Origin of the sequence: Agrococcus jenensis, from assembly GCF_003752465.1 — a bacterium.
In the GTDB taxonomy this organism is placed as follows: Bacteria; Actinomycetota; Actinomycetes; order Actinomycetales; family Microbacteriaceae; genus Agrococcus; species Agrococcus jenensis.
This window is the reverse complement of the sequence record NZ_RKHJ01000001.1, coordinates 1-222,341: the sequence shown is the minus strand read 5'-3', so window position 1 is coordinate 222,341 and position 222,341 is coordinate 1. Positions and strand designations below refer to the sequence as shown.

225 protein-coding genes, 3 tRNA genes and 1 riboswitch (1 of these 229 running past the window's edge) are annotated in these 222,341 nt (G+C 72.6%); of the genes, 139 read left to right on the top strand and 89 right to left on the bottom strand.

Going from position 1 to position 222,341, the window contains the following annotated elements; translation table 11 throughout:
* Both EDD26_RS01130 and EDD26_RS01125 read left to right on the top strand, forming a co-directional pair.
* Positions 1-1,071, top strand: the 3' portion of a protein-coding gene (locus EDD26_RS01130; RefSeq protein ID WP_123696030.1) for a methyltransferase domain-containing protein. Its footprint begins 51 nt before the window's first position; the window shows 1,071 of its 1,122 coding nt (coding positions 52-1,122); the start codon falls outside the window, past its left edge; its stop codon occupies positions 1,069-1,071.
* A gap of 53 nt (positions 1,072-1,124) precedes the next feature.
* On the top strand, positions 1,125-2,399 hold the full coding sequence (locus EDD26_RS01125; RefSeq protein WP_123696029.1) for an APC family permease: 1,275 nt from the start codon (positions 1,125-1,127) through the stop codon (positions 2,397-2,399).
* Between the two features lie 49 nt (positions 2,400-2,448).
* Here the strand turns inward: EDD26_RS01125 and EDD26_RS01120 are convergent, their stop codons facing one another.
* Entirely contained in the window at positions 2,449-3,834 is a 1,386-nt protein-coding gene (locus tag EDD26_RS01120; protein ID WP_123696028.1) for a cation:dicarboxylate symporter family transporter, read from the bottom strand.
* Between the two features lie 122 nt (positions 3,835-3,956).
* Here EDD26_RS01120 and EDD26_RS01115 point away from each other — a divergent pair, with 122 nt between their 5' ends.
* Both EDD26_RS01115 and EDD26_RS01110 read left to right on the top strand, forming a co-directional pair.
* Positions 3,957-5,600, top strand: coding sequence for a sensor histidine kinase (locus EDD26_RS01115; protein WP_123696027.1), 1,644 nt, complete (start codon positions 3,957-3,959; stop codon positions 5,598-5,600).
* On the top strand, positions 5,597-6,280 hold the full coding sequence (locus tag EDD26_RS01110) for a response regulator (RefSeq protein WP_123696026.1): 684 nt from the start codon (positions 5,597-5,599) through the stop codon (positions 6,278-6,280). Before EDD26_RS01115 ends, EDD26_RS01110 begins: the two co-directional genes overlap by 4 nt.
* 12 nt (positions 6,281-6,292) lie before the next feature.
* Here EDD26_RS01110 and gndA read toward each other — a convergent pair whose 3' ends face one another.
* Positions 6,293-7,771 (bottom strand): NADP-dependent phosphogluconate dehydrogenase, encoded by a 1,479-nt coding sequence (gene gndA, locus EDD26_RS01105; RefSeq protein ID WP_425453384.1) that lies wholly within the window; start codon positions 7,769-7,771, stop codon positions 6,293-6,295.
* 133 nt (positions 7,772-7,904) lie between these two features.
* Here gndA and EDD26_RS01100 point away from each other — a divergent pair, with 133 nt between their 5' ends.
* From EDD26_RS01100 to EDD26_RS01090, 3 genes are read left to right on the top strand one after another with little or no spacing between them, the layout of a single operon-like run.
* Entirely contained in the window at positions 7,905-8,471 is a 567-nt protein-coding gene (locus tag EDD26_RS01100) for a dihydrofolate reductase family protein (RefSeq protein WP_123696025.1), read from the top strand.
* 54 nt (positions 8,472-8,525) lie between these two features.
* Complete coding sequence (locus EDD26_RS01095; RefSeq protein WP_123696024.1) at positions 8,526-9,404, top strand: SMP-30/gluconolactonase/LRE family protein; 879 nt, start codon at positions 8,526-8,528, stop codon at positions 9,402-9,404.
* 49 nt (positions 9,405-9,453) lie between these two features.
* Positions 9,454-10,413 (top strand): TIGR03557 family F420-dependent LLM class oxidoreductase, encoded by a 960-nt coding sequence (locus EDD26_RS01090; protein ID WP_123696023.1) that lies wholly within the window; start codon positions 9,454-9,456, stop codon positions 10,411-10,413.
* Here the strand turns inward: EDD26_RS01090 and EDD26_RS01085 are convergent.
* On the bottom strand, positions 10,410-11,333 hold the full coding sequence (locus EDD26_RS01085) for an NAD(P)-dependent oxidoreductase (RefSeq protein WP_123696022.1): 924 nt from the start codon (positions 11,331-11,333) through the stop codon (positions 10,410-10,412). The two genes, EDD26_RS01090 and EDD26_RS01085, sit on opposite strands and share 4 nt — an antisense overlap.
* A gap of 112 nt (positions 11,334-11,445) precedes the next feature.
* On the opposite strand from EDD26_RS01085, the gene EDD26_RS01080 reads away from it, so the two are divergent.
* The 16 genes from EDD26_RS01080 to EDD26_RS01005 all read left to right on the top strand — a co-directional run bounded on the left by EDD26_RS01080 (position 11,446) and on the right by EDD26_RS01005 (position 28,674).
* Positions 11,446-12,264 carry an IclR family transcriptional regulator gene (locus EDD26_RS01080; RefSeq protein ID WP_123696021.1) on the top strand — a complete coding sequence of 273 codons (819 nt, stop codon included), beginning with the start codon at positions 11,446-11,448 and terminating at the stop codon, positions 12,262-12,264.
* 99 nt (positions 12,265-12,363) lie between these two features.
* Positions 12,364-13,791 carry an MFS transporter gene (locus tag EDD26_RS01075; RefSeq protein WP_123696020.1) on the top strand — a complete coding sequence of 476 codons (1,428 nt, stop codon included), beginning with the start codon at positions 12,364-12,366 and terminating at the stop codon, positions 13,789-13,791.
* Positions 13,791-14,555, top strand: coding sequence for a fumarylacetoacetate hydrolase family protein (locus EDD26_RS01070; RefSeq protein ID WP_123696019.1), 765 nt, complete (start codon positions 13,791-13,793; stop codon positions 14,553-14,555). The genes EDD26_RS01075 and EDD26_RS01070 overlap by 1 nt, the downstream gene beginning before the upstream one ends.
* A 72-nt stretch (positions 14,556-14,627) precedes the next feature.
* Complete coding sequence (locus tag EDD26_RS01065) at positions 14,628-15,683, top strand: D-2-hydroxyacid dehydrogenase (protein ID WP_123696018.1); 1,056 nt, start codon at positions 14,628-14,630, stop codon at positions 15,681-15,683.
* The gene (locus EDD26_RS01060) at positions 15,683-16,459 is read left to right on the top strand and encodes an SDR family oxidoreductase (RefSeq protein WP_123696017.1); all 777 of its coding nucleotides are present in this window, start codon (positions 15,683-15,685) and stop codon (positions 16,457-16,459) included. Before EDD26_RS01065 ends, EDD26_RS01060 begins: the two co-directional genes overlap by 1 nt.
* 20 nt (positions 16,460-16,479) lie before the next feature.
* Positions 16,480-17,538, top strand: coding sequence for a zinc-binding dehydrogenase (locus EDD26_RS01055; protein WP_245989695.1), 1,059 nt, complete (start codon positions 16,480-16,482; stop codon positions 17,536-17,538).
* Positions 17,535-18,119 carry a gluconokinase gene (locus EDD26_RS01050; protein ID WP_123696015.1) on the top strand — a complete coding sequence of 195 codons (585 nt, stop codon included), beginning with the start codon at positions 17,535-17,537 and terminating at the stop codon, positions 18,117-18,119. The genes EDD26_RS01055 and EDD26_RS01050 overlap by 4 nt, the downstream gene beginning before the upstream one ends.
* Positions 18,120-18,202: 83 nt before the next feature.
* A complete protein-coding gene (locus tag EDD26_RS01045) occupies positions 18,203-19,612 on the top strand; it encodes a GntP family permease (protein ID WP_123696014.1) in 1,410 nt (469 codons plus the stop codon).
* Positions 19,613-19,810: 198 nt separating this feature from the next.
* Positions 19,811-20,452: a 50S ribosomal protein L25/general stress protein Ctc gene (locus tag EDD26_RS01040; RefSeq protein ID WP_123696013.1), complete on the top strand. Its 642-nt coding sequence runs from the start codon at positions 19,811-19,813 to the stop codon at positions 20,450-20,452.
* Between the two features lie 18 nt (positions 20,453-20,470).
* A complete protein-coding gene (pth, locus tag EDD26_RS01035) occupies positions 20,471-21,049 on the top strand; it encodes an aminoacyl-tRNA hydrolase (RefSeq protein WP_123696012.1) in 579 nt (192 codons plus the stop codon).
* Between the two features lie 50 nt (positions 21,050-21,099).
* A complete protein-coding gene (locus EDD26_RS01030) occupies positions 21,100-21,579 on the top strand; it encodes a hypothetical protein (RefSeq protein WP_148058662.1) in 480 nt (159 codons plus the stop codon).
* A 46-nt stretch (positions 21,580-21,625) separates the two neighbouring features.
* On the top strand, positions 21,626-25,180 hold the full coding sequence (gene mfd / locus EDD26_RS01025; RefSeq protein ID WP_245989694.1) for a transcription-repair coupling factor: 3,555 nt from the start codon (positions 21,626-21,628) through the stop codon (positions 25,178-25,180).
* Complete coding sequence (locus EDD26_RS01020; protein WP_245989692.1) at positions 25,177-25,830, top strand: MazG family protein; 654 nt, start codon at positions 25,177-25,179, stop codon at positions 25,828-25,830. Before mfd ends, EDD26_RS01020 begins: the two co-directional genes overlap by 4 nt.
* Complete coding sequence (locus EDD26_RS01015; protein ID WP_123696010.1) at positions 25,827-26,471, top strand: hypothetical protein; 645 nt, start codon at positions 25,827-25,829, stop codon at positions 26,469-26,471. Before EDD26_RS01020 ends, EDD26_RS01015 begins: the two co-directional genes overlap by 4 nt.
* 101 nt (positions 26,472-26,572) lie before the next feature.
* Positions 26,573-27,283, top strand: coding sequence for a DUF1775 domain-containing protein (locus tag EDD26_RS01010; RefSeq protein WP_123696009.1), 711 nt, complete (start codon positions 26,573-26,575; stop codon positions 27,281-27,283).
* Positions 27,280-28,674, top strand: a complete 1,395-nt coding sequence (locus EDD26_RS01005; RefSeq protein WP_123696008.1) for a PepSY-associated TM helix domain-containing protein — start codon at positions 27,280-27,282, stop codon at positions 28,672-28,674. The genes EDD26_RS01010 and EDD26_RS01005 overlap by 4 nt, the downstream gene beginning before the upstream one ends.
* Positions 28,675-28,704: 30 nt before the next feature.
* Here EDD26_RS01005 and EDD26_RS01000 read toward each other — a convergent pair whose 3' ends face one another.
* Complete coding sequence (locus EDD26_RS01000) at positions 28,705-29,652, bottom strand: NAD(P)-dependent alcohol dehydrogenase (protein WP_123696007.1); 948 nt, start codon at positions 29,650-29,652, stop codon at positions 28,705-28,707.
* 80 nt (positions 29,653-29,732) lie between these two features.
* On the opposite strand from EDD26_RS01000, the gene EDD26_RS00995 reads away from it, so the two are divergent.
* Positions 29,733-30,425, top strand: a complete 693-nt coding sequence (locus EDD26_RS00995) for a TetR/AcrR family transcriptional regulator C-terminal domain-containing protein (RefSeq protein WP_211333803.1) — start codon at positions 29,733-29,735, stop codon at positions 30,423-30,425.
* On the opposite strand, the gene EDD26_RS00990 is transcribed toward EDD26_RS00995, so the two are convergent.
* Positions 30,332-31,051, bottom strand: coding sequence for a Pr6Pr family membrane protein (locus EDD26_RS00990; RefSeq protein WP_123696005.1), 720 nt, complete (start codon positions 31,049-31,051; stop codon positions 30,332-30,334). The two genes, EDD26_RS00995 and EDD26_RS00990, sit on opposite strands and share 94 nt — an antisense overlap.
* Positions 31,052-31,132: 81 nt before the next feature.
* On the opposite strand from EDD26_RS00990, the gene EDD26_RS00985 reads away from it, so the two are divergent.
* From EDD26_RS00985 to EDD26_RS00945, 9 genes are all read left to right on the top strand, one after another.
* Positions 31,133-32,353: a histidine--tRNA ligase gene (locus tag EDD26_RS00985; RefSeq protein WP_170165480.1), complete on the top strand. Its 1,221-nt coding sequence runs from the start codon at positions 31,133-31,135 to the stop codon at positions 32,351-32,353.
* Between the two features lie 81 nt (positions 32,354-32,434).
* Positions 32,435-33,715: a phosphopyruvate hydratase gene (gene eno / locus EDD26_RS00980; RefSeq protein WP_123696004.1), complete on the top strand. Its 1,281-nt coding sequence runs from the start codon at positions 32,435-32,437 to the stop codon at positions 33,713-33,715.
* Between the two features lie 83 nt (positions 33,716-33,798).
* Positions 33,799-34,251: a septum formation initiator family protein gene (locus EDD26_RS00975; RefSeq protein WP_170165479.1), complete on the top strand. Its 453-nt coding sequence runs from the start codon at positions 33,799-33,801 to the stop codon at positions 34,249-34,251.
* A gap of 38 nt (positions 34,252-34,289) precedes the next feature.
* Positions 34,290-34,823, top strand: a complete 534-nt coding sequence (locus EDD26_RS00970; protein WP_123698370.1) for a DUF501 domain-containing protein — start codon at positions 34,290-34,292, stop codon at positions 34,821-34,823.
* A 43-nt stretch (positions 34,824-34,866) separates the two neighbouring features.
* Positions 34,867-36,201: an NAD(P)/FAD-dependent oxidoreductase gene (locus EDD26_RS00965; protein WP_123696002.1), complete on the top strand. Its 1,335-nt coding sequence runs from the start codon at positions 34,867-34,869 to the stop codon at positions 36,199-36,201.
* Between the two features lie 104 nt (positions 36,202-36,305).
* A complete protein-coding gene (locus EDD26_RS00960) occupies positions 36,306-36,902 on the top strand; it encodes a TetR/AcrR family transcriptional regulator (protein ID WP_123696001.1) in 597 nt (198 codons plus the stop codon).
* Between the two features lies 1 nt (position 36,903).
* The gene (locus EDD26_RS00955; protein WP_342769278.1) at positions 36,904-38,112 is read left to right on the top strand and encodes an alanine racemase; all 1,209 of its coding nucleotides are present in this window, start codon (positions 36,904-36,906) and stop codon (positions 38,110-38,112) included.
* A 16-nt stretch (positions 38,113-38,128) separates the two neighbouring features.
* Positions 38,129-39,421, top strand: coding sequence for a D-arabinono-1,4-lactone oxidase (locus tag EDD26_RS00950; RefSeq protein WP_245989690.1), 1,293 nt, complete (start codon positions 38,129-38,131; stop codon positions 39,419-39,421).
* Positions 39,422-39,456: 35 nt separating this feature from the next.
* Positions 39,457-40,005, top strand: a complete 549-nt coding sequence (locus tag EDD26_RS00945) for a LemA family protein (protein WP_170165478.1) — start codon at positions 39,457-39,459, stop codon at positions 40,003-40,005.
* A 288-nt stretch (positions 40,006-40,293) separates the two neighbouring features.
* On the opposite strand, the gene EDD26_RS00935 is transcribed toward EDD26_RS00945, so the two are convergent.
* Positions 40,294-41,526, bottom strand: coding sequence for a winged helix-turn-helix domain-containing protein (locus tag EDD26_RS00935; RefSeq protein WP_123695998.1), 1,233 nt, complete (start codon positions 41,524-41,526; stop codon positions 40,294-40,296).
* 68 nt (positions 41,527-41,594) lie between these two features.
* On the opposite strand from EDD26_RS00935, the gene EDD26_RS00930 reads away from it, so the two are divergent.
* Both EDD26_RS00930 and ilvA read left to right on the top strand, forming a co-directional pair.
* A complete protein-coding gene (locus EDD26_RS00930) occupies positions 41,595-42,794 on the top strand; it encodes an AI-2E family transporter (protein WP_245989689.1) in 1,200 nt (399 codons plus the stop codon).
* 131 nt (positions 42,795-42,925) lie between these two features.
* Complete coding sequence (gene ilvA, locus EDD26_RS00925; protein ID WP_123698366.1) at positions 42,926-44,176, top strand: threonine ammonia-lyase; 1,251 nt, start codon at positions 42,926-42,928, stop codon at positions 44,174-44,176.
* Between the two features lie 58 nt (positions 44,177-44,234).
* Here ilvA and greA read toward each other — a convergent pair whose 3' ends face one another.
* Positions 44,235-44,723 carry a transcription elongation factor GreA gene (greA, locus tag EDD26_RS00920; protein WP_123695997.1) on the bottom strand — a complete coding sequence of 163 codons (489 nt, stop codon included), beginning with the start codon at positions 44,721-44,723 and terminating at the stop codon, positions 44,235-44,237.
* Positions 44,724-44,765: 42 nt separating this feature from the next.
* Entirely contained in the window at positions 44,766-45,170 is a 405-nt protein-coding gene (locus tag EDD26_RS00915) for a DUF4307 domain-containing protein (RefSeq protein ID WP_123695996.1), read from the bottom strand.
* 87 nt (positions 45,171-45,257) lie between these two features.
* Between EDD26_RS00915 and mca the strand changes: the two genes are divergently transcribed.
* The 4 genes from mca to EDD26_RS00900 all read left to right on the top strand — a co-directional run bounded on the left by mca (position 45,258) and on the right by EDD26_RS00900 (position 48,077).
* Complete coding sequence (mca, locus tag EDD26_RS00910; RefSeq protein ID WP_245989688.1) at positions 45,258-46,112, top strand: mycothiol conjugate amidase Mca; 855 nt, start codon at positions 45,258-45,260, stop codon at positions 46,110-46,112.
* Positions 46,112-46,408 carry a hypothetical protein gene (locus tag EDD26_RS00905; RefSeq protein WP_123695995.1) on the top strand — a complete coding sequence of 99 codons (297 nt, stop codon included), beginning with the start codon at positions 46,112-46,114 and terminating at the stop codon, positions 46,406-46,408. Before mca ends, EDD26_RS00905 begins: the two co-directional genes overlap by 1 nt.
* 554 nt (positions 46,409-46,962) lie before the next feature.
* Complete coding sequence (locus EDD26_RS14505; protein WP_148058661.1) at positions 46,963-47,223, top strand: hypothetical protein; 261 nt, start codon at positions 46,963-46,965, stop codon at positions 47,221-47,223.
* 38 nt (positions 47,224-47,261) lie between these two features.
* Positions 47,262-48,077, top strand: coding sequence for a DNA adenine methylase (locus EDD26_RS00900; RefSeq protein ID WP_123695994.1), 816 nt, complete (start codon positions 47,262-47,264; stop codon positions 48,075-48,077).
* Positions 48,078-48,079: 2 nt separating this feature from the next.
* On the opposite strand, the gene EDD26_RS00895 is transcribed toward EDD26_RS00900, so the two are convergent.
* The 3 genes from EDD26_RS00895 to EDD26_RS00885 form a co-directional block, all read right to left on the bottom strand.
* A complete protein-coding gene (locus EDD26_RS00895; protein ID WP_123695993.1) occupies positions 48,080-48,901 on the bottom strand; it encodes a hypothetical protein in 822 nt (273 codons plus the stop codon).
* 776 nt (positions 48,902-49,677) lie between these two features.
* The gene (locus tag EDD26_RS00890) at positions 49,678-50,205 is read right to left on the bottom strand and encodes a Pycsar system effector family protein (RefSeq protein WP_148058660.1); all 528 of its coding nucleotides are present in this window, start codon (positions 50,203-50,205) and stop codon (positions 49,678-49,680) included.
* Positions 50,190-50,894, bottom strand: a complete 705-nt coding sequence (locus EDD26_RS00885) for an adenylate/guanylate cyclase domain-containing protein (RefSeq protein WP_123695991.1) — start codon at positions 50,892-50,894, stop codon at positions 50,190-50,192. Before EDD26_RS00885 ends, EDD26_RS00890 begins: the two co-directional genes overlap by 16 nt.
* 359 nt (positions 50,895-51,253) lie before the next feature.
* Here EDD26_RS00885 and EDD26_RS00880 point away from each other — a divergent pair, with 359 nt between their 5' ends.
* Together EDD26_RS00880 and EDD26_RS00875 are read left to right on the top strand one after the other, a co-directional pair.
* The gene (locus EDD26_RS00880; RefSeq protein WP_123695990.1) at positions 51,254-51,640 is read left to right on the top strand and encodes a MinD/ParA family ATP-binding protein; all 387 of its coding nucleotides are present in this window, start codon (positions 51,254-51,256) and stop codon (positions 51,638-51,640) included.
* Positions 51,641-51,677: 37 nt separating this feature from the next.
* A complete protein-coding gene (locus tag EDD26_RS00875) occupies positions 51,678-53,186 on the top strand; it encodes a sensor histidine kinase (RefSeq protein WP_123695989.1) in 1,509 nt (502 codons plus the stop codon).
* A gap of 76 nt (positions 53,187-53,262) precedes the next feature.
* Here the strand turns inward: EDD26_RS00875 and EDD26_RS00870 are convergent, their stop codons facing one another.
* Entirely contained in the window at positions 53,263-53,511 is a 249-nt protein-coding gene (locus EDD26_RS00870; protein WP_021010012.1) for a WhiB family transcriptional regulator, read from the bottom strand.
* Between the two features lie 139 nt (positions 53,512-53,650).
* On the opposite strand from EDD26_RS00870, the gene EDD26_RS00865 reads away from it, so the two are divergent.
* Positions 53,651-54,049 (top strand): hypothetical protein, encoded by a 399-nt coding sequence (locus tag EDD26_RS00865; RefSeq protein WP_123695988.1) that lies wholly within the window; start codon positions 53,651-53,653, stop codon positions 54,047-54,049.
* A 6-nt stretch (positions 54,050-54,055) separates the two neighbouring features.
* Here the strand turns inward: EDD26_RS00865 and bcp are convergent, their stop codons facing one another.
* Complete coding sequence (bcp, locus tag EDD26_RS00860) at positions 54,056-54,535, bottom strand: thioredoxin-dependent thiol peroxidase (protein WP_123695987.1); 480 nt, start codon at positions 54,533-54,535, stop codon at positions 54,056-54,058.
* Positions 54,536-54,632: 97 nt separating this feature from the next.
* On the opposite strand from bcp, the gene EDD26_RS00855 reads away from it, so the two are divergent.
* Positions 54,633-54,705 (top strand) — tRNA-Lys (locus EDD26_RS00855).
* A 77-nt stretch (positions 54,706-54,782) separates the two neighbouring features.
* Here the strand turns inward: EDD26_RS00855 and EDD26_RS00850 are convergent.
* From EDD26_RS00850 to EDD26_RS00840, 3 genes are all read right to left on the bottom strand, one after another.
* A complete protein-coding gene (locus EDD26_RS00850; protein ID WP_123695986.1) occupies positions 54,783-55,460 on the bottom strand; it encodes an SDR family oxidoreductase in 678 nt (225 codons plus the stop codon).
* Between the two features lie 38 nt (positions 55,461-55,498).
* On the bottom strand, positions 55,499-56,488 hold the full coding sequence (locus EDD26_RS00845; RefSeq protein ID WP_123695985.1) for an alpha/beta hydrolase: 990 nt from the start codon (positions 56,486-56,488) through the stop codon (positions 55,499-55,501).
* A gap of 76 nt (positions 56,489-56,564) precedes the next feature.
* On the bottom strand, positions 56,565-57,473 hold the full coding sequence (locus EDD26_RS00840; protein ID WP_123695984.1) for a helix-turn-helix transcriptional regulator: 909 nt from the start codon (positions 57,471-57,473) through the stop codon (positions 56,565-56,567).
* Between the two features lie 101 nt (positions 57,474-57,574).
* On the opposite strand from EDD26_RS00840, the gene EDD26_RS00835 reads away from it, so the two are divergent.
* From EDD26_RS00835 to EDD26_RS00805, 7 genes are all read left to right on the top strand, one after another.
* Positions 57,575-58,825 (top strand): multidrug effflux MFS transporter, encoded by a 1,251-nt coding sequence (locus EDD26_RS00835; protein ID WP_123695983.1) that lies wholly within the window; start codon positions 57,575-57,577, stop codon positions 58,823-58,825.
* Positions 58,818-59,300, top strand: coding sequence for a zinc-binding dehydrogenase (locus tag EDD26_RS15030; protein ID WP_123695982.1), 483 nt, complete (start codon positions 58,818-58,820; stop codon positions 59,298-59,300). Before EDD26_RS00835 ends, EDD26_RS15030 begins: the two co-directional genes overlap by 8 nt.
* A gap of 212 nt (positions 59,301-59,512) precedes the next feature.
* Positions 59,513-59,878: a cyclophilin-like fold protein gene (locus EDD26_RS00825; protein WP_123695981.1), complete on the top strand. Its 366-nt coding sequence runs from the start codon at positions 59,513-59,515 to the stop codon at positions 59,876-59,878.
* 19 nt (positions 59,879-59,897) lie between these two features.
* Positions 59,898-60,296, top strand: a complete 399-nt coding sequence (locus EDD26_RS00820; protein WP_123695980.1) for a (R)-mandelonitrile lyase — start codon at positions 59,898-59,900, stop codon at positions 60,294-60,296.
* Between the two features lie 48 nt (positions 60,297-60,344).
* A complete protein-coding gene (locus tag EDD26_RS00815) occupies positions 60,345-61,379 on the top strand; it encodes a zinc-binding dehydrogenase (RefSeq protein ID WP_211333802.1) in 1,035 nt (344 codons plus the stop codon).
* A 223-nt stretch (positions 61,380-61,602) separates the two neighbouring features.
* Entirely contained in the window at positions 61,603-62,490 is an 888-nt protein-coding gene (locus tag EDD26_RS00810) for an aldo/keto reductase (protein WP_123695979.1), read from the top strand.
* Between the two features lie 108 nt (positions 62,491-62,598).
* Positions 62,599-63,624: an NADPH:quinone reductase gene (locus EDD26_RS00805; RefSeq protein WP_123695978.1), complete on the top strand. Its 1,026-nt coding sequence runs from the start codon at positions 62,599-62,601 to the stop codon at positions 63,622-63,624.
* Between the two features lie 25 nt (positions 63,625-63,649).
* On the opposite strand, the gene EDD26_RS00800 is transcribed toward EDD26_RS00805, so the two are convergent.
* The 5 genes from EDD26_RS00800 to EDD26_RS14575 form a co-directional block, all read right to left on the bottom strand.
* The gene (locus EDD26_RS00800) at positions 63,650-64,102 is read right to left on the bottom strand and encodes a hypothetical protein (RefSeq protein WP_148058659.1); all 453 of its coding nucleotides are present in this window, start codon (positions 64,100-64,102) and stop codon (positions 63,650-63,652) included.
* 58 nt (positions 64,103-64,160) lie between these two features.
* Complete coding sequence (locus tag EDD26_RS00795) at positions 64,161-64,406, bottom strand: hypothetical protein (protein ID WP_123695976.1); 246 nt, start codon at positions 64,404-64,406, stop codon at positions 64,161-64,163.
* Between the two features lie 75 nt (positions 64,407-64,481).
* The gene (locus EDD26_RS00790; RefSeq protein ID WP_123695975.1) at positions 64,482-65,705 is read right to left on the bottom strand and encodes a pyridoxal phosphate-dependent aminotransferase; all 1,224 of its coding nucleotides are present in this window, start codon (positions 65,703-65,705) and stop codon (positions 64,482-64,484) included.
* 68 nt (positions 65,706-65,773) lie between these two features.
* Positions 65,774-66,637, bottom strand: a complete 864-nt coding sequence (locus EDD26_RS00785) for a PfkB family carbohydrate kinase (protein ID WP_170165477.1) — start codon at positions 66,635-66,637, stop codon at positions 65,774-65,776.
* Positions 66,634-66,858, bottom strand: coding sequence for a hypothetical protein (locus EDD26_RS14575; protein WP_170165468.1), 225 nt, complete (start codon positions 66,856-66,858; stop codon positions 66,634-66,636). The genes EDD26_RS00785 and EDD26_RS14575 overlap by 4 nt, the downstream gene beginning before the upstream one ends.
* 121 nt (positions 66,859-66,979) lie before the next feature.
* Here EDD26_RS14575 and EDD26_RS00780 point away from each other — a divergent pair, with 121 nt between their 5' ends.
* The 5 genes from EDD26_RS00780 to EDD26_RS00760 all read left to right on the top strand — a co-directional run bounded on the left by EDD26_RS00780 (position 66,980) and on the right by EDD26_RS00760 (position 74,748).
* Positions 66,980-67,567, top strand: coding sequence for a TetR/AcrR family transcriptional regulator (locus EDD26_RS00780; RefSeq protein WP_123695973.1), 588 nt, complete (start codon positions 66,980-66,982; stop codon positions 67,565-67,567).
* Complete coding sequence (locus tag EDD26_RS00775; RefSeq protein ID WP_123695972.1) at positions 67,567-70,500, top strand: MMPL family transporter; 2,934 nt, start codon at positions 67,567-67,569, stop codon at positions 70,498-70,500. Before EDD26_RS00780 ends, EDD26_RS00775 begins: the two co-directional genes overlap by 1 nt.
* Complete coding sequence (locus tag EDD26_RS00770; RefSeq protein ID WP_123695971.1) at positions 70,497-72,551, top strand: hypothetical protein; 2,055 nt, start codon at positions 70,497-70,499, stop codon at positions 72,549-72,551. Before EDD26_RS00775 ends, EDD26_RS00770 begins: the two co-directional genes overlap by 4 nt.
* A 195-nt stretch (positions 72,552-72,746) precedes the next feature.
* Positions 72,747-73,202: a hypothetical protein gene (locus EDD26_RS00765; protein WP_123695970.1), complete on the top strand. Its 456-nt coding sequence runs from the start codon at positions 72,747-72,749 to the stop codon at positions 73,200-73,202.
* A 94-nt stretch (positions 73,203-73,296) separates the two neighbouring features.
* Positions 73,297-74,748 (top strand): multicopper oxidase family protein, encoded by a 1,452-nt coding sequence (locus EDD26_RS00760; RefSeq protein ID WP_245989687.1) that lies wholly within the window; start codon positions 73,297-73,299, stop codon positions 74,746-74,748.
* 70 nt (positions 74,749-74,818) lie between these two features.
* Here the strand turns inward: EDD26_RS00760 and EDD26_RS00755 are convergent, their stop codons facing one another.
* The gene (locus EDD26_RS00755) at positions 74,819-75,649 is read right to left on the bottom strand and encodes a sugar phosphate isomerase/epimerase family protein (protein ID WP_123695969.1); all 831 of its coding nucleotides are present in this window, start codon (positions 75,647-75,649) and stop codon (positions 74,819-74,821) included.
* A 103-nt stretch (positions 75,650-75,752) separates the two neighbouring features.
* Here EDD26_RS00755 and ilvD point away from each other — a divergent pair, with 103 nt between their 5' ends.
* The 8 genes from ilvD to EDD26_RS00715 all read left to right on the top strand — a co-directional run bounded on the left by ilvD (position 75,753) and on the right by EDD26_RS00715 (position 84,311).
* Entirely contained in the window at positions 75,753-77,450 is a 1,698-nt protein-coding gene (ilvD, locus tag EDD26_RS00750; RefSeq protein WP_123695968.1) for a dihydroxy-acid dehydratase, read from the top strand.
* Between the two features lie 32 nt (positions 77,451-77,482).
* Positions 77,483-79,270, top strand: a complete 1,788-nt coding sequence (locus EDD26_RS00745; RefSeq protein ID WP_123695967.1) for an acetolactate synthase large subunit — start codon at positions 77,483-77,485, stop codon at positions 79,268-79,270.
* Positions 79,270-79,788, top strand: coding sequence for an acetolactate synthase small subunit (ilvN, locus tag EDD26_RS00740; protein ID WP_123695966.1), 519 nt, complete (start codon positions 79,270-79,272; stop codon positions 79,786-79,788). Before EDD26_RS00745 ends, ilvN begins: the two co-directional genes overlap by 1 nt.
* 33 nt (positions 79,789-79,821) lie before the next feature.
* Positions 79,822-80,847 carry a ketol-acid reductoisomerase gene (ilvC, locus tag EDD26_RS00735; protein ID WP_123695965.1) on the top strand — a complete coding sequence of 342 codons (1,026 nt, stop codon included), beginning with the start codon at positions 79,822-79,824 and terminating at the stop codon, positions 80,845-80,847.
* 106 nt (positions 80,848-80,953) lie between these two features.
* Positions 80,954-82,429, top strand: coding sequence for an FAD-dependent oxidoreductase (locus EDD26_RS00730; RefSeq protein ID WP_123695964.1), 1,476 nt, complete (start codon positions 80,954-80,956; stop codon positions 82,427-82,429).
* 70 nt (positions 82,430-82,499) lie between these two features.
* The gene (locus tag EDD26_RS00725) at positions 82,500-83,489 is read left to right on the top strand and encodes a DUF2332 domain-containing protein (RefSeq protein ID WP_123698362.1); all 990 of its coding nucleotides are present in this window, start codon (positions 82,500-82,502) and stop codon (positions 83,487-83,489) included.
* Positions 83,490-83,553: 64 nt separating this feature from the next.
* Positions 83,554-83,946 (top strand): hypothetical protein, encoded by a 393-nt coding sequence (locus tag EDD26_RS00720; RefSeq protein WP_123695963.1) that lies wholly within the window; start codon positions 83,554-83,556, stop codon positions 83,944-83,946.
* The gene (locus tag EDD26_RS00715; protein WP_123695962.1) at positions 83,943-84,311 is read left to right on the top strand and encodes a hypothetical protein; all 369 of its coding nucleotides are present in this window, start codon (positions 83,943-83,945) and stop codon (positions 84,309-84,311) included. The genes EDD26_RS00720 and EDD26_RS00715 overlap by 4 nt, the downstream gene beginning before the upstream one ends.
* A 117-nt stretch (positions 84,312-84,428) precedes the next feature.
* On the opposite strand, the gene EDD26_RS00710 is transcribed toward EDD26_RS00715, so the two are convergent.
* Positions 84,429-84,824, bottom strand: coding sequence for a DoxX family protein (locus EDD26_RS00710; protein WP_123695961.1), 396 nt, complete (start codon positions 84,822-84,824; stop codon positions 84,429-84,431).
* A gap of 217 nt (positions 84,825-85,041) precedes the next feature.
* Between EDD26_RS00710 and serA the strand changes: the two genes are divergently transcribed.
* Positions 85,042-86,634 carry a phosphoglycerate dehydrogenase gene (serA, locus tag EDD26_RS00705; RefSeq protein WP_123695960.1) on the top strand — a complete coding sequence of 531 codons (1,593 nt, stop codon included), beginning with the start codon at positions 85,042-85,044 and terminating at the stop codon, positions 86,632-86,634.
* 4 nt (positions 86,635-86,638) lie between these two features.
* On the opposite strand, the gene EDD26_RS00700 is transcribed toward serA, so the two are convergent.
* Both EDD26_RS00700 and EDD26_RS00695 read right to left on the bottom strand, forming a co-directional pair.
* Positions 86,639-87,463, bottom strand: a complete 825-nt coding sequence (locus EDD26_RS00700) for a hypothetical protein (RefSeq protein ID WP_123695959.1) — start codon at positions 87,461-87,463, stop codon at positions 86,639-86,641.
* 41 nt (positions 87,464-87,504) lie between these two features.
* Complete coding sequence (locus tag EDD26_RS00695) at positions 87,505-88,218, bottom strand: hypothetical protein (RefSeq protein ID WP_123695958.1); 714 nt, start codon at positions 88,216-88,218, stop codon at positions 87,505-87,507.
* Between the two features lie 96 nt (positions 88,219-88,314).
* Here EDD26_RS00695 and EDD26_RS00690 point away from each other — a divergent pair, with 96 nt between their 5' ends.
* On the top strand, positions 88,315-89,040 hold the full coding sequence (locus tag EDD26_RS00690; protein WP_123695957.1) for an alpha/beta fold hydrolase: 726 nt from the start codon (positions 88,315-88,317) through the stop codon (positions 89,038-89,040).
* Between the two features lie 21 nt (positions 89,041-89,061).
* On the opposite strand, the gene EDD26_RS00685 is transcribed toward EDD26_RS00690, so the two are convergent.
* Both EDD26_RS00685 and EDD26_RS00680 read right to left on the bottom strand, forming a co-directional pair.
* Complete coding sequence (locus EDD26_RS00685; protein ID WP_123695956.1) at positions 89,062-90,231, bottom strand: sensor histidine kinase; 1,170 nt, start codon at positions 90,229-90,231, stop codon at positions 89,062-89,064.
* A gap of 73 nt (positions 90,232-90,304) precedes the next feature.
* A complete protein-coding gene (locus EDD26_RS00680; RefSeq protein ID WP_170165476.1) occupies positions 90,305-90,844 on the bottom strand; it encodes a TetR/AcrR family transcriptional regulator in 540 nt (179 codons plus the stop codon).
* Between the two features lie 94 nt (positions 90,845-90,938).
* On the opposite strand from EDD26_RS00680, the gene EDD26_RS00675 reads away from it, so the two are divergent.
* On the top strand, positions 90,939-92,462 hold the full coding sequence (locus tag EDD26_RS00675) for an MFS transporter (RefSeq protein WP_123695955.1): 1,524 nt from the start codon (positions 90,939-90,941) through the stop codon (positions 92,460-92,462).
* 72 nt (positions 92,463-92,534) lie between these two features.
* Here the strand turns inward: EDD26_RS00675 and EDD26_RS00670 are convergent, their stop codons facing one another.
* Positions 92,535-92,792 (bottom strand): DUF6458 family protein, encoded by a 258-nt coding sequence (locus EDD26_RS00670; RefSeq protein ID WP_123695954.1) that lies wholly within the window; start codon positions 92,790-92,792, stop codon positions 92,535-92,537.
* Positions 92,793-92,964: 172 nt separating this feature from the next.
* Here EDD26_RS00670 and EDD26_RS00665 point away from each other — a divergent pair, with 172 nt between their 5' ends.
* The 5 genes from EDD26_RS00665 to EDD26_RS00645 all read left to right on the top strand — a co-directional run bounded on the left by EDD26_RS00665 (position 92,965) and on the right by EDD26_RS00645 (position 97,370).
* On the top strand, positions 92,965-94,023 hold the full coding sequence (locus EDD26_RS00665; RefSeq protein ID WP_123695953.1) for a 3-isopropylmalate dehydrogenase: 1,059 nt from the start codon (positions 92,965-92,967) through the stop codon (positions 94,021-94,023).
* Complete coding sequence (locus tag EDD26_RS00660) at positions 94,020-95,108, top strand: branched-chain amino acid aminotransferase (protein WP_123695952.1); 1,089 nt, start codon at positions 94,020-94,022, stop codon at positions 95,106-95,108. Before EDD26_RS00665 ends, EDD26_RS00660 begins: the two co-directional genes overlap by 4 nt.
* Positions 95,108-95,890 carry a fumarylacetoacetate hydrolase family protein gene (locus tag EDD26_RS00655; protein ID WP_123695951.1) on the top strand — a complete coding sequence of 261 codons (783 nt, stop codon included), beginning with the start codon at positions 95,108-95,110 and terminating at the stop codon, positions 95,888-95,890. Before EDD26_RS00660 ends, EDD26_RS00655 begins: the two co-directional genes overlap by 1 nt.
* Positions 95,891-96,047: 157 nt before the next feature.
* A complete protein-coding gene (locus EDD26_RS00650) occupies positions 96,048-96,776 on the top strand; it encodes a DUF937 domain-containing protein (RefSeq protein WP_123695950.1) in 729 nt (242 codons plus the stop codon).
* 267 nt (positions 96,777-97,043) lie between these two features.
* Entirely contained in the window at positions 97,044-97,370 is a 327-nt protein-coding gene (locus tag EDD26_RS00645; protein ID WP_123695949.1) for a helix-turn-helix transcriptional regulator, read from the top strand.
* On the opposite strand, the gene EDD26_RS00640 is transcribed toward EDD26_RS00645, so the two are convergent.
* Positions 97,339-98,034 (bottom strand): permease prefix domain 1-containing protein, encoded by a 696-nt coding sequence (locus EDD26_RS00640; protein WP_123695948.1) that lies wholly within the window; start codon positions 98,032-98,034, stop codon positions 97,339-97,341. The two genes, EDD26_RS00645 and EDD26_RS00640, sit on opposite strands and share 32 nt — an antisense overlap.
* A gap of 36 nt (positions 98,035-98,070) precedes the next feature.
* Between EDD26_RS00640 and gltX the strand changes: the two genes are divergently transcribed.
* From gltX to EDD26_RS00625, 3 genes are read left to right on the top strand one after another with little or no spacing between them, the layout of a single operon-like run.
* On the top strand, positions 98,071-99,561 hold the full coding sequence (gene gltX / locus EDD26_RS00635) for a glutamate--tRNA ligase (RefSeq protein WP_245989686.1): 1,491 nt from the start codon (positions 98,071-98,073) through the stop codon (positions 99,559-99,561).
* The gene (locus EDD26_RS00630) at positions 99,561-100,472 is read left to right on the top strand and encodes an NAD(P)/FAD-dependent oxidoreductase (RefSeq protein WP_123695946.1); all 912 of its coding nucleotides are present in this window, start codon (positions 99,561-99,563) and stop codon (positions 100,470-100,472) included. Before gltX ends, EDD26_RS00630 begins: the two co-directional genes overlap by 1 nt.
* A 14-nt stretch (positions 100,473-100,486) precedes the next feature.
* Positions 100,487-101,257, top strand: coding sequence for an ABC transporter permease (locus EDD26_RS00625; protein WP_245989685.1), 771 nt, complete (start codon positions 100,487-100,489; stop codon positions 101,255-101,257).
* 110 nt (positions 101,258-101,367) lie between these two features.
* On the opposite strand, the gene EDD26_RS00620 is transcribed toward EDD26_RS00625, so the two are convergent.
* Positions 101,368-101,922, bottom strand: coding sequence for a DUF4287 domain-containing protein (locus tag EDD26_RS00620; RefSeq protein WP_123695945.1), 555 nt, complete (start codon positions 101,920-101,922; stop codon positions 101,368-101,370).
* A gap of 212 nt (positions 101,923-102,134) precedes the next feature.
* Between EDD26_RS00620 and EDD26_RS00615 the strand changes: the two genes are divergently transcribed.
* The 3 genes from EDD26_RS00615 to EDD26_RS00605 all read left to right on the top strand — a co-directional run bounded on the left by EDD26_RS00615 (position 102,135) and on the right by EDD26_RS00605 (position 103,072).
* Positions 102,135-102,206 (top strand) — tRNA-Gln (locus EDD26_RS00615).
* A gap of 144 nt (positions 102,207-102,350) precedes the next feature.
* Positions 102,351-102,764, top strand: a complete 414-nt coding sequence (locus EDD26_RS00610; RefSeq protein ID WP_211333801.1) for a hypothetical protein — start codon at positions 102,351-102,353, stop codon at positions 102,762-102,764.
* A gap of 71 nt (positions 102,765-102,835) precedes the next feature.
* The gene (locus tag EDD26_RS00605) at positions 102,836-103,072 is read left to right on the top strand and encodes a hypothetical protein (protein WP_123695944.1); all 237 of its coding nucleotides are present in this window, start codon (positions 102,836-102,838) and stop codon (positions 103,070-103,072) included.
* A gap of 21 nt (positions 103,073-103,093) precedes the next feature.
* On the opposite strand, the gene EDD26_RS00600 is transcribed toward EDD26_RS00605, so the two are convergent.
* The 3 genes from EDD26_RS00600 to EDD26_RS00590 form a co-directional block, all read right to left on the bottom strand.
* A complete protein-coding gene (locus EDD26_RS00600; RefSeq protein WP_123698359.1) occupies positions 103,094-103,693 on the bottom strand; it encodes a TetR/AcrR family transcriptional regulator in 600 nt (199 codons plus the stop codon).
* A gap of 77 nt (positions 103,694-103,770) precedes the next feature.
* Positions 103,771-104,625, bottom strand: a complete 855-nt coding sequence (locus EDD26_RS00595; RefSeq protein WP_123695943.1) for an alpha/beta fold hydrolase — start codon at positions 104,623-104,625, stop codon at positions 103,771-103,773.
* A complete protein-coding gene (locus EDD26_RS00590; RefSeq protein WP_123695942.1) occupies positions 104,622-105,653 on the bottom strand; it encodes an NADP-dependent oxidoreductase in 1,032 nt (343 codons plus the stop codon). Before EDD26_RS00590 ends, EDD26_RS00595 begins: the two co-directional genes overlap by 4 nt.
* Before the next feature lie 108 nt (positions 105,654-105,761).
* On the opposite strand from EDD26_RS00590, the gene EDD26_RS00585 reads away from it, so the two are divergent.
* Both EDD26_RS00585 and EDD26_RS00580 read left to right on the top strand, forming a co-directional pair.
* A complete protein-coding gene (locus EDD26_RS00585) occupies positions 105,762-106,160 on the top strand; it encodes a DUF1304 domain-containing protein (protein ID WP_123695941.1) in 399 nt (132 codons plus the stop codon).
* On the top strand, positions 106,160-106,558 hold the full coding sequence (locus EDD26_RS00580) for a DoxX family protein (RefSeq protein ID WP_123695940.1): 399 nt from the start codon (positions 106,160-106,162) through the stop codon (positions 106,556-106,558). Before EDD26_RS00585 ends, EDD26_RS00580 begins: the two co-directional genes overlap by 1 nt.
* 94 nt (positions 106,559-106,652) lie before the next feature.
* Here the strand turns inward: EDD26_RS00580 and EDD26_RS00575 are convergent, their stop codons facing one another.
* The 9 genes from EDD26_RS00575 to EDD26_RS00535 all read right to left on the bottom strand — a co-directional run bounded on the left by EDD26_RS00575 (position 106,653) and on the right by EDD26_RS00535 (position 115,995).
* A complete protein-coding gene (locus tag EDD26_RS00575) occupies positions 106,653-107,921 on the bottom strand; it encodes a YihY/virulence factor BrkB family protein (protein WP_211333800.1) in 1,269 nt (422 codons plus the stop codon).
* Between the two features lie 77 nt (positions 107,922-107,998).
* The gene (locus tag EDD26_RS00570; protein WP_123698357.1) at positions 107,999-108,538 is read right to left on the bottom strand and encodes a TetR/AcrR family transcriptional regulator; all 540 of its coding nucleotides are present in this window, start codon (positions 108,536-108,538) and stop codon (positions 107,999-108,001) included.
* Positions 108,531-109,358, bottom strand: a complete 828-nt coding sequence (locus EDD26_RS00565; RefSeq protein WP_123695939.1) for an alpha/beta fold hydrolase — start codon at positions 109,356-109,358, stop codon at positions 108,531-108,533. The genes EDD26_RS00570 and EDD26_RS00565 overlap by 8 nt, the downstream gene beginning before the upstream one ends.
* A gap of 119 nt (positions 109,359-109,477) precedes the next feature.
* Positions 109,478-110,275 carry an HpcH/HpaI aldolase family protein gene (locus tag EDD26_RS00560; protein WP_245989683.1) on the bottom strand — a complete coding sequence of 266 codons (798 nt, stop codon included), beginning with the start codon at positions 110,273-110,275 and terminating at the stop codon, positions 109,478-109,480.
* Positions 110,272-111,099 carry a 2-keto-4-pentenoate hydratase gene (locus EDD26_RS00555; protein ID WP_123695938.1) on the bottom strand — a complete coding sequence of 276 codons (828 nt, stop codon included), beginning with the start codon at positions 111,097-111,099 and terminating at the stop codon, positions 110,272-110,274. Before EDD26_RS00555 ends, EDD26_RS00560 begins: the two co-directional genes overlap by 4 nt.
* On the bottom strand, positions 111,096-112,205 hold the full coding sequence (hpaD, locus tag EDD26_RS00550; protein ID WP_123695937.1) for a 3,4-dihydroxyphenylacetate 2,3-dioxygenase: 1,110 nt from the start codon (positions 112,203-112,205) through the stop codon (positions 111,096-111,098). Before hpaD ends, EDD26_RS00555 begins: the two co-directional genes overlap by 4 nt.
* A gap of 24 nt (positions 112,206-112,229) precedes the next feature.
* On the bottom strand, positions 112,230-113,723 hold the full coding sequence (hpaE, locus tag EDD26_RS00545; RefSeq protein ID WP_123695936.1) for a 5-carboxymethyl-2-hydroxymuconate semialdehyde dehydrogenase: 1,494 nt from the start codon (positions 113,721-113,723) through the stop codon (positions 112,230-112,232).
* Positions 113,724-113,782: 59 nt separating this feature from the next.
* Positions 113,783-114,484, bottom strand: a complete 702-nt coding sequence (locus tag EDD26_RS00540) for a GntR family transcriptional regulator (protein ID WP_245989682.1) — start codon at positions 114,482-114,484, stop codon at positions 113,783-113,785.
* Positions 114,481-115,995 (bottom strand): fumarylacetoacetate hydrolase family protein, encoded by a 1,515-nt coding sequence (locus EDD26_RS00535; protein WP_123695935.1) that lies wholly within the window; start codon positions 115,993-115,995, stop codon positions 114,481-114,483. The genes EDD26_RS00540 and EDD26_RS00535 overlap by 4 nt, the downstream gene beginning before the upstream one ends.
* A gap of 182 nt (positions 115,996-116,177) precedes the next feature.
* Between EDD26_RS00535 and EDD26_RS00530 the strand changes: the two genes are divergently transcribed.
* Positions 116,178-117,593, top strand: coding sequence for an MFS transporter (locus EDD26_RS00530; RefSeq protein WP_245989680.1), 1,416 nt, complete (start codon positions 116,178-116,180; stop codon positions 117,591-117,593).
* Between the two features lie 78 nt (positions 117,594-117,671).
* Here EDD26_RS00530 and EDD26_RS00525 read toward each other — a convergent pair whose 3' ends face one another.
* Together EDD26_RS00525 and EDD26_RS00520 are read right to left on the bottom strand one after the other, a co-directional pair.
* Positions 117,672-118,073 (bottom strand): HtaA domain-containing protein, encoded by a 402-nt coding sequence (locus tag EDD26_RS00525; protein ID WP_123695933.1) that lies wholly within the window; start codon positions 118,071-118,073, stop codon positions 117,672-117,674.
* On the bottom strand, positions 118,070-118,993 hold the full coding sequence (locus EDD26_RS00520) for a LysR family transcriptional regulator (protein ID WP_123695932.1): 924 nt from the start codon (positions 118,991-118,993) through the stop codon (positions 118,070-118,072). Before EDD26_RS00520 ends, EDD26_RS00525 begins: the two co-directional genes overlap by 4 nt.
* A gap of 111 nt (positions 118,994-119,104) precedes the next feature.
* Between EDD26_RS00520 and EDD26_RS00515 the strand changes: the two genes are divergently transcribed.
* Both EDD26_RS00515 and EDD26_RS00510 read left to right on the top strand, forming a co-directional pair.
* Positions 119,105-122,077 (top strand): cytochrome P450, encoded by a 2,973-nt coding sequence (locus tag EDD26_RS00515; protein WP_123695931.1) that lies wholly within the window; start codon positions 119,105-119,107, stop codon positions 122,075-122,077.
* A gap of 238 nt (positions 122,078-122,315) precedes the next feature.
* Positions 122,316-123,719, top strand: coding sequence for an aldehyde dehydrogenase family protein (locus EDD26_RS00510; protein WP_123695930.1), 1,404 nt, complete (start codon positions 122,316-122,318; stop codon positions 123,717-123,719).
* A 51-nt stretch (positions 123,720-123,770) separates the two neighbouring features.
* On the opposite strand, the gene EDD26_RS00505 is transcribed toward EDD26_RS00510, so the two are convergent.
* Entirely contained in the window at positions 123,771-125,834 is a 2,064-nt protein-coding gene (locus EDD26_RS00505; RefSeq protein WP_123695929.1) for a primary-amine oxidase, read from the bottom strand.
* A gap of 62 nt (positions 125,835-125,896) precedes the next feature.
* A complete protein-coding gene (locus EDD26_RS00500) occupies positions 125,897-126,904 on the bottom strand; it encodes an AraC-like ligand-binding domain-containing protein (protein ID WP_123695928.1) in 1,008 nt (335 codons plus the stop codon).
* Positions 126,905-127,049: 145 nt separating this feature from the next.
* Here EDD26_RS00500 and EDD26_RS00495 point away from each other — a divergent pair, with 145 nt between their 5' ends.
* The gene (locus EDD26_RS00495) at positions 127,050-128,555 is read left to right on the top strand and encodes an APC family permease (protein WP_123695927.1); all 1,506 of its coding nucleotides are present in this window, start codon (positions 127,050-127,052) and stop codon (positions 128,553-128,555) included.
* Positions 128,556-128,609: 54 nt separating this feature from the next.
* Here the strand turns inward: EDD26_RS00495 and EDD26_RS00490 are convergent, their stop codons facing one another.
* The 3 genes from EDD26_RS00490 to EDD26_RS00480 all read right to left on the bottom strand — a co-directional run bounded on the left by EDD26_RS00490 (position 128,610) and on the right by EDD26_RS00480 (position 130,621).
* The gene (locus tag EDD26_RS00490) at positions 128,610-129,362 is read right to left on the bottom strand and encodes a sulfite exporter TauE/SafE family protein (RefSeq protein WP_123695926.1); all 753 of its coding nucleotides are present in this window, start codon (positions 129,360-129,362) and stop codon (positions 128,610-128,612) included.
* Positions 129,363-129,364: 2 nt separating this feature from the next.
* Positions 129,365-130,096, bottom strand: a complete 732-nt coding sequence (locus EDD26_RS00485; RefSeq protein ID WP_123695925.1) for an IclR family transcriptional regulator — start codon at positions 130,094-130,096, stop codon at positions 129,365-129,367.
* 75 nt (positions 130,097-130,171) lie between these two features.
* A complete protein-coding gene (locus EDD26_RS00480; RefSeq protein WP_123695924.1) occupies positions 130,172-130,621 on the bottom strand; it encodes a helix-turn-helix domain-containing protein in 450 nt (149 codons plus the stop codon).
* 28 nt (positions 130,622-130,649) lie between these two features.
* Between EDD26_RS00480 and EDD26_RS00475 the strand changes: the two genes are divergently transcribed.
* Positions 130,650-131,579 carry an NAD(P)/FAD-dependent oxidoreductase gene (locus EDD26_RS00475; protein ID WP_123695923.1) on the top strand — a complete coding sequence of 310 codons (930 nt, stop codon included), beginning with the start codon at positions 130,650-130,652 and terminating at the stop codon, positions 131,577-131,579.
* A 53-nt stretch (positions 131,580-131,632) separates the two neighbouring features.
* Here EDD26_RS00475 and EDD26_RS00470 read toward each other — a convergent pair whose 3' ends face one another.
* Positions 131,633-132,394 carry a sulfite exporter TauE/SafE family protein gene (locus EDD26_RS00470; RefSeq protein ID WP_123695922.1) on the bottom strand — a complete coding sequence of 254 codons (762 nt, stop codon included), beginning with the start codon at positions 132,392-132,394 and terminating at the stop codon, positions 131,633-131,635.
* 31 nt (positions 132,395-132,425) lie between these two features.
* Positions 132,426-133,058, bottom strand: a complete 633-nt coding sequence (locus EDD26_RS00465; RefSeq protein ID WP_123698354.1) for an MBL fold metallo-hydrolase — start codon at positions 133,056-133,058, stop codon at positions 132,426-132,428.
* 73 nt (positions 133,059-133,131) lie between these two features.
* On the opposite strand from EDD26_RS00465, the gene EDD26_RS00460 reads away from it, so the two are divergent.
* Both EDD26_RS00460 and EDD26_RS00455 read left to right on the top strand, forming a co-directional pair.
* Positions 133,132-134,022: a diacylglycerol/lipid kinase family protein gene (locus EDD26_RS00460; protein WP_170165475.1), complete on the top strand. Its 891-nt coding sequence runs from the start codon at positions 133,132-133,134 to the stop codon at positions 134,020-134,022.
* Positions 134,023-134,266: 244 nt separating this feature from the next.
* Positions 134,267-134,339, top strand: a tRNA-Glu gene (locus EDD26_RS00455).
* A 144-nt stretch (positions 134,340-134,483) separates the two neighbouring features.
* Here the strand turns inward: EDD26_RS00455 and EDD26_RS00450 are convergent.
* Complete coding sequence (locus EDD26_RS00450) at positions 134,484-135,527, bottom strand: DUF3644 domain-containing protein (RefSeq protein ID WP_148058658.1); 1,044 nt, start codon at positions 135,525-135,527, stop codon at positions 134,484-134,486.
* 175 nt (positions 135,528-135,702) lie between these two features.
* On the opposite strand from EDD26_RS00450, the gene EDD26_RS00445 reads away from it, so the two are divergent.
* Complete coding sequence (locus EDD26_RS00445) at positions 135,703-136,383, top strand: DCL family protein (protein WP_123695919.1); 681 nt, start codon at positions 135,703-135,705, stop codon at positions 136,381-136,383.
* A gap of 174 nt (positions 136,384-136,557) precedes the next feature.
* Here the strand turns inward: EDD26_RS00445 and EDD26_RS00440 are convergent, their stop codons facing one another.
* Entirely contained in the window at positions 136,558-138,450 is a 1,893-nt protein-coding gene (locus EDD26_RS00440) for an FAD-binding monooxygenase (protein ID WP_123695918.1), read from the bottom strand.
* Between the two features lie 201 nt (positions 138,451-138,651).
* Between EDD26_RS00440 and EDD26_RS00435 the strand changes: the two genes are divergently transcribed.
* Positions 138,652-139,104, top strand: a complete 453-nt coding sequence (locus tag EDD26_RS00435; protein WP_123695917.1) for a TFIIB-type zinc ribbon-containing protein — start codon at positions 138,652-138,654, stop codon at positions 139,102-139,104.
* Between the two features lie 13 nt (positions 139,105-139,117).
* On the opposite strand, the gene EDD26_RS00430 is transcribed toward EDD26_RS00435, so the two are convergent.
* Complete coding sequence (locus EDD26_RS00430) at positions 139,118-140,104, bottom strand: malate dehydrogenase (RefSeq protein ID WP_123695916.1); 987 nt, start codon at positions 140,102-140,104, stop codon at positions 139,118-139,120.
* 61 nt (positions 140,105-140,165) lie between these two features.
* On the bottom strand, positions 140,166-141,182 hold the full coding sequence (locus EDD26_RS00425) for a magnesium and cobalt transport protein CorA (RefSeq protein ID WP_123695915.1): 1,017 nt from the start codon (positions 141,180-141,182) through the stop codon (positions 140,166-140,168).
* 137 nt (positions 141,183-141,319) lie between these two features.
* Here EDD26_RS00425 and leuC point away from each other — a divergent pair, with 137 nt between their 5' ends.
* Genes leuC through EDD26_RS00390 form a run of 7 tightly spaced genes read left to right on the top strand, consistent with a single transcriptional unit; the run spans position 141,320 to position 148,179 of the window.
* Entirely contained in the window at positions 141,320-142,777 is a 1,458-nt protein-coding gene (leuC, locus tag EDD26_RS00420; protein WP_123695914.1) for a 3-isopropylmalate dehydratase large subunit, read from the top strand.
* A gap of 1 nt (position 142,778) precedes the next feature.
* Complete coding sequence (gene leuD, locus EDD26_RS00415) at positions 142,779-143,387, top strand: 3-isopropylmalate dehydratase small subunit (RefSeq protein ID WP_123695913.1); 609 nt, start codon at positions 142,779-142,781, stop codon at positions 143,385-143,387.
* Positions 143,388-143,428: 41 nt separating this feature from the next.
* Positions 143,429-144,745, top strand: coding sequence for a UDP-N-acetylglucosamine 1-carboxyvinyltransferase (murA, locus tag EDD26_RS00410; protein ID WP_123698353.1), 1,317 nt, complete (start codon positions 143,429-143,431; stop codon positions 144,743-144,745).
* Entirely contained in the window at positions 144,745-145,521 is a 777-nt protein-coding gene (locus EDD26_RS00405; protein ID WP_123695912.1) for a lysophospholipid acyltransferase family protein, read from the top strand. Before murA ends, EDD26_RS00405 begins: the two co-directional genes overlap by 1 nt.
* Entirely contained in the window at positions 145,514-146,512 is a 999-nt protein-coding gene (locus tag EDD26_RS00400; RefSeq protein ID WP_245989678.1) for an NAD(P)H-dependent glycerol-3-phosphate dehydrogenase, read from the top strand. Before EDD26_RS00405 ends, EDD26_RS00400 begins: the two co-directional genes overlap by 8 nt.
* Positions 146,513-146,516: 4 nt before the next feature.
* Entirely contained in the window at positions 146,517-147,623 is a 1,107-nt protein-coding gene (locus EDD26_RS00395; RefSeq protein ID WP_123695911.1) for a D-alanine--D-alanine ligase family protein, read from the top strand.
* Between the two features lie 4 nt (positions 147,624-147,627).
* Positions 147,628-148,179 (top strand): DUF488 domain-containing protein, encoded by a 552-nt coding sequence (locus EDD26_RS00390; RefSeq protein WP_123695910.1) that lies wholly within the window; start codon positions 147,628-147,630, stop codon positions 148,177-148,179.
* On the opposite strand, the gene EDD26_RS00385 is transcribed toward EDD26_RS00390, so the two are convergent.
* The 3 genes from EDD26_RS00385 to EDD26_RS00375 form a co-directional block, all read right to left on the bottom strand.
* Positions 148,154-149,101, bottom strand: a complete 948-nt coding sequence (locus tag EDD26_RS00385) for a DMT family transporter (protein ID WP_123695909.1) — start codon at positions 149,099-149,101, stop codon at positions 148,154-148,156. The two genes, EDD26_RS00390 and EDD26_RS00385, sit on opposite strands and share 26 nt — an antisense overlap.
* 107 nt (positions 149,102-149,208) lie before the next feature.
* Entirely contained in the window at positions 149,209-150,000 is a 792-nt protein-coding gene (locus EDD26_RS00380; protein ID WP_123695908.1) for an alpha/beta fold hydrolase, read from the bottom strand.
* Positions 149,997-150,518 (bottom strand): PadR family transcriptional regulator, encoded by a 522-nt coding sequence (locus EDD26_RS00375; RefSeq protein ID WP_123695907.1) that lies wholly within the window; start codon positions 150,516-150,518, stop codon positions 149,997-149,999. Before EDD26_RS00375 ends, EDD26_RS00380 begins: the two co-directional genes overlap by 4 nt.
* Before the next feature lie 86 nt (positions 150,519-150,604).
* On the opposite strand from EDD26_RS00375, the gene EDD26_RS00370 reads away from it, so the two are divergent.
* A complete protein-coding gene (locus EDD26_RS00370) occupies positions 150,605-151,186 on the top strand; it encodes a DinB family protein (protein ID WP_123695906.1) in 582 nt (193 codons plus the stop codon).
* 21 nt (positions 151,187-151,207) lie between these two features.
* On the opposite strand, the gene EDD26_RS00365 is transcribed toward EDD26_RS00370, so the two are convergent.
* The 4 genes from EDD26_RS00365 to EDD26_RS00350 all read right to left on the bottom strand — a co-directional run bounded on the left by EDD26_RS00365 (position 151,208) and on the right by EDD26_RS00350 (position 153,481).
* Positions 151,208-151,393, bottom strand: a complete 186-nt coding sequence (locus EDD26_RS00365) for a hypothetical protein (RefSeq protein ID WP_123695905.1) — start codon at positions 151,391-151,393, stop codon at positions 151,208-151,210.
* Positions 151,394-151,510: 117 nt separating this feature from the next.
* On the bottom strand, positions 151,511-152,575 hold the full coding sequence (locus tag EDD26_RS00360; protein ID WP_123695904.1) for a Glu/Leu/Phe/Val dehydrogenase dimerization domain-containing protein: 1,065 nt from the start codon (positions 152,573-152,575) through the stop codon (positions 151,511-151,513).
* Between the two features lie 205 nt (positions 152,576-152,780).
* A complete protein-coding gene (locus tag EDD26_RS00355) occupies positions 152,781-153,026 on the bottom strand; it encodes an acylphosphatase (RefSeq protein ID WP_342769277.1) in 246 nt (81 codons plus the stop codon).
* Positions 153,027-153,055: 29 nt separating this feature from the next.
* Positions 153,056-153,481 (bottom strand): hypothetical protein, encoded by a 426-nt coding sequence (locus EDD26_RS00350; RefSeq protein ID WP_123695903.1) that lies wholly within the window; start codon positions 153,479-153,481, stop codon positions 153,056-153,058.
* Positions 153,482-153,619: 138 nt separating this feature from the next.
* On the opposite strand from EDD26_RS00350, the gene EDD26_RS00345 reads away from it, so the two are divergent.
* From EDD26_RS00345 to EDD26_RS00330, 4 genes are all read left to right on the top strand, one after another.
* Entirely contained in the window at positions 153,620-154,021 is a 402-nt protein-coding gene (locus EDD26_RS00345; RefSeq protein ID WP_245989676.1) for a VOC family protein, read from the top strand.
* A 42-nt stretch (positions 154,022-154,063) separates the two neighbouring features.
* Positions 154,064-155,137 (top strand): redox-regulated ATPase YchF, encoded by a 1,074-nt coding sequence (gene ychF / locus EDD26_RS00340; RefSeq protein WP_123695901.1) that lies wholly within the window; start codon positions 154,064-154,066, stop codon positions 155,135-155,137.
* Positions 155,138-155,176: 39 nt separating this feature from the next.
* The gene (locus tag EDD26_RS00335; RefSeq protein ID WP_123695900.1) at positions 155,177-155,665 is read left to right on the top strand and encodes an SOUL family heme-binding protein; all 489 of its coding nucleotides are present in this window, start codon (positions 155,177-155,179) and stop codon (positions 155,663-155,665) included.
* A 150-nt stretch (positions 155,666-155,815) separates the two neighbouring features.
* Positions 155,816-156,550: a hypothetical protein gene (locus tag EDD26_RS00330; RefSeq protein ID WP_148058657.1), complete on the top strand. Its 735-nt coding sequence runs from the start codon at positions 155,816-155,818 to the stop codon at positions 156,548-156,550.
* A 98-nt stretch (positions 156,551-156,648) separates the two neighbouring features.
* On the opposite strand, the gene EDD26_RS00325 is transcribed toward EDD26_RS00330, so the two are convergent.
* From EDD26_RS00325 to EDD26_RS00315, 3 genes are all read right to left on the bottom strand, one after another.
* Complete coding sequence (locus EDD26_RS00325; RefSeq protein WP_123695898.1) at positions 156,649-156,843, bottom strand: hypothetical protein; 195 nt, start codon at positions 156,841-156,843, stop codon at positions 156,649-156,651.
* Between the two features lie 131 nt (positions 156,844-156,974).
* Positions 156,975-157,709, bottom strand: a complete 735-nt coding sequence (locus EDD26_RS00320; RefSeq protein ID WP_123695897.1) for an SDR family NAD(P)-dependent oxidoreductase — start codon at positions 157,707-157,709, stop codon at positions 156,975-156,977.
* A 10-nt stretch (positions 157,710-157,719) separates the two neighbouring features.
* The gene (locus EDD26_RS00315) at positions 157,720-157,995 is read right to left on the bottom strand and encodes a hypothetical protein (RefSeq protein WP_123695896.1); all 276 of its coding nucleotides are present in this window, start codon (positions 157,993-157,995) and stop codon (positions 157,720-157,722) included.
* Positions 157,996-158,073: 78 nt separating this feature from the next.
* On the opposite strand from EDD26_RS00315, the gene EDD26_RS00310 reads away from it, so the two are divergent.
* Entirely contained in the window at positions 158,074-158,727 is a 654-nt protein-coding gene (locus EDD26_RS00310; protein ID WP_123695895.1) for a TetR/AcrR family transcriptional regulator, read from the top strand.
* Here the strand turns inward: EDD26_RS00310 and EDD26_RS00305 are convergent.
* Entirely contained in the window at positions 158,679-159,275 is a 597-nt protein-coding gene (locus EDD26_RS00305) for a hypothetical protein (RefSeq protein WP_123695894.1), read from the bottom strand. The two genes, EDD26_RS00310 and EDD26_RS00305, sit on opposite strands and share 49 nt — an antisense overlap.
* Before the next feature lie 384 nt (positions 159,276-159,659).
* On the opposite strand from EDD26_RS00305, the gene EDD26_RS14570 reads away from it, so the two are divergent.
* From EDD26_RS14570 to EDD26_RS00280, 5 genes are all read left to right on the top strand, one after another.
* Positions 159,660-159,827 carry a hypothetical protein gene (locus EDD26_RS14570; RefSeq protein ID WP_170165474.1) on the top strand — a complete coding sequence of 56 codons (168 nt, stop codon included), beginning with the start codon at positions 159,660-159,662 and terminating at the stop codon, positions 159,825-159,827.
* 60 nt (positions 159,828-159,887) lie between these two features.
* Positions 159,888-160,400, top strand: coding sequence for a hypothetical protein (locus EDD26_RS00295; protein WP_123695892.1), 513 nt, complete (start codon positions 159,888-159,890; stop codon positions 160,398-160,400).
* 79 nt (positions 160,401-160,479) lie between these two features.
* Positions 160,480-161,205, top strand: a complete 726-nt coding sequence (locus tag EDD26_RS00290) for a competence/damage-inducible protein A (protein WP_123695891.1) — start codon at positions 160,480-160,482, stop codon at positions 161,203-161,205.
* A 45-nt stretch (positions 161,206-161,250) separates the two neighbouring features.
* Positions 161,251-163,848, top strand: a complete 2,598-nt coding sequence (locus EDD26_RS00285; protein WP_123695890.1) for an excinuclease ABC subunit UvrA — start codon at positions 161,251-161,253, stop codon at positions 163,846-163,848.
* A 94-nt stretch (positions 163,849-163,942) separates the two neighbouring features.
* Entirely contained in the window at positions 163,943-165,199 is a 1,257-nt protein-coding gene (locus EDD26_RS00280; RefSeq protein ID WP_245989674.1) for a flavin monoamine oxidase family protein, read from the top strand.
* A 37-nt stretch (positions 165,200-165,236) separates the two neighbouring features.
* Here EDD26_RS00280 and EDD26_RS00275 read toward each other — a convergent pair whose 3' ends face one another.
* Positions 165,237-165,470: a TraR/DksA family transcriptional regulator gene (locus EDD26_RS00275; RefSeq protein WP_170165473.1), complete on the bottom strand. Its 234-nt coding sequence runs from the start codon at positions 165,468-165,470 to the stop codon at positions 165,237-165,239.
* 234 nt (positions 165,471-165,704) lie between these two features.
* Between EDD26_RS00275 and EDD26_RS00270 the strand changes: the two genes are divergently transcribed.
* On the top strand, positions 165,705-165,941 hold the full coding sequence (locus tag EDD26_RS00270; RefSeq protein WP_123695887.1) for a hypothetical protein: 237 nt from the start codon (positions 165,705-165,707) through the stop codon (positions 165,939-165,941).
* A gap of 22 nt (positions 165,942-165,963) precedes the next feature.
* Here EDD26_RS00270 and EDD26_RS00265 read toward each other — a convergent pair whose 3' ends face one another.
* Entirely contained in the window at positions 165,964-166,206 is a 243-nt protein-coding gene (locus EDD26_RS00265; protein ID WP_123695886.1) for a hypothetical protein, read from the bottom strand.
* A 155-nt stretch (positions 166,207-166,361) separates the two neighbouring features.
* Here EDD26_RS00265 and EDD26_RS00260 point away from each other — a divergent pair, with 155 nt between their 5' ends.
* Positions 166,362-168,026: an ABC-F family ATP-binding cassette domain-containing protein gene (locus EDD26_RS00260; protein WP_123695885.1), complete on the top strand. Its 1,665-nt coding sequence runs from the start codon at positions 166,362-166,364 to the stop codon at positions 168,024-168,026.
* Positions 168,027-168,057: 31 nt separating this feature from the next.
* Here EDD26_RS00260 and EDD26_RS14785 read toward each other — a convergent pair whose 3' ends face one another.
* From EDD26_RS14785 to EDD26_RS00245, 4 genes are all read right to left on the bottom strand, one after another.
* Complete coding sequence (locus EDD26_RS14785; RefSeq protein WP_211333799.1) at positions 168,058-168,507, bottom strand: Lrp/AsnC family transcriptional regulator; 450 nt, start codon at positions 168,505-168,507, stop codon at positions 168,058-168,060.
* Positions 168,504-169,844: an aspartate aminotransferase family protein gene (locus EDD26_RS14780; RefSeq protein ID WP_211333798.1), complete on the bottom strand. Its 1,341-nt coding sequence runs from the start codon at positions 169,842-169,844 to the stop codon at positions 168,504-168,506. Before EDD26_RS14780 ends, EDD26_RS14785 begins: the two co-directional genes overlap by 4 nt.
* Before the next feature lie 81 nt (positions 169,845-169,925).
* Entirely contained in the window at positions 169,926-170,342 is a 417-nt protein-coding gene (locus EDD26_RS00250) for a universal stress protein (RefSeq protein WP_123695884.1), read from the bottom strand.
* Positions 170,339-171,910, bottom strand: coding sequence for an APC family permease (locus tag EDD26_RS00245; protein ID WP_123695883.1), 1,572 nt, complete (start codon positions 171,908-171,910; stop codon positions 170,339-170,341). Before EDD26_RS00245 ends, EDD26_RS00250 begins: the two co-directional genes overlap by 4 nt.
* A gap of 182 nt (positions 171,911-172,092) precedes the next feature.
* Between EDD26_RS00245 and EDD26_RS00240 the strand changes: the two genes are divergently transcribed.
* Positions 172,093-173,331 (top strand): saccharopine dehydrogenase family protein, encoded by a 1,239-nt coding sequence (locus EDD26_RS00240; RefSeq protein WP_123695882.1) that lies wholly within the window; start codon positions 172,093-172,095, stop codon positions 173,329-173,331.
* A gap of 14 nt (positions 173,332-173,345) precedes the next feature.
* On the opposite strand, the gene EDD26_RS00235 is transcribed toward EDD26_RS00240, so the two are convergent.
* Complete coding sequence (locus EDD26_RS00235) at positions 173,346-173,585, bottom strand: hypothetical protein (RefSeq protein ID WP_123695881.1); 240 nt, start codon at positions 173,583-173,585, stop codon at positions 173,346-173,348.
* A 17-nt stretch (positions 173,586-173,602) separates the two neighbouring features.
* Positions 173,603-173,962, bottom strand: coding sequence for a nuclear transport factor 2 family protein (locus EDD26_RS00230; RefSeq protein WP_123695880.1), 360 nt, complete (start codon positions 173,960-173,962; stop codon positions 173,603-173,605).
* Between the two features lie 105 nt (positions 173,963-174,067).
* On the opposite strand from EDD26_RS00230, the gene EDD26_RS00225 reads away from it, so the two are divergent.
* Positions 174,068-174,334, top strand: coding sequence for a DUF3072 domain-containing protein (locus EDD26_RS00225; RefSeq protein ID WP_123695879.1), 267 nt, complete (start codon positions 174,068-174,070; stop codon positions 174,332-174,334).
* A gap of 76 nt (positions 174,335-174,410) precedes the next feature.
* Here the strand turns inward: EDD26_RS00225 and EDD26_RS00220 are convergent, their stop codons facing one another.
* Together EDD26_RS00220 and EDD26_RS00215 are read right to left on the bottom strand one after the other, a co-directional pair.
* Positions 174,411-175,016, bottom strand: coding sequence for a dihydrofolate reductase family protein (locus EDD26_RS00220; protein ID WP_123695878.1), 606 nt, complete (start codon positions 175,014-175,016; stop codon positions 174,411-174,413).
* A 68-nt stretch (positions 175,017-175,084) separates the two neighbouring features.
* Positions 175,085-175,864, bottom strand: a complete 780-nt coding sequence (locus EDD26_RS00215) for an alpha/beta fold hydrolase (protein ID WP_123695877.1) — start codon at positions 175,862-175,864, stop codon at positions 175,085-175,087.
* A 46-nt stretch (positions 175,865-175,910) separates the two neighbouring features.
* On the opposite strand from EDD26_RS00215, the gene EDD26_RS15020 reads away from it, so the two are divergent.
* The 6 genes from EDD26_RS15020 to EDD26_RS00185 all read left to right on the top strand — a co-directional run bounded on the left by EDD26_RS15020 (position 175,911) and on the right by EDD26_RS00185 (position 182,655).
* Positions 175,911-177,677, top strand: coding sequence for a GNAT family N-acetyltransferase (locus EDD26_RS15020; protein ID WP_123695876.1), 1,767 nt, complete (start codon positions 175,911-175,913; stop codon positions 177,675-177,677).
* Between the two features lie 117 nt (positions 177,678-177,794).
* Positions 177,795-178,736 carry a MetQ/NlpA family ABC transporter substrate-binding protein gene (locus tag EDD26_RS00205; RefSeq protein WP_123695875.1) on the top strand — a complete coding sequence of 314 codons (942 nt, stop codon included), beginning with the start codon at positions 177,795-177,797 and terminating at the stop codon, positions 178,734-178,736.
* 42 nt (positions 178,737-178,778) lie between these two features.
* The gene (locus EDD26_RS00200) at positions 178,779-179,798 is read left to right on the top strand and encodes a methionine ABC transporter ATP-binding protein (RefSeq protein WP_123695874.1); all 1,020 of its coding nucleotides are present in this window, start codon (positions 178,779-178,781) and stop codon (positions 179,796-179,798) included.
* Positions 179,795-180,457, top strand: coding sequence for a methionine ABC transporter permease (locus EDD26_RS00195; RefSeq protein WP_342769276.1), 663 nt, complete (start codon positions 179,795-179,797; stop codon positions 180,455-180,457). The genes EDD26_RS00200 and EDD26_RS00195 overlap by 4 nt, the downstream gene beginning before the upstream one ends.
* Positions 180,458-181,450 carry an FAD-dependent oxidoreductase gene (locus EDD26_RS00190; RefSeq protein WP_123695873.1) on the top strand — a complete coding sequence of 331 codons (993 nt, stop codon included), beginning with the start codon at positions 180,458-180,460 and terminating at the stop codon, positions 181,448-181,450.
* A 14-nt stretch (positions 181,451-181,464) separates the two neighbouring features.
* A complete protein-coding gene (locus EDD26_RS00185; RefSeq protein ID WP_123695872.1) occupies positions 181,465-182,655 on the top strand; it encodes an aminotransferase-like domain-containing protein in 1,191 nt (396 codons plus the stop codon).
* Positions 182,656-182,661: 6 nt separating this feature from the next.
* On the opposite strand, the gene thpR is transcribed toward EDD26_RS00185, so the two are convergent.
* The gene (gene thpR, locus EDD26_RS00180; protein WP_123695871.1) at positions 182,662-183,210 is read right to left on the bottom strand and encodes an RNA 2',3'-cyclic phosphodiesterase; all 549 of its coding nucleotides are present in this window, start codon (positions 183,208-183,210) and stop codon (positions 182,662-182,664) included.
* 98 nt (positions 183,211-183,308) lie between these two features.
* Between thpR and EDD26_RS00175 the strand changes: the two genes are divergently transcribed.
* Complete coding sequence (locus EDD26_RS00175; RefSeq protein WP_123695870.1) at positions 183,309-183,515, top strand: hypervirulence associated TUDOR domain-containing protein; 207 nt, start codon at positions 183,309-183,311, stop codon at positions 183,513-183,515.
* Position 183,516: 1 nt separating this feature from the next.
* On the top strand, positions 183,517-183,972 hold the full coding sequence (locus tag EDD26_RS00170; RefSeq protein WP_123695869.1) for a YdeI/OmpD-associated family protein: 456 nt from the start codon (positions 183,517-183,519) through the stop codon (positions 183,970-183,972).
* Between the two features lie 30 nt (positions 183,973-184,002).
* Here EDD26_RS00170 and EDD26_RS00165 read toward each other — a convergent pair whose 3' ends face one another.
* Entirely contained in the window at positions 184,003-184,590 is a 588-nt protein-coding gene (locus tag EDD26_RS00165; RefSeq protein ID WP_123695868.1) for a GNAT family N-acetyltransferase, read from the bottom strand.
* Positions 184,591-184,694: 104 nt separating this feature from the next.
* Between EDD26_RS00165 and EDD26_RS00160 the strand changes: the two genes are divergently transcribed.
* Positions 184,695-185,411, top strand: a complete 717-nt coding sequence (locus EDD26_RS00160) for a ZIP family metal transporter (protein WP_123695867.1) — start codon at positions 184,695-184,697, stop codon at positions 185,409-185,411.
* A gap of 30 nt (positions 185,412-185,441) precedes the next feature.
* Here EDD26_RS00160 and EDD26_RS00155 read toward each other — a convergent pair whose 3' ends face one another.
* A complete protein-coding gene (locus EDD26_RS00155; RefSeq protein ID WP_123695866.1) occupies positions 185,442-185,753 on the bottom strand; it encodes a biopolymer transporter Tol in 312 nt (103 codons plus the stop codon).
* A 6-nt stretch (positions 185,754-185,759) separates the two neighbouring features.
* Positions 185,760-186,182, bottom strand: a complete 423-nt coding sequence (locus tag EDD26_RS00150) for an Hsp20/alpha crystallin family protein (protein ID WP_170165472.1) — start codon at positions 186,180-186,182, stop codon at positions 185,760-185,762.
* 90 nt (positions 186,183-186,272) lie between these two features.
* On the opposite strand from EDD26_RS00150, the gene EDD26_RS00145 reads away from it, so the two are divergent.
* The 4 genes from EDD26_RS00145 to EDD26_RS00130 all read left to right on the top strand — a co-directional run bounded on the left by EDD26_RS00145 (position 186,273) and on the right by EDD26_RS00130 (position 191,384).
* Positions 186,273-186,725 carry an SRPBCC family protein gene (locus EDD26_RS00145; RefSeq protein WP_123695864.1) on the top strand — a complete coding sequence of 151 codons (453 nt, stop codon included), beginning with the start codon at positions 186,273-186,275 and terminating at the stop codon, positions 186,723-186,725.
* Positions 186,726-186,831: 106 nt separating this feature from the next.
* Positions 186,832-188,292, top strand: coding sequence for an HNH endonuclease signature motif containing protein (locus EDD26_RS00140; protein WP_148058656.1), 1,461 nt, complete (start codon positions 186,832-186,834; stop codon positions 188,290-188,292).
* Positions 188,293-188,529: 237 nt separating this feature from the next.
* The gene (locus EDD26_RS00135) at positions 188,530-190,614 is read left to right on the top strand and encodes a DEAD/DEAH box helicase (RefSeq protein WP_425453382.1); all 2,085 of its coding nucleotides are present in this window, start codon (positions 188,530-188,532) and stop codon (positions 190,612-190,614) included.
* Between the two features lie 14 nt (positions 190,615-190,628).
* The gene (locus EDD26_RS00130) at positions 190,629-191,384 is read left to right on the top strand and encodes a class I SAM-dependent methyltransferase (protein WP_123695862.1); all 756 of its coding nucleotides are present in this window, start codon (positions 190,629-190,631) and stop codon (positions 191,382-191,384) included.
* An 18-nt stretch (positions 191,385-191,402) separates the two neighbouring features.
* Here EDD26_RS00130 and EDD26_RS00125 read toward each other — a convergent pair whose 3' ends face one another.
* From EDD26_RS00125 to EDD26_RS00105, 5 genes are all read right to left on the bottom strand, one after another.
* Positions 191,403-192,062 carry a DsbA family oxidoreductase gene (locus EDD26_RS00125; RefSeq protein ID WP_123698347.1) on the bottom strand — a complete coding sequence of 220 codons (660 nt, stop codon included), beginning with the start codon at positions 192,060-192,062 and terminating at the stop codon, positions 191,403-191,405.
* 163 nt (positions 192,063-192,225) lie between these two features.
* Entirely contained in the window at positions 192,226-193,953 is a 1,728-nt protein-coding gene (locus EDD26_RS00120) for an AIPR family protein (RefSeq protein WP_123695861.1), read from the bottom strand.
* A gap of 171 nt (positions 193,954-194,124) precedes the next feature.
* Entirely contained in the window at positions 194,125-194,565 is a 441-nt protein-coding gene (locus EDD26_RS00115; RefSeq protein ID WP_123695860.1) for a hypothetical protein, read from the bottom strand.
* The gene (locus tag EDD26_RS00110) at positions 194,562-195,191 is read right to left on the bottom strand and encodes a CDP-alcohol phosphatidyltransferase family protein (RefSeq protein WP_123695859.1); all 630 of its coding nucleotides are present in this window, start codon (positions 195,189-195,191) and stop codon (positions 194,562-194,564) included. Before EDD26_RS00110 ends, EDD26_RS00115 begins: the two co-directional genes overlap by 4 nt.
* A gap of 23 nt (positions 195,192-195,214) precedes the next feature.
* Positions 195,215-196,255 (bottom strand): FUSC family protein, encoded by a 1,041-nt coding sequence (locus EDD26_RS00105; protein WP_123695858.1) that lies wholly within the window; start codon positions 196,253-196,255, stop codon positions 195,215-195,217.
* 148 nt (positions 196,256-196,403) lie between these two features.
* Between EDD26_RS00105 and EDD26_RS00100 the strand changes: the two genes are divergently transcribed.
* From EDD26_RS00100 to EDD26_RS00090, 3 genes are all read left to right on the top strand, one after another.
* Positions 196,404-196,811, top strand: a complete 408-nt coding sequence (locus EDD26_RS00100) for a VOC family protein (RefSeq protein WP_123695857.1) — start codon at positions 196,404-196,406, stop codon at positions 196,809-196,811.
* Positions 196,812-196,903: 92 nt separating this feature from the next.
* Positions 196,904-198,412 (top strand): MDR family MFS transporter, encoded by a 1,509-nt coding sequence (locus EDD26_RS00095; protein ID WP_170165471.1) that lies wholly within the window; start codon positions 196,904-196,906, stop codon positions 198,410-198,412.
* Between the two features lie 18 nt (positions 198,413-198,430).
* Entirely contained in the window at positions 198,431-199,123 is a 693-nt protein-coding gene (locus EDD26_RS00090) for a hypothetical protein (protein ID WP_123695855.1), read from the top strand.
* Here the strand turns inward: EDD26_RS00090 and EDD26_RS00085 are convergent.
* From EDD26_RS00085 to EDD26_RS00075, 3 genes are read right to left on the bottom strand one after another with little or no spacing between them, the layout of a single operon-like run.
* Positions 199,112-200,245, bottom strand: a complete 1,134-nt coding sequence (locus tag EDD26_RS00085) for an LOG family protein (RefSeq protein WP_123695854.1) — start codon at positions 200,243-200,245, stop codon at positions 199,112-199,114. The genes EDD26_RS00090 and EDD26_RS00085 overlap by 12 nt on opposite strands.
* A gap of 10 nt (positions 200,246-200,255) precedes the next feature.
* Complete coding sequence (locus tag EDD26_RS00080; RefSeq protein WP_123695853.1) at positions 200,256-203,258, bottom strand: AAA family ATPase; 3,003 nt, start codon at positions 203,256-203,258, stop codon at positions 200,256-200,258.
* Entirely contained in the window at positions 203,255-204,409 is a 1,155-nt protein-coding gene (locus EDD26_RS00075; RefSeq protein WP_123698346.1) for an exonuclease SbcCD subunit D, read from the bottom strand. Before EDD26_RS00075 ends, EDD26_RS00080 begins: the two co-directional genes overlap by 4 nt.
* A gap of 100 nt (positions 204,410-204,509) precedes the next feature.
* On the opposite strand from EDD26_RS00075, the gene EDD26_RS00070 reads away from it, so the two are divergent.
* The 10 genes from EDD26_RS00070 (at position 204,510) to EDD26_RS00025 (ending at position 216,949) form a co-directional block, all read left to right on the top strand.
* Complete coding sequence (locus EDD26_RS00070) at positions 204,510-207,353, top strand: Na+/H+ antiporter subunit A (RefSeq protein ID WP_123695852.1); 2,844 nt, start codon at positions 204,510-204,512, stop codon at positions 207,351-207,353.
* Positions 207,350-207,832 carry a Na(+)/H(+) antiporter subunit C gene (locus EDD26_RS00065; RefSeq protein WP_123695851.1) on the top strand — a complete coding sequence of 161 codons (483 nt, stop codon included), beginning with the start codon at positions 207,350-207,352 and terminating at the stop codon, positions 207,830-207,832. Before EDD26_RS00070 ends, EDD26_RS00065 begins: the two co-directional genes overlap by 4 nt.
* Positions 207,832-209,340 carry a Na+/H+ antiporter subunit D gene (locus EDD26_RS00060; RefSeq protein WP_123695850.1) on the top strand — a complete coding sequence of 503 codons (1,509 nt, stop codon included), beginning with the start codon at positions 207,832-207,834 and terminating at the stop codon, positions 209,338-209,340. The genes EDD26_RS00065 and EDD26_RS00060 overlap by 1 nt, the downstream gene beginning before the upstream one ends.
* Complete coding sequence (locus EDD26_RS00055; protein ID WP_123695849.1) at positions 209,337-209,927, top strand: Na+/H+ antiporter subunit E; 591 nt, start codon at positions 209,337-209,339, stop codon at positions 209,925-209,927. The genes EDD26_RS00060 and EDD26_RS00055 overlap by 4 nt, the downstream gene beginning before the upstream one ends.
* Positions 209,927-210,226, top strand: a complete 300-nt coding sequence (locus EDD26_RS00050; protein ID WP_123695848.1) for an MrpF/PhaF family protein — start codon at positions 209,927-209,929, stop codon at positions 210,224-210,226. Before EDD26_RS00055 ends, EDD26_RS00050 begins: the two co-directional genes overlap by 1 nt.
* A complete protein-coding gene (gene mnhG / locus EDD26_RS00045; RefSeq protein WP_123695847.1) occupies positions 210,223-210,603 on the top strand; it encodes a monovalent cation/H(+) antiporter subunit G in 381 nt (126 codons plus the stop codon). Before EDD26_RS00050 ends, mnhG begins: the two co-directional genes overlap by 4 nt.
* Before the next feature lie 32 nt (positions 210,604-210,635).
* Positions 210,636-210,722: riboswitch (glycine riboswitch) on the top strand.
* Positions 210,723-210,787: 65 nt separating this feature from the next.
* Positions 210,788-211,933, top strand: coding sequence for a glycine cleavage system aminomethyltransferase GcvT (gcvT, locus tag EDD26_RS00040; protein ID WP_123695846.1), 1,146 nt, complete (start codon positions 210,788-210,790; stop codon positions 211,931-211,933).
* A complete protein-coding gene (gcvH, locus tag EDD26_RS00035; protein ID WP_123695845.1) occupies positions 211,930-212,289 on the top strand; it encodes a glycine cleavage system protein GcvH in 360 nt (119 codons plus the stop codon). The genes gcvT and gcvH overlap by 4 nt, the downstream gene beginning before the upstream one ends.
* Positions 212,289-215,147 carry an aminomethyl-transferring glycine dehydrogenase gene (gene gcvP / locus EDD26_RS00030; RefSeq protein WP_123695844.1) on the top strand — a complete coding sequence of 953 codons (2,859 nt, stop codon included), beginning with the start codon at positions 212,289-212,291 and terminating at the stop codon, positions 215,145-215,147. The genes gcvH and gcvP overlap by 1 nt, the downstream gene beginning before the upstream one ends.
* A complete protein-coding gene (locus tag EDD26_RS00025; RefSeq protein ID WP_123695843.1) occupies positions 215,147-216,949 on the top strand; it encodes an ABC transporter substrate-binding protein in 1,803 nt (600 codons plus the stop codon). Before gcvP ends, EDD26_RS00025 begins: the two co-directional genes overlap by 1 nt.
* A gap of 3 nt (positions 216,950-216,952) precedes the next feature.
* Here EDD26_RS00025 and EDD26_RS00020 read toward each other — a convergent pair whose 3' ends face one another.
* The gene (locus EDD26_RS00020; protein WP_123695842.1) at positions 216,953-217,762 is read right to left on the bottom strand and encodes a CPBP family intramembrane glutamic endopeptidase; all 810 of its coding nucleotides are present in this window, start codon (positions 217,760-217,762) and stop codon (positions 216,953-216,955) included.
* 161 nt (positions 217,763-217,923) lie between these two features.
* On the opposite strand from EDD26_RS00020, the gene EDD26_RS00015 reads away from it, so the two are divergent.
* The 3 genes from EDD26_RS00015 to EDD26_RS00005 form a co-directional block, all read left to right on the top strand.
* The gene (locus EDD26_RS00015; protein WP_245989672.1) at positions 217,924-219,738 is read left to right on the top strand and encodes an ABC transporter family substrate-binding protein; all 1,815 of its coding nucleotides are present in this window, start codon (positions 217,924-217,926) and stop codon (positions 219,736-219,738) included.
* Positions 219,739-219,885: 147 nt separating this feature from the next.
* Positions 219,886-221,427, top strand: a complete 1,542-nt coding sequence (locus tag EDD26_RS00010; protein WP_123695841.1) for an ABC transporter permease — start codon at positions 219,886-219,888, stop codon at positions 221,425-221,427.
* Positions 221,424-222,341, top strand: a 918-nt coding sequence (locus EDD26_RS00005; RefSeq protein WP_245989670.1) for an ABC transporter permease, incomplete at its 3' end; no start/stop codon positions are given. The genes EDD26_RS00010 and EDD26_RS00005, both read left to right, overlap by 4 nt.

The following is a 222,341-nucleotide window of genomic DNA, read 5'->3' as shown; positions in this document are numbered from 1 at the left end:
CGCTCGTGCTCGCTGCTCGACGTCGCCTACGACCTGCAGCTCGCCGAGCAGCAGGCGGGCGTCGAGGCGGCGCTGCCGCCGATGGCGTGGGATGTGCCGCACGCGAGCCCCGTTGGCGGCTTCCGGAACAAGGCCAAGATGGCCGTCGCGGGCACGGTCGACGCGCCGACGCTCGGCATCCTCGCCGCGGACGGCTCCGGCATCGACCTGCGGGCGTGCCCGCTGCACGAGCAGCCGATCGTCGACGCGATGCCGGCGCTCGAGGCGCTCGTGCGCGCGGCGCGGCTCACGCCCTACGACGTGCCGAGCCGGCGCGGCGAGCTCAAGCACCTCATCCTCACCTCGTCGCCCGACGGCGAGCTCGCGCTGCGACTCGTGCTGCGCTCGAGCGAGTCCCTGCCGCGCATCCGCAAGCACCTCGCCGTGCTCGACGGCCTGCCGCTCACGAGCGTCTCGGCCAACCTGCAGCCCGAGCACAAGGCGGTGCTCGAGGGCGACGAGGAGGTGCTGCTCGCGGGCTCCGGCGTGCTGCGGATGCGCGTGAACGGCATCGGGCTGCGGCTGCGGCCCCGCAGCTTCTTCCAGACGAACACGTCGGTCGCCGCGGCGCTCTACCGGCAGGCGACCGCCTGGATCGACGACGCCGATCCCGCGAGCGTGCTCGACCTCTACTGCGGGGTCGGCGGCTTCGCGCTGCACGCCGCGCGGCCCGGCCGCCGCGTCGCTGGCGTCGAGGTGACGGCGGAGGCGATCGACGCCGCGCGCGAGACCGCGGCCGAGCTCGGTGCCGACGCGGTCTTCGCGGTGGGCGACGCGACCGGCGTCGACCTCGAGGGTGCCGAGGCGCCGGAGCTCGTGGTGGTGAACCCGCCGCGGCGCGGCATCGGCGAGCTCGCCGCCCGGCTCGAGCGGAGCGCGGTGCGTCGGGTGCTCTACTCGAGCTGCAACCCGGCGAGCCTCGCGCGCGACCTCGCGACGATGCCGAGCCTCCGGCCCGTCCGCGGCCGGGTCTTCGACATGTTCCCGCACACCGCGCACGCCGAGGTGCTCGTCGAGCTCGAGCGCGCCTGACCGCGCCGCGGCCCCGCACCGGCCGTTCACCGGGCGCCGGTAGCGTCGGCGCCATGACCCAGCTCGCGAGGCGCCTCGGCGTGCCTGGCGCGATCGCCATCGGCCTCGGCGCGATGATCGGCGCCGGGCTCTTCTCGGTGTGGGCGCCCGCCGCGGCGCTCGCGGGACCGCTGCTGCCCGCGGCGCTCGGGCTCGCGGGGGCGATCGCGGTGCTCAACGCGCTCTCGACCGCGCAGCTCGCGATGGAGCATCCGGTCTCGGGCGGCGCCTACGCCTACGGCCGCGCAGAGGTGGGGGAGCGGGTCGGCTTCGCCGCGGGCTGGATGTTCCTCACCGGCAAGACCGCGTCGGCAGCGGCGATCGCCGTGATCGCCGGGCAGCACCTGTGGCCCGAGCACGCCGCCGCCGTCGCGGCCGTCGCGGTCGCGGCGCTCGCCGCGCTCAACATGCTCGGCGTGCGGGTGACCGCGTGGACGTCGGCGGCGATCGTCGCGATCGTGCTGGTCGTCGTGCTCGCAGCGCTCGGATGGTCGGCGGCCGGCGGTGCGACCGCGCTCACGGCGCCCAGCGGCCCGACCGACGACGTCGGGTCCATCGGCGGCGTCGGCGGGGTCCCGTTCGGGCTCCCGGCGCCCGCGGGCCCGCTGGCGGTGCTGCAGGCCGCGGGGCTGCTGTTCTTCGCCTTCGCCGGCTACGCGCGGATGGCGACGCTCGGCGAGGAGGCGCGCGACCCGCGCCGCACCCTGCCGATCGCGATCGTCGTCGGGCTCGGCGTCGTGCTCGTGCTCTACGCGCTCGTCGCGTGGGCGACCACCGCGCGGCTCGGCGCGCTGCTGCCGGCGTCGGTGACGCCGGTCGCCGACCTCGTGGCGCAGCCCGCGCTGCACGCGGCGGTGCTCGGTGCCGGCGCGCTCGCGTGCCTCGGCTCGCTCATGGGGATCCTCGCCGGGCTGAGCCGCACGGGGCTCGCGATGGCGCGCGAGGGCGACCTGCCGGGCCGGCTCTCGTGGATCGCGCCGCGCACCCGCACGCCGGTCGTGGCCGAGGCGTCCGTCGCGGCGGCGGCGATCGTGGGCGCGCTGCTGCTGCCGGCGGGCAGCCTCGTCGCCGTCTCGTCGACGTGCGTGCTGACGTACTACGCGATCGCGCACGTCGCGGCGATCCGGATGCGGCGGCGCGGGGCGCGGCAGTGGCTGCCTGCCGCGCTGCCGTGGGCCGGCGTCGCCGCGTGCGGCCTCGTCGTCGTGACGCTGCCCTGGCCCGGCGTCGTCGCGGCCGCCGCCTGGCTCGCCGTCGGGCTCGGCGCCCGCGAGCTCCTGCGGCGCTGACGCCGACGGCCCGCGCCTGGGCGCGGGCCGTCGGTCGGTCTCGGGCGGGTCAGCGGCGCTCGACCGGCTCGAGCTCGCGCGGGTCTTCGTCGGCTGCGCCGGCCTCGTTGGCACCGTGCTCGTCGGCGAGCATCGTGCGCTCGTCGAACGGCCGCTCGCCCGCCAGCACGGCGCGCACCTGCTCCATGTCGATCTGCTTCGTCCAGGTGCCGATGAGCAGCGTCGCGACCGCGTTGCCGGTGAAGTTCGTCAGCGCGCGCGCCTCCGACATGAACCGGTCGATGCCGACGATCACGCCGACGCCGTCGACGAGGTCGGGGCGGTAGGTCTGCAGGCCGCCGGCGAGGGTCGCGAGCCCTGCGCCGGTGACGCCGGCCGCGCCCTTCGAGGCGATGATCATGAAGACGAGCAGGCCGATCTGCTCCGGGATCGACATCGGCATGCCCATCGCGGTGGAGATGAAGAGCGACGCCATCGTCAGGTAGATCGCGGTGCCGTCGAGGTTGAAGGAGTAGCCGGTGGGCACCGTGATGCCGACGACGGGCTTCGAGACCCCGGCGTGCTCCATCTTGGCGATGAGGCGCGGCAGCGCCGACTCCGACGACGAGGTGCCGACGATGAGCAGGTACTCGCGTCCCAGGTACTGCATGAGCCGGAAGATGTTCACGCCGGTGACGACCCGCAGCAGCGTGCCGAGCACGATGACGATGAAGAGCACGCAGGTGGCGTAGAACCCGAGCATGAGCGTCGCGAGCGCCACCACGGCGCCCCACCCGGTCGAGCCGACCACGCCCGCGATGGCGCCGAAGGCACCGATCGGCGCGACCCACAGGATCATCGTCAGCACGCGGAAGACGAGCGCCTGGAAGTGCTTCACGACCGAGAGGATCGGCTTGCCGCGCTCGCCCATCGCCTGCACGGCGAAGCCGACGAGCAGCGCCACGAACAGCGTCTGCAGCACCGACTCGCCCGTGAGGGGCGACAGCAGCGTCGTCGGGATGATGCCGAGCAGGAAGTCGGTCGTGGTCTCCGCCTCGCCCTCCGTTTCGTAGCTCGCGCCCGCGATGTTGAGGCCCTCGCCGGGGTGCACGAAGTTGCCGACGACGAGGCCGATGGCGAGCGCGAACGTCGACATGATGAGGAAGTAGACGAGCGCGAGCCCGCCGACCTTGCCGACGGTCGCGGCCTTCGCGATCGAGCCGATGCCGACCACGATCGTGCAGAAGATGACCGGCGCGATCATCATCTTGATGAGGGCGACGAAGCCCTTGCCGATCGGCGCGAGCGCCTCGCCGGTCTCGGGCGAGACGAGCCCCACGATGACGCCGAGGACCACGGCGACGATCACCGAGATGTAGAGCCAGTGGGTCTTGTCGAGCCTGCGGAGCCGTGCTCCGAACGTGCGGTCGTCCGCGGTGCTGGGCGTCGTTGCCATGCTGTGCTCCTCGCATCGGGCGCCGCCCCTGCGCGACGCCTCCGAGCAGTCAGCCTGCGCCCGGCGGCGCTCGCCACCCGTGTTTCGTGCATAGTGTTCACAGCGCGAGCGGGAGGGGTGCGATGCGGGGATGGTGGCGCTCGGCGAGCATCGCGACCCGCGTCTTCGCGCAGACCGCCGCGATCCTCGTGCTCGCCGCCGCCGTGGCCTTCGCGCTGCTCGCCGTCGACGCGCGGCAGGAGCGCGAGCGGGAGGCGGCGCTCGCGAGCCAGGAGCTCGCGCTCGCGATGGCGGCCACCCCGACCGTGCGGCAGGCGGTCACGGAGGCCTTCGACCGCTATCCGGCCGACCGGGGCGCGGCGATCGCCGCGGCGACGGGCGCGATGCAGCACTACGTCGAGGACGTGCGGATGGCGACGCGGCTCGACTTCGTCACCGTGATGCATCCGGACGGCACGCGCTACACGCATCCCGACCTCGCCGAGATCGGCCGCGAGTTCCTCGGCACGACCGCTCCCGCGCTCGCCGGCTCGACGTTCACCGAGGTCTTCGAGGGCACGCTCGGGCCATCGGTGCGGGCCGTGACGCCCGTGCTCGACGACGGCCGCGTGGTCGGCCTCGTGGCGGCCGGCGTCACGATCGAGCGCGTGGGCTCGCTCGTCGTCGTGCGGCTGCTCGCCGTCGGCGGGCTGCTCGTCGCGACGCTCGCCGTCGCGGCGCTCGCGGCGTGGCTGCTCGCCCGCCGGCTCGACCGCGCGACCGGCGGGCACGGTCCGGAGCAGCTCGCGCGCCTCTTCGCGGCCCACGAGGCGGCGCTGCACGCGGTCGACGACGGGCTCGTGCTCGTGGAGTCGGGTGCCGTGGTGCTCGCGAACGACCGCGCTCGCGCGATGCTCGGCCTCGGCGAGCTCGCGACGCCGATCCCGCCCGACGCGCCGCTGCCCGCGGGCGTGCGCGCCGTCCTCGACGGCGACGGCGGCCAGGTGCTCGTCGGCGGGCGCTGGCTCGTCGTCGCGCGGCACGAGACGGCGCGCGCGGGCACGACGACGCTCACGATCCGCGACCGCACCGAGCTCCAGCGCATGACGGGCGAGCTCGACGCGGTGCGCACGCTCGCGAGCGCGCTGCGGGCCCAGACCCACGAGTTCGGCAACCGGATGCACACGGTCGCGACGCTCATCGAGCTCGACGAGCCGCGCCGGGCGCTCGAGGTCGCGACGGCGGGCCGCGACCTGGGGCAGCGCCTCGCCGACCGCGTGGTCGGCGACGACGAGGAGCCGGTGATCGCGGCGCTGCTGCTCGGCAAGGCCGCGCAGGCCCACGAGCGGGGCGTCGAGATGCACGTCGAGACCCACCTCGCGCCCGGCACGCACGGCATCGACCCGGTCGACTTCGTCACCGTGCTCGGCAACCTCGTCGACAACGCGATCGACGCGGCCGCCGAGCGCGCCGCGCGCGCGACGTCGGGCGATCGCGACGCGTGGGTGGAGGTCTACCTCGACGAGGACGCCGGCGCGATCGTGCTGCAGGTGAGCGACAGCGGTGCTGGGCTCGCGCCCGAGCAGCACAAGCGCGCGTTCGCGCCGGGCTGGTCGACGAAGCCGGCCGGCGCGCACGGCCGCGGCTTCGGCCTCAGCATCGTGCGCGAGACGGTCGAGCGGCTCGGCGGATCCATCGAGATCGGGGCCGGCGAGGCGGGCGAGACGACCGCTGCGGCGGGCGCCGTCGTCACGGTGCTGCTGCCGCGACCGGGGGCGGCGCCGTGATCCGGGTGCTCATCGTCGAGGACGAGCGCGGCACCGCGGCGGCGCACGTCGCCTACGTGCAGCGCTGCGAGGGCTTCGAGGTCGCGGGCGTCGCGCACTCGGCGGCGGCCGCGCTGCAGGCGATGCGCGAGGCGGCCGCCGCGGGCGTGCCGATGCAGCTCGTGCTGCTCGACATGCAGCTGCCCGACGGGCACGGCCTCGACGTCTGCCGGCGGATGCGCGCCGAGGGCCACCTCGTCGACGTCATCGCCGTCACCGCCGAGCGCGGGCTCGAGACGGTGCGCGACGCCATCGCGGTCGGCGTCGTGCAGTACCTCATCAAGCCGTTCGCGTTCGCCGCGCTCGCGGAGCGCCTGCAGCGGTACCGCGACTACCGCGAGCGCGTGGACGGCACCGGCCGCATCACCCAGCAGGAGGTCGACCGCGCGATCGCGGCGCTGCGCACGACGAACGCGCCCGGCCTCGCGAAGGGGCTCTCGGGCGACACCCTCGACGCGGTCGCCGCGCTGCTCGCCGACGGCGCCGCGCGCTCCGCCACCGAGGTGGCCGCGGCGCTCGGGCTCTCGCGCGTCACCGCGCGCCGCTACCTCGAGCACCTCGCGGCGAGCGGCGACGTCGAGCGCAGCCCGCGCTACGGCGCGAAGGGCCGGCCGGAGCTCGAGTACTCGCGGCCGGCCTGACGCACCGACGCCTCAGTGCGTGTCGACCGCCTCGACCTCGGTGCGGTCGCCGGACCACTGGGTGTGGAAGGTGCCCTGCTTGTCGACGCGGCGGTAGGTGTGCGCGCCGAAGAAGTCGCGCTGCCCCTGCACGAGCGCGGCGGGCAGGCGGTCGGCGCGCAGGCCGTCGTAGTAGGCGAGGCTCGACGAGAACGCCGGCGAGGGGATGCCCGCCTGCGCCGCGGCGATGACGACGCGGCGCCATGCCTCGTGGGTCTGGCCCATGATCTCGCGGAAGTACGGGGCGAGGATGAGCGCGGGCAGCTCGGGCGTCGTCGCGTAGGCCTCGGTGATGTCGTTGAGGAAGCGCGCGCGGATGATGCAGCCCGCGCGCCAGATGCGGGCGACCTCGCCCTTCTGGATGTCCCAGCCGTGCTCCTCGGCGGCGGCGACGATCTCGTCGAAGCCCTGCGAGTAGGCGACGATCTTCGACGCGAACAGCGCCTTCCGCACGTCCTCGACGAACGCGTCCGCGTCGTCGACGAGCCACTCGTCCGAGGGGCCGGGGAGGTCGGAGGCGGCGGCGCGCTGGTCGAGCTTCGACGACAGCGAGCGGGCGAAGACGGCCTCCGCGATGCCCGAGACCGGCACGCCCAGGTCGAGGGCGGTCTGCACGGTCCAGGCGCCGGTGCCCTTCGCGCCGGCGGCGTCGAGGATCACGTCGACGAGCGGCTGGCCCGTCTCGGCGTCGACCTGTCGCAGCACCTCCGCGGTGATCTCGATGAGGTACGACTCGAGCTCGCCCCGGTTCCACTCCTCGAAGACCTCCGCGATCTCGGCGGGCGACTTGCCCGTGCCGCGGCGGATGAGGTCGTAGGCCTCGGCGATGAGCTGCATGTCGGCGTACTCGATGCCGTTGTGGACCATCTTCACGAAGTGGCCGGCGCCGTCGGTGCCGACGTGCGTCACGCACGGCTCGCCCTCGGCGACCGCGGCGATGCCGGTGAGGATCGGGCCGAGCGTCTCGTACGACTCCGCGGTGCCGCCGGGCATGAGCGACGGGCCGTTGAGCGCGCCCTCCTCGCCGCCGGAGATGCCGCAGCCGACGAAGTGGATGCCCGTCTCGCGCACGGCAGCCTCGCGGCGGATGGTGTCGGTGAAGAGCGCGTTGCCCCCGTCGACGATGATGTCGCCCGGCTCGAACACCGACACGAGCTCGTCGATGACCGCGTCGGTCGGACGTCCGGCCTTCACCATGATGATGGCGGTGCGCGGCTGCTGGAGCGAGTCGGCGAGCTCCTGCATCGTCGCGGCCTTCACGAAGCCCGCCTCCGGGTGCGCGGCGATGAGGTCGTCGGTCTTCGCCGTCGTGCGGTTGTAGACGGCGACGGTGTTGCCCTCGCGGGACGCGAGGTTGCGGGCGAGGTTCGAACCCATCACGGCGAGGCCGACGACGGCGATGTTGGCAGTGGTCACGGAGGTCCTCCTGGACGGCTCGGGGGTCTGAGGCAAGGCTACCCAGCAGCGGATGCGCCGCCGCGGGCGGTGAGGCCTGCGGCCTTGACAGGGCTCGGCATCCGCCGCACGATCGAGCTGAGCCCGTCGATGGCCCGTCGATGGGCCCGCCGAGGCGAGGAGCACCGCGATGACCGCCACCTACACGTTCGACGTCTTCACGAGCGTCGACGGCTACGGCTCCCACCACGGCGACTGGGGCGGCTACTGGGGCAAGCAGGGCCCGGAGCTGCTCGAGCACCGCGAGGCGCTCTTCGCCACGCCGCAGCGGATGGTCTTCGGCGCGAACACCTACCGCGACTTCGTCGCGATGGTGCCGGACGGCACGTGGGAGGAGGACGCCTGGGTGTCGCGCATGCGCCGGATGCCGCTCACGGTGGTCTCGTCGACGCTCGAGGAGCCGCTCGACTGGCAGGACGCGACGATCGCCCGCGGCGATGTGCTCGAGGAGGTGGCGCGGCTCAAGGAGGCGTCGGACGTGCCGCTGCGCTCGCACGGCAGCCTGCGGCTGAACCGGGCGCTCATGGCCGCAGGGCTCGTCGACGTCGTGCAGCTCACGGTCTTCCCCGTGGTCACGGGCCGCACCGGCGACGGCCGCATCTTCGAGGGCGCCGACGACTTCGACCTCGAGCTGCTCGGATCGCGCACGCTCGACGGGCGCGCGCTCGAGCTCACCTACCGGCCGACCCGCCACTGACCCGGCGGAGCCCCTCGCAGGCGCCGCGCAGGCGCGGGTGCTTGCATCGGCGGCATGCACGCAGACGGCTCCGACCACGACCTGCTCGCGCCCGGCGCGACCCTCGAGCGGATGGCGACGGGCGCCTCGTGGAGCGAGGGCCCGCTCTGGCTGCCGGACGAGCGCGTGCTGCGCTGGAGCGACATCCACGGCGACCGCATCCTCGAGGTCGACGAGGCCGGCACCATGCGCGAGCACCGCGTGGGCGTCGAGTTCACGAACGGCCGCGGGCTCTGGCTCGGCGGGGTGGCGCAGTGCTCGCACGGCCGGCGGGCGATCGAGCTGGAGGTCGACGGCGAGGTCACGGTGCTCGTCGACCGCTTCGAGGGGCGGCGGCTGAACTCGCCGAACGACCTCGCGGTGCACCCCGACGGCTCCATCTGGTTCACCGACCCGCCCTACGGCATCGAGAAGCCCGAGGAGGGCCACCCGGGGGAGCGCGAGTACGGCGGATCGTTCGTCTTCCGCTGGAGCGCCGACGCCGGGCTCCGCGCGGTGATCACCGACATGGCGCGCCCGAACGGCATCGCCTTCAGCCCCGACCTGGCGACACTCTACGTCACCGAGTCGGGCGGCGAGGACGAGACGGCGGAGGCCAGCACGATCCGCGCCTACCGGCTCGAGGGCGAGGGCGCCGAGGTGCGCGCGGTCGACGGGCGCCGGCTGTTCGCGATGGACGCGGGCACCCCCGACGGCATCGCGATCGACGCGGAGGGGCGCATCTGGTCGTCGAGCGCGGACGGCGTGCACATCATCACCCCGGCGGGGGAGCGCATCGGGCACGTGCCGGTGCCCGAGACGGTCGCGAACCTGTGCTTCGGCGACGACGGCTGGCTGTGGATCGCGGCGACGACGAGCGTCTACCGGATCCGCACGGCGACCCTCGCCGCCTGACCGTCGCGTCCCCCACCGGGCATCCAGGTGGGGCTCCTACCGTCGACGCATGCAGATCGGATACAAGCTCTTCGCCGAGGACGTCGCACCCAAGGAGCTCATCCGGCGAGCGGTCGAGGCCGAGCGCGCCGGCTTCGACTTCGTCGAGATCAGCGACCACTTCCACCCCTGGCTGCCCGAGCACCAGCACTCGTCGTTCGCGTGGGCGATCCTGTCGGCGATCGCGGCGAAGACCGAGACGCTGCGGCTCGCGACCGGCGTCACCTGCCCGTCGATCCGCTACCACCCGGCGATCATCGCCCAGGCGGCGGCGACGCTCCAGATCATCTCGGACGGCCGCTTCACGCTCGGCGTCGGCGCGGGGGAGCGGCTCAGCGAGCGCATCGTCGGGCAGGGCTGGCCGGAGGTCGGCGATCGGCACCGGCGCTTCCGGGAGGCGCTCGAGATCATCCGGCTGCTCTGGTCGGGCGGCACGCACTCCTACCGCGGCGACTTCCTGACGCTCCAGGACGCGCGCGTCTACGACCTGCCGGAGACGCTGCCCGAGATCGTCGTCGCGGCCGGCGGCCCGCAGGCCGCCGCGCTCGCCGCCGAGCTCGGCGACGGCCTGTTCTCGACCGACCCCGATGCGTCGCTCATCGAGGCGTGGACGGCTGCGGGCGGCGACGGGCCGCGCTACTGCGAGGTGCCCACCGCGTTCGCACCCGACGCGCGCGCGGGCGCGGAGGCCGCGCACGAGCGGTTCCGGTTCGGACCGCTCGGGTGGAAGGTGCTCGCCGAGCTGCCCGACCCGACCGCGTTCGACCAGGCGACCCAGTCGATCCGCGTCGAGGACATGGAGGAGGCGTTCGCGTGCGGCCCCGACGTGGAGCGGCACGTCGAGGTGTTCTCGGAGTTCCGCGATGCGGGCTTCGACCACCTCGTGCTCATGGACGCGAGCACCGACCCCGACGCCTTCATGGGCTTCTTCCAGGACGAGCTGGGGCCGCGCCTGCGCCAGTCGGCCTAGCGCTCGGCGACCACGCGGCGGCTGACGGCGATGTCGCGGTCGCCGTAGCCGCGCGCGACGATCTCGTCGAAGAACGCCCGCAGCGCGGGGAGCAGGGCCGGGCTCGTGCCGGTCGCCTCGGCGATGTCGGCCGCGAAGCCGAGGTCCTTGATCATGTAGCGGGCGATCCCCGACGGCGAGTCGTCGCCGCGCACGAGCTTGTCGCGTCGGCTCTCGAGCAGGTTCGAGCCCGCGTAGCCGCCGCCGAGCAGCGTCCAGAGCGCGTCGAGGTCGAGCCCCGACCGGTCGGCGAGCACGGTCGCCTCGCCGAGGGCGGTGATCGTCGCCGCGACGACCAGCTGGTTGCAGGCCTTCGCCACCTCGCCGGCGCCGAGCGGGCCGAGGTGCACCGGCCGGCCGCAGGGCGCGAGCAGGGCCGCTGCGCGCTCGGCGTCCTCGGCGCTGCCGCCGAGCATGATCGAGAGCGACCCGGCCTCTGCGCCGTCCACGCCGCCCGACACGGGGCAGTCGACCACGCGCACGCGCCCCTGCGTCTCCGTCGCGAGCCGCTCCGCGAGCGCCCGCACCGCAGGAGCCGAGGAGGTCGAGCCGATGAGCAGCAGCAGCTCGCCGTCGCCGAGCCCTGCGAGCAGGCCGTCCGGTCCGTCGAGCGCCTGCTCGAGCTCGGGCAGGTCGGGCAGCATCGAGAGCACGGCACCGGCTCCCGCGGCGAGCTCGCGCGGCGTCGCCGCCCACGAGGCGCCGGCCTCGACGAGCGCGGGCCGGGGGGAGCGGCCGGTGATCCGCACGCGGCTCCCGCTGCCGAGCAGGCGACGCACCATGGGCTCGCCCATCGCGCCGAGCCCGATGACGCCGATCGCGCCGGCCCGGTCGTCGGAAGGTGCTGCGTCGGCTGCTGCGCCGGAGACTGCGGTGTCCATGCGCTCAGGCTACGGCCGCGAGTGCGCTCTGGCCAGCATGTCGGACACTGTCCACCGATGTGGATGCGCCCTAGGGTGGACGGCGACGACCTCGACCGCGAAGGAGCGGACCATGGCCCAGCACGCAGCGACGCAGCCGCACGACGGCGCGACGGAGCGCACCGACCGCGACCCGGCGCCCGCGGTCTCGCGCGCCCTCCGCATCCTCACCTCGCTCGCCGACGCCGAGGGGGTGCCGATGACGCTCAGCGACATCGCCAGGGCGCTCGGCATCGCCAAGTCGTCGACCGCGAACCTGTGCGCGGCGCTCGAGGAGGGCGGCATGGTCGAGCGCGAGGCGGGCGGCTACCGCCTCGGTCGCCGCACGGCGGAGCTCGGCGGCGCGTTCGCGCAGCAGTTCAACCAGGTGCGCGAGTTCTACCGCGTCGTCGCGGCCTCGCCCGCGCTGCACCGCGAGGTCGTGCAGATCGCCATGCTCGACGGCGTCGACGCGCTCTACCTCGCGCGCCACGAGGGGCGCTCGCCCTACCGGCTCGGGACGCCGCTCGGCTCGCGGCTGCCCGCACCGCTCAGCGCGACCGGGGTGGCGCTGCTCGCCCGCCTCGAGGATGACGAGGTGCGCGCGCTCCTCGCACCCGCGGAGCCCTTCCCGCGGCTGACGGCCACGAGCATCACGACGGTCGACGAGCTGCTGCCCATGCTGCGCGAGGCGCGCGAGCAGGGCTTCGCGGTCGACCGCGGCGGCTCGTTCGGCGGCATCACCGGCGTCGCGGTCGCGCTCGACCCGTGGGCGCCCGCGGATCCGCCGCTCGCGATGGGCGCGGCGCTGCCCGCCGAGCACGCCGACGAGGCGCGGGTGGGGGAGGTCGGGGCGGCGCTGCGGGACGCGGTCGCCGCGCTCTCCAACCCGCTCCGCGGGCCAGTCGCCTAGCCTCGGTCGCTCGCTGTTCAAAGGGTTGTACGGCGTTCAGCCCAGTGGTACGCTCGCCTCTGCAACGACGCATTGCACGACTGTCGAAGGAGATGGACCGTGACCGAGACCACCGCGCAGCAGGACCCCACGCCGCAGCGCCCCGCACACACCGACGATCCGGAGTACGCAGCCAACCTGCGCCGGGCGACGCTCGCCTCGAGCGTCGGCAGCGCCCTCGAGTACTTCGACTTCGCCCTCTACGGCCTGTCGTCCGCGCTCATCTTCAACACGCTCTTCTTCAGCGACCTCGACCCGGCGATGGGCGTCGTCGCGGCGTTCGCCTCGTTCGGCGTCGGCTTCGCCGCCCGGCCGCTCGGCGGCCTCTTCTTCGGCACGATCGGCGACCGCATCGGCCGCAAGTGGGTGCTCGTCGTCACGATCCTGCTCATGGGCGGCGCGACGACGCTCATCGGGCTGCTGCCGACCTACGAGCAGATCGGCATCTGGGCCCCCGTGCTGCTGACGGTGCTGCGCCTCGCGCAGGGCTTCGGCGCTGGCGCCGAGCAGGCCGGCGCGACCGTGCTGATGGCGGAGTACTCGCCGGTGCGCCGCCGCGGCTTCTTCTCGTCGCTGCCCTTCATCGGCATCCAGCTCGGCACGCTGCTCGCCGCCGTCGTCTTCACCTTCCTCTCGTCGCTGCCGGAGGACGTCTTCCTCGGCTGGGCCTGGCGCGTGCCGTTCCTGCTGTCGTTCGTGCTCATCCTCGTCGCGCTCTTCATCCGGATGCGCCTCCGCGAGACGCCGACGTTCGTCGAGCTCGAGAAGCACGAGCAGGTGGCCGAGCGCCCGATCCGCGAGATCTTCACGAAGGGGTTCCCGGGCGTCGTGGTCGGCATCGGTCTGCGGATGGCCGAGAACGGCGGCTCCTACATGTTCCAGAACCTCGCGCTCGCCTTCGTCGCCGGCACGTTCATCGCCAACCCGGTCGACCGCGGCGTCGCCACCTGGGGCGTCACGATCGGCTCGCTCATCGGCATGGGCACGATCCCGCTCACCGGCCACCTCTCGGACCGCTTCGGCCGCCGCGCGGTGTACCGCTTCGGCGCCGTCTTCATGCTGCTCTACGCGTTCCCCGCGTGGTGGCTGCTGTCGCAGGGCGACCCGGCGACGGTCGTGGTCGTCATCGCGCTCGGCATCGGCATCGCCGTGAACACCATGCTCGGCCCGCAGTGCGCGATGCTGCCCGAGATGTTCGGCAACCGGCACCGCTACCTGGGCGTCGCGATGGCGCGCGAGATCTCGGCCGTGCTGGGCGGCGGGCTCGCGGGCGTGCTGGGCGCCTACCTGCTCGCCACGTCCGGCGGCAACTGGCTGCTGCCGGCGATCTACATGGCCACGCTCGCGCTCATCTCGACCGCATCGACGTTCCTCGTGCCCGAGACGCGCGGTCGCGACCTGCTGCGCCTCGAGGATGCCGTGAACGTCTCGACCGACGAGGGGCACGACCGCGACGCGGACCTGCCCGTCGCGACGGCCGCCCGCTGATGCGCATCGCCCGCATCGCCGTCGACGGCCGCGCGCTGCACGTCCGCGCGGACGGCGACGGCTGGGTGCCGATCGACGACCCGTACGCCGCGCTCGCCGCGGGCACGCCGGTCGTCGACGCGGGGGAGCGCGTCGACGGTCGCGACGCGACGCTCCTGGCGCCGGCCGTGCCGACCGTGCTCGTCGGCATCGCGCAGAACCGCGGGGCCGACCCGGAGCCGCCGCTGCCGGTGCAGGCGTGGCTGAAGAGCCCGCGCGGCGTCGTGCCGCACGGCGCAGCCGTGCGCGTGCGCCGCGATGCCGGCCGCGTCGTCGCGGAGGCCGAGGTCGCGGTCGTCATCGGCCGCGACACGGGCGACCCCACCGAGACGCTCGTCACGGCGGCGAACGCGCAGGAGTTCGTGCTCGGCGTCACCGCGGTGAACGACCTCTCCTACCCGGACCGCGCCGTGCTCGACGTGCGCAACTTCGAGTCGAAGGGCGGCGACGGCTCGACGCCGCTCGGCCCCTGGATCGACACCGAGGCCCCGATCGACGACCTCGTCCTGCGGCTCGAGGTCGACGGCGAGGTCGTGCGCGACACGAGCGCGCAGGCCATGCCCGTGCCCGTGCGCGAGTCGATCGCGTACGTCGCCGGCTGGCTGCGGCTCGGGCCCGGCGACGTGATCATGGCCGGCGCGCCGCGCTCGAACCACGAGGTGGCCGCGGGCTCCACGGTCTCGGTCGTGGTCGGCGGGCTCCGGCTCGAGACGCCCCTGCGCTGAGCGCACTGCGCCGCACACCGCGCGCCGCACTCCGCGCGCCGCATCGATAGCCTTGCAACGAAGGAGACAGCCATGCCCGGTCCCACCCTGAAGGTCGCCGTCGCGGTGAGCATCGACGACGCGAGCGCCGACCGCATCCGCGAGCTCGAGCCGCGCGTCGAGCTGCTGCGCGACCCCTCGCTCACGCGCCCCTGGCGCTGGACGGGCGACTGGGAGGGCGACCCCTCGTGGGAGCGCACCCCCGAGCAGCAGGAGGCGTTCGAGGCGATGCTCGACTCGGCGGACGCCCTCTTCGGGCTCCCGGACGTGTCGCCGCAGGCGCTCGCCCGCACTGTCCGCGCGAACCCGCGGCTGCGGTGGCTGCACACGACCGCGGCCGGCGGGGGCGGCCAGGTGCGGAACGCGCAGCTGACCGACGACGAGCTCGAGCGCGTCGTCGTCTCCACGAGCGCGGGCATGCACGCCACGACCCTCGCCGAGTGGGCCGTCTTCGGCGTGCTCGCGGGGGCGAAGGGCCTGCGCCGGCTCGAGGCGGACCAGGCGTCGCGCACGTGGGGCGACGGCCGGCGGCTCATGCGGCACGTCAGCGAGATGACGGTGCTCGTCGTCGGGCTCGGCGGCATCGGCGCCGTCGTCGCCGAGCGCTTCTCGGCGCTCGGGGCGACCGTGTGGGGCACGACGCGCTCCGGCGAGCCCGTGGAGCACGTCGATCGCCTCGTGCCGATCGACGAGCTCGTCGAGGCCGCGGGGCAGGTCGACGCGATCGTCGCGACGCTGCCCGGCACGGCGCACACGACCGGCCTCATCGGCGCCGACGTGCTCGGCGCCGTGCGCGACGACACGATCCTCGTCAACGTAGGTCGCGGCACCGTCGTCGACGAGGACGCGCTGCTCGACGCCCTCGACGCCGGCCGCATCGGCTTCGCCGCGCTCGACGTCACCGCGGTCGAGCCGCTCCCGACCGAGTCGCGCCTGTGGGAGCACCCGAGCGTGCTGCTCAGCCCGCACACCGCCGCCCTCTCGGTGCAGGAGCCGCGCCGCATCGCCGAGCTCTTCGCGGCCAACGCGACCCGCCTCCTCGACGGCGAGCCCATGCAGAACGTGATGTCGACCAAGGAGTTCTACTGATGCCCGCAGGCCCCGCGCTCTTCGACCTCACCGGGCGCACCGCCCTCGTCACCGGCTCGAGCCAGGGCATCGGCCGCGCGCTCGTCGAGGGCCTCGCGCAGGCCGGCGCGACCGTCGTGGTGCACGGCCGCGACCGCGCGAAGGCGGAGCGCGCGGCGGCCGAGATCGGCGCGGCGACGGGCCGCGAGGCGCACGTCGCGATCTTCGACGTCACCGATGCCGAGGCGGTCGACGCCGGGATCGCCGACGTCGAGGCGCGGCTCGGCACCCCCGACATCCTCGTGAACAACGCGGGCATCCAGCGCCGCAACCCGATCGCGGACTTCACCGACGCCGACTGGCACGACCTCGTCGCCACGAACCTCACGAGCGCCTTCCTGCTGTCCAGGCGCGTCGCGCGCGGCATGATCGCCCGCGGCTCCGGCCGGATCGTCTCGATCGGCAGCGTGCAGTCGCAGCTCGCGAGGCCCTCGATCGCGCCCTACAGCGCGACGAAGGGCGCGATCGTCATGCTCACGAAGGGCCTCTGCGCCGACCTCGCGCCGCACGGCATCAGCGTCAACGCGCTCGCGCCCGGCTACTTCGCCACCGAGCTCACGCAGAAGCTCGTCGACGACGCGGAGTTCTCGGCGTGGGTCGCGCAGCGCACGCCCGCCGGCCGCTGGGGGAGGGTCGAGGACCTCGTCGGCACGCTCGTGTTCCTCTCGAGCGACGCGAGCGCCTTCGTGAACGGCCAGACCATCTACGTCGACGGCGGCATGACCGCGGTCGTCTAGGCAATCGAGAGCGGGACATGATGACCGACAACCTGGGCCTCGTGGCCCACGCCAAGGACGACGTGCGCGTCGACGCGCTGCCGGAGCCCGCACCGGGTGCGGACGAGGCGGTCGTCGAGATCGCCTACGGCGGCATCTGCGGCTCCGACCTGCACTACTGGCTGCACGGCGCGGCCGGCCAGTCGATCCTGCGCGAGCCGATGCTGCTGGGCCACGAGATCGTCGGCACCGTGCTGACCGCGGCCGCCGACGGCACCGGGCCCGCGGCGGGTGCGCGCGTCGCGGTGCATCCCGCGACCCCGATCGACGACGGCTCGACGCCGTTCCCGGCCGACCGCCCGAACCTCAGCCCCGCGGGCACCTACCTCGGCTCCGCGGCGCGGATGCCGCACACCGCAGGCGCCTTCGCGCGCCGGGTGGCGCTGCCCGCGCGCATGCTCCGCGCGATCCCCGACGGCCTCGACCTGCGCCTCGCCGCGCTCGCCGAGCCGGCCGCCGTCGCGTGGCACGGCGTGGGCCAGGCGGGCGACGTCGCGGGCCGCCGCGTGCTCGTGATCGGCACCGGCCCGATCGGCGCGCTCGCGATCGCGGTCGCGCGCCACCACGGCGCCGCAGAGGTGGTCGCGACCGACCTGCACGAGCATCCTCGCGCGCTCGCCGAGCGGCTCGGCGCCCGCGCCCTCGACGCGACGGATGCCGATGCGATCGCCGGCGTGCACGCCGACGTCGTCATCGAGTCGTCCGGCACCGTCCCCGGCCTCGCCGCCGCGATCAGCGGCGCGCGGCGCGGCGGCACCGTCGTGATGCTCGGGCTGCAGCGCGCGGGCGACATCGCCGTGCCGATGGCGAGCGCCATCACGCGCGAGCTGACGCTCGTGGGCTCCTTCCGGTTCAACGACGAGATCGACGACGTGCTGGGCGCCCTCGCCGACGGCTCCCTCGACGCGGCCGCGGTCATCAGCCACGAGCTGCCGATCGAGGACGGGCTCGAGGCGCTCGCCGTCGCGCGCGACGCATCCGTATCCTCGAAGGTGCTGCTGACGTTCGCAGCCACGACGGACACAGGAGCGGTGCGATGAGCGAGACGCGATACCCGCCCATGATCATCATGGGCGTGCAGGGGTCGGGGAAGTCGACGATCGGGAAGGCGCTCGCCGAGCGCCTGAACATCGACTTCATCGACGGGGACGACCTCCACCCCAAGGCGAACAAGGACAAGATGGCCGGCGGCACGCCCCTCACCGACGAGGACCGCGTGCCGTGGCTCAAGACGATCGGGCAGACGATCGCCGACGGCCGCGCCGACGGCCGCATCACGATCGTCGCGTGCTCGGCGCTCAAGCGCTGGTACCGCGAGCTGCTGCGCGCGAGCGACCAGGACCTCGTCTTCGTGCACCTGCGCGGCGAGCGCGACCTCGTCGCCGAGCGGCTCGCGCACCGCGACCACGAGTACATGCCGACGACGCTCCTCGAGAGCCAGCTCGAGACGCTCGAGCCGCTCGCCGACTGGGAGCGCGGCATCGTCATCTCGATCGAGCAGCGGCCCGAGGCGATCGTCGACGAGGTCACCCGCATCCTCACCGGCCGGGCAGCGGGCCGCGCCGTCGAGCCCCGTCCCGGCGCGACGGTCACCGGCGCGATCGACACGCAGCCCGCCTGATCGCTCCCTGATCGCGCCCTGATCCCCTCGGCCGCCGCCGGCGGTCACGCACCCACGCACACGCACACAGGAGACACGACCCGATGGAAGATCTCGTCCTCAACTGGGACCTCGGCACCGGAGGGCTCCTGCTGCTGGCAGCCGCGTCCATCGCGCTGCTGCTCGTCCTCATCATGGCCTTCAAGATCCACGCCTTCCTGGCGCTGATGATCACGAGCCTGCTGACGGCCGTCGCCGCCGGCATCCCGTTCGACCGGCTCATCGCCGCCATCCAGTTCGGCTTCAACCCGACCCTGGGCAGCGTCATGCTGCTCGTCGCGCTCGGCGCGATGCTCGGCCGCATGATCGAGACGTCGGGCGGCGCGCGCGTGCTGACCGACAAGCTCATCGGCCGATTCGGCGAGCAGCGCGCCGGCATGGCCGTCGGCGTCGCGAGCCTGCTCATGGGCTTCCCGATCTTCTTCGACGCGGGCCTCGTCGTCATGATGCCGATCATCTACGCCGTCTCCCGCAGGCTCGGCGGCTCGCTGCTGTCGGTCGCGTTCCCCGCGGCCCTCGCCTTCAGCTCGATGCACATCTTCGTGCCGCCGCACCCCGGCCCCGTGAGCGCCTCCGCGATCCTGGGCGCCGACGTCGGCCTCGTGCTCATCCTCGGGCTCGTCGTCGCGCTGCCCGTCTGGTACATCGTCGGCGTGCTCTTCGGCGGCTACGTCGGCCGCAAGTACGACGTGGGCGTGCCCTCGATCCTCGACGGCACCTCCGAGCAGCACGACGAGATGGAGTCGAACCCCTCGTTCGGCAAGATCGTCTTCCTGCTCGTGCTGCCGCTCGTGCTCATCCTGCTCAACACGGGCCTCAACATGTACGCCGCGACCACGGCCGACCCCGACGCGTTCAAGGCCGAGCCCGTCGTCGCGCTGCTGCGCACGCTCGGCGAGACGCCCATCGCGCTGCTCATCACCGTGATCGTGTCGTTCTGGCTGCTCGGCTGGGGCATGGGCAAGAAGGGCTCGCTGATCGAGAAGGTCGCCGACAGCGCGCTCGGCCCCATCTGCTCCGTCGTGCTCGTCACGGGCGCGGGCGGCATGTTCGGCGGCGTGCTCCGCGTCACCGGCATCGGCGACGCGATCGCCGAGTCGCTGAACTCGGTCGGCATGCCCGTCATCGTGGCGGCGTTCCTCATCTCGCTCATCGTGCGCATCGCGCAGGGCTCGGCGACCGTGGCGCTCACGACCGCCGCGTCGCTCATGGCCGGCGTGGTCGTCGAGGGCGGCTTCAACCCGGTCGAGACCGCCGCGATCGTGCTCGCCACGGCTGCCGGCTCGGTGGGCTTCAGCCACGTGAACGACTCGGGCTTCTGGCTCGTCAGCAAGTTCTTCGGGCTCGACGTCAAGACCACGCTGAAGACCTGGACGGTCGCGCAGGGCCTCATGGCCATCGTCGGCTTCATCCTCGCCTACGCGATCTACCTGCTGGGCGGCGTGTTCGGCTGATCCGGTGCACGGGAGCGGAGGTCCGGAAGGACCTCCGCTTTCGCCGTTCCCGGGGCGTGCTGTAGAGTCGGAGGCTGAACTTCGGCGAGGGGTGCGGACGCATCCGTGATCGACGCAGTGGCAGCAGCGGACCCAGTCCTCACGCTTCGCGCGTTCGAGTCGACCATCGACGGGCCGCGGCCCACAAGGAGCACTTCCATGACTGACGGCAGCAAGCTGGTCACCGAGATCCGCACGGCATTCGGCAAGGGCGCGGCGCGCAAGCTGCGCGCCCTCGGCAAGGTCCCCGCCGTGCTCTACGGCCACGGCACCGAGCCCCAGCACCTCACGCTCGATGCGCACGACGTCTTCATGCTCGTGCGTCGCTCGAACGCCATCTTCGACCTCGAGATCGAGGGCGGCTCGCAGCTCGCGCTCGTGAAGGACATCCAGCGCAACCCGGTGCTGCAGGGCGCACAGGCGATCGAGCACCTCGACCTCATCATCGTCCAGCGCGGCGAGAAGGTCGTCGTCGACGTGCCCGTGCACGTCGAGGGCGAGTCGGCCCCCGGCACGATCACGAACCTCGAGCTCACGAGCGTCTCGATCGAGGTCGAGGCGCTGCACATCCCGAACAACCTCGTCGTCTCGATCGAGGGCCTCGAGGAGGGCGCGCACATCCTGGCCGGCGGCATCGAGCTGCCCAAGGGCTCGACGCTCCTCACCGACCCCGAGGCGCTCGTCGTCGGCATCATGGTGCCCGCGGCGCCGCAGCTCGAGGACGAGGACGCCGCACCGGCCGAGGGCGACGTCGTCGAGAGCGGCGAGGCCTCCGAGGAGACGGACGAGTCCGCGGAGTAGTCGGACCCCTCGCGTCCCATGGCGCAGACGTGGCTCGTGGTCGGGCTCGGGAATCCCGGGCCCGACTACGCGCGCACGCGCCACAACATCGGGCAGCTCGCGCTGGCCGAGGTGGAGCGCCGCGCCGGCGCGACGCCCAAGCGGCACGGCCGCGCTGACGCGCTCGTCGCCGAGTCGCGCATCATCGGCGGTCCCAAGGTCGTGACGGCCTTCCCGACGAGCTGGATGAACCGCTCCGGCGGCCCGGTCGCGAAGCTCATGGACTGGTACGGCGTCGACCCCGAGCACGTGATCGTGCTGCACGACGAGCTCGACCTGCCGCTCGGCACCGTGCGCCTCAAGCAGGGCGGCGGGCACGGCGGCCACAACGGGATGCGCGACATCATCGCCGCGCGCGGCGGCGACGTGCTGCGCGTCCGGCTGGGCGTCGGACGCCCGCCCGGCAGGCAGGATCCCGCCGACTTCGTGCTGAAGCCCTTCGCGAAGGCCGAGCAGGACGAGGCCGACCTGCTCGTGCAGCTGGGCGCGGACGCCGTCGAGCGGATCATCGCCGACGGCTTCGCCGAGGCGCAGCAGCGCATCCACGCCCCGAGCTGACCGGCGCGGCTCGCCGCTAGCATGGAGAGTCGATCCGGAGGAGAGGGACTGTGCGCAGAGACGCCCCGCTAGTCGCCGCTGTCGTGCTGACGGTCGGGCTCGCGCTCGCCGGCTGCGCGAGCGGCACGCCCGAGGAGGACGCCGCTCCCGAGGGCCCGAACGGCTACACGCTCTCGGCGACCTTCGACGACGGGTCGATGCTCTGGTGGGACGGCGGCGACGAGTCCGGCCTGACCGACCTGATCCTCGAGGACGAGGGTGGCCGCATGTTCGCCTCGTGCCTCGGCCGCGGTCCGCTGCTGTGCGTCGGCGGCACCGACGAGGCCCGCGGCGCACTCGTGATCGGCCCGGCCGGCGCCGAGCGCGCGGTCATGCACTGGTACGGCACGGACGTCGAGCTCGTGCGCGGCGAGCAGACCCCCGACGACGCCCCGCCGGTGTTCGCGGGCGTGATGCCGCCCGTCGGCGCCGAGGGCTCGTACAGCGTCGAGGTGTTCGACGCCGCGGGCGCCGTGGTCATGACGCAGTGACGCGGGCGCAGTCAGCGAGACAGGCCCAGTCAGTGAGACAGGCGCAGTGAGCCTCCGGCCCCTCCTCGAGCTCCTCGAGCGCAGCGCGCTCGCCCCGGTCGTCGAGGCGAGCCGCGGTGGTGCGCTCACCGGCATCGAGTCGATGCGCGCGCCCGTCGTGGCGTCGATCGCGAGCGCCCACGACCGACCGCTGCTCGTCATCACCGCGACGCGCCGCGAGGCGGATGCGGTGCGCGACGACCTCTCCGCCTGGCTCCCCGAGGCGCAGGTGCTCGACCTGCCCGCATGGGAGACGCTCCCGCACGAGCGGCTCAGCCCCTCCGCCGAGACGGTCGGCCGCCGCGGCGCGACGCTCCGCGCCGTCGCCGAGCGGCAGCCGGGCACGCCGATGGTCATCGTCGCCTCCGTGCGCGCGGCCCTGCAGCCGGTCGCCGACAACCTGCTCTCCGTCGACCCGGTCGAGCTCGTCGCCGGGGCGCGCGGCATCGACCTCGCCGCCCTGTCGCGCCGGCTCGTCGACCTCGCCTACGCGCGGGTCGACATGGTGACGCGGCGCGGCGAGTTCGCCGTGCGCGGCGGCATCGTCGACGTGTTCGCGCCCGCCGAGGACTACCCCGTGCGCATCGAGCTGTTCGGCGACGAGGTCGACCAGATGCGCTGGTTCCACGTGGCCGACCAGCGCTCGGACGCCGAGCCGATCGACCGCGTCGTGCTGCCGCCGAGCCGCGAGATGCTGCTGACGGAGGCGGTGCGCAGCCGGGCGCGCCAGCTCGCCCCCGAGTTCCCCGGCATCCAGCAGATGCTCGAGCGCATCGGCGAGGGCATCCCGGTCGAGGGCATGGAGTCGCTCGCGCCCGCGCTGCTGCCGCGGCTCGTGCCCATCACGCACTACCTGCCCGACGCGGGCGTCGTCGTGCTCGGCCCCGAGCGCATCCGCGACCGCGTCGCAAGCCTCAACGAGACGAACCACGAGTTCCTCGAGGCGGCGTGGAGCGCGGCGACCGCTGGCGGCGAGGCCCCGGTCGACCTCGCGGGCGGCTTCCTCAGCCTCGACGAGCTGCGCGACGCGGTGCGCGCGCCCTGGTGGACGTTCTCGACCCTGCAGGCCGACGACTCGGTGACCGCGGTCGAGGGGCAGCCGGTGCCGAGCTTCGCCGGCCGCGCCGACGGCGCGGTCGACCACCTCCGCGAGCGCGCCCAGGCGGGCTGGCGCGTCGTCGTCACCGCCGCCGGGCACGGCCTCGTCACGCGCGCGGCGCAGGTGCTCGGCGAGCACGAGGTGGCGGCGCGCGAGGTCGAGGCGCTGCCGCCGCAGCTCGAGCCGGGCATCGTGCACGTGACGCAGGCGTCGATCGAGCACGGCTTCTCGCTGCCGGACGAGCGCATCGAGCTCGTGAGCGAGGCCGAGTTCTTCGGCCGCGCCGTGGGCGTCGACTCGCGCCAGTCGCGCCGGCTCGCGACCCGGCGCCGGAGCGTCGTCGACCCGCTGCAGCTCAAGCCCGGCGACCACGTCGTGCACGAGACGCACGGCGTCGGCCGCTTCGTCGAGCTCACCCAGCGCACCGTGTCGACCGGCGGGCGGAACCCGGTGAAGACCACCCGCGAGTACCTCGTGATCGAGTACGCGCCGTCGAAGCGCGGGCACCCCGGCGATCGGCTGTCGGTGCCGACCGACCAGCTCGACCAGCTCAACCGCTACGTGGGCGGCGAGGCGCCGCAGCTGTCGAAGATGGGCGGCAGCGACTGGCAGCAGTCGAAGGCGAAGGCGCGCAAGGCCGTGCGCGAGATCGCGGTCGAGCTCGTGCAGCTCTACTCGGCGCGGATGGCGTCGAAGGGCCGCGCGTTCGGCCCCGACACGCCCTGGCAGCGCGAGCTCGAGGATGCGTTCCCCTACGCCGAGACCCCCGACCAGCTCACCACGATCGATGAGGTCAAGCGCGACATGGAGCGCGAGGTGCCGATGGACCGGCTGCTCTCGGGCGACGTCGGCTACGGCAAGACCGAGGTCGCCGTGCGCGCGGCGTTCAAGGCCGTGCAGGACGGCGCGCAGGTCGCGGTGCTCGTGCCGACCACGCTGCTCGTGCGGCAGCACTTCGAGACCTTCGCGGCCCGCTTCGCGGGCTTCCCCGTGCACGTGCGCGCGCTCAGCCGGTTCCAGACCGACAAGGAGCACCGCGAGACCATGGCGGGGCTCGCCGACGGCACGGTCGACGTCGTGATCGGCACCCACCGGCTGCTCTCCGAGTCCGTCCGCTTCAAGGAGCTCGGCCTCGTCATCATCGACGAGGAGCAGCGCTTCGGCGTCGAGCACAAGGAGAAGCTCAAGGCGCTGAAGACGAACGTCGACGTGCTGGCGATGTCGGCGACGCCCATCCCGCGCACGCTCGAGATGGCGGTCACCGGCATCCGCGAGATGTCGACGCTCGCGACGCCGCCCGAGGCCCGCCACCCGGTCCTCACCTTCGTCGGCGCGTACAACGACCAGCAGGTGGCCGCCGCCATCCGGCGCGAGCTGCTGCGCGAGGGGCAGGTGTTCTTCGTGCACAACCGCGTCTCGTCGATCAACCGCGTCGCGGCGCACCTCGCGGAGCTCGTGCCGGAGGCGCGCATCGGCGTCGCGCACGGCAAGATGCCCGAGACCGCCCTCGAGCGCGTGATCGTCGACTTCTGGGAGAAGCAGTACGACGTGCTCGTCTCGACGACGATCGTCGAGACCGGCCTCGACATCCCCAACGCGAACACGCTCATCCTCGACCACGCCGAGCGCTACGGGCTCAGCCAGCTGCACCAGCTGCGCGGCCGCGTCGGCCGCGGCCGCGAGCGCGCGTACGCGTACTTCCTCTACGACCCGGATGCGCCGCTCTCCGAGCTCGCGCACGACCGGCTCGAGACGATCGCGGTGCACAACGAGCTCGGCGCCGGCATGCAGGTGGCGCTCAAGGACCTCGAGATCCGCGGCGCTGGCAACCTGCTCGGCGGCGAGCAGTCCGGGCACATCGCGGGCGTCGGCTTCGACCTCTACCTGCGGATGGTGGGGGAGGCCGTGGCGCTGTTCCGCGGCGAGGAGGACGAGGGGCCGCGCGAGCTGCGGCTCGAGCTGCCCGTCGACGCGGTGATCCCCGAGGAGTACGTCGACGCCGAGCGGCTGCGCCTCGAGGCGTACCAGAAGCTCTCGGCGGCTGCGTCGTCGCGCGACGACGAGGCCATCGACCACGTGCTCGACGAGCTGCGGGACCGCTACGGCGAGCCGCCCGCGCAGGTGAGCGCGCTCATCGCCATGGCGCGGCTGCGGCGCAAGGCGCAGCGCGCGCAGCTCTCCGAGGTCATCACCGTCGGGCCGAACCTGCGGATCGGTCCCGCCGACCTCGCCGAGTCGGTGCAGCTGCGCCTCCGCCGCATGTACCCGGACGCGAAGCTCAACGCCCAGGCGAAGACGATCGTCGTGCCGATCCCCACCGCGGGCGGCGGGCGGCTCGCGGGCACGCAGGCGCAGCCGCTGCCCGACGCCGAGCTCATCGCCTGGGTCGATGCCCTGCTGACGGCCATCTTCCCGCCGCCCAAGGAGCCGGCCGTCGACGCATCCGCCGAGGGGGCGGCGTGAGCGCCCTCGACGAGCTCGTCGAGGTGATGGCGCGGCTGCGCGGTCCGGGCGGCTGCCCGTGGGACGCGGAGCAGACGCACGCGTCGCTCGTGCCGTACGCGATCGAGGAGGCGCACGAGCTCGCCGAGGCGGTGGAGGCCAGGGAGGCGGGCGACGGCGACGACGCGCACCTCCAGGAGGAGCTCGGTGACGTGCTGCTGCAGGTGGTCTTCCACGCCGACATCGCGCGCGCTGAGGGCCGCTTCGACGTGGACGACGTCGCGCGGACGCTCATCGAGAAGCTGCGCCGCCGGCACCCGCACGTGTTCGCCGACCTCGCGGTCGACGGCGTCGCCGACGTGGTGGCGAACTGGGACGCGATCAAGCGCGAGGAGAAGCCGGAGCGGGGGAGCGCGCTCGACGGCATCCCCGTGAGCCTGCCGGCGCTCGCCCGTGCTGAGAAGACGATGAGCCGGGCGAAGCGCGCGGGCCTGCCGCTGCCCGAGGCGGCGGCCGTCGACGTCGGCGACGACGAGGCGGCGCTCGGCGAGGCCCTGCTCGCGCTCGTCCGCTCGGCGAGCGATCGCGGGCTCGACGCCGAGCGCGCCCTGCGCACCGCGACGCGGGCGCTCGAGCAGCGGCTGCGCGCCGAGGAGGCCGACGCGACGTGACGGCCGAGGGGGAGACGACCGCGCCGGAGGACCGCCTCTCCCTGCGTCGACTCGCCCTGCGTCGCCGCGCGTTCGCGTCGTCGCTCGTCGTCGCGGCCGCGACCACGGTCATCACCGGCTGCGCCCACGCCGTCGGCGGCGGCGTCGCGCCCGACGCGCTGCTGCTGCTCGCGGCCTTCGTGACGACCCTGCTCGTGCTCGCGCCGGTGCTCGGCGCACGGGGCTCGGCGCCCCGTCGCGTCGTCGCCGTCACGATCGCCCAGCTGCTGCAGCACGGCGTCTACTCGCTGCCGCGGCCGTCGGCGTCCGCGCATGCCGGCCCCGCCGCAGGACACCACGACACCGGGCTTCACGACGCAGCGCTCGGCCCGATCCTCGTCGAGCACGCGCACGCCGCGATGCCGCTCGCGCACGTGGCAGCAGGCGTCATCACCCTCTGGCTGCTGCGCGCGGTGCCGCGCGCCGTCGCCGCCGTGCTCGAGGCGATGTCGCTGCGGCTCGCCGCGGCCGCGCTCGCCTGGACGCCGCCGCGCGTGCGGCGCGCCGCATCCGTCTCCGCCGTCAGCCCCGCGCACCGCGCGGCCCTCGACGTGCTCCGCAGCGCCCTCGTCCGGCGCGGACCGCCGGCGCTCGCCGTCTGAACCCATCCGCGCGCCCACGGGCCGCGAACCCCTTCGGCGACCGCGCGTGCGGCGCCGCTCAGACGACCGCGCGCCAGCGCCCTTCAGCACCAGGAGCACCCATGACCACCACCCGTCCCCGCACCCGCCGCTCGCGCGCCGTCGCAGGCCTCGGCGCCGGCATCGCCGCCACCGCGCTCGTCGTGCTCGGCCCCGCCGCGGCCGCGAGCGCCCACGTGCACGTCACGCCCTCGAGCACCGAGGCCGGCGCCACGAGCGAGCTCGCCTTCACCTTCAGCCACGGCTGTGACGGCTCGCCCACCACGGGCGTCGTCGTCACGATCCCCGACGGGGTCTCGGCGGTGACCCTGATCGCCAACCCCGGGTGGGATGTCGCCCTCGACGTCGCGGACGGCCGCGTCGTGCGGTTCACCGCTGACGAGCCGATGCCCGACGGCGTCCGCGAGACCCTCGAGCTCGAGGTGACGCTCCCCGAGGATGCCGCCGACGGCACGGTGCTCGCCTTCCCGGCGCTGCAGTCGTGCGAGGTCGGCGAGAGCGACTGGAGCAGCGACGACCAGGCGTCGGAGACGCCGGCGCCGATCCTCACCATCGGCGAGGCCGCCGAGGCGCACGGCCACGGCGCGGCAGCTGGCGGCACCGAAGCGGCCGGTGCCGAGCACGCCGAGCACGAGGCCGAGGCCGCCGCGGCACCCGCGGCGGATGGTGGCTCCGGCGCGACGCTGCCCGTCGCGATCGCGGCCCTCGTCGCCGCTGCCGTCGCGGCCGTGCTCAGCGCGATCGCGCTGCGGCGCCAGCGAGCGACCCGATGACCGCGACGCTCGAGCGGGCGGCGGAGGCCCCCGCGGGACGGCAGCCGTGGCTCTCGCCGCTGCTGCGCCGCCTGCACTGGCTGGCCGGCGTGCTCGTCGGCCCCTTCATCCTGGTGGCGGCGCTCTCGGGCGCGGCGTACGCGCTCGCGCCCTCGGTCGAGCAGGTGCTCTACCGCGACGCGCTCACGGCACCGGCCGAGGGCGACCAGCTGCCGCTCGCCGAGCAGGTGCGCGTGGCGCAGGCCGCGGCCGGCGACGGCGCATCGCTGTCGGCGCTCCGGCCGGCGCCCGAGCCGGGCGCGACGACCCGCGTGCTCTTCGCCGACCCGTCGCTCGTCGAGAGCGAGAGCCGCGCGATCTTCGTCGACCCGGTGAGCGGCGAGGTGCGCGGCGACCTGACGGTCTACGGCACGAGCGGGTCGCTGCCGCTGCGCACCGCGATCGACCACTTCCACCGCGGCCTCGGCCTCGGCGATGTCGGCAGGCTCTACTCGGAGCTCGCCGCGAGCTGGCTCGGCATCGTCGTGCTCGCGGGTGTGGGGCTGTGGATCGGGCAGTGGGTCGCGCTGCGCCGCCGCGGGCGCTCCGCGCGCGAGCTCGTGCGCCCGGAGCGCGGCGCGACCGGCGCCCGGCGCCTGCGCTCCTGGCACGCGTCGCTCGGCATCTGGCTCGCGCTCGGCGCGCTCTTCCTCTCTGCCACCGGAATCACCTGGTCGCAGCTCGCCGGGGCGAACGTGACCGGGCTGCGCGCCGCGCTCGGCTGGTCGACGCCGTCGGTCTCGACCGCCCTCGGCGACGAGGCGTCCGGCGCCGCCGCGCACGGCGACCACGGCGCGGCGGCCGCTGCCGCCGAGGTCGACCCCGCCCTGTTCGACGACGTGCTCGCCGTCGCCCGCACCGAGAACGTCGACGTCGGGCTCATCGAGCTGCGGCCGCCGGTCGACGACCGGAGCGCCTGGGTCGTGCAGGAGATCCAGCGCTCCTTCCCGACGCAGGTCGACGCGGTCGCCGTCGACGGCGCGACGCTCGAGGTCGTCGACCGCGTCGACTTCGCGGACTTCGGGCTCATCCCCAAGCTTGCGCGATGGGGCATCGACCTCCACATGGGGTCGATGTTCGGGCTGGCGAACCAGCTCGTGCTGGCAGCGCTCGCGCTCGGGATCGCGGCGATCGTCGCGCTCGGCATGCGGATGTGGTGGCGGCGCGGGCCGTACAGCCGGCCGGGGGCGGCGCCGGAGGCCGGTGCGCTCGCCCGGGCGCCGTGGTGGGGCGTGGCCGCGGTGATCGTCGTCGGCTCTGCGATCGGCCTGCTGCTGCCGCTCGTCGGCTGGACGCTCGTCGCGTTCGTCGTCGTCGACGCGGTGCTCGTGGCGGTGCGCTCGCGCGCGTGATGCCGCGGCCGGGGTCGAGCGGGATCGCGGCTACGGGCGGATGACCACGTTGCCGACCTTGCGGCCCGAGTCGGCGATCTCGTAGGCGCGGGCGATCTCGGCCATCGGCAGCGACTCCTGGACGACCGGGTCGAGCTCGCCGCTCGCGACGAGCCCGAGCAGGCGCGACGCGTGCTCGGGCTTGGCGGTGGCGACCCCTGCCGTGACCTGCCCGCGGGCGGTGATCGTCTGCCCGAGCGTGGCGAGCACGAGCAGGAGGGAGCCGCCGTCGGCGAGCAGCCCGCGGCCCGCCGGGGTGGAGAGCGCACCGACGGTGTCGACCACGACGTCGAAGCGCTCAGCGATCCGGTCGACGGGGGTCGTCGTGTAGTCGATGACGACCTCCGCGCCGAGGCGCCGCACGAGCTCGGCGTTGCGCCCGCTCGTGACGCCCGTCACGCGTGCGCCGGCGAGCCGCGCGACCTGCACCGCGCTCGAGCCGACCGCGCCGGACCCGCCGACGAGGAGCACCGACTGGCCGGCGCGCAGGTGGGCGACGTCGAGCAGGAAGTGCATGGCCGTGCAGCCTCCGAAGAGCACGGCCGCGGCCGCGTCGTGCGAGACGCCTGCGGGCTTCGGCACCAGCCGGTCGGCGCGCACCGCGACGAGCTCGCCGTGCGCGCCGGGCCGGCCAGAGGCCATGCCCGCGACCTCGTCGCCGACCGCGAGCGCCGGGACGCCCTCGCCCACCGATGCCACTGTCCCGGACAACGCCATGCCGAGCACGCGCCGCCGCGGTCCGCGCAGCCCGATGGCGAGCCGCGCGGGCAGGGCGAAGCCGCGCGGGAAGCGCCCGGAGCGCATCCGCGCGTCGCCCGACGTGACGGCGGCCGACGCGACGCGCACGACCACCTCACCGGGACGCGCCACCGGATCGGCGACCTCTGCCACCCGAGCGACGGTCGGCGGACCGTATCGCTCGACGACGACTGCGCGCATGCTGTGCTCCTTACAGATGTAAGCCTTGTGTTGCGGAGCGTATCCTTACAGTCGTAAGTGCGCAAGGGATGGGAGGCACCGTGCCGAGCTCGACGGATTCGCGGGCCGCGGCGTCGCGGCCTCAACTCACCGCCGACCGGGTCGTGGAGGCGGCTGCGGCGGTCGCCGACCGCGAGGGGCTGCACGGCGTGAGCATGCGCCGCGTGGGCGGAGAGCTGGGGGTGGAAGCGATGTCGCTGTACCACCACGTCGCGGGCAAGGACGCGCTGCTCGACGCGCTCGCGGACTGGCTCATGGTCCGGGTGGAGCGGCCGTCGCCCGACGGGCCGTGGCGCGAGGCCATCGCCGCGCGGTGCCGCTCGCTCCGCGCCGTGATGCGCGACCACCCGTGGGGGCCGGCGCTCGTCGAGTCGCGCCGCGCGCCCGGGATGACGCTCCTCGGGCACCTCGAGGCGGTGCTCGAGTGCCTGCACCGCGGCGGCTTCCCCGTGCAGCTCGCGGCGCACGCGTTCTCGGTGCTCGATGCCTACGTCTACGGGTTCGTCTCGACCGAGCGGAGCCTGCCGTTCGAGCCGGGCGGCGGCGTCGACGACCTCGCGGCCGAGCTGGCGCTGCCCGCCGACGTGTTCCCCCGGATGGTCGAGCTCATCGAGCAGGCGATCGTCGGGCGCTCGTACGACTACGCGGACGAGTTCGAGTACGGCCTCGAGCTCGTGCTCGACGGGCTCGAGGCGAGGCTCGGCGAGGGACCGGCCGAGTCCGTCGCCCGGTAGCGCAGCCGGCCGATGACGGCCACGAGCATGATGCCGATCAGGAAGGCGAGCAGCACCTGGCCGGTCGGGCCGACGAGCCCCGCCCAGCCGCCGTGCTCGCCCGGGTCGAGGAACGGGTACGGGAACCAGCCGTCCACGAGGCCGCCGCGCAGCCACGCCGCCACGAGGTAGGCGACCGGGTAGGCCATCCACCATGCCGCGCGCGAGACGCGGATGCGGCGGGCGGTGGGCACGAGCAGCCAGTCGAGCCCCACCATCCACGGCACGAAGCGGTGCTGGGCGGCGTTCGTGAAGTCGACCGTCCACGACCACACCTCGTCGGGCTTTGCGAGCAGCACGGCGTAGACGATGCCCGCGAGCACGATGTAGGCCGTGATCGCGCCGCGCACGTGGTCGAACCAGCGAGGCCGGTGCTCCTCGCGGGTGCCGAGCATCCACAGCATCAGCACGATCACGAGGATGTTGGCCTGCACCGTGAAGTAGGCGAAGTGCTCGGTCGGCGGCTCGCCCGACCGCACCATGTTGACGATGTTCCAGCCCTCGGCGAGCAGCGCGCCGAGCAGGATCACCACCCGCCAGGCGACCACCGGGACCGCGCGGTCGTGCAGGGGCCAACGGGGTCGCATGCCGCCATGATGGCACGCACCGGGCGGCAGGCGGATGCCGTGCGGCGGCAGCCGTGCAGCGCGTGCGGGAGAATGGTCGGCATGGCAACCCAGGTGCACCCGGCGCGCGGCATGCGCGACTTCCTGCCCGTCGAGAAGCGGCGCCGCGAGCGCGTGCTCCGCGTCATCCGGGACGCCTACGAGGACCACGGCTTCGAGGAGATCGAGACGCCGGTGGTCGAGGACGCCGCCCGGCTGCACGCCGGGCTCGGCGGCGACAACGAGAAGCTCGCCTTCGCCGTCATGCGCCGCGGCCTCTCCGTCGACGACCTGCGCGCCGCCGAGGCGCCGCTCGAGCTCGCCGACCTCGGGCTGCGGTTCGACCTCACCGTGCCGCTCGCCCGCTTCATCGCGACGAACCGCGCGGCCCTCCCGCCCGTCTTCCGCGCGATCCAGATCGCGCCCGTGTGGCGCGCCGAGCGCCCGCAGCGAGGCCGCTTCCGCCAGTTCGTGCAGTGCGACATCGACATCGCGGGGGAGCCGGGCATCGCCGCGGAGCTCGAGCTGCTCGCGGCGACGGGGGATGCGCTCACGCGCCTCGGGATCCCCGACGCGTTCATCCGCATCAACGACCGCCGCATCCTCGCGGCGGCGCTCGAGCACGCGGGCATCGCCGAGGAGCAGCGCGAGGGCGCGCTCATCACGGTCGACAAGCTCGACAAGATCGGCCGCGAGGGCGTCGCGGAGGAGCTGGGCGGCCGCGGCATCGACGGCGCGCGGCTGCTCGCCACGCTCGACGCGATCCGAGATGGCCAGCCGCTCGACGGCTTCGACGTCAGCGTGCTCGACGGCGTGCGCGAGCTGCTCGACGCGAACGTCGGCATCCGGCTCGACTTCGACCCGACGCTCGTGCGCGGCATGGGCTACTACACCGGCCCGATCTTCGAGATCGCGCACCCCGACCTGCCCTACTCGATCGGCGGCGGCGGACGCTACGACGGCATGGTGGGCCGCTTCCTCGGCCAGGAGCTGCCGGCCGTCGGCATCTCGCTCGGCTTCGAGCGGCTCGTCGAGCTCGTCGCGCTGCCCGACGACGGCGTCCGCGAGGCGGTCGCGCTGCTCGTCGACAAGGCGGTGGAGCCGGCCGCGGCGCTCGCGATCAAGCGCGACCTGGTCGCGGCGGGCCAGACCGTGCGGATGCAGCGGCGCACGAAGAACGTGACGGGCCTGCTCGAGCAGCTCGCCGCATCCGGCGCCACCCACTTCGCGTTCGTGCGACCCGGCGACGCCGCGGCGACCATCGAGGTCAAGCCCATCTCCTGAGCCCTCGGCTCCACGGTGCCGACTAGGCTCGACAGCGGCCATCCACTGCGACCGCCGTCCACTGCGAAACAAGGAGCACTTGTGGCACTCATCGACACCCTGCAGGCTCGCGAGATCCTCGACTCGCGCGGCAACCCGACCGTCGAGGTCGAGGTCCTGCTCTCCGACGGCTCGGTCGGCCGGGCCGCCGTGCCCAGCGGCGCCTCGACCGGCGCCTTCGAGGCCTTCGAGCTGCGCGACGGCGACAGCGCCCGCTACCTCGGCAAGGGCGTCGAGCAGGCCGTCGACGCCGTCAACGAGGAGATCGCGGAGGCCATCGAGGGTCTCTCCGCCGACGACCAGCGCATCGTCGACTCCACGCTCGTCGAGCTCGACGGCAGCGACAACAAGAAGAACCTCGGCGCGAACGCCATCCTCGGCGTCTCGCTCGCCGTCGCGAAGGCGGCCGCCGACTCGGCCAAGCTGCCGCTCTTCCGGTACCTGGGCGGCCCGAACGCCTTCCTGCTGCCCGTGCCGATGATGAACGTCATCAACGGCGGCGCGCACGCCGACACCGGCGTCGACATCCAGGAGTTCATGGTGCTGCCGATCGGCGCCGAGACCTTCCGCGAGGGCCTGCGCTGGGGCGCCGAGACCTACCACGCGCTCAAGAGCATCCTCAAGGAGCAGGGCCTCTCGACCGGCCTCGGCGACGAGGGCGGCTTCGCGCCCGACCTGGCGAGCAACCGCCTCGCGCTCGACCTGCTCGTGCAGGCGATCGAGAAGGCGGGCTTCACGCCCGGCAGCGACATCGCGCTCGGCCTCGACGTCGCGGCATCCGAGTTCTTCGAGAACGGCGTGTACCGCTTCGAGGGCCAGGACCGCTCGAGCGCCGACATGACCGACTACTTCACCGACCTCGTCGACTCGTACCCGCTCGTGTCGATCGAGGACCCGATGAACGAGGAGGACTGGGAGGGCTGGGCCGCCCTCACGGAGCGCCTCGACGAGCGCGTGCAGATCGTCGGCGACGACCTGTTCGTGACCAACCCCGAGCGCCTCATCGAGGGCATCGAGCGCGGCGCGGCGAACGCGCTGCTCGTGAAGGTCAACCAGATCGGCACGCTCTCCGAGACCTTCGACGCGATCCGCATCGCGACGCAGGCGGGCTACTCGTCGGTGCTCTCGCACCGCTCTGGCGAGACCGAGGACACCACGATCGCCGACATCGCGGTCGCCGTGAACGCCGGCCAGATCAAGACCGGTGCGCCGGCCCGCAGCGAGCGCGTCGCGAAGTACAACCAGCTGCTCCGCATCGAGGAGGACCTGGGCGAGGCCGCCGAGTACGCCGGCGCCGCCGCGTTCCCGCGCTTCGAGGGCTGACGCCGCCGCACAGGATCAGCGCAGCCTCGCCGCCCCAGGCGGTTCGGGCGCTGCAGGAGGGCACTCGCCGATATCCTCGGTGGGTGCCCTCCTCCCGTGATGCCTCCGGCCAGCTGCGCGTGTCGTGGCTGCTGCTCGTGGTCGTCGGCCTCGTGGTGGCGGGCTTCGTCGTGCTCGCGCCGACGATCGGCCTGCTGCTCGAGCAGCGCCGCGACATCGCGGCCCTCGAGGCGCAGGTCGCCGCGCAGCAGGCCAACGTCGAGGCGCTGCAGAGCGACCAGGCGCGCTGGGACGACCCCGCCTACATCGAGGCGCAGGCGCGCGACCGGCTCTTCTTCGTCTACCCCGGCGAGACGAGCTTCGTGGTGCTCGACGACCGCGCGGCGCTCGACGCCGCATCCGTCGAGGTGCCCTCCGCGACGCTCGAGGAGCCTGCGGGCGACTGGGCGTCGGCGGCGGCGAGCTCGTTCCTCATCGCTGGCCTGACGGACGAGGGGCCGTCGTCGTTCGTCGGCGTCGCGCCCGATCCCCAGTGACCGCGCCGCAGACCGATCCGACCGCTCTGGAGATCCCCATGCTCGACCCCGCGACCGACCGCGACCTCGAGATCATGGCGGCCCAGCTCGGCAGGACGATGCGCGGTGTGCTCGGCATCGGCGCGCGCTGCGCGTGCGGCGCGCCCACGGTCGTCGTGACGAGCCCGCGGCTGCCCGACGGCACGCCCTTCCCGACCTTCTACTACCTCACGCATCCCGCCGCCGCGGCCGCCGCATCCAGGCTCGAGGCGGACGGCACGATGGCGGCCCTGCAGGAGCGGCTCGACGACCCGGCGGTGGCGGATGCGTACGCCGCGGCCCACGCCGCCTACCTCGCCGACCGCGAGCCGCATGGCCACGTCGAGGAGATCGCCGGCATCAGCGCCGGCGGCATGCCGACGCGCGTGAAGTGCCTGCACGCCGTCATCGCGCACGCGCTCGCCGCGGGACCGGGCGTCAACCTGATCGGCGACGAGGCGCTCGCGCTCGCCGACTGGTCGCCCGAGGTCTGCGCGTGCCAGCCGGACGCCCGCGGATCGGCCGACCGCGAAGCGCACGCCGAGCCGCGATAGACTCGACGCACATCCACATCTGATATCGGGGAAGAAGCGCGCTTTGACCAAGATCCTCATCGTCGGCGGCGGCTACGCCGGCCTGTACACCGCTCGCGGTCTCGAGCGACAGCTCGGCGCCGCGGAGGCAGAGATCACCATCGTCGATCCGCTGCCCTACATGACGTACCTCCCGTTCCTGCCGGAGGTGGCCGCCGGCTCGATCGAGCCCCGCCACGCCGTCGTCTCGCTGCGCCGCCACCTGTCGCGCACGCGCGTCATCCAGGCGAGCGTCACCTTCGTCGACCACGCCGCCAAGGTCGCCACGATCCAGCCCGAGCTCGGCGAGGCCTCGACGCTCGAGTACGACGTGATCGTCATGACCGCCGGCTCCGTCTCGCGCACCTTCCCGATCGCGGGCGTCGCCGACGAGGCGATCGGCATGAAGACGATCGAGGAGGCCGCCGCCGTGCGCGACCGCCTGATCGGCAACTTCGCGCGCGCCGCCGCGCTGCCGCTCGGCCCCGAGCGCGACCGCCTGCTGACGACCGTCGTCGTGGGCGGCGGCTTCGCCGGCATCGAGACGATCGCCGAGCTCCGCGACTTCGCGACGCACCTGCTGTCGCGCTTCCCCGAGATCACGTTCGACGAGGTGCGCTTCCACCTGGTCGAGGCGATGGGCCGGATCATGCCCGAGGTCAGCGCGACGACGGCCGACTGGGTGGTCGAGGACCTGCGCAAGCGCGGCGTCGACGTGCACCTCGAGACGCAGTTGCAGAGCGCCCAGGACGGCGTCTGCGAGCTCTCGACCGGCGACCGCTTCGGCTCCGACCTCATCATCTGGACCGCCGGCGTCATGGCGAACCCGGTCGTGCGCAAGACCGACCTGCCGCTCGACGACCGCGGTCGCATCACGGCCCTCGCGACCCTGCAGGTCGCGAAGGATGGCGTGGTCGTGCCCGGCGCGTGGACCGCCGGCGACGTCTCGGCCGTGCCCGACAAGTCGAAGACCCCTGGCCCCGGCGGCTTCTGCGTGCCGAACGCGCAGCACGCCGTCCGCCAGGCGAAGCTGCTCTCGAAGAACATCGTCGCGGTGCTCCGCGACGAGGCGCCTCGCGAGTACATCCACGACAACCTCGGCGCCGTCGCGGGCCTCGGCATCGGCAACGGCGTCTTCCAGAGCGGCAAGATCGCGATCAAGGGCCCGCTCGCCTGGCTCGCGCACCGCGGCTACCACGTCATGGCGATGCCGATGTGGGAGCGCAAGCTGCGCGTCTTCGGCGGCTGGTGGAACAACTTCTGGCTCGGCCGCGACATCGTCGAGCTCTCGGCGCGCGAGCAGCCGCGCGTCGCGTTCGAGACGTTCGCCTCGCGTCCCAAGCCGAAGGTCGACGCCTAGCCCGTCCCCGACGCATCACGACAGCGCCGCGTCCCCCCGGGGGCGCGGCGCTGTCGTACTGTGTACTCGGACGATCGTCCAAGTAGCGGGGCGACGGAGGCGATGTGGCACGGAAGTCGGCGGTCGAGCGCCGCGGGGAGCTCATCGAGGCGGGCCTGCAGGTCATCGCGCGCGAGGGGATGCACGGGGCGACCGTGCGCGCCGTCGTCGCGGAGGCCGGCGTGCCGCTCGCGACCTTCCACTACATCTTCTCGTCGCGCGACGAGATGATCGGCGAGGCGTACGCCTACGTCGCGCTGCGGCCGGGGGAGGACCCGACCGCGATCGTGCCCGATGGCGCCCCGCTCGACGAGGCCGTCCAGGCGGTGATGACGCTCTGGTTCGACCGCTTCATCGAGCATCCCGAGTACGAGCTCGCGATCATGGAGATCATGGCGTACTGCAGTCGCACGCCGGCGCTCGCGCACCTGCCCGGGGAGGTGCAGGAGCGGTACCTCGAGGTGCTCGTCGCCGCGATCGACACGCTGCGGTCCCGCTACCGGCTCGCCGGCGGGATGGGCGCCCGCGAGCTCGCCGAGCTCGTGCTCCACATGACCGATGGCCTCACCTACGCCTGGCTGCGCACGCGCGACACCGACGCATCCCGACGCGTCATCCAGGCCGCGGTGCCGGTGCTCGTGACCGCGCTCGGAACGGCCTGACGTGCGCCTCGACGAGGCGCCGCCGTGGAGCCCCGCGGGGCACTGGCAGCGCATGGATGCCGCCACGGCGGAGCTCGACGGACCGTTCGCCGCGCTCTCGCTCGAGGCTCTCGCGCACAACGCCCGATCGATGCTGACACGCGCGGCGGGGACGCGGCTGCGGGTGGCGACGAAGTCGGTGCGGAGCCGCCCGGTGCTCGAGGCCGTGCTGCGCATGCCCGGCTTCCACGGCGTCCTCGCGGCGACGCTGCCCGAGGGGCTGTGGCTCTCGGCGACGATCGACGACGTCCTCGTCGGCTACCCGACGGTCGACCGGGCGGCGCTGCGCGCCCTCGCCGCCGACGAGCGCGCGCTCGCCAGCGTGACGCTCATGATCGACAGCGTCGAGCACCTCGACCGCATCGACGCGGCGGCTCCCGGCCATCCGCCGATCCGCATCGCGCTCGAGCTCGACGTGTCGTTCGAGCTCGGCCCGATGCGGGCGGGCGTACGGCGCTCGCCCGTGCGCACCCCCGAGCGGCTCGCCGCGCTCGCCGCTGCGGTCGTCGAGCGACCGGGCTTCGAGCTCGTCGGGCTGATGGCCTACGAGGCGCAGGTCGCCGGCGTGCAGGACGCGCGGCGGCGAGGGCTCGCGCCGCCCGCGCTGCTCCGCTCGATGCAGCGGAGGTCGGTCGCCGAGCTGCGCGAGCGGCGGGCGGCCGCCGTGGCCGCGGTGCGCTCGCTCGCACCGCTCGCGTTCGTGAACGGCGGTGGCACCGGCTCGATCGAGCTGACGGCCGCCGACCCGTCCGTGACCGAGATCGGCGCCGGCAGCGGCCTGTTCGGTCCCCACCTCTTCGACGGCTACCGACGGTTCTCGCCCGCCCCGGCGCTCGCCTTCGCGCTGCCCGTCGTGCGACGGCCCGGCGCCGGCTGCGTGACGCTGCTCGGCGGCGGCTGGATCGCGTCCGGCCCGCACGGTCCCGACCGCCAGCCGGTGATCGCCTGGCCCGAGGGGCTGCGCATCGACCCGCAGGAGGGCGCCGGCGAGGTGCAGACGCCCGTGCTCGGCGCCGCCGCCGACCGGCTCGTGCTCGGCGACCGCGTCTGGCTGCGGCACGCGAAGGCGGGGGAGCCGTGCGAGCGCACCGAGGCGCTGCACCTCGTGTCCGGTGATCGGGTGGTCGACAGCATCCCCACGTATCGTGGGGAGGGCAGGAAGCTGCTGTGACCTGAAGGAGCGATGCGTGACGTGGAAGAACTGGGCGCGCACCCAGTCGGCCGAGCCGCGCGAGGTGCACGCCCCCGTCACGGTCGAGGATGTCCGTCGCGCCGTGGAGCGCGTGCGCGACCGCGGCGGCACGATCCGCCCCGTCGGCAGCGGACACTCCTTCTCGGGCGCAGCGCGCCCTGACGACGCGCAGCTCACGACCGACGGGCTCGCCGGGCTGCTGCGCGTCGACGAGGAGCGGGGTCGCGCGACGTTCCTGGCCGGCACGAGGATCCACGAGGTGCCCGCCCTGCTGGCGCCGACCGGGCTCGCGATGGACTGCCTCGGCGACATCGACACCCAGACGCTCGCGGGCGCGATCTCGACCGGCACGCACGGCACGGGGCTGCGGCACGCGTCGATCGGCGCGACCGTGGTCGCCGCGACGCTCGTCACGGGCCGCGGCGAGCTGCTGCGCGTGAGCGAGACCGAGCGGCCGGAGCTGCTGCCGGCCGTGCGGCTCGGGCTCGGCGCGCTCGGGGTGCTCGTCGACGTCACGCTGCAGTGCGTGCCGGCCTTCGCGCTCGAGGCGGTCGAGACCACGGCGCCGCTCGACGCGGTGCTCGACGACTGGATGGGCCTCAACGAGCGCACCGACCACTTCGAGCTGTACTGGTTCGCGGCGACCCGCGTGGCCGCGACGAAGTCGAACACGCGCGTCACCGGGCCGCTGCGGCCGCGGTCGCCGGTGGCCAGGTTCCTCGACGAGCGCGTGCTCACGGTGGGCGGTCATCGCGCGCTGCTCGGCGCCGCGGCGCTCGTGCCGGCGCTCGCGCCGGCCGTGAACGAGCTCTCGGCGCGCGCGATGCCGCGCGGCACCTTCACCGAGCCCAGCCACGACGTGTTCACGGCGCCGCGCGCCGTGCGCTTCCGCGAGCTCGAGTACGGGCTGCCGGTCGAGGCCGTGCCGGAGGCGCTGGGCGAGATCGACCGCGCGCTGCGGCGGGCCGACCTCGTGCTCACGTTCCCGTTCGAGGCGCGCACGAGCGCCCCGGACGACGCCCATCTCTCGACCGCGCACGGCCGGGACACCGGCTACATCGCGGCGCACCGCTGGTGGCGGGAGGATCCCCGGCCGCTCTTCTCGCTCGTCGAGCCGATCCTGCTCGCGCACGACGGCCGACCGCACTGGGGCAAGCTGCACTCGTTGCGCGCCGCCGAGCTGGCGGAGCGGTTCCCCGGCTTCGCCGACTTCGCCGCGGCGCGCGACGAGCTCGACCCGGACCGCACCTTCTCGAGCAGCTGGACCCGGCGGGTGCTGGGCGACTGACCGGTCGCCGAGCAGGCTCGCCTACGATGGGAGCCATGGAGCTGCTCGACGTCATCCTGATCGCCGCCGGTGCCTTCGTCGTCCTGGGCCTCGCCGCAGGCATCTGGTTCGTCACCGCGATGACCGGGATGCGCCGGCTGAGCGCGACGGTCGACGAGCGGTGGGACGCGCTCGCCGCGACGCTCGAGCGGCGTCGCACCGTCGCCGCCCCGCTGCTCGCGACGGCGCCCGGACCGCAGCAGCAGCAGGCGGCGCAGGCCTTCGCGTCGCTCGACGCCGCCTCCCAGCCGCAGTCGAAGGCCGAGGCGGAGGCGGAGGTGCAGCGGGTGCTGCGCCCGCTCGTGCAGGCCGCCGGGTCGCAGCCGCTGGGCTCGGATGCCGCAGAGGCCCGCACCGCGCTCGCCGCCCTCGACGACGAGGCGCAGGCGCGCCGTCGCGACTACAACACCGGTGCGCGCGAGCTCAATGCGAAGGGCCGCCGGTACCCGAGCTCGATGTGGGCGAGCACCTTCGGCGTGCCTCGCGAGTTCTTCGAGGTCGACCAGGCCGGCGCGGTCGCCGAGCCGCCCCGCATCCAGTTCTGACGGCTGCCTCCTGCCGGTCGAGCCGGTCCGCGCGCGCAGCGCGCTGACCGAGTCGAGACCATCGCGACGGTCGCGCCCGCTGGACCGAGGGTGGTCTCGACGCGCGCGGCCGCCGGGGCGGCCGTGCGGCTCGACCAGCAGCGCCCGCCTCCTGCGGGTCGAGCCGGTCCGCGCGCGCAGCGCGCTGACCGAGTCGAGACCATCGCGACGGTCGCGCCCGCTGGACCGGGGGTGGTCTCGATTCGCGCGGCCGCCGGGGCGGCCGTGCGGCTCGACCGGCAGCGCTGATCAGCCGGTTCCTGCGTCGAGCGCCCCCGCCACCTCCGCCGCCCACGTCCCCGCCCCCGCGACCTCGACCCGCTCGAGCCCCTGCCACGCCGCCGCCTCGCGCAGCACCGGCTCGAGCCGCGCCGCGAGCTCGCCGGCCCTGTGCTCGAGCCCCGGCTCGATCGTCGCGTGCTGCACGCGCAGCACGCGGGCTTTCCGGTCGCTCTTGAGGTCGACGCGACCGACGAGCTCGTCGTCGACGAGCACCGGCAGCACGTAGTAGCCGTGCGCGCGCTGCGCCGCGGGCGTGTAGATGCTGATCCGGTAGGAGAAGCCGAACATGCGCTCCGCGCGCGGCCGGTGCCAGACGAGCGGATCGAACGGCGAGAGCAGCGCCGTCGCGCGCACCCGTCGCGGCCGCCGCGCGCCCGCCCAGACCCACGCGGGCCGGCCCCAGCCGTCGACGGCGACCGGCTCGAGGCTGCCCTCGTCGACGAGGTCGGCGACCGCGGCCTGCGCATCCTTCACCGGCAGCCGGTGGTAGTCCGCGAGGTCGTCGAGCGCGGCGACGCCGAATGCCTGCGCCGCGCGCGCGACGAGCACGCGCTGCGCGTCGGCCCGGTCGACCTCCGCGCGGGCCGCGTCGGGCAGCGCCTGATCGGCGACCGCGTACTGGCGCTCGAACCTTGAGCGGCCCACCGTCACGAGCTCGCCCCGCTGGAAGAGCACCGCCGTGGCCCAGTAGGCGTCGGACTTGTTCCACCAGCCGCCCGGCAGCCGCTCGTGCGCGGGATGCTCCATGTCGCTCGGGCGCATCGGGCCGCGCTCGGCGAACTCGGCCAGCACGCCGTCGACGATCGCCGCGTGCTGCGCCGCCCACTGCTCGCTGCCGCCGCGCATCGGCTGGCGACGCTTCCAGCCCCACAGCGGCCAGTCGTCGACGGCGATGACGGCGGCCTCGTGCGCCACGTACTCGGTGTAGCCGCCCAGGCGCTGCCTCGGGCGATCGTGGTGCAGCAGCCGGTCCAGGGTCGCGCGGTCGTAGGGCCCGACGCGCGACAGCAGCGGCAGGTAGTGGCTGCGCTCGAAGACGTTGACGGAGTCGAGCTGCAGCAGCCCGAGCCGCTCGATCGTGCGCTCGAGCGTGCGGACCCCGGTGCGCCCCCGCTCGCCGGGCACGGCACCGTCGAGGCCGCTGGCCGCGATCGCGATCCTGCGCGCCTGCGCCGCGGTCATCCTCGCTGGTGCTGCCATGCCCGGAGCCTAGCCGCGGCCTCCGACGCATGCGCACGGGGCCCAGCGCCGCACCGTACGATCGGCAGATGCTGTTCGGTCGAACCCCGGATCAGGCCCGGCCCCCCGGCCGACCCGACCCCGCCACGCCCCGCGGCGTCGCGACGCCTCGCGGCGACGCGACCCCGCTCGGCGACGCGCTGCCGCGAGGCATGCGCATCGCCGGCGCCTGGTCGTGGCGCATCGTGGTCATCGCGGCGGCCGCGGCGATCGGCATCTGGCTCGTCATGCAGTTCTCGCTCATCGTCATCCCCGTGCTCGTCGCAGCGCTGCTCACCGCCCTGCTGCAGCCGCTCGTCGACGTGCTCGTGCGCCACCGCTGGCCCCGCGGCCTCGCGGTCGCGGTGGCCATCGTCGGCCTCATCGTGCTGGTCTCCGGTCTCGGCTGGCTCGTCGTCTCGCAGATGCGCAGCGAGTACCCCGAGCTGCAGGCGCGCGCCGTCGCCTTCTGGGGCGATGCGCAGGGCTGGCTGCTCTCGCTGCCGTTCGGGATCACCCAGGAGGATGTGAACGAGTTCGGCACGAACATCCTCGGCACGCTCCGCGACGACATCTCGTCGGTGCTGTCGAGTGCGCTCACGGTCGGCTCGTCGGTGGGCCACTTCCTCGCGGGCATGCTGCTCGCGATCTTCGCGCTCATCTTCATCCTCGCCGACGGCCGGGGCATCTGGCGCTGGGTCGTCGGCCTGCTGCCGCGCCCTGCGCGCCGCCCCACGGATGGCGCCGGTCGCGCCGGCTGGGTGACGCTCGGCAACTTCGTGCGCGTGCAGGTCGTCGTCGCGGCGATCGACGCGATCGGCATCGGCCTCGGCGCGTTCATCCTCGGGCTGTTCCACGAGGGCGGCATGCCGCTCGTGCTCCCGATCGCGATCCTCGTGTTCCTCGGATCGTTCATCCCGATCATCGGTGCCGTCGCCACCGGCGCGATCGCGGTGCTCGTCGCCCTCATCGCGCTCGGGCCGATCCCGGCGGTCATCATGGTCGGCATCGTGCTGCTCGTGCAGCAGGTCGAGAGCCACATCCTGCAGCCGATCATCATGGGCACGGCCGTCAAGGTGCACCCCCTCGCGGTCGTCGTGGCGGTCGCCGCCGGATCGACGATCGGCGGCATCGCGGGCGCCCTCTTCGCCGTGCCGACGGTCGCCTTCCTCAACGTGTTCGTCAAGACGATCGCGTCGGGGTCATGGCGCACGAACCCCGACCCGTCGGTGCAGGAGGTGGTCCGATGATCGACCGAGCCGTGCCCGACCCGGTGCTCGCCGAGCCCGTGGTGCCCGATTCGACCGGCCTGGCGGCGCCGACCGGCCTGACGGAGCCGACCGGCCTGACGGAGCCGACCGGCCCGACCGAGCCGGCCGTCATGACCGAGTCCGCCGCCTCGGGGCAGCCCCTGCCGGGACCGACGCTCGCCGACTTCGAGGCGGCGCGCGAGCGGCTGCACGGCATCGTGCAGGAGACGCCGATGGAGCGCTCGCGCTACCTGAGCGGCATGCTCGGCGCCGAGGTGCTGCTCAAGTGCGAGAACCTGCAGCGCACCGGTGCGTACAAGATCCGCGGCGCCTACAACATGCTCTCCCTACTCGACGACGACCAGCGCGCTCGCGGCGTGGTCGCCGCCTCCGCCGGCAACCACGCGCAGGGCGTGGCGTTCTCGGCCACCGAGCTCGGCATCCGGTCGACGATCTTCATGCCCGTCGGCGTCGCGCTGCCCAAGCTGCAGGCGACGCGCGACTACGGCGCGGCGGTCGAGCTGCGCGGCGCGGACTTCCAGACGGCCCTCGCCGCGGCGATCGAGCACGTCGAGCGCACCGGCGCCACGTTCGTGCCGCCCTACGACCACGCCGACATCATCGCCGGGCAGGGCACGGTCGGGCTCGAGATCCTCGAGCAGGTGCCCGATGTCGCCACGATCGTCGTGCCGCTCGGCGGCGGCGGGCTCGCGGCCGGCGTCGCGTCGGCGGTGCGCCAGCGCACGGCGCTCGACGGCCGCCGCGTGCGGATCGTGGGCGTGCAGGCCGAGCGGGCCGCGTCGTTCGTCGACTCGCTCGCCGCGGGGGAGCCCACCACGATCGTGACGCGCCCGACGATCGCCGACGGCATCGCCGTCGCGCGGCCGGGCACGCTGCCGTTCGAGATCGTCCGCGAGGCGGTCGACGAGATCGTCACGGTCTCCGACGACGACATCGCCCGCGCGATGATCGTGCTGCTCGAGCGCGCCAAGCTCGTCGTCGAGCCGTCGGGCGCGGTGACGACGGCCGCGATCATGACCGGCCTCGTCACGTCCGACGGGCCGACGGTCGCGGTGCTCTCGGGCGGCAACATCGACCCGCTCTTCATGGAGCGCGTCATCGCCCGCGGCCTCGCGGCCTCGCAGCGCTACCTGAAGGTGCGGATGGCGCTGCCGGACCGGCCGGGCCAGCTCGCCATCATCGCCCAGATCGTCTCGGACGAGCAGGCCAACGTCGTCGAGGTGCTGCACACGCAGCACGACGCCTGGACGTCGATCACCGACGTCTCGATCGACATCTCGGTCACCACGCGCGGACCGGAGCACGCGCAGCGCGTGCTCGAGGCGCTCCGCCGTGCCGGCTACGAGCCGCAGGTGCTCTAGCGCGACCCGCGCGGACGACGAAGGGCCCCGCGATCTCGCGGGGCCCTTCGTCTGCGGTCTAGCCGCGGTAGGTCTGGACGTCCTTGATCTCGACGTCGATCGTCACACCCGTGGGGGTCTGGTACGTGGTGGTCGCACCGATCTTCAGGCCCATGATGGCCGCGCCGAGCGGGCTCGCCTCGCTGTAGACGTCGAGGTCGTCGCCGGCCTCCTGGATCTCGCGGTTGCCGACCAGGAAGGTCGTCTCATCCCCGGCGATCGTCGCCGTGACGACGGTGCCGGCCTCGACCACGCCGGACGCCTGCGGTGCGTCGCCGACCTTGGCGGTGCGCAGCAGCTGCACGAGCTGGCTGATCCGGGCCTCGATCTGGGCCTGATCGTCCTTCGCGGCGTGGTAGCCGCCGTTCTCCTTGAGATCACCCTCGTCGCGGGCCTCCTCGATGCGCTTCGCGATCTCGGCGCGCACCGGCCCCTGCAGGTGCTCCAGCTCGCCCTGCAGGCGGTCGTGCGCCTCCTGGGTCAGCCAGGTCTCCGTGGTGCCGTTCATGTCTCTCCCGATATGCAGAGAACCGGCCCCGCGTGGGCCGGCTCACTCAGCATCGTATGTCACCCAGCACTCCGAGACCAATCCGTTGCTCGCGCGCTCGCTCGTGCGCACCTCGACCCGGTGGCTGGTGGTGTGGGTGTCGGCCGGCGGCAGGTCGAGCTCGACCCAGCCGACGATGCCGAAGGCGCTGTTGAGCGCCTCGACCGCGCAGCGCACGGGTGTGCCGGCGTCGACCGAGACCTCGAAGGTCACGACGGCCGTCGCGTCGTCCTCGACGACGTAGCCGATGTTGCGCGACTGCAGCTGCGTCGACGCGGGATCGGTGCCCACCCACCAGACCCACGCGACCGCGACGAGCATGATGCTGACGCCGACGATCCAGCCGAGCGTCCGCTCTCGCTGCGTGCGGGCGCGCGTGCGTCCGTAGCGAGCGTCGAGGTCGGTCATCAGGGCCTGTCGTGGGAGGATGGGGGCCTGTCCAGTCTAGTCGTCGTGCCGTCCGGCGCGGCTCGTGCGGGCAGGGAAGGAGAGGCCGTGCGACGCCTGCTCGCCGTGCATGCGCACCCCGATGACGAGTCGAGCAAGGGCGCCGGGACGCTCGCGCGCTACGCCGCCGAGGGCGCCCAGGTCACCGTCGTCTCCTGCACCGGCGGCGAGAGCGGCAGCGTGCTCAACGAGGGCTTCGAGCGGAAGCACCGCGCCGAGCGCGACATGACCGGGCTCCGTCGCGTCGAGATGGAGCAGGCGCGCGCCGCGCTCGGCGTCGACCACGTGTGGCTCGGCTACGTCGACTCCGGCCTGCCGGACGAGGGGGAGCCGCTGCGCGAGCTGTCGTTCGCGACGCTGCCGCTCGAGATCACCGGGCGCCCGCTCGTGCGGCTCATCCGCCGGCTGCGGCCGCAGGTGGTCGTCACCTACGACGAGACCGGCGGCTATCCGCACCCGGACCACATCCGCTGCCACGAGGTGACGATGTGGGCCGTTGAGCACGCGGCGGCTGGGCTCCCGGAGCTGGGCGAGCCGTGGGAGGTGCAGAAGGTGTACTTCGACCGCAGCATGAGCGGCGCGCGGCTGCGCGCCCTGCTCTCGGCGGTCGAGGCCGTCACGCCCGACGACGACCGGCTCCCGTTCATGCGCGAGTGGGCCGAGCGGCTCGGCGAGCGCGGCGAGACGATGACGACGCGCGTCGACGTGGGACCGCACCTGGCCGCGCGCGACAGCGCGCTCCGCGCGCACGCGAGCCAGGTCGAGCCGGACTCGCGCTTCTTCTTCTGGCCGCACGAGCTGCTGCTCGGCACGTGGCCGACCGACGACTACGAGCTGGCGCGGTCGCGCGCGACGCACGCCGTGCCGGAGGACGACCTGTTCGCGGGCGTCGAGGAGGACTGATGGACATCCTGCGCACGCAGCCGCTGCCGTTCGACGCGAACCAGGTCACGCCGGGCGTCGTCGGGTTCGCCGCGACGGTGCTCGTCGCGGTCGCGGTGATGCTGCTCATGTGGGACTTCAACCGCCGGGTGCGCCGCATCAACGACCGCGCGCACATCAAGGAGCGGATCGAGGCCGAGCTGGCGGAGCGCGAGGCGCAGGAGGCGGCAGCGGGTAGAGCGGCAGCGGGCGACGCGGCGACAGGCGCCTCGCCTGCGCCGTCGTCGCCGGACACGGCATCCGACGACGCACCGTAGCGCGGCGCGTTGCCGGGATGGGCATGATGATCGGCAGCACGCCAAGCGCGACGACCGCGAGCAGCGCGGACGGGGGTTGGGCCGCCGGCTCTGGGGCACCGAGTCGCCGCCTCCCCGCGACGGCGAGGGCGACTCTGTGCGGCAAATCGCAGAGCCCTGACGGCCGCGGCGGTTTTGCTGCGGCAGCGAGTGGCCGCGTCCCGGCGCTTTCCGGAGGCGCCTCAATCAATCGGCGGAGCGATCTCATCGACCTCCCGCGTGCTGTGCCCTCGCTTCGGGAGGCGGCGCTCGTGCTCTTCGTTACAGTCACGCCAGTATGAAGTTGCTACTGGATGTCCAGATGCCCAGTCCTCAAGGCGAGTGGTGAGGTATCCGCACAGCAGCAGGACCGCGCCGGCCACCACGCGCGTAGTGATGTCCTTCCAGAACGACTCCTGCCCGGGCCGCGATCGAACGATCTCGAGCTTCGGTCCGCTCACATAAGTAGGGGTGAAGGCGCGTGACCCAGGTCGTAGTGCGGTAACATGCGGGTCGCATCCGATGAAGGAGCCATCATGAGCGACCCCGTGCCGGTCTCTGATCTGCCGTTCATCACCAGTCTCTCGGAACTGAGCAAAGAAGACCGCGAGAGATTCGGGCTCTACCTCCCGAGCGGGCACCGGAACGCTTATCGCGTCGAGCGGATGAAAGGTCACGGCGGTAGCCGAACTGATCCCAGTTGGGATAGGACGGCTAATCAACACACCTGCTGCAATAGCCGGGTTTACTGGCGGCATAAGGTCGCATGTCCGCTGCTTGAACTGAATGGCGAGTAGTCGCGTGCGCTTCGCCTCGCGTCCGGTAGACTGTCTCTATGGCAGTTGATAACTTGGTGGATCTATTCGGCTCCGAACTGGTTCCCCAGCGAGCTGCTGCACTCCGGTATCCGGGTGCGAAATGGTCTATTGCTCCGCGAATCGTGCAAGAGTTTGATGACCACTATCACTATGTGGAGCCCTTCTTTGGTTCGGGTGCGGTGTTCTTCTCGAAGACGGCCAGCGGGCACGAGCTAATCAACGACCTCAACGGCCTCGCCACCAATATGTTCCGGGTGCTGCGGGATCGGACCGACGACCTCTGTTGGGCACTGGAGGCAACGCCCTGGGCGCGGGAGGAGTATGACCAGTCGCACCTCGTCACCGGTGATGAGCTAGAAGACGCTCGGCGCTTCGTGGTCCGTTGCTGGCAGGCACACGCGAGCGACCTCGCCAAGAAGACGGGCTGGAAGAACCGCGGCCGAAGCCAGCGCGCCGGGGGCATGAGCGTGCGCTGGCAGAAGGTGCCTGAGCAACTTCGGTTCGTCGCGATGCGCCTACAAGACGCGGAGATTGAGAACCGGCCAGCGCTAGAAGTGATCCGGCGCTTCAACTCACATGACGTGCTTATCTATGCCGACCCGCCATACCTTCCGAGCACCCGTACGCAAAAGATGTATGCCGAGGAGATGACGGAGCAGGAGCACATCGAGCTCCTTGAAGCGCTACTTGCGCATACCGGGCCGGTGGTTCTTTCGGGGTACGCCAACGAACTGTACTCATCGATGCTCGCCAGCTGGCGAGTCGTTGAGCTTACGCCTCCAAAGGTGGAGAAGGGTGCTGCGCGCACCGAAGTGCTCTACGTCAAGCGGTAGGTCTAGTCGACCTCTGGCTGGTTAGATGCCTCAGGTAGGCTCCTCGGCCAAAGGTGACCGAAGTATTCAATCGCACGAGAGCGCAGGGAAACAGGTTGTGCTTCTTCCAGTGTAAATGACTGGGACGACCATTCGCCCCAAGACAGAGGCGGGTAGTACTTCAACTGTCCGCCGCTGTCCGCGAACCACTGCCACAGCCGGTGCTCTCCGCCGCGTTCGTAGATGTAGCCATCGAGTCGCTTGCCGACCGCTTCCCAGCGGACGTGCCGAGCGGGATCGGCAGTCCTGAGATCAAGCGGGAAGACCTTGAGGGAGAACACCCTCCAATCTTTATCGTGGTCGAGAATCGCATAGCGGCTTCCAGCAAGATCCACTTCTCCTGCGACCGCTTCGTGCCATGACATCACCGTGTCGACCAACGTGATGCCGGCCGCCTTCGGATCGAGACGCCACTCGATGCCGCGGTCCGCAAGAGCCGCATGGAACTTCGCCGCGCTGTTGGAGAGCTCCATAAATGAGCTCTCGTTCTTCGCAGGCTGTAGCGCAGCCATCTTGCACGAGATGCCGTAGGGCAGACCGTCATGCGTTGGCACCCACACGTCGAAGATTCCCTTGTCCTCGCGGGCGTATCCGTACGTGACCGCTGCAGCGGCGCGCTCGAAATCGCGGAAGCCCGGCATCGATCTGCCGTCCTTCAAAATCATCTGTCCGGAACCGTCACGGAAGGTGCTCAGCATTAAGCGCAGCGCTTCAAGCTCGTCGGCATCTAACGGGCGATCGCGAAGCGGGTAGCCGTTATTGGTCCGCCCGTGATAATCGTGCATGCATCGCCCTGCTAATCGACCTCGACAAAGACGTCGCCAGGCTAGCAGTAGTGAGGGTCGTTCAAGTTGCGGCAGCGGCGGCGGCAATCGGCCGTGTCTGGCGTTCGCGTGCGCGACTCTAGTCTCGGGCCATGACCGAACACCAGATCGCGATCTCTGCCCTCTACGCGGAATGGTTTGCAGCTGTCGGCACGGCGGGCGCGCTCTTCCTTCGAGTGGCGATCCTCGCGCGAGACCGTCAACAAGCTCGGCGTGCTAGTGCGGACGTTCTAGTCACGTGGTGCGCGGTCACTATGACGATCGACGAGAACGAAGAGAAGTGGGCCGTCGTCGTGCACGCGTACCACGCAGGTGACCGACCGATCCCCTTTGCGATGATCGTGCCTCGTCCTGGCTTCTCCCTCGGTCGACTGGGAGACCTGCTCTCCGACAAGCCTCTGGCACCGGGGCATCGATCGAGAAGGAGGTCGCCATTCACAGCGAACCGGACGGCGTACCGCTCTGGCTCGCGTTCCAGGACGGTCGGTCACAGCAGTGGGTCCGAGATTTCGAGAAGCATGAGTACATCTCTCAGTGGACGGTGAAGAAGCTCGCGCATGTCTTCAGCCACGACCCGGCTCTGTCGAAGCATCTGCTGTTCTCTCGCAGCGAGAACTCGGCTTAGAAGGCACTCCCTCTCGCATGAAGGATCAGTGTCCCCGCTCTCGGGCTTGGCTCACACGCTACATCGCAGCGATAGCCACCGAGCGAAAGCTCGAACACAGCGTCAAACGAATCTAGATGCGAGAGACGGCCACCGACGCGAGTAGGAGGGCTCCTCCGGCGAGGCCCAGCCAGATCGACCAGGCCACACGACGGTGCTTCTTCCAGGCGATGTCGGCCATCACGACGACCTGCTGTGCCAACTGGTCGACGAGGTCCGAGCGCTTCAGTTCGCGCGCCAGTCGCTCTGGTTTCCAGAGGCGGGCATGTCCGAAGAAGATGAAGTTCGACTTCGCCTCTTCACCCAGCTTCCTGCCGCGCAACTGCGGAGCGACGACCGCCGCTGCGAACACGGCGCCGGCGAGGACGAGCACAGCGCTTGCACCGAGCAGGGTGTACTCGAGCCCGCTCTTCATGTCCTCGAGCAAGACCACCACCGCGCCGAGGAGGGCAGCCTGAACCGTCAGGGCGAACGCCGCCTTGGCGTCTACCTTGCCAGTCCACTCCATCTGCGCTGCGTGAAGTCGCCAGGCATTCTCGTACCGCTGCGAGGGCTCGTCGTCCGTACTGCGCTTGTGTCGCAACATCAGACGCTCCACCATGCGCCGCTGCCCCACACCCGCACGTGGTTGCCGCCGACGTCGTAGTTCCAGTCGGCGACTGACCAGATGCTCTGGCCCTCAAAGGCGAGGAACTCCTCGCTCAGCGCCTCCTTCACGGTGTCTGTGATGAAGAGAGCCTTTGAAGGGCTGCGGATGTCGCTGAGCTTCGCTGCCACGTTCGGAGCCGCGCCTATGCTGATGAGGTCGTTGTTGTTGCGAATCCCTCCGCGGATGATGAGTGCCTCGCCGGAGTCGATGCCGACGCCGTGAGCGATGGGAGGGAAGACCTCGGGATCGGTGTAGTGCTTCTTGATCGCTTCGGGGATCACCTTCTCGACGGCCCAGTTGATGGACATGGCAGCGCGCACGGCGCGGTCCTCCTTGTCCAGCCCCATGAAGATCGCCATGACCCGGTCGCCGTCGAAGCTCCGGATCTCACCGCCGTTGTGCCTCAGGATGCGGGTCGACGTGTTCACGTAAGACTTGATCACCTTCGCCGCAGCCTCCTTCGTGAGGCTGTTGGCGATCCTCCCCGAGCCAGCGAGGTCCGCGTAGAGGTAGGTCGCGTCGATGAGCTTCCCGCCGTTCTCCAGCGGCACGTCGTCCGTCTCTGGGACCTTGAGCCCCTTCGTCACAGCAATGTCGCCGGCAAAAATCTTGTCGATGGACGTCTCGACTGACGGGTACATGGCTCTCCTTCGGCGGGCACGCGACGTTCAAAGCGAGCGTACGGCGCACTTCTGTCGGCGCGTTCATAACACATGACGAGCAACGGGAATCGCCCTAACGACTGGGACACGGCGGCAACGTGCGCCAGCTCGGCCGGTAGAACCGCATCTACACATCTCGTGCCTCTACCCGAACGCCTTCGGAAGAAGCGACGCAGGCGAGATGCAATATCGGTAGTCCGAAGCCGGGACTGGGCCGAGACGACCGTCGTCGCCGTGGGGCGAGCCTCGAGCGCGACGAGGAGATCTCGAGCGACCTGTTCGCGCCGCGCCCCCACGCCGCGACGATCGCGGCCCTCGAGGCGGCCGATGACGTCGTCGTGGTCGCGGGCGGCGACCCCGTCGGGGTGGCGCGGCTCGTGGGGGCGCTGCCCGAGCTCCGCGAGCTCGCCCCGCAGGCGCGGCTGCGCATCGTGGTGAACAAGGTGCGGCAGGGTGCGACGGGCGTCGCGCCCGAGCGGGCGGTGCATGAGACGCTACGGCGGCTCGCGCAGGTCACGCCGGAGGCGTGCTGGCCCTTCGACGGGCGGGCGGCCGACGCCGCGCTGCTCGAGGGCCGGCCGCTGCTCGACGTCGCGGGCCGGTCGCGGCTGCGGCGGCGCGTGCAGGAGCTCGCCGTCTCGCTGCTGCCGCAGCCGGCGCCGAGCAGGGCGTCGCTGCGCGCGGCCGAGCGGCCGCGCCGCAGCTGGCGGGCGGCGCTCCGCTGAGCACCTGCCGCCAAGGGGCCCGCGGTAGGCTGACCCGGTGACGAGCCTGACGTCGATCGCCGAGCGCTACGGACTCCTGCGGTCGCAGGACGTCCTGTGGTTGCACCGCCTCGTGGCCGACTTCCAGCTGCTGGCCGACCTCGCGATCGGCGACATCGTGCTCTGGCTGCCGACGGGCGACGACGACGGCTACATCGCCGTCCAGCACGCGCGGCCCGCCGGCGCGGCGACCCTCTTCTACCGCGACATCGTGGGCCAGCCGGTGCGCAACTCGTGGCGCGAGCAGGTCGGCCGCGCCTATGAGGAGGGCGTCTCGCTCGACGCGGACTCGCCCGAGTGGGGCGTCGAGACCGACGCGAAGGTCAAGGCGTTCCCGGTGCGGCGGCGCGAGGCCGAGCCGTCCACCGCGCTCGTGGAGCGCCCGATCGCCGTCATCACCCGGCACGCCAACCACGCCGATACCCGCAGCGCCGGCAGGCAGGAGCGCACCTTCCGGGAGTGCGCGGGGGAGCTGTTCCGGATGATCGCCGACGGCGACTTCCCGGATCAGGCGGCCCCGAGCGGTCCGCGCCGCGGCGCGGCCCGCGCATCCGACGGCCTCATCCGCCTCGACCAGGCGGGCATGGTCACCTTCGCGAGCCCCAACGCGCTGTCGGCCTTCACCCGGCTCGGCTTCCGCGGCGAGCTCGAGGGGGAGTCGCTCGCCGAGATCACGACCGAGCTCATCGACGACTCGCACGAGGTCGACGAGGCGCTGCCGCTCGTCGTCACGGGGCGCGCGCCGTGGCGCACCGACATCGAGACGCGGTCGGTGACGCTGTCGCTGCGCGCGGTGCCGCTGCGGAGCCGCGCGACGCGGCTCGGAGCGATCGTGCTCGTGCGCGACGTCACCGACATGCGCATGCAGGAGCAGACGCTCATCACCAAGGACGCGACGATCCGCGAGATCCACCACCGCGTCAAGAACAACCTCCAGACGGTGGCCGCGCTGCTGCGGATCCAGTCGCGCCGCACGAAGAGCGTCGAGGCGCGCACCGCGCTGCAGGACGCCGAGCGGCGCGTCTCGTCGATCGCCGTCGTGCACGACACGCTCTCGGAGGGGCTGAGCCAGTCGGTCGACTTCGATGCGGTCTTCGACCGGTCGATGAAGCTCACCTCGGAGCTCGCCTCGATCCACGGCGCCCAGGTCCGCACCGAGCGGGTGGGCTCGTTCGGCGTGCTGCCGAGCGGCTACGCGACGCCGCTCGCGCTCGCGCTCACCGAGCTCGTCACGAACGCCGTCGAGCACGGGCTCGTCGGCAGGCAGGACGGGCTCGTGCGCATCACCGCCGATCGCGCCGACGGCTGGCTCACGGTGCAGGTGTGCGACAACGGCGCGGGGCTCCCGCCAGGGCGCGTCGGCTCGGGCCTCGGCACGCAGATCGTCAAGACGCTCGTGACCGGCGAGCTCTCGGGCACGATCGACTGGGGCGCGCGTGCCGTCGAGGGCACCGAGGTGACCGTGAAGGTGCCGATCTCGTACATCCGCGAGGACGACGAGCCCTAGGCGATCCGGCCCATCCGGCCGGACACGCAGAAGCGGGGCCGCCTTCCGGCGACCCCGCTCGAATGCGTGGTGCTGCTCAGCCTGCGCGGCGGGCGCGCGCGGCGCGACGCTTGAGCGCGCGGCGCTCGTCCTCCGAGAGGCCGCCCCACACGCCGGAGTCCTGGCTGGTCTCGAGTGCGTACTGCAGGCACATCTCGGTCACCGGGCACGTCGCGCAGACGGCCTTCGCCTTCTCGATCTGCTCGAGCGCTGGTCCGGTGTTGCCCACCGGGAAGAACAGCTCGGGGTCCACCGTGAGGCAGGCAGCGTCATCACGCCAATCCATACATGTGCTCCTTGTACATTGGAGGGGGGAGGTCGCGCTTCGCGAGTCAGTCGCGGCGCGGAAGTCTTCGGGCGCTGCAGCACTGCTTGCCCAAGGTCCTATGGTTTCACAGCGCCCCCAGAGAGGCAAGGGTTTCTTCGTGAGCGAACTCTCCGAGGGGCGTCCGAGGACGGCCACGTGGGTCGGCGCGATCCTGCTCGTGGAGGCGCTCGGCATGCTCGCCGTCGCCATCTGGCTCGCCATCGCAGCGCTGGGCGATCCGCTCGACCACATCGCCGGCGGGCTCTTCCTCGCCGTGCTCGCCGCGGGCTCCGCGGCCTTCCTCATGGCTGCCGGTCGCGCCATGCTCGACGGCCGCGCGTGGTCGCGGAGCGCCACGATCGTCTGGCAGGTGCTGCAGCTCGGCGTCGCCCTCGGCACCTACGACGGCGGCGAGGGCCCCGTGCCGCTCGCGCTCGTGCTCGCCGGGCTCTCGATCGCGGGGCTCGCGCTCGTGCTGCGCGCCAGCGTCACCGGTTGGCTGCGCCGCGAGGCTTGAGCCGCCTCAGGCGCTGAAGGCGAGCCGCTTGTCGAGCATCTCCAGGTGGCCCTTCGCCCGGGTGTTGTAGAACGCGTGGGTGATGACGCCGTCCTCGTCGAGCACGAAGGTCGAGCGGCGCACGCCCTCGACGATGCGGCCGTAGCTGTTCTTCTCACCGAACGTGCCCCACGCGCGGTGCACGGTCAGGTCGGCGTCGCTCAGCAGCGGGAACGACAGCGCGTCGAGGTCGCTCGCGCGCGCCAGCTTCTCGACGCTGTCGCGCGAGATGCCGAGCACTGCGTAGCCGTGACGGCCCAGGTCGGGCTGGGCGTCGCGGAAGTCGCAGGCCTGCTGCTTGCACGCGGAGGTGAGCGCCTCCGGGTAGAAGTAGACGATCACCCGCCGACCGCGCAGCGAGGCGAGCGACACGGGCTCGCCGTGCTGGTCGGGGAGGGTGAAGTCGGGTGCGGGCATGCCGGGCTCGAGGTGCGTCATCGGCTCCATCCAACCAGCGTCTGCGGGCTCCATCCGACCGATCTCGGTCCCGGCTCGCGTCAAGCGCCAGGGTCGTGCTACGCTTGATCCTCGGTGGAGACACCTTGCACCTCTAGCTCAATTGGCAGAGCAGTTGACTCTTAATCAATCGGTTCCCGGTTCGAGTCCGGGGGGGTGTACGAAGAAGAGCCCCTGGTCGGTGAGGAATTACCGGCCAGGGGCTCTTGTCGTTGCTGCGCGAGTGCCGTGCTGCTGCTCAGCGCGAGATCGGTCGCGGGCCGGTGGACCGGGCGACCTGTGCCACCGCCTCGGCGATGGGCGTGGGGCCGGCGGTCACCTCGACGATGACCCGCGTGAGCTCAGAGCTGTGCAGCGCCTCGACGATGAAGTGCACGAGGTCCTCGCGTCGGACGTCCGTCTCCCGCAGCGCGAGGCCTGCGCTGACGCGGCCGTCGCCGGCGCCGGGGAGCAGATGGCCCGGGCGCACGATCAACCAGTCGAGGTCGGTGCGGGTCAGCACCACCTCTGCTCCGCGCTTGACGCGGATGTAGTGCTCGAAGTCCTCGCCGAGCCCGCGACCCCGCTCCGAGTCCGCGAAGGCCGAGATGAGCAGGAACTGCGGCACGCCCGCGAGCGAGGCCGCCTCGGCGGCCCGTTCGACCCCCTTGCCGTCGATCAGCGTCGTCATGTCGGTCCCGGTGCCGTGGGCGCCTGCGGAGAAGACGACCGCATCGTGTCCGGCCATCAGGCTGGCGAGCGCGTCGGCACCGTGCTCGATCAGATCACCGAGGGCTGGGATGCCGCCGGCATCCTCGATCGCGTCGTGCTGCTGTGCGTCGCGGTGCATGCCGGTGGCGATGTCCCCGTTGGCGCGCAGCGCGGTGGCGAGACGGCGGCCGATGTCGCCGGCGCCTCCGATGATGAAGACCTTCATGATTCCTCTTCTCTCTCGTGGCGGGCGCGCGTCGCCGCTCAGCGCAGGTGGGTCGCGAAGAACGACTCGAGCTCGGAGAACGGGATGAGATCGGTGCGGTCGTACAGGTCGATGTGGCGCGCTCCCGGGACGACGATGAGCTCCTTCGGTCCGGTCGCCTGAGCGTGGACGTCGTCGCTGAACCACCGGGAGTGGGCCTCGTCTCCGGTGATCAGCATGATCGGCCGCGGCTCGATGTCGGAGACGTGACGCAGGGGGCCGAAGCTGATGTGCGACTGGCCGCTCGTGATCGTGAAGCCGCCGATGGACCGGGGGTGGCGGCCGCGCTCCTCGACGTAGTACTCGAAGAACTCGCGGGTGATGGGATCGGGCCCCTCTTCCGGCATCTCGGCCGGGAATGTCGGCAGGAGCGCGGGCGCCCCCGCGTCGACGTCGGCCCAGCGCTGCTGCGCGAGGTCGTCGAGCGTCTGCGCGCGGTCCTCGTCGGTGCCGCTGTGCTGCCATCCGTCCCGGTGCACGCCGCTGATGTCGTACATCGCCGACGTCGCGACGGCCCTGATGCGCGGGTCGACGGAGGCGGCGCTGAACGCGAAGCCGCCGCTGCCGCAGATCCCGATCGCGCCGATCCGCTCGCGATCGACGTAGGAGAGCGTGCCGAGGAAGTCGACACCTGCGCTGAAGTCCTCGGCGAACAGCTCCGGCGAGGTGATGTGGCGCGGCTCACCGCTGCTCTCGCCGTTGTACGAGGGGTCGAACGCGACGGCGACGAAGCCCCGCTGCGCGAGCTCGTTGGCGTAGACGCCGGGGCCCTGCTCCTTCACGCCGCCGTGCGGGGGCCCGATGACGATCGCCGCGTGGGCCACGGACTCGTCCAGGTCGGCCGCCCGGTACAGGTCTGCGGCGATCTCGATGCCGTAGCGATTGGTGAAGCGCACGGGCGTGCGGGTGACATCGGGGGAGAGGGCGAAGGTGTAGCCGTCGTGCTGCGGGTTCATGAGGATGCTTGCCTGCAAGGGATTCGTGGACATGCATCCAGTGAACGACGGCGAGGGGGACCGGGCGAGGCCCTGGCGGGGGGTGCACTGGCAGAGCACCCCTGGTCGGCTACCGCGGCGGCTCGACGGGCGCAGCGGCATCCCCGGTGAACGTCGTCGCGGTCCGATGCTCCGCCGCCCACGAGGCCAGCAGGCTCAGCCGCTCTGCGGACGCCGACCCCGGCTCGGCGGTGTAGATCATCATGACGTTCCCGGTCTCGGCGGTGATCGCCAGCTCCTCGTACGCCAGCAGCAGCTCACCCACGACGGGGTGGTGGAACCGCTTGGTGCCGGCACCGTGCGTGCGCACGTCGTGTGCCGCCCACAGCGACCGGAACGTGTCGCTGCGCGTGGAGAGCTCTCCGACGAGGTCCTGCATCGCCGTGTCGTGCGGGTCGCGACCCGCATCGGCTCGCATGATGGCGACGCACATGTGCGCGAACAGGTCCCAATCCGGGTAGAACTCGTGGGCGACGGGGTCGAGGAACTGGAACCGGGCGAGGTTCGGCATCCGGCCGCTGTCGCCGATGACGGGGGCGTAGAAGGCGCGGCCGAGGGCGTTGGTGGCGAGGATGTTCTGGCGCGGGTCGCGGACGACCGCGATGCCTTCGGTGATCGACGCCAGCGCCCAGGAGAGGCTCGGACGAGGGGCCGCGGGGCTGCTGACCCGCCGCCTGCTGCGGCCGCTGGTCGGGATGCCGTCGGCGGCGCGGGCGAGGTCGAGCAGGTGGGCTCGCTCGGTGTCGTCCAGCTGCAGCGCGCTCGCGACCGCATCGAGGACCGCCGCAGAGGCTCCGGCGATGGCGCCGCGCTCGAGCTTGGCGTAGTACTCGACGCTCACGCCGGCCAGGGCCGCCACCTCGCTGCGCCGCAGCCCGGCGACCCGTCGGTTGCCGCCCGCCGTGAGTCCAGCGGCGCCCGGCGTGATCCGGGCGCGCCGGGTCATCAGGAACTCCCGGACCTCTGCTCGATTGTCCATGTGCATCAGGCTAGGCGTGGCGCTCGAGCACAGGGGTGCCCTGTCCGTGCACCTCTCGGCAGGGCCTCCCGCGATGCTGACGGGGCCTGGACGCTGGAAGCATGCCTTCCACCGACTGCGCCGCCCCGACGCTCGCCCGACGCCTGCTGCCTGCGCTGCTGCTGCTGCTGACCGTGTTCGGCCCGATCTCGATGGACCTGTACCTGCCAGCGCTGCCAGCGCTGACATCCGAGCTGGGGGCCGTCACCTCTGTGGCCCAGCTGACCGTGACGGCGTGCCTGATCGGCCTCGCTGCCGGCCAGCTCATCGCGGGGCCGCTGACGGACCGCCTGGGTCGCCGACGCATCCTGCTCGTCGGGATCGTCGCGTACGTCGTCACCTCCGCGCTGTGCGCCGTGAGCCCCTCGATCGAGCTCCTCATCGCCGCGCGGCTCGTGCAAGGTCTCGCGGGCGGCGTCGGCATCGTCATCGCGACGGCCGCGGGGCGAGACGTCTTCTCCGGCAGGGCGCTGATCCGCTTCTACGGGCGGCTCACCGTCGTGGGCGGGTTCGCCGCGATCGTCGGCCCGCTGCTCGGCGGCCTGCTCAGCACCATCACCGACTGGCGCGGCCTGTTCGCGTTCCTGGCCGTGATCGGAGCGCTCCTCCTCGTCGTCGCGCTCCTGGGCTTCGGCGAGACCCTGCCGGTCGAGCAGCGCACCGCGGGCGGATTCGCCGAGACCCTGCGCAGCTATCGGACGCTGCTGACCGATCGCGTCTTCCTCGGTGCGGTGCTCAACCAGGGCTTCCTCTACGCCGCGCTCTTCGCCTACCTCGCCGGCTCGACCTTCGTGCTGCAGGACATCTACGGGCTCTCGCCCCAGTGGTACGCCGCTGCGTTCGGGCTGAACTCCGCCGGTCACATGGTGGCCGGCTCCCTGGCCGGCCGCGCGGCCGAGCGGTGGAGCATCCTCGGCACCCTCGCGCTCGGCGTGGGCGTGACCGGAGTCGGTGCCCTCGGCCTGCTCGCCGCGGGCCTGACCGCCATGCCGCTCTGGGTGGTCATCCTCGCGCTCTTCCTCCTGTCCAGCGGCGTCGCGCTCTCGGCGGCTCCCGCGACCACGCTCGCGCTGGCCGAGTACCCGCACATGGCAGGCACCGCGTCATCCCTCCTCGGCATGGTCCGGTTCGGCTTCGGCGGCGTCGCCGCTCCGCTGGTGGGAGTGGCGGGCGCGTTCAGCATCATGCCCCTGGGCATCGTGACCGTCGTCTGCGTCGTGCTCTCAGCAGCGGCAGCGCTGCTCCTCGCTCCTCGCCGCTTCGATAGGGCGCGCTCGACGAGCGCAGCGCCTTCCGAGCCCGCCCGTGTCTGAGCGGGCAGCGACCCGCGGTAGCGACGCGAGCGCGGCGGCAGTTGCGCTCGACGCCCTCGAGCTGAGCGCCGGCGCCACCCTGCTCATCACCGGCGCGGCTTCCGCCGTCGGCAGGGCCGCCGTCTCGCTCGCCGTCCGCAACGGGCTCGAGGTCTTCGTGGTGGCGGGCGCTCATGACCACGACCTACTGGCAGCGCTCGGCGCGACGCGATTCGTGTCGAGCGCAGGGGACCCCGCCGCGACCCTTCGTGGTGTCCGTCCATCGGGCGTCGACGCCGTGCTCGACGCTGCCGGCATGCGGTGCGCGATCCTGCCCGCCGTCCGGAGCGGCGGACGCATCGCTGGCCCCCACGGGTGGCGCCCGCGGCTCGAGCGGGGCATCCGGGCCGTGTCCGGCCACGTCGCGCCCAGCGAGGGACGCCCTGGGGGTACACCCCTCGCCAGGGACTCCCGCCCGGCTCCCGACGCGACTTGACTCGGATGTGCTCGGCCGACCGGATCGAGCGGGAAGGGATCGCGATGGACTCGCCTCGTGGACGCGCCGCCGGCGCCGCTCTTCCTGCGCTGCTGCTGTGCGTCCTCGTGCTCACCGGTTGCGTCGCTGGCGATGCGACACCCGACCCGTCCCCGACGGGGCCGGCACCGACCGGTGCACCACCATCCACCGCCACCGCGACAGGAGAGCCGATGCGCACATCCGACGGAACGCCCATCACGCTGACGATCGGGGATCGCGTCATCGGCGGCACGCTGCACGAGAACCCGGCGGCGAGCGCGCTCGCGCAGCAGCTGCCCCTCACGCTGACGTTCGAGGACTTCAACGCGGTCGAGAAGATCGCCACGCTCCCGTCGCCGCTGCCGATGACCGGCATGCCAGCGGGGGCGGACCCCGAGATCGGTGACATCGGGTTCTGGGCACCCGGAGGTGACCTCGTCCTCTACTACGGCGAGGTCGGCTACTGGAACGGCATCGCCCGGCTCGGCACCTTCGACGACGTCGCCGCCATCCAGGCGCAGACCGGAACGTTCACCGTCACCATCGCGATCGACTGACGAGCAGAGAGGCGCCACCATGCACATCCTCCCCAGCACCCCCACGGTGAAGAACCCACCCGAGTGGTTCACTGGCGACGTCTGGCTCGACCAGGTCGTCACGCCGCAGGACGACGGCCAGCGCATGAGCGCCGGGCTCGTCCGCTTCGCGCCGAGCGCGCGCACCGCCTGGCACTCGCACCCGCTCGGGCAGACGCTCCGCATCGTCGAGGGCATCGCGCTCGTCCAGGCACGCGGCGCGGACGTGGTCGAGGTCCATGCGGGTCAGACCATCTACACCCCGCCCGGCGAGGAGCACTGGCACGGTGCCGCACCGGACAGCTTCATGACGCACCTCGCGCTCTGGGAGACCCCGGAGGGCGAGGAGAGCGCGGACTGGGGTCCTCACGTCACCGACGCCGAGTACCAGAGCCGCTGACCCACCACCCGTTCCGCCTCCTCGGAGGCACGAGAGAGAGGAACGCTCATGCGAGCGACCGTGATGTACGACGCCGGCGATGTCCGCGTCGAGGAAGTCCCCGACCCCGTCCTGCAGGCGCCCACCGACGCGATCATCCGCGTGACGTACGCGTGCGTGTGCGGCTCCGACCTCCACCCCTACCACGACCTCGAGGCGACCCCCGAGGGTCGACGCATGGGCCACGAGGCGATCGGGGTCGTCGAGCAGGTCGGGAGCGACGTGACGACGCTCTCGATCGGCGACACCGTGATCGTGCCGTTCGCCTGGTCCGACAACACGTGCGCCTTCTGCCGCGACGGCATCACGACCTCGTGCGTGCACGGCGGATTCTTCGACGGCGCGTCGTCCGCGACGCAGGCCGAGAAGCTGCTCGTGCCGCAGGCCGACGGCACCGCCGTGGTGATCCCTGCAGGGACGGACGAGTCGCTCATGCCCTCGCTGCTGACCCTCTCCGACGTGTACCTCACCGGCCACCACGCCGCGCACAAGGGCGGCGTCGAGCCCGGCAAGACGGTCGCGGTGATCGGCGACGGCGCGGTCGGCCTCTCGGCCGTGCTCGCAGCGAAGCAGCTGGGTGCCGAGACGATCATCGTGATGGGCCGTCACGAGTCCCGCACCGACCTGGGGCGGGAGTTCGGTGCCACGCACGTCGTCGCCGAGCGTGGTGAGGAGGGCATCGCCAAGGTGCTCGAGCTCACCGGTGGTGAGGGCGTGCACGTCGTCCTCGAGGCGGTCGGGCACATGCCCGCATACGAGCAGGCCTACGGCATCGTCCGCCCCGGCGGGGTGATCTCGCGCGTCGGCGTGCCCCAGTACGAGGACGCACCGGTTGGGTTCACCTCGCTGTTCGGCAAGAACGCGACGCTCACCGGCGGTCCGGCCACGGTCCGCGCATACATCGAGGCCGCGCTGCCCCAGGTCCTCGACGGCACGATCGACCCCGGCAGGGTGTTCGATCGCGAGCTGCCCCTCGCCGAGATCGCGGAGGCCTACCGCCTCATGGACGCTCGGGAAGCGCTCAAGGTCCTCATCCGCCCGTAGCCGCCACACACGGCCCGGATCATCGCGGCTGCGATGGTCCGGGCCGACGCGGTCGCCGATCGAGACGACCACGGGCTCCGCTTGAAGGGGGTCTGCCAAGCCCCTGATCACGCCACCCTTCCGAGCCGGCGCGGCGAGGGGTTGGCTGGGTATCAGACCGGCATCCCCAGGTCGGCGCACGACGACCCGCGCGCGACGCGCACCCCTAGACCACGGAGGAACGATGACCGACCCCATCCTGCTCAACAACGGCGTCCCGATGCCACCCATCGGCCTCGGGGTGTTCCAGAGCGACCCCGGCGAGACCGCGCAGGCAGTCGAGACCGCGCTTGCCGCCGGCTACCGCCACATCGACACCGCGGCCGGGTACGGCAACGAGCGCGAGGTCGGCGAGGGCATCCGCCGCAGCGGCCTCGACCGCGAGCAGGTCTTCATCGAGACGAAGGTCTGGGTGAGCGACTACGGCTACGAAGAGACGATCCACGCGTTCGAGAAGAGCGCCACGAAGCTGGGCGTCGAGCAGATCGATCTGCTGATCCTGCATCAGCCGATGCCCCAGCACTTCGATCGCACGGTCGAGGCATACCGCGCGCTCGAGCAGCTGCTGGCCGACGGCCGCGTCCGCGCGATCGGCGTCAGCAACTTCATGCCGCACCACCTGGACGGGCTCGGCGAGCGCTCCTCGATCGTGCCGGCCGTCAACCAGGTGGAGCTGCACCCCTACTTCACGCAGCCCGCGGTGCGGGCCGCCGACGCGCGCCTCGGCGTCCTCACGCAGGCATGGTCGCCCATCGGGGGCATCACGTTCTATCCGGGCTGGGGCGAGGGCCGCAAGAGCGTGCTCGACGACGAGACGATCGCCGCCATCGCGGCCGAGCACGGACGCACGCGCGCGCAGGTGATGCTCCGCTGGCATCTGCAGCAGGGACGCTCCGTCATCCCCAAGTCGACGAACCCGGAGCGCATCGCCGAGAACTTCGACGTCTTCGGCTTCGAGCTCGACGAGGAGCAGCTGCGGGCGATCGACGCACTCGACCGCGGCGTGCGCGGCGGTCCTGACCCCGACGAGGTCGACCCGTCGACGTGGGGTCTCGAGATCCCGGAGGCCTAGCTGGCGACGGGCGGCGCCGAGCAATCGGAGCCGCCCGCGGCAGTGCCATCCCGCGGCCCCCGGCCGCGTGCGCGGAATATCCGCCACCGCGACCCGCTTGGACCCAGCATGCGAGCCATCAGCTACTCCCGGTCCGGTCCCTCGTCGGTGCTCCAGCTCACCGACCGCGAGCCGGGCACGCCCGGCCCCGACGAGGTGCGGGTCCGCATCGCCGTCTCGGGCGTCAACCCGACGGACTGGAAGGCCCGCGCGGGCAATCGGCCCCTCGAGCTCGACGAGATCGTCCCGAACCAGGATGGCGCCGGCATCGTCGACGCCGTCGGCTCTGACGTCGAGGATCTGCAGGTCGGCGACCGCGTCTGGCTCTTCCTCGCCGCGCATCAGCGCCCGACCGGGACGGCGCAGGAGCTCACCGTCGTGCCGGCGAGCCGCGTCGTCCGCCTGCCCGACGGCATCGGCTTCGACGTCGCCGCGAGCCTCGGCGTGCCGGCGATGACCGCGCACCGCGCGCTCACCGTGCACGAGCTCGGCCCGTCGCGCCTCACACCCGGCGCCCTCGTCGGCCGCGTGGTGCTCGTGCAGGGCGGAGCGGGCGCCGTCGGGCACGCGGCGATCCAGCTGGCGGTCTGGGCCGGCGCCACCGTGATCGCCACGGTCAGCAGCGACGAGAAGGCGGCGCTCGCTCGTGCAGCGGGCGCCCACCACGTGCTGCAGTACCCGGCCGACGACCTCGCACGCGAGGTGCTCGCCATCGCTCCCGGCGGCATCGACCACGTCGTCGAGGTCGCCCCTGCGCAGAACGCCGCGCTCGACGTCGCGGTGCTCGCCAACCACGGCAGCATCGCCTACTATGCCAACAACAACGGTGACGAGTTCACCGCTCCGATCATGGCGAGCTTCGCGAAGAACGCCCGCTGGCAGGGGCTGCTGCTCTACACCGTCGGGCCCGAGGCGCTCGCCGTGGCTGCGGAGGACATCACGGCCGCGCTCGAGGCCGGCGCGCTGCCCGTCGGCGCGGACGCCGGGCTGCCCCTGACGTGGTTCCCGCTCGAGGACACCGCAGCCGCGCACGATGCCGTCGAGCAGGGCGTCACCGGGAAGGTGCTCATCCACGTCGCGGACGACCTGCGCTGAGGCGCCCCGGCGGGCGCCGAGGCGATCAGCGCGGGCAGTCGCAGCCCGACTGACCGAGCAGCTGGCGCTGCTCGGTGTAGCTCTGCAGCACCGCAGCCCGCACGGGCGCCGGCGTCCGGTAGAGCCATCGCACGCGCAGCGCGACGCCGAGCCGCAGCAGGCTGCTGCCCCAGAAGAGGTCGACGACGATCGCGAGCAGGCCGAGGAGGCCGACGACGGACGTGAGCGAGGGCACGAACGTGCCGTTCATCACGCGCGTCACGAACAGGCTGATCGCCAGCGCGGCGCCCGCGCCGAGCAGGATGCCGACCCACCGCGGCCGCGCACGGCGGGCGGCGTCGGCGAGCTCGAGCGCCGCGAGCCGCTCGGTCCTGTCGGCGACCTCGTGCGCGAGCTCGTGCTCCAGGCGCTCCTCGGCGGCGAGCCGGCCGATGCGCGCGGCCTTCTGCACCTGCGACTCGTAGAGCGCTTCACTCACTGCGGACTCCGATCTGGATGCGGCCCGGACCACCGTAGCCGTCGCAGGTGTCCGGCTGTCAGAGGATGCGCTCCCACGTGCCGTCGAGCAGCATCAGCACGATCGGCTCGCCGTGCTCGTCGCGGACCGCCAGCCGCACGTAGGTGAGCGCCTCCATCGCGACGACGCGGTCGAGCTGCACGCCCGGGTCCGCTGCCCACGAGCGCAGGCTCGTGTGGTCGGTCGCGACGGCGGCGAGCTCGAGCAGGATGCGAGCGATGTCCTCTTCCGCGAAGACGGAGCGCTCGGCCGAGTCGTAGTCCACGTTCGAAGAATAGTGGGGTACAAACGTTCGGTCACAATCGGCGCGGTCGGCGCGTCATCGCCGCCCGCGGCCACACTACTGGCGGTAGGAGGCCAGGAAGCTGCCGATGCGCTGCACCGCGTCGTCGAGATCCCGCTTCCACGGCAGCGTCACGATCCGGAAGTGGTCGTTCGTCGGCCAGTTGAAGCCCGTGCCGTGGGTGACGAGGATCTTCTCCTGCCGCAGCAGGTCGAGCGCGAACTGCGCGTCGTCGTGGATCTCGTGCACCTCCGGGTCGAGGCGCGGGAACGCGTAGAGCGCGCCCTTCGGCGTCACGACGCTCACGCCCGGGATGCGGTTCAGCCCCTGCACCGCGGCGTCGCGCTGCTCGAGCAGGCGGCCGCCGGGCAGGATGAGGTCCTCGATCGACTGGTGGCCGCCGAGCGCGACCTGGATGCCGTACTGCGCCGGCACGTTCGGGCACAGGCGCGTCGATGCCAGCAGCGTGAGGCCCTCGAGGAAGCCCTTCGCGTGCTCCTTCGGGCCCGTGATCGCGAGCCACGCGGCGCGGAACCCTGCCGCGCGGTACGTCTTCGAGAGGCCGTTGTAGGTCAGCACGAGGAGGTCGGGCGCGAGCGTGGCGATCGAGGTGTGCTCCGCGCCGTCGTAGAGGATCCGGTCGTAGATCTCGTCGGCGAGCAGCAGCAGCGAGTGCTTGCGCGCGAGGTCGACGATGCCCTGCAGCACCTCGCGCGAGTAGACCGCGCCGGTCGGGTTGTTGGGGTTGATGACGACGAGCGCCTTCGTGCGCGGCGTGATCTTCGCCTCGATGTCGGCGAGGTCGGGCGCCCAGTCGGTGTCCTCGTCGCACAGGTAGTGGATGGGCGTGCCGCCGCCGAGCGACGTCATGGCCGTCCAGAGCGGGTAGTCGGGAGCGGGGATGAGCACCTCGTCGCCCGCGTCGAGCAGCGCCTGCATCGTCATGGTGATGAGCTCGGAGACGCCGTTGCCGAGGTAGACGTCGTCGACGGTGAGCCGCGGGAAGTCGTCGACGTCCTCGTAGCGGGTCACGACCGCGCGGCGGGCGGAGAGGATGCCCTTCGAGTCCGAGTACCCCTCGGCGAGCGGCAGGTTCGCGATCATGTCCTGCACGATCGTGTCGGGCGTCTCGAAGCCGAACGGCGCGGGGTTGCCGATGTTGAGCTTGAGGATGCGGTGCCCCTCGGCCTCGAGCCGCGCGGCCTCGGCGGCCACCGGGCCGCGGATCTCGTAGAGGACGTGCTTGAGCTTCGAGGACTGATCGAGGGACTTGAGCGCCATTGCACCATGCTAGGCGGGCGCCCGCGGGCCACTCGGCCGAGCGTGGCCCGCTCCGGGCGGATCGCCGCTCAGGCGGGCAGCTGCAGCAGCCCGCCGGCCGAGCGCGTCGTCGCCGCGGCGACGGCCATCGCCCGCTCGAGCGGCCCGGCCCATCCGCGCGCGCGGCCGCCCTCGAGCACCGAGGCCGCGAGCGAGGCGAGCACGCTGTCGCCGGCGCCGATGGTGTCGACGATCGGCGCGTCGAGCTGCGGCACGGATGCGTCGACCCGGCCGCCGTCGGTGAAGAGCGTCGCGCCCGCCGCGCCGCGGGTGACCGCGACCGCGCCGGCGCCCGCGGCGACCAGCCTCGCCGCGGTCGCATCGGCATCCGCGCCGTAGACGAGCTCGGCGTCCTCGTCGCTCAGCTTCACGAGCAGCGCGCGCGAGGCGAGCAGGTCGAGGCCCGCGGCGAAGCGCTCGACGGCGCCGGGCGCCCGCAGGTAGGCGGGGCGCGCGTTGGGGTCGAGCATGAGCCGCTCGCGGGAGCGGGGGAGCGCGGCGAGCGGAGCGACCTGCGCCTCGAGCTCGAGCGCGAGGCACGAGACGAGCACGAGCGGCGCGGCCTCGAGGGCGTCCTCGTGGCCGTCCAGCTCGACGAAGCGGCTCGTGCCCGCCTCGTTGAAGTCGTAGCGCATCGTGCCGCCGTCGCGCACCGCCGTCGCGACCGCGGTGCCGCGGGGAGCCGCGGTCGCGACGAGCTCGACGCCGTGCGCGGCGCAGTGCGCGCGCACCTGGGCGCCGGGCGCATCGTCGCCGACCATCGCGATGAGGCGGGCGGGCACGCCGAGCCGGGCGAGCCCGACGGCGACGTTGAGCGCCGCGCCGCCGACGATCGAGGCGCCGTCGACCTCGTCGACGAGCGCGTCGCCGATGACGACGACGCGATCGCTCACTTGCCCTTCGCCGCCTTCTTCAGCTTGCGCTCGAGCTCGTCCTGGCGGATGCCGTCCTCGCGTTGCGCGACCGCGCCGACCGCGAGCGCGACGCCGATGATCCAGCTGGCCCAGAGCAGGCCGAGCCGCCAGTCGCGCGGGCCCTGCCGCGTCGCCTTGACCACCGGCAGTGCGCTCGTGAGCGAGCCGATGACACCCATGTTGAACAGGTACTTGCGCATTGTGCCTCCTCGTCGCGATCAACCTACCGGCGGCGACTGGACGGCGCCTCCCGCAGCGCGCGACCGCGCATCCTGACCGATCGGTCGACTTCTGACCGATCGGTCAGTATGCTGATCCCTCGTGACCACTCGCGACACCCTCGTCCAGGCCGCGCTCGAGCGCTTCGCCCGGTACGGCTACCTCGGCAGCTCGATCCAGCAGATCGCGGCGGACGTCGGCACCTCGAAGTCGTCGGTGCTCTACCACTTCGACTCGAAGGAGGCGCTGCTCGAGGCCGCGATGGCACCGGCGCTCGACGCGCTGACGCAGATCATCGACTCGCTGCCGGGCCTGCGCGACGACAAGGTCGCCGCGGCCCCCGCGCTCGTGACCGGCTTCGTCGACACGCTGCTGCAGCACAGCGCCGCCGTCGCGATCTTCATCAGCCAGCGCGGCGCGCTGCAGGATGTGCCCGTCATCCAGCGGGGCAACGAGCTCGTCGACGCCATCGCCGGCACGCTGATCGCCGAGGCGCCGTCGACGCGCGCGCTCACGCGGCTCTCGATCGGCCTCGCCGGCGTCGCGTTCATCCTCGGTGAGGCGCTGCAGGACACGCGCGACCATCCGGACCCGGCCGAGATGCGTGAGGTGCTGATCGAGACGCTGCTCGAGCTCTGCCTGCCCGCCGCCGCGTGCACGCCCGCGGCGCTGCAGGAGGTGGACGCCTGATGGCCACCTGGCTCTCCCGCGTCGGCGCCGCCTCCATGCGCCGCGCCTGGCTCGTGATCGTCGCCTGGGCCGCGATCCTCGGCGGCGTGCTGGGCGGCGCCCTCGCGCTCGGTCCGAACATGCAGGAGTCGTTCGCGATTCCCGGCACCGAGTCGCAGGAGGCGCTCGACCACCTCGGCAGCGTGTTCCCGCAGGTCGCGGGCTCGAGCGTGCAGGTCGTCTACCGCGCGCCCGACGGCGAATCGGTCGAGCAGCACCGGGACGCCATCGAGCAGCAGGCGACCGACATCGACGCGATCGACGACGTCGCGAGCGTCGTGCAGCCCTGGAGCGAGTTCGCCGCCGAGCAGATCTCCGACGACGACCGCTTCGCCTACACGCAGGTGCAGTTCGAGCCGCAGGGCTCCGGCAGCACGCCCGCGGGGCTCGACGCGCTCGTCGCCACCGCGGATGCGGCCCGCGCCGACGGCCTGACGGTCGAGTTCGGCGGCCAGGCGTTCCAGGCCACGAGCGTGCCGATCTCGTGGGTCGAGGGGCTCGGCGTCATCTTCGCCGGCGTCGTGCTGTTCGTGACCTTCTGGTCGTTCCTCGCCGCCGGCCTGCCGCTGCTGACCGCGCTCATCGGCGTCGGCATCACGATGGGCGGCGTGCTCGGCGCATCGGCGCTCGTCACGGTCTCGAACTCGGCGCCGCTCATGGCGCTCATGATCGGGCTCGCCGTCGGCATCGACTATGCGCTCTTCATCCTCTCGAAGCACCGCACGCAGCTCGCGCGCGGCATGGGGGTCGTCGAGTCGGGCTCGCTCGCGGTCGGCACCGCCGGCACCGCCGTCGTCTTCGCCGGGCTCACGGTCGTGATCGCGCTCGTCGGGCTCCTCATCGTCGGCATCCCGTTCCTGTCGGTCATGGGCATCGGCGCCGCGGCGTCGGTCGCGATCGCCGTCGCGGCCGCTGCGACGCTGCTGCCCGCGATCATGGCGCTGCTCGGCGAGCGTCTGCGGCCGAAGCCCGGCAGCCGCGCCGCCCGGCTCGCCGAGCGCGACGTCGACACGGCGCCGACGCTCGGGATGCGATGGGTCACCGGCATCACGAAGCGCCCCGTGCTGGCCATCGTCGGCGTGCTCGCCATCATCGGCGTCGCCGCCGTGCCGGCCGCGAGCCTCGAGCTCGCGCTGCCCGACAACGGCCGCGAGGCGCGCGGCAGCACGCAGCGCATGGCCTACGACATGCTGCAGGAGGGCTTCGGCGAGGGCACGACCGGCCCGCTCGTCGTGATGGCCGAAATCACGCAGGTGACCGACATCCTCGGGGTCCTCGATCGTCTCTCCGCCGACCTCGAGCAGATCCCGGGCGTCGACCGCATCGGCAGCGCCTTCCCCGACGAGACGGCCGACACCGCGATCATCCAGGTGATCGCCGAGACCGGCCCCACCGACCACGCCACGGCCGAGCTCGTGCGCGCCATCCGCGCGGCCGCCCCCGAGATCGAGGCCGAGCACGACACCCCGATCGCCGTCACCGGTGCGACCGCCGTGCAGATCGACGTGTCGCAGCGCCTGCAGGATGCGCTGCTGCCGTTCGGCATCGTCGTCGTCACGCTCGCGGTCGTGCTGCTGCTGCTCGTCTTCCGCTCGATCCTCGTGCCGATCACCGCCGCGATCGGCTTCGTGCTCTCGGTGCTCGCCGCCTTCGGCACCGTCGTCGCGGTGATGCAGTGGGGCTGGGGCGCCGAGCTGCTGCACGTCGAGCCGGGACCGATCCTGTCGTTCATGCCGGTGCTGCTCATGGCGGTGCTGTTCGGCCTCGCGATGGACTACCAGGTGTTCCTCGTCTCGGGCATGCGCGAGGCGCACGCCCACGGCCACAGCGCCGTGAGTGCCGTGCGGCACGGCTTCGCGGCCAACGCGCGCGTCGTGACGGCCGCGGCGCTCATCATGTTCCTCGTCTTCTTCGCCTTCGTGCCGGAGGGCATGGCGATGATCAAGGCCATCGCGCTCGGCCTCGCGGTCGGCGTCGCGGTCGACGCCTTCCTCGTGCGCATGACCCTCATCCCGGCGGTCATGACGCTGCTGGGCGAGCGCGCCTGGTGGCTGCCGCGCGGGCTCGACCGCGCGATGCCCGACATGGACGTCGAGGGCGAGAGCCTCGGGCGGCACCGCGTGGCGCTCGCCTGGGCGGCGGATGCCGGCGGCCACCTCGCGCTCGACCGGCTGCGGCCGGCGATCGACCACGAGCCCGGCGCCGCGTCCTGGACCGTCACCGCGCCGCGCGGCGCGGTCGTGCGGCTCGACGCGGCGTTCGCCGACCGGCAGCGGCTCGTCCACGCGCTGCTCGGCGACATCCCGGCCCGCGGGAGCGCGCACCTCGGCGGTGCTGCCCTCCCCGGCGACGTCGGCGCGCTCCGCGCCCGGATCGGGCTCGTCGACCTCGACCTCGTCGGCGTCGGCGAGCGCGGGGAGACCGCGCTCGAGGCGGCGCGGGGCGCGCTCGCGCTCCGCTCGCCGTTCGCGGCGGCGCCCGTGCTGGACCGCCGCGCCGCGGCGCTCGTCGCGCGCGCGGGCACGGCAGCCGGCACCCCGATCGACCCGGCCGCGCCGCTCTCGCGGCTCGCGCCGATCGAGCGCGCCGCGGTGCTGCTCGCGATCGCGCTGGAGCGCGGCCCGAGCCTGCTCTGGATCGACGCCGCGAGCGCTGCCCCCGCAGGCGCCGCCGGCGTCGCCGCGCGGCTCGCGGGCGCCGACGTGACGATCGTCACGAGCGAGCCGTCGCCCGAGGCGCACGGCCGGGCCGCCGTCGACCTCGCACCCGCGGACGCCGCCGAGGAGGACGCGCACGACGCGGCCGCGGCCGACGCACACGACACGGATCCCGCCGGGGATGCGCCCACCCAGGCGCTCGCGACGGCCGCAGCAGACACGGGAGCAGACCGATGACCACCGCGCTCAGGAAGGCCGTCGCGCTGACGGCTGCCGCCGCCACACCCTTCGCCATCGCGGCCTTCGCCGCCTGGTCGATGGGCCCGGCCGCAGACGGCGACCGGGACGTGCCCGCCGCGGTCGTGAACCTCGACGAGCTGCTCACCACCACCGCGGCCGACGGCACCGAGACCACGATGTTCGCCGGCCGCCAGGTCGTCACCGATCTCGTGGCCGACGACGCCGACGGCTTCGACTTCCGCATCCTGAACGAGGAGGATGCGGCGGCGGCGCTCGCGGACGGCACCGTGCACGCGGTGGTCACGATCCCGGCCGACTTCTCGCGCCGCGTCACGAGCCTGCAGGGCGACGACCCGCAGCAGGCGGGCGTGCGCATCGTCACGGATGCGTCGGCCGACGGCCTCGCGACGAGCCTCGCGAGCGAGACCGGCGAGTCGATCGTCGCCTCCTTCGGCGACCGCGTGACGACCGGCTTCATCTCCGGCATCTACGGCGGCATGGGCACGCTCGCCGAGCAGCTCGGCACGGCCGCCGACGGCGCGGACGCCCTGGGTGCGGGCTCCACGGAGCTCGCGACCGGGCTCGACGAGCTCGCGGGCGGCATCGACCAGCTCGCCGACGGCGCGGGCGGCGCGCAGGACGGCGCGGCGCAGCTCGCGACCGGCGCCGACCAGCTCGCCGACGGCCTCGGCACCGCCGCGGGCGGCATCTCGGGGCTCGCGGACGGCAGCGCGGCGCTCAGCAGCGGCGTGGCCGACTACACCGCGGGCGTCGACCGCTTCGCCGGCGGCGTGCAGCAGGCGGCCGCGCAGCTCGACGCGGGGCTCGCAGGCGCCGCGGAGGCGGGCGGCATCGGCCGGCTCGAGTCGTCGCTCGACGCCTCGTCAGGCGCAGCGGCGCAGCTCGTGCAGCTGCTCGAGGCCGACCCCACCGACCCGGCCGCGCTCGAGGTCGCGCGGCAGCTCGCGGGCGGGCTCGGCCAGCTGAGCCAGCAGGACATCGGCGCCCAGCTCACCGAGGGGCTGAGCCAGGTGACCGCACCGCTGTCGCAGCTCTCGACCGGCGCGACGGCGATCGTCAGCGCGGGCCCGCAGGTGCGCGACGGCGCCGCGCAGCTCGCGGCAGGCGCGTCGCAGCTCGACGCCGGCTTCGGCGCATCCGTCACCGGCGCCCGGCAGCTCGCCGACGGCACGGGCGAGCTCGGCGACGGCCTCGGCGAGCTCGAATCCGGCGCGGTGCAGCTCGCGGCGGGCGCCCGCTCGGCCGAGTCCGGCGCGACGCAGCTCGGCGACGGCGCGACCGAGCTGGGCGACGGGCTCCGCGAGGGCGTCGCGGCGCTGCCGCAGCTGAGCGACGACGAGCTCGACGACCTGTCGGCGGTGGCCACGAACCCGGTCGGGTTCGACCTCGACGAGCAGCGCGCCCTCCCGAGCGGCGAGGCGCGCATCGCGTCGCTCGCGGTGCCGATCGGGCTCTGGCTCGGCGCGCTCGTCCTCGTGCTCGTGCTGGCCCGGTCGGCTCGCCGCATCGCGGCCTCCGCCGAGTCCGACGGCCGGGTGCTCGCGACCATGCTCATCCGCTCGTCGTGGGTGGTCGCGCTGCAGGCCGTCCTCGCCACGGTCGTGGTGCACGCGATCGGCGGCGTCGCGTGGTCGTCGGCACCGCTGACGCTCGCGGTGACGCTGCTGTTCGGCGCCGTGGCGACGCTGCTGCACCTCGCGCTCGTCGCGTGGCTCGGCGCCGGCGGCGGCATCGTGTCGGTGGTGCTGCTCGGCCTGCAGGCGGTCGCGGCCGGCGGCATCGTGCCGCGCGACGTGCTCGGGCAGGGGTTCGAGGCCGTCGCGCCGGTGCTGCCGATGACGCCGGCGGTCGATGCGCTCGTCGCCATCGCGGCCGGCACCGGCGGCGCCGGCGGCCCGGTGGCCATGCTCGTGCTGTGGCTCGGCGTCGGCCTGCTCGCCGCGTACCTCGCGCTCCGCGGCGCGCGGCGACGGGCGACGGGGGAGCGCATCCGCGCCCTCGAGACCCTCGCGCCGGCGCCGGCGTAGCGCGGCTGCGCCGATGGGTGCGCCGGCCGCGAGAGGCCGGCGCACAGGCACTTGACAGGAAACGGACTGCGGAGTTCGATAACGGTGTCCGCGAAACCGCGCGCGCCCGTCGGCAGCCTGTGCCGGCATCGCCCGCCTCGGCGCATCCGCCGGGCGATCGGCACCGCATCCCACCGATTCCGACGAAGGAGTCCCGTGCGCACCACCTACCGCGTCCTCGCCTACCTCATCTGCGCGCTCGTCGCGCTGCAGGCCGCCTCGCATGCCTGGGCATCCGCCGGCATCGCGCTCTTCCTCGCGGAGGGCGGCACCGTCGACTTCGCCGCCGAGGGCCCGCCGCCGTTCCCGGAGGCGCTCGGCCTCATGATCCACGGCATGAACGGCATGTACGCGATCCCGATCGTCGCGCTCGCGCTGCTCGTCGTGGCGTTCCTCGCGAAGATCCCCGGCGGGGTGATGCGCGCCGCGATCGTGCTCGTGCTCGTCGTGCTGCAGGTGACGCTGGGGCTGCTCGGCCACGAGCTCACCGCGCTCGCGTTCCTGCACGGCGTGAACGCGATCGCGCTGTTCGGCGTCGCCTTCTGGGCGGGCATGCGCGCCGGCGGACGCCACGCCGGCGTCCAGGCGCGGTCCACCGTCGGTGTCGCCTGACCCCGAGCCCTCGCAGCGCCGCGCGCGGCACCGCCCCGGTGCTGGCTCAGGCCGGCCGAGCCACCCGGACCGGCCGGCGCGTCGCCTCGCCCGGGTGCTCGGCATCCTCGTCGCGGCGGCGCTCGTGGTCGCTGTCGGCGCCGCCTGGTGGTCGAGCCTGCGCCCCGACACCTACTCGGCGATGGCGATGGGCGTCGCCGACCCCGGTGGCGGTCCGGCCGTCGCGGGGGAGGGCGGCCACGGCCACGGGCCGGGCGCGGCAGCAGCGCTCGATCTGACGACCCTCGTCGCCGACCCCGCGCGCGCCGCAGACGTGCGCGTCGAGCTCGTCGCGCGCGCAGCGCGCATCGCGCTGCCCGGCGGCGAGCAGGTCGACGCGTTCACGCTCAACGGGTCGACGCCCGGGCCGGAGATCCGGGCGCGGCAGGGGCAGCTCGTCGAGGTGGTGCTCCGCAACGAGTCGGTCGCCGCCGGCACGACGCTGCACTGGCACGGCGTCGACGTGCCCGCGGCGATGGACGGCGTCGCCGGCGTGACGCAGGACGCGGTGCCGCCCGGCGGCAGCTTCACGTACCGCTTCGTCGCCGAGGACGCGGGCAGCTACTGGTACCACGCGCACCAGGTGTCGCACGCGCAGGTGCTCGGCGGGCTCTTCGGCGCGCTCGTCGTCGACCCGGCCGAGCCGACCGCCCACGACGTCGACGTCGTGGCGCTGCTGCACACCTACCCGGGCACCTCGCGCACGATCGACGGCGTCTCCGGCGACATCGCGCGCGAGGCCGAGCCGGGCGCGGTGGTGCGGGTGCGCGTGGTGAACACCGACAACGCGCCGACGGTCGTCTGGGTCACGGGCGCAGGCTTCCGCCTGCTCGCGATCGACGGCACCGACGTGCACGAGCCGACCGACGTCGAGGGGCGCAAGGTCGCCGTCACGGCCGGCGGCCGCGTCGACCTCGAGGTGCGGGTGCCGAGCGGCGGCGCGCGCGTGCAGGCGCCGGGCGTCTCGCTCGCGCTCGGGGCGGCCGCGCCCGCCGCGGCCGCAGCGCCCGCCGAGGTGCTCGACCCGCTCTCCTACGGCTCACCCGCGCCACTCCGTTTCGACCCGGCCGCGGCCGACCGCGCGTTCGCCTACGACATCGGCCGCTTCCCGGGGTTCCTGAACGGGGTCCCCGGCATCTGGTGGACGATCAACGGGCGGATGGGCGGCGACGTCCCGGCGTACCACGTGGCGGAGGGCGACGTCGTGACCATGCGCATCACGAACGGCAGCGGCGAGGTGCACCCGATGCACCTGCACGGGCACCACGTCGTCGTGCTGGCGCGCGACGGCGTGCCCGCATCCGGCAGCCCCTGGTGGGTCGACTCGCTCGACGTCGGGCACGGCGAGACGTACGAGATCGCGTTCGTCGCCGACAACCCGGGCATCTGGATGGACCACTGCCACACGCTGCCGCACGCCGTCGAGGGGCTCATGACGCATGTCATGTACGAGGGCGTCTCGACCCCGTTCCTGCTCGGCGGCGGCTCGGGCAACGCCCCCGAGTAGCCTGCCCTGCCGGTCGAGCCGCTCCGTGCGCGCAGCGCGCTGAGCGAGTCGAGACCACCGACCGCTCCCGCTAGGGCCGTGCCTCCGCGTCGGCGCCCTCATCGGCCACCGCGTTCTGCCCCAGGTGCTCGCGCGCGAACTCGAGCGTCTCGACGAGCAGCCGCAGCCGGTCGCGCTCCGAGCGCGCGTGCCGGGTCTTGATCTCGGCGATGACCTGTCCGGTCCACTGCTTCGCGGCGAGCATCTGCAGCACCTCGGCGACCGGCTCGTTGCCGTGGCCGGGGATGAGGTGCTCGTCGAAGACCTTGTCCTCGTCGGCGGCGACGCCGTCCGTGAGGTGCAGGTGGCGCAGCCGGTCGCCGAGGTCGAGCGCGAGCTCCATCGAGTCGCGCCGCGCGAGCGCGCAGTGCGAGAAGTCGAGGGTCGCGTGGTCGACGTCCATCTCGCTCGGGTCGATGCCGGGCAGGTACGCCTGGCGGTCCGCCCCGCCCATCGACCACGGGAACATGTTCTCGACCGCGACCTCGACGCCGTGCTTCTGCTCGGTCTGCCGCACCGCATCCGTGAAGGTGCTCGCGTACTTGCCCTGCCACCGGAAGGGCGGATGCACCACCACGGTGGGCGCGCCGACCGACACCGCGAGCGCGGCGGAGCGGTCGAGCTTCACGAACGGATCGCGCCCCCAGACGAAGGTCGTGAGCAGCACGACCGGCGCGTGGATCGCCATGATCGGCTGCTGGTAGCGCTCCGAGAGCTCGAGCAGCTTCTCGGGGCTGCGGGTCTTGGCATCGGTGGTCACCATGACCTCGACGCCGTCGTATCCCGCTTCGTGCGCGAGCCGGAAGCCGTCCTCGACCCCCTTGGGGAAGACGGAGATCGTGCTGAGGCCGACCTGGATCATGCCGACGACGCTAGCCCCTCCAGCCTGGAGGACGCGCATCCGCGCGTCGGTCCGCCGGACGGCGCGCCCGATCTGACATGTCCGTGCGGCGTAGGATCGGCCTATGCCAGAGATCGACATCAAACCGCGTTCGCGCGCCGTGACGGACGGCGTCGAGGCCACCACGAGCCGCGGGATGCTGCGCGCGGTCGGGATGGGCGACGGCGACTGGGAGAAGCCCCAGATCGGCATCGCGAGCTCGTGGAACGAGATCACCCCCTGCAACCTCTCGCTCGACCGCCTCGCGCGCTCGTCGAAGGAGGGCGTGCACGCCGGCGGCGGCTACCCGCTGCAGTTCGGCACGATCTCGGTCTCGGACGGCATCTCGATGGGCCACGAGGGCATGCACTTCTCGCTCGTCAGCCGCGAGGTCATCGCCGACAGCGTCGAGACGGTCGTCATGGCGGAGCGCCTCGACGGCACCGTGCTGCTCGCCGGCTGCGACAAGTCGCTCCCCGGCATGCTCATGGCCGCGGCGCGCCTCGACCTGGCGAGCGTCTTCGTCTATGCCGGCTCGATCGCGCCCGGCTTCGCGAAGCTCGAGGACGGCACGATCCCGCAGTCGATGACGATCATCGACTCGTTCGAGGCCGTCGGCGCCTTCAAGGCCGGCAAGATCTCGGCCGAGGACCTGCACCGCATCGAGTGCGGCTTCGCGCCCGGCGAGGGCGCGTGCGGCGGCATGTACACCGCCAACACGATGGCGTGCGTCGCGGAGGCGCTCGGGATGAGCCTGCCCGGCTCGTCGACGCCGCTGTCGGCCGACCGTCGCCGCGACTTCTACGCGCGCCGCTCGGGCGAGGCGGTCGTCGAGCTGCTGCGCCGCGGCATCACCGCGCGCGACATCCTCACGAAGGAGGCGTTCGAGAACGCCATCACCGTGGCGATGGTGCTCGGCGGCTCGACGAACGCGGTGCTGCACCTGCTCGCGATCGCCCACGAGGCCGAGGTCGAGCTCACGCTCGAGGACTTCCGCCGCATCGGGCAGCGCTCGCCGCACCTCGCCGACGTGAAGCCGTTCGGCGCCTACGTCGCGCAGGACTTCGACCGCGTCGGCGGCATGCCGGTGGTCATGAAGGCGCTGCTCGACGCGGGCCTGCTGCACGGCGACGCGCTCACGGTCACCGGCAGGACGGTCGCCGAGAACCTCGCCGAGCTCGACCCGGCCCCGATCGACGGCACCGTGGTGCGCGCGCTCGACGACCCCATCCACGCCACCGGCGGCCTCACGATCCTCGACGGCACGCTCGCGCCCGAGGGCGCGGTCGTGAAGACGGCCGGCTTCGACGCAGAGGTCTTCGAGGGCCCCGCGCGCGTCTTCGACCGCGAGCGCGCCGCGATGGACGCCCTCACGAACGGCGAGGTGCAGGCCGGCGACGTGGTGGTCATCCGCTACGAGGGGCCCAAGGGCGGGCCCGGGATGCGCGAGATGCTGGCCATCACCGCTGCCATCAAGGGAGCGGGCCTCGGCAAGGATGTATTGTTGTTGACAGACGGCAGATTCTCAGGCGGCACAACCGGCCTGTGCATCGGCCACATCGCCCCTGAGGCGGTCGACTCCGGTCCGATCGCCTTCGTGCGCGACGGAGACCGCATCAGGGTCGACATCGCCGCTCGCTCGCTTGACCTGATCGTCGACGAGGCAGAGCTCGCCTCCCGGCGTGAGGGCTGGGAGCCGCTGCCCCCGCGCTACACGCGCGGAGTCCTCGCCAAGTACGCACGCCTCGTGCGGTCGGCCGCCACCGGCGCCGTCACAGGCTGACGCACGTCTTCGAGAGACGAGCCAGGAGAGCCATGTCCATCGCACCAAGGCCTGCCGCCCCGCGCGGCGCCGAGCCGCCGATCCTCACCGGATCCGGCGCCGTCCTCCGATCGCTCGAGCTGCTCGGCGTCGAGGACGTCTTCGGCATCCCGGGCGGCGCCATCATCCCGTTCTACGACGAGCTCATGCAGCAGTCGGCGATCCGCCACATCCTCGTGCGCCACGAGCAGGGCGGCGGCCACGCCGCCGAGGGCTACGCGGCCGCGACCGGCCGCGTCGGCGTCTGCATCGCGACGAGCGGCCCCGGCGCCACCAACCTCGTCACCGCGATCGCCGACGCCTACATGGACTCGGTGCCGATGGTCGCGATCACGGGCCAGGTGTTCAGCCACCTGATCGGCACGGATGCCTTCCAGGAGGCCGACATCACCGGCATCGTGATGCCGATCACGAAGCACTCCTTCCAGGTGTCCCGCGCCGAGGACGTCCCGGCCGTCATGCGCGCCGCCTTCCACATCGCCTCCACCGGCCGTCCCGGCCCGGTGCTCGTCGACGTGACGAAGGATGCGCAGCAGCAGTCGGCCCCGTTCGTCTGGCCCGACACGGTCGACCTGCCCGGCTACCGCCCGGTGACGAAGGCGCACGGCAAGCAGGTCGCCGCGGCGGCCGCGATGCTCGCCGACGCCGAGCGCCCGCTGCTGTACGTGGGCGGCGGCGTCATCCGCGCGCACGCGTCGGCCGAGCTGCTCGAGTTCGCCGAGTCGACCGGCGCGCCGGTCGTGACGACGCTCATGGCGCGCGGCGCGTTCCCCGACTCGCACCCGCAGCACCTCGGCATGCCCGGCATGCACGGCTCGGTGCCCGCGGTGCTCGCCTTCCAGGAGTGCGACCTCATCCTGGCGCTCGGCGCCCGCTTCGACGACCGCGTGACCGGCAAGGTCAACGAGTTCGCGCCGAACGCGAAGGTCATCCACGTCGACGTCGACCCGGCCGAGATCTCGAAGATCCGCACCGCCGACATCCCGATCGTGGGCGACGTGCGCGACGTGCTGAGCGACCTGTCGATCGCCTTCCAGGAGCTCGCCTCGAGCCGCCGCACCGACCTCACCGACTGGTGGGAGCGGCTGCAGGGCCTGCAGGAGCGCTTCCCGCTCGGCTTCACCGAGCCGAGCGACGGCAAGCTCTCCCCGCAGTTCGTGATCAAGCGCATCGGCGAGCTGACCGGTCCGGAGGGCATCTACGCCTCCGGCGTCGGCCAGCACCAGATGTGGGCGGCGCAGTTCATCAAGTACGAGCGCCCCAACTCGTGGCTCAACTCCGGCGGCGCCGGCACGATGGGCTACGGCGTGCCCGCGGCGATGGGCGCGAAGGTCGCGGAGCCCGACCGCGTGGTCTGGGCGATCGACGGCGACGGCTGCTTCCAGATGACCAATCAGGAGCTCGCCACCTGCACGCTCAACGACATCCCGATCAAGGTCGCGGTGATCAACAACTCGTCGCTCGGCATGGTGCGGCAGTGGCAGAGCCTGTTCTACGAGGGCCGTCACTCGTTCACCGACCTCGAGACCGGCGACGACGCGAAGATGATCCCCGACTTCGTGAAGCTCGGGGAGGCCTACGGCTGCCTCGCGATCCGCGTCACGAAGCCCGAGGAGATCGACCCGGCGATCAAGCTCGCGCTCGAGACGAACGACCGCCCGGTCGTCATCGACTTCATCGTGTCGAAGGACGCGATGGTCTGGCCGATGGTGCCGCAGGGCGTCTCGAACTCCTTCGTGCAGTACGCCAAGGAGCACAGCCCGGTGTGGGAGGAGGAGTGATGAGCACGCACGTCCTGTCGCTCCTGGTCGAGGACAAGCCCGGCCTGCTGACCCGCGTCGCGGCGCTCTTCGCGCGCCGTGGCTTCAACATCGAGTCGCTCGCGGTGGGCAAGACCGAGGTGCCCGGCCTCAGCCGCATCACCGTCGTCGTCGACGTCGAGGACCTGCCGCTCGAGCAGGTCACGAAGCAGCTGAACAAGCTCATCAACGTCGTGAAGATCGTCGAGCTCGAGCCGAGCCAGTCCGTGCAGCGCGAGCACCTGCTCGTCAAGGTGCGGGTCGACAACTCGACGCGCTCGCAGATCCTCGAGGCCGCGACGCTCTTCCGCGCCCGGGTCGTCGACGTCACGACCGACGCGCTCGTCATCGAGGTGACCGGCGACTCCGCGAAGTGCCAGGCGCTGCTGCGACTGCTCGAGCCGTACGGCATCAAGGAGATCGCGCAGTCGGGCCTGCTGGCCATCGGCCGCGGCGGCAAGTCCATCAGCGAGCGCGTCCTCAAGTCCGACGCGCGCTGACCACCCGTTCTGAACCACAAGCAAGGAGACACCATGACTGAGGTCATCTACGACGACGGTGCCGACCTCGGCATCATCCAGGGCAAGAAGGTCGCCGTCATCGGCTACGGCTCGCAGGGGCACGCGCACGCGCAGAACCTGCGCGACTCGGGCGTCGAGGTCCGCGTCGGCCTGCAGCCGGAGTCGAAGAGCCGCGCGAAGGCGGCCGAGGCCGGCTTCGAGGTGGGCACGCCCGCAGAGGTCGCCGAGTGGGCGGACGTCGTCGTCCTGCTCGCGCCCGACCAGCACCAGCGCCACATCTACAACGACGAGATCGCGTCGTCGATGGGCGAGGGCAAGACGCTCCTCTTCAGCCACGGCTTCAACATCCGCTTCGGCTACATCGAGGCGCCCGAGGGCGTCGACGTCGTGCTCGTCGCGCCCAAGGGCCCGGGCCACACCGTGCGCCGCGAGTTCCAGGCCGGCCGCGGCGTGCCCGTGATCGTCGCCGTCGAGAAGGATGCGTCCGGCTCGGCATGGCAGACGGCGTGGTCGTACTCGAAGGCGATCGGCGGCCTCCGCGCAGGCGGCATCACCACCACCTTCACCGAGGAGACCGAGACCGACCTCTTCGGCGAGCAGGCCGTGCTCTGCGGCGGCGTCTCGCAGCTCGTCCAGTACGGCTTCGAGACCCTCACCGAGGCCGGCTACCAGCCCGAGATCGCCTACTTCGAGGTGCTCCACGAGCTGAAGCTCATCGTCGACCTCATGTGGGAGGGCGGCATCGCCAAGCAGCGCTGGTCGGTCTCCGACACCGCCGAGTACGGCGACTACGTCTCGGGCCCGCGCGTCATCGACCCGCGCGTCAAGGAGAACATGCAGGCGGTGCTCAAGGACATCCAGACGGGTGCCTTCGCCGAGCGCTTCATCGGCGACCAGGACGCCGGCGGCCCCGAGTTCAAGGAGCTGCGGGCCAAGGCTGAGGGCCACCCGATCGAGGCGACCGGCAAGAAGCTGCGCAGCCTGTTCGCGTGGGAGCAGCCCGACGCCGACTACGTCGACGGCAGCGCACAGCGCTGATCGACCTCTGCGCTGGTTGAGGGTTTGCGTCCGAGTTGCTGGCAACTCGGACGCAAACCCTCCACTCGTCTTGTGCGGGAGCCGTCCGCCGCGTTGAGTGGGGGACATGACCTCGCTCTGGCACGCCACCGGCCCCTCCGTCCAGCTCGATGCCCCCGGCCGCCGCGACAGCTTCGACGTCGTCGTGGTCGGCGCGGGCATCACGGGCCTCACCACGGCGGTGCTGCTCGCCCGCGGCGGCGCGCACGTGGTCGTGCTCGAGGCGCGCGAGGTGGGCGCGGCCGCGACGGGCAGCACCACCGCGAAGCTGAGCGTGCTGCAGGGCGACCGCCTGCACCGCATCCTCGAGCTCGCCCGCCGCGACGCGGCCAGGGCCTTCGTGGAGGGGTCGATCGAGGGCATGCGGCAGCTGCGCGCGCTGCTCGCCGACACCGACGCCGTGCAATCCCGGCCCGCCGTCTCCTACGCGAACGGCGAGGAGGGCGCCGAGTCGCTCGAGCGCGAGCTGCTCGCGGCGGCTGAGCTCGGCCTCCCCGTCGAGCGCGGCGGCGCCGAGTCGCTGCCGTTCGAGACCGCCGGCGCGATCCAGCTCGCCGATCAGGCGCAGCTCGAGCCGATGGCGATGCTCGCGGCCCTCGCGGCGGAGCTCCGCGCGCACGGCGGAACGATCGTGCGCGCATCCGTGCGCACCGTGCGCGTCGTCGGCCGCGGCGTCGAGCTCGACACGGATGCCGGTGCCTGGTCGGGCGGCGTCGCGGTGCTCGCGACCGGTGCCCCCGTGCCCGCTCGCGGCACGGCTTCGATGCTCACGGCCCACCGCTCCTACGCGGCGGCGTACCGCACCTCGAGCCCGCTCCCGGCCGTCATGGCGCTGAGCGTCGACGCCCCGAGCCGCTCGCTGCGCACCGCGACGGTCGGCGGCGAGGAGCTGCTCGTCGCGGGCGGCCGCGGCCATGCCGTCGGCCGCCACTCCGATCCGCGCCGGCTGGTCGCAGAGCTCGACGACTGGGTGCGGGCCCACTGGCCTGACGCGCAGCGCACGCACGTGTGGAGCGCCCAGGACTACCGCACGCCGGACCGGCTGCCCTGGATCTCGGCGCGACCCGGCTCGCGGGGGCGCGTGCTGCTCGCGACCGGCTTCGACAAGTGGGGCATGAGCTCCGGCGCCATGGCGGCGATCGCGCTGAGCGCGCGGATCGGCGGCGAGGAGCCGAGCTGGGCACGCACGCTGCGGCGACGTGGCACGACGCCGCGCGCGGCCGGTCGGCTCGCGGGCGGCGTGGCGGCGACGGCGCGCGCCGACGCCGTGGCCTTCGCACGCACCCTGCGCCCAGCCAAGGCGCCCGCCGAGGGGGAGGGCGTGCTCGGCCGCGTCGGGCTGCGCGCGGTCGGCACGTCGACCGTCGACGGTCAGACCCGGCAGGTGTCCGCGCGCTGCCCGCACGTCGGCGCGCTCGTGCAGTGGAACGCGCAGGAGCGCAGCTGGGACTGCACCGCCCACGGGTCGCGCTTCGCCGCCGACGGGTCGCGCCTCGAGGGACCGGCTGCGTGCCCGCTGCAGGAGCTGCGGCGCGCGGGCTGATCGCTCCACGCCGCGTCGCCGCAGCAGCGCGACCGCGCGCGGACGGGCTCCGACTGGCAAGGTGGATGCCGTGCACGACGTCACCGAGGATCGCTCCGTCGCCCGCTCCTTCGAGCGCTGGGCGGCGGTCGAGGCGGAGGGCCGGTCGCCCCGCTACGCGGAGTGGGCGCGCGGGGTCGCCGCGGATCCGTGGCTCTGCGCGGCACTCGCCGACCTCGAGCACGTGAAGCGGCAGCCCAACCTGCTGTTCGCCGCCGCGCGCTTCGAGGGCGTGCCGGTCGCGCCGTGGACCGACGTGCGCGACATGATCGCGGGCGCCTGGACGAGCATCCGGTCGACGATGCTCGCCCGCATGACGCAGACGAACGAGGCACGGCGGATGGCGACGCTGCTGCCCGCCATCGCGCACCTCCGCGGTCCGATCGCGCTCGTCGAGGTGGGCGCATCGGCGGGGCTGTGCCTGTACCCGGACCGCTGGCGCTACCGCTTCGGGGCCGGCAAGTACGTCGGCGACGCGAGCCTGCCGCTGCTCGAGACGCAGGCGTCGCCGTCGACGCCGCTGCCGGAGCGGCTGCCGTCCATCGCCTGGCGCGGCGGGCTCGACCTGCAGCCGCTCGATCCGGCGGAGCCTGACACCCGGGCGTGGCTCGAGGCGCTCGTCTGGCCGGATGCGACCGGTGGGGTCGACGGCGCCCGCGTCGACCGCCTGCGCACAGCGATCGCGATCGCCCGTCGCGAGCGCGCGGACCTGCGTCGCGGCGACCTCACGACCGACACCTGCGCGCTCGTCGCGGAGGCCGGGCAGCACGCGCCGACCGTCGTCGTCTGGCACTCGGCGGTGCTCGCCTACGTCCCTGCGTTCGAGCGCGCGGGCTTCGCCGACCTCATGGGCGAGCTGCCGGTGACGTGGGTCGCGAACGAGGGTGCGACGCTCGAGATCGGGCCGCCGGCGCCGTGGGCGGGACCGGGTGACTTCGTGCTCCGCCGCGACGCCGAGCCGATCGCGATCACCGACCCGCACGGGGCGTCCGTCACCTGGATCGACGACATCGCGACGTAGGCGCCCGCGTGGGGCCGGGCGCCGCGGTGCGGCCGGCAGGAGCCGGGCGGCTAGGCTCGATCGGGTGAGCCGCGACGAGGATGCCCTCCACTGGGAGGGCGACGAGGAGCTCGATCACCCGACCGCGGACGCGACCGAGCAGCCTCCGGCGGCCACGGCATCCGTCGCCGTCGACGAGCCCGCCGCCCGCTCCCGCGGTGCGCTGCGCTGGCTGATGCTCGCCCTCGCGCTCGCCGCCACGGCCGGCTGGGTCGTCATCATCGTCGCGAACCCGGTCGAGCAGCCGAGCCTGCTCGGGCTCGCGATGTACCAGCTCGGCGAGCTGCTGGCGGCGATCGCGCCGCTGCTGTGGTGGTTCCTGGTCGACCGGCTCGCGACCGCGCGCCGCGCCCCGCTGTGGCTCGCGGGCCTGGTCGTGACGGCGCCCTGGCCTCTCGTCGCGGGGGTGCTCGCATGAGCGCCGACATCGAGGCCGGCGCCGAGCGCCAGCCGCGCGAGGAGCGTCCCGCCGACGCCTGGATCATCGCCACGCTGTTCGCGCTCGCGTTCGGCTACGACACCGTCGAGGCAGTCACCAACCTGCAGCAGCTGCCGCTGCTCTACCTCGGCGCCGGCATCCAGGCGTCCACGCCGTGGTGGCTGCTGGTCGCGCTGGTCGCGCTGCCCGCCGTGCTGTTCGTGGCGGCGCTGTGGATCGGTCGGCGGATGCGGCTGGTCGCGAAGGCGGGCGTCCTGCTCGCCGCGCTCGCGGTGAGCGCGCAGCTCAGCCTGCTGGCGGAGCAGCTCGCGAGGCAGATCGCGCTCGCGGCGCTCGTCGGCTGACCGCCGGTCGCCCCACGGCGGGTGGTCACGACACGCCGCATCGGGCGCTCGGGGTGGTCACGACACGCCGCGGGAGGGCACGCGGTCACGGCGTGTCGTGACCACCCTGCGCATCCGTCAGATGACGCTGACGAGCAGCAGCAGCCCGAGCACCGCCTGGCCGATCGCTCGCGGCACGAGCGGCACCGCGACCGCGCCGAAGCGCTCCGGCTGCCGTGCCGCCTGCGCGTTCGCGGGGAAGACCGCGATCAGCAGCGCGATGAGCCCCAGGGCGGCGGCGAAGCGCACCGGCCACCAGGGGGTGAGCAGGCCGAGGCCGCCGAGGATCTCGGCGACGCCGGAGATGACGACGAGCGTCGCCGCCCAGCGCCGCTCGGGGCCGGCGAGCGGTGCGGGCACCATCGCGGCCATCGTGCGCTTGACGCGCGGCACGAAGTGGGCCGCGCCCATCCCGAGGAAGACGGCGGCGAGGATGATGCGCAGCACGAGCTGCGCGATTGCGAAGGCGTCCATCGCCTCCATCCTCCCGCACGCCGTGCGGCCTCGGGACCCGCTCCACCGTCCGGGACCCGGTGGACCGGGTCCCGGAGGGTCGTACGGGTCCCCGGTGGCTCGGCGGTCCCGTGTTGCCCTGCGTGACGCCTGGGCCGAGGTCGGCACGCGACGCTCGGTACGCTGGGGGCGGCACGACGAGGTGCTGCCACCCCACCGCACCGCGCAAGGAGTCCCCATGTCGAAGCCCGTCGTCCTGATCGCCGAGGAGCTCTCGGCCGCGACCGTCGACGCCCTCGGGCCCGACTTCGACATCCGCCAGGTCGACGGCACGGATCGGGAGGCGCTCTTCGCCGCCCTCGCCGACGCATCCGCCGTGCTCGTCCGCAGCGCGACGCAGCTCGACGCCGAGGCGATCGCGCACGCGCCGCAGCTCAAGGTGATCGCCCGCGCCGGCGTCGGCCTCGACAACGTCGAGATCCCCGCCGCCACCGCCGCGGGGGTCATGGTCGTCAACGCGCCGACCTCGAACATCGTCTCGGCCGCCGAGCTCGCCATCGCGCACCTGCTCGGCCTCGCCCGGCACATCCCGGCCGCCGACGCCTCGCTGAAGCGCGGCGAGTGGAAGCGCAGCGCCTACACGGGCGTCGAGCTCTACGAGAAGACCGTCGGCATCGTGGGCCTCGGCCGCATCGGCGTGCTCGTCGCCGAGCGCCTCGCCGCCTTCGGCACGAAGCTCATCGCGTTCGACCCGTTCGTCAGCCCGGCCCGCGCCGCGCAGCTCGGCGTCGAGCTGCGCTCGCTCGACGAGCTGATGGCCGAGAGCGACTTCATCACCATCCACATCCCGCGCACGCCCGAGACGGTCGGCCTGATCGGCGAGGCGCAGTTCGCGCTCGCGAAGCCCTCGCTCCGCATCGTCAACGCCTCGCGCGGCGGCATCATCGATGAAGCGGCGCTCGCGATCGCCCTCCGCGAGGGCCGCATCGCCGGCGCCGGCATCGACGTGTTCGTCTCCGAGCCGCCGAAGGACGACGCGCTCACGAGCGCCCCGAACATCCAGGTCACGCCCCACCTCGGCGCATCGACCGACGAGGCGCAGGAGAAGGCTGGCGTCGCCGTCGCCCGCTCCGTGCGGCTCGCGCTCTCCGGCGACCTCGTGCCGGATGCCGTGAACGTCGCCGGCGGGATCATCGACGAGTACGTGCGCCCCGGCATCCCGCTCGCCGAGCGGCTCGGCCAGTTCGTCGCCGGCCTCGCGGCCGGCCCGGTCGAGGCGGTCGACGTCGCGGTGCACGGCGAGCTCGCCGGCTACGACGTCAAGGTGCTGCGCCTCGCGGCGCTCAAGGGCTTCTTCTCGTCGATCGTGAGCGAGCAGGTGACCTTCGTGAACGCGCCGGTCATCGCGGAGTCGCGCGGCGTGACGAGCGCGCTCACCGCCGACGAGCGCAGCGAGGAGTACCGCAACGTCGTCGAGGTCGTCGCCGCGACGAGCGACGGCCGCCGGGTGAGCGTCGAGGGCACCCTCACGGGCCCGAAGCAGGTCGAGAAGATCGTCGGCGTCAACGGCCAGTCTGTCGAGGTGCCGATGGCCGACCACTTCGTCGTCATGGAGTACGTCGACCGACCCGGGATCGTGGCCGCCTACGGCGCCGCGTTCGGCGAGGCGCAGATCAACATCGCCGGCATGCAGATCGCCCGCACGTCCGCGGGCGGCGACGCGCTCTCGATCATCACGATCGACCAGGCGGCACCTGAGGAGCTCGTCGAGCAGGTGGGCAGCGCGATCGAGGCGACCACGATCCGTCAGATCGGCATCCGCGCGCTCTAGGCGCCTACCGCCGCTCGATGATGAGCGGGTCGCCGGTCGCCGCGCCGGCCAGCGGCGTGTCGCTGTCGCAGCCGCGGGCGTCCTGCTCTCCAGGCAGGCAGACGTCCATGGTCGACAGGATCGCCTCGAAGACCTGCCGAGCGTTCCCGTAGCCGGGGGCCGGCCACGCGGGCGGTCGTCCCGAGGCCACCACCGTCATGCGCTGCCCGTGCGCGCCGCCGGTGAAGATGGCTTGGGGGAACTTGTCCGGCAGCAGCAGGCCGGGGTGGCAGAAGCCCCGCCCGTTGCACAGCGGCACCCTCGAACCGGGGTCCCCGTCGCAGGGCAGGGCCGGTCGGCGGCAGTAGTCGTCGACCCACCGGTGCACCCCGGCGAGCGACTCGCCGCCGGCGTATGGCGCTGTCCACGCGACCACCCAGAAGTTGCGGTCGGCGGAGAGGAAGACGTCGTACGCCGGGCTCTCCCAGTTCCCGGCGTCCACCTCGATCGCCCAGCTGCGGACGGCCTGGACGACGCTCCAGTCGGGCGGGTGGCCGATACCGAATCCGTGCTGCTCGGAGACGTAGGTGGTCCAGCCGGTCGAGTCCAACCGCGCGTCGTCCGGCGGGTTGGACGGGGGAGTCGCGGGCTGGGACGGCGCAGCGGTGACGGACGGAGCAGCGGCGTCGGACGGCACTGGGTCGTCAGACGCCACTGCGTCGTCGGACGGAGCGCTCGAGACGACCGGCCGTGCGGAGTCGAGCGCGGGCTCCGTCGGGGTCGGCGGAGGTGCGGTGCATCCGGCCGCCAGCACGACGGCGAGCAGCGCGACGGATCTCGGCCAGCTCATGGATGTCTCCTCTCGGTCGGGCACGACCTGCGTCGGCGGCTCTACGCCAGCGGCCGCACGTCCATCGTCGAGAGGAACGCGGCGAGCAGGTCGCGCGCGCTGCCGTTCCTGTCGGACGACCAGTCGGCGGGCCGCCAGACGGCGACGACGGTCATCCGGTCGGCGTCCGGACCGCCGACGAAGAAGGCCTGCACGTCGGTGTTGAAGGGCACCAGCAGGCCCGGATGGCAGGCGCGGCGGTCGCTGCAGAGCCGCACCGCGCGCTCGCCGATCGTCGCGCAGTCGCTGTTGCCGCTCTCGTGGCACAGCTGCTGCGCCCATCGCTCGACCGCGAGCAGCGACGCCTCACCGCGGAACGGCACGGCCCATGCGCTGACCCGCACGTCGCCGTCCGGCGACCAGAAGGACTCGTGCGCGATGCTGTCCCAGTCCGCCGCGTCGACCTCCATGGTCCAGGCCCTTTGCGACGGCTCGAGCCGCCAGCCCGGCGGGTGGCCGATGCGGAAGCCGTAGCGGGTCGACACGTAGGCCGGCCAGCTGCTCGCGCCGGCAGACGCGGACGGGGCGGACGGCGCAGGGTCGACACGGGGCGTGGGGCCCGCGGACGGCGTCGCATCCACGGACGGCAGCGGGGTCGCGGCGGCCGACTCGGCCGGTGGCGGATCCGACGGCGTCGGCGAGGGCGGGGGAGCCGTGCACCCGGTCAGCACCGAGAGCAGCACGGCCAGCACGACCACGGATCTCGGCCAGGCCATGACGACCCCCTCAGACGCCCGCAGGATACGCCCGCGGTGGCCGACGGGACAGCCCCCACTGGCGCGGTGTCAGCGCGCCGGGCTAGCGTCGCGGGCATGGACTCCACCACACCCGTCCGCATCGTGCTCGTCCCCGGCTTCTGGCTCGGTGCCTGGGCGTGGGACGAGGTCGCCGAGCTGCTGCGCGGGCAGGGCGACGAGGTCGTCGCGCTCACGCTCCCGGGGCTCGAGCCCGACCACTCGGCCCGCGGCGAGGTCTCGCTCGACGACCACGTCGCCGCCATCGAGGCAGCGCTCGAGGGCGACCGGCCCGTGCTGCTCGTCGCGCACAGCGGCGCGGCAATCCCGGCGACCGTCGCGATCGACCGGCACGTCGACCGCATCGCCGGGACCGTCTGGGTCGACACGGCGCCGGTCGTCGACGGCGCTGCGATGGATGCGTCGTTCGAAGGCGACGCGATGCCGCTCGACGCCGCGTGGGACGACGAGATGGAGCAGGGCTCGATGCGCGACCTCACCCCGGCGCAGCTCGACGAGTTCCGCAGCAGAGCGGTGCCGGAGCCCGGTGGCGTGGTGCGCGAGGCGGTCTCGCTCACCGACGACCGACGGCTCGACGTGCCCGCCACGATCGTCTGCACCGCGTTCTCGGCGGCCGAGTACCGCGCCTATGCCGAGCAGGGCATGTCGTTCCTCGCTGGCCTGCTCGAGCACCGGGCGCTCACGCTCGTCGACCTGCCGACCGGCCACTGGCCGATGTGGTCGAAGCCGGTGGAGCTCGCCGCGATCATCGACGTCGCAGCCCGCGCCGCCGCGCAGCGCTGAGCCGGGTCGACGCCGACCGGGTCACTGCTGCGGCAGCACCACCCAGACGCTCGCGCCGCCGAGCTCGGCGTCGTCGATGCCGATGCGCCCGCCGTGCGCCTCGACGATCCTGCGGCACGTCGAGAGGCCGATCCCGAGCCCTTCGACGTCGGCGCCCTCGCCGCGCTCGAGCAGGCCGAAGACCCGCTCGCGCTGCTCGGCAGGCACGCCCGGGCCGTCGTCGTCGACCGTGATGCGCCAGCCGGCGGTGAGCTCGTGCGCGCGCACCTCGATGGTGGGCTGCGCACCGCCCGCGGCGCTGAACTTGAGCGCGTTGGCGAGCAGGTTCTGCATGAGCGCGCGCAGCTGCGTCGCGTCGCCGCTGATGCGGGGCAGCTCGCCGACGTCGATCGTCGCCCCGGACGCGCGGATGGGGGCGTCGAGGTCGTCCACCACGTCGTGCAGCAGCGAGCCGAGGTCGATGGCGCTCCGGCGCGGCCTGCCGCCGACGCGCGCGAAGTCCAGCAGGTCGGCGACGAGGTCGCCCATGCGGCCGGCCGCGCCGTTCGCGCGCTCGAGCGCCTCGGCGACGAGCACCGCGTCGGCGGACTCCAGGCCGTCGGAGGCGAGCTCGAGGAAGCCGACGAGCGCGGTGAGCGGGTTGCGCAGGTCGTGGCTGACCTGGCCGGCGAAGTGCGCGAGCTGCTCGTTCGAGCGGCCGAGCTCGCGCGTGATGCGCCGCAGCTCGAGCACGTCGATCACCTGTCGGGCGAGCAGCGCGAGCGCGCGGCTGTCCTGCTCGCTGAGCTCGCGCACCTCCTCGTCGAAGACGCAGAGCGTGCCGATCGGCACGCCGGCCGGGGTGATGAGCGGGCTCGAGGCGTAGAAGCGCACGTCGGCGATCTCGCCGGTGACGAACGGGTTGTCGCGGAAGCGGTCGTCGACGCGGGCATCCGGCACGACGACGTGGCCCGGATGGCGGAACACGACCGCGCACATCGAGTCCTCGCGCGCGCAGACGTTCGGCTCGAAGCCGACCGCGGCGATCTGGTGCTGGCTGCGGTCGTCGATGATGTTGATGACCGCGGTCGAGACGCCGCAGATCGATGCCGCGAGCTGCACGAGGCCCTCGAGGTCGGGCTCCGGCGGCTGCCCCACCACCCGATACTCGGCGATCGCCTCACGGCGGGTGATGTCGTCGGCAGTGCGCACGCACGATCCTCTCCTGCAGCGCGATGGCCGCCCCTGGTGTGCTCAGGGTACCGAGCGCTGCGGCCGCCGCCGCTCAGGCGCCGAGCCGTCGGGCGACGCGCACGAGCAGCTCGATCTCCTCGCCGGCGCGCGTCGGTTCGACCGCGCCGAGCGCCGAGCGGAAGTAGACGCCGTCGGCGAGCAGCACGACGGTCAGCGCGAGCTCCTCGTCGCCGAGCCGCTCGGCGATCGCGGCGACGTACTCGTCGTCGAGCCGCTGCAGCGCAGCGCGGGCGGCGGCGCCGGCGGGGGACTGGGCGATGCGCACGAGCGCGACGGTCGCCCGGTCGAGGCTGCTGTCGGCGGCGACCGAGGTGCGCAGGAAGGTCGCGACGATGTCGTCGGCGCCGCGCAGCGCCTCGACGTCCGCCGCGCCGAGCTCGCGGAAGCGCTCGATGAGCCCCGCCTCGAGCGCGGCCTTCGAGCCGAAGTGGTAGAGCAGCCCGCCCTTCGAGACGCCGCCGCGCTGCGCGACGGCCTGCACGGTGGCCGCCCGCTCGCCCTCGTCGATGAGGATCGCGACGTAGGCGTCGAGCAGCTGCTCTCGGACGGTGCCGGATGCGTCGCGGGCCATGCGGCGAGCATACCCTTGCCCACAAACCGTCCAGACGGTACAGTAAGATGGTCGGCGCCCATCCGCGCGCCGGCGAACCGGACGGAGAGCGATCATGGACATCCAGCAGCGGGCGATCGGCCAGGCGAGCGAGCAGCGAGCCGGTCGTCGCGAGTGGGCGGCGCTCGTCGTGCTCATGCTCCCGGTGCTGCTGATCGCGATCGACAACACCGTGCTGGGCTTCGCCCTGCCGCAGATCGCGCTCGAGCTCGAGCCCACCGCGGCGCAGCAGCTGTGGATCGTCGACGCCTACTCGCTCGTGCTCGCGGGCCTGCTGGTCGCGATGGGCGGCATCGGCGACCGCTTCGGCCGCCGCCGGATGCTGCTCATCGGCGCGACCGGCTTCGCGCTCGTCTCGGTGCTCGCCGCCTTCGCGCCCACCGCCCCCGCGCTCATCGCGGCCCGCGCGGCGCTCGGCTTCTTCGGCGCCATGCTCATGCCGTCGACGCTCTCGCTCATCCGGTCGACGTTCCCGCACCGCGGCGACCGACGGCTTGCGATCGCCGTCTGGGCGACCGCCTTCTCGGTCGGCAGCGCGCTCGGCCCGACGGTCGGTGGTCTGCTGCTCGAGCACTTCGCGTGGGGCTCGGTGTTCCTCATGGCGGTGCCGGTGCTGCTGCCGCTGCTCGTGCTCGCGCCGCTGCTCGTGCGCGAGAGCCGCGACCCGAACCCGGGCAGGCTCGATCCGATCGGCATCGTGCTGTCGATCGTCGCGCTCGGGGCCCTGGCCGCCGGCATCAAGCACGTCGCCGTCGACGGGCTCGACCTCATCGCCGTCGGCATGGCGGTCGTGGCGGTCGTGGCCGGCTGGCTGTTCGTGCGGCGGATGCGGTCGTCGGCCGCACCGATGCTCGACATCGACCTGCTGCGCATCCCGGCGTTCTCGGGCGCCATCGCGATCAACCTGCTGAGCGTCATGGCGCTGGTGGGCGCGCTCTTCTTCCTCACGCAGCACCTCCAGCTCGTCGAGGGGCTCTCGACGCTCGACGCCGCGCTGCTGCTCGTGCCCGGCACGATCGCGATGGTCGGCACGGGCCTCGGCGTGGTCGTGCTCGTGCGGCACATGCCCGCGCACCGCGTGGTCGCGCTCGGGCTCGCGAGCTCGACGGCGGGCTACCTCGTCGTGGCGCTGAGCGGCGACGCGCTGTCGCCGCTGCTCGTGGCGGTCGCCTACGGCCTGCTGGGCGCGGGCGTCGGCGCCGCGGAGACCCTGTCCAACGAGATCGTCGTCAGCACGGCGCCGCCGGAGCGCGCGGGCGCGGCGAGCGCGGTCTCGGAGACCGCCTACGAGCTCGGCGCGGTGCTCGGCACGGCCGTGCTCGGCGGCGTCGTGAGCGCCGTCTACCGCTCGTCGCTCGTCATCCCGGAGGGGGTCGGGGCCGCCGACGGCGCCGCCGCCCGGGAGACCCTGGCCGGTGCGCTCGACGTGGCCGACCGCCTCCCCGTGCCGCTCGGCGATGCGCTCGCGCAGGCCGCGATGACGGCGTTCGACGACGGCGCGCTCGCGACGGCCCTCACCGGTGCGGCGCTCATGGCGATCGCGATCGTGGTCGCGCTGCGCACGCTGCGGAAGGCCTGACCGGAGCGCTCGACGAGAGAGGAGGGGTGCCGCCTCACGGCAGCACCCCTCCTCTCGTGTGTCGGACGGTCGTCAGATGACGTCGTCGCGGCGCTCGGTGCGCTCGACGCGCGTGCCGGAGGCCGGGTCGACGCTCGAGCGCGAGACCTGCGACGTCCGCCCCGAGCGGGCGGCCATGATGATGCCGATGAGGGTGACGAGGGCGCCGGCGCCCAGCAGGATGTAGCCGATCAGGGCCCAGTTGGCGCCTTCGACCTGCCACAGGGCGGGGACCGCCCAGGCGATGATCGCGCCGACGGCCATGAGGAAGATGCCGAAGCCGATGCTCAAGGTGCTCTCCGTTCGTTGCGGACGCCAGGGACCAGGCGGCCTGTGGGGCGAATGTACTGCGCCCAGGCTGGGACGCGGGTGCGAACATCGGCGCGGCTAGGCTGGAGCGCGCGGCCCGCGCGGATGCGGCGCTGCCGATCGACGCGCACACGGTGCGCCCCAGGGAGGAAGAGTGCAGCAGCTGCGCCTCGCGGTCATCGCAGGAGACGGCATCGGCCCCGAGGTCACCCTCGAGGCCAGGCGGGCCATGCGCGCCGCCCTCGACGGGGTCGAGCTCGTCGAGACGGAGTACGCGCTCGGCGCGGCGCACTACCTCGAGACCGGCGAGATCCTCGACGACGCGACGCTCGAGCAGCTCCGGCACCACGACGCGATCCTGCTCGGCGCGGTCGGCGGCGACCCCGCGGACGCTCGCCTCGCCGGCGGCATCATCGAGCGCGGCCTGCTGCTGCGGCTGCGCTTCGCCTTCGACCACCACGTCAACCTGCGGCCCACCCGCCTGCACCCGAAGCTCGCGAGCCCGCTGCGCGACCCGGGCGACATCGACTTCGTGGTCGTGCGCGAGGGCACCGAGGGCCCCTACGTCGGCAACGGCGGATCGCTGCGCACCGGCACGCCGCACGAGATCGCGAACGAGACGAGCGTCAACACCGCCTTCGGCGTGGAGCGCGTGGTGCGCTTCGCGTTCGAGCTCGCCGAGCAGCGCGACCGCAGGCTCACGCTCGTGCACAAGAAGAACGTGCTCGTGCACGCCGGTGGCCTCTGGCAGCGCATCGTCGACGCCGTCGCGGCCGAGCACCCGGACGTCGCGGTCGACTACCTGCACGTCGACGCGGCGACGATCTTCCTCGTCGACCGGCCGAGCCGCTTCGACGTGATCGTCACCGACAACCTGTTCGGCGACATCCTCACCGACCTCGCCGGTGCCGTCGGCGGCGGCATCGGCATGGCCGCATCCGGCAACCTCAACCCCTCGGGCGAGTTCCCGAGCATGTTCGAGCCCGTGCACGGCTCCGCGCCCGACATCGCAGGCCGCGCGATCGCCGACCCGACGGCCGCGATCCTCTCGGCGGCGCTGCTGCTCGAGCACTCCGGCCATCCTGACGCCGGCCGGCGCATCCGCGACGCGGTCGACGCCGACGTCGACGCCCGCGGCGGCGCGAGCCGCGCAACCCATGAGGTCGGCGACGCCATCGTCGACCGCATCCGCACCTCGAAGGAGCAGGCATGACACTCGAGTTCACCCTCACGCGGAACGCGGAGCCGGTCGCCGACGACGTCCGCGCCGGCGTGCTCGCCGAGCCGGGCTTCGGCAAGCACTTCACCGACCACATGGTGTCGATCGACTGGACCGCCGACGGCGGCTGGCACGACGCCCGCATCGAGCCCTACGGCCCGCTGCAGATGGACCCCGCCTCGGCCGTGCTGCACTACGGCCAGGAGATCTTCGAGGGGATGAAGGCCTACCGCCGCGACGACGGCTCGGTCTGGACGTTCCGCCCCGACCAGAACGCGAAGCGCTTGCAGCGCTCGGCCGCCCGGCTCGCGCTGCCGCAGCTGCCAGAGGAGCTCTTCCTCGAGGCCATCCGCCGGCTCGTCGAGGTCGACGAGGCGTGGGTGCCCGACGGCGGCGAGGACTCGCTCTACCTCCGGCCGTTCATGATCGCCAACGAGGTCTTCCTCGGCGTCCGAGCGGCGCAGACCGTGCGGTTCATGGTCATCGCGAGCCCCGCGGGCCCGTACTTCGCAGGCGGTGTGAAGCCCGTCTCGATCTGGCTCTCGCGCGAGTACAACCGCGCCGGCAAGGGCGGCACGGGCGCTGCCAAGTGCGGCGGCAACTACGCCGCGAGCCTCCTGCCGACGCAGCTCGCGGTCGCCAACGGCTGCGCGCAGGTGCTCTTCCTCAACGAGGAGGGCACCGACCTCGAGGAGCTCGGCGGCATGAACGTCGTGCTCGTGAAGGCCGACGGCACGCTCATCACGCCCGACTCCGACACGATCCTCGACGGCGTCACGCGCAACTCGCTGCTGCAGCTCGCGGCGGATGAGGGGCACGCGGTCGAGCGCCGTCCCGTCACGCTCGCCGAGTGGCGCGACGGGGTCGCGGACGGCACGATCACCGAGGCGTTCGCGTGCGGCACGGCCGCGGTGCTCACGCCGATCGCGGCGCTCCGCAGCCCCGACGAGACGATCGGTGACCCGGACGCGCCCGCGGGCCCGGTCGCGCTCGCGCTCCGCAAGGCGCTCACCGACATCCAGTACGGCCGCGCGGAGGACCCGCACGGCTGGATGGTCCAGCTGACGGGCGCCCGCTGATGCGCGTCGCACGCTTCGCCCACGGCGAGCGGATCGGCTACGGCGTCGTCGACGAGGACGCCCTGGTCGTGCTCACGGGCGACCCGATCGTCGCCGGCTTCGACACGACGGGGGAGCGGATCCCGCTCGGCGAGGCACGGCTGCTCGCCCCCGTCATCCCGCGCTCGAAGGTCGTCGCGGTCGGCCGCAACTACGCGAAGCACGCCGCGGAGCTGGGCAACGAGGTGCCCACGGAGCCGCTCGTGTTCCTCAAGCCGAACACGTCGGTGATCGGCCCCGGCGACGCCATCGTGATGCCGCCGGAGTCGCAGGACGTGCACTTCGAGGGCGAGATCGCGATCGTCATCGGCCGCGTCGCGCGCCGGCTGACGAAGGCGAACGCGCTGCACGCGGTCTTCGGCGTCACCGTGGCGAACGACGTCACGGCTCGGGACCTGCAGCGGCGCGAGCAGCAGTGGGCGCGTGCGAAGGGCTTCGACACGTTCTGCCCGCTCGGCCCGGCGATCGAGACGGAGCCTGACTGGAACGACCTGCGCCTCATCACCCGGGTCGACGGAGAGGTGCGGCAGGACGGCGTCTCGAGCGACTGGATCTTCGACGCGCCGACGGTGCTCGAGTGGATCACCGCGGCCATGACCCTGCTGCCGGGCGACGTCGTGCTGATGGGGACGCCCGAGGGCGTCGGCCCGCTCGCCGCGGGCCAGACGGTCGAGGTCGAGGTGCCGGGCGTCGGCACGCTGCGCAACCCCGTCGTCGCGCAGTCGGTCGCCACCCCCGCCTAGCCCCCTGATCGCCGAGCTTCCCCGAACTCCGGGTTTCCGGCCCGAGAACTCGGCATTCGGGGAAGCTCGACGTCGCGCGCCCGGTCCGGGTCTCAGGGTCGGTGCCTAGCATCGGGCCCAAGGGCGACGTCGGTCGCCCAGGACTCGAGGAGGAGCCATGTCGGAGATCCAGCAGCTGCTCGGCCGCATGCCGATCCAGCAGATCGCGCAGCAGGCCGGTGTCGGCGAGGACGAGGCGCGGCAGGCGATCGAGGCGATCGTGCCCGCGCTCGTCGGCGGGATGCAGGCGAACGCCCACGACCCCGCGGGCGCGCGATCGCTCGCCGGTGCACTGGGCGCGCACGCCGGGCACCTCGATGCGCGGCTCGCGGGCAGCGTCGACACCGCCGACGGCGAGAAGATCGTGCGGAACGTCTTCGGCGACAACGCCGACCAGATCGCCAGGGCGGCGGGCGGCGGCTCCGCGCTCGGCGGCATCATCCAGAAGGTGCTGCCGATCGTCGCGCCGATGGTGCTCGCCTGGATCGCGAACCGCTTCTTCGGCCGAGACAGGCGGGCACCGCAGCAGCCCTCGCCCGCCGAGCAGCAGGGCGGCAACTTCGACTCGCCGTTCGGCAACTTCGACTCGCCGTTCGGCAAGGGCTCCGCGGGCGCCGAGCAGCCCGTGCGGGTGCCGCAGGGCCAGCCGCAGGGTCCGGCCTCCGGTCAGCCGCAGGGCCAGGCGCAGCAGCAGGACGGCTTCGGGCTCGACGACCTGCTGGGCGGGATCCTCGGCGGTGGCTCGGCGACGCAGCAAGGCGGCCAGCAGGGCGGCCAGCAGGGCGGCGGCCCGCTCGGCCCGCTCGGCGACATCCTCGGCGGCCTGCTCGGCGGCGGTCGCCGCTGACCCGATCGGTCACTCCCGGCCCTGCGCGCACCTCGATTGGCCCCTTCCGGCCCCGCGCGGACCTCGATTGGCCACTCGCGGCGGCGCTGACCTCCGATTGGTCGCGAGTGGCTGCCGCGCGGGTCGCCGGGCAGCCAGGAGCGACCAATCGACGCGACCGATCGAGGATCTAACGACGAGATGGCGACGTCATGCATCGACGTTACGCTGGACCATGCCGGGTGGAGCCTGCCTGCATATGCAGGCTGGCTCCCGTAGAGTGACCGCATGGCTTCTCCCGATGCGCTCCGCGGCCACGTCGACGCGATGCTGCTCAGCGTGCTCGCCGAGGGACCGGTGCACGGCTACGGCGCGATCGAGCGCATCCGGCACCGCTCGGATGGCGCGCTCGACTTCCCGAGCGGCACCGTCTACCCCGCGCTCAAGCGGCTTGAGCGCCGCGGCCTCATCGAGGGGGAGTGGGCGTCCGAGGGGCGCTCGAAGCGCGTCTACCGGCTGACGACCGCGGGCACCGCCGCGCTCGCGACCGAGCGCGACGACTGGGCGGCGACCTCGACGGTCATCACGCGCGTGCTCGGGCAGGCGCAGGCGTAGTTGCCCCGAGCCGCACGGCAGCGAAGCGCACGAGCAGCACGCCGGCGCCCGCACCGACGGCAGTGCCGAGCACGACCGTGAGGACGACGAGGGCTGCGGCGATCGCGGCACCCGCGGGCGGCACCGGCAGCGCGACGGCGAGCGCGATCGCGCCGCCGACGAGCACGACCGCCAGCACGAGCTGCAGGGCGGCGACGGCGACGAGCGCGGGCATCGAGCCGGCGCGGCGGATCGCGACCGCGCCCACGGTCGCGGCGATCGCGACGAGCGGCGCCACGACGTCGAGCGCGCGCGAGACGGGCAGCATCCACGCCACGTCGAGCGGCACCCGGAAGCCCGGCAGCGCGGCGATCGCGGTCATGCCCACGACCCACGCGACCACGAGCACGGCGACGATGCCCGCGGACGCGGGGGAGTAGCGGCGGCCCACGTCGGCGAGCAGCTCTCGTGAGAGCTCGGCGGCGATCGGCGCCGGATCGCCGAACTCCGCCACGACGGCGCATGCGGCGGAGCGCTCCGGCACGCCGGCCGCTGTCCGTGCCGCGACGGCCTCCCGCAGATCGCCCTCGATCTCGCGCACGACGTCGCGACGGCGGCGCCCGGAGGCGACGACGGCGCGCTCGAGCGATCCGACCAGGTCGGCGATGGGATCGGCGGCGGGCATCGCGTCGATCCTCCCACGCCTAGGATGGGGACCATCATGAGCGTCCCCTTCTCGACCGCCACGGGCGGCGACGTCGTCGTCCGCTTCTGCCCCTCGCCCACGGGCACGCCGCACGTCGGCCTGATCCGCACGGCGCTGTTCAACTGGGCGTACGCGCGGCACCACGGCGGCAAGCTCGTCTTCCGCATCGAGGACACCGACACGGCGCGCGACAGCCAGGAGTCGTACGACCAGCTGCTCGAGGCGATGCGCTGGCTCGGCATCGACTGGGACGAGGGTGTCGAGACCGGTGGCCCCCACGAGCCGTACCGCCAGTCGCAGCGCGGCGAGATCTACGCCGAGCTCATCGAGCGGCTGCGCGAGGCCGGCCACCTCTACGAGTCGTTCGCGACCGCCGAGGAGATCGAGGCGCGCAACCGCGAGCAGGGCCGCGACCCCCGCCAGGGCTACGACAACTTCGAGCGCGACCTGACCGAGGCGCAGCGCGAGGCGCTCCGCGCCGAGGGCCGGCAGCCGAGCCTGCGCCTGCGCGTGCCCGACGAGGACCTCTCGTTCGACGACCTCGTGCGCGGCGAGATCACGTTCCCGGCAGGCTCGTTCTCCGACTTCGTGGTCGTGCGCCCGAACGGCGCCCCGCTCTACACGTTCGTGAACCCGGTCGACGATGCGCTCATGGGCGTCACGCACGTGCTGCGCGGCGAGGACCTGCTGTCGTCGACGCCGCGCCAGATCGCGCTCTACCGCGCGCTCGCCGACGTCGGCGTCGCGACGGCGATCCCGCGCTTCGGTCACCTGCCCTACGTGATGGGTGACGGCAACCGCAAGCTCTCGAAGCGCGACCCGCAGTCGAACCTGTTCCTGCTGCGCGAGGCCGGCTTCATCCCCGAGGGCCTCCTCAACTACCTGTCGCTGCTCGGCTGGTCGATCGCGCCCGACCGCGACGTCTTCTCGCGCGACGAGCTCATCGCGGCCTTCGACGTGGCGAACGTCAACCCGAACCCGTCGCGCTTCGACCCGAAGAAGGCGGAGTCGATCAACGGCGACCACGTGCGCCGGCTGCCGGCCGACGAGTTCGCCGCGCGCCTCGAGCCCTACCTCGGCCGGGTCTTCGGCGGCCCGCCGAGCGACGAGGAGCGGGCGCTCCTCGCCAAGGCGGCCCCGCTCGTGCAGGAGCGCATGCAGCTGCTCGGCCAGGCCGAGGACATGCTGGGCTTCCTCTTCCTCGACACCGAGGACATCCACCACGACGCGGATGCGGTGGCCGGCCTCAGCGACGACGCGCACGCCGCGCTCGAGGCGTCGCGGCGCGCGCTCGACGAGCTGGAGACCTTCGACACCGCGAGCATCGAGCAGGTGCTGCGCGAGGTGCTCGTCGAGGGCCTCGGCATCAAGCCGCGCTTCGCGTTCACGCCGCTGCGCGTGGCCGTGACGGGCCGCCGGATCTCGCCGCCGCTGTTCGAGTCGATGGAGCTGCTCGGCCGCGAGGCCGTGCTCGCGCGCATCGAGCGGCTGGCCGCGAGCGTCTGATGGACGTCGACGTCGTCGTCATCGGCGCCGGACCCGCTGGCCTCGCTGCATCGCTCAACCTCGCGCGCCAGCAGCGCACGGTGGCGCTCGTCGATTCGAACCGCCCGCGGCACGCCGCGACGCTGCAGTCGCACGGCTTCATCACGCGCGACGGCATCTCGCCGCTCGAGATGCGCTCGCTCGGCCGCGAGGAGGTGCTGCGCTACCCGACGGTGACGCACGAGCGCACCCTCGTGCGGCAGATCGTCGCCGTCGACGACGGCTTCGCCGTGCAGGCCGAGCAGCCCGGCTCCCGCGCCGAGAGCGAGACGCGCGCCCCGGCGGTGCTCATCGCCACCGGGCTCTCCGAGACGCTGCCCGCCTCGAAGCACGTGCGCCCCTGGTACGGCACGAGCCTGCACTCCTGCATGGACTGCGACGGCTACGACAAGCGCGGCCAGGCGCTCGCCCTCATCGGCGAGACGCCTGACCTCGTCGAGCGCGCCATGGTCATCCGCCGCCACACCCACGACCTCGCCGTCTTCACGAACGGCTCGGATGCGGTCGACGACGCCGGCGCGACCCGGCTCGCCGAGCACGGGGTGACCCTCGTCCGCACGCCGATCGCCGCGATCGAGGGCGATCGGAGCGGCATGCAGGCGATCGTCCTCGACGACGGCGAGCGCAGCATCCGCACCGGCGGCTTCGTGCGCCCGTGGTGGCACCCGCAGCTCGAGTTCGCCGAGTCGCTCGGCCTCGAGCGCGACGACGACGGGCTCGTGGTCGTCGACCGGTCGCAGCGCGCCTCCGTCGAGGGCATCTACGCCGCCGGCGACATCACGCCCGGCTACCGGCAGCTCGCGGTCGCCGCGGGCGCGGGCACGATCGCCGCCTCGGTCATCAACCGCGACCTCATCGCCCGCGAACGCTGACGCGGGCGACGGCGGTGGACCTCGGCGCGCTCGACCTCGCATCCTGGCTGCGCACGGGGGTCGCCCTGGTGCTCCTCGCTGCCATCGCCTACGTCGGGCAGCGCATGTTCCGCGTCGAGGCGCCGCGTGAGGCCGTCGTCGCGATCCTGCGCGCCATCGTGCAGCTCGCCCTGCTCAGCATCGTCCTGACCGGGATCATCCAAGACGTGCGCTGGGTCGCGCTCGGGCTCGTGGGGATGCTCGTCGCGGCGATCGTCACAGCAGCGCGCCGCAGCGGCGGGAGGGCTGCCGAGGTCCTGCTGCTCGCCACGGCGATCACCGCTGGCCCGCTCGTCGTGATGCTCGTGGTCTTCGGCACGGCCGCGATCGAGCTCACGCCGCAGTACCTGCTCGCGGTCGGCGGCATCGTCATCGGCAATGCGATGACGATGGGCATCCTCGTGCAGCGGGTGCTGCATGCCTCGATCCGCGATCACTGGTCCGAGGTGGAGGGCTGGCTCGCGCTCGGCGCGACACCGCGGCGCTCGATCGCGCCGCTCGCGCGCGAGGCGGTGCGCACCGCGCTGCTGCCCATCATCGACACGACGCGGACGACGGGCATCGTCGTGCTGCCCGGCGCGTTCGTCGGGGCGGTGTTCGCCGGACTCTCGCCCATCGAGGCCGGCAGGTTCCAGCTCATCGTGCTGGCCGGCATCGTCGCGGCCGGCGTCGTGACCGGCTCGATCCTCGCCTTCACGGCGCACCGCACCCCCGCGCAGGCCCCGCCCCGCACGCTCGTCGAGTAGCACGGCGGCGCCAGCCGCCGCGCCCACACGCTCGTCGAGTAGCACGGCGGCGCCAGTCGCCGCGCCCACACGCTCGTCGAGGAGCACGGCGGCGCCGACCCAGCCCCGCCTCACGCCAGCGCGTACGCGGCCCGCAGCCATCCCAGCAGCTCGTCGTCGACCTCGTCGACCGACGCCAAGTCAACGCGGTGCGTGCACATGCCACCCGCGACCTGCAGCCGCCCGCTCGCGGGCGCATCCGCCAGGTTCAGTCCGACCCGCACGCGCTTCGCGCTCGCGGCCTCCACGACCGCGAACTGCTTCCGCCGCCGCAGCGACACGCTCGTCTTCTTCGGCGCGACCTCGACGTCGTCGCCGAGCGCCGTCGCGGCCGCGACGAGCCTGTCGAGGATGGGCCGCAGCGCCGCTTTGCCACCCGCGTACTGCGCGTCGACGAGGTCATCGGCCGTCATGGGCCCCGCGTCCCGCGCGCGGTGGCGCAGCGCGACGAGGTTCGCGAAGCCGTGGCTCATGCCGTGCTCGCCCTTCAGCAGCGCCATGATCTCGCCGTGCTTCGTCGGGGAGGGACTCGTGCCGTCGAGCACCGCGAACCACTCGTCCAGGCTCCTGCCGGTCTTCGCCGGCATGTTGTCGATCATCGTCTGCGTCGCGGCATCCACGTCCATGTGCGTGACGGTAGTCCCGCGCGGCGGTGCGCGGTCGCACGAGATCGACGGGTGCGACGGCGTCTCCGGTACCGATCTGCGGATCGCGCGGGCTCGCATTCGCAGATCGGTACCGGAACGTCGGACACCCCTCGGCGTCGGCCACGATTGGCGCGCTGGCGCGGGAGCCGCTATGCTCGACTCTTGGCTCGCTCGCTCCGGTGCGCGACCATTGGGGTATGGTGTAATTGGCAACACGGAGGTTTCTGGTACCTTTGTTCTTGGTTCGAGTCCAGGTACCCCAGCACTAGAGCATCGAAGAAGCCCCCGCGACGCGGGGGCTTTCGTCGTTCCTGGAGGCCGTTCGACACGCCTCTCGACACACCTCTCGACATGGCGAGCGCGTCGCGGCATCGTGGTCTGTCCCCCAAGAGGTCGAGGAGGACACCATGGCGGACGAGACGGACACCACGAGCGGCGCGGGCCCGGATGGCGGACACATCCGCACCGGTCCAGAGGCGTCGGACTCCCTCAAGTACTCGCAGGAGGTCACGTCGCCCGACGACGAGCCGGAGCGCGACGGCCGCAGCCTCGCGACCACGAGCCACGACGTGATCCGCGAGTGGGCAGAGGCCCGGGACGCGACACCGGCGACCGTCGACGGCACCGAGCACGACGGGCACCTCGGCGTGCTGCGGTTCGACTTCGGCGGCGACTCGGACCGGCTGCGCCACGTGGAGTGGGAGGAGTGGTTCGAGACCTTCGACGAGCGGCGACTCAACTTCATCTACCAGGAGACCCGCTCCGACGGCTCGGAGTCGAACTTCTTCCGGCTCGACAACCCGGAGCGCGAGGACGGTTGACCGCTCTCCGGTCTCCCGGGCGCATCGACCGCGCCGTGGCATGATGCCGAGAGCGAGACGGGAGCACGACGATGGGCACGTTCTTCGACAGCACCTGGTGGCTGGTGCCGCTCGGCCTCATGGTGCTCTGGGCGGCGACCTGCGTGTGGGCGGTCGGGAAGCTGCTCAGCATGGACGTCGCGCTCATCACCAAGGTGATCTGGGCGGTCGCGATCCTCGCGTTCCCGATCGCCGGCCTGATCGCGTTCCTGCTGCTCGCCGACCGCACGCCGCAGATGGAGCGCGAGCTGGGCATCCGTCGCTACTGATCGCTCCGGGCCACCGCGCGGTCAGTCGCCGAGGAGTGTGGCGAGCTGCGCCCGGATGTCGCCCACGACGTCGTCGACCGTGGCCTCCGGTGATCGCGGTGCTGCCATGGCGACGAGCATGACCGCCGACGCGATGCGCGCGCGGGCGCTCGCGGTCGCGTCGTCGGCGCGCCCCCCGCGTCGCAGCACCGCCGCGATGGCCGACTCCGTCTCGCCGGCGATGCGGAGCGCCTCGCGGCGGTTGGGCTCCTCCGGATCGCCGAAGACCATCTCGCGCAGGTACGTCCGGCCGTTCTCGACCTGCGTCCGGTTGCACGCGACGACCTCGCGCACGACCGCGAGCACGGCGTCGAGCTCGTCCTCGATCGCTGCCGCCCGACGGACCCCGCGCTCGACCGCGCGCGCGTACGCGGCGTTCTGCACGAGCATGAGCAGCTCGCCCTTCGACCGCACGTAGAGGAACAGCGTGCCGCTGCCGATGTCGGCCCGCTCCGCGATCTGCTGCGTCGTCACCTCGTCGGCGCCTCGCTCCGCGAACAGCGCGCTCGCCGCGTCGACGATGCGCTCCAGCTTCTGCTGCTTGTTGCGCTCACGCCGCCCGGGCGGGGGAGTGACGGCGATGGTGGCCTCCGGAGTCGTGATGATCGGTCCGTCCTCGAGCGTAGCCACGATCCGGGTGCGGGGAGCGCGAGGCGCGGTCAGGGTGCGAGGAACGCCGCCACTCGGGGCGCGAAGTCCTCGTGGTGCTGGAAGATGCCGCCGTGGCCGGCGTCGGGGTAGATGACGAGCTCCGAGCCCCGGATGCGCCGGTGCAGGTCCTCCGAGAGCACGCTCGGCACCATCCGGTCCTGGTCGCCGTTGGCGATCAGCGTTGGCAGGGTGAGCATCGACAGGTCGGCGGGCGCCGAGCGGCCGAACCGGCGGATGGCCCAGAGCTGCGTCTGGAAGGAGCGCAGCGAGATGGGCGCGTCGCGATCGGCGGTGCGCTCCTCGAGGCGCTGCAGGAACGCGCGCGCGGCGCGTCGGCCCGCGGGGTTGCGCCGGAAGAAGAGGAACTCCTTCACGTCGGAGTGGGTGAGCGCCGCCCTCATGAGGTCGAGGTAGGTGACGGCGACGACGCGCGCCATGCCGGCGCCGCCGCGCGGCCCGGTGCCGGCCAGCACGAGCCTGCGGACGAGCGCGGGATGGGCGAGCACGAGGTCCTGAGCGATCATGCCGCCCATCGAGAACCCGACGACGTCGACGGTGTCGAAGCCGAGCGCCCGGATGACGTCCGCGGCGTCGGCGGCCGCCGCCTCGATCGTGCGGGGTGTGCGACCGGTGGATGCGCCGACGCCGGGCTGGTCGAAGGCGATGACGTGACGGCGCTGGGCGATCGCGTCGACGATCCGGGGATCCCAGTTGTCGAGCGTCGCGGCGAGGTGCGTCAGCAGGATGACGGGCACGTCGCCCTTCGGCCCGAGCTCGCGGTAGGCGACGTCGATGCCGTCGACGCGGATCGAGCGCGTCGGGGCGAGCGCGTAGGACGAGGGCGACGGTGCGCTGGCGGTCACGCGACACTCCGTCCGGTGCGGTGCTGCCGGGCCTCATCGAGGGTGACGACGATCTTGCCGGTGGTGCCGCCACGGGTGAGCGACGCGAGGGCGTCCGGCGTCGCGTCGAACGGCAGCACGCGGCCGACGACCGGGCGGATCGCGCCCGCGTCGACGAGCTCGCTGATGCGGGCGAGCTGCTCGCCGCTCGCGTGCATGAAGAGGAACTCGTAGCGGACGCCGAGCCGTCGGGCTCGCCGCCGGACGCGGAGGGAGAGAGCGGCGATGGCGACGCGGAGGAGTCGCGGCAGGCCGTGCTCCCTCGCGAAGGCGGGGTCGGGCGGGCCGGCGATGCCGATCGCCGTGCCGCCCGGGCGCAGCACGCGCAGCGAGCGCTCCAGGTTCTCGCCCCCGAGGCTGTCGAGCACGAGGTCGTAGTCGCCCGGCAGCTCGGCGAAGTCCTCGGTGCGGTAGTCGATCACGACGTCGGCGCCGAGCGAGCGCAGCAGCTCGGTGTCGCGTGCGCTCGCGGTCGTCACGACGGTCGCGCCGAGGTGCTTCGCGAGCTGGATCGCGATCGTGCCGACGCCGCCGGCGCCCGCGTGGATGAGCACTCGCTGCCCGGCGCCGAGCCGTCCGCGCTCGACGAGCGCCTGCCAGGCCGTGAGCGCCACGAGCGGCAGCGAGCCCGCTTCCGCCATCGTGATCGACGCTGGCACGTGGGCGAGCTCGCGCTCGTCCACCGCGATGCGCTCCGCGAGCGTGCCCATCCGCATCGGGTCCGGCCGGCCGTACACCGCGTCACCGACGGCGAAGCCGCCTACGGCCTCGCCCACGGCGACGACGGTGCCTGCCACGTCGTTGCCGAGCACGAGCGGGAATCGGTGGGGGAGGATCCGCGCGAACTCGCCCTCCCGGATCTTCTCGTCGAGCTGGTTGAGACCGACCGCGCTGACCGCGACGAGCACGTCGCGCGATCCGACGACGGGCTCGGGCATGTCGATGCGCTCGAGCGGCTGGCGGTAGGCGGTGATCGCGAAGGCGTCCATGGGGTGCTCCCGATCGGCGAGAGGTCGATTCGCCGAGTGGACTCAATTCTGACTGCACTCAGTAACGAAGTCAAGGCGGTCGCGCTGGCGCGCCCTAGACTGCGGCGCATGGACCTCGCCGTCATCGCCTGCATCGCCGCCGCGCTCGCCGCGGCCGTCCACGGCTACATCTTCGTGCTCGAGACGCTGCGGTGGGAGGAGCCGGGCACGCGCCGCGTCTTCGGCACGAGCGAGCAGCAGGCCGCGCAGTCCAAGCAGCTCGCCGCCAACCAGGGCGTCTACAACCTGCTGCTCGGCGTGGCCGCGCTCGCGGGCGTCGTGATCATCGTCGCCGGAGCGCGCGGCGCCGGGCTCGCGGTGCTGCTCGCCGCGACCGGCATCATGCTCGCCGCAGCGCTCTACCTCGTGATGTCCGACCGCACGAAGGCCCGCGCCGCGGTGGTGCAGGGCTTCTTCCCGGCCATCGCCGTGATCACGGGGCTCGTCGCGCTCGGGCAGGCCGCCTGATGGCGCTCCGAGGCGCAGCCCGGCTCGTGCTCGGTGGCGCGCTGGTGTTCGCCGGCATCAGCCACCTGACCTTCGCGCGCCGCGACTTCCGAGCGCAGGTGCCCGAGACGGTCGTCGAGCTCGCGCCCCTCGACGAGGACGGCATCGTGCTGGCGTCGGGTGTCGTGGAGATCGCGCTCGGCACCGCGATCGCGATCGCGCCCGCCGGCATCCGCCCGCTCGTCGGCACGGCGGCCGCGGCGTTCTTCGGCGCCGTCTTCCCCGGCAACATCGCGCAGTGGCTGCATCACCGCGACGCGTTCGGCCTCGACACCGACGAGCGCCGCTTCGGCCGCCTCTTCTTCCAGCCCGTGCTCATCGCCTGGGCGCTGTGGTCGACGCGGCCGCCCAGCCGCTGACCTCCACGCGGGACGAGAGAAGGACCCGACCCCGGCTGCTGGACCCCAGATCTGGGGTCCAGCAGCCGGTACCGGGTCCGTGCGGAGGCGAGCCTCAGTCGCGGTCGCGTCGCGGGAAGATGCCGAGGAACCGGCGGGACGACGAGGCACGGCGCTCCGGCTCGCGAACCGCGGCCCTCGTGCGCGGGCGCTCGTCCGACCGCTGCCCCTGGCGCGAGCCGCGGTCGTCGCGCGAGTCGGAGCTCGAGTCGTTCCCGAGCTCGCCGGTGCCGTCGTCGTGCTGCTCGCGGATCTCGCGGCCCTCGGCCTCGAGCTTGTCGCGCGCCTCCGCCTTCTTCTCGACCTTCTTCGTGCCGCGCGGCGGCAGCTGGATCGCCGACTCCGCCTCGATGCCCGCCTGCAGCTGCCGGGCGCGCTCGACCTCCGCATCCACCTCGGCGCCGAGCAGCAGCACGATGTTGAAGATCCAGAGCGCGAACAGCAGCGCCATCACGGTGCCGATCGCGCCGTACGAGCTGTAGCCCGAGCCGAACGTGAAGTAGAGCCCCAGGGCAACCGACGCGATCGCGATGCCGATGATGGCGACGATCGAGCCGATGCTGACCCAGGTGAACTTCGGCTGCTGCAGGTTGGGTGCGAGGTAGTAGAGCAGGGCGATCATCGCGATCACGAGCGCGAGGATCACGGGCCACTTCACCCACGCCCAGATCGGCAGGAAGGTCTGCGTCATGAAGGCGAGGAAGCCACCGAGGCCGAGCGGCTCGGCGATCGGGCCGAGCACACCCGTCACGAGCGCGTCGTTGATGGCGAGCGACACGAGGATGACGACGACGCCCACGAGCAGCGCGACCGTGATGAGCAGCATCGTCGCGGTCTGCTTGATGAAGCCGCGGCCCTCCTCGATGCCGTAGATGATGTTCATGCAGCGCGAGAACGACTTGACGTAGGCGGATGCCGACCACACAGCGGTCGCGATACCGATGATGAGGGCGATGACGCCGCCGGCCGCTGAGTCCGTCATCGTCTCGACGAGGTTGACGACGAGATCCTGGAAGTCCTCAGGCACCTGCCGCACGGCCTCGTCGAGGATGCCGGTCACCGTCGACGCGTTGTTGGCCAGCACGAGCGAGATGATCGAGAAGACCGCGAGCAGGCCCGGCGCGAGCGAGAGCACCATGTAGTAGGTGAGCATCGCGGCGAGATCCGTGCCGCCATCGCTGCCGAACTCCTTCAGCGCGCGCTTGAGCGCGTACTTCCAGCTCGAGCCCTCGAGCTTCTGCGGGGCGTCGGGCTTCTCGTCGTGATCGGGCTCTGGCGCGTCCGCTGCGTCGAGCGTGGCGTCGATGGGGTCTCTGCTCGACACGGTGTGTCCTCTCGCCGGGTTCCTGTGATGGCGCAGAACTGTACCCCAGTCACCTGCGCGGTATGCCCGGGAAGGCGTCAGGCGCCGACGACCCGGTCGACGAGCCGGTCGAAGGATGCGTCGACCTCGGCGGGCAGGCCGAAGCCGCCCGCGGCCTCGAGGGTGGCGAAGCCGTGCGCGACCGCGCGGAGGCCGCGCAGCGCGTGCACCGCGTCATCGCCGTCGAGGTGGTCGACCGCCCGCTCGGCGATCGCCATGACGCGGGTGCCGGCCGCTTCGAGCGCCGGATGCCCGACGGGCCGGGCGGGGAGCGCGCGGTAGCGGGCCGGGTGCCGCACCGCGAACGAGCGGTACGCGTGCAGGAACGCCCGTGCGGCATCCGCCCCGGTCGTCTCGCCGACCGCCTCGCCGATCGCGGCGCCGAGGTCGTCGGTGATGCGCGCGCCGACGAGCGCCTCCAGCTCGGGCAGCCCCGCGACGTGCTTGTACAGCGACGGCGGCTTCACGCCCGCGCGCGCGGCGACCGCGCCGAGCGAGAGCGGCGCGCCACCGGTGGCATCGAGCTCGGCGAGCGCGAGGTCGACGAGGGCGGCGGGGCTGAGCCCCGCCCTAGGCACGGGCCACCGGCCACCCGACGCGGTGCGCGAGCGCAAGCACGGCCGCCGCCGTCTCCGCGGGCCGCTCGGCGTGCGGGTAGTGCCCCGCGCCCTCGATCATCGTGACCTCGCCGCGCGTGGCGTCGGCGTACACCTTCGCTTCGGCCGCGGGGTCCGAGAAGTCGGGATCGGCGCTGCCCATCACGACCGCCACCGGCGCGGTCTGGCTGCCGCGCGCGTCGATCGCGTCCTTCGTGGTGCCGGTGCCCATGGCGACGAGCGCGTCGGTGCCGTGCGGGCGGCGGAGCGCGGCCACGATGCGGCGGCGGTGCGCGCCGAGGTCGGCGGGCGGCGCCTTGTGCAGCGAGCGGTAGAACAGCGACCAGAGCACGGGGGAGTGGGTCACGAGCGATGTCACCGTGCGCATGAACGCCGACACCCGAGGGGTCGTCGCCCAGGGCGCGATCGCCACCGCGCCGACGATCGAGCTCGGCGCCAGCTGCGTCGCGAGCAGCGCGCTGTCCGGCGTGAAGGAGTGCCCGACGACGATCGCCGGGCCGCCGAGCCGCTCGACGAGGGCGGCGGCGGCGCGCGCGATCTGCGCCTGCCCAACGGGCGTGGGGGAGATGCCCGAGTCGCCGTGGCCGGGCAGGTCGAGCGTCGCGACGCGGAAGCCCTCTGCGACGAGCAGCGGCACGAGGAACCGGTAGGCGCTGCGCAGGTCGCCCATACCCGGCAGGAGGACGATGAGCGGCGCGTCGAGGGTGCTGTCGGGCGTGACGAGGTCGTAGGCGAGCGAGACGCCGTCGAGCTCGAGCGAGGCGGATGCGGTGGTGGTCATGCGCTCAGGCTAATGCTATTAGCCAACGAGCACAAGAGCGGGGTGACGTCGAACTTCCCCGAACTCCGGGGTCTCGGGCCGAGAACCCGGCGTTCGGGGAAGTTCGCGGTTGCTACGGCTCAGTAGGCGTCGGTCGCGGCGTCGGTGCGCTTCAGCCGCGCCACCGCCGCCTCCGAGCCGCGCGCCATGAGCGTCACGTCGGCCGCCACGAACACGAACGCCGCGCCGCGCGCGAGGCAGCGGTCGGCGTCGGCCTCGGCGAAGGTGTTCACGCCGACCGGCGTGCCGGCGGAGCGCACCGCTGCGATCGTCGCGTCGACCGCGGCGACGACCGTCGGCTCCGACGGCCTCCCGGGGAAGCCCATCGAGCCCGCGAGGTCGGCGGGGCCGATGAAGACGGCGTCGACGCCGTCGACCGCCGCGATCTCGGCCGCGTTCGCGACCCCCTCGGCCGTCTCGATCTGCACGGTCACCGACACGTGCGCATCCGCGTCCTGCACGTAGCCGGCGATCCGGCCCCAGCGCGACGAGCGCGCGAGCGCCGAGCCGATGCCGCGGGCGCCCTCGCGCTCGCCGTCACCGCCCGGGTAGCGGGCGGCGCGCACGGCGGCCACCGCATCCGCCGCCGTCGACACCATCGGCACGAGCACGTTCACGGCGCCGAGGTCGAGCACCTGCTTGATCGTCACGGGGTCGTTCCACGGCACCCGCACGATCGTGGTCACGGGATACGCGGCCGCGGCCTGCAGGATCGGCAGCATCTCGCTGATCGAGATCGGCCCGTGCTCGCCGTCGACGAGCAGCAGGTCGGCGCCGGAGCCGGCCATGATCTCGGCGGCGACGGCGCTGCCGGATGCGTTCCACAGGCCCACGAGCGGCGCATCGGCCGCGGCGAGCACATCGCGGAAGGTGCTCACCGGAACGTCACCTCGATCGAGCCCATGTCCTGGAAGTGCGTCGTGACGACGTCGCCGGGCTGCACCCACACCGGTCGCGTGAACGATCCGGCGAGGATGAGCTCGCCCGCCTCGAGGCGGTCGCCGTGCTGCGCGAGCTTGCCCGCGAGCCAGGCGACCCCGTGCGCGGGGTTGCCGAGCACACCGCCCGAGACGCCCGTCTCGATGATCTCGCCGTTCACGAGGCAGTGCGCCCCGATCCACGCGAGGTTGCGGTCGCGCGGGCCGATCTCGACGTCGCCGACGACGATCGCGCCGAGCGCCGCGTTGTCGCTGATGGTGTCGACGATCGTGCGGCCCTCGAGCTCGATGTGCGAGTCGAGGATCTCGAGCGCCGGCACGACGACCTCGGTCGCGTCGAGCACCTGCTCGACGGTCAGTCCCTGCCCCTCGAGCGGCGAGCGCAGCACGAAGGCCAGCTCGACCTCGACGCGCACGTTCGACCACTGCGCGTGCTCGACCGTGGCACCTGAGGGGTATGCCTGATCGGCGAAGATCACGCCGTAGTCGGGCTCGGTGATGCCGGTCGCGAACTGCATCGCCTTGCTCGTCAGCCCGATCTTGCGGCCCACGAGGCGTGCGCCGGCCTCCTCGCGACGCGCGCGCCAGATGCGCTGCACGGCGTAGGAGTCCTCGATCGTCGCCTGCGGGAACCGCGCCGAGATCTTCTCGATCGTGCCGCGTGACCGGGTGGCCTCGGCGAGCTCGTCGGCGACCCGCGCCACCGTCGCGTCGTCGAGGCCCCGGCCGGGGCCGCCGGGGGTCGCCGCGGGTCCCGTCGTCACAGCTGGGTGCCGATCTTGAAGCCCTTCGACGCCTCGCCCCGGTAGGTGCCGTCGTCGTCGCCCACGCGCGTGTACGAGAAGCCGTCGGCGCCGATCGTCACCTCCATCTCGCTGGAGTCGGTGCGCTCGACGACCTCGACGACGTTGCCGTCGAGGTCGAGCACCGGCGAGGCCTCGGTGTACCAGGAGGGCACGACGGGGTTGCCCCACCAGTCGCGGCGCTGGTTGTCGTGCACGTCCCACGTGATGACGGGGTTGTCCGGGTCGCCGGTCCAGTAGTCCTGCGTGTAGATCTCGATGCGGTGCCCGTCGGGATCGGTGATGTAGAGGTAGAACGCGTTCGAGACGCCGTGGCGGCCCGGTCCGCGCTCGATGTGGTCCGACATCCGGAGCGCGCCGAGCTTGTCGCAGATCTGGATGATGTTGTGCTTCTCGTGCGTCGAGAACGCGATGTGGTGCATGCGCGGGCCGTTGCCGCCGGTGAGCGCCGTGTCGTGCACGGTGCCCTTGCGCTGCATCCACGCCGCGTAGGTGACGCCCTGGTCGTCCTGGATGTCCTCCGTGACGCGGAAGCCGAGGTCCTCGAGGTACTTCCGGCCGCGCGGCACGTCGGGGGTGACCTGGTTGAAGTGGTCGAGGCGCACGAGCTCGCCCGCCGAGATCAGGTCGTAGCGCTGGTGCAGGCGCTCGGCGTGCTCGGTCGCGTAGAAGAACTCGTAGGGGAAGCCCAGCGGGTCCTCGACGCGCACGCTGTCGCCGAAGCCCTTCTGGAAGCCGCCAGCACGACGCTCGGTGCGGCAGCCGAGCTCCCGGTAGTAGGCCTCGGCGCGATCGACGTCCTCAGGGGTGCGCACGCGGTAGGCGAAGGCGGCGACGGCCGCGACCGGGCCCTTCCGCAGCACGAGGTTGTGGTGGATGAACTCTTCGAACGATCGCAGGTAGATCGCCTCGTCGTCCTCCTCGGTCACGTGCAGCCCCAGCACGTCGACGTAGAAGGCGCGGCTCGCGGCCAGGTCGGTGACGACGAGGTCCATCGCCGCGCAGCGGATGATGTCGGGCGCGGGGACGCTGGGCTTCGTGATCTCGGGCGTGGGGGTCGCGTTCATGGTGCTGCTCCTTCGCAGTTCGGGTCAGGCGGATGCGCCGAAGCGGGTGGTGTGGACGTCGCCGAGCGTGATGTGCACGGCCTGCTGGTCGCTGTAGAAGTCGAGCGAGCGGTAGCCGCCCTCGTGGCCGAGGCCGGAGGCCTTCACGCCGCCGAACGGGCTGCGGAGGTCGCGCACGTTGTGGCTGTTGAGCCACACCATGCCGGCCTCGACGTTCTGCGAGAACAGGTGCGCGCGCTTGAGGTTGTTCGTCCAGATGTAGGCGGCGAGCCCGTACTTCGTGTTGTTCGCGAGCTCGAGCGCCTCCTCGTCGGTGTCGAACGGCGTGATCGCGACGACCGGGCCGAAGATCTCCTCCTGGAAGATCCGGGCATCCGGCGCGACGTCGGCGAACACCGTGGGGGCGACGTAGTTGCCCTCGGGGAAGCCCTCCGGGCGGCCGCCGCCGGCGAGCAGGCGGCCCTCGCCCTTGCCGATCTCGACGTAGGACATCACCTTGTCGAAGTGCTCGGGGTGCACGAGCGCGCCCACCTCGGTCTTCGGGTCGCCGGGGTCGCCGACCACGATCTTCTTGGCGCGCTCGGCGTAGCGCTCGAGGAACTCCTCGTAGACGGAGCGCTCGACGAGGATGCGGCTGCCGGCGGTGCAGCGCTCGCCGTTCAGCGAGAAGACGCCGAAGAGCGTCGAGTCGATCGCGGCGTCGAGGTCGGCGTCGGCGAAGACGACGGCGGGGCTCTTGCCGCCGAGCTCCATCGACAGCGCCTTGAGGTGCGGCGCCGAGTTGCCGAAGATCAGCTTGCCGGTGCTGCTCTCGCCGGTGAACGAGATGAGCGGCACGTCGGGGTGCTTGACGAGCGCGTCGCCGGCGGTCTCGCCGAAGCCGTTGACGAGGTTGAAGACGCCGCGCGGCAGCTCGGCCTCCTCGAAGATGCCGGCCCAGAGCGAGGCCGACAGCGGCGTGAACTCGGCGGGCTTGAGCACGACCGTGCAGCCGGAGGCGAGCGCGGGGCCCAGCTTCCACGACTCGAGCATGAACGGCGTGTTCCAGGGCGTGATGAGGCCGGCGACGCCCTTCGGCTTGCGGTTGACGTAGTTCACCTGCGTGCCCGGCACCTTGTAGGTGTCGTCGCGCCCGGCCACGATGAGGTCGGCGAAGAAGCGGAAGTTCTCGGCCGCGCGCTGCGCCTGGCCGCGCGCCTGCGTGATCGGCAGACCGGAGTCCCACGACTCGAATTGCGCGAGCTCCTGGTCGCGCGACTCGACGATGTCGGCGATGCGGCTGAGGATGCGGGCGCGCTCCCGGTTCTTCATGCGCGGCCACGGGCCCTCGTGGAACGCCCGGGTCGCGGCGGCGACGGCCAGGTCGATGTCGGCCTGCTTGCCCGACGCGGCGACGGTGTAGTCCTGGTTCGTGACGGGGTTGAGCACGCCGAACGTGTCACCGTCGACCGAGCCGACGCGCTCGCCGTCGATGTAGTGGGGGATCAGGTCGGGGATGCCTGCGGGCTGGGTGGCCATGATGGCTCCGTTTCTGTCGGTTCGGGGCGCGCCGATGGGCGGCGGAGGGGATGGGGAGGTCAGGGAGCGGCGGGGCGCTTGCGGTGCAGGAAGGCGTCGGGCGTCGCGAGCCGGTGCGCGCGCACGGCGAGCTCGATGGAGCGCGGGTCGGCGCCCTCCTCGATGAGGGCGAGGATCGCGTCGTGCTCGTCGACGGACGAGATCGCGCGGCTCGGCACGAAGGAGAACGTCGACTGGCGCAGCCGCGCGAGCCGCTTCCAGCCGTTGTCGATGACGTCGCCGAGCACCTCGTTGTGGCAGACATCCGTCAGCCGCCGGTGGAACGCCTCGTTGAGCGCGGTGAACTGCACGGGGTCGAAGGCGGCGAGGCTCTCGCGCATCTGCGCGTTGATCGCCCGCGCCTCGTCGACGTCCGACTTCGAGTAGAGGCCCGCGGCGAGCATGACCGCTGCGCCCTCGACGAAGGAGAGCGTCTCCATCGTGTCGTGGTACTCGAGCTCGTCGATCTCGGCCACGCGGGCGCCGATGTTGCGCTCGAACGTGATCATGCCCTCGGCCTCGAGCCGGCGGATGGCCTCGCGCACGGGCACGACGCTCATGTCGAGCTCGCGGCCGATCGCGTCGAGCACGAGCCGGTAGCCGGGGGAGTAGGTGCCGTCGACGATGCGGTCGTGGAGCAGGTCATAGGCGCGCTGCGACTTCGAGGGCGCGATGGCGCCGTCCCCGGCGATCGCCGCGGTCTTCGCGCGACGGCCGCTCACGCGTCCCCCGCGTCGGCGATCGACGCCTCGTACCTGGCGCGCCACTCGGCGTTCATCGGGAAGAGGCCGTCGACAGGGTGGCCGGCGTCGACCTGGGCCGCGATGAACTCCTCCTCGCGCTCCTGCTGCATCGCCTCGTCGACGAGCTCGCGCGCGATGCCCGGCGGGATGACGAGCACGCCGTCGCCGTCGCCGACGACGATGTCGCCGGGCTGCACGGTGGCGCCGCCGCAGGCGATCGTCTCGTCGAAGGACCACGGCACGTGCAGTCGCCCGAGCACGGCGGGATGGCCGCCCGCGTGATAGGTCGGCACGCCGATCTCGGTCACGACGTCGAGGTCGCGCACCCCGCCGTCGGTGATGAGGCCTGCTGCGCCGAGGTGGCGGGCGCGGAGGGCCAGGATGTCGCCGAGCGTGCCGGAGCGGTTGTCGCCGCGCGCCTCGATGACGACGACCTCGCCCGGCTGCAGCGAGTCGAACAGCCGCTTCTGCGCGTTGTAGCCACCGCCGTGGGTCTTGAAGAGGTCCTCGCGGTTCGGCACGTAGCGCAGCGTGCGGGCGGTGCCGACGAGGCGCTTGCCCGGCTGAGTCGTGCGGAGGCCGTCGATCGAGACGTTGTTGAGGCCGCGCTTCCGCAGCCCCGACGAGAGGGTCGCGAGCGCGACCTGCGAGAGCTGCGCGCGCAGCTCGTCGTCGAGCACGGGTGCGGCGGGCGCCTGGAACTCGGCGATCGGGCGACCGGATGCGTCGGCCCACTGCTCGGGGGTCGGCTTCGGCTGCGCGGAGTACGGCGGCAGCTGATGCTCGCCCACCCGCAGGGTGGTCACGAGCCTGCCGGTCGCGAGCTGCTCGCCGTCGAGCGCGGTCGCGGTGACCTCGACCTCGACGCGCTGGCCGGGGAAGAAGGTCGAGGCGTCGGCGGGCGTGCCGGTGAGGATGACGTCGCCCGGCTCGAGGGTGATGAGCTGCGAGAGGTCGCTGACGATCTGCGGCAGCGAGAAGATGAGCGTCGAGGTGGAGTCGGCCTGGACGAGCTCGCCGTCGAGCCAGGTGCGCACCTCGATGGCCGCCGGGTCGAGCCGCTCGGCGGGCAGCAGCACGGGGCCGATCGGCGTCATGCCGTCGCCGCCCTTCGAGCGCAGGTTCGCGCCCTTGTCGACCCAGCGGAGGTCGAAGACGCCCAGGTCGTTGGCCGCGGTGACGGCGGCGACGTGCGACCAGGCATCCGCCTCGTCGACGCGGCGCGCGTGCCGGCCGATGACGATGGCGATCTCGCCCTCGAAGCCGAAGATCGCGGTGCCCGCCGGCACCTCGGCCTCGCCGCCGGTGGAGAGCGACGTCGCGGGCTTCAGGAAGAAGCCGGGGGCCTCGGGGGTACGGCCCTTCTGCGCGGCGCGGGCGGCGTAGCCGATGTGCATCGCGAAGACCTTGCCAGGCTTGGAGCCGAGCAGCGCCCAGGCGGCCTCGGCGGCAGGGGGAGCGCCCGCTGGGCGGTGCGACGATGCATCCATGAGGGCATCGTATACGATTCCGTATCGGCCGTGCAAGGCTCCGTTCGGACGTCCGGCTGGCGCTCGCGGAGGCAGCAGCGGGCGCGATGGCACGGGCCTTGCCGTCGTGCACGAAATCGTATATGTTCGCCACAGATCCCGGCTGGACCCCACCTGGCCATCTCACTGACAAAGGAGTCAGCGTGTCTCAGAGCACGACTCACGGCATCACCTCCACCAAGGAGCGCAACAAGGTCCTCGCGGCCGTCGTCGTCGGCACCACCATCGAGTGGTACGACTTCTTCATCTACGCCTTCATGGCGAACCTCGTCTTCGCGCAGCTGTTCTTCCAGCCCGCCGGCGAGGGCATGATGCAGATCCTGTCGCTCATCACCATCGGCATCTCGTTCCTGTTCCGCCCGCTCGGCGCGTTCCTCGCCGGCCACTTCGGCGACAAGATCGGCCGCCGCCCGATGCTCGTGCTCACGCTGCTCCTCATGGGCATCGCGACCACGCTCGTCGGCGCGCTGCCGACGTTCGAGCAGGCAGGGTTCCTCGCCCCGGTGCTGCTCATCCTGCTCCGCATCCTGCAGGGCATCTCCGCCGGTGGTGAGTGGGGCGGCGCCGTGCTCATGGCCATCGAGCACGCGCCCCAGGGCCGTCGCGGCCTCTACGGCTCGTTCGTCCAGGCAGGCGTGCCGCTCGGCATGCTGCTCGCGACGAGCATCCTCGCGGGCATCCGCGCCGCCTTCCCGGGCGACGCGTTCCTCGAGGTCGGCTGGCGCATCCCGTTCTTCGTCTCGATCCTGCTCGTCGTGGTCGGCTACGTCGTCCGCCGCTCGGTCGACGAGTCGCCGGTCTTCCAGGAGATCAAGCAGACGGCGCAGCAGGAGTCGGCGCCGATCGTCCAGGTCTTCCGCAAGTACGGCCTCATCGTGCTCTTCGCCGCGATGGTCTTCATGGCCAACAACGCGACCGGCTACATGACGACCGGTGGCTACGTGCAGGGCCTCGCCTCCCGCCCCGTCGACGGCACCCCGCCCGGGCTCGGCTTCGACCCGGTGGGCGTGCAGCTCGCGACCTTCGCCGGCTCGCTGTCGTGGCTCGTGTTCACGTTCGTCGCGGGTGCGCTCTCCGACCGCATCGGCCGCAAGCGCCTCTACATCACGGGCTGGATCGTGCTCGCCGTGACGATCGTGCCGCTGTTCGTCCTCGTGGAGCAGGGCGTGTGGGGCGTCGCGCTCGGCACCATCCTGCTCGGCGCCGGCCTCGGCCTCACCTACGGCGCGCAGGCCGCCTGGTACGCCGAGTCCTTCCCGGCCGGCGTGCGCTACTCGGGCGTCTCCATCGCCTACGCGATCGGCGCGATCATCGGTGGCGCCTTCGCGCCGACGATCGCCCAGGCGCTCCTGCAGGCGACCGGCTCGACGTGGTCGATCGTCGGCTACCTGCTCGCGACCGTGGTCGTCTCGCTCATCGGCACGCTGCTGATGAAGGACCGCACCGGCATCCCGCTCTCGATCGAGTTCGAGCGCTCGGGCCGCTGGGAGTCGTGGCAGAAGGGCGACGAGTTCGTCGAGCTCTCCGACGTCGACCGCGCGGCGCACGCCGCCAAGTAGGCGCATCCGACGGGGGTCCCGCTGCGGCGGGGCCCCCGTTCGCGTGCGCGGGCGGCTCGATGGCTGCGGCGCGGCCGGTCAGTCCGCGATCACCGGGTCGTCGATCGCGGTGCCGAGCGCGTACGGCCCGAAGAAGAGGTCGGCGCCGTCCTGCGTCAGCGCGGTGCCGCTCGCGCGCCGGCCGTCGAACGCGGCGATCGTGGCGAAGGCGAGCCGGCTCGACGGGTCGTCGGGATCGGCGATCTCGAGCAGCCAGCCGCCGTCGGCCTCCACGATGGCGGGGTCGGCGATCGTCACGCGCAGCATGCCGCCGTGCCCCATGAGCAGGACCGCGCCGCGGAACGCGAGCCCACCGACGCCCTCGAAGCGGATGCCCTCGTCGGTCGTGGTGGCGCCGTCCGTGGCCTCGACCGAGCCGTCCGGCATCCGACGCACGTACGCGAGCAGCGAGGCCTTGATGCCCCATTCCAGCGTCGTCATCGCGGCTGTGGCCAGCGCAGCGAGCGTGCGAAGCGGATGAGCTCCTGCACGCGCTCGGTCGGCGCCGGTGCGGTCGGCCAGATGACGTCGATCCCGACGGGCGGCACCGCCGGGGTGATCTCGAGCATGGCGACAGGGTAGCCCTCGTAGCTCGCGCGGTTCGCGGGCCGCTGCACGAGGATGCCGTAGCCGAGCCCGCGCCCCACGAGCGCCCGCACCGCCTCGTAGCTCTGCACGCGGTGGCGCACGCGCGGCACGAGCCCCTGCGCGGCGAAGAGCGACATGGTGTGCTCGCTCGAGGGCGGGGCGTCGAGCAGGATCAGGTCGCGCTCGACGAGCTGCTCGAGCCGCACGGTCTCCTCCGCGGCGAGCGGATCGTCGGCCGCGAGCACGGCGTGCGCCGGCAGCTCGAAGAGCCGCGCCCTGCTGGGCTGCCCGGGCACGAGCGTGTCGTAGACGAACGCGACGTCGACCTGCCCCGACTCGAGCCTGCCCTGCAGCCGGTCGTGCGTGGCCTCCACGATCTCGAGCTCGACGCGCGGATGCGCGCTGCCGAACCCCTGCAGGATCGGCGGCAGCACCGTCGGCGCGAGGGTGGGGTAGCAGCCGATCGTGATGGGCCCGACGAGCTCGCCCGCCGCGCCGTGCAGCGAGCTCTCGAGCTCGCGCGCCGACGTGAGCAGCTCCCGCGCGCGGGCGACGACATCCACGCCGGTGCTCGTCAGGGTCAGCCCCCGCGCGCGGCGCCGCACCATCAGGCGCGCGCCGAGCGAGCGCTCGAGCTCGGTGAGCGCCTCCGAGACCGCAGACGGCGAGGCGTGCACGCGCGCGGCGGCGCCGGCCACGGTGCCCTCGTCGGCCGCGGCGACGAGGAACGACAGCTGCCGCAGCGTGAAGGGCGGCGAGTCGAAGGCATGCATGTTCGGTCCATCCGACGTTGAACGGACGATCAATCCGCTTTTCCAACAGTAGCCGCGCGGGCAGACTCGAGACGAGCACCGATCGGGCTGCTCCGACCACGAGGACGTGTCATGCCGAGCAAGGAAGCTCCCGTCGCCGATTGGGTGACCATCCCGGACCTGTACCGCGATCCGTTCCCCATCTACGAGCGCCTGCGCGCCGAGGGCGGTGTGCACTGGGTGCCGGCCGTCGGCCGCTACCTCATCACCTCGTACGCGGCGGTGCACGAGACAGAGCTCGACCAGTCCGTCTTCTCCGCGAACGAGCAGGGCTCGCTGCAGATCCGCGCCATGGGGCACTCGATGCTGCGGCGCGACGACCCCGAGCACTACCTCGAGCGCAAGGCCTGGCAGCCGACCCTGCGCCCCGGCGTCGTGAAGCGCCACTGGCAGCGGGTGTTCGAGCGCACGGCCGAGCAGTACCTCGACGAGATGGTCGCGAAGGCGCAGCGGGGTGGCGATGCCGACCTCATCTGGGACTTCGCCGCGCCGTTCGCCGCCGAGAGCCTGCGGCAGATCCTCGGCCTCCACAGCGCCAGCCAGCAGGATCTGCAGCGCTGGTCGCAGACGCTGATCGACGCGACCGGCAACTACGCCGACGACCCCGAGGTGTGGGCGAAGGGCAAGCGCTCGTTCGACGAGGTCGACGCGGTGCTCGACGAGATGCTGCCGTGGCACGCGGCCAACCCCAACGAGTCGCTGCTGTCGCAGCTGCTGCGCATCCCGGACTACGAGATGCCGATGGAGCGCATCCGCGCGAACGTGAAGATGACGATCGGGGGCGGGCTCAACGAGCCTCGCGACGTGCTGGGCGTCGCGGCGTGGGGGCTGCTCGCGCACCCCGAGCAGCGCCGCGCCGTCGAGGCCGACCCGAGCCTCTGGCAGGCGGCGTTCGACGAGACGCTGCGCTGGATCGCTCCGATCGGGCTCTACTCCCGGCAGACGACGCGCGACGTGGAGCTGACCGGCGTGCGCCTGCCGGCGGGTGCCCGACTGGGCATCTGCATCCTGTCCGCGAACCGCGACGAGCGCGTCTGGGACGACGCATCCGCGTTCGACATCCGTCGGGAGGTCAAGCCGCACCTCGCGTTCAGCAAGGGCGTGCACGTCTGCCTCGGCGCGTGGGTCGCGCGCTCGGAGGTCGCCGACGTCGCGCTGCCGATGCTGTTCGAGCGGCTGCGAGGGCTGGAGCTCGTGCCCGAGAAGCCGGCCGAGATCGGCGGATGGGTCTTCCGCGGCATGCTGCGGCTGCCGGTGCGCTGGGCCTCGGTCGCACCCCGCACGGCGGCAGCCCCCGGTGCCCCGGCGGGCGCAGGGCAGGCCGTCGCACCGCGCATCGCCGTCGTCGGCTCCGGCCCCGCCGGCTGCTTCACGGCACAGGCGCTGCGGCGCCGGTTCCCGAGCGCCGAGCTCGACGTGCTCGACGCGCTCCCCGTGCCCTACGGGCTCGTCCGCTCGGGCGTCGCCGCCGATCACGCCGGCACGAAGTCGGTGACGGCGCAGTTCGACCGCCTGTTCCTGCGCGAGGGCGTGCGGTTCCGCGGCAACCTGCGGCTCGGCACCGACGTCTCGCTCGACGCGCTGCGCGGCGCGTACGACGCCGTCGTGCTCGCGACCGGCATGCACGCCGATCGTGGGCTCGGCATCCCGGGCGCCGCGCTCGACGGCGTGCACGGCGCGGGCCGCATCACCCGGCTGCTCAACGCCCATCCCGACGAGGGGGATGCGCCGTCGCTCGGCGAGCGGGTGGTGGTCGTGGGGCACGGCAACGTCGCGATGGACCTGGTGCGGCTGCTCGCTCGCGACGCCGACGGGCTCGAGGGCACCGACGTCGACGACGAGGCGCATGCGCGGCTCGCGGCGGGGGTGCGGACGATCCACGTCGTCGGGCGCAGCGGGCCGACCACGGCGAAGTTCGACCCGGTCATGGTGCGCGAGCTCGCGGGCCTCCCTGGCGTCGCGCACCGCGTGCACGGCGCGGCGCTCGAGGCGCTCGCGGAGGGCAAGGATGCCCGTGCAGATGCGGTGCGCGCGCTCTCGGCAGCGTCGGCGGAGGCTGCGCGCGTCGAGGTGCACTGGTGGTTCGGCCTCGCGCCTGCCAGGGTCGAGGGCGACGGCCGCGTCGAGCGAGCGGTCTTCGCCAGCGCCGACGGCGAGGTTTCCCTGCTGGCCGACGCGGTGGTGACGGCCGTCGGGTTCGAGGCGGACGCCGACTCGCCGACCGTGCCGGGATCGCATCCGGACGGGCGCGTCGAGCCGGGCCTCTACACGGCGGGATGGCTGCGGCGCGGACCGCGCGGCACGATCCCCGACCAGCGGACGGATGCGCGCGAGCTCGCGCGCACGATCGCCGATGACATCGACTCGGGCGCCGTCGCGCTCGGTGCGCCGGGGCTCGCGGCGACGCCGGGCGAGGTCGGCTTCGACGGCTGGCGCCGCATCGACGTGCTCGAGCGGCTCGGCGCGGCCCCCGGGCGGGAGCGCGTCAAGCTCAAGGCCGTCGAGCGGATGCTCGCTGCCGCCGCCGACGCTGGCATCCCGCTGCCCGAGGTCGCGGGGGAGGCCGTGGGCTCCGGCGGCGGGCTGCCCGTCACCGTGCTCTTCGGCACCGAGTCGGGCGGCGCGGAGCTCGTCGCCGACGAGCTGCGCCGGGCGCTCGCGGATCGCGCGTCGGTCGAGGTGCGCGACCTCGCCGAGACCGATCCGTCAGGTCTCGACGCGTCGCGCCTGCACCTCGTGGTGTGCTCGACGTACGGCGACGGCGAGGTGCCGACGGCGGCGCGCGCGTTCCTCCGCGCGCTCGAGGAGCAGCGGCCCGACCTCGCAGGTCTGCGCTACGGCGTCTTCGGCATGGGCGATCGCAGCTACGCGAAGACCTACTCGCGCGGCAGCGAGCTCGTCGACGAGGCGCTCGCGGCGCGGGGCGCGCAGCGCGTCGGCGAGTACGGCCGGCACGACGCGGGCGGGCCGGTGCTGGCCACCGAGGCGGCGCGCGATTGGGCCGACGGCGTGCTGTCGGTCGCGGGCGCCGCAGTCGGGGTCTGAGCCGCCGGGACGACGTCGAGCTGGCGAGGCCGCCGGGTGGTCACGACACGCCGCACCGGACGGCGCGGCACGGCGTGTCGTGACCACCCGGGACATCCGCGGCGGCGTGTCGTGACCACCCCGGTGACGGCCCTCCACGCGTGCGCGGGTCGGCAACCGTCGTGCACCGACGACATGTCGCTGCGCGATGCGCCGATGCGACGATGGCGCCGTCCCGTTCGATGGAGAAGAGGAACGCATGGAGACCTACGAGAGCCTGCTGGCAGCGGTCAGCGTGGAGCACGGCACGCCGGTGATCGACCCGGCGACGGGGCAGGCGTTCGCGCACGCCCCGCGCGCGACGCTCGACGACCTCGAGCAGGCCATCCAGGCCGCGCGCGCAGCGCAGCCCGAGTGGGCCGCCCGCACCGACGAGGAGCGCCGCGCCGCGCTCTCCGCCGCGGCCGACGAGGTCGAGGCGAGCGCCGAGGCGCTCGCGCAGCTCATCGCTCGTGAGCAGGGCAAGCCGCTGAGCGGCCCCGGCGCGCGCTTCGAGGTGGGCGCGGTCGTCGGCTGGCTGCGCGCCACGATCGCCACGCCGCTCGAGCCCGAGGTCGTCGTCGACGACGGGCAGGCGAAGGCGACCGTCTACTACCGCCCGATCGGCCTCGTCGGTGCGATCGGCCCGTGGAACTGGCCCGCGATGATCGCGACCTGGCAGTTCGCGCCGGCGCTGCGGATGGGCAACGGCGTCGTCATGAAGCCGAGCGAGTACACGCCGCTCAGCGTGCTCGCCACCGCGCACCTCGTGAACCGCCACCTGCCCGAGGGCCTCTTCACCGTGCTCGCGGGCGACCGCGAGCTGGGCGAGGCGATCGGCAGCCACCCCGCGTTCGGCAAGGTCACGTTCACGGGCTCGGCCCGCACGGGGCAGGCGATCATGCGCGCATCCGCCGACAACCTGACGCGGCTCACGCTCGAGCTGGGCGGCAACGACCCCGGGATCGTGCTGCCCGACGTCGACCCGAAGGCGATCGCCGAGGGGCTTTTCTGGGGCGCCTTCATCAACACCGGCCAGACGTGCGCGGCGCTCAAGCGCCTCTACGTGCACGAGGACGTGTACGACGACGTCGTGCAGGAGCTCGCGGCCATCGCCGGCGCGATGCCCATGGGTCCGGGCACCGACGAGCAGAACGTGCTCGGCCCGCTCACGACCGAGCAGCAGTTCGGCGTCGTCGACCGGCTCGTCGAGGACGCGAAGGCGCGCGGCGGCCGGGTCGTGCTCGGCGGTGATCCCGACCGGGATGCGGCCGGCTGGTTCTACCCCGCGACGCTCATCGACGGCCTCGACGACGACGCCGACCTGGTGCGCGAGGAGCAGTTCGGGCCGGCGCTGCCGATCCTCAAGTACGCCGACGTCGACGACGCGATCGAGCGCGCGAACCGCGGCGACGCGGGGCTCGGCGCGAGCGTGTGGTCGTCCGACCCCGAGCGCGCCCGCCAGGTCGCGGCGCGCATCCAGGCGGGCTCCGTCTGGATCAACTCGCACGGCACCATCCACCCGATGGCCCCGTTCGGCGGCGTGAAGGGCTCCGGCTACGGCCTCGAGTTCGGCGTCGAGGGCCTCAAGGCGATGGGCGTGCCGCAGGTCATCCACGGCTGACGGGCAGCACGACGAAGGGCCCCCGCGGTGCGGGGGCCCTTCGTCGTGCCATCAGCGGATGGCGACGTGCTCCTCGCCGTCGTGGCCGTGGTGCCCCTCGTGGCCGCCGCGCTCGTCGCCGCCGCCCTCGTGGCTGGCCCCGTGGCCGTGCTCGTGGCCGCCGTGGTCGTGCGCGCACTCGTCCATCGCATCCGGCACGTCGAGCGCCGGATTGCGGTCGAGGAACCCGTAGGGCTTCACCCAGAAGCCCGTGAGGTCGACGGGCATGATCGGCCAGTCCTCCGGCCGGGGGATGTGGGTCAGGCCGAAGGCGTGCCAGACGACGAGGTCGGCGCCGTCGACGTCGCCGCCGGCCGCGACCGACGCCGGCAGCCCCGCGCCGCCCGCGTGCTGGTTCGGGTAGCGACCGGCCGGGTAGAGGTCGTCGTCCTGCTGCGACGTCACCCAGAGGTGCTTCGTCGCGAAGGCCGCGCGGGCCGCGACCGTCGAGCCCGGGTCCGCCATGAGCGTCGCCCGCGCCTCGGGGATGAGCTGGTACTCGGTGGGCCGGCCGACGGCGTTCGTGCGGCTCGACGACCCGATGTGCCACGTGCGGCCGAGCGACCCGTCGCCCGAGACGCCCGACGCCTCGCGGACGCGATCGCGCCGGTGCCCGAAGGCGTTGCCCCACGGGTTCGCGTCGCCCATCGGGATCCGCACGAGGTCGACCTGGTCGACGTAGTTGTCGGTGCCGTCGATGTCGAAGTCGAGCCGCGCGCAGAAGATGTGCTGGTGGATCGGCGCGTAGAGCGCCGGCGCGATCTCGGTCGCGTGCGGCAGGTCGAGCCCGGGCAGATCGGCGCCGCAGAAGACGATGCCGGTCGCCTTCGCCTCGAACTGGATCGACCCGTCGAGGTAGAGGTACCAGAAGAAGCCGTAGTCGTAGTTGCCGACGGTCGCGAAGTACGAGATGACGAGCCGGCGCGAGCGGCGCCCGTGCACGGTCTCGCCGTCGAGCTCGCGGTGCTTCCAGAGGATGCCCGCGTCCTCCTCGTGCATGCAGACGGCGCGGGGGATGGTGATCGCCTCACCGGTGTCGGCCGCGAGGTGCGCGTCGAAGTAGTGGATGGCGCCGAGGCAGTCGCAGCCGAGCGACAGCGCGTTCGCGTTCTTGCCCAGGTTGTACTCGCCGGCGTCGAAGTAGCTGATCCAGCGTCGCGTCTCCGTCGTGTCGCCGTAGGGCACCACCATCTCCGGCACGCTCGCGCGGTGCAGCACCGGGCGCAGCTCGTCGCCGTCCTGCCAGCCGAGCTGGTGGAGCACGAGGCCCTCGCGCATCGAGAAGCCGACCCGGAACCGCCACTGCTCCCAGACCACTTCCGACCCGTCGACCGAGAAGCTCGGGCCCTCCGGCATCGTGATCTCGAGCGGCTTGAGCGACGTGCGCCGCTCGCCGACCGACGCGTCGTCGTAGTTCGCGTCGAGCACCGGCAGCGGCACCTGGCGCTCGTCGACGAGCTTCACGACCCGCTGACCCGTGACGTCGACCATGAGCACGAGGCCCTCGACCGGGAACGACCACGGGTTGTCGCCCTCGTTCGGCGGCATGAAGGTGAGCGAGCGCATCATGCGCTTGCCGACCTCATCGACCTCGCCGAACTGGCCGGGGGCGAGCGGCACGACGAGCGCGCGATCCAGGTCGTGCAGGCCGCGCGCCTCCATCGCCCGCCGCCAGCCGGCATCCGCCTTCACGATCGCGTCGACGAGCTCGTACTCCTCGAACAGGTAGGGCGGCTGGCCGTAGGGGTGCTCGGCGGTCGGCAGCACCTCGACCGACTCGACGCGGTCGTCGTCGAGCGCGACCACCGCCTCCCGCACGCGGCCGGTGGCGGTGTCGAGCAGCGTCGAGAGCACGCGGCGGCCGAGCGGCGCACCGGGGCGCCATGCGGCGACCGCCGGCTTCGGCGGGTCGAGCAGCACCTGGAGCGGGAAGCGCGTGTCGGGCAGCAGCTCGCCCGCGGCGTCGAGCGCAGCGCGCACGCGGTCGATCTCGCTGGGCGTCAGGCCGTCGAGCGGATGCGTCGCCTCGAGCACGTGCGAGTCACGGGCGCCGTGGGTGTGGGTGGCGTCGGGCATGGGACCTCCTCGTCCAGCGTGCTCCTCACGCTAGGCGCGGCCGCGGTCCCGGCGGTTGCCCCTCAGCGCAGGCTGCTTGCGAGGCGATGCTCGTCGGTGGGCGCGGGCGCCGACGCGGGCTCGAGCGAGGTCGACGCGCGGTACTCGCTCGGGCTCTGCCCGAAGGTGGTGCGGAAGAGGCGCGAGAAGTGGGCGGGGTTGACGAGGCCCCAGCGCGCGGCGATGCGGGCGATCGGCTGGTCGGCGATCGAGGCGTCGGCGAGGTCGCGGCGGATGTGCTCGAGCCGGCGCTCGCGGATCCAGCCGGCGACGGTGATGCCGTGCTCGGCGAAGACGGCGTGCAGGTGCCGGGTGGAGATGAAGTGGGCCGCGGCGATCGCGGCGGGGGAGAGCGATGGGTCGTCGAGCATGCGGTCGATCGTGGCGAGCAGCTCGTGGAGCAGCTGCCGACGGGGGTCGCGCTGCACGCCCTGCTGCAGCTGCGTCGATACGAGCGTCATGAGCAGGTCGAGGCCCGTGCGCGCGAGGCGCTGACCGTTCGCGCCCGGCAGCTCCGAGAGGCTGTGGGCCAGCCCGACGAGGAACGGGTTGACGACGCGGCCGAGCGGCGACTCGAGCGCGAAGGCCGTCGCGGTGACGGCCGCGAGCTCGTCGCGGGGGATGTCGAGGTAGCCGTGCGGGAAGGTGAAGACGAGGAGGCTCGTGGATCCGTCGAATCGCAGCGCGTAGGGGCGCGAGGTGTCGTAGATGGCGAGGTCGCCGGCGTGCAGGAGCGCGACGCGGCCGTCCTGCTCGATGAGCTCCTCGCCCTCGAGCTGCAGGCTCACCTTGATGAGGTCGGACGGGCTGCGGCGCACGAGCTTCGGCGTGCGCGCGACGACGCTCGGTGCGTGCTCGATGCGGAACACCGACACCTCGCCGACGTCGATCCGGCTGCTGCGGGCCCAGAAGGGCGCGTCGCCGAGCGGGTGCACGTCGAGCGGCACGAAGCTCGTCGCCACCTCGCGGCGCCACGCCGCGATGCCGTGGGTCGGACCCTCGAGCGGTGGGAAGTCGAAGTTGCCTGCCACCGTGCCTCCTGCCTCCGCGCCGGTGCGGTCGTCGCCAGGATAGCCGCCGCGGCGATCGTGCGCGGTGCGTCAAGCCGGGGGCCCTCGATCGCTACGGGCGAGGACGAGCATCGGATGCAACATCGGTGACAGCAAGGGAGCTGCCATGGCCATCGCATCTCAGGAGACCGGCGCGACGGAGCGCTCGCGCACCGCCCTCGGCGGCGGCGTCGGGCGCCTCGGCGTGCCCGCGATCGTCTTCATGATCATCGCGGCGTCCGCGCCGCTCACGGTCGTCGCGGGCGGCGTGACGACGAACTACGCGGTCTCCGGCATCACCGGTGTGCCGCTCGGCATGCTGCTGCTCGCCGCGGGGCTGCTCATCTACGCGGCGGGCTACGTCGCGATGAGCCGGCACGTGCGCAACGCGGGCGCCTTCTACGCGTACATCGCCCGTGGCCTCGGCCCGGAGGCGGGGGTCGGCAGCGCCTGGACGGCGCTCGTGGCCTACAACGCCATGCAGATCGGCATCTACGGCATGCTCGGCTTCGCGACCTCGAGCTTCGTCGCGGCCAAGACCGGCGTCGAGATCCCGTGGTGGGTCTTCGTGCTCGTCGCCATCGCGCTCATCGCGGTGCTCGGCGTGAACCGGGTCGACGTCTCGGTCAAGGTGGTCGGCGTGCTCGTCGCGCTCGAGTTCCTGGTCGTCATCGTCTACGACCTGCTCGCGCTCGGCACCGCCCCGGAGGGCATCTCGGCCGCCGGCTTCCTGCCGGGCGATCTCTTCGCGACCGGCATCGGCGTCGTGCTCGTGATGGGCATCGCCGCCTTCATGGGCTTCGAGTCGGGAGCCATCTACACGGAGGAGGCGCGCGACCCGGCGCGCACGGTGCCGCGGGCGACCTACGCGGCGGTCATCGTCATCGGCCTCTTCTACGCCTTCAGCGCGTGGGCGATGCAGATGAGCAGCGGCCCGAGCGCCGTGGTCGCGAACGCGCAGGCGAACGGTCCTGACCTGCTCTTCGTCGAGCTGGGCGACCGCGCCGGCACGCTCATGGCCGACATCGGCCAGGTGCTCTTCATCTCGAGCCTGCTCGCCGCGCTCATCTCGTTCCACCACGCCGTCGCTCGCTATGCCTTCGCGCTCGGCCGCGAGCACATGCTGCCCCGCGCGTTCGGCCGCGCGAACGGCCGCGGCGCGCCCGCGCTCGGCTCGATGGCGCAGTCGGTGCTCGCGGCCGTCATCGTGATCGCCTTCGCGATCGCGGGCACCGGCAGCGAGCTCGGCCCGCTCTACCCGGTGCTCACCCTCTTCACCTGGCTGACGAACCTCGGCGCCCTCGGTCTCATCGTGCTCATGGCGGTCGTCTCGGCGGCGGTCATCGGCTTCTTCGCCCGCGACCGGCGCGACACGACGACCTGGTCGCGGCTCGTCGCACCGGCGATCGCAGCCGTCTTCTTCGCGACGGTGACGGTGCTGACGCTCTCGAACTGGAACCTGCTGCTGGGCCAGGAGTCGTCGACGCCGCTCACGTTCGTGCTCCCGGGGCTGCTGGTCGTGGCCGCCGTGGTCGGAGTCGCGATCGCGCTCCACGCACGGCACCGGCGGCCGGAGGCGTTCGAGTCGATCGGCACGGGCGTCATGCCCGCCGTGCGCACGGACGCCCGCTGAGGCGGGCTCCGGCTGGCGCGGGCGCCGGCTGGCGCTCGCGCCGGACGAACCGCGTCAGCCGGCGAGGCCCATCGCGCCCGTGACGATGAGGGCGCCACCGCCGAGCACCGAGAGGCCGATGATCGCGGCCCGCACGACCGTGCGGTTCACGAGGTGGGCGAGGCGGTTGCCGAGCAGCACGCCGGCCACGACCGGCACCGCGAGCACGAGCCATGCCCAGAGCGGCCAGTCCGGCGAGCCGTCGGGCGCTACGAAGGGCCGCACGACGACGATCGCTCCGCTGACGAGCACCCAGAACGGCTGCATCGTGGCGACGAACGTGCGATCCTGCCAGCCGGAGACGAGCGAGTAGACGCCGACCGCAGGCGCGCCCATCCCGACGCTCGCGTTGAGCACGCCGATCGCGGTGCCGGTGGCGACGCGCAGCACCGGCCCGTCGTGGGTGCGCGAGGCCCTCGTGAACGCGACGCTGATGACGACGCCGGCGATCGCGATCGCGCCGACGACGACGCGCAGGAGGTCGGTGTCGAGGCCCTTCGCGAGCAGCAGCCCCGGCACCATGAGCGCGACCGCGGGGATCGCGATCCAGAGCAGCCGCCGCCAGTCGACGTCGCGCCAGACCTGGGGGAGGATCACGAGGCACGCGATCGCGCCGTAGAGGTTCACGACGAGCACTGCCGCCAGCGGGCCCGCGACGAGGGCGATCGCGGGCGTGACGACGAGCCCCCAGCCCATGCCGATCATCCGCTGGCCGACGGCGCCGATGAGTACCGCGACGAGCGCGACGACGAACGAGAGCAGGTCCACGCTCAGCGCAGGTCGGCTGCGATCGCGGCGGCCGTCGCCACCACGGCGCGCCCGAGCGCGTCGGTGTCCGGCTGGCCGACGGTCACGACCGCGACGGAGGCATCCGTCGACCGGCGGTCGCGGATGGGGGCGCCGACCGACGTGATGCCCTGGATCACCTCGTTGGCGCTCACCGCCCAGCCGCGCGAGCGCACCGAGGCGACCTCGGGGTGCATCGGCTCGTCGTGCCCGAGCTCGCGCCAGACCGCGTCGTCGAGCATCGCCTGGATCGCGATGCCGGGCGCGCCGAGCGCGATGGGGTGGCGGTGGCCGGGGTGCTGGGCGACGGATGCGTTGACCCCACGCGGCACGGCCGTCACGAGGGTGACGGCGTCGTCGCCGTCGCGCACCGTCAGGAACGCCGTCATCCCCAGCTCGTCGGCGAGCTGCTGCAGGTGGGGGAGGGACGCCGACTGCAGGTCGTGCTCGACGTCGCGCGCGAGCACGACGAGCTGCGGTCCGAGCGAGAGCAGGCCGCCGGCGCGCACGACGAGGCGGTGCTCCTCGAGCGTGCGGACCAGCCGGTAGGCCACCGAGCGGTGCACGCCGAGCAGGTCGGCGAGCGACTGGATCGTCTGGCTGCCGTGATCGGCGAGCAGCGCCAGGGCGGTCAGGCCGCGGGAGAGCGTCTGGGAGCCGCTCGTGTCACCCGCGCCGCCTGCGCCCTTCGCGGGGGTCGTGCGGGGCTCGGGCATCGTCGCTCGCTTCCATGTGGATCCCGCTCGTCATCGCACGTGCCGAGCGCGTGTCGCAAGCATAGAACAGGGTGTTCAGATAGCGGCTCGTTCGCGACGAGCGCGAGCGTGCACGCGCGGCGAGTGCGCGATCGGCTGCGGCTCCGCGGTGATGAGCTCACGGAACCCGGGGCACTGCGCGAAGTCGCTGTGCTCGCACGACTGCAGGTGGCGGACGACCGCGAGCGCCGCGTCGAGCTCCGCCTGCCGCTGCTCGAGCGCGGCCACCTGGTCGGCGAGCATCGCGTGCCGCTCGGCCGCGCTCGAGGTTGCGAGCACGGCGCGGATGGCGGCGAGCGACATCCCCGCGTCCTGGCCGCGCAGGATGGTGCCGATGCGCATCCGCGCGGCGTCGTCGTAGCGCCGCTTGCCGCCGACGCGCGTCGTCGGCGACAGCACGCCCTCCGCTTCCCAGTGGCGCAGCACGTGCGGCTCGAGCCCGAACTCGCTCGCGAGCTCGCCGATCGACAGCAGACTTGACCTCATGTCGACATGAAGTCACATCCTGGAGCACATGGCAACTCCTGATACCGAGCTCCTCGACTGCATAGTCCTCGGCGGCGGCCCCGCCGGGCTGCAGGCCACCCTCACCCTCGCGCGCGTGCACCGGACGGTCGCGCTCGTCGACGAGGGGCCGGGGCGCAACGCCGCCGCCGCGCACATGCAGAACGTCGTCACGCGCGACGGCACACCGCCCGCCGAGTTCCGCGCGATCGCGCGCCAGCAGCTCGCCGCCTACGGCACTGCATCGGGCGGCACTGTGCAGCTCGTGGACGGCGCGGTGGTGGACGCCCGCGCGACCGACGATGAGGTGCGCGTCGAGCTCGCGGACGGCGCTCAGCTGCGAGCCCGCCACCTGATCCTCGCGACCGGCGTCGCCGACCTGCCGCTGCCGCTGCCGGGGCTTGCCCGGCACTGGGGCGGGCAGGTCGCGCACTGCCCGTTCTGCCACGGGCACGAGCTGGGCGCGCGGGTCATCGTGCTGGGCGGTGAGCCGCAGCGCGAGCACCCACTGCGGATGATGGCGAGCGTCGCCGAGCACCTCACGTGGCTGACCGACGGCGTGCCGCTCGACCCCGAGGTCGTCGCCGGGCTCGAGCCGCTCGGCATCGCGGTCGATGCGCGGCGCGCGACCGGCGTGGAGGAGCGGGAGGGGCGGCTCGTCGGCATCCGGCTCGAGGACGGCGACGTGCTGCCGTGCGACGGCGTGCTCACCGGCGGCGCGTGGGTGCAGCGATCGGCGCTGCCGGAGAACCTCGGATGCGCGATGCTGCCGGACGGCGCGATCGAGGTCGACGAGGTGGGAGCCACGAGCGTGCCGCGGGTCTTCGCCGCCGGTGACGCCGCGCACCGGGCGACCGCCGGCCCCGGCCACTCGGTCATCGCGAGCGCTGCCGCCGGCCAGATGGCCGCGCTCGGCGTCGTGCGGGCGCTGATCGCGTAGCGCGGCGACGGGCCGACGGCGCCGGGGCCGGGCGGCCTCGGCGCCGGCCGCCGTCAGGCGGCCGCGAGGAGCCCGGCCACGCCGCTCGCGATGACGGCGGCGCCGCCGGCGAGCGACAGCACCACGATCGTGACGCGCGCCGCGCGCTCGGGCACGAGGTGGGCGATGCGGTGCGCGAGCAGGGTGCCGAGGGCGGCGGCCGCCGACGCCCCGAGCCACGCCCACCACGGCCACTCGGGGAAGCCCTGCGGCACGAGCAGCTCGCGCCCGGCCAGGGTCGACAGGTTGAGCACGACCCAGAACGGCTGCATCGTCGCGGCCATGGTGCGCGGCGTCCAGCGGCTGACGAGCGCGTACGCGCCGACCGGCGGTGCGCCGACCCCCACGGCGGCGTTCAGCCCGCCGATGGCGAGCCCGGCGGTGATGCGGGTCGCCGGGCCGTCGAGCGTGTGGCGGGTGCGCGTGAAGGCGAGCGAGAGCAGCAGGCCCGCGATCGTGACGACGCCGACGGCGATGCGCAGGGCATCCGCCGGCACCGTGCGCGCGAGCAGCAGCCCGGCCACGCTCGCCGGGATCGCCGGCAGCACGAGCCAGGCGAGGCGCCGCCAGTCGACGTCGCGCCAGACGCCGGGCAGCATGAGCACGCAGCCGACGGTCGCGAAGATGCAGTTGAGCGGCACGGCCGCGATGGGGCCTGCGACCATCACCGAGACCGGGCCCATGATGAGCCCGAACCCCAGGCCGATGACGCGCTGGGCGACGGTCGCGACGAGCAGCGCTGCCGCGTACAGCAGCAGCGTGACGGGGTCGATCATGCCGAGGCCGCCCCGGGGAGCGGGTGCGGCACTAGACCTCGATCGAGTCGCCGGGCTCCAGTCGGTGGTGCTCGCCGCCGCCGTGATGCACGGCGCCCTCGATGCGGGCGTGCGCCATCCCGAGCCCCATCGGCGACAGCGGCGCGTCGTGCACCGCGAACGTCGCGCGCGGCGCGACATCGACGACGAAGTCCATCACCTCGCCGATCTTCAGCCACGGGGCGCCCGCGGGCGTCGCGAGCACGGCGACCGGCACGTCGGGCGTCGCGTAGGAGTCGCCCGGGTAGTAGAAGCGCTCGTTCACGAGCACGCCGAGGTTGTCGACGGACGGGATCGTGCGGTGGATCTCGGCGTGCGTGCCGCCGAAGAAGCGCAGCCGGAACGGGCCGGCCGTCACGCGCTCGCCGGCCTCGACGACGGTGATGTCGAAGCCCTCGGCCGCGGCGGCCACGCCGGCGGGCGCGAAGATGCGCGCCGACGGGTGGGCGGCGCGGAGCGCCTCGAGGTGCGGCACATCCCAGTGGTCGGGGTGCTCGTGCGTGATGACGATCGCGACCAGGCCGCGCGCGACGACGGCGCCCGTCTGGTTGCCCGGGTCGATGACGAGCTGCTGCCCTTCCTCGTCGAGGATCATGCAGGCATGCTCTCGCTTCGTCACTCGCATGCGCTCCACGATATGCGCTCGCGGCGGTCGGCGCGCACCCGCGTGGCTCCCACCCGCCCCTAGGCTCTGTCGCGTGCGCATCGTCGTCGCCTCGAACCCCACCGCCCGCTTCGGCCGCAACGGCGCGCTCGGCGCGATCGTCGCGGCGCGCATCGCGGATCTCGGCAACGAGGTCGAGCACATCGCCGCCGCCGACTACGCGGGCCAGCTCGAGCAGACGCGCTTCGCGATGATCCGGTCGGATGCGCTCGTCGTCGTGGGCGGTGACGGGATGGTGCACCTCGGGGTCAACATCGTCGGCGGCACGTCGAAGCGCCTCGTCGTGATCCCGGCGGGCAGCGGCAACGACTTCGCGGCGGGCCTCGGCATCGGGTCGCTGCAGGCCGCCCTCGACGGGCTGGCGGCGATGCTCGCGTCCGAGCCCGACCGCGTCGACCTCCTCCGGATCGAGCACCCCGACGGCGTCACGATCGCCGCGGGGGTCGTCTCGGTCGGGTTCGACGCCGACGTCAACGTGCGGTCGTTCCGGTTCACTCGCGTGCCGAGCCGCATCCGCTACCAGGCGTCGATCCTCGCGACGGTGCTGCGGCCGCAGCACCGCACCTTCCGGGTGCGGCTCGACGGGGGAGCGGAGCGCACCTGGCGCACGCTCGTCGCGGCGATCGCGAACAACCGCACCTTCGGCGGCGGCATCCCGATCGCGCCGGATGCGTCGATGCGCGACGGTCGGCTCACCGCCGTCTTCGCCGACGAGCTGCGGTACCCGGCGTTCCTCGCGCTGCTCGCGCGGGTGCTGCGCGGCACGCACACCACCGACCGGCGCGTCACGGTCGTCGACTGCGAGACCGCCGAGATCGCGAGCGACGAGACGGTGATCGTCTGCGCCGACGGCGAGATCGTCGGTCGGCTCCCGGTCCGCTGCAGCGTGATGCAGGGCGCGCTGCAGGTGCACCGCCTGCCCTGACGCGTGCGGGCTCTTCCGCGACTGTCCCCGCCCGTTTGCGGTACCGAAGTGTCGCCTCCACGGCCCCGAGACGACACCTTCGTACCGCAACGCGGGCCGAGGACGCTGCCCGAACTCCCGCGCCACCCCCCCCCGGTCCCGACACGCCCACGACGCATCTCCAGCGGCCGCAACCCACCCGATTTGGAACTGCGCCTATCCGTGTGGCACACTATCCAGGTTGCTTTCGCAGGACAGCGACACCGGCCCCATCGTATAGCGGCCTAGTACGCCGCCCTCTCACGGCGGTAACGCGGGTTCGAATCCCGCTGGGGTCACAGTGAGACAGCGCCCCCGGTCATCGACCGGGGGCGCTTCGCTGTATACCGCGCGCGCCGTCACGAGCGAGCGCCCCCCGTCATCCGCCGTTGACTCGGCGTACGAAACATCTCGCAGCGAGCGACGGCCGCTCCGTCGGCTGTCTAGCTTGGCGGCGTCGCCTCTGGTCGCCAACCTCGCACTGCGGCATATTGCTCCGCGTCCGACAAGTGTCGTACCAAGTACTCGACCCACGCCGGTGTGTAGGTGTATTGCTCGAACGTGGAGTTGTAGCGACAGAATTCCGGCTTAGTCGAGGCGCGGTTGAGCGCGCTCGTCGCGGGACGCACACCGAAGAACTTCCATGCTTGTGTGTGCATGTGCATGTTGAAAGTGGCGTCCAAGCGTCGCGAGACCTGCTCGACCACCTCCCCGGCCTTCAGGCCGTTCAAGTCCTCGACGGGGACTTGCTTCTCTCGAATGATCGTCTGCACCTGGTCTAGTAGCGCCCGCTGGTCGGTCGTCAGGTCGCTCGCTCTTATGAACGTCATGGCGGCATCTGCGCTGGTTTTCGGACCGGTATGCGGGACAAGGTAGATGCGAAAGTCGAAGCGCTGATCGGCGCGAATGTCGGGCTCAAGCGCTGTATCGAAGTCTTGCACCCAGTCCAAGACGCCCTTCGGGACTTGGCTTCTAAGGGCTTTCACCGCGCTAGCGGCGTCCTCGGTAATTGTCGAAACGAACAAGGGAAAGCGCAACTCCGACCCCAGTGCTTCCGTCGGGCCGAACCATTCGACTAGAGTCTCCTCATAGTTTATAAGAAGGGCTTGGGTTCGGCCCGCGACGAGCGCCGCTATCCGCGCTTCGTGCCGGTGCTCTATTTGATTTCGGAGCCCCTGAAAGAAGACGATGTTGTTGAGCCGGGGGTCGGTCGCGTCAAGCTGTTCGGCCAATAGAACGCGGAGGGACTTGTAGAGGAATCCGCCTTCTGGATGTTTGCGGCGCCACCCGCGTGCATCGCGTTCTATCATCTCGCCACCGTCGGCGTCAGTGCGTGCCTGCAGAAGCTTCATCCAGCCGAGGTTCATATGCACGATGAACGCCTCCAGCTGACGTTCGTTGCCGGACCGGTTGTAGAGGTCGACGGCGAGCAGCACTTCTGCTTTCGACGCTTGAAGGGTGTGCCACCATCGGGGACGCGGAGCCATGCATCGACTGTAAGTCGCGATGCCGCACCCGGATGCGTCACTCGCGCGCTCGAGCGAACATTGATCCACCCGTTCGTGCGGCCCTCATGGCGTCGAGTTCACGGCCGACACGCAGGCGAGGGGCACGTGTGCGAAAATACCCCGGCAAGCCACCGTCAGAGCCGTAGGGAGTCGCATGGCCATCCCGTTCATCGTGCCGTCTCGCGTCTTCAGGTCCCGCACGGAGGCTAAGAACTACATACGTGATGAGATCCTGCGCGCGTATGACATCCGTCAGGCCATCCCCACAGATTCGGTTCACCATCAGTTGCTTCTTGAGGTACTGGAGCTGCACGCCGATGCAGTAGACAAGATCGGTCCGGGAATCGTTCACTTTTACGTGGAGGAGACCTGGCGCTTGCCGGGCAGAGAAGCCGTAGGCCGTGACCAGCGGGCTCTGATGGTCGTGCGCTCGGATGGAAAAGCAGTGGATTGGAGCTATCACCACGTGATCGACAGTCCAACACCGGCTGCGAACGTCAAGAGCGCCCTGGCGTTCGCGCTGGAGACGAGTCGCCTTGAACGCCGAGACGCCGACTTCGCTTCCGGACCCGTGACGTGCGCGATAACGGGCCAAGTGATCCCGCAAAAGCACCAGGCCGATACGCGGCATCTCGACCCAACTTGGCACGAACTGACGACCGGGTTCGTCGGTACGATCGGCGGCTGGGGAGCAGTCGAAACTCACAGCGGCAAGGGCGGCGCTTTCGTGGGTAGGGACGTGGAGGACGTCGCGCTGCGAGACGCATGGTTGCGTTATTACGCCGCCAACGGGAAGCCGGTCTACGTGAAGAACGAGCTCGCTGAGAGGGACTGATCTCATGCTGGGAGCATGGGCGTAAGTTCGGACGGAGCCGTCAACGCCCCATCATGCGTGCGGGGGCGATACCGCCGCCGCCGCGGCGCCGCGCGTGCCCTTGCGCGCAGGCATCCGGCGGGCAGCAGCGCCCGGGTCATCGACGGGGGGGGCTTCGGTATTCCCCCGGAGCCGTCAGGCTGCGGGCGTGAGCGCCCCGCGGAAGAACGCCGCGAGCTCGTCCGTCGCCGTGAGCGGCAGCACGTGCGCGACGTACTGGTCGGGCCGCACGACCACGACGGCGCCGTCGCGCGAGATGCCGCGCGCGTCGAAGATGTCGTCGTCGGGGAGCGTCGCGTAGACGTTCTCGAGGTTCATGAGCTCGAACGGTCCGACGATCGGCTTGAACGCATCCGGCACGTCATTGAGGTCGATGTCGTGGTGGCCCTGCTGGTAGATCGCCCGCACATCGAAGAGCGCGCTCGTGTCGCGGCCCGCGGGTGTGTGCACGGCGATGGGCGACTGCGGGTCGTTCGCGAGCCACTCGGCCCACTCGGCCAGCGCCGAGCCCTGCCCGGGGGCGGCGCTGTCGGCGAAGGCGTAGATGCGCCAGCGGCCGTCGGCCTGGTGGAAGTGGCCGATGTGCACCGGGTTGGTGTCGCACACCTTCACACCCCGCGCCGACTTGAAGCGCTTGCCGATCGGGAAACCGGTCGCGAGCTGCTGGTGCTCGGGGGTGCCGACGATCATCGACGGCTCGTACTGCGTCATGAAGCCGGCCGGGAACTCCGCCGTGCGCGTGTAGAACTCGGCGACCTCCTGCGGGCTGCCGAGCTCGCTCACGGGCTTCGCCATGAGCGTCGACCACTCCTTGTCGAAGTCGATGAGCGCCTGCGCGACCACCTGCCGCTCGAGCGAGTAGGTGTCGAGCAGCGACTCGGGGGCGCGGCCGTCGAGCACGTGGCCGAGCTTCCAGCCGATGTTGAAGCCGTCCTGCATCGACACGTTCATGCCCTGGCCCGCCTTCGCGCTGTGCGTGTGGCACGCGTCGCCAGCGATGAAGACGCGCGGCGTGCGGGTGCCCCGCTCGTCGGCGAGCACGTCGTCGAAGCGGTCGGTGAGCCGGTGGCCCACCTCGTAGACGCTGCTCCACGCCACGTTCCGCACGTCGAGCGTGTACGGCGCGATGATCGCGTTCGCCTTGGCGATGATCTGCTCGACCGTCGTCTTGCGCACCGCGCCGCGGTCGTCCTCGGGCACCTCGCCGAGGTCGACGTACATGCGGAAGAGGTAGCCGCCCTCCCGGGGGATGAGCAGGATGTTGCCGCCCGATGCCGACTGGATCGCGCACTTCGTGCGGATGTCGGGGAAGTCGGTCACGGCGAGCACGTCCATGACGCCCCACGCGTGGTTCGCCGACTGTCCGGCGAGCGTGCAGCCGATCGCCGAGCGCACCGCGCTGCGCGCGCCGTCCGCGCCGACGACGTACTTGGCGCGGATGATCCGCTCCTCGTCCTTCGCGTCCCCCGCGGTGTGCGCGAGGGTCACGACCACGGGGAACTCGCCCTCGTCGGTCACCTCGAGGGTCTTGAACTCGTAGCCGTAGTCGGGCACGACCCGGCCTGGGGCGAACCGCGCCGCCTCGGCGAAGTAGTCGAGCACGCGCGCCTGGTTGACGATGAGGTGCGGGAACTCGCTGATGCCCGCAGGGTCGTCGTCGGGCGTCGCGCCGCGGACGATGCGCGACGGGTCCTCGGGATCGGGGCCCCAGAAGGCCATCTCGGTGATGCGGTACGCCTCCGCCGTGATGTGCTCGGCGAAGCCGAACGCCTGGAAGGTCTCGACGCTGCGCGCCTGGATGCCGTCGGCCTGCCCGATCGCGAGCCGCTCGGGTCGGCGCTCGATGATGCGCACGTTGACGTCGGGGAACTGCGCGAGCTGCGCGGCGGTGATCATGCCGGCAGGCCCCGTCCCGACGATGAGCACGTCGACCTCGTCGGGAAGCGTAGTCGGCCGGTCGAGGCCGATGCCTGCGGCGGGCTGCATGCGCGGGTCGGTGGACACGTATCCGTGGTGGTGGAACTGCACGGCAGCTGCCTCACTTCTCTGTGGGACGTCGGACGACATCGTCTCGCAGTGTTCTATAAATGAACACCGGCTTCAACTACTGAGTACGAGCATACGATGCGGCTCGGATGCGGACAAGCACGGGTATGCGCGCACGCCTCAGGCACTGGGCTCGGCCACAGGCGGATGCGTCAGGCTCATCGCGTCTGGAAGGAGACGCCCATGCAGTGCCCGAACGACGCAGCGACCCTGGTGATGAGCGAGCGGAGCGGCATCGAGATCGACTACTGCCCCGAGTGTCGAGGCATCTGGCTCGACCGCGGTGAGCTCGACAAGATCATCGAGCGCGCCGAGCAGCAGCAGCCGGACTACGGCCAGCAGCCCTCCGCCGGACAGCAGCAGCCCTACGGCCAGGGCCACGGCCAGCAGCAGGGCCATGGGCAGCAGTCCTACGGCCACCAGCAGCCGTATGGTCAGCAGCCTGGCGGCCAGCAGCCGTACGGCCAGCAGCCCGGCCAGCAGCCCGGCCAGCAGTCCGGCTCGAGCGACACCGTCGGCAAGCTCGCCGACAAGGCCCTCCGCATGGTGCAGGAGCGCTCCAACGGGCAGCGGGGCCGCTACGACCAGCAGCAGCGGCGCAGCCGCGGCGGCTGGCTCGGCGACATCCTCGGCTGATCGCGGGAGGCGCTCAGCCCAGCAGGCCGAGCGCCCGCACCTGCATCCGCTCGTCGTCGAGCTCGGCGACGGATGCGCGCAGCTGCGCCTCCACGTCGGGGTCGAGCTCGAGGCCCTCGACGATCGTCCAGTCGCCGTCAGCGGTCGTGACCGGGAACGACGACACGAGCCCCTCGGGCACGCCGTACTCGCCGCGCGAGATGACCGACATCGAGGTCCAGTCGCCCTCGGCCGTGCCGCGCGCCCAGTCGCGCACGTGGTCGATCGTGGCCGCCGCCGCGGAGGCGGCCGACGAGGCGCCGCGCGCCTCGATGATCGCCGCGCCGCGGTTGGCGACGGTCGGCACGAACTCGTGCTTCACCCACTCGCGCTCGACGAGGTCGACCGCCGGCTGCCCGCCGATGGTCGCGTGCGTGATGTCGGGCACCTGCGTCGCCGAGTGGTTGCCCCACACGATCATCCGCCGCACGTCGGCGACCGGCGCGCCGGTCTTCGCGGCGAGCTGCGCGATCGCGCGGTTGTGGTCGAGCCGGGTGAGCGCCGAGAAGCGCTCGCGGGGGATGTCGGGTGCGGCCGCCGCGGCGATGAGCGCGTTCGTGTTGGCCGGGTTCCCCGTCACGGTGATGCGGATGCGGTCGCTCGCGCCTTCTTGGATCGCGCGGCCCTGCGCGGCGAAGATCGCCCCGTTCGCGGCGAGCAGGTCGGACCGCTCCATGCCCTTCGCGCGCGGCCGCGCGCCCACGAGCAGGGCGTGGTCGGCGCCCTCGAAGGCGACCGACGCATCCGCCGTCGTGTCGACCGACGCGAGCAGCGGGAAGGCGGCGTCCTGCAGCTCCATGACGACGCCCTCGAGCGCCGCCATGGCCTGGGGCACCTCGAGGATGCGCAGCCGCACGGGCTGGTCGGTGCCGAGCATGTCACCGGCGGCGATGCGGAACAGGAGCTGGTAGCCGATCTGGCCGGCGCCGCCGGTGACGGCGATCGTGAGGGGAGCGGTCATGCGACCATCGTGCACCTCCCAGCCCAGGCACGGCCAGTGCGGCCGCCGACAGCAGCGCGCGCTACAACCAGCGCCGCCGCTTGAAGACGAGGTACAGCACCCCCGCGAACGCGAGCATGAGCACGATCGCGAACGGGTAGCCGAGCAGCCAGTGCAGCTCGGGCATGTGCGTGAAGTTCATGCCGTAGATGCCGGCGATGAGCGTCGGAGCGAAGAGGATCGCCGCCCACGACGTGACCTTCTTCGTCTGGTCGTTCTGCTCGATCTGGTGCTCGGTCATCGAGCGCAGCTCGTCGTTCTGCCGCTCGGCGACGCGGGCGGAGGCGAGCTGCAGCATGCTCGCGAGCAGGTCGCGGTCGCCGCTCAGCCGGGTCGCCGTGCGCCGGGCGTGGTCGTCGACGTCGCGGAGGTGGCGCCGGAGCTCGAGCTGGTCGTCGCCGACGCGCGTGGCCACCCGCGAGACGACGTCGCTCATCGGGTCCGCGGCACGCTGCAGCGTCAGCACCCGGCGCATCGCGCGGTAGATCTCGACGGTGGGCGGGTGCTCCTCGCCGAAGAAGATGTCCTCGACGCCCTCGATCTGCCCGTGCACCGCCATCGCCAGACGCTCGTGCGCGTCGGCGATGTCGTCCAGGATCGCGTAGAGCACCGTGCGCGGCGCGAGCTCGAGCGGCGCGATGCCGCGCTCGAAGCGCTCGCGCACGCGGGTGGGGGCGTCGTCGCCGTGCCACGAGACCGTGACGATGCACCGCTCGCTCAGGATCGCGTGCACCTCGCGGCCGACGAGCTCGTCGTCGTCGCCGTCACCCCGCGCCTCGACCCGGTGCACGACGCAGTACTCGGTGTCGCCGTAGGGCTCGAGCTTCGGCCGCTGCCCGCGCGAGATGACGTCCTCGACCAGCAGGTGGTGGAGGTCGAGCTCATCGGCGACCTGCCGCAGCTCCGCCTCCGTCGGGTCGACGAGGTCGACCCACGCGAACCCACCCCGCTCCGCGGCGGTCTCGAACACCCGGTCGAACGGCACGGGATCGGCCACGCGGGCGCCGTCCGCCCAGACGGATGCGTCGGCGATGGGCATGGGAGCACTGTACGTCGAGCAGGCGGTCGGGAATGCGGCGCCGTGCCGAGGGTGTTCGCCGTCAGGGGAGCGGATCGCCCCGACGCGTAGACTCGGGAGATGGCCGGTCGCGGTCGACAAGTGCTGGGGAGACGGAAATGGGCAGGACGCTCGCAGAGAAGGTGTGGGACGACCACGTCGTCGTCAAGGGTGCCGACGGTACACCCGACCTCATCTACATCGACCTCCACCTCGTCCACGAGGTGACGAGCCCGCAGGCCTTCGACGGCCTCCGCCAGGCGGGCCGCGGCCTCCGGCGCACCGACCTCACGGTGGCGACCGAGGACCACAACACGCCGACGCTCGAGATCGACAAGCCCATCCAGGACCCGACGAGCCGCAAGCAGATCGAGACGCTGCGCCACAACGCGGCGGAGTTCGGCGTGCGCATCCACTCGCTCGGCGACAAGGAGCAGGGCATCGTGCACCTCGTCGGCCCGCAGCTCGGGCTCACGCTCCCCGGCGTCACGGTGGTGTGCGGCGACTCGCACACGTCGACGCACGGCGCGTTCGGCGCGATGGCGTTCGGCATCGGCACGAGCGAGGTCGAGCACGTCATGGCGACGCAGACGCTCCCGCTCAAGCCCTTCAAGACGATGGCGATCAACGTCGAGGGCACGTTGCGCCCCGGCGTCACGGCGAAGGACATCATCCTCGCGGTGATCGCGAAGATCGGCACCGGTGGCGGCGCCGGCTACGTCTTCGAGTACCGCGGCAGCGCCATCCGCGCCCTCTCGATCGAGGGCCGGATGACGATCTGCAACATGTCGATCGAGGCGGGCGCGCGCGCCGGCATGGTCGCGCCCGACGAGACGACCTTCGCCTACGTCAAGGACAAGCCGCACGCGCCGAAGGGCGCCGACTGGGATGCCGCGCTCGAGTATTGGCGCACGCTCCCGACCGACGACGACGCGGTCTTCGACAACGAGATCACGATCGACGCCGACCTGCTCGAGCCCTTCGTCACCTGGGGCACGAACCCCGGCCAGGGCGCGTCGCTCTCGGGCGTGGTGCCCGACCCGGCCTCGTTCGACGACCCCAACGACCGCGCCGCCGCCGAGCGCGCGCTCGAGTACATGGACCTCGCTCCCGGTACGAAGCTCAAGGAGATCCCGGTCGACACCGTCTTCATCGGCTCGTGCACGAACTCGCGCATGGAGGACCTCACGGCCGCCGCCGACATCATCCGCGGCCAGAAGAAGGCGGATGGCGTGCGCGTCATGGTCGTGCCGGGCTCGGCTCGGGTGCGGCTCGAGGCCGAGGCCGCCGGGCTCGACAAGGTCTTCAAGGACTTCGGCGCCGAGTGGCGCTTCGCCGGCTGCTCGATGTGCCTGGGCATGAACCCCGACCAGCTCGCCCCCGGTGAGCGCTGCGCGTCGACCTCGAACCGCAACTTCGAGGGCCGCCAGGGCAAGGGAGGCCGCACGCACCTCGTGTCGCCGCTCGTCGCAGCGGCGACCGCGATCCGCGGCACGCTGTCGAGCCCCTGGGACTTGCAGGCGCAGAGCTCGACGGCGCAGGACACGCAGCACGGCCAGCAGACCGAGGAGGCCTGACATGGACAAGATCCGCACGCTGACCGGGCCGATCATCCCGCTCGAGCGATCGAACGTCGACACCGACCAGATCATCCCCGCGGTGTTCCTCAAGCGCGTCACGAAGACGGGCTACGACGACGCCCTCTTCCACTCGTGGCGCCAGGACCCCACGTTCGTGCTCAACCAGGAGCCCTACCGCCACGGCGGCGTGCTCGTCGTCGGCCACGACTTCGGCACCGGCTCGAGCCGCGAGCACGCCGTCTGGGCGCTGCGCGACTTCGGCATCACCGCCGTGCTCGGCCCGCGCTTCGGCGAGATCTTCCGCGGCAACGCGGGCAAGCAGGGGCTGCTCGTCGGGCAGATCTCCGAGAGCGCCATGGAGGCGCTCTGGGCGGTCGCGAAGGCGAACCCGGGCGAGCCCGTGACCGTCGACCTCGAGGCGCGCACCGCGACCGCGGGTGGCGTCACGCACGACTTCCAGATCGATGACTACACTCGCTGGCGCCTGCTCGAGGGCCTCGACGACATCGCCCTGACCCTCCGAGATGAGGACGCGATCACCGCGTTCGAAGCCAACCGACCGGCGTGGATGCCCACGACGCAGCCCGTCAGGGAAGGAACAGCGTGAACCTGACCGAGTTCTCGAAGAATGCCGGCGCAGCCGTCGGCATGAACGTCGACCGCATCACCGTGCGCGGCGGCAAGCCGCTCAACGGCCGCATCCAGATGAAGGGCGCCAAGAACCTCGTCACGAAGGCGATGGTCGCGGCGCTCCTGGGCGAGACGCCGAGCGAGCTGCGCAGCGTCCCGGAGATCAGCGACGTGCGCGTCGTGCAGGGCCTGCTCGAGCTCCACGGTGTCACCGTCGTGCGCGACGGCGACACGCTCACGCTCGACCCTGCGAACGTCCGCACGGCGCACGAGACGTCGATCAACGCGCACGCCGGCTCGAGCCGCATCCCGATCCTGTTCTGCGGGCCGCTGCTGCACCAGCTTGGCGAGGCGTTCATCCCCGACCTCGGCGGCTGCCACATCGGCGACCGCCCGATCGACTTCCACCTCGAGGTGCTGCGCAACTTCGGCGCCGTCGTCGAGAAGCTGCCGAGCGGCATCCGCATGTCGGCTCCGAACGGCCTGCACGGCGCGAAGATCGAGCTGCCCTACCCGTCGGTCGGCGCGACCGAGCAGGTGCTGCTGGGCGCCGTGCGCGCGAAGGGCCGCACCGAGCTCAAGAACGCCGCGGTCGAGCCCGAGATCATGGACCTCATCGCGATCCTCCAGAAGATGGGCGCCGAGATCCAGGTCGACACCGACCGCACGATCCGCGTCGAGGGCGTCGACCGCCTGTACGGCTACAGCCACACGGCGCTCTTCGACCGCAACGAGGCAGCCTCGTGGGCGTGCGCAGCGCTCGCGACCGGCGGCGACATCTTCCTCGAGGGCGCCCGCCAGCCCGAGATGACGACGTTCCTGAACGTCTACCGCAAGGCCGGTGGCCGCTTCGACATCCAGGACGACGGCATCCGCTTCTGGCACCCGGGCGGCGACCTCAAGCCGGTCGTAGTCGAGACGGATGTGCACCCCGGATTCATGACCGACTGGCAGCAGCCGCTCGTGGTCGCGCTCGCGAAGGCGAACGGCATCTCGATCGTGCACGAGACGGTCTACGAGCAGCGCTTCGGCTTCACGGAGGCGCTCGTCGAGATGGGTGCGCGCATCCAGATCCACACCGACTGCCTCGGCAGCCACGCGTGCCGCTTCGGCGCGCGCAACTACCAGCACTCGGCCGTCATCGCGGGGCCCGTGCAGCTGCACGGCGCCGACGTCGTGGTGCCCGACCTGCGTGGCGGCTTCAGCCACCTCGTGGCCGCGCTCACCGCAGAGGGCACGAGCCGCATCTCGAACGTCGGGATCATCGCCCGCGGCTACGAGCGCTTCATCGAGAAGCTCGAGACGTTGGGCGCCGACTTCGACGTGGAGGGCTGATGGCGCTGCCCGGCAAGCCGCCGAGCGCGGAGCGGGTGCCGGTCTACCGCGGCCTCGCCGCGCTCGTGCTGCCTGCCGTCGCGGGCATGGCGAAGCTCGAGATCCGGGGGCATGAGCACGTGCCGGCGAAGGGCGCCTTCGTGCTCTCGCCGAACCACTACAGCGAGATCGACCCGATCATCATGGCCGTGGCGATCTACAAGTCGGGCCGCATCCCGCGGTTCATGGCCAAGGCGAGCCTGTTCAAGATCCCCGTGGTCGGACGCATCCTCGCGGCCGCCGGGCAGATCCCCGTCGAGCGCGCGGGTCGCGCAGCGCAGGGGGCGCCGATGGAGGCCGCGCGGCAGGTCGTGCGCGACGAGCTCGGCGTGATCATCTACCCCGAGGGCTCGCTGACGCGCGATCCGGGGCTGTGGCCGATGCGGGGCAAGACCGGCGCCGTGCGCATGGCGCTCGAGGCCGGCGTGCCGCTCATCCCGGCGGCGCACTGGGGCACGCAGCACCTGATGCCGCGCTACGGGAAGACGATCCATCCCTTCCCCCGGAAGCGCATCGAGATCCTCTTCGGCCCGCCGATCGACCTGAGCGACTTCGCCGGGCGCACCGACCAGGCCGCGATGAACGAGGCGACCGACCGGCTCATGGCCGCGATCGCCGCCCTGCTCGGCGAGCTGCGCGGCGAGGTCCCGCCGCCCGAGCGGTGGAACCCGTCGGCAGCCGGCCAGTCGGAGATCGGACGCTTCGAGGACGGCGACGACGGGCTGCCGCGTGGCTGACGTCGCGGTGCTGGGTGCCGGCAGCTGGGGCACCACCTTCGCGAAGACCCTCGCCGACGGCGGCGCCGACACGGTGCTGTGGGCGCGCAGGCCGGAGGCCGCGCGCGAGATCGACGAGTCGCGCCGCAACACCCGCTACCTGCCCGGCATCACGCTGCCGGCGTCGCTGCACGCGACGAGCGACATCCGCGCCGCGCTCGAGGGCGCATCCCAGGTCTACCTCGCCGTGCCGAGCCAGCAGCTGCGCCAGCTGCTGCGCGAGCACGGCGACGCGATCGAGGCCGGCGCACCGGTCGTGAGCCTCATGAAGGGCGTCGAGGCGGGCACGCGGCTGCGCATGAGCGAGGTCATCGCCCAGGAGCTGCGGATCGATCCCGAGCGCATCGCGGTCGTCTCCGGCCCGAACCTCGCGCTCGAGATCGCGCAGGAGCAGCCGACCGCCGCGGTCGTCTCGTCGACGAGCCCGACGACGGCCCGCGACGTCGCGAAGCGCGCGCGCAACGACTACTTCCACTCCTTCATCAACACCGACGTGATCGGCACCGAGTTCGGCGGCGTGCTGAAGAACCTCGTCGCGCTCGCGATCGGCATCGTCGACGGTGTCGGATACGGCGAGAACACGAAGGCGTCGATCATCACGCGCGGGCTCGCGGAGCTCACCGACTTCGCGGTGGCGCACGGCGCCGAGCGCGAGACCCTCCGCGGCCTCGCGGGCCTCGGCGACCTCATCGCGACGTGCGGCTCGCCGCTCTCGCGCAACTTCACCGCCGGCCGGCTGCTCGGCATGGGCTACTCGCGCACCGATGTGATCGCGCGCATGGAGCAGGTGGCCGAGGGGCTCGCATCCGTCGACCCGGTCGCCGAGCTCGCCGCAGCTCGCGGGGTGCGGATGCCGATCCTCGAGCAGGTGCGCCTCGTGCTCGACGGCGCCATGGACCCGCGCGACATCGCGCCGCACCTGACGACCGACGACGAGCCGATCGAGGAGTAGGACCGTGCACGACACCCAGCCTGGAGCCGCGCAGCGGATCCGCGTCGCCCTGCTGTTCGGCGGGCGCTCGAGCGAGCACTCGATCTCGTGCGCGACCGCCGGCAGCGTGCTGCGGCACCTCGACCGCGAGCGCTTCGAGCCCATCGTCGTCGGCATCACGCCCGAGGGCGCGTGGACGCTCTGGGATGGCGACCCCGCCGACCTCACGCTCGAGGCGATGGCCGTCGTGGCCGACAACGGCTCGCGCGTGCGGCTGCCGCAGGTGGCGGGGGAGCGCGAGCTCACCGTGCAGGACGAGGCGGGCGAGCGCACGCTCACCGTCGACGTCGTGTTCCCGATCCTGCACGGGCCGTTCGGCGAGGACGGCACCCTGCAGGGCGCCCTCGAGCTCGCAGGCCTGCCCTACGTCGGCAACGGCGTGCTGGCGAGCGCCGTCGGCATGGACAAGCACTACACGAAGACGGTGCTCGAGCACGCGGGCATCCGCGTCGCCCCGTGGATGACGGTCTCGCGCGGCGACTGGCAGCGCTACCCGGACGCGGTGCGCGCCAGGCTCGGCGACTTCCCGATGCCGGTGTTCGTGAAGCCGGCGCGCGCCGGCTCGTCGGTCGGCGTGAGCCGCGTCGACTCCGTGCTCGACTTCGACCGCGCGATGGCCATCGCGCTCGCGGAGGACTCGCGCGCGCTCGTCGAGGCGGGCGTGAGCGGCCGCGAGGTCGAGCTCGGCGTGCTCTCGGGCCGCGCGGGCGAGCTGCCGCGCGCATCGGTCCCGGGCGAGATCGAGCTCGACGAGGGCCGCTTCTACGACTTCGACCTCAAGTACCGCGGCGGCGACGGCGCCCGCATCGTGTGCCCCGCTCCCTTCGACGACGAGACGCTCGCCGCGCTGCAGGCGACCGCGGTGCGCGCGTTCGAGGCCATCGAGGGCGCGGGCCTCGCTCGTGTGGACTTCTTCGTCTCGCCCGAGCACGGCATCGTTGTGAACGAGATCAACACGATGCCGGGCTTCACGTCGATCTCGATGTTCCCGGTGCTGTGGGAGGCGACGGGCATCGCCTACGCCGACCTCATCACCGAGCTGATCGAGCTGGGGCTGCAGGAGGACCGGTAGCGCCGTGCTGCTGACGGTCGGCCACGGCAGGCTCGACGGCGACGCGCTCCGGGCGCTGCTGACGGATGCCGGGGTCGAGCTCGTCGTCGACATCCGGCGGTTCCCCGGCAGCCGGTCGAACCCCGCGGCATCGCGAGACGCGATCGAAGCGGAGCTGGGCGCCGGCGGCATCCGCTGGCGCTGGGAGGAGCGACTCGGCGGCCGCCGCAGGCTGAGCGCCGCCGACGACGCGGTCTCGCCCGACGGCTGGTGGCGCGTCGACGCGTTCCGTGCCTACGCCGCGTGGACGCGGTCGGCTGACTTCGTCGACGGGCTCACGTCGGTGCTCGACGACGCATCCCGCGTGCGCACGGCGGTGATGTGCTCGGAGGCGGTGTGGTGGCGCTGCCATCGCCGCGTCGTCGCGGACGTCGCGACGCTCGTGCGCGGCGTCGAGGTGCAGCACCTCATGCACGACGGCGCGCTGCGCCCGCATCCGCTGAGCGAGGCGGCGACCGTCGTCGACGGCGCCGTGCGATGGCCTGCGGACGCTAGCGCGGCTCCTCCGCCGGCGTGACCTCGGTCGCCGCCGCGCGGGCCGTCTCGTCCGCCGCACGGGCGGTGCTGCGGACGCGCGTGAGCGCCACGCCGCTCAGGCACACGAGCCCGCCGAGCAGCGCGAGCGGCGGCGGCACCTCGCCGAGCAGCACCCAGGCCATGCCGGTCGCGAGCACGGGCACGAGGTAGGTGGTGATCGCGAGGCGGCCGGCGGGCATTCGCTTGAGCGCGTAGGCCCACGCGAGGAACGCGATCGCGGTCGGCACGACCCCGAGGTACACGACGCCGATCGTCGACGCGGCCGGCGCTGCCGCGAGCTGCGCGACGAGCGCGCCACCCCACGGCAGGCTGCCGACGACGCCGATCGCGACGCCGATGAGCGTGATCTGCAGGCCCGGCAGGGCGGCGAGCAGCGGCTTCTGCAGCAGCACCGCGATGGCGTAGGTGACCGCCGCGATGAGCGCGAGCACGACGCCGAGCAGGCTGAGCGAGCCGGTCGCGGTCGCCGCGCCGATGATCGCGATGCCGCCGAAGGCGACGATCGCGCCGATGATGAGCCAGCGCGGGAACCCCTCGCCGAGCAGCGTCCCGGCGACGAGCGCCACGATGAGCGGCGCGACGTTGACGAGCAGCGCCGCGGTGCCCGGGTCGAGCAGGTGCTCGGCGGCGTTGAGGGCGAGGTTGTAGACGAGGAACCAGAGGATGCCGAAGATGCCGAGCAGCAGCCACTGCCGACCGCTCGGGCGCACCCACGCCCCGTGCACCGCCTGCGCGATGCCCAGCACGATCACCGCGACGGCGAGCCGGCCGAGCGTCAGCGCACCGGGGTCGAAGTCGTCGGCGACGGCGCGGATGACGACGAAGGCCGAGGCCCACGCCGCGAGCGCGATGGCGATCGCGACGACGACGGATGCTCGGGCGCGGAGCGGTGCTGCGGTCACCTCGTGAGCCTACGGTCGGCAGGTGACGGCCACGAGCGCCGTGGCCGCCGGTGTTCGGCAAGATCCCGCCAAGCGCGGCGGGCGCTGCGAGCAAGCGGCGGCCGCTGTCATCGAGCGGTCGCGGGCGCGACCAGCCAGTCGTGGACGTCGCCGCCCAGCCACGTGCGCAGCATCCCGTTGAAGCGGTCGACGTCCTCGACGTTCCAGACGTGGTGCATGCCGGGTGCGATGCGCGTCGCCGCCTGTGGCACGCTGCGCCGGAGGGCGGCGAGCGACCGGCGGATCACCTGCGGCTCGCGCTCGCCGGCGACCAGCAGCATCCGCCCCGGGTAGTCGGCGAGCCCCTCGGGGACGCCGCCGGCGTAGACCTCGGCGAGCATCGCCGCGGCGGTCTCGCGCCGGATCGAGACGCCGTGCTCGACGTAGGGCTCGTGCGAGTCGGCCGGCAGGCCGAAGGCGACCGCCTGCGCCTTCCAGAACCAGCGCCGGTGCCAGAGGGCGAGCTGCAGCGCGGAGGTCGCGCGCGCGGCGCCGCCGACCCGCAGCGCAGCGACGCCGCTCGCGAGCACCGACGTGACGAGGTCAGGGTGGCGGGCCGCGAGGTGCAGGGCGACGACACCGCCGAGCGAGAGGCCGACGACGTCGACGCTGCGGTCGCCGGCGAGGTCGCGGATGCGGTCGGCCAGGTCGTCGGCAGCGCCCGCGAGGCCGGGCCAGTCGTCCGCGTTCCGCGCGCCGAAGCCGGGCAGGTGCGGTGTGAGCGCGAGCCGGTCGCCGAGGGCGGCGAGCTGCGGCTCCCACATCCAGTTGGCCACGTTGCCGCCGTGCAGCAGCACGACCGGGCGTTGCTCGGCGCCGGTCGCGTCGCGGGGCGGGTGCACCTCGGGGAAGGCGGTCATCGCAGCTGCTCCTCGAGCGCGTCGAGCCACACGAGCTCCGTCCGCACGTGGCGGATGCCGTGGTCGAGCGTCGCGAGCCGTAGGCGCTGCCCCCGATCTTCGGCGGGCGGCGTCGAGGCGCGGATGCCCTCGTAGACGGCGAGCTGCTCGAGGGCCGCCGCTCGGCGCCGCTCGACGAGCGCGACGACGTCTGCGTCGTCGAGCGCGTCCGCCACGAAGAGCCGCGCGAGGAAGGCCTCGCGCTCGGGCTGCCGGTCGAGGTCGGAGCGCAGCCACGCGACGAGCGCGGCACGGCCGGCGTCGGTGAGGTGGTGCTCCTGGCGGTCGGGCGCGTTCGTGCCGGGCACCACGGTGACGCTCGCGAAGCCCTGCTCGACGAGCGCGGCGAGCGTGCGGTAGATCTGCGCCTTGTCGGCCGACCAGAGGTGCGTGACGGTCGAGTCGAAGTGGCGCTTGAGGTCTGCGCCGGTCATCGGCGCGATCGCGAGCAGGCCGAGGATGATGCGGGAGAGGATCACGGTGCTAGTCGACCATGCGACTAGTCGACATGTCAACTACCGTCTTCAGGTGGGCGGTGGTCGGCGGCACCTGCCAGGATGCGGGCATGAGCGAGGATGCTGAGGCGACCCTGGTCCGCTACCTGCGTGTGCAGCGCGAGGCGCTGCGCTGGAAGCTCGAGGGGGTGTCGGAGCGGGAGGCGCGCATGCCGATGACCCCGACGGGCACGAACCTGCTCGGGCTCGTCAAGCACGTCGCGACGGTCGCGGCCGACTACTTCGGCGGGTGCGTCGGCCGCCCGTTCCCCGAGCACCTCGCCTGGGCCGACGACGACGCCGAGGACAACGCAGACATGTGGGCCGGGCCCGACGAGACGCGCGCGTCGGTGCTCGCGCTCTGGGACCGGGTCTGGGCGCATGCTGACGCATCGATCGACGAGCTGCCCCTCGACGCGCCAGCCCACGTGCCGTGGTGGGGCGCGAACGCCGACACGACGCTGCACCGGCTGATCGTGCACATGATCGCCGAGGTCGCGCGGCACGCGGGCCACGCCGACATCGTGCGCGAGACGATCGACGGCGCCGCGGGCCTCCGCGATGGCGTCTCGAACCTGCCGGAGCACGATGCCGCCTGGTGGGCGGACTACGTCGCGCGACTCCGCGCGACGGCCGAGGCGGCCGGCGACTGACGCCGCCGGCCGCTCGCGCGACTAGAGGCCGCGCGGGTTCTCGGGGTCGGAGCCCTCAGCGGGATCCGCCTTCGGGTGCTCCTTGGGATCCGTCTCGGACTCGGCGTCGCCCGTGAGCGCCTCCGCCTCGCCGGGGTCGCCGTAGCCGCCGGTCACGGCTTCGTCCTGGCTGGAGTGGTCGTGGCCGGGCTGCTGCTCTTGGCTCATGGTGATCCTCTCTCCGCGGGGCGTCGGCACCCCGCACGGCGACGCTACGCCGGGCGCCTGGACGCCCGCCACGCATCCGCCGGGTGCCGTGCGCGTGCGCACAGCGAGGCGGATGCGTCAGGCGCTCACCGTCATGCGCCCGCGGGCCGCGTCGATGCGCTCGGCGGCGAGCGCCTCGGCGGCCTCGAGCGGCGTGATGCCGCGCTGCCGCGCGCTGGCGAACACGCCGCGGAGGGTGTCGCTGATGCCGGTGAGCCGCTCGGCGATCGCCGGCCACTGCATGCCGTCGGCCATGCCCTGCAGGTGGATGACGCCGCCTGCGTTGACCACGAAGTCGGGGGCGTAGACGATGCCGCGCTCCGCGAGGCGCGCGGCGCCGGAGTGCTCGGCGAGCGGGTTGTTCGCGGGGCCGACCACGGCACGCACGGGCAGCGCCTCGATCGCCTCATCGGTGAGGATGCCGCCCAGGCCAGCGGGCACGAGCACGTCGGCCGGGGTGGTGAGGGCCTCGCCGGGCGCGATCCAGGTGGCGCCGAGGTCGTCGGCGAGCTGCTGCTTGCGGCCGTCGATGTCGGTGAGGAAGAGCGTCGCGCCGTGGCCGGCGAGCATGCGCGCGAGGCGGCCGCCGACCTGGCCGAGGCCCGAGATGACGAAGGAGCGCGCGGCGATGTCGTCGGAGCCGAAGGCCTCCTCGAGCGTCGGGGCGATCGACGAGTACACGCCGAGCGCGGTCGCGCCCGCGGGCTCGCCGGCGCCACCGTTCTCAGCGGGCAGGCCGACGACGTGCTCGGTGCGCTCGCGCACGACGAGCATGTCGTGCTCCGTCGTGCCGACGTCCTCGGCCGTGCGGTAGCGGCCGTCGAGCGCCTCGACGAGGTCACCGAGGTCGAGGAGGGCGGCGCGACGGCGGTCCGCGTCGATGCGCGTGCCCATGGGCAGCGCGATCACGGCCTTGCCGCCACCCGCGTCGAGGCCGGCCGCGGCGTTCTTGAGCGTCATCGCGGACGAGAGCCGCAGCGCATCCGCCTGTCCATCCGCCCACGTCGGGTACGTCCACATCCGGCAGCCGCCGAGCGCCGGTCCCAGCACGCTCGAATGGAGCGCCACGGTGATGACGACGTCGCTCCTGGCCCCCATGGAGGTCAGGACGCGTTCGTGGTTGAACTCGGGGATGGCGCTCATGGCAGCTCGTTTCCATGCATGGCGCCGCGGATCTCACGGCGCTGTGAGTGTGGGCCGCGGGTCGCGCGGCTGCTCAGATCATCGTCCGGATGCGCTGCCCGCGCAAGCCGGATCGTCGCGGTTGCGCATGGCGCGCAGGCGCCGCCGCGCGGCGTCGGCTCGATTGCGCAGCTCGACACGATCGCGTGCGCGGTGGCGGCTTGGGTCAGCTGATCCGGAAGCCCGTGTCCCCGCGCGGCTCGAGCTCGTCCAGGTCGACGCGGTCGACGCGCGCCGAGGAGGGGCCGTGGCCCAGCCACTCGGCCATCGCGGCCACCGCATCCGGCGCGCCCTCGACCTCCGCCTCGACGGTGCCGTCGAAGCGGTTGCGGGCGCTGCCCGCGACGCCGAGGCGCTCGGCCTCGGCGTTCGCGGCCCAGCGGAAGCCGACGCCCTGCACGCTGCCGTGCACGACGAATCGGCGTCGGATGCGGTCGGTCGTCAGCGCTGCTCCCGCGGCTGCTCCGCGTTGGGCTCGTCGCCGGCGTCCTGGACCTGCTGCGGCTGCTCGGCGTCGAAGCCCGTGGAACGGGTCTCCTCCGCGTGCTCGTGCGCCAGCCCGTCGCCGTGCACGGCCTCGCCGGTCTGCGGGTCGATGCCGGCCCCGGGCTGGCCCTCGCCCTCGTCGAACTCGTTGTGACGGGAATCGAAGGAGTCTGCGCCGCCGGAGCCGGCCGGGGGTGCCTCCTGGTACGTCTGGTCGGCCTCGCGGTTGTCGTGCTCGGGGGTCGTGTCCTGGCCGAGGGAGCCATCGCCTCCGTTGGCGGCCTGCGAGACGTCGCGCCCGTCGTCCGGCTGGTCGGCGCCCTCGTAGACCGGGAGGCCCTCGCGGCTGTCGTGCGGGGGGTTGTCGTCGTTCGTGCCCATGATCGCTCCTCAACGTGCGCCGGGGCGGCGCTGGATCCACACGCTACGGCCGCTGCCTGTGGGTGGCCAGGGCGCCGGCCCCACGTGCGGGGGCGCGCACGAACTCGCCCCTGGCGCGCGGGCAGATGCGGCGCGAGGATGCCCGCAGGAGGTGCCGAGATGGCGCAGTACACGGATGGCTTCAGCGGCTTCGCCGCACCCGACCTCGACGCGGCACGGACGTTCTATGGCGACGTGCTCGGGCTGGAGGTAGGGGAGGAGATGGGGCAGCTCGCGCTCACCCTGCCCGGCGGCGCCCGGGTGTTCGTCTACCAGAAGGACGACCACGAGCCCGCGGTGTTCACGATCCTCAACCTCGTCGTGCCCGACATCACCGCCTCGATCGACGAGCTCGTCGGCAAGGGCGTGACGTTCGAGCGCTACGACGGCTTCGAGCAGGACGAGCGGGGGATCGCGAGCGGCTTGGGACCCGACATCGCGTGGTGCACCGACCCCGCGGGCAACATCATCGCGGTGATCGGCGACGACGGCAGCAGCTGAACCGGGTCGGCGGCGCTCGGGTCGCCGGTAGGCTGACCTGTTGTGGCACTCACGATCGGCATCGTCGGACTCCCCAACGTGGGCAAGTCGACCCTCTTCAACGCGCTCACCAAGAACACCGTGCTCGCGGCGAACTACCCGTTCGCCACGATCGAGCCGAACATCGGGGTGGTCGAGCTGCCGGACGAGCGCCTGACGCGCCTCGCCGAGATCCACGGCTCGCAGCGCATCCTGCCTGCCGCGGTGTCGTTCGTCGACATCGCCGGCATCGTCAAGGGCGCGAGCGAGGGCGAGGGGCTCGGCAACAAGTTCCTGGCCAACATCCGCGAGGCCGATGCGATCGCGCAGGTCGTGCGCGGCTTCGGCGACAGCGACGTCGTGCACGTCGAGGGTGCCGTCGACCCGTCCTCCGACATGGAGACGATCAACACCGAGCTCATGCTCGCCGACCTCCAGACGCTCGAGAAGGCGATCCCGCGCCTTGAGAAGGAGGTCAAGGGCAAGAAGGTCGACGCCTCCGTGCTCGCGGCCGCCGTCGAGGCGAACGAGATCCTGAACAGCGGCAAGACGCTGGGGCAGGTCGGCTTCGACACGACGCCCATCAAGGAGCTCGGTCTCCTCACCGCGAAGCCCGTGCTGTTCGTCTTCAACGTCGACGAGGACGTGCTGTCGGATGCTGACAAGAAGGCGGAGCTCGCGGCGCTCGTCGCGCCCGCCAAGGCCGTCTTCCTCGACGCGAAGGTCGAGTCGGAGCTCGTCGACCTCGAGAAGGACGAGGCGCTCGAGCTGCTGCAGTCGCTCGGCCAGGAGGAGTCCGGCCTCGACCAGCTCGCCCGCATCGGCTTCGAGACGCTCGGCCTGCAGACCTACCTGACCGCGGGTCCGAAGGAGTCGCGCGCCTGGACGATCCGCAAGGGGTGGACCGCCCCGCAGGCCGCCGGCGTCATCCACACCGACTTCGAGCGCGGCTTCATCAAGGCGGAGGTCGTCTCGTTCGCCGACCTGGACGCCGCGGGCTCGATGGCCGACGCGAAGGCAGCCGGCCGAGTGCGCATCGAGGGCAAGGACTACGTCATGGCCGACGGCGACGTGGTGGAGTTCCGCTTCAACGTGTGAGCGAGCGCGTCCGGGATCGGGCGAGCGTACCGTGGCTACATGACGGAGCAGCAGCCCTACTCAGTGGTATCCGTGCACGTCGGGTACGAGGTGCGCGTGTATCCCGCGCACCTGCTCGCGCAGGTGGACGCCGCAGGGTCGTTCTTCGAGGCGGGCAATCGGGGCTTCGGCTCACTCATCCGCTACATCACCGCGTCGAACATCTCGATGAGGGCACCCGTGATCCAGGCTCCTCGCGCGGAGAAGACGTACACCGTGAGCTTCGTGATGCCGGCTGGTGCCACGGGCGTGCCGGCTCCGACCGACGCCTCCGTTCGCACCGTGGAAGTCTCCGAGCGGCGAGTTGCCGCGCGAAGGTTCAGCGGTGGATCGAATGAGACGCGATTCCAGCAGAACGCCGACGCGCTCCAGGCCGCACTTGCTCGGGATGGCAGGGCAGCAGAGGGACCGGTCTATTTCGCTCGCTACGACCCGCCCTGGAAGCCCGGATTCCTGAAGCGGAACGAGGCGCTCGTCGCCCTCGCGTGACGCGTCGAGCACGATGGGTCGCTGTGTCACGGCACCGCGCGACGTTCCGCTTCAGCGCTGCACATCGGCCGCCCCCCGTGCACATCGGCTCCGCACGACGTAACCTCACGAGCAGACCGGACATGTCTGGTCGAGGCGAGGGAGGCCCGCATGGACGCGCGAGGGAATGGAGCCGGTCCGAAGGTGCGGCCGCGAACTGTGGTCGTCCTGGTGCTGGCCGTCGCTGGCGGTCTCGTCTCATGCTCGTCGCTCGCGGTCTCGAGTGCTGTGACGCCACTCGCAGCTCCCGCGCCGCCGTCGACGCCGGAAGCCGCTGAGGCTCTGCCGTCGGCGGACGTGGGCACCTGCCTGCTGCGCAACGCGATCGTGCCGATCGCTCCCGCCAATCTGGGCCACGAACCTCCTGCCAGCGCTGTGCTCGAGGTCGCGTCGAGGACGCTGCAGCACGACCTCCTGAATGCCCACGCGGCTTCGCTCACCACGGTCGATCGCAGCACAGACGACAGCGGAGCCGTGACGGGACTGCGCGTCTCGCTCTCGCAGGGCTCGCAGTTCGACGCCGACGCGGCGGTCAGCGCGGCCCTCGCCGCCTTGCCTGCGATGTACTCGGATGCCGTGGCGTCCGCGCCGATCGAGGTCGAGGAGACCGAGTCGCTCGTGACGTTCGCGGATCTGTGCGATGGCATGCAGCGAATCATGGACGAGACGACCTCCGGCGGCGACCTGGTGTCCGTCGGCATCGACACCGCGGCTGGTCGGCTTGTGGTGGGTTCGCTGGGATCGCCCGAACCGGTCGTCGAGGAGGTGCGCTCGAGCCTGCAGGGAGCGCTCGATGTCGTGGCAGCCACCCGGGATGCGCCCGCGACGATGCACTCCGAAGGCTGATGACGTGGGGCGCCGCCCTTGGTGCCCGCCCGCGTTTGCGGTCCTGCTTCCCCGTGATCCACAACCCGCACGGGACCTTCGCTGCAACCGGTCGCTGCTCAGCGCGGCGGCGACACCCGCGCTTCCGAGCGGATGCGCAGGATCGCCTCGATCTCCTCGCACAGCTCGAGCTGCTGCTGCGCTCGGGGGTCGGAGCGCGGTGCGGTCGCCGCGTTCTCGATCTGGTTGAGCAGCTCGCGCAGGCGCGCGGCCGCGTCTCCTGCTCCGAGCTCCCTCGTCTCTGCACTTGTCATGCGCTCGAACGTAGTCACGGGATGCGCGTGACGCCGCCGTGCCGCACCCCCGACGGCGTGTGCTGAGCAATCACCATGTTTGCCTTGAGGTGAGGAGTGCAGCCGCGACGCTCGCGCCCGCCGGGGCCGCGTCAGCGTGCGGCGGCCAACTCGATGCCGGTCTGCTCCGCGAGCGAGGCGAGGAGAGCGTGCTGGAAGTCCACGTCATGCACCGCCGGGTGCGTCTCCTGCACCTTCCGGTGATGCCAGTAGCGGCCGGACGTGCGCGCCTCGTCGTCGATGGTCGTCGCCAGCCAGACCTGCGTGACGTGCGCCAGTGCGAGGTCATCGCTCGCGCCCGGGCCGCCCATCCTCGTCGGCACCCAGCCGGGGTCTACGGCGTGGGCGACGACGTCCGGCCGCAGCCGGGCGACGGCGGCCATGAGCGCGGTGACGAACAGCTTCGAGTCCGAGTACGTGCTCGTCCCGGTCTCTCGGAGCCAATCGATGCCAGCGATGTCCGGGCGTCCACCGCGGTGCATCCCGCTGCTGAGGTAGATGAGCCGCGACCCCGGGATGCCCGCGGTCATCACGTAGGGAGCCGTGACGTTGACCGGCAGCACGGGGCCGCGCAGCACGCCGGCGTTGTGGATGACCGCGTCGAACGGCCCGAGCGCGTTCGCCTGGACGACCATGTCGTGCACGTCGTCGAGGCGGCTCAGGTCCCCGACGATCGCCTCCGCACCTCGATCGACGAGGTGCTGGATGGCGTCCAGGCGTGACGTGGTGCGCGCATGCACGACGACCCCGTGACCGGCCTCGAGGAGCGCCTCAGCGGTGGCGCGGCCGACGCCGTCGATGGAGCCCGTGACCAGGATGCGGTCCATGCCGTGCTCGCTATCGCTCGCTCGTCGGGCGGCGCCGTGAGCGCAGCCGCTGGTAGAGGGCGATGAGCCGCGGCACCACCACGTAGACGGCGAGCGGCACGACCACGAGCGTGAGGACGAAGGAGCGCAGGATCGGGTGCCAGTCGATGGAGACCGGCGCCATGAGGCTCATGCCGATCGCGACGAGGGGGAAGATCGCCAGCCAGGTGATGACGGCCCGCGCGTGGACCGAGGGCGGTGCGGGTGTGGCAACGGGCGGGACGAGGGATGAGCGGACGGATTCCATGCTGCCTCCAACTGGATGGTTGGGTTGACCGTAGCACGGTTCCCAACCGAGTGGTTGGTTCTGTCCTAGGCTGGAGGCATGGCCTGGGATCCCGAACGGACGAAGCGACTCCTGCTCGACGCCGGCGTCGTGGAGTTCAGCGCTCACGGCCTTGCCGGCGCGCGCGTCGATCGGATCGCCACCGCTGCAGGGGTCAACAAGGAGCGGATCTACCAGTACTTCGGCAAGAAGCCGGACTTCTTCGGCGCGGTCCTCACCCACCAGCTCGGGCTGATTGTCGACGCGGTGCCGATCCGCGGCACCGGGATCGACGCGATCGCCGACTATGCCGGCCGGCTCTTCGACTACCAGTGCGCCCACCCCGAGCTCGCGCGACTGACCTTCTGGGAGGGGCTCGAGCTGGGCACCCCCGTCGCGGAGGAGCATCGACGGGCGCGGTCGGTCGACAAGGTCGACCGGGTGCTCGCGGCGGTGCCCGAGCTCTCCCGCGAGGAGGCGGAGGAGCTGCTGCTGACCATCCTCACGCTGGCTGACGGGTGGCAGGCGCTGCCGAACCTGGATGTTCTGTACTCGGGCGCGGAACCCGGCGACACGGCTCGCCTCGCTCGCCGGCGGTCGGTCATCACGACGATCGTCCGGAGCTGGGCACCGGCCGACGCCTCCCACACGGGTAAGGCTTCGCATCACATCGGCCAGGCGGCCGGCTCGGAGCCTGGAGTGAACGCGCCATAGGGCCAGTCGAGCTCGAGCAGATGATCGAGCGCCTCACGATGGGCCATGGCGGCACCGCGTTCGAGCTGCTCGAGCATGCCGCGCCGGCGGAGCTCCCGTCCGATCCGGCGCAGCAGGTCCGCTGGGCACTCCTGACCGGAGATCACGATCGAGAGCGCGACGCTGAGCAGCTCGTCATCCGTCAGTCCGCCGAGCCCTCGCGCGTCCGGGTCGGTCACGACGAGCGGGTTCGGGTCCCACGGAGACGGTGTGCGCTTGGCCAGCGCTCCGAGCCAGTCGTAGTCGCCGTCCATGTCGAGCTGCCGGAGTCGCGGCAGTGCGAGGTCGAGCGGCAGATGTCGCTCGTCGGCAGGCAGCAGGCGCCGCAGCTGTGACTGCACGCTCTGCACTGAACGGCCCAGCCGGCGCGCGATGTCGACGACATCCGAGTCGCTCCGGCATCCGCGCATGAGGTCGGTGTAGTCCTCCTCGGTCCAGGCCTTGCCGCGCCGGCTGGCGGGGTCCACGAGGACGGGATGCTGCTGAGGGGTGCCATCGAAGTCGGTCATGGCGACACTCTGCGCCGAACGGCCATGACGACGGGTCCGGGTCGAGCGCTCCTGTGGAGAACGTGCCTATGCTCATGACGTGTTCGCCAAGACCGCTGCAGCGTCTGGCCGCGCCGATCGGCGGACCAGCGTCAGCAGAGCGAGCTCGACCGCTGCCGTGGTCCTCCTGTGCGCCTCGCTCACGGCCTGCTTCACGTCGTACCTGCCGCCGAGCCCTGCCGAGTTCGCGCTCGAGAGGACGCTCACCAATCCCGAGATGCCGCTGCCCGACGCCGCCATCTCGTCGTTGCGCCTCGCGACCGCGGAGCTCTGCTCGGCTGCGATCCCGTGCGCCGAAGCGTGGGTCTCCGACCTCGGCACGTTATCCGGTTCGACTCGATCGACGTGGCGACCGGTTTCGCGAGCGGCGTGGACGACGCGGAGCAGGACCGCTACGTCGTCATCGACCTCAGCGGACTGGAGCTGTCGGAGGACGATCGCCGTGATGTCGTCGGGACGGTCTTCGCGCAGCTGCCGCAGGACGGCGGCCCGTTCTCCCTCTTCGGCATGTGACGCCGCGGGCGGTCGCGCCTCGCCAAGAGGGGTGGCGCGGTCGCGACCTATGCTCAGGGCATGCGCGCACGCACCGTCGCCTCGCTCATCCTGATCGCCGCCGCACTCAGCGGCTGCGCGAGCGCGGTCGAGCCGGCACCGACGCCGACTCCGACGGCGACGCCCGTCGCCGAGATCATCTCGAACTGCTGGCTCAACCACTCCGACATCGGGGTGCCCGATGGCTCAGAGGAGATCTGGGAGGCGGCCTACGCTGCGGATGTGGGCGATGGCGCGTTCGTCGGCGAGCGGCCCTGGATGGAGTGGATGCCCTCGGAAGGCGTCAAGATCGAAGCGTTCGTCGGCGTCTGCCGCGAGCAGCCGATGTCGCGCGACGAGCTGATCGAGGCGGCCACCGCCATCGCCGTATTCATCGACGCCCATGGCGCGGGAGCGCCGCTCGAGCGGCTCAACGTCCGCGCACTGCACCTCGGCGACCGCGGTGAGCTCGTCGACGGACCTCGTGTCGTCACCTCCTTCCAGCTCCACGCGTGGTCACCCGACGCCGCGATCGATCCGGCTCGCTGGGAGTGACGGGGCAATCCGCCGAGATCTGCGCCTGCCGCATCACCGCGCCCTGGATTCCCACAGCCCGGCACGACAGTCTGCAGGCATGACGAATCCGACCGCCGCGATGCTCGTGATCGGCGACGAGATCCTGTCCGGGCGCACCCGCGAGGCGAACGCGCACCACCTGGCCGGCCGGCTCGGGCGTGCCGGCATCGACCTGCGCGAGATCCGCGTCGTGCCCGATGACCACGCCGTGATCGTGGATGCGCTGAACGCGCTGCGTGCGCGGCACACGCACGTGTTCACGTCGGGCGGCATCGGCCCGACGCACGACGACATCACGGCGGACGCCGTCGCTGCCGCGTTCGGCGTGGACATCGACGTGCGTGACGACGCCCGCGCGGACCTGCAGGCCGCCGTGGGTGCCGGGCGGACGCTCACGGCGGAGCACCTGCGGATGGCGCGCATCCCGCACGGCGCGGAGCTCATCGCCAATCGCATCAGCGGTGCACCAGGTTTCAGCGTCGAGAACGTGCACGTCATGGCGGGTGTCCCGTCGATCTTCGTCGCGATGCTCGACGCGCTCCTGCCGAGCCTCGAGGCGGGGCTGCCGGTCCTGTCCGGCGAGCTGCGCTTCGAGGTCGGGGAGGGCCGCATCGCTGCGCCGCTCCGCGAGCTCGCCGAGGCGATGCCCGAGCTGAGCATCGGGTCGTACCCCTTCAGTGATGGCTCCGGCTATGGCACGAACATCGTCGTCCGCGGCACCGATCAGGCGGCGATCGACCGCGCGATCGAGCGGCTGACAGCGATCCGTCGCTCGGTCGGCTGAGCGGTCTCGACTCCGGCTCAGCGGGAGCACGAGAGACTGGCGCACATGGATGCACCCGAGCGCTGGCCGCACGACGCCGGGCTCGACCGTGTCCGCGTCCGCGGCGCCCGTGAGCACAACCTGCGGAGCGTCGACCTCGACATCCCCCGCGACGCGCTCGTCGCGTTCACCGGCATCTCCGGCTCCGGCAAGAGCTCGCTCGCGTTCGGCACGATCTACGCCGAGTCGCAGCGCCGCTACTTCGAGTCGGTCGCGCCATACGCGCGCAGGCTCATGAGCCAGGTCGGCAGTCCCGACGTCGATGCGATCGAGGGGCTCCCGCCCGCCGTGGCCTTGCCGCAGCAGCGCTCGGGCGGTTCCGCGCGCTCGACCGTCGGCAGCGCGACGACCATCGCGAACGTCCTGCGCATGCTGTACTCGAGGGTCGGCACCTACCCGCAGGGCGCGCCGATGCTCCTCGCCGAGGACTTCTCCACGAACACGGTGCAGGGTGCCTGCCCGACGTGCCACGGGCTGGGCCGCGTCCACGACGTGCCCGAGCACCTGATGGTGCCCGATGCGTCCCTGACCATCCGCGACGGTGCACTCGCTGCCTGGCCAACGGCATGGCACGGCAAGCAGCTGCGCGACAGCCTCATCTCGCTCGGCTACGACATCGACGTCCCGTGGCGCGACCTCCCTCGCGAGCAGCGCGAGTGGGTGCTCTTCACCGACGAATCGCCGCAGGTGCCGGTCTTCACCGACCGGGAGCCCGCGGAGGTGCGCAAGGCTGTGGCGGCGGGCATTGAGCCCCGCTACATGAGCACCTTCCAGGGCGTGCGCAGCTTCGTGCTGAACACGTTCGCGGGTTCGAAGAGCGCGCGGATGCGCGAGCGCGCCGCGTCCTTCATGGTGAGCGCCCCATGCCCGCGGTGCGGGGGCAGGCGCCTGAAGCCCGAAGCGCTGGCCGTGACGTTCGAAGGCTTCGACATCACGGAGCTCGCCGCGATGCCCCTCGACGATGTCGCGCGCGTGTTGCGTGCCGTGCTCGAGCCCGGCTGGACGCCCCGCTCAGCCGAGCCGTCGAGCTCGGGATCCGGGGACGCGCATCCGGAGCAGCTGCTCGCGGCGCGCCGCCTCGTCGCAGACCTGCTCGCCCGGCTGTCGCCGATCATCGACCTCGGACTGGGCTCGCTCTCGCTCGATCGCACGACGTCGTCGCTCTCGTCCGGGGAGCTGCAGCGCATGCGTCTCGCCACCCAGGTGCTGTCGCAGCTGTTCGGGGTCGTCTTCGTGCTCGACGAGCCATCCGCGGGCCTGCATCCCGCCGACACCGAGTCGCTCCTGCGCATCCTGGCGACCCTGCGGGACAGCGGCAACACGGTGTACTTCGTCGAGCACGCGCTCGACGTCATCCGCGAGGCCGACTGGATCGTCGACATCGGGCCGGGGGCCGGCGCCGACGGAGGGACGGTCATCTACTCCGGTCCGCTCGAAGGACTGCAGGATGCCGACGAGTCCGTCACGCGCCGCTACCTGTTCGAGCAACCGGCCACCGAACGCGTCGCTCGCGAGCGTCGTGCCGGCGACGACCGGCTCGAGCTGGAGGGCGTCACGCGGCACAACGTGCGCGACCTCTCGGTCACGTTCCCGCTCGGCGCGCTGACCGCGGTCACGGGCGTGTCAGGGTCGGGCAAGTCGTCGCTCGTGGTGCAGGCGCTGCCCGACCTGCTGTGGGCGAGCCTCGAGAGCGAGATCGATGAGCGCGCCTCCGGCGCGGACGAGCCGCCCGCGGCTGCCGAGGACCCGCTGGCGCACGGGACCGAGGCGGTGACGACCGGCCGCGCGCACGGGCCGGCCGGCAGGCTGCGTCGCATCGTGCAGGTGAGTCAGAAGCCGATCGGTCGGACGTCGCGGTCGAACGTCGCCACCTACACGGGCGTGTTCGACCGCATCCGGACCCTGTTCGCGGCGACGCCGGAGGCGCGTCGGCGCCGATACAGCGCGAGCCGCTTCTCCTTCAACCTGCCTGCCGGGCGGTGCCCGACGTGCAAGGGCGAGGGGACGATGGAGGTCGAGCTGCTCTTCCTCCCGACGGTGCACGCGCCATGCGCGACGTGCGGCGGCAGCCGCTACAACCCGGAGACGCTCGAGATCGAGCTGCACGGCCGCACGGTGGCCGATGTGCTCGCCATGAGCGTCCGCGATGCTCGGGCGTGGAGCTCGGACAGCGAGGTGCAGCGTCACCTCGACGCACTGCTCGACGTCGGCCTGGGCTATGTCGCCCTGGGCCAGCCGGCGACGCAGCTCTCCGGAGGGGAGGCGCAGCGGGTGAAGCTCGCGTCCGAGCTCCGACGCGGCCAGCGGGGCGACACCCTCTACCTGCTCGACGAGCCCACATCCGGGCTGCACCCCGCAGACGCCGATCGGCTCATGGCCCACCTCCACCACCTCGTCGACGGCGGCAGCACGGTCATCTTGGTAGAGCACGACATGCGCATCGTCGCGGAGGCCGACTGGGTGGTCGACCTCGGCCCAGGGGCGGGGGATGCGGGCGGCCGGGTCGTCGCGGCGGGGACGCCGGAACAGGTCGCGGCGAGTCCGTCGAGCAGGACGGCGCCATACCTCGCCGCCGCGTTGCGGCAGCTCACACCCGCGGGCTGAGGGAGCGGTCCCGGGCGCCGACCAACAAAGCCGAGCCCGAGCCCTCGGCACAGGTGCGCGGGGGAGACTGGCTGCTGCAGTCGAGGGGAGTGCGGTGGACGCCGACGTGATCGTCATCGGGGCTGGTCTGGCCGGACTGCAGGCTGCCCGGCGCCTGCAGGCGCGCGGCCTCGCGGTGACGGTGGTCGAGGCATCGGATGCCGTTGGCGGACGCGTCCGCACCGACGTGGTCGACGGGTTCCGGATGGATCGTGGCTTCCAGGTGCTCAACCCGGCCTATCCGGCGGTCCAGCGGTGGGTCGACGTGCGAGCGCTCGGGCTGCAGGAGTTCGGCGTCGGCGCCGTCGTGCGCACCGGGGGAACGACCCGCACGCTGGCGCATCCGCTGCGGCATCCGCAGCACGCGTTCGGAACGCTCCGCAGCGGGCTCGTGCCCGCGCGCGACCTCATCGGGCTCGCTCGGTGGCTGGGTCCGACGCTCGCCAGGGCCCGGACCGCCTCACGCGCGACGAAGGACGAGACGCTGCGCGCATCCCTCGACGCGGCAGGCGTCACCGGAAGGCTGCGCCGCCACGTGCTCGACACGTTCCTCGCCGGCGTGCTCGCCGACAGCAGCGGCAGCGCATCGGCGAACTACGTGCGCCTGCTGCTGCGCTCGTTCGCGCTCGGCGTCCCCGGTCTGCCCCACGCCGGCATGCAGGCGCTGCCGGAGCAGCTCGCCGCAGCGCTCACCCGGCCGGTGCGGCTCGGCACGCCGGCCAACGCGGTGCGCGAGACGGATGCCGGGGTGCAGGTCGACACCGACGACGGCGCCATCCGAGCTCGCGCGGCGATCGTCGCGGTCGCCGCGCACGACCTCGCCGGGTTCGCTCCGATGCCTGCGCCGCCGATGCACGGGCTGACGACCTGGTGGTTCCGCGCGCCCGACAGCCCGCTCTCCGGTCGCTTCCTGCTGCTCGATGCGTCACGCCGCGAAGGAGGTCCGGCGGGGCCCATCTGGAACACGGCGGTCATCTCCGAGGTCGCACCCTCGTATGCGCCGGCCGGCGTCCACCTCGTCCAGGCGACCACGCTCCTCGACCGCCCCGACGGCCTCGTCGGCGAGGCGGAGGTGCGACGGGACCTCGAGCGGCTGTACCGCACGTCGACCCACGGGTGGGAGGTGCTCGCCCACCACGTCGTGCGCCACGCGGTTCCCGCCCAGCCGCCAGGGCCGATCGCGCGCGGCCCGCTCTGGACGGGACGGCGCGTGCTCGTCGCGGGCGATCACCGGGAGACCGCGTCGATCCAGGGAGCGCTCGTCTCGGGCGGTCGGGCCGCCGCATCCGTCGCACGCCGCCTCGGCGCGTGAGCGCTGCGGCCCGGTCGATGAGCGGACGGGTGAGGCGTCAGGGCGCGCAGTCGATGCAGGTCGTCGCCTGCGGCCGCGCCTCGAGCCGCTCGGGCGCGATCGGCCGGCCGCAGACGCTGCAGATCCCGCCCTCACCGCTCGCGATGCGCGCTGCCGCCTCGCCGATCGCCGTGACCGCATCGAGCCGCGTCCGCCGCAGCCCCTCGAGCCGCGACCACTCCGACGAGAGCGAGACGCCGTCCGGGTCGTGCTCGTCGTCGTCGTGTTGCACCCCGCGCATGCCTCGGAGCTCGGTCAGCTGACGCTCCACGTCCGCAAGCCCTTCGAGCGCCTCGCGACGTCGAGCGGCGATGTCATCAGCACGCGAGTCCGCCATCAGTGGTCCCTCCGACCGCATCCGCGGTGCGCCGTGCCACGCATGGGAATCATGCTGACACGGTAGCTCCCGCGCTTGCGGACGAGCGTCCAAGACGGCACGATGGGAACCGAGACGACGAGGGGTTCCATGCGAGAGCGGTACGACCGGTTGGTCGCGGATGCCGCTCGGTATGTCGACAGTGAGCGCGACGAGGTCAACGAGCAGCACGTCGTGGCCGGGCTCTTCAGGGCCGCCCGCGACGTCGAGCGCGTCGAGGGCCATGACACCCGCCCCGTGATGCGCGTCGTGCTCGAGCGCTTCGAGCTCGACTACTTCGGAGCGTCGCCCGCACGCCCCGAGATCTACGGCACGAGCGCTCCGTAGCGATCAGCGGGATGGCGTTCGGCTAGAGCGCGCGCTCCCAGACGCCGTCCAGCAGCATCAGCACGATGCGGCCGCCGTCCTCGCTCCGCCGAGCGAGCGTGATGTAGGTCAGCGTCGTGCTGGTGACGATCCGCTCCGTCTCGACCCCGGTGCGAGCGAGCCACGCGCCGAGCCCCGCGGCGTCAGGTGCGCACGCGTTCAGCTCGTCGACGATGGTGGCGGCGTGGTCCTCGGAGAATCCGACATGCGCAGGGGAGGGCTCCATGTCCTGACCGTAGCCCCGAGCGCGACGAACGCCTAGGGAACGGTTGGGGACGGCCGGTATCGGCGCGCAGGGCCCCCACCGCGCGCGCTTCGAGCGCCGGACGACCGATCGCGCCGCCGTGCGCCGCGCGCGCGACGGGCTGAGAGGATGGGCGGATGACCGCAACGCTCGTCGCTCAGGGCCTCGCCGGCGGATACGGCCATCGCACGCTCTTCGACTCGCTCGACCTCACCGTCGCCCCGGGCGATGTCGTCGGCGTCGTCGGCGCGAACGGCGCTGGCAAGTCGACGCTGCTGCGGCTGCTCGCGGGCATCGACGAGCCGCAGGCCGGCACGGTCGCGCTCGCGCCGGCCGACGCCTTCGTCGGGTGGCTGCCGCAGGAGCACGAGCGCGTCGTCGGCGAGACGGTCACCGACTACATCGGGCGGCGCACCGGATGCGGGCAGGCGACCGCCGACATGGACGCGGCGGCAGCGGCCCTCGGCGACCCGTCGCTCGCGCCCGCGGGCGTCGACCCGGCGGACGCCTACTCCGCCGCGCTCGACCGCTGGCTCGCGAGCGGCGCCGCCGACCTCGACGAGCGGCTGCCGATCGTGCTCGCCGACCTCGGCCTCGAGCTGCACGGGGCGTCGATCGAGGAGGCGCTCATGACGTCGCTGTCGGGCGGCCAGGCGGCGCGCGTCGGCCTCGCCGCGCTGCTGCTGTCGCGCTTCGACATCGTGCTGCTCGACGAGCCGACGAACGACCTCGACCTCGACGGCCTCGAGCGGCTCGAGGAGTTCGTGCGCGGGCTCCGCGGCGGTGTGGTGCTCGTGAGCCACGACCGCGAGTTCCTCGCGCGCTGCGTGACCCGCGTGCTCGAGCTCGACCTCGCGCAGAGCTCGAACCGCATCTACGGCGGCGGCTACGACGCCTACCTCGAGGAGCGCGCGACCATCCGCCGCCACGCGCGCGAGCAGTACGACGAGTTCGCCGACAAGAAGGCCGATCTCGTGTCGCGCGCGCGAACGCAGCGCGAGTGGTCGAGCCAGGGCGTGCGCAACGCGATGAAGAAGGCACCCGACAACGACAAGATCCGCCGCAAGGCGTCGACGGAGTCGAGCGAGAAGCAGGCGCAGAAGGTGCGCCAGATGGAGAGCCGCATCGCGCGCCTCGAGGAGGTCGAGGAGCCGCGCAAGGAGTGGCAGCTCGAGTTCACGATCGGGGCGGCGCCGCGGTCGAGCTCGGTCGTGTCGACCCTCGGCGGTGCCGTGCTCCGGCAGGGTTCGTTCACGCTCGGGCCGGTGTCGCTCCAGGTGAACGCGGGGGAGCGCATCGGCATCACCGGGCCGAACGGCGCCGGCAAGTCGACGCTGCTGCGGGCGCTCCTCGGTCAGCAGTCGCCCGACGAGGGCTCGGCGAGCCTGGGTGCGAGCGTGCGGATCGGCGAGATCGACCAGGCCCGCTCGCTGCTCGCGGGGTCGCAGCCGCTGGCGGTGGCGTTCGAGGCGCTCATCCCCGAGCTCGCGTCGGGGGAGGTGCGCACGCTGCTCGCGAAGTTCGGGCTGCGGGCCGATCACGTCGGCCGCCCGGTCGACGAGCTCTCGCCCGGCGAGCGCACGCGTGCGGGGCTCGCGCTGCTGCAGGCGCGTGGCGTCAACCTGCTCGTGCTCGACGAGCCGACGAACCACCTCGACCTGCCGGCGATCGAGCAGCTCGAGCAGGCGCTCGACACCTACGACGGCACGCTGCTGCTCGTGACCCACGACCGGCGGATGCTCGAGACGGTCCGCACGGACCGGCACTGGCGCGTCGAGGCCGGTCAGGTCACCGAGCGCTGACGCTCGCCGCGAGGGGAGGCTGGCGGGCGCGCTACCGCACGCCCCACGCGTAGCTCTGCTGCTGCAGCTTCAGGTACATGAGCGTGTCGGTCTCGCGCACGCCGTCGATCGAGCGGATGCGCTGCGACACGAGCTCGAGCAGGTGCGCGTCGCTCTCGCAGACGACCTCGGCGAGCACGTCGTAGGAGCCGGCCGTGATGACGACGTAGTCGACCTCGCCCAGCGCCGACACTGCTTCGGCGACCGGCTCGAGCTCGCCGGAGACGCGGATGCCGATCATCGCCTGGCGGGCGAAGCCGAGCTGCATCGGGTCGGTGACGGCCACGATCTGCATGACCCCGGCATCCGTCAGCCGCTTCACGCGCTTCCGCACCGCGGTCTCGCTGAGGCCCACCGTCTCGGCGATCGCCGCGTACGGCGCACGCCCGTCGCGCTGGAGCTCGGCGATGATCGCCTTGTCCTGCGCGTCGGGGAGGCTCACAGCCGCGACCCCGCCTCGGAGAGCACGCCGCGCAGGATCTGCCCGATCTCGTCGAAGTGCGACTGGTCGCAGATGAGCGGGGGCGACAGCTGGATGACGGGGTCGCCCCGGTCGTCGGCCCGGCAGTAGAGGCCGGCCTCGAAGAGCGCGCCGGAGAGGTAGCCGCGCAGCAGCCGCTCGCTCTCGTCGTCGTCGAAGGTCTCGCGGGTGCCCTTGTCCTTCACGAGCTCGATCCCGTAGAAGTAGCCGTCGCCGCGCACGTCGCCGACGATCGGCAGGTCGAGCAGCCCCTCGAGCGTGGTGCGGAAGGCGCCCTCGTTGGCCCGCACGTGCTCGAGCACGCCCTCGCGCTCGAAGATCTCGAGGTTCGCGAGCCCGACGGCGGTCGCCACCGGGTGGCCGCCGAAGGTGTACCCGTGCGCGAACATCGCACCGGGCTGGGCGAAGGGCTCGAACAGCCGCTCGCTCGCGATCATCGCGCCGAGCGGCGCGTAGCCCGAGGTGAGGCCCTTCGCGCACGTGATGATGTCGGGCTGGTAGCCATATCGCTCGGCGCCGAACATCGTGCCGAGCCTCCCGAACGCGCAGATCACCTCGTCCGAGACGAGCAGCACGTCGTACTCGTCGCAGATCTCGCGCACCCGCTGGAAGTACCCGGGCGGGGGAGGGAAGCATCCCCCGGCGTTCTGCACCGGCTCGAGGAAGACCGCCGCGACGGTCTCGGGCCCCTCCTGCTCGATCGCGACCGCGATCTGGTCGGCGGCCCAGCGGCCGAAGGCCTCGGGATCGTCGGCGTGGATCGGCGCGCGGTACTGGTTCGTGTTCGGCACGCGGAACGTCGAGGGCACGAGCGGCTCGAACTGCGCCTTGAGCGGCGGCAGCCCCGTGATCGACAGCGCACCGTGCGTGGTGCCGTGGTACGCGATCGCCCGGCTGATGACCTTGTGCTTCATCGGCCGGCCGGTGAGCTTGAAGTAGTTCTTCGCCAGCTTCCACGCGCTCTCGACCGCCTCGCTGCCGCCGCTCGTGAAGAACACGCGGTCGAGGTCGCCGGGGGCGAGGGACGCCAGCTTGTCGGCCAGGTCGATCGCGCTCGGATGCGCGTACGACCAGAGCGGGAAGAACGCGAGCGTCGACGCCTGCTGCGCCGCGACCGCGGCGAGGTCCTCCCGCCCGTGCCCGAGCTGGTTGACGAACAGCCCGGCGAGGCCGTCGAGATACCGCTTGCCGCGGTCGTCCCAGATGTAGGCGCCCTCACCCCGCACGATGACTGGCGCCGCATCGGCGCTGGCCATGCGTGTGAAGTGCATCCACAGGTGGTCGGCGGGGGCGGGCATGGGGCTCCTTCGTCGGTGGTGGTCGTTCGGTGCGCTCGGATGCTGGCGCGCGGCTACTGTCGCGGGATGCGTCGCCGGCGGTCAGGTCGGCAGCGGCACGCAGAGCACGGGTCGGCGGCTCAGGTGCAGCAGCTTGTGCGGGGTCGAGCCGAGGATGGCGCCGCGGATGGGGCTCTCGCCCCACGTGCCGACGACGATGAGGCGGGCATCGTGCCGCTCCGCCTGCTCGAGCAGCGCGTCGACGGGCCGCGCCGACACGAGCTCGGTGACGGCATCCACACCGGCGGCTGCGGCGGCGTCGAGCGCGTGGCCCACGGCCTCGCGTCCCCACTGCTGCAGCATCGCCTCGTGCGTGCGCCGCTCCTCGCCGACGCCGCCGGGCGGCTCGGTGCCGTAGACGACGACGAGCTGCTCGCCGTAGCGGCTCGCGACGTCGATCGCGATCGTCAGCGCGGCCTTGGCGCCGGGCGACTCGTCGTAGCCGAGGAGGACGCTCATGGCTTCGTCTCCCCGCTGCCCGCTGCGCCGCTGCCGACCGCGCCGCGGCCGACGGATCCGGTGCCGACGGACGTCGTGTCGATCCGCACGATCGGCTGCTCCGCGGTGCTCGGGCGCTCCTCCCAGTACCGGCGGTCGCGGAAGTACCAGATGATCATCAGCACGACACCGGTGGCGAAGATGCCGATGCCGATCACGAGGGGCGGGCCGACGCCGAACCAGGGGGTCTCGGTGTACGCGTTCTCGGGGTTGCCGTAGTCGATGATCGCCGAGATGAGCAGCCAGATGAGCAGCAGCGAGCCGAGCACGGGGCCGACCCCGATGAGCACGAAGCTCTTCACGCTCTTCGTGAGCCGCTTGCGGAAGTAGATGGCGCAGGCGATGCCCGTGAGCGCGTAGTAGAAGGCGATCAGCAGGCCGAGGGCGGTGAGCGTGTCCCACAGCGCGGTCTCGCTCAGCAGGCCGACCACGAGGTAGTACGCGCTCGCGATGCCGGCGACCCACCAGGTGGAGACATCGGGCGTGCGGAACCGCGGGTGGATGTGGCCGAACATCTTCGGCAGCGCGCCGCGTCGGGCCATGCTGAGCCCGGTGCGCGATGCGGGGATGATCGTCGTCTGGGTGGAGGCGATGGCCGAGGTGGCGACCGACAGCATCACGACCCAGGCCCAGGGGCCCATCGTGTCCGTGGCGAGCACCTGGAAGATCGCGTCCTCCTCGTCGGCGGTCTCGGCCAGGAACGCGTCGCCGGCGAGGGCGACGACGGCGATGGTCACCGACAGGTAGGTGACGAGCAGCACGATGGTCGACCAGATGGCGGCCTTGCCGGGGGACTGCGACGAGTTCGTCGTCTCCTCGGTGAGGTTGACCGCCGACTCCCAGCCCCAGTAGGCGAAGACGCCGAGCAGCAGGCCCGCCGTCACGCCTTCCCAGCCGCCGCCGAACGGGTTGAGCCACTCCCACGACGGGGTGATCGAGTCGAACGCCGAGGTGTTCGTGAAGACCTGCGTGAGCGCGACGACCGCGAAGACGAGCAGCGAGACGATCTGGAACACGATGAGCACGTTCTGCAGCCGGGCAGAGATCTCGGTGCCCCACACGCAGATCGCGGTCATCACGATGATGAGCAGCACGGTGAGCACGCGGATGGCCACCGGGTCGTACGCGAGATCCTCGAGCCCGACGGTCAGCAGCGAGTAGCGCACGCCGACCTCGGCGAGCGAGCCGACGATGAGCACGCCCGTCATCGCGATCGCCCAGCCGCCGATCCAGCCGAACCACGGCCCCATCGCGCGCGTCACCCACGAGAAGGTGGTGCCGCAGTCCTGGTCGACCGTGTTGAGGTAGTAGAACGCCGAGGCGATCAGCAGCATCGGGATGAAGCTCGCGAGCATGATGCCGGGCGCGTGCACCCCCGTGTAGAGCACCAGGCCGCCGATGATGGCGGCGATCGTGTACGCCGGCGATGTCGAGGCGAGCCCGATGACGAGGGCGTCGAAGAAGCCGATGGCGTTCGGCTTGAGCTTGGCAGGACCCCCGGTGACGGGGGTGGTGCGGTGATCGGTCACGACTGCTCCCTTGTGCGCAGTTCGGCGGATCCGGCGCTTCACCCGGGCTGTGGGTGCTGCATCCGTCCTCCTTGACGGCAGACACTACTGAATCCGTCGCCGTTCTACTAGAGTCTCGCTCGATCAGCGTCGTGTCGCCGTGCGGGAGCCGCACGGCAGGGCGCTGGCACGAGAGGAGCGTCATGCGGATCCTGCTGGTGGGAGCCGGAGGTGTCGGAGGAGCGTTCGCCGCGATCGCGGCCCGTCGGGACTTCTTCGAGAGCATCGTGATCGCCGACTACGACGAGGCACGCGCACGCAAGGCGGCAGCGGTAGATCCCCGGTTCTCCTCGGCGCAGGTCGACGCGTCGAGTCCGGACTCCGTCGCGGCGCTGTGCCGCGAGCACCGCATCACGCACGTCATGAACGCCGTCGACCCGCGCTTCGTCATGCCCATCTTCGACGGCGCGCTCGCGGCCGGCGCCGACTACCTCGACATGGCGATGAGCCTCTCGAAGCGGCACGCCGACGAGCCCTACGCGAAGGTCGGGCTCAAGCTCGGCGACGAGCAGTTCGGCAAGGCCGAGCAGTGGGAGTCGGCGGGCAGGCTCGCGCTCGTCGGGATGGGCGTCGAGCCCGGGCTCTCCGACGTGCTCGCCCGCTACGCCTCGGACGAGCTCTTCAGCAGCATCACCGAGCTCGGCACGCGCGACGGCGCCAACCTCGCGGTGCACGACGACGACGGCAACGAGATCTTCGCGCCGTCGTTCTCGATCTGGACGACGATCGAGGAGTGCCTCAACCCGCCGGTGATCTGGGAGCGCTCGCGCGCCGAGACGGACGGCGGCTGGTACACGACCGCGCCGTTCAGCGAGCCGGAGGTGTTCGACTTCCCCGAGGGGATCGGCCCCGTCGAGTGCGTCAACGTCGAGCACGAGGAGGTGCTCCTCATGCCGCGCTGGCTCGACTGCGAGCGGGTCACCTTCAAGTACGGGCTCGGGTCGGAGTTCATCGGCGTGCTGCAGACGCTGCACACGCTCGGTCTCGACCGCACCGAGAAGGTGCGCGTCGGCGGGGTCGAGGTCTCGCCCCGCGACGTCGTGGCGGCGTGCCTGCCGGACCCGGCATCCATCGGCCCGGTGATGACGGGCAAGACCTGCGCCGGCGTGTGGGTGCGCGGCACCGGCAAGGACGGGCAGCCGCGGTCGACGTACCTCTACCACGTGGTCGACAACGCCTGGTCGATGGAGGAGTACGGCCACCAGTGCGTCGTGTGGCAGACGGCCATCAACCCGGTGATCGCCCTCGAGCTGCTCGCGACCGGCGTGTGGTCGGGCGCGGGCGTGCTGGGCCCGGAGGCGATGCCGCCCAAGCCCTTCCTCGACCTGCTGGGGGAGTACGGCAGCCCGTGGGGGCAGATGGAGGTCGCGCCGACGGCGTGAGCCGGCGCCGCCGGTCAGCCGATCCAGTGCCCGTAGGCGCAGGTCGTGCTGCCCGGCGGCACGGGGTGGCCGTAGGAGCAGATGACCTGGGCCGAGCGGGACTGGCCGCGCAGCACCGCCGTGAGGTCGCGGAGCGCGCGGCCAGTCCTCCTGCCCTGCTGCGCTGTGACCTCCCAGCGGGTGGGCACGTCGGGCCGGGTCGTGGGCGGCGCCTGGCCCGACGCCTTGCCGAACAGCATGTCGCGCAGTCCCATGGTCGTCCCTCTTCCGATCAGTCGTCCCCGGCATCGGGTGGCGTCATGAACCACTCGACGAAGCGCTGCGCCCGGCCGTCGTCCGCCAGGTGGACCTCCCAGAGGTTCACGTAGGACGCGTGGTCGGGATAGACGACGGTGCCCGTGATGATCGCGAGCCGCTCGTCCTCGATGAGCACGCGCAGGTCGTGCCGCGGGTTCGGCGACTCCGGCTCGCCCCACATCCGGACGATCGCGTCGATCCCGCGCACGGGCTCGGGATCGTCGGGGCGGAACCGGTACTCGGCGTCGTCGGTGAAGATGGCGCGCACGTCCGCCGGGTCCTTCGACGCCCAGGCGCGGATGTAGCCCTCGAGCCAGCGCTGTCCGGTCGTCATGCTGCGTTCCTACCGCAGCGCGCCGCGGCGCGGAAGGGGCGTCGTGCACAGGTGCCTGTCGGCGCGCCGGAGTACCGTGAGCCCCCCGATCCGCAGGAGGCGACCATGACCGACGTGACCCCGCAGGCACAGCCCGACGAGCAGCCCGACACGCAGGGCGAGACGATCGGGGCGACCGGCGACGCGCAGGACTCGACGCTCGAGAAGGACCCGGCAGACTGGGTGAGCGGCGACGACCCGATGACCGCGGCGCAGCGCTCGTACCTCGACACGCTCGCGAAGCAGGCGGGCGAGGAGCTGCCCGCCGACCTCTCGAAGGCGGAGGCGTCGCAGCACATCGATCGCCTGCGCAGCGACTCCGGCCAGGGCTGACGCGAGCGTGGGGCGGCCGCGGCGTCAGCTCGCCGGCCGACCCCGTCGCTCGACCCGGCGTATCGCTCCAACCGACCTATCGCTCCAACCGATAGGTGACGTGCGTGACGAGCGAGGCGGTGCGCGACGCGACGGGCTGCAGCTCGACCGGCCCGGAGGCGGCGAACAGCCGCTCACCCGCGCCCAGCACGATCGGCGCGATGTGCAGCCGCAGCTCGTCGAGGAGCCCCGCGGCGAGGAACTGGTCGATCGTGCTCGCGCCGCCCGCCACCGAGATGGTGCGGTCCCCGGCCGCCTCGCGCGCTCGCGCCAGCGCCGCCTCGGGGCCGTCGGTCACGAAGTGGAAGGTGGTGCCGCCCTCCATCTCGATCGGCTCGTGCGGGTGGTGGGTGAGCACGAAGACGGGTGCGCGGTAGGGCGGCTCATCGCCCCACCAGCCGCGCCACGGCTCGTCCCACTCGCCGCGCACCGGTCCGAACATGTTGCGGCCCATGATGTAGGCGCCGTGGCCGAGGATCGCCGCGATCTCGGCGGCGTTCTCCTCCTCGGTCTCGAACATCCACCGGTGCAGCGCCTCGGCGCCGCGCCCGAGCGGCTCCTCCAGCGTCTGGCCGGGGCCGGCGACGAAGCCGTCGGCCGAGATCCCCACGTCGCACGAGACCGTGCCCGCCGCATCGCCCATCCGCGCCTCCTCGCCCCCTCGCATCATGGCGGTCGCGCGAGCGCGCGTCGATGGCCAGGATGCGCGCGCTACGACCTGCGTGCGACGTCCTCGAGCAGCACCTGCGGCCAGCGGGCCAGCTCGGCCGGCGTCGACGCCACGCGCAGCGTCGCATCGGGCAGCAGCTGCACGAGCCGCTCGGCGGTCGAGAGCGGATGTGCCGGGTCGTCGGTCCACGCCAGGATCGTGGTCGGCATGCCGAGGGCCGCGAGCGACTCGGGGCTCGGGAGGTCGCTGAGCGCCGCGCCCCGCAGCACGGAGGGGAGCAGCGCCTCCGCCACCTCCGGCTCCGTGGGCGGTGCGCCGGCGTTCGCGGGCGGCGGTGCTGCGCCCCGTTCAGCGGCGACGAACCGGGCGAGCCCGTGCTGCTCGACGAACGCGGCGGCCCGCCGGTACTCGTCCGCGCGCGGGACCCGCGTCTCCCACGCGGTCGCGGGCACCATGAGCGTCAGCCCGCTGAACCGATCCGGTTCGCGCACCGCGGCGTGCAGCAGGGTCGCCGTGCCCATCGAGGGCCCGACGCCGTGGACGCGCTCGCCGGGGAACCACGCGTCCAGGAGGCGCAGCAGGTCGTCGGCGAGCACCGACCAGCGGTAGTCGTCCGGCACCGCGCGCCCGGTCGAGCGGCCGTGACCGCGCGCGTCGTAGCGCAGCAGCCGCGTGCCGCTGAGGCCGCGACCCAGGTCGAGGTGCAGCACCCGGTCGCGGAGGCGGCTCGACGTCAGGCCGTGCAGCTGCACCACCGGTCGACCGCCCTCGTCGCTCAGCTCGACGTCGAGCTCGGCGTCCGGAACGGTGAAGGTCGGCACGGCGGCTCCTGGGTCGCAGACAGCAGGGGCTCCGTAGGCTACCCGCATGCGGCTGACCAACGTGGCGCACCTGCGGCTGCCCTTCGGTCGGCTGCACGGCTTCGACGTGGCCGCGACGCCGACCGACGTCGAGCTGCCGGTGTCGTTCGACCAGCGCCGCCACGTGGGCGCCGGGGAGCGCGCCGGCTCCTGGATGGCGCTGTCCTTCCGGATGCGCGAGCCGGTCGCGCTCGACGACCTCGAGGCCGCGTGGATGGCGGTCATCGCGCGGCACGCCACCCTGCGCACCGCGTTCACGCCGGGCGACGACGGACCGCGGCTCCACGAGGTCGACGTGCGCCCGGGCGCCTGGGTCGAGCATCCGATCGCATCGGGGCAAGCCGTGAACGATGCGCTGCGCGACGTGCTCGACGACGCCTGCTCGCCGTATCGCGCCCCGTCGCACCGGCTCTGCGTGCTCGAGTCCGCCGAGGGCCCGACGGTCGTGCTCGCCGCCGATCACGCGCACGTCGACCTCTGGTCGATGCTCGTGCTCGCTCGCGACCTGCTCACGGCGCTCGGCGAGGTGCGCGAGGGCCGCGTGCCGCTGCTGCCGCCCGCGCCGGCCTTCGCCGACCACACGCGCGAGCTGCGGGAGCGCGACGGTGCCCCGGATGCGCTGCGCCGGCGCTGGGCGGAGGTGCTCGAGGCGAGCGGCGGCGTGATGCCGCGATTCCCGCTGCCGCTCGGCACGGCGGAGTCGCCGGAGTCCGAGCGGGTCGAGGTGCGCGACGTGCTCGACGTCGACGACAGCGCCGCGTTCTCGACGCAGGCCCGCGACGGCGGCGTCTCGACGCTCGCGCTCGTGGTCTCGGCGATGACCGCGGTGACGCACGAGCTGGCCGGCACGCCGCTGCGCGCCGTCTTCCCCGTGCACAGCCGCTACGACGCGCAGTGGCACGACGCCGCGGGCTGGTTCATCACGAACTCGGTGCTCGAGTCGGCGGATGCGGATGCGCGCGCGAGCGCGGCGGCCGTCAAGGAGGCCGTGCAGCTCGGCTCGTGGCCGCTCGAGGACGTGCTGCGGCCGTGGGGCGGCATGCCGGAGGCCCCGGGCATGTTCGCGATCTCGTGGCTCGACCTCCGGCGGCTGCCGGTGCGCATCGACGCGGCCGGGCTGCAGGCGCAGTACGTGGGCGCCTCCATCCGCACCGACGGCGTCATGCTGTGGTTCATCCTCGACGAGGCGGGACTGCACCTGCGCTGCCGCTACCCCGACACGGAGGAGGCGCGTGCGAGCGTCGGCGCGTGGCTCGACGCGCTCGTGGCCCGGCTGCGGACCGAGGCACGGACGTCGGTCGGCGGGCGGCTGACCATCGGCGACCGGCGCTTCCGCGTGCGCAGGGCCGCCCGTGACGACGTACCGGTGCTCGTCGCGCTGCTGTCCGACGACGAGCTGGGGCGCGAGCGCGAGGTCGCGGAGCTCGCGGGCTACGAGTCGGCCTTCGATGCCGTCACCCGGGACTCGACCCACTACCTCGCCGTGGTCGTCGACGAGGCCGAGCGGGTCGTCGGCACGATGCAGCTCTCGATCATCCCGGGGCTCTCGCGCGGTGGCAGCACCCGGCTGCAGATCGAGGGCGTGCGCGTGGCTGCGCACGAGCGCTCGAGCGGCCTCGGGTCGGCGATGCTCGAGTGGGCGCATGAGCACGGCCGGGCCCGCGGTGCAGCGCTCGCCCAGCTCACCACCGACCGCGCCCGCGAGCGGGCGCGCGCCTTCTACGCCCGGCTCGGGTACGGCGAGAGCCACGTCGGGCTCAAGCGGCCGCTCTGAGCCGGCGCCGCGGCGCGATTGTGACGCCCTGCGTCACCCTCATGTGACGTTGTGGCCGCCAGTGCCTAGCGTGATGGCAGACCCCGGCGCCGCTCGCGCCCTGCCCGAGGAGGACCCATGACGAACGATTCCAGCCGCTCCGAGATCGACGAGCACCTCGCGAAGCGCGGCTCGCGCCGCAGGCTCGGCATCATCGCCGGCGTCGCGGCGGCGGTCGTCGTCGCAGGCGGTGCCGCGACCGCGGTGGCCGTGCAGTCGGGGACGCCGGCCGCCGACGAGCTCATCCCGCTCCGCATCGGCGACACCGCGCAGAGCGACTTCCAGGACACGATCGTCGAGGTCGGCCGCGAGAACGGGCTCGACATCGAGTTCGTCAACTTCGACGACCCCTATCTGCCGAACACCGCGCTGGTCGCAGGCGAGCTCGACGCGAACGTCTTCCAGCACGTCGCGTGGCTCAGCCAGTTCAACCGCGAGAACGACGCCGACATCACGCCGCTGTTCTCGACCGTCGTGACCGCGTGGGGGCTCTTCTCCGAGGACGCCGCCTCCGTCGACGACATCGCGGACGGCGCCCGCATCGCCGTGCCCGACGACCCCTCGAACTTCTCTCGCGCGCTCTTCATCCTCGAGTCGGCCGGCCTCATCGAGGTCGCCGACGACGCCGGCGTCTTCCCGACCGACGAGGACATCACGGCGAACGACCGCGACCTCGAGCTCGTGCGCATCGCTCACGAGTCCGTGCAGACGGCCTACGCCGACCCGTCGATCGCCGGCGTGGTCATCGCGGTCGACGACTTCGATCCCGCGCTCGAGATCACGAGCGAGGATGCGCTGCAGCTCGAGGACGCGACGTCGCCGTCGTCGAGCCCCTACGTGCTCATCGCCGCGACGACGCCCGAGAACGTCGACGACGAGGCATGGCCGCTGCTCGAGCAGACGTACCGCGACGCGCGCGTCGAGGCGGCGCTCGAGGAGGAGAAGCGCGGCGAGGCGACGATCGTCGAGCTGCCCGTGGACGAGCTGCGCAGCGCCCTCGCGGAGCTCGTCGCCCAGTAGCGGAGCGCCGCACGCCCACCGCCCCGCCAGGCTGAAGGAACCATGACCGAACGCATCCGCCTGACCGGCGTGACGAAGCAGTACGACGCCAAGGCGGGAGGAGCGCTCGCCCTCGACGGCATCGACCTGTCGGTGGAGGCCGGTGAGATCTACGGGCTCATCGGCCGCTCCGGCGCCGGCAAGTCGACGCTGCTGCGCACGATCAACGCGCTCGAGCGACCGACGTCCGGCGAGGTGCTCGTCGACGGCGTCGACGTCGGCGGCCTGAGCGCCGAGGAGCTGCGGCGCCTGCGGCGCACGATCGGGATGGTGTTCCAGCAGTTCGGCCTGTGGAGCTCGCGATCGGTCTACGACAACATCGCGACGCCGCTGCGTCTCGCGGGCTGGAAGCAGGACGCGATCCGCAGCCGCGTCGCCGAGCTGCTCGACTTCGTGGGCCTCGGCGGCAAGGCCTTCGCGCGGCCGCGCCAGCTGTCCGGCGGCCAGAAGCAGCGCGTCGGCATCGCCCGCGCGATCGCGAACCACCCGTCGATCCTGCTCGCCGACGAGGCGACGAGCGCGCTCGACCCGCAGACGACGAGCGACATTGTGGCGCTGCTGCGGTCGATCAACGAGGAGCTCGGCATCACGATCGTGGTCGTCAGCCACGAGATGGACGTGATCGCGCGGCTCGCGGACCGGGTGTCGATCCTGAGCCACGGCGCAGTGGTGGAGAGCGGCGACATCCACCAGATCCTGGCCCGCCCGCAGCACGCCGAGACGACGGCGCTCGTCGCGCCGTACGCGCGCACGGTGCTGACGGATGCCGACCGGCAGGCACTGCGCGTGGAGCACGCCAGCCGCCGCATCTCGGTGGTGATCGACGACGCGCTCGTGCATGACCCGGTGCTCAGCCGCCTGGCGCGCGAGCACGGCGTCGACTTCGCCGTCATCCAGGGCGGGGTGGAGCGGGTGAAGCGGCGCCCGTACGGGCAGCTGAGCCTCGCGCTCCACGGCGCCGACGCCGACGTCGACCGGTTCGTCGCCGGGCTCTCGGAGCGCGCGGAGGTGTCGCAGTGGTGACCGCGCTCATCGATGTCGACACCGATGTGCCCCGGGTCGCGACCGCTCTGGGGGAGACGCTCTACATGGTGACGGCGTCGTTCTTCTTCGCCTCGATCCTGGGGCTGCTGCTCGGCATCTTCCTCTACGCGACGCGGAGCGGGCAGCTGCTGCAGCACCGCGTCGCGCACTTCGTGCTCAACCTCGTCGTGAACACGCTGCGCCCGATCCCGTTCATCATCCTGCTCATCGCGCTCACCCCCGTGACGCGAGCCCTCATCGGCACGAGCATCGGGCCGTCCGCCGCGATCCTGCCGCTCACGATCGCGGCGGGCGTCGGCATCGCCCGCGTCGCGGAGTCGAACCTCGTCGGGGTCGATCCGAGCGTCGTCGAGGCGGCGACGGCGGTCGGCGCCAAGCCGCTCCACATCTTGTTCGGCTTCGTCGTGCGCGAGGCGCTCGGGCCGCTCATCCTCTCGCTCACCTTCATCTTCGTCGCCCTCATCGATGCGACCGCGGTCGCGGGCGCCGTCGGCGGCGGCGGGCTCGGCAACCTGGCGCTCACCTACGGCTACCAGCGCTTCGACTACCCGATCATGCTGCTCATCGTGCTGGTGCTCATCGGCCTCGTGCAGCTCGTGCAGCTGCTCGGCAACCGGCTCGCCCGCAGGTTCCTCTAGGTGCGCGGGCGGGACGCACGGCTCGTGGTCGTGGGCGGCGGCGTGCTCGGGCTCGCCGTCGCCGCCGAGGCGGCGGACGCGGGCTGGCGGGTTACGCTGCTCGAGCGCGAGCCGGCGCTGTGCTCGGTCGCGAGCGGCGCGAGCTTCGCCTGGGCGAACGCGCACGCGACGGGGTCCGAGCACCACGCGGCGCTGCGGCGCGAGGCGATCCGCCTGCACGCCGCGTCGTCCGCGGCGGCGAGCGAGCCGTGGTTCGCGCCGATGACCGCGGACGCGTGGGGGACCGAGGTGGCGGAGGGCGGCGTCGTCGACGTCGTCGCCTTCGCCGCGTCGCACGCGGCGACCATCCTCGCGCACAGCGGGATCGTGCGCACGGGCGCCGCCGTGGCGAGCGTGCGAGCGGATGCCGCCGGCGCCGCCGCGGTGCTCGACTCCGGCGAGGCGGTCACTGGCGAGCGCATCGTCCTGGCCGCCGGCGTCGGCACGGCCGCCCTGCTCGGCGGCCTCCCCGCCGCAGCCGCGGTCCCCGCGCTGACCCGCGTCATCGGGCAGCTCGGAGGCATCGCCCGCGTGCGAGCGCCGCGGTCGTGGGCGGGCGGCCTGGTGCTCGGCGACGAGCTGAGCGTCCGCCCCGACGGTGCCGACGGGCTCGTGCTGCAGTCCCTCGCCCTCGAGCGGGAGCTCGCCGACGAGGCGCTGCCGCTCGACGAGCGCCTCGTCTGGCGGCGGCTCCGCGCGATCGCGGCCCGGCACGGCATCCGCCTCGACGCGGACGACCTGCTCGAGCTGCGCTTCGCGCATCGGCCGCAGCCGGCCGACGGGCTGCCGATCGTGGACCGGGTCGACGAGCGTGTCCTCGTGGTGCTCGCGCACAGCGGTGTCACGCTCGCTCCAGCGCTCGCGCGCCTGGTCGCGGCCCGGCTCGACGGCGAGCCGCACGCCGGGCTCGAGCCGCCCCGCCCGCCCGCCCAGCAGCATCCCGATCCCCACTGACGAGGAGCACCTCCATGGTCCCTGACACCCGCACCGCCGCGAGCCGGCTGCTCGAGCAGCTCCCGGCTCGCCAGGGCTTCGGCGACGCGACGCTCATCAAGCACCGCCCCGGCAGCATCGACCTCGGCGGCGGCAACCCCGACGTCGAGGCGCTGCCCACGGCGCTCTACCGCGACGCGGCTCGCGACCTCACCGAGGGCGACGCCTTCGCGGCCTCGCTCCGCTACGTGCCCGCCCCGGGCATCCCCGCCCTGCGTACGTGGATCGCCGAGCGCGAGGGCGTCGACGCGGAGCGCGTGATCGTCACGACCGGCGGCGCCCACGGGCTCGCGCTCGCGGTGCTCGGCACCCTCGACGCCGGTGACGAGATCGTCGTCGACGACCCGGTGTACCCGCTCTTCCTGCGCACGCTCGACCTGGTCGGCGCGCATCCTGTGCCCATCCGGGTCGACGCGCACGGCATCGACGTCGACGAGCTCGAGCGGCGGCTGCTCGCCGGCCTGCGGCCCAAGGCGCTCTTCACCGTGCCGACCTTCCAGAACCCCTCTGGCGGCACGCTGCCCGACGACCGCGCGCGTCGGCTCGCCGAGCTCGCCGACCGCTTCGGGTTCACGATCATCTTCGACGACCCCTATCGCGAGGTCGGCTTCGAGCCCGGCGGGGTCGACGTGCGCTCGAGGCAGCTCGACTCCGACCGCGTCATCGCCGTCAACACCTTCTCGAAGACGCTCGGCCCCGCGCTCCGGGTCGGCTGGATCGTGGTGCCCGAGGCGCTCGCCGAGCGGTTCGTGCGGCTGCGCAACCGCCTCGACGGGCTGACGAGCGGCACGCTGCAGGAGCTCGTGCTGCGGATCGTGCAGCGGCAGGAGTACCCGGCGGCGCTCGCGGCCGCGGGCGTCGGCTACGGGCGCAAGGCGAGAGCGCTGCAGCAGGCGCTCGAGTCGCGCTTCGGCGACGCCATCGAGATCACGGAGCCGAGCGGCGGCTTCTTCCTGTGGGCGCGGCTGCACGGCGATGCCGACTTCGCGCGCCTCCACGCGCTCGCCCAGGACGAGGGCGTGTTCTTCCAGCGCGGCGAGTGGTTCGCCGTCGACGACGACGCGCACCTGCGCGGCACGATGCGGCTGTCGTTCAGCGAGCAGCCGACGGAGGCGCTCGTCGAAGGCGTCGAGCGCCTGCACCGCGCGTGGCGGCAGCTCGGCTGAGCGCGCTCAGCCGCCGAGCGGCAGCACCGAGACCTCGACGTGCCGGGGTCGGCCGCGGCCCTGCAGCTGCGACTCGATGAGCGACACCTCGTCGACGGTCCACGTGCGCGAGCCGTAGCCGTCGAGCACGCGCAGCCACCGCACGGCGCTGCGCTGCCGCGGCGGCCGGGCGAGGGTGACGTGCGGCACGAAGCGCTGCCCGTCGGGGGCGGCGCCCATCGTGTTGGCGGCGCCCCGCACGCGCAGCGCGAGGTGCTCGAGCTCCGCGCGACCGCGGTCCACGCCGAGCCACAGCACCGCTGGGCGGTCGGGATGGGGGAACGCGCCCGCGCCCGCGAGCCGGCACGCGAACGGAGGCAGGTCGACGACCGCGGCGCGCAGGCGCTCGTCGAGCGGCTCGAGGATGCGGTCCGGCATGTCGGGCAGGAACGCGAGCGTCAGGTGCAGGCGTTCGGCCGGCGTCCACCGCAGCCCCTCGCGAGGCTCGAGGAACCCGGCGAGGTCCTCGCGCACGTCGTCGGGCGGCACGACCGCCACGAACATCCGCCGACCCATGGAGGGACCATACGCCTGGGCACGGCACAGCGGCCCCGCGTACAGTGCGACGCACGCACGCACGCACGGCGACGACGACGAGGAGCGAGGAGCGGCGCATGGGATTCCGCAAGGGCGACGAGGTCAGCTGGAACACGAGCCAGGGCGAGACGCACGGCACGGTGCAGGAGCGGAGAGTCGAGGACTTCCAGTTCGACGGCCAGCAGTTCCGCGCCTCCGGCGACGAGCCCTACTACATCGTCGAGTCGGCGAAGAGCGGCGCCAAGGCGGCGCACAAGGAGTCGGCCCTCACGAAGCGGTCCTGACGTGGGGGAGCTGCGCATCCGCACCACGATCGAGCGACGCGGCCCGGCCGCCGCGATCGTCCTCGATGACGAGCAGGTCGCGTCGCTGGGCGGCGCGAAGAACGCACCCGTGACCCTGACGATCGGCGAGGCGACCGTGCGCACGCGCATCGGCACGATGGCAGGGGAGCACCTGCTCGGCCTGTCGAAGGAGCGGCGCGAGGCGCTGGGCGTCGAGGCCGGCGACGAGGTCGATGCAGTGATCGCGCTCGACGAGGCCGAGCGAGCGATCGAGCTGCCGCCGGAGCTCGACGCGGCGCTCGCGCAGGACCCCGCGGCGAAGGCGGCGTTCGACGCCCTCGCGCCCTCGCGGCGCAAGGAGCTCGCGCGCGGCATCGGCGAGGCGAAGGCGGCAGACACGAAGGAGCGGCGGCTCGCGAAGGCGCTCGACGAGCTGCGCCGCATCGCCGCGGGCTGAGCGCACGCGCCGACCGTCAGCTGCCCGCGGTCATCCCGTCGCGAGCTGCTTCCGCATCACCACGCGCGGGAAGCCGCCGGAGACCGCGTCGGTCGTCGCGGCCAGCGTGAAGCCGGCGCGCTCGAAGAGCCGCCGGGTGCCGACGTAGGCCATGGTGAGGTCGACGCGCTCGCCCGCGTTGTCGACCGGATACCCCTCGACCGCGGGCGCGCCCTTCGACGCGGCGTAGTCGACGGCGCCCGCGAGGAGCGCGTGCGAGACGCCCTCGCCGCGGTGCCCGGGACGCACGCGGATGCACCAGATCGACCAGACCGCTTGCTCGTCGACGTGCGGGATCCGGGTGGAGCGCTCGAACGGCAGCTCGGAGCGCGGCGCGACCGCGGCCCATCCGACGACCTCGTCGCCGTCGTAGGCGAGCACGCCGGGCGCGACGGGCCGCCGCGTGAGCGCCTCCATGTGCGCGCCGCGCTCGGGGCCGCGCAGCGCGACGTTCGTCTTGGCGTCGACGCGGTGGCTGAGGCACCAGCAGACGGATGCGTCCGCCCGCTTCGGTCCGATGACGAACGCGAGGTCGGCGAAGCGCGCGTGCGTCGCCGGGTGGATCGACACGTCCGCCATGGCGCCTCCTCGTCGGCCTCGCTGCCCACCACCATGGCACCGCCGCCGCGGCGGGCATAGCCTGCCGGGATGCTGATCGAGACCCGCACCGGGCGGCGCTGACCGTGCTCGAGGCGCTGCTGTGGGGCGCGATCGCGTCGTCGTCGCTCGTGCTCGGCGCGGCGCTCGCGATGGTGCGGCGCTGGTCGGATGCCGTCGTCGGCATCGTGCTCGCGTTCGGCGCGGGCGCGCTCATCGCCGGCGTCGCGTTCGAGCTCGCCGAAGCGGGCGTCGCCGAGGGCGGCGCGCTCGCCGTCGGCATCGGCCTGGCGGCCGGCGCGATGGCCTACTTCTTCGCAGACCGGGCGGTCGAGGCGAGGTCCGGCCGTCGCGGCACCGGCGCCGCCGGTGCCGCCGGGATGCCGCTCGCGGTCGGGGCGCTGCTCGACGGCGTGCCGGAGCAGGCGGTGCTCGGCATCGGCCTCGCCACCGGCGACGGCGTGAGTGTCGCGCTGCTCGTCGCGGTGTTCGTCTCGAACCTGCCCGAGTCGGTCGGAGCGTCGGCCGACATGCTGGGCGCCGGCCGCTCGCGCCGCTTCGTGCCGCTGCTCTGGCTCGGCGTCGGCGCGATCTGCACGCTCGCGTCCGTCGGCGGCCGCGCGATCGCCGAGGTCGCGCCGCCCGCCCTCACGGGCGTCGTCGACGGCTTCGCCGCCGGTGCGCTGCTCGTCATGCTCGTCGACGCGATGGTCCCGGAGGCGCGCGCGAAAGCCCGCGACCTCGCGGGGCTCGCGACCGTCGTCGGCTTCGCCGTCGCCGCAGGTCTGTCGCTGCTGTCCTGAGCGACGGATCCGTCCGCGGCCGGCGGGCGATCAGCGCGTGGGCGGTGCCAGCTCGTCGAGGCTCCGCAGCCGGTCGCGGGCCCTGGCGGCGCGATCGGCCTCCGAGAGGTCCCACCAGGCGTCGCCGCGCTCGCCGAGCCCCTCCTTCGCGAGCTGCACGCGGTCGCGCGCGGCGTCGCGGTCGTCGTCGGTCTCGGCGAGGCGCACGGCCGACCGGGCGCGGCCGAGGTGCGAGCGCAGTCGCGCCGCGGCATCGGCGGGCAGCGACGGGTCCTCGGCGCGCCAGCGCCTGCCGTCGACGACGATCCAGCGGCCGTCGTCGGTGCGGGTGGTCTCGCGCATCCGCGCCTAGCGCCGCTCGATCGGGATGTGCCGGGGCTTCGCGGGCACCGGGTCGAGCGCGACGCGCACCGTCAGCATGCCGTCCTCGTACGACGCGGTGATGTCGTCGTCGCGCGAGCCGATCGGCAGCCGGATGGCCCGGGCGAGTGCGCCGTAGCGGAACTCCGACCGCTGCGCCTCCCGACGGTCGGGGTGGCGCTCGGCGTGGATCGTCAGCACCCCGTGCTCGACCTTGACGTCGATGTCGCGCGCGGGGTCGAGGCCGGGCAGCTCGGCGTGGATGACGAAGGCGCCGTCCTCGACGACCTCCTCGACGCGGATGCCCGGGAGCGGACCCTTGCCGTCCCAGCCGCCCAGCAGCGCGAAGGCGTCGAACCACTCGGTGAACGGCGGGAAGATCGGGTACTTGCGCGAAGCCTCAGCAGCCATGTCGAGCTCCCTCCGTGGGGTCCGTCCGTGCCCCATGTCTACTCCGCTTCGGAGGGCGACTCAATGCGTCCCGGATGCTTGGATGGCGGCATGAGCGATACCGACGAGTCCCGAGTCGTGCACGCGAGCCGCGTCATCGCGGCGCCTGCCGACGTCATCTTCGAGCACGTCGCCGACCCGGCGAAGCAGCCGGCGTGGGACGGCAACGACAATCTCGCCGAGGCCGCGGATGGGCAGCGCGTGAGGGGCACCGGCGACGTGTTCTCGATGACGCTCACGGGCGACGGCGCCGTGCGCGAGAACCACGTCGTGGAGTTCGAGGAGGGCAGGCGCATCGCGTGGATGCCCGCCGAGCAGGGCACGCCGCCGATCGGCCACCTGTGGCGCTGGGAGCTCGAGCCGGAGGGTGCCGGCACGAGGGTGACGCACACCTACGACTGGACCGAGCTGCACGACGAGCGACGACTCGGGCGCGCGCGCCGCACGCTGCCCGCCAACCTGCTCGCGTCGATCGATCGCCTCGCGGACCTGCTGGAAGGCTGATCGGGTTCTCCACAGGCTGTCGAGAGTTCGAACGCTTGTTCGACGCTCGTGGTAGCATGGACCCACCGAGCACCACCGACGGCGGTGGGCCGAGGCGGTGGTCCCCATGGCGGACACGGAGGTTCCGGTGGAGCAGCAGGCGCGGCAGGGCAGGTCGCCCGAGGCGGCCGCGCTGCGCGAGGCGCTCGACGGGCTGCAGCAGCACGTGCTCGCCGTCACCACCGCGTTCGAGGGGCTCGGCGATGCCCAGCGGTGGGATGCGCTCGCGGCGGTCGGCGAGCTCGTGCGGTGCGCCGACAGCGCCGCGGTGCGCATCGCCGGGCTGCTCCAGCAGGTCTCGCCCGCTGCCGACGCTCCCTCGCTCGCCCGCTCCTTCGGGTACCGCAGCACGAAGGACGCGCTGCGCCACGAGCTGGGCGTCACCGCCGGTCGCGCGACCGCGATCGTGCAGGTCGCCCTCGCGGCGACCCCTCGGCGCACGCCGACCGGCCTGCCGTTCGAGCCCCGCTTCCCGCACCTCGCCGACGCCTTCGTCGCCGGCGCGATCGGGCTCGACCAGGCACGCGTCATCGTCGACCGGCTCAGCGAGGCGGGCAGCCGCATCAGTGACGACGACCGGCTCGCTGCCGAGGCGTCGCTCGTCGCCGACGCGGTGGGTGAGGTCCCGGCCGGCGAGCGTGGCTACGACGACCCGGTGCCCGCCCCGCCCGAGCAGCTCGCGACGACGGCGAGGGCCTGGCTGCAGGCGTTCGACCCCGACGGCGCCGAGCCGCGCGAGGAGGAGCAGATCGCGCAGCGGTCGTTCACGCTCCGGCAGTGCGCCGACGGCATGTTCCGCGGCCATCTGGTGCTGCCGCCGGTCGAGGGTGCTGCCGTCCAGGCCGTGCTCGGTGCCTATGAGTCGCCGCGCACCCGGATCGAGATCGGCGGCTCGGCCTCTGTGGCCGACGATGACCGCACACCCGACCAGCGCCGGGCCGATGTGCTCGCCGAGCTCTTCGTCGCGCACGCGCGCTCGGGCGTCACGCCCCGCCCCGGCAAGGACGCACCGACCCTGCTCGTCGCCGTCACGCAGGCCGAGCTCGACGCCCACGCAGCTGGTCTGCCCGGCTTCTGCGAGATCGTCGAGACCGGCGAGGTCGTGCCGGTGCAGCTCGCGGCCCGCATCATCTGCGACGGCTTCGTGCAGGCGGCCCTCGTCGATGACGACGGGCACGTGCTGAAGCTCGGCCGACGCAAGCGGCTGTTCTCCACGCCGCAGCGCAAGGCGATCATGCTCCGCGACCGCCACTGCCAGGGCGAGGGGTGCGATGCGCCCGCATCGTGGAACAGCGTCCACCACGTGCGCGCATGGGTCGATGGCGGCGACACCGACATCGACAACGGGATCCTGCTGTGCACCCGCTGCCATACCGAGGTCCATGCGGGCCGGCAGGTGATCGAGCGCGTCGGCAGCCGCTGGCGGGTCACGCGCACGATCCTGCGGCCGGTGCGAAGGCCGTGGCGAGCCCGGCCTCGGGCGATCCTCAGGGCAGCCGCGCAGCGTACGCAGGTACCGACCGGGTAGGATGGCTCTGACGTCAGCCCGCTGATCGCCGTCCGTGCCGCATCGCGGCCCTCACGCGCACCGCAGCAGGCGTCACCGGCACGACGAGCCGCAGCCTCGAGCTCCGGCTCCCGTCGCAGCCTGAACACCGGGGCCCGTACCCGCGGCCCCGCCTCGAATGGAGGACATGTGGCCGACGCCGCAACCATCGATGTGTCCGAGACGGACGCATCCATCACGGATGCATCTCCTGCAGACGTGACCACCGAGGCGCCGTCGCGCGATCGCGACGCCCTCATCCCGCAGCTCGCCCGCGCCGTGCGCCAGGTCGAGGCGGGCGTCAAGCGAGGCAGCGCATCGCGCTCCACCCGCGTGAAGCTGCAGGTCGTGGCGATGCTCGCCCGCGAGGAGCGCGCACGCGTGCGCGCCGACAAGGCGCTCACCGACGCAGAGCGCGCGGAGGACCTCAAGCGCCTCGACGGCATCGCCGTGATCCTCGCCAAGGCCGCGAGCCGCGAGCCCACGCTGCTGCCGCTGCTCGGCGAGGGCGCGCCCATCACCGACGCCGTGCGCGAGCGCAAGCGCGAGATGCTCGAGGCCGCCGGCATGGAGCCGGAGCCCGAGACCTCGTCCGCCCCCGCGCCCGAGAGCACCGAGCCGCTCGCGCCGCAGGTGGTGCCCCCGTCGGTGCACCGCGTGCAGCTCGCGAACCCGTTCCTCGAGCCCGACCTCTCGCACGTCCGTCGCAAGCCCGAGCGCGACCGCCTCGCCGGCTTCGACCTGCTCTCGCCGCTCTACCTCTCGTTCGAGGTCGCGGCCGACGGCAAGCCCGCCTGCATGCCGCTGCCCGAGCCGAAGCAGCGCCTCGCACCCGGCGGCAAGGAGCTGATGCACCACCAGTCGCAGCTCGTGCAGGCCGCCCGCGACGGGCACCGCACCTTCCTGCTCGCCGACGAGCCCGGCCTCGGCAAGACCGCGCAGGCGCTCCTCGCCGCGCAGGCGGCCGACGCGTTCCCGCTGCTCGTGGTGGCGCCGAGCGTCGTGAAGATCAACTGGGCGCGCGAGACCGAGCGCTGGGCGCCCGGCCGCCGCGCCGCGGTGCTGCAGGGCGACGGCGACTCGCTCGACGCGTTCGCCGACGTCGTGATCGTGAACTTCGAGGTGCTCGACCGGCACATCGGCTGGCTCGAGCGCTTCGGGTTCCGCGGCATGGTCGTCGACGAGGCGCACTTCATCAAGAACATCCGCTCGAAGCGGTCGAAGCACGTGCTGCAGATCTCGGCGGCGCTGCGCGAGCGCGTCGGCAAACCGCTGCTCATGGCGCTCACCGGCACGCCGCTCATCAACGACATCGAGGACTTCGGCGCGATCTGGCGGTTCCTGGGCTGGATCGACCACAAGGAGCCGAACGCCGCGCTCACCGACCAGCTCGAGGACATCGGCCTCACCCCGATGGACCGGGGCTTCTACCCGGCGGCGCGCAGGGCCGTCATCGACATGGGCATCGTCCGTCGACGCAAGATCGACGTCGCCGCCGACATCCCCGCGCGCCGCATCGCCGACATCCCCGTCGAGCTCGACGAGGCGTCGGTGCGCTCCATCCGGACCGCCGAGCGCGTGCTCGTCGAGCGCATGCTCGCGCGCTACGACGCCGCGATGTCGCAGCGGTCGGCCGACGCGCGCGACGAGAGCCGCGTCGACGACGAGCTCGTGCGCCGCATCGCGCGCAGCGAGGTCGAGACGCAGGAGGGTGCCACCGGCGAGAACGTCTTCGCGCTCGCCCGTCGCATCGGCCGTGCGAAGGCCGCGCTCGCCGCCGACTACGCGGGGCAGCTCGCGCACTCGGTCGGCAAGGTCGTCTTCTTCGCGAAGCACATCGACGTCCTCGACGCGGCTGAGCAGTCGCTCGCGAAGGCCGGCATCAAGACGGTGTCGATCCGCGGCGACCAGACGCCCGCGCAGCGCCAGCGCGCGATCGACGCCTTCACCGAGGACGACTCGGTGCAGGTGATCGTCTGCTCGCTCATGGCCGCGGGCGTCGGCGTCAACCTGCAGGCCGCGGCCGACATGGTGCTCGCCGAGCTCTCGTGGACCGACGCCGAGCAGACGCAGGCGATCGACCGCATCCACCGCATCGGGCAGTCGATGCCCGTCACGGTGTGGCGCATCCTCGCTGCGCAGACGATCGACACGCGCATCGCCGAGCTGCTCGACGCGAAGGCCGGGCTCATCGGCCGCGCGATCGACGGCGCGGTGGGCGACGAGCCGACGAGCGGCGACCTGCGGCTCGAGGCGGTCGCGGGCATGCTGCGCGACGCGGTCGCCGCGCGCCTTCGCGGCTGAGGCAGCCCGATCGGATGGCGTCGGCGCCCGACCCGATCTTCGGCGACCCGCGGCTCGCCGCGGTCTACGACGCGCTGGACCCCGATCGCTCGGACCTCGAGGTCTACGAGCGGCTCGTCGTCGACGAGCTCGGTGCGCGGTCGGTGCTCGACATCGGCTGCGGCACCGGCACCTTCGCGCTCATGCTCGCCGCGCGCGGCGTCGCCGTGACGGGCGTCGACCCGGCGGCGGCATCCGTCGACGTCGCGCGGGCGAAGCCCGGCGCCGAGGCGGTCCGCTGGGTGGTCGGCACCGCCGACGCGACCGCAGCGGATGCGTCCCCGGCGCACGGCGTCGACGTCGTCACCATGACGGCGAACGTCGCGCAGGTCTTCCTCGACGACCTCGACTGGCACGCGGTGCTCGTCGCGGCCCGCCGCGCGCTCCGGCCCGACGGCACGCTCGTCTTCGAGTCGCGCCGTCCGGAGCGCGAGGCGTGGCGGGACTGGACGCGCGAGGCGACCCGCCACGTCGTCGACGTGCCGCACGAGGGCGCGGTCGAGGAGTGGGTCGAGGTGACCGACGTCGACGGCCAGTTCGTCACGTTCGCGTCGCCGACGATCTTCCACCGCGACGGCGCGCGCATCGACTCGACGTCGACGCTGCGCTTCCGACCGCGCGCGGCGATCGAGCGCTCGCTCGTCGCTGCCGGGCTCGAGCTCGTCGACGTGCGCGATGCCCCGGACCGCCCCGGCCGCGAGTGGGTCTACCTGGCGCGGCGCCCGGCCTGATCGGCCGAGGCGCCGGCCTCAGCGCTCGGCGGTCGCGTCCTCGAGGGCGAGCGCCCGCGCCTGATCGAGCGCCTGCGTGAAGGTCGACGCGGGCTGCGCGCCCGAGAGCCCGAGCCGCATGTCGAAGACGAAGAACGGCACGCCGTTGACCCCGAGCTCCTGCGCCTGCTGGATGTCGGCACGCACGGCGGGCAGGTAGCGCTCGTCCGCGAGCGCGTCGCGGATCTCCTGCGCGTCGAGGCCCGCCCCCGTGCCGATGGCGACGAGCGCCTCGACGTCACCGATGTCGGTGCCCTGCTCGAAGTGCCCCGAGAGCAGCGCCTCCTTCACCGCGTCGCCCGCGCCGTGCGCCTTCGCGAGGTGCAGCAGCTGGTGCGCGCGCAGGCTGTTGGCGACCACGAGCCGGTCGAAGTCGTAGGCGAGGCCCTCGCCGGCGGCCTGCTGCGTCACGTGCGCGAACATCTGCCGCACCTGCTCGGGCGGCAGCCCCTTGCGGCTCGCGAGGTAGTCGATCTCGGTGCCGTCGTAGTGCTCAGGGAGAGTCGGGTCGAGCTGGAACGAGTGCCAGGTCACCTCGACCTCGTCGCGGTGCTCCCACGTGCTGAGCGCCGCCTCGAACCGGCGCTTGCCGATGAAGCACCACGGGCACGCCACGTCTGACCAGATGTCTACGCTTATCGTTCTCTGCATAGTGGGTTCAAGCGGAGCGGGCCACGCTTCATTCCATGCCGGAGCGCGAACCAGTCGCGGCCTGCGCGCCTTGGTCTCGTTTGCGCCGACCCTGCGGGCAGCGGTAAGTCATCGCTATGCGCGACAACTGCACGCAAACTGCCGGCCTCGGTTACGGCGCGAGGGCGAGTGCGATGACTTTCTCTACGAACGATCGAGACTTGGCGACGCGGTCGATCGGCGCGTCCTCATCCCTGGCGGTCTCTGTCCCAAGCTTCGCGACTGCGGCCATCGCCTCAGCGACCTGTTCAGGAGTGAGTGACACGGGCTCGGCCGCCAGGGCGTTCAGCTGCGTCGGACTATAGATCTGAGCCGCCTTCAGCCGTGTCACAAGGTACAGGCCGACGTGGAAGCGGAAGTTCGTTCGAAGGTGAGCGTCGATCTCGTCGACGCCCCGGAGGAGCGTCTCGGTGCGGCGCTGGAACTGCGCAATCCAGAGATACGTCGCCAGCGGCAACGTGGAGGAGAAGATCTGCTTGTAGTCCGCCTCCTTGCTGAGCAACGAAGACGGACGCGCGCGAGCGTCATCGGGTCGGCTGAGCCCGAGGGCGATGACGGCCTGCCCGAGTCCCGAGATTGAGACGATGCGGTCGGCCGGGCGTCCCATATTCTTATAGAAGTTCTTGCGCCGATCGTAGAACCAGCCTCGCGAGAAAAAGTACGCCTCGATCTGCCTATGCAGATCCTCCGTCGCATGGAGTGAGGCGTCTGCCACCTTCGTTTGGCTGTTCGTTGCTCGGATGATCCGATCGCGAGCTGCCTCGTCCTGGGTGACGAACACTCGCACCAGTACAGAGCGATTGCGCGAGCGCTCGACTTGTGCTCCGATGCGCGTAATCGCGCTGTGGATGCTGTGGGACGTCTGCATCCCATTGACGATCTGCACGTTCTGCATAGTGAAGGTCTTGTCGCCGCCGATCGTGACGCCCGCGCACAGGATCGTGACGCCGTTGTTCAGCCACCAGAAGTCGTCCGACGAGTCGGACTCGAGAGTCTCCTCAATCCCACGATTGACTGCGACACCGCCCTGGTAGTCGCGGACGTTCCAGTCGAAGAGGTGCCCTCGGAGTGATCCGTCCGGGTCGCAGAGGAACTCGAAGTAGTCGGCTAGCGCCACGAGGCCCGTGTAGGAGTCTGCCTTTGAGAGGTACTCGGTGAAGCGCAGCTGGAGATCGTATTCTGGGACGGCGTCGGCGATCTCCCAAAGCTCGCGGGCGCCGAGGAAAGCTACTTGAGTAGTGGCGCCGGGCACCAGGGATTTGAGATGCTGCTCGAGGTCGATTCGTTTCTGAGCAACCGCCTCTGCGATGTTCTTTGTGTCCGCCTTGGTCGCGTAATCGAATCGGATCGACACCTCGGGGGATCGGATCAGCAACTTCTTCCAGACGCGCGTGAACAGCCGTATCCGCGCTATCACCTCTGCCGAGTAGTAGACGCTTAGTTCCTCGTCAGTGGAGTCTAGGTTCAGGAGCTTCGACGTCGATACCTCGACTTTGTCGAGCGCCGTTTCAGTGAAGCCCGTCTCTTCTTTGGCTTGAATCAGATGCAGATGGATCGACGCATTCTTACGCACCTTGGACGCGAGGTGATCGTCGTCGAAGATCTCGGAGTCCTCCGCCAAGAGCTCGTCGTCGAGGAAGACGTAAACGCCATCGATTGCGCCATCCTTACCGCCGCCAATCCGACCCGCCTCGATCTGCTCCGGCGTGAGGTTGTGCTCCTTCAGCGCCATCTCAGCCGTGAAGGTCTCGAAGGCCACGTCTTTGGGTAGAGGCGCGTCGCGCTCCGCCTGCGCCGCGGCGATGTGACTGTCGATCAACACGCGCTCGTTTTGCACCATGATTGCGACCCTGGCATGGGACCGGAACGAGCGCAATGAGAATTACTCGGCGCGTCTGCAGCGCCAATCGTCAACTACGCCACGTCTGACCAGATGTCGATCTGCATGCTGGGGCCAACGCGCCGTGCGCGTCGGCATTCCCCGCTGCCGGGATCGGGCGGTGAGGGCGCTTCAGCGCGGCAGCTCGTCGATGAGCGCGTCGGCCTCGGGGTCGTCCCAGTCGTCGAGGTCGATGTCGTCGTCATCCGCGACGACGACGGTCGTCGTGGTGTCGTCGTCGTCGCTGTCGTCGTCGCCCAGCCAGGCGTCGGCAGCGGCCTCGAGGTCGTCGTCGCCCTCGTCGTCGAGGTCGTCGTCGTCGCGATCCTCGTCCTCCGCGAGCTCGTCGCGCAGCCACTGCGCGAGCTCGCCCTCGGCCTCGGCGTCGACCATCGCCTCGACGCTCTCGTCGTCGAGCGGCAGGATCGCCATCACCTTGTCGCCGTCGCGCGCGACGATCGTGTCCTCGTCGCCGTCCTCGCCGGGCACGCGCTCCACCGACTCGTGCCAGCCAGCGAGGATGTCCTCGACGAGCGACGCCAGCCGCTCGCGCTCCTCGGTCCAGTCGGTCATCTCGGCTCCCGGTTCGTGGTCGTCGCAGTGGTCGTCCCAGTCTGCACCAGCCGCAGGCGACGCGCCTTGAGCATGTAGTCGACCGCGGCGATGATGTGCAGACCCGTCCCGACGAGCAGCAGGGTCATGCCGATCGGGGCCGCCCATGGCACGACCGTGTGCCCGAGCAGCAGCACGACGATCGCCAGCAGCAGCAGCGCGGTGCGGATCTTCCCGAGCCAGGACACGTGGATGCTGCCGTCGCGCGCCTCGCGCCCGGCGAAGACGACCGCGAGCACGTCCATGCCGAAGATGACGGCGAGGATCCACCACTCGACGACGCCCGCGATCGCGAGCGAGAGCGTCACGCCGATGATGCCGATGCGATCCGCGATGGGGTCGAGCACCTCGCCGAGCCGCGACTCCTGGTGGAGCGCCCTGGCGAGCACGCCGTCGATCCAGTCGGTCGATGCCCAGACGGCCAGCAGGATGACGGGCACCCACGATCCGTCGGCGCCCGTGACGACGAGCCAGCACACCGGCACGAGCAGCCCGAAGCGCAGCAGCGTGACCGCGTTGGCGACCGTGAAGACCCGCTGGAAGTAGGGGTCGTTCGGATCGCGTTCGCGAGCCGGGGTGAGCGCCATGCCCACCTTGATAGCACAGGGCCTCAGCGCGGCAGGGAGCCCCAGCGACGGGTGGCGAAGCCGACCGCGATCCCGACGAGCGCGCCGATGACCGACTCGACGAGCCGGTCGACGAGCAGCTGGTCGACGGGCGTCGGCGAGGCCAGGTGCACCGAGAGCAGCGCGAGCGGCGTGACGAAGACCATCGCCAGCCCGTAGTTGCGGCCGACCAGCAGCTCGGCGCCGAAGGCGATGACCGCGACGAGCAGCACGATCACGAGCGCGCTGGGATCGAGCAGCAGCACGCCCGCGGCGAGCAGCACGCCGAACGTCGTGCCGAGGATGCGCTGGGTGCCGCGGGCGAGCCCGGCGGCGAACGCGCCGGCCGAGATCGGCACGACTGCCGACACCATCGCCCAGTAGGGGTGCCCGATCCCGAGCGCGGCCGCGATCGTGCCCGCGAGCAGCACGCCGATCGCGTACCGGGCGACGCGCCGCAGCTGCACGCGGCGACCGGGGGAGAGGCGGTAGTCCCGTGCCGTCGGCGGCGACTCGAGCGGCGGCAGCCGCCGCGCGCGGCGCCACGCGGTGCCGGCGGAGCCGAGCAGCACGGCGAAGGCGGCGGATGCGGCGGCGACGCCGGCCGCCGTGCCGACCCCCGCGAGCGTGATCCCGGGGATCGACGCCGAGCCGCTGAACGCGAAGAGCGCGAAGAGCGGCCCGGGCGGGTGCCAGTCCTCGGCGTCGGACACGATCGAGACGAGGCCGGCGAGCACGGCACCGCCGACGATCATGGGCCAGAGCGGGTCGGGCAGCGTCGCGACGAGCGAGCCGAGCACGACGGCGACGAGCATCACGCCCGCGGCGGTCGACTGCATCGCGAGCCGCGTGAGGTGCACCCGGTTGCGGCCGTAGAGCGCCGCGAAGGCGCCGAACGCCGCCCAGGCAGACCACTCGCTGTGGCCGATGAGGAGCAGCACGACCAGCGGCACGGCGGTGCTGGCGCTCGCGCGCAGGGCGACGCGGTGGGCGCCGGCGTGCGGCCCGAAGGAGAGGAGCGCCTGGCGGAACCCAGGGCTGCTCATCGCGGGAGCGGGGCGGCCGCCCGGGTGCCGATCCGCGTCATCTCCACGGTCCTCCATGGTAGTGGCGGGCCCGGATGCGCCCGTAGACGGCCGCCCGCTCGCACGACTACGGTGGGCGCCGTCCCCACCCTGCGCGCGAGGAGCGGTCATGGCAGTCCAGATGGTGTTCCCCAACCACGCGGTGGCCGACGTCGCCCGCTCGACCGCGTTCTACGAGGCGCTGGGGTTCGAGCGGAACCCGATGTTCAGCGACGAGACGACGAGCTGCATGGTGCTGACCGAGCAGGTCGCGATCATGCTGCTCGAGCACGCGAAGTTCGACGAGTTCCTCGTCGGCGAACAGCGCCGCGCCCCCGAGGGCACGCTCGAGAACCTGCTCGCGCTGCTGCTGGGCAGCCGCGAGGAGGTGGACGCGTTCGCCGCCGCCGGAGCCTCGGCAGGCGGTAGGCTCTCGAAGCCGGTCGAGGACAGCGAGTGGGGCATGTACGGCGGCCAGCTCACCGATCCCGACGGCCACATCATCGACTTCTTCTTCATGGAGGCGCCGCAGGCCTGACCTGCAGGGTCTCCACGCACCGGCGCGACCCCCGTGGGAATGCCCGCGCCGGGTCTGCGTTGGATTGACGCATCACTCGCGAGATGGAACCCATGCAGATCGACACCCAGTCCCCGCGCGCCGACGCGCGCCCCGCAACCGAACGACTGGCACCCGGTGGTGCCGTCATCATCGCCACCCTGCTGGTGTCGGCGTTCGTCGTCATCCTCAACGAGACCGCGATGAACGTCGCGATCTCGACGCTCGTCGCCGACCCGGTGCTCGGCATCGACGAGCGCGCGGCGCAGTGGCTGACCACGGCGTTCCTGCTCACGATGGCGATCGTCATCCCGATCACGGGCTGGCTCATGGCGCGCTTCACGACGCGCACGCTCTTCATCGCCGCCATGAGCGCGTTCGTGCTCGGCACCGTGCTCGCCGGCATCGCCTCGTCGTTCCCGCTGCTGCTGCTCGGCCGGGTCATCCAGGCCTCCGGCACGGCGGTGGTCTTCCCGCTGCTCATGACCACGGTCATGCAGCTCGTGCCGCCCGCCCGTCGCGGCGCCTTCATGGGCACCATCTCGCTCGTGATCTCGGTGGCCCCGGCCCTCGGACCGACCGTCTCCGGCGCGATCCTGCAGGTCGCCTCGTGGCACTTCATCTTCCTCGGCGTCGCGCCGCTCGCGCTCATCATGCTGCTCGTCGGCGCGCGGAGCCTCAAGCGCGGCGAGGCGCAGGAGCCCCCGCACCTCGACGTCGTCTCGATCCCGCTCGCCGGGTTCGGCTTCGGCGGGCTCGTCTACGGCCTGTCGCTCATCGGCGCCGCCGACCTGCCGGCCTGGCAGCTGCCGACCGCGCTCGGCGTCGGCGTCGTCGCGCTGACCCTCTTCATCCTGCGCCAGCGCCGCCTGCAGCGCACCGACGACGCGCTGCTCGACCTGCGCACGTTCCGGCACCCGCTCTTCACCGCGGCCGTCGTGGTGATGGGCCTCGCGATGGCCGCGATGTTCGGCACGCTCATCATGCTGCCGCTCATCCTGCAGGACTCGATGGGCCTCGAGCCGATCCAGGTCGGCCTCATCACGCTGCCTGGCGCGCTGCTCACCGGCCTCCTCGGCCCGGTGGTCGGCAACCTCTACGACCGCTGGGGTCCCCGCCCGCTCGTCATCCCCGGTGCGCTCATCGTGCTGACCGCGCTCGTGCTCTACACGCAGCTGCACATCTCGACGCCCTGGTACCTCGTGCTCGCGATGCAGGTGACGCTGAGCCTCGGCTTCGCCTTCACGTTCCCGCCGCTCTTCACGGTGTCGCTCGGCGCGCTGCCGAAGCACCTCTACGGCCACGGCTCCGCGGTGCTCAGCACCGTGCAGCAGGTCGCCGGCGCCGCCGGCACCGCCGCGTTCGTCACGATCATGGCGACGCGCCAGGCGCAGCTCGTCGCCGACGGCGTCGCCCACGGCGAGGCGCTGCTCGAGGGCGCGCGGATCGCGTTCATGGGCGCCGCGGCGCTCTGGACGATCGGTGTGATCGCGACCCTGTGGCTGCGGAAGCCCGCGGACGTCGTGCCGGACGAGCGCGAGCACGTCGAGCACGCCGGCGCGGAGGCCCCCTCGGCGCACTGACCCGGATACGGTGCCGGGGTGGGGGAGATCCTGGAGTTCGCCGGCAGCTACTGGTGGCTCGCGTTCATCGTGGGCCCGATCGTCGGCGGCTGGATCGGCGGCGTCGCGAAGTACAACGAGCGCCGGCGGCGCGATCGCATCGAGCTCGAGCGCGTCCGCCGCGCGCCGGTGCACCCGGTCGCGCCGGTCCAGCCGCCGAGCGCGGCGGCGGACCTGGCCGACCGCGACCGGCAGATCGAGCGCATCCTGGGCGACCACGCCGACACCGACCGGCGCTGGCTCGACTTCGAGCTCGACGTCGCGAAGCTCATCGACTACCCGCTCGTGACCGACATGCGCGAGCCGCTCACGCAGACGTTCCACCGGGCGCGCCGGGTTGCCGAGGGGCTCCGCCCCGACGCGCCGGCCGCGCTGCGCCCGCCTGGTGCGCTCGAGCGCTACCGCGAGGCGGTGCGCGACTACGAGGTGGCCTTCGAGGCGGCGGTGCGCGAGGCCAAGCGCCGCGCGCAGTCGGGCTTCTCCGAGCCAGAGCGGCGGCGCCTGCAGTCCGCGCAGCGCCTGATGGCGCTCGCCGAGAGCGAGGCGTCGACCCCCGCCGAGCGGCAGAGCGCCTACAAGCAGGCCCGCCGCGAGCTCGACGGCCTCATCGCGCTCCCAGAGGCGACGACCGACGACCTGGAGCGGCGGATCGCGGGCGAGCTAGAGGCCTGACGCCCGGGCTCCCGGTTCGAACGCCGCGATCGCCGCGACCGCATCCGCCGGGGTCTCGACGCACGCGATGCCCACCGCGCCCGGACGGTCGCGCATGACCGCCTGCAGCAGCGGCCACGCGGGCAGCGTCTCGGTCCAGAACCGCGTGCCGAGCAGCACGAGCGGCGCCCACGCGCCGTCCTCGGCGTAGGAGTTCTCGCACGCATCCTGGAAGATCTCCTGCACCGTGCCCCCGCCGCCCGGCAGCACGACGACGCCGCCGTTCGCGACGCGCAGCAGGATGTCCTCGCGCACGGAGTTCTGGAAGTACTTCGCGATCGAGGTGGCGAACGAGTTGGGCGGCTCGTGGCCGTAGTGCCACGTCGGGATGCCGAGCGAGACGCCGTCGCCGACGCGCGCCGCGACCCGCCGCGCCGAGTCGATCCACTCGGGGATCGAGCCGTGGAACGAGGGCACCGCGGCGAGCTCGTCGACCGCCGCGTCGAGCTCCGCGCTCGAGCAGCCCACGGCGCGCGCACCGAGGTTGCCGGCCTCCATCGCACCGGGGCCGCCGCCGGTCGCGACCACCCGTCCGGCGCGCGCGAGGCCGTGCGCGAGGTGCGCCGCCTGCCGGTACTCCGGTGAGTCGCGGCGCAGCGCGTGGCCGCCCATGATCCCGACGATCACCTTGCCCTGCACCCACTCGGCGAGCGCGTCGTCGATCGAGTGATCGTGCAGGGCCGCGGCGAGGGTGTGCGCGATGTCGTGGTGCCGCGTGCGCGACCAGGCGTAGACGCGCGCGTCGAAGCTCGACGGGTAGCCGTCGTCGATGCCGGCGACCAGGTCGTCGGGCGCGTAGAGCGTCGAGCGGTAGGCGTTGAACGGCACCTCCGGCACGTCGTCGAAGACGAGCGCGCCCTGCCCCACCAGACGCTCCTTCGCGCCCGCGGGCAGGTCGGCGCCCAGCAGCAGCGCGCCGCTGCCGTCGAGCCGCTCGAGCTCGCTCCCGCGCTCCCGGAGGTCGACGTCCTGGATGCGCCAGCCGCGCATCGATCCGGCCTGCGCCGCGAAGCGGTCGAAGGCCTCGAGCGAGCCGATGTCGATGCGGCGGCCGTGCTGCGGGCGCTCGTCGAAGTCATGCATGCGCCGGAGCCTACCCAGCGGCCGGGAGGGCCTCCTGGGCGACCACGATGCGGCTGCCACCGCCCGGCGCCGGCACGACCCGGATGCGCGCGGGGATGCGCTCTTGCATCTGCTGGACGTGGCTGATGACGCCGACGCTTCTCCCGCCCGCGCGCAGGTCGTCGAGCACGGCCATCGCCTGCTCGAGCGTGTCGGCGTCGAGCGAGCCGAAGCCCTCGTCGACGAACAGCGTCTCGAGCGAGACGCCGCCCGCCTCGGCCTGCACGACGTCGGCGAGGCCGAGCGCGAGGGCGAGCGAGGCGAGGAACGTCTCACCGCCCGAGAGCGACTCGGTCGTGCGCGCCTTGCCGGTGTGGGCGTCGAGCGCGAGCAGCCCGAGCCCGCTCGCCCTGCCGCGGTAGGCGGTCGACTCGTCGTGCAGCAGCGAGAAGCGCCCGCCCGTCATGCCGGCGAGCCGCAGGTTCGCGGCGTCGACGATCGCGGCGAGGCGGGTCGCGAGCACGTAGGTCTCGATGTCCTGCCTGCGGGGGTTCTCGCCCCGCAGCGCACCCGCGAGCGCCCGGAGCGCCATCGCGTGCGCTGCGCCCTCGCCGAGCGCGGCGAGCGCGCTGCGCGCCGCCGCCGCATCGGCGAGGGCGAGCCTGCGGCGCTGATCGGCCTCCGCGTCGGCGCGCGCCGCCGCGCGCTGCGCAGCGGTCGCCTCGGCGAGCACCGCCTCGAGCGGCTCGAGCTCCGGCACCTCGTCGCCGAGGTCGGCGAGCTCCGGCTGCGCGAGCACGCCGCGGGCGCTCGCCTCCTGCGCGTCGTGGTCGCGGATGCGCGCGCGCATCGCCGTGCGCTCGCTGGCGTCCAGGCGCGCCTCGACGGCCGCCTCCCGGGTCGCGAAGCCATGCGCGTCGAGCGCGGCGGCACCGGCCGCCGCCGCCTCGGCGTGCTCCGTGAGCGCGGCCCTGCGGCCGGCCTCCGCGTCGAGCCAGCGCTGCAGCGCGTCGCGCCGCGCGGTCGAGCTGGCCACGAGCGTCGCGGCGTCCTCGCCGCCGAGCGCCTCGTCGAGCCGCTCCCGCGCATCGGCCTCGCGCGCCGCGACCGCCGCGGCGCGCTCGCGCGCCTGCGCGGCATCCGCCTCGAGCGCGACGATGCGCTCGTCGAGCGCCGCCGTCGCGGCGTCGTGCGCCTCGAGCTCGCGCTGCAGCCGGGCGCGCTCGACCGCAGCGCTGCGGCGACGCTCGCGCTCTGCGCGGGCGTCGTCGAGGGCGGCGGCGAGCGCCTGCTCGTCGTCGTCGCCCGCGACCGCCGCGCGGGCGGCGCGGCGCGCGTCGACCTCCGCGAGCGCCGCATCGGCCTCGCGCGCGGCGGCGACCGCCGCCTCGGCCCGCTCCCACGCGGCCGCGACGGCCTCAGCCGTCGTGGCGTCGGGAGAGGGCTCGGCGGGCGCCGGATGCGTCGTCGAGCCGCACACCGGGCACGGCTCGTCGTCGGCCAGCCCGGCCGCGAGCTCGCCCGCGATGCCGGCGATGCGCGCCTCCTGCAGCGCGGCGGCGTGCGCGGTCTCGGTGCGCGCGAGCTCGAGCGCCGTCGTCGCCCGCGCGCGAGCCGCGCCGACCTCGAGGGCGAGCGACGCCACGTCGCGGGCCGCGGCGAGCCGGTCCTGGGCGGTGGCCACCGCGGCCTCGGCCGCGTCGGCCCCGGCGGCGGCCGTGCTCGCCGCCTCGCGAGCGCCGACCAGCCGGTCGCGCTCTGCCGGGTGCCGCTCGCGCTCCGCGCGGGCGGCGCCGAGCGCCTCGCTCGCGGCCTCGGCGGCCGCCGCCGCGCGGGCGGTCGCGATCGCGAGCCCGGGCATGGCGCGCTCGAGCTCCGCCGCGGCCTGGGCGACCGCGGCGTCGTCGCCGGCCGCGTCGTGCGCCACGACGACCGCGTCGCGTGCCGCCTCGACGTCGTCGGGCAGCTCCGCGGCCGCGAGCTCGAGCGCGGCGTCGGCCGCGGTGACCCCGCCGTCAGCCCTCGCCCAGCGGTCGAGCGCGCCGCGGGCCTCCGCCGCGCGCTCCGCCTCGTCGAGCCGCGCGCGCGCCGCGTCCACCTCGTCGCCGACGAGCGCGAGGGCCGCGAGCGCATCGCGAGCGGCGTCGCGCCGGCGCAGGAGCGCGAGCCGCTCGCGCGCCGCGTCGCGCGCGTGGCGCGCCTGCCGCTCCGCATCGCTCGCCCGGGCGGCAACGGCGGCCGCCCGCTCGCTCGCCTCGGCGAGCGCGGCCTCGAGCGCGTCGAGCTCCTCGACGGTCACGGCGCCGGCGTCGGCGCTCTCGACCGCGTCGTCGTCCGCATGGCCGTCCGCACGGTCATCCGCTGCGAGCGCCGCGACCGCCTCGCGCACCCGGCGGCCGCGATCGGCGAGCACGGCCTCTCGCGCCTCGCGCTCGGCAGCCAGCGCCTTGCGGTCGGCCTCGAGCAGGTCGCGGAGCCCGCCGAGGTCACCGGTGCCGAACAGCCGCAGCAGCAGCGCCTTCCGCTCGTCGCTCGTCGCGCGCAGGAACTCGGCGAAGCCGCCCTGCGCGAGCAGGATCACCTGCAGGAACTCCTGCTTCGTGAGGCCGACGAGCCGGCCGACCTCATGGCCGACCTCCTTCGTCGTGGTGGCGATCGCCTCCCAGCCGTCCGCCGTCCGCTCGAAGAGCGTCGCGCGCGCCGGCTCGCGCGTCGTGCCGGTGCCGCGCGCCTTCGGCCGCTCGTACTCCGGCGAGCGCAGCACCCGCAGCACCCGGTCGCCGAGCTGCACGTCGAGCTCGACGACGGTCGGCGACCCGGGCCCCGCGAGGTCGCTGCGCAGGTGCGCGCGCTCGTCGTAGCGCGGCGCCGACCCGTAGAGCGCGAAGCTGATGGCGTCGAGCACGGTCGACTTGCCCGCGCCCGTCGGACCGGCGATGAGGTAGACGCCGTCGCCCTCGAACGACGAGAAGTCGACCTCGAACCGGTCGCGGAACGGCCCGAACGCCTCGAGGGCGAGCCGCAGGATCCTCACCTGGCCGCCTCGGCTGCCGCGACGCGCGCGAGGCCGTCGGCGACGAGCGCGCGCTCCGCATCGCTCGGGCCCTCGCCGCGCACGTGCTCGAGGAACCCCTCGACCACCTCGGCGTCGCTGCGCCGCTGCAGGCGCTCCCGCACGCCGGCGGCATCCGCACCGCCGACGGCGCCCGCCCACTCGACCTGCGCGCAGTGCGGCCAGCGCTGCTGCAGCCGTCGCATCGCGTCGAGCGGCATGGCGGCGTCGGTGAGCACGGCGCGCACCCAGTGGTCCTCGGTGCCGTCGTGCGCGGGGTCGGCGAGCAGCGCGTCGAGCTCGCCGCGCACCTGCGTGAGCGGCCGCGGCACCGGCAGGCTGATCCACGAGACGCCGTCGAGGCCGTCCGCGCCGAGCTCGACGAGCCACCCGCCGCGCTCGGGCGAGCGCTCGCGGAAGGAGTAGTGCAGCGGCGCACCCGAGTACCGCACCGCCTCGGCGAGCGCCTGCCGCGAGTGGATGTGGCCGAGCGCCGCGTAGTCGACGCCGTCGAACGTCGCGATCGGCACGACGTCGAGGCCGCCGGCGCGGATCTCGCGGGGTGCGTCGTCGTCGTCGGCCGCGACGCCCGCCGCGAAGCAGTGCGCGAGCACGACGGCGCGGGCCGGCCGGGCGGCGAGATCGGCGCGGATCGCGTCCATCGCCCAGCGCATCGCATCGGCCTGCGTGCGGATGCCCGACTCGGGCAGCGCGGCGCGCAGCACGACCGGCTCGAGGTACGGCACGGCGAAGACCTGCACGGGCCCGTGCTCGTCGTCGAGCTCGATGCGCCACGAGTCGGGGTCGAGCGCGGTGGTGCTGAGGTGGAGCCCGCCGGCGCGCGCGAAGCCGGCGTTCGCGCCCAGGCGGGCGGGGGAGTCGTGGTTGCCGCTCGACAGCACGACCTGCGCGCCCGCGTCGCGGATCGACTGCAGCGCCCGCGTGAGCGCCTCGACGTGCCGGCCGGCGGGCATCGCCGAGTCGTAGACGTCGCCCGCGACGAGCACGACGTCGATGCGCTCTCGGCGAACGATCGCGGCGAGCTCCTCGAGCACGGAGCGGAGCGCGTCGACGGTGTCCGCACCGTGGAACGTGCGCCCGACGTGCCAGTCGGAGGTGTGGAGCAGCCGCATGCCACCACGGTAGGGCCGGGCGCCGACGTCGGCAGGGCGCGGCGCGCGCCGGTAGGCTGGCAGGAGCCCCTTGCCCGCGCTCGAGTAGGGACTGCACCACGTGCTGCTCACTGTGACGATCCTCGCCGTCCTCGGCGTCGTCGGGAGCGCCCTGAGCAGTCGCATGGGCCGGTTCGTCTTCCTGCTGCCGGCAGCGGCGAGCCTCGCGGCCGCGGCCTGGTTCGGCATCCAGGGCCCTGCGGTCTCGGCCGGCGCCGTGCTCCAGGAGCGCATCGAGTGGATGCCGGCGCTCGGCATCGCGGTCGACCTCCGGCTCGGCGCGCTGCAGTGGCTGCTCGCGATGGTCGTGCTCGCGGTCGGCGGCCTGATCTTCGTCTACTGCGCGTGGTACTTCGACTCGCGCAAGCTCGCGCCGCGCACGGTGGGGCTCCTCACCGGCTTCGCCGCGTCGATGCTGCTGCTCGTGCTCTCGGACGACCTCATCGTGCTCACGGTCGGGTGGGAGCTCACGACCGTCTTCTCGTACCTGCTCGTCGGCCTCAACCACCGCTCGGCGAGCAACCGCCGCGCGGCGCAGACGGCGCTCATCGTCACGACCGTCGGCGGGCTCGCGATGCTGACCGGCATCATGCTGCTCGAGTCGCAGACGGGCACGTTCTCGCTCGCCGCGACGCTCGCCGACCCGCCGCGCACGACCACGGCGGCGTGGGGCGCGGCGCTCATGGTCGTCGGGGCGCTGTCCAAGTCGGCGATCGTGCCGTTCCAGTACTGGCTGCCCGGCGCGATGGCGGCGCCGACGCCCGTCTCGGCGTTCCTGCACGCCGCAGCGATGGTGAAGGCGGGCATCTTCCTCATCGCCGCGCTCGAGCCGGCGTTCGTCGAACTGCCGTGGTGGCGCTGGGGCCTCGTGAGCCTCGGCATCGTCACGATGCTGCTCGGCGCCGTGCGCGCGATGCGGCAGCTCGACATCAAGGTGCTGCTCGCGCACGGCACGGTGAGCCAGCTCGGCCTGCTCGTCACGGTGCTCGGCATCGGCACGCACGCCGCGATGCAGGCGGGGCTCACGCTGCTCGCCGCGCACGCCGTCTTCAAGGCGGCCCTGTTCATGGTGGTCGGCGCCGTCGACCGCGCGACCGGCACGCGCGACCTGCGCGAGCTCGGCGGGCTCGCCCGGCGGATGCCGCTCGCCGCCGGCGCCGCGGTCGTCGCGGCCGCCTCGATGGCCGGCATCCCGCCCGCGATCGGCTTCCTCGGCAAGGAGGCGGCGCTCGACGCGGCGATCGCCGACACCGGCGAGCTCGCCGCGCTCGGCTGGGTCGCCTTCGTCGGCATCGCGGTCGGCGCGGCGCTCACCGTCGCGTACTCGCTGCGGTTCGTGGTCGGCACGTTCTTCGGCGACCTCGTCACCGAGCCGAAGCGGCGCTCGCCGTGGCTCGTCGTCGCACCCGTCGTGCTCGCGCTCGCCGGCATCGTGCTCGGCTTCGCCGGCGACCCGATCTCCGACCTGCTCCACCCGCACGTCGAGCTCGTCCCCGCCGGTGAGGACGCGCCGCACCTCGCGCTCTGGCACGGCGTCACCATCCCGCTCATCGCCTCGATGCTCGCGTGGCTCGCGGGCACCGCCGCGTTCCTCGCGCTCGGCCGCCGTCGCCGCCCGCCGCACGGCGCCGACCCGTTCGAGCGCGGCTACCACGCGAGCATGCGGGGCCTCGACCGCCTGGCGGTCGAGGTCACGAGCCGCATCCAGACGGGTTCGCTGCCGCTCCACGTCGCCACGATCATGCTCGCCGTCGTCGCCCTCCCGGGCTCGGCGCTCCTCCTGCAGGTCGGCCTCGGCGACGACATCCGGCTCTACGACTCGGTCGGCCAGATCGGCGCCGCGGGCATCATCATCGTCGCCGCCGTGCTCGCGACCACGACGCGCGGGCGCCTCAAGGCGTTCATGCTCGTCTCGGTCGTCGGCTACGGCGTCGCGCTGCTCTTCCTGCTGCACGGCGCCCCCGACCTCGCGCTCACGCAGGTGCTCGCCGAGACCGTCTTCCTCGTCATCCTCGTGCTCGTGCTGCGCCGCCTGCCGAAGTACTTCACGAACCGGCCGCTGCGCGCGGCGCGGTGGCTGCGCGCGCTCCTCGGAGCGATGGTGGGCACGATCGCGGCGGCGGCGTCGATCGTCGCGCTGCAGTCGCGCACGGCCCAGCCGATCTCGGAGGCGTTCTACGAGTACGCCTACACGTTCGGCTTCGGCGAGAACATCGTCAACGTCACGCTCGTCGACATCCGCGTCTGGGACACCCTCGGCGAGGTCTCCGTCGTGCTCGCCGCGGCCACGGGCGTCGCGAGCCTCATCTTCGTCCGCCGCCCGGTCGCGGGCAGCGGCGTGCTCCGCCCCACGCCCGGCGGGCCCGGCAGGCGCACCTGGCTCCGCGGGGCGTTCGCCGACGCGGAGCTCGCGTCGCCCGTCCTCGAGATGATGACGCGCCTCCTCTTCCCCGTGATGATGGTCGCCTCCGTCTACTTCCTCGCGGTGGGCCACAACCTGCCCGGCGGCGGCTTCATCGGCGGGCTCGTCGCGGGCGTCGCGCTCGCCGTGCGCTACCTCGCGGGCGGGCGCGACGAGCTGCTCGAGGCGGTGCCGTTCGACGCCGGCAAGCTGCTCGGCGCCGGCATGGCGCTCGCGGTCCTGAGCGTCGTCTGGCCGGTGCTCATCGGCGGCCGCATCGGGCAGTCCTACGCCCTCGAGGCCGTGCTGCCGCTCATCGGCGAGGTCAAGCTCGTCACGACCCTGTTCTTCGACGTAGGAGTCTGGCTCATCATCATCGGCGCGATGCTCGACTTCGTCCGCTCGCTCGGTGCGGGCATCGACCTCCACGGCGAGCAGGACGTCGCACCCCGGCCCGAGTACGGCTCGGACCGGTCGCTCCCGGGTCGCGAGGTGCAGGCATGACGCCCTCGCTCGTGCTCGCGGTCGCCGGCGGCGTGCTCATCGCCGCGGGCGTCTACTTGCTGCTCGAGCGCAGCCTCATGCGCATCCTCGCCGGCGTGATGCTCGCGGGCAACGGCATCAACCTGCTCTTCCTCGTCGCGTCGGGCCCCGCTGGCCTCGCGCCGATCGTGGGGGAGCCGGAGGCGCAGATCGCCGATCCGCTGCCGCAGGCGCTCGTGCTCACCGCGATCGTGATCTCGCTCGCGACCGGCGCGCTGCTGCTCGCGATGTCGTACCGCTCGTTCCAGCTCCAGGGCCACGACGAGGTCGCCGACGACGTCGAGGACACCATCGTCCGCCGCCGCGCGCAGGCCGACCTCTCGAGCGAGGCCTACGTCGAGCCCGACTCCAGCACCGCGACCGACACGGAGTCGGGCGGCAGGCTCGTCCGCGACGACGTCGTCCCGGCCGGCAACGACGCTGCCGAGCCGGAGCGCTGATGGACCTCGCGAACCTCGTCCCCGTCCCGGTCCTGCTCCCGCTGCTCGCGGCCGGCATCACGCTCGCGCTCGCGCGCTACCCGGCATGGCAGCGCGTCGTCTCCGCGTCGACGCTCGCCATCAACGCGGTGCTCGCGCTCGTGCTGTGCCTCGCGGCCGACGCGCTCGGCCCCATCGTGCTGTGGGTCGGCGCGTGGCCCGACGGCACCGGCATCGTGCTCGTCGCCGACCGGCTGTCCGCGCTCATGGTGCTCGTGTCGAGCGTCGTCACCGCGCTCGTCGTCATCTTCCCCTCGCGCCGCGACATCGCCGACGGCGCCGACGGCGCGCCGGTCTCGGTCTTCCACCCGACGTTCCTGGTGCTGACGGCCGGTGTCTCCAACGCCTTCCTCGCCGGCGACCTCTTCAACCTCTTCGTCGGCTTCGAGACGCTCCTGTTCGCCTCGTACGTGCTCATCATGCTGGGCGCGACGAAGGAGCGGGTGCGCGCGGGGTCGACCTACGTGGTCGTGAGCGTCGTCTCCTCCACCCTCTTCCTGCTCACCATCTCGATCGTCTACGGCGCGACCGGCACCGTGAGCTTCGCGCAGCTGCCCGAGCGGCTCGCAGCGCTCGACCCGGGGCTCCAGCTCGTGATCCAGCTGCTGCTGCTCGTGGTGTTCGGCATCAAGGCGGCGGTCTTCCCGCTGCAGGCCTGGCTGCCCGACTCCTACCCGACGGCGCCCGCGAGCGTCACGGCGGTCTTCGCCGGCCTCCTCACGAAGGTCGGCGTCTTCGCGATCATCCGGGTGCAGACGCTCCTGTTCCCCGAGAGCCCGCTCAGCGACCTGCTGCTCGTCGCGGCGATCCTCACGATGCTGCTCGGCATCCTCGGCGCGCTCGCCCAGGGCGAGATCAAGCGACTGCTCTCGTTCACGCTCGTGAGCCACATCGGCTACATGCTGCTCGGCGTCGCGCTCGGCACGGCCGCGGGCCTCTCCGGCGCGATCTTCTACATCGTCCACCACATCCTCGTGCAGACGGCGCTCTTCATCGTCGTCGGGCTCATCGAGCGGGTCGGCGGCTCGACGAGCCTCGCGCGCCTGGGCGGGCTCGCGTCCGTGCCGCTGCTCGCGGTGCTCTACCTCGTACCGGCGCTCAACCTCGGCGGCATCCCACCGTTCTCCGGCTTCCTCGGCAAGGTCGCGCTCATCGACGGCGCACTCGAGATCGGGTCGCCGCTCGCCATGATCGCCGTCGTCGCGGGCGTCGCGACGAGCCTGCTCACGCTCATCGCCGTCATCCGCGTGTGGCAGCGGGCGTTCTGGCAGGACCAGGCGCCCGACAACGAGCGCGTGCTGTCGGTCCGGGTGCTGCCGCGCATCTGGATCCTGGCCGCCTCGGCGCTCGTGGCCGTCACGGTCGCCCTCACGGTGCTCGCCGGACCGCTGACCGCCTACGCGGAGCGCGCGGCGGCCGACATCCGCGCCGGCGCGTACCAGGCCGCGGTCGAGGAGGCGCAGCCGTGAAGCGCCCCGCCCTCCGCTACCGCGCCTCGATCGTCGCGACCGTCGGCCTCGCCATCGTCTGGATGATGCTGTGGGGCGAGCTGACGCTCGGCGCCGCCGTCTTCGGCGTGCTCGTGGCGCTCCTCATCCAGATCGTGTTCCCGCTGCCCGACGTGCCGGAGCTGGAGTCGTTCCGGCCGATCGGGTTCGCGCGGCTCGTGCTCGTCACGCTCGGCGGCCTGGTCGTCTCGAGCTTCCAGGTCGCGGCGAAGGTGCTGGCGTTCTGGCGGCCGACGCGCAACGCCATCATCCGCGTGCCGCTGCGGAGCCAGTCGCCCTTCATCACCGTGATCACGGCGGAGCTCGCCTCGCTCGTGCCGGGCTCCGTCGCGGTCGACGCCGACGCGGGATGGGTCCTCCTGCACGTGTTCGACGCCTCGACGCCCGCCGCGATCGAGCACGCCCGCGCCAAGGTGCGCTCGACCGAGGCGACCGTGCTGCGGGCGTTCGGCACCGCCGAGGACCGCGCGCTGCTGCGCCTGCCCGCCCCGGGGACCGAGCAGGCCCCAGCGCCACGGCCCGCCCCAGACACGGAGGAGGAGCGCTGATGCAGCTCGTGCTCATCGCCGCGGGCGTCATGCTCGCGGCCGCCGCCGCGCTCACGCTCGTGCGCATCGTCCGCGGCCCGGCGCCGAGCGACCGCGTCGTCGCGACCGACGTGCTCATCGCGATCGTCGCGGGCTCGCTCGCGGTCGAGGCGGCGATCAACCACCACAGCTATACGATCCCCGTCATCCTCGTGCTCTCGCTGCTGGCCTTCGCGGCGACGGTCTCGATGGCGCGCTTCATCGCCGGCAGGCAGGGCGTCGTGGGCTCCGGGCCCCGGCGCCGGGGGCGCGGCGCATGACGGTCGAGGGCGTGCTCGACGTCGTGGGCGCCGTGCTGATCCTGCTCGGGGCGGCGCTGAGCCTCACGGCCGCGATCGGCCTGCTGCGGCTGCCGGACGTGCTCAACCGGATGCACGCGGCGTCGAAGCCGCAGACGCTCGGCTTCCTGCTGCTGTGCGTCGGGCTCGCGCTCGTGCTGCGCGACGGCGCGGCCACGGCGATGCTCGTGCTCGCCGCCGGCCTCCAGCTCGTCACCGCGCCGGTCGCGACGCAGATGATGGCGAAGGCGGCGCACCGCACCGGCCAGTACCGCGCCGACCTCGTGGTCGACGACCGCGATCGCGACCAGCCGGCCGACGGGGACGAACCGGCTGACGGCGACGAGCAGACCCGATAGGATCGCGAGCAGACACGCACAGCCGGCCGCTGCACGCCCGCGCGGGAGAGCCCCTCACGGGGCACCGAAGGAGCAAGCCTCCCCGCCAAACTCTCAGGTCCTCGAACCGCGCGGGAAGGCCACTCTGGAGCAGACCGTCGACGGTCCGCGACAGAGGGGGAGTCCAGACCACGCAGGAGGACTCATGACCGCGACCGGCACACCCCCATCCGAGACGGCGGGGCGCACCCCGCTGCTCGCCGTGCACGAGGCTGCCGGGGCGCAGCTCATCGACTTCGCCGGCTGGGCGATGCCCGTGCGCTACGGCTCCGACCTCGCCGAGCACCAGGCGGTGCGCGAGCGCGCCGGGCTGTTCGACCTCAGCCACATGGCCGAGATCCGCGTGCGGGGCGCAGAGTCCGCGGCGTTCCTCGACCACGCGCTCGCCGGCCGGCTGTCGGCGATCGAGCTGTGGCAGGCGAAGTACTCGCTGCTGCTCGCCGAGCAGGGCGGCATCGTCGACGACGTGATCGTCTACCGCACGGCTGGGACAGGCACCGGCGCGAGCGAGTTCCTCGTCGTCGCCAACGCGTCGAACCGCACCGCCGTGCTCGACGCGCTCGCCGCGCGCGTCGCCGGCTTCGACGCGACGATCGCCGACGAGACCGACGACACGGCGCTCGTCGCCGTGCAGGGCCCCGCGGCCGCCGCCATCGTCGGCGCGATCGGGCTCGAGTCCGAGCCGATCGAGCAGCTGCGCTACTACCGCAGCCTGCCGGCGGTCTTCGAGGGCGAGGACGCGCTGCTCGCCCGCACCGGCTACACCGGTGAGGACGGCTTCGAGCTGTACATCGCCGCGCACGCGGCCGAGGACCTCTGGCGGGCGCTCGTGCTCGCGGGGGAGGCGCACGGGCTCGCGCTCTGCGGGCTCGCCGCGCGCGACACCCTCCGGCTCGAGGCCGGCATGCCGCTCTACGGCCACGAGCTCTCGCTCGACACGCTGCCGGCGCAGGTCGGGCTCGGCCGCGTCGTGGCGCTGAAGACGAAGGGCGACTTCGTCGGCCGCAGCGCCGTCGAGGCGGGCCCGGCCGAGGACGCGCCGGTGCTCGTCGGGCTGACCGCAGAAGGCCGCCGCGCCCCGCGCGCGGGCTACCCGGTGCTCGACGGCGACCGCGTCGTCGGCACCGTCACGAGCGGCGCGCTGTCGCCGACCCTCGGCCACCCCATCGCGATGGCCCTCGTCGAGCCCGGCTCGGCGACCTCCGACTCCCTGTCCGTCGACGTGCGCGGCACCCGGCTCCCCGCCGCCGCCACCGACCTGCCGTTCTACACCCGAGAGGCCCGAGCATGAGCGAGACCCAGTACACCCCGGACCACGAGTGGGTCCGCACCGACGGCGACGTCGCGACGATCGGCATCACCGAGTTCGCGCAGGCGGCGCTCGGCGACGTGGTCTTCGTGGACCTCCCCGGCGTCGGCCGCAGCTTCGCGAGCGGCGAGGCGATCGGCGAGATCGAGTCGACGAAGTCGGTCGGCGAGCTCATCGCGCCCGCCGCGGGCGAGGTCGTCGAGGTCAACGACGAGGTCGCGGGCGACCCGACGCTCGTCAACTCCGCCGCCGAGGGCGACGGCTGGCTCGTCAAGGTGCGCTTCAGCGAGCAGCCCGCGCTGCTCGACGAGGCTGCCTACCGCGAGCTCACCGACTGATGCGGCCGTTCGTCGAGCGCCACATCGGCACCGATGCGGCCGACCAGCAGCGGATGCTCGAGGTCGTCGGCTTCGACTCGCTCGCCTCCCTCATGGACGCGGCCGTGCCCGCCGGCATCCGCTCCGAGGGCACCGGCATCGGCGAGGCCGCCTCCGAGACGGCGGCGCTCGCGGAGCTCCGCACGATCGCGAGCCGCAACCGCGTGCGCCGCAGCGCCATCGGCCTCGGCTACCACGGCACGATCACGCCGCCGCCGATCAAGCGCCTCATCCTCGAGAACCCGTCCTGGTACACGGCCTACACGCCGTACCAGCCGGAGATCAGCCAGGGCCGCCTCGAGGCGCTCCTCAACTTCCAGACGATGGTCGCCGACCTCGCGGGCCTCGACATCGCGAACGCGTCGATGCTCGACGAGGGCACGGCGGTCGTCGAGGCGATGCTGCTCGCGCGCCGCGCCTCGAAGTCGTCGTCGTCGGTGCTCGTCGTCGACGCCGACCTGCTGCCGCAGTCGAAGGCGCTGCTGCGCCACCGCGCGCACGCGACCGGCATCGAGCTCGTCGAGCTGGCGCTCGCCGAGACGGACCCCGCCGACCTGCCCGACTCGTTCGGCGTCATCGCGCAGCTGCCCGGCGCCTCCGGGCACGTCTGGGACGCGAGCGGCATCTTCGCCGCCTCGACGCGCATGGGCGGTGTGCCCGTCGCCGCCGCCGACCTGCTCTCGCTCGCGCTCATCGAGGCGCCGGGCCACCAGGGCGCCCGCATCGCGGTCGGCTCGTCGCAGCGCTTCGGCGTGCCGATGGGCTTCGGCGGCCCGCACGCGGGCTTCATGGCCGTCGCCGACTCGCTCACCCGGCAGCTGCCCGGGCGCCTCGTCGGCGTCTCGGTCGACGCCGACGGCTACCCCGCCTACCGGCTCACGCTGCAGACGCGCGAGCAGCACATCCGCCGCGAGAAGGCGACGAGCAACATCTGCACCGCGCAGGTGCTGCTCGCCGTGATGGCGTCGATGTACGGCGTCTACCACGGTGCCGACGGCATCCGGGCGATCGCCGAGGGCGTCCACGGCGTCGCGACGCGCTTCGCCGAGGCCGCGCGCGGGGCGGGCGTCGAGGTCGTGCACGACGCCTTCTTCGACACCGTGCGGATCCGCGTGGCCGGCCGGGCGGCGCAGCTGCAGACGACCGCGGGCGACGCGGGCATCCTCGTGCACCGCATCGACGACGACACGCTCCACGTCAGCTTCGACGAGACCTGGATCGACGACCTCGACGCGTTCCGGCTGCTCACCGAGGCGCTCGAGATCTCCGAGGCGCCCGCGACCGAGGTCGGCGACGCCGCGATCGCTCGCGCGATCCCCGCGTCGCTCGTGCGCGAGACCCCCTTCATGGACCACGAGGTGTTCCGCACCCACCGCTCGGAGACGCAGCTCATGCGCTACGCGAAGCGGCTCTCCGACCGGGACTACGCGCTCGACCGCGGCATGATCCCGCTCGGGTCGTGCACGATGAAGCTCAACGCCGCAGCGGAGATGGAGGCCATCACCTGGCCCGAGTTCTCGCAGCTGCACCCGTACGGGCCGATCGAGGATGCCGAGGGCTCGCTCGCGCTCATCGACGAGCTGGCCGACTGGCTCGCGTCGATCACCGGCTACGACACCGTCTCGCTGCAGCCGAACGCCGGCGCGCAGGGCGAGCTGGCCGGCCTGCTGGCGATCCGCGGCTACCACCGCTCGCGCGGCGACGACCACCGCGACGTCGTACTCATCCCCGCCTCGGCGCACGGCACGAACGCGGCCTCGGCCGTGCTCGCCGGCTGCCGGGTCGTGGTGGTCGCGACGCGCGGCAACGGCGACGTCGACGTGGCCGACCTCGAGGCGAAGATCGGCACGCACGCGGGTGACCTCGCCGCGCTCATGATCACCTACCCGTCGACGCACGGCGTCTACGAGTCGGAGATCCGGCGCATCACCGACCTCGTCCACGAGGCGGGCGGGCAGGTCTACATCGACGGCGCCAACCTCAACGCGCTGCTCGGGCACGCGACGTTCGGCGACATGGGCGGCGACGTCTCGCACCTCAACCTGCACAAGACGTTCTGCATCCCGCACGGCGGCGGCGGCCCGGGCGTCGGCCCGGTCGCGGCGAAGGAGCACCTCGCGCCGTTCCTGCCGCGCGACCCGCGCGAGGCGGCGGCGCCGGTCGACGGCCTGCTCGTCGGCGAGAACCCGATCTCGGCGGCGCCGTGGGGCTCCGCGTCGATCCTGCCGATCTCGTGGGCGTACGTGCGCATGATGGGGCTCGACGGGCTCACGAAGGCGACGGCGAGCGCCGTGCTCGCGGCCAACTACGTCGCCGCGCGGCTGCGCGAGCACTTCCCGGTGCTCTACACGGGGGAGCACGGGCTCGTCGCGCACGAGGCGATCCTCGACCTCCGCCCGCTCAAGGAGGCGACCGGCGTCTCGAACGACGACGTCGCGAAGCGCCTCGTCGACTACGGCTTCCACGCGCCGACGATGTCGTTCCCGGTGGCGGGCACGCTCATGGTCGAGCCGACCGAGTCGGAGGACCTCGCCGAGATCGACCGCTTCATCGACGCGATGATCGCGATCAAGGCGGAGGCCGACGCGGTCGGCCGCGGCGAGGTGCCGCTCGCCGAGAGCGCCCTGCGCCGCGCGCCCCACACCGCGGGCTCGATCGTGCACGGCGAGTGGGATCGCCCCTACTCGCGCGAGCACGCCGTGTTCCCGGTCGCGGGCGTCGAGCACGCCAAGTACTGGCCGCCGGTCGCGCGCATCGATCAGGCGTACGGCGATCGCAACATCGTCTGCAGCTGCCCGCCGGTGGAGGCCTTCGCCTGATGCCGACGCCCGCACGCGGCGCGATCCGCCGCGCCTCCGCCGCGCTCGCCGCCGCGACGGTCGTGGCGATCGCGCTCACCGCGTGCGGGCCGCAGGTCGAGCCGCGGGTGCAGGCGGACTCGAGCGTCGAGGTCGCCTGGTCGGGTGAGCTCACGTCGACGAACGCGGCGTCGACGCTCGGCCGCACCCCCGGCAACCTCGACGTCGCGGCCATGACGCGGGCGGCGTTCGCGACGGTCGACGCCGACGGCGAGGTGCGCGAGGATCCGTCCTTCGGCACCGCGACCGCTGTCGCCGACAGCCCGTTCACCGTGCGCTACGACCTCGCCGAGGGCATCCGCTGGTCGGACGGCGCGCCGATCGACGCGGCCGACCTCATGCTCGCGTGGCTCGCCGCGTCGAACGCGCTGTCGACTCCCGACCTCGACCCCGAGGCGCTGCGGGGCGCTGACGGCGCGATCGAGCTGCCGGAGGCGGCCGTGTGGTTCGACGTCGCCGAGCCGGGCGGGCTCGTGCACGCGACCGAGGTGCCGGTGCGCGACGACTGGGCGCGGTCGATCGACGTGCGCTTCTCGCAGCCGGTGCCCGACTGGCGCACCGCGCTCGACGTCGCGGTGCCGGCGCACGTGCTCGGCGAGCGCGTGTTCGGCGTGACCGACCCGATGGAGGCCAAGCAGCGCGTGCTCGACGCGATCGACCGCGCCGACCCGCTCGTGCTGTCCACCCTCGCCGCGGCCTGGAGCAGCGAGCTGACCGTCGACGCCGCGACGCTGCCGGACGGGGCGCCGGGTGCCGCGGGGATCTCGAGCGGCCCGTACCGCCTCGAGTCGGTGCGCGACGGGCGCGTCGAGCTCGTCGCGAACGGCGAGTACGTCGGCGCGCAGCTGCCGCAGGTCGAGCGCATCGCGCTCGCCGCGACGGCCGACGAGGCGGCGGCGCTCGCCGGCCTCACCGCCGGCGAGCTCGACGTCGCCACGATCCGGCCGACGGACGCCGACCGCGACGCCATCCGCGACCTCGACCGCGAGGACGCGACGCTCCTGACCGCGGGCGACGGCACCCGCTGGGAGCTCGTGCTGCGCGCCGACCGCACCCCGCTCCAGCCGGCCGACGCCCGCCGCTCGTTCCTGCACGCGATCGACCGCCGCGCCGTCGCCGAGGCCGCGCTCGGGGAGGCGGCCGCCGAGGCGACCGGCGTGGACTCGGTGCTGTTCCGCCCCGGCACCCGCATCTACGACTACGCGCTCGAGGACGCCGGCTTCCCGCAGGCGTTCGGCGGCGCCGACGAGGAGCGCGCGGTCGCCGAGCGCGACGCGGTGGGCGTGCCCGCCGGTACCGAGCTGTGCGTGCGCTACGACCGGGCGGACGCGTTCGCCGCCGCCGCGCTGCCGGCGATCGCCGCGCAGGCCGCGACGGCGGGCTGGGCCGTGCGCGACTGCGGCGTCGACGACCTCGCCGCGGGCCTCGCCCAGGACGACTGGCACGCGGTGCTGCGCCTCGCGCCCGCGCCCGCCGATGCGGCAGCCGTCGTCGAGCGCTGGCGGGACGGCGGGCTCGCCGCGAGCACCGACCCGGCGCGCGAGGCGCTGCTCGACGAGGCGCTCGTGACCGCCGACCAGGACGCGCTCGAGCAGACGCTGCTCGAGGTCGAGGCGTCGCTCGTCGACGCGGCGGTCGTGCTGCCGCTCGTCGAGCCCGCGCAGCTGACGATCAGCGCCCCTGGCGTGCAGGGCATCGCCCCGCGGCCCGGTGCGGCATCCCTCACCTGGAACGCCTGGGAGTGGGGCGTCGAGCAGCCCTGAGCGCTAGCCGAACAGCTGCGGGAAGGTCGCGAACGCCCACGGGTAGCCGACGAAGACGGCGACGTCGATGAGCGTGTGCGCGACGACGAGCGGCACGAGCCTGCCGGTGCGCGCGTAGAGCCAGCCGAACAGCACGCCCATCGCGAGGTTGCCGAACAGCGCGGGCACGCCCTGGTAGAGGTGGTAGACGCCGCGCAGCGCCGCCGCGGCGAGGATGATCGGCCACATGCCCCAGCGGCCGTCGCCCCACCCCAGCCGCCGGAGGCGCTCAAAGGCGTAGCCGATCACGATGACCTCCTCGGTGAGGCCCGCGCGCAGCGCCGAGAGCAGCAGCACCGGCACCGTGAACCACTCGGCGTCGAGCGGCGACGGCACCACGCTCACCGTCAGCCCCAGCTGGCGGCCGACGACGTAGAGGGCGATGCCGGGCACGCCGATCACGAGCACGAGGAGCGCGCCGGAGAGCGCGTCGCGCACGGGCCGCGCGGCGTCGATGCCGAGGGCGCCCAGGTGCGGCCGCCGGCTGCGCCACAGCAGCCAGCAGACGAGCGCGACCGGCACGAGGTCGAGCGCGATGCCGGTGAGCTGGTAGCTGAGGTCGAGCCAGGCGCGATCCGACCTGGCAGGGTTGAGCGCGACCTGCTGCTCGCCGATCGGCGCCGCCCTGGTGCTCAGGTCGACGAACTGCAGCACCGACCACAGCGCGCTCGCGCCGAGCGACAGCAGCAGCACGATGACGAGCTCGACCGCCAGGCGGCGCTGCGAGAGCGGGGGAGCGGCGGCCGGGACCGGGTCGGCGAGGGGCGGGTGCACGCCCCAACGCTACGTCGTACGGGCCGTGGAACGGATTGGCACCAACTTGGTAACGATCGTGTTGCCGTGCGCGCCCGCCTGAAAACCCGTGCATACACTGCCACTATCCAACGAGCAAGGCGGCTCTTGTGGCCGCCCGCTCACCTTGCACAGGAGGAACAGTGACAGACAAGAACAGGCGTCGCGGTCGCGCGCTCGCCGGGCTGGCCATCGGCACTGCCGCGATGGTCGCGCTCGCGGGCTGCACCACGACCACCCCCGCTCCCTCGGAGTCGGGCTCCGCCGCACCGGGTGCCGGTGGCACGATCAGCGTCGCGCAGACCAACGCCGCGACCGCGCTGACGTCGGCCACCCCCGACACCAACCTCAACACCAACGGCATGGTGGACTACCTGACCGGCAACGCGACGGGCCCCGGCTCGTTCCTGTACGTCGACAGCGAGTTCAACGTCGTCCCCGACGAGACCAACGGCACGATCGAGCTCGTCTCGGAGAGCCCGCTGGTCGTGCAGTACACCCTCGACCCCGAGGCTGTCTGGTCGGACGGCACGCCGATGACGACCACCGACATGCTGCTCGCATGGGCGATCGGCTCGGGCTACTACGACGACGCCACGCTCGACGAGGAGACGGGTGAGGTCACCGGTGGCAACCAGTACTTCCAGCTCGCCGGCTCGACCGCAGGCCTGGACACGACCGAGTTCCCCGAGATCGACGAGGAGGCCGGCACGCTCACGCTGACGTACGGCGAGCCCTACGTCGACTGGAACCTCGTCAACCTCATCGGCAAGCCCGCGCACGTCTTCGCCGAGAAGGCCGGCTTCGCGGACGTCGCCGAGCTCGCGACCTTCCTCGAGGAGACGCCCGCCGGTGACCCGGCAGCGCCCGCCGCCGAGAACGAGCAGCTCCGCGCGATGGCCGACCTCTGGAACACGGGCTACAACATCACGTCGATGCCCGAGGACGAGAGCCTGCTGGTCTCGGCCGGCATGTGGGTCGTCAAGGACTTCCAGGCCGACGACGGTGGCTTCATCTCCTTCGAGCGCAACCCCGAGTGGCGCGGCGAGATGGCTCCTTCCTTCGACGAGCTGATCATCCGCTTCATCGGTGACCCGAACGCCCAGATCACGGCCCTCCAGAACGGCGAGGTCGATGTCATCGAGCCGCAGCCGTCTGCAGACACCGTCGCGGCGATCGAGGCCTTCGGCGGCACCCTCATCGAGGGCCCGCAGCTGTCCTACGACCACCTCGACCTGACGATGGACTCCGAGGTCTTCTCGGACCCGGCCGTGCGTGAGGCCTTCCTCATGACGATCCCGCGCCAGGCCATCCTCGAGTCGATCGTGACGCCGATCCAGCCCGACGCCGAGGTGCTCAACTCGCAGCAGTTCGTCGCGAACCAGCCGCAGTACGAGGACGCGGTCGCCGCCAACGGCTACAGCGACTTCGCAGAGCCCGACATCGAGGGCGCTCGTGAGCTGCTCGCCGGCGCCACGCCGACGGTCAGCATCCTCTACAACACGAACAACCCGAACCGCGTCGACGCGTTCCAGCTCATTCAGGCGAGCGCGTCCGAGGCCGGCTTCGTGATCGAGGACGCGGGCTCGCCCGACTGGTCGAGCCTGCTCGGCAGCGGCACCTACGACGCGACCATCTTCGGCTGGATCTCGCCCGGTGTGGGCTACGCCAGCCTGCCGCAGATCTGGCAGACCGGTGGCGGCGGCAACTACAACGGCTACTCCAACGCCGAGGTGGACGCCCTGGCCGACGAGTCGCAGACGATCATCGGCGACGAGGAGCGCCTCACCGAGATCCAGATCGAGATCGACCGTCTCAGCCGTGAGGACTTCTACGGCCTGCCGCTCTTCCAGGTCCCCGGCCTGGTGGCGACCAACGGCACGGTCGAGGGCGTCGTCTACAACGGCGGCCAGACCGGCTCCATCTGGAACACGTGGGAGTGGACGCCCGTCAGCTAGTCTGACGGTCACCAGCTCCCTGTGAGTTAGACCCCGGCCGTGATTGCCGGGACCTCGGTCCCGGCAATCACGGCCATCCCATGTCCGACCCTCGATCGCGCAGCCACAAGCCGCGCGGTTCCCGGAATGATCGGAGCAGTCCGAGCCGTGCTCAGCTTCGTCGTGAGGCGCATCATCGCCTCCATCCTCACTCTTCTCGTGGCCTCGTTCCTCATGTACGTGCTCGCCGCGAACTCGGGCAATCCGCTCGAGGACCTCCAGGCGTCCAACGCCCCGAACGCGCAGCAGCTCATCGGCCAGCGCATCGAGCGGCTCTCGCTCGACGTCCCGCCGCCGCTGCGCTGGTTCGGCTGGCTCGCCGGTGCCGCCGGCTGCCTCGTGCCCTTCGGCACATGCGACCTGGGCGTCGACCTCAACTTCACGCCCGTGACCCAGCTGCTGCCGGGCGCCGTGACCTCGACGGTGAGGCTCGTGGCGGCGTCCACGATCCTCGCGATCCTGCTCGGCGTGATCACCGGCATCGTGTCGGCCCTCCGCCAGTACTCGGCGTTCGACCTCGTGATGACGTTCGTGAGCTTCTTCCTCTACTCGCTGCCGTCGTTCCTCGTCGCGGTGCTGCTGAAGGAGTTCATCGCGATCGACTTCAACAACTGGTTCTCGAGCGGCGACTCGAGCTTCGGCATCGTGCCGACGATCATCGTCGCGCTCGTGCTCGGGTTCATCCTCCAGGCCATCGTCGCCGGCTCGATGCGCAACCGCCTCATCACGTTCGGCGTCTCGGCGGCCGCGACGGTCGCCGTGCTCGTCTACATGGACGCGGTGAACTGGTTCCAGACCCCTGGCCTCGGCGCGGTCGGCCTGCTGCTGCTCATCGCCGGCGTCGTCTTCGGCGTCGTCGCGCTGCTGTCGGGCTTCGAGAACCGGCGGGTGCTGCTCGGTGCGGGCGTCGCGGGCGTGCTCGCCTACGCCTCGTACTTCCTGCTGCAGCCGCTCTTCGCGATCTCGACGATCTGGACGGTCATCATCATCGCGCTCGCGGTGCTCGCCATCTGCTTCGTCGTCGGCTTCCTCATCGGCGGTCCTGACCGGAGCCTCGTGGTCCGCGTCGCGATGCTCGTCGGCTTCGTGTCGTTCCTGCTCGTGGTCGCGGACCGCTTCCTGCAGGCGTGGCCCGGCTACGTCGCGCACCCGCGCATCAACGAGCGCCCGGTCGCGACGGTCGGCGAGGCGACGGTGGGCCTGCAGGGCGACATGTGGTTCATGGGCATCGACCAGATCATGCACTTCCTGCTGCCGACGATCTCGCTCACGCTCATCTCGTTCGCCGGCTACACGCGCTACGCGCGCGCGGGCCTCCTCGAGGTGCTCAACCAGGACTACATCCGCACGGCGCGGGCGAAGGGCCTGTCGGAGCGCACCGTCATCACCCGGCACGCGTTCCGCAACATGCTCATCCCGATCACGACGATCGTCGCGGCCGACATCGGCGCGCTGCTCGGCGGCGCGATCATCACCGAGCGCGTCTTCGCGATCAGCGGCATGGGCTCGCTGTTCGCCGTCTCGCTCGCCCGGGTCGACCTCAACCCGATCATGGGGTACTTCCTCGTGATCGGCATCACGGCGATCCTGTTCAACTTCATCGCAGACCTGAGCTACGCGCTCCTCGACCCGAGAGTGAGGGTGAAGTGACGACCGTGGCACCCGACAACGGCAAGACCACCGACCACACGGTCGGCGAGAGCCAGAGCAGCGTCATCCTCAAGCGCTTCGTGCGCAACAAGACGGCCATGGTCTCGCTCGTCCTGCTCCTGTTCATCTTCGTCTTCTCCGTCTCGGCGATCGGGCTCGGCCCGATCCCCGGCTGGTGGAAGTACGACTACGTGACGCCCAGCGCGCCCTTCGAGGGCGGTCGGCCGACGCTGTCGCTCATCCCCGGTCCCGGCTTCGGGCTCGGCGAGCACCCCTTCGGCCAGAACCGCATCGGCGTCGACTACTTCGCCATGACGATGCGCGGCGTGCAGAACTCGTTCCTCGTGATCATCCTGCTCGCCGGCGTCGCGACCGTCCTCGGCACGGTCGTCGGCGCGCTCGCCGGCTACTACCGCGGCTGGGTCGACGCGATCCTCATGCGCATCACCGACGTCTTCATCGTCATCCCGGCGATCGTCGTCGGCGCGGTCATCGGCCGCATGACCGGTGGCCTCGGCGTGCAGTGGCTCGCGATCACGCTCGGGCTCGTCACCTGGATGGGCATCGCCCGACTCGTGCGCGCCGAGTTCCTGTCGCTGCGCGAGCGCGAGTTCGTCGAGGCTGCCCGCGTCGCGGGCGCGTCCGACATGCGCATCATCTTCAAGCACATCCTGCCGAACGCCATCGGCGTCGTGATCGTGGCGGCATCGCTCATCGCGGCGGCGGCGATCCTGCTCGAGACGGCGCTGAGCTTCCTCGGCTACGGCATCCGCGCACCCGAGTCGTCGCTCGGCCTGCTGGTCTCGCAGAACCAGTCCGCCTTCGCCACCCGGCCCTGGCTGTTCTGGTTCCCGGCGGCGTTCATCGTGCTGCCCGCGCTGATGATCAACTTCATCGGCGACGGCCTGCGCGAC

What these genes read in the sequence shown, in the direction of transcription:
- EDD26_RS01125 (WP_123696029.1), top strand. Translation starts at nt 1,125, where the DNA reads ATGACCCAGCTCGCGAGGCGCCTCGGCGTGCCTGGCGCGATCGCCATC.
- EDD26_RS01120 (WP_123696028.1), bottom strand. Translation starts at nt 3,834, where the DNA reads ATGGCAACGACGCCCAGCACCGCGGACGACCGCACGTTCGGAGCACGG.
- EDD26_RS01115 (WP_123696027.1), top strand. Translation starts at nt 3,957, where the DNA reads ATGCGGGGATGGTGGCGCTCGGCGAGCATCGCGACCCGCGTCTTCGCG.
- EDD26_RS01100 (WP_123696025.1), top strand. Translation starts at nt 7,905, where the DNA reads ATGACCGCCACCTACACGTTCGACGTCTTCACGAGCGTCGACGGCTAC.
- EDD26_RS01095 (WP_123696024.1), top strand. Translation starts at nt 8,526, where the DNA reads ATGCACGCAGACGGCTCCGACCACGACCTGCTCGCGCCCGGCGCGACC.
- EDD26_RS01090 (WP_123696023.1), top strand. Translation starts at nt 9,454, where the DNA reads ATGCAGATCGGATACAAGCTCTTCGCCGAGGACGTCGCACCCAAGGAG.
- EDD26_RS01085 (WP_123696022.1), bottom strand. Translation starts at nt 11,333, where the DNA reads ATGGACACCGCAGTCTCCGGCGCAGCAGCCGACGCAGCACCTTCCGAC.
- EDD26_RS01080 (WP_123696021.1), top strand. Translation starts at nt 11,446, where the DNA reads ATGGCCCAGCACGCAGCGACGCAGCCGCACGACGGCGCGACGGAGCGC.
- EDD26_RS01070 (WP_123696019.1), top strand. Translation starts at nt 13,791, where the DNA reads ATGCGCATCGCCCGCATCGCCGTCGACGGCCGCGCGCTGCACGTCCGC.
- EDD26_RS01065 (WP_123696018.1), top strand. Translation starts at nt 14,628, where the DNA reads ATGCCCGGTCCCACCCTGAAGGTCGCCGTCGCGGTGAGCATCGACGAC.
- EDD26_RS01060 (WP_123696017.1), top strand. Translation starts at nt 15,683, where the DNA reads ATGCCCGCAGGCCCCGCGCTCTTCGACCTCACCGGGCGCACCGCCCTC.
- EDD26_RS01055 (WP_245989695.1), top strand. Translation starts at nt 16,480, where the DNA reads ATGACCGACAACCTGGGCCTCGTGGCCCACGCCAAGGACGACGTGCGC.
- EDD26_RS01050 (WP_123696015.1), top strand. Translation starts at nt 17,535, where the DNA reads ATGAGCGAGACGCGATACCCGCCCATGATCATCATGGGCGTGCAGGGG.
- EDD26_RS01045 (WP_123696014.1), top strand. Translation starts at nt 18,203, where the DNA reads ATGGAAGATCTCGTCCTCAACTGGGACCTCGGCACCGGAGGGCTCCTG.
- EDD26_RS01040 (WP_123696013.1), top strand. Translation starts at nt 19,811, where the DNA reads ATGACTGACGGCAGCAAGCTGGTCACCGAGATCCGCACGGCATTCGGC.
- pth (WP_123696012.1), top strand. Translation starts at nt 20,471, where the DNA reads ATGGCGCAGACGTGGCTCGTGGTCGGGCTCGGGAATCCCGGGCCCGAC.
- EDD26_RS01010 (WP_123696009.1), top strand. Translation starts at nt 26,573, where the DNA reads ATGACCACCACCCGTCCCCGCACCCGCCGCTCGCGCGCCGTCGCAGGC.
- EDD26_RS01005 (WP_123696008.1), top strand. Translation starts at nt 27,280, where the DNA reads ATGACCGCGACGCTCGAGCGGGCGGCGGAGGCCCCCGCGGGACGGCAG.
- EDD26_RS01000 (WP_123696007.1), bottom strand. Translation starts at nt 29,652, where the DNA reads ATGCGCGCAGTCGTCGTCGAGCGATACGGTCCGCCGACCGTCGCTCGG.
- EDD26_RS00990 (WP_123696005.1), bottom strand. Translation starts at nt 31,051, where the DNA reads ATGCGACCCCGTTGGCCCCTGCACGACCGCGCGGTCCCGGTGGTCGCC.
- EDD26_RS00985 (WP_170165480.1), top strand. Translation starts at nt 31,133, where the DNA reads ATGGCAACCCAGGTGCACCCGGCGCGCGGCATGCGCGACTTCCTGCCC.
- EDD26_RS00970 (WP_123698370.1), top strand. Translation starts at nt 34,290, where the DNA reads ATGCTCGACCCCGCGACCGACCGCGACCTCGAGATCATGGCGGCCCAG.
- EDD26_RS00945 (WP_170165478.1), top strand. Translation starts at nt 39,457, where the DNA reads ATGGAGCTGCTCGACGTCATCCTGATCGCCGCCGGTGCCTTCGTCGTC.
- EDD26_RS00935 (WP_123695998.1), bottom strand. Translation starts at nt 41,526, where the DNA reads ATGGCAGCACCAGCGAGGATGACCGCGGCGCAGGCGCGCAGGATCGCG.
- EDD26_RS00930 (WP_245989689.1), top strand. Translation starts at nt 41,595, where the DNA reads ATGCTGTTCGGTCGAACCCCGGATCAGGCCCGGCCCCCCGGCCGACCC.
- ilvA (WP_123698366.1), top strand. Translation starts at nt 42,926, where the DNA reads ATGACCGAGTCCGCCGCCTCGGGGCAGCCCCTGCCGGGACCGACGCTC.
- greA (WP_123695997.1), bottom strand. Translation starts at nt 44,723, where the DNA reads ATGAACGGCACCACGGAGACCTGGCTGACCCAGGAGGCGCACGACCGC.
- EDD26_RS00915 (WP_123695996.1), bottom strand. Translation starts at nt 45,170, where the DNA reads ATGACCGACCTCGACGCTCGCTACGGACGCACGCGCGCCCGCACGCAG.
- EDD26_RS00905 (WP_123695995.1), top strand. Translation starts at nt 46,112, where the DNA reads ATGGACATCCTGCGCACGCAGCCGCTGCCGTTCGACGCGAACCAGGTC.
- EDD26_RS14505 (WP_148058661.1), top strand. Translation starts at nt 46,963, where the DNA reads ATGAGCGACCCCGTGCCGGTCTCTGATCTGCCGTTCATCACCAGTCTC.
- EDD26_RS00900 (WP_123695994.1), top strand. Translation starts at nt 47,262, where the DNA reads ATGGCAGTTGATAACTTGGTGGATCTATTCGGCTCCGAACTGGTTCCC.
- EDD26_RS00895 (WP_123695993.1), bottom strand. Translation starts at nt 48,901, where the DNA reads ATGCACGATTATCACGGGCGGACCAATAACGGCTACCCGCTTCGCGAT.
- EDD26_RS00890 (WP_148058660.1), bottom strand. Translation starts at nt 50,205, where the DNA reads ATGGTGGAGCGTCTGATGTTGCGACACAAGCGCAGTACGGACGACGAG.
- EDD26_RS00885 (WP_123695991.1), bottom strand. Translation starts at nt 50,894, where the DNA reads ATGTACCCGTCAGTCGAGACGTCCATCGACAAGATTTTTGCCGGCGAC.
- EDD26_RS00870 (WP_021010012.1), bottom strand. Translation starts at nt 53,511, where the DNA reads ATGGATTGGCGTGATGACGCTGCCTGCCTCACGGTGGACCCCGAGCTG.
- bcp (WP_123695987.1), bottom strand. Translation starts at nt 54,535, where the DNA reads ATGGAGCCGATGACGCACCTCGAGCCCGGCATGCCCGCACCCGACTTC.
- EDD26_RS00850 (WP_123695986.1), bottom strand. Translation starts at nt 55,460, where the DNA reads ATGAAGGTCTTCATCATCGGAGGCGCCGGCGACATCGGCCGCCGTCTC.
- EDD26_RS00845 (WP_123695985.1), bottom strand. Translation starts at nt 56,488, where the DNA reads ATGTCCACGAATCCCTTGCAGGCAAGCATCCTCATGAACCCGCAGCAC.
- EDD26_RS00840 (WP_123695984.1), bottom strand. Translation starts at nt 57,473, where the DNA reads ATGGACAATCGAGCAGAGGTCCGGGAGTTCCTGATGACCCGGCGCGCC.
- EDD26_RS00835 (WP_123695983.1), top strand. Translation starts at nt 57,575, where the DNA reads ATGCCTTCCACCGACTGCGCCGCCCCGACGCTCGCCCGACGCCTGCTG.
- EDD26_RS00825 (WP_123695981.1), top strand. Translation starts at nt 59,513, where the DNA reads ATGCGCACATCCGACGGAACGCCCATCACGCTGACGATCGGGGATCGC.
- EDD26_RS00820 (WP_123695980.1), top strand. Translation starts at nt 59,898, where the DNA reads ATGCACATCCTCCCCAGCACCCCCACGGTGAAGAACCCACCCGAGTGG.
- EDD26_RS00815 (WP_211333802.1), top strand. Translation starts at nt 60,345, where the DNA reads ATGCGAGCGACCGTGATGTACGACGCCGGCGATGTCCGCGTCGAGGAA.
- EDD26_RS00810 (WP_123695979.1), top strand. Translation starts at nt 61,603, where the DNA reads ATGACCGACCCCATCCTGCTCAACAACGGCGTCCCGATGCCACCCATC.
- EDD26_RS00805 (WP_123695978.1), top strand. Translation starts at nt 62,599, where the DNA reads ATGCGAGCCATCAGCTACTCCCGGTCCGGTCCCTCGTCGGTGCTCCAG.
- EDD26_RS00790 (WP_123695975.1), bottom strand. Translation starts at nt 65,705, where the DNA reads ATGGCGCTCAAGTCCCTCGATCAGTCCTCGAAGCTCAAGCACGTCCTC.
- EDD26_RS14575 (WP_170165468.1), bottom strand. Translation starts at nt 66,858, where the DNA reads ATGCGCAAGTACCTGTTCAACATGGGTGTCATCGGCTCGCTCACGAGC.
- EDD26_RS00775 (WP_123695972.1), top strand. Translation starts at nt 67,567, where the DNA reads ATGGCCACCTGGCTCTCCCGCGTCGGCGCCGCCTCCATGCGCCGCGCC.
- EDD26_RS00770 (WP_123695971.1), top strand. Translation starts at nt 70,497, where the DNA reads ATGACCACCGCGCTCAGGAAGGCCGTCGCGCTGACGGCTGCCGCCGCC.
- EDD26_RS00755 (WP_123695969.1), bottom strand. Translation starts at nt 75,649, where the DNA reads ATGATCCAGGTCGGCCTCAGCACGATCTCCGTCTTCCCCAAGGGGGTC.
- ilvD (WP_123695968.1), top strand. Translation starts at nt 75,753, where the DNA reads ATGCCAGAGATCGACATCAAACCGCGTTCGCGCGCCGTGACGGACGGC.
- EDD26_RS00745 (WP_123695967.1), top strand. Translation starts at nt 77,483, where the DNA reads ATGTCCATCGCACCAAGGCCTGCCGCCCCGCGCGGCGCCGAGCCGCCG.
- ilvN (WP_123695966.1), top strand. Translation starts at nt 79,270, where the DNA reads ATGAGCACGCACGTCCTGTCGCTCCTGGTCGAGGACAAGCCCGGCCTG.
- ilvC (WP_123695965.1), top strand. Translation starts at nt 79,822, where the DNA reads ATGACTGAGGTCATCTACGACGACGGTGCCGACCTCGGCATCATCCAG.
- EDD26_RS00730 (WP_123695964.1), top strand. Translation starts at nt 80,954, where the DNA reads ATGACCTCGCTCTGGCACGCCACCGGCCCCTCCGTCCAGCTCGATGCC.
- EDD26_RS00715 (WP_123695962.1), top strand. Translation starts at nt 83,943, where the DNA reads ATGAGCGCCGACATCGAGGCCGGCGCCGAGCGCCAGCCGCGCGAGGAG.
- EDD26_RS00710 (WP_123695961.1), bottom strand. Translation starts at nt 84,824, where the DNA reads ATGGACGCCTTCGCAATCGCGCAGCTCGTGCTGCGCATCATCCTCGCC.
- serA (WP_123695960.1), top strand. Translation starts at nt 85,042, where the DNA reads ATGTCGAAGCCCGTCGTCCTGATCGCCGAGGAGCTCTCGGCCGCGACC.
- EDD26_RS00700 (WP_123695959.1), bottom strand. Translation starts at nt 87,463, where the DNA reads ATGAGCTGGCCGAGATCCGTCGCGCTGCTCGCCGTCGTGCTGGCGGCC.
- EDD26_RS00695 (WP_123695958.1), bottom strand. Translation starts at nt 88,218, where the DNA reads ATGGCCTGGCCGAGATCCGTGGTCGTGCTGGCCGTGCTGCTCTCGGTG.
- EDD26_RS00690 (WP_123695957.1), top strand. Translation starts at nt 88,315, where the DNA reads ATGGACTCCACCACACCCGTCCGCATCGTGCTCGTCCCCGGCTTCTGG.
- EDD26_RS00680 (WP_170165476.1), bottom strand. Translation starts at nt 90,844, where the DNA reads ATGGCCCGCGACGCATCCGGCACCGTCCGAGAGCAGCTGCTCGACGCC.
- EDD26_RS00675 (WP_123695955.1), top strand. Translation starts at nt 90,939, where the DNA reads ATGGACATCCAGCAGCGGGCGATCGGCCAGGCGAGCGAGCAGCGAGCC.
- EDD26_RS00660 (WP_123695952.1), top strand. Translation starts at nt 94,020, where the DNA reads ATGACACTCGAGTTCACCCTCACGCGGAACGCGGAGCCGGTCGCCGAC.
- EDD26_RS00655 (WP_123695951.1), top strand. Translation starts at nt 95,108, where the DNA reads ATGCGCGTCGCACGCTTCGCCCACGGCGAGCGGATCGGCTACGGCGTC.
- EDD26_RS00650 (WP_123695950.1), top strand. Translation starts at nt 96,048, where the DNA reads ATGTCGGAGATCCAGCAGCTGCTCGGCCGCATGCCGATCCAGCAGATC.
- EDD26_RS00645 (WP_123695949.1), top strand. Translation starts at nt 97,044, where the DNA reads ATGGCTTCTCCCGATGCGCTCCGCGGCCACGTCGACGCGATGCTGCTC.
- EDD26_RS00640 (WP_123695948.1), bottom strand. Translation starts at nt 98,034, where the DNA reads ATGCCCGCCGCCGATCCCATCGCCGACCTGGTCGGATCGCTCGAGCGC.
- gltX (WP_245989686.1), top strand. Translation starts at nt 98,071, where the DNA reads ATGAGCGTCCCCTTCTCGACCGCCACGGGCGGCGACGTCGTCGTCCGC.
- EDD26_RS00630 (WP_123695946.1), top strand. Translation starts at nt 99,561, where the DNA reads ATGGACGTCGACGTCGTCGTCATCGGCGCCGGACCCGCTGGCCTCGCT.
- EDD26_RS00620 (WP_123695945.1), bottom strand. Translation starts at nt 101,922, where the DNA reads ATGGACGTGGATGCCGCGACGCAGACGATGATCGACAACATGCCGGCG.
- EDD26_RS00610 (WP_211333801.1), top strand. Translation starts at nt 102,351, where the DNA reads ATGGCGGACGAGACGGACACCACGAGCGGCGCGGGCCCGGATGGCGGA.
- EDD26_RS00605 (WP_123695944.1), top strand. Translation starts at nt 102,836, where the DNA reads ATGGGCACGTTCTTCGACAGCACCTGGTGGCTGGTGCCGCTCGGCCTC.
- EDD26_RS00590 (WP_123695942.1), bottom strand. Translation starts at nt 105,653, where the DNA reads ATGGACGCCTTCGCGATCACCGCCTACCGCCAGCCGCTCGAGCGCATC.
- EDD26_RS00585 (WP_123695941.1), top strand. Translation starts at nt 105,762, where the DNA reads ATGGACCTCGCCGTCATCGCCTGCATCGCCGCCGCGCTCGCCGCGGCC.
- EDD26_RS00580 (WP_123695940.1), top strand. Translation starts at nt 106,160, where the DNA reads ATGGCGCTCCGAGGCGCAGCCCGGCTCGTGCTCGGTGGCGCGCTGGTG.
- EDD26_RS00565 (WP_123695939.1), bottom strand. Translation starts at nt 109,358, where the DNA reads ATGACCACCACCGCATCCGCCTCGCTCGAGCTCGACGGCGTCTCGCTC.
- hpaD (WP_123695937.1), bottom strand. Translation starts at nt 112,205, where the DNA reads ATGAACGCGACCCCCACGCCCGAGATCACGAAGCCCAGCGTCCCCGCG.
- hpaE (WP_123695936.1), bottom strand. Translation starts at nt 113,723, where the DNA reads ATGGCCACCCAGCCCGCAGGCATCCCCGACCTGATCCCCCACTACATC.
- EDD26_RS00535 (WP_123695935.1), bottom strand. Translation starts at nt 115,995, where the DNA reads ATGGATGCATCGTCGCACCGCCCAGCGGGCGCTCCCCCTGCCGCCGAG.
- EDD26_RS00525 (WP_123695933.1), bottom strand. Translation starts at nt 118,073, where the DNA reads ATGACGACGCTGGAATGGGGCATCAAGGCCTCGCTGCTCGCGTACGTG.
- EDD26_RS00520 (WP_123695932.1), bottom strand. Translation starts at nt 118,993, where the DNA reads ATGCATGCCTTCGACTCGCCGCCCTTCACGCTGCGGCAGCTGTCGTTC.
- EDD26_RS00515 (WP_123695931.1), top strand. Translation starts at nt 119,105, where the DNA reads ATGCCGAGCAAGGAAGCTCCCGTCGCCGATTGGGTGACCATCCCGGAC.
- EDD26_RS00510 (WP_123695930.1), top strand. Translation starts at nt 122,316, where the DNA reads ATGGAGACCTACGAGAGCCTGCTGGCAGCGGTCAGCGTGGAGCACGGC.
- EDD26_RS00505 (WP_123695929.1), bottom strand. Translation starts at nt 125,834, where the DNA reads ATGCCCGACGCCACCCACACCCACGGCGCCCGTGACTCGCACGTGCTC.
- EDD26_RS00495 (WP_123695927.1), top strand. Translation starts at nt 127,050, where the DNA reads ATGGCCATCGCATCTCAGGAGACCGGCGCGACGGAGCGCTCGCGCACC.
- EDD26_RS00485 (WP_123695925.1), bottom strand. Translation starts at nt 130,096, where the DNA reads ATGCCCGAGCCCCGCACGACCCCCGCGAAGGGCGCAGGCGGCGCGGGT.
- EDD26_RS00480 (WP_123695924.1), bottom strand. Translation starts at nt 130,621, where the DNA reads ATGAGGTCAAGTCTGCTGTCGATCGGCGAGCTCGCGAGCGAGTTCGGG.
- EDD26_RS00475 (WP_123695923.1), top strand. Translation starts at nt 130,650, where the DNA reads ATGGCAACTCCTGATACCGAGCTCCTCGACTGCATAGTCCTCGGCGGC.
- EDD26_RS00470 (WP_123695922.1), bottom strand. Translation starts at nt 132,394, where the DNA reads ATGATCGACCCCGTCACGCTGCTGCTGTACGCGGCAGCGCTGCTCGTC.
- EDD26_RS00465 (WP_123698354.1), bottom strand. Translation starts at nt 133,058, where the DNA reads ATGCGAGTGACGAAGCGAGAGCATGCCTGCATGATCCTCGACGAGGAA.
- EDD26_RS00450 (WP_148058658.1), bottom strand. Translation starts at nt 135,527, where the DNA reads ATGGCTCCGCGTCCCCGATGGTGGCACACCCTTCAAGCGTCGAAAGCA.
- EDD26_RS00445 (WP_123695919.1), top strand. Translation starts at nt 135,703, where the DNA reads ATGGCCATCCCGTTCATCGTGCCGTCTCGCGTCTTCAGGTCCCGCACG.
- EDD26_RS00435 (WP_123695917.1), top strand. Translation starts at nt 138,652, where the DNA reads ATGCAGTGCCCGAACGACGCAGCGACCCTGGTGATGAGCGAGCGGAGC.
- EDD26_RS00430 (WP_123695916.1), bottom strand. Translation starts at nt 140,104, where the DNA reads ATGACCGCTCCCCTCACGATCGCCGTCACCGGCGGCGCCGGCCAGATC.
- EDD26_RS00425 (WP_123695915.1), bottom strand. Translation starts at nt 141,182, where the DNA reads ATGCCCATCGCCGACGCATCCGTCTGGGCGGACGGCGCCCGCGTGGCC.
- leuC (WP_123695914.1), top strand. Translation starts at nt 141,320, where the DNA reads ATGGGCAGGACGCTCGCAGAGAAGGTGTGGGACGACCACGTCGTCGTC.
- leuD (WP_123695913.1), top strand. Translation starts at nt 142,779, where the DNA reads ATGGACAAGATCCGCACGCTGACCGGGCCGATCATCCCGCTCGAGCGA.
- murA (WP_123698353.1), top strand. Translation starts at nt 143,429, where the DNA reads ATGAACGTCGACCGCATCACCGTGCGCGGCGGCAAGCCGCTCAACGGC.
- EDD26_RS00405 (WP_123695912.1), top strand. Translation starts at nt 144,745, where the DNA reads ATGGCGCTGCCCGGCAAGCCGCCGAGCGCGGAGCGGGTGCCGGTCTAC.
- EDD26_RS00380 (WP_123695908.1), bottom strand. Translation starts at nt 150,000, where the DNA reads ATGACCGCCTTCCCCGAGGTGCACCCGCCCCGCGACGCGACCGGCGCC.
- EDD26_RS00370 (WP_123695906.1), top strand. Translation starts at nt 150,605, where the DNA reads ATGAGCGAGGATGCTGAGGCGACCCTGGTCCGCTACCTGCGTGTGCAG.
- EDD26_RS00365 (WP_123695905.1), bottom strand. Translation starts at nt 151,393, where the DNA reads ATGAGCCAAGAGCAGCAGCCCGGCCACGACCACTCCAGCCAGGACGAA.
- EDD26_RS00360 (WP_123695904.1), bottom strand. Translation starts at nt 152,575, where the DNA reads ATGAGCGCCATCCCCGAGTTCAACCACGAACGCGTCCTGACCTCCATG.
- EDD26_RS00350 (WP_123695903.1), bottom strand. Translation starts at nt 153,481, where the DNA reads ATGGGCACGAACGACGACAACCCCCCGCACGACAGCCGCGAGGGCCTC.
- EDD26_RS00345 (WP_245989676.1), top strand. Translation starts at nt 153,620, where the DNA reads ATGCCCGCAGGAGGTGCCGAGATGGCGCAGTACACGGATGGCTTCAGC.
- EDD26_RS00335 (WP_123695900.1), top strand. Translation starts at nt 155,177, where the DNA reads ATGACGGAGCAGCAGCCCTACTCAGTGGTATCCGTGCACGTCGGGTAC.
- EDD26_RS00330 (WP_148058657.1), top strand. Translation starts at nt 155,816, where the DNA reads ATGGACGCGCGAGGGAATGGAGCCGGTCCGAAGGTGCGGCCGCGAACT.
- EDD26_RS00325 (WP_123695898.1), bottom strand. Translation starts at nt 156,843, where the DNA reads ATGACAAGTGCAGAGACGAGGGAGCTCGGAGCAGGAGACGCGGCCGCG.
- EDD26_RS00320 (WP_123695897.1), bottom strand. Translation starts at nt 157,709, where the DNA reads ATGGACCGCATCCTGGTCACGGGCTCCATCGACGGCGTCGGCCGCGCC.
- EDD26_RS00315 (WP_123695896.1), bottom strand. Translation starts at nt 157,995, where the DNA reads ATGGAATCCGTCCGCTCATCCCTCGTCCCGCCCGTTGCCACACCCGCA.
- EDD26_RS00310 (WP_123695895.1), top strand. Translation starts at nt 158,074, where the DNA reads ATGGCCTGGGATCCCGAACGGACGAAGCGACTCCTGCTCGACGCCGGC.
- EDD26_RS00305 (WP_123695894.1), bottom strand. Translation starts at nt 159,275, where the DNA reads ATGACCGACTTCGATGGCACCCCTCAGCAGCATCCCGTCCTCGTGGAC.
- EDD26_RS00295 (WP_123695892.1), top strand. Translation starts at nt 159,888, where the DNA reads ATGCGCGCACGCACCGTCGCCTCGCTCATCCTGATCGCCGCCGCACTC.
- EDD26_RS00290 (WP_123695891.1), top strand. Translation starts at nt 160,480, where the DNA reads ATGACGAATCCGACCGCCGCGATGCTCGTGATCGGCGACGAGATCCTG.
- EDD26_RS00285 (WP_123695890.1), top strand. Translation starts at nt 161,251, where the DNA reads ATGGATGCACCCGAGCGCTGGCCGCACGACGCCGGGCTCGACCGTGTC.
- EDD26_RS00270 (WP_123695887.1), top strand. Translation starts at nt 165,705, where the DNA reads ATGCGAGAGCGGTACGACCGGTTGGTCGCGGATGCCGCTCGGTATGTC.
- EDD26_RS00265 (WP_123695886.1), bottom strand. Translation starts at nt 166,206, where the DNA reads ATGGAGCCCTCCCCTGCGCATGTCGGATTCTCCGAGGACCACGCCGCC.
- EDD26_RS00260 (WP_123695885.1), top strand. Translation starts at nt 166,362, where the DNA reads ATGACCGCAACGCTCGTCGCTCAGGGCCTCGCCGGCGGATACGGCCAT.
- EDD26_RS14780 (WP_211333798.1), bottom strand. Translation starts at nt 169,844, where the DNA reads ATGCCCGCCCCCGCCGACCACCTGTGGATGCACTTCACACGCATGGCC.
- EDD26_RS00250 (WP_123695884.1), bottom strand. Translation starts at nt 170,342, where the DNA reads ATGAGCGTCCTCCTCGGCTACGACGAGTCGCCCGGCGCCAAGGCCGCG.
- EDD26_RS00240 (WP_123695882.1), top strand. Translation starts at nt 172,093, where the DNA reads ATGCGGATCCTGCTGGTGGGAGCCGGAGGTGTCGGAGGAGCGTTCGCC.
- EDD26_RS00235 (WP_123695881.1), bottom strand. Translation starts at nt 173,585, where the DNA reads ATGGGACTGCGCGACATGCTGTTCGGCAAGGCGTCGGGCCAGGCGCCG.
- EDD26_RS00230 (WP_123695880.1), bottom strand. Translation starts at nt 173,962, where the DNA reads ATGACGACCGGACAGCGCTGGCTCGAGGGCTACATCCGCGCCTGGGCG.
- EDD26_RS00225 (WP_123695879.1), top strand. Translation starts at nt 174,068, where the DNA reads ATGACCGACGTGACCCCGCAGGCACAGCCCGACGAGCAGCCCGACACG.
- EDD26_RS00220 (WP_123695878.1), bottom strand. Translation starts at nt 175,016, where the DNA reads ATGGGCGATGCGGCGGGCACGGTCTCGTGCGACGTGGGGATCTCGGCC.
- EDD26_RS15020 (WP_123695876.1), top strand. Translation starts at nt 175,911, where the DNA reads ATGCGGCTGACCAACGTGGCGCACCTGCGGCTGCCCTTCGGTCGGCTG.
- EDD26_RS00205 (WP_123695875.1), top strand. Translation starts at nt 177,795, where the DNA reads ATGACGAACGATTCCAGCCGCTCCGAGATCGACGAGCACCTCGCGAAG.
- EDD26_RS00200 (WP_123695874.1), top strand. Translation starts at nt 178,779, where the DNA reads ATGACCGAACGCATCCGCCTGACCGGCGTGACGAAGCAGTACGACGCC.
- EDD26_RS00185 (WP_123695872.1), top strand. Translation starts at nt 181,465, where the DNA reads ATGGTCCCTGACACCCGCACCGCCGCGAGCCGGCTGCTCGAGCAGCTC.
- thpR (WP_123695871.1), bottom strand. Translation starts at nt 183,210, where the DNA reads ATGGGTCGGCGGATGTTCGTGGCGGTCGTGCCGCCCGACGACGTGCGC.
- EDD26_RS00175 (WP_123695870.1), top strand. Translation starts at nt 183,309, where the DNA reads ATGGGATTCCGCAAGGGCGACGAGGTCAGCTGGAACACGAGCCAGGGC.
- EDD26_RS00165 (WP_123695868.1), bottom strand. Translation starts at nt 184,590, where the DNA reads ATGGCGGACGTGTCGATCCACCCGGCGACGCACGCGCGCTTCGCCGAC.
- EDD26_RS00155 (WP_123695866.1), bottom strand. Translation starts at nt 185,753, where the DNA reads ATGCGCGAGACCACCCGCACCGACGACGGCCGCTGGATCGTCGTCGAC.
- EDD26_RS00150 (WP_170165472.1), bottom strand. Translation starts at nt 186,182, where the DNA reads ATGGCTGCTGAGGCTTCGCGCAAGTACCCGATCTTCCCGCCGTTCACC.
- EDD26_RS00145 (WP_123695864.1), top strand. Translation starts at nt 186,273, where the DNA reads ATGAGCGATACCGACGAGTCCCGAGTCGTGCACGCGAGCCGCGTCATC.
- EDD26_RS00140 (WP_148058656.1), top strand. Translation starts at nt 186,832, where the DNA reads ATGGCGGACACGGAGGTTCCGGTGGAGCAGCAGGCGCGGCAGGGCAGG.
- EDD26_RS00130 (WP_123695862.1), top strand. Translation starts at nt 190,629, where the DNA reads ATGGCGTCGGCGCCCGACCCGATCTTCGGCGACCCGCGGCTCGCCGCG.
- EDD26_RS00120 (WP_123695861.1), bottom strand. Translation starts at nt 193,953, where the DNA reads ATGGTGCAAAACGAGCGCGTGTTGATCGACAGTCACATCGCCGCGGCG.
- EDD26_RS00115 (WP_123695860.1), bottom strand. Translation starts at nt 194,565, where the DNA reads ATGACCGACTGGACCGAGGAGCGCGAGCGGCTGGCGTCGCTCGTCGAG.
- EDD26_RS00110 (WP_123695859.1), bottom strand. Translation starts at nt 195,191, where the DNA reads ATGGCGCTCACCCCGGCTCGCGAACGCGATCCGAACGACCCCTACTTC.
- EDD26_RS00105 (WP_123695858.1), bottom strand. Translation starts at nt 196,255, where the DNA reads ATGAGCAGCCCTGGGTTCCGCCAGGCGCTCCTCTCCTTCGGGCCGCAC.
- EDD26_RS00100 (WP_123695857.1), top strand. Translation starts at nt 196,404, where the DNA reads ATGGCAGTCCAGATGGTGTTCCCCAACCACGCGGTGGCCGACGTCGCC.
- EDD26_RS00095 (WP_170165471.1), top strand. Translation starts at nt 196,904, where the DNA reads ATGCAGATCGACACCCAGTCCCCGCGCGCCGACGCGCGCCCCGCAACC.
- EDD26_RS00085 (WP_123695854.1), bottom strand. Translation starts at nt 200,245, where the DNA reads ATGCATGACTTCGACGAGCGCCCGCAGCACGGCCGCCGCATCGACATC.
- EDD26_RS00075 (WP_123698346.1), bottom strand. Translation starts at nt 204,409, where the DNA reads ATGCGGCTGCTCCACACCTCCGACTGGCACGTCGGGCGCACGTTCCAC.
- EDD26_RS00065 (WP_123695851.1), top strand. Translation starts at nt 207,350, where the DNA reads ATGACGCCCTCGCTCGTGCTCGCGGTCGCCGGCGGCGTGCTCATCGCC.
- EDD26_RS00060 (WP_123695850.1), top strand. Translation starts at nt 207,832, where the DNA reads ATGGACCTCGCGAACCTCGTCCCCGTCCCGGTCCTGCTCCCGCTGCTC.
- EDD26_RS00050 (WP_123695848.1), top strand. Translation starts at nt 209,927, where the DNA reads ATGCAGCTCGTGCTCATCGCCGCGGGCGTCATGCTCGCGGCCGCCGCC.
- mnhG (WP_123695847.1), top strand. Translation starts at nt 210,223, where the DNA reads ATGACGGTCGAGGGCGTGCTCGACGTCGTGGGCGCCGTGCTGATCCTG.
- gcvT (WP_123695846.1), top strand. Translation starts at nt 210,788, where the DNA reads ATGACCGCGACCGGCACACCCCCATCCGAGACGGCGGGGCGCACCCCG.
- gcvH (WP_123695845.1), top strand. Translation starts at nt 211,930, where the DNA reads ATGAGCGAGACCCAGTACACCCCGGACCACGAGTGGGTCCGCACCGAC.
- gcvP (WP_123695844.1), top strand. Translation starts at nt 212,289, where the DNA reads ATGCGGCCGTTCGTCGAGCGCCACATCGGCACCGATGCGGCCGACCAG.
- EDD26_RS00025 (WP_123695843.1), top strand. Translation starts at nt 215,147, where the DNA reads ATGCCGACGCCCGCACGCGGCGCGATCCGCCGCGCCTCCGCCGCGCTC.